Source organism: Acuticoccus sp. MNP-M23, from assembly GCF_031195445.1.
Lineage (GTDB): Bacteria > Pseudomonadota > Alphaproteobacteria > Rhizobiales > Amorphaceae > Acuticoccus.
In genome coordinates this window covers 2,731,769-2,958,367 of the sequence record NZ_CP133480.1, presented here as the reverse complement: position 1 = coordinate 2,958,367, position 226,599 = coordinate 2,731,769, and the positions used below count along the sequence as shown (strand labels likewise).

Below are 226,599 nucleotides of genomic sequence, written 5' to 3'. Positions count from 1 at the left end.
ACCATGCCCGTGGCGAAGTAGCCCCAGGCACCGCCGGACTTGCGGCACAGGTTGCAATTGCAGTCGTGGATGAATTCAGGCTTCGATTCGATCGTGACGCGAACCGCGCCGCACAGACATTGACCCGTCATGGCCCCTCCAGGAGACTTTGCAGCGTCTATGATAGGCCAGCGGGCGCCGCGGTGCGAGGCCGGGTCAGGCCGCGTCCTCGCGCGCTGCCTCCGTCGGCGCATTGTGCGCCACGATCCGTTTCATCATCGCGAGAAACAGCGCCCGCTCCTCCTCGCTGAGCCCGTCCAGCGTTGCGTGGTGCGCCCGCTCCGCGGCGGCATCCACCGCTTCCAGTGTGGCGCGGCCCTCGTCCGTCAGGGTTGCCATGCGCACCCGGCGGTCCCTGGTGGAGGTGCGGCGGCGCACCAGGCCGCGCTTCCTCAGGCGCTCCAGCACATCGGCCATATTGGTCTTGTCGATCTCCACGGCGGCCGCCAGCGTGGTCTGGTCGGACGGGCCGATCTGCGACAGGGCGGAAAGCACGGAGTACATGATCGGCGTCAGGTGATGGCCGCCGATCTCGCGGGCGAAAATGGCGGTATGGATCTGGTGCAGGCGGCGGATGAGAAAGCCCGGCCGTTCCTGCAGCGCGTTGCCGCGCCACGGGTCGGTCGGTTCTGTCCTTGGCACGACGGCGTCCATCGGCCCGCTCCTTGCATCACGTCAGCACTATTCCTCTATGCGCGACCCGGAGCAGGTTTCGCAAGCGCCGGGGCGGACTTGACAGTCCGCCGCCTCACACTTCAAACTATTATGTGTACATATCACTATTGGCATTACGACCATTTCGGATCAGCCGCAGGGCAACACGCGAAAGCAGCGGGTTGGCGGCGACGAACACACGAAGGAGCATGGCGTGCAGGTTGACACTCTGATCCGCGGCGGGACGCTGATCGACCCCGCAGCCGGCCGCAACGGCCGCTTCGACGTTGCCGTAAAAGACGGCAAGATCGCCGACATCGCGCCCAACCTCTCCACCGTCGAGGCCAGGGAAATCATCGACGCGACGGGCCACATCGTCACCCCCGGCATGATCGACACCCACGGCCACGTCTACCAGTACGTCACGGGCAAGTTCGGCCTCGACGCGGACATGGTGGGCGTGCGCTCCGCCGTCACCACCATCATCGACCAGGGCGGCCCCAGCTGCATGACCATCGGCGGCTTCCGCCACTATGTCAGCGAGCCGGCCAAGACCCGCGTCCTGTGCTTCATCTCCGCCTATCTGGTCGGCGGTCTCGAAGGCCACCTCTACCCGGACCTTTACGGCCCCATCGGCGTCAACGCCGAGCACACCATCCGCGTCGCCAAGGAAAACCGCGACATCGTGCGCGGCATCAAGGCGCATGCCGAGATCGGCGGCCAGTCCCGCTGGGGCATGGATGTCATCAAGATCGGCAAGAAGATCGCCAACGAAGTGGGCGTGCCGCTCTACATCCACCTCGGCCAGCTCTGGCCCACCGCCGACAGCGCCGAGATCCCTGACGCCGACGAGCTGATCCGCGAGCTGGTGCCGATCATGGATGCCGGCGACGTGATGGCCCACCCGTTCACCCGTCACCCCGGCGGATACGTGAACGATGCCGGCGAAATCCACCCCATCATTCTGGAAGCGGTCAAGCAGAAGGGCGTGCGCACCGACGTCGGCCATGGCTCGCACTTCTCGTTCGCAGTGGCGCGCAAGGTGATTGGCGCGGGGATTATCCCCTACACGCTCGGCGCCGACATGCACGGCTACAACGTGAAAGTGCCCGAGGCGAGCGAGGACGGCTCCCGCGCCGAAAGCCCGTTCTTCGGCGTTGCCCCGTTCAACCTCACCATCGCGATGACCGAGCTTCTTTATCTCGGTATCCCGCTGGAAACGGTGGTCGCGATGGTCACGAAAAACCCCGCCGAACTCATTGGCATGTCGGACGAGATCGGCTCGCTGGAAGTGGGCCGCGTTGCGGACATCAGCCTCCTCAAGATCGAGGAAGGCAAGTTCAAGCTGATGGACAACTCCGGCGAGGAGGTCGTCAGCGACCTGCTCGTCCGCCCGATCCTGTGCCTGAAGGACGGCGAGCGGTTCGACGTCGACAGCCCCCTCGTGCCGGACGCCATCGCAGCGTGACGACGAAGCCTCACGCCGGCCGCGGTGTCGGCGCCTCGCTCCTGCGCAAGGAAGACGACCGCTTTTTGCGCGGTCGTGGCAGGTATATCGGCGACATGCGGATGGCCGACATGCTGGAAATGGCGTTCGTGCGCAGCCCGCTGGCGCACGGCCGCATCCGCGGCGCGCAAAAGCCCGAGGGCCTCGCCTTCGTCGCGGCCGATCTTGAGGGCGTCACCGGGATCCGCGCCGATTCGGGCCTGCCGGGCTTCCGCTCCTCCGTCCAGCCGATCCTCGCCTTCGACAAGGTGCGCCACGTCGGCGAGACCGTGGCGGCCTGCCTCGCCCCCACCAGAGCGGAGGCCGAAGACCTTGCCGAACAGGTGGATATCGATTTCGAGGAACTCCCCGCCGTTCACGAAATGACGCGCGCCCGCGACAAGGACGCTCCCCTCCTCCACGAAGGCTGGGAGGAAAACGCGTTTCTGGAATCCGTGGTCGACACCGGCGAGCGGCCGGCGGCCCCGGAGGGCAGCGTCACCGTCACGCGCACCTACCGCACCGCGCGCCAGTGCATGGCCCCCATCGAGGGCCGCGGCTGTCTGGCGGTGTGGGATCGCAACCTTGAAATGCTGACGCTCTATTCAGCGACCCAGATGCCGCACATCGTGCGCAACGGGCTGGCCGAATGCCTCGGGATGCCGCAGGAGCGCATCCGCGTGATCGCGCCCGACGTTGGCGGCGGCTTCGGCTACAAGGGTATCCTGCTCCCCGAAGAAGTCTGCGCCGCCTACCTCGCCATCAAGCTGGACCGCCCGATCCGCTGGCTGGAAGACCGCCGCGAACACCTCATCGCGGGCGCCAACTGCCGCGAGCACCATTACGAGATCACCGCCACCGCAGCCGCCGACGGCGAACTTCTCAGCCTCGAATGCGAGGCCATCGTCGATTCGGGCGCATACTCCAGCTACCCGTTCTCGGCCTGCCTTGAGGCGGCGCAGGTGGGGAGCATCCTCCCAGGCCCCTACAAGCTCTCCCACTATCGCTGCCGCACGTTTTCGGTTGCCACCAACAAGCCGCCGATCCTGCCGTTCCGCGGCGTTGCCCGCACCGGCGTGTGCTTCGCCATGGAGCTGACGCTGGATGCGCTGGCGCGCGAGCTGGGCATGAGCCAGGAGGCGATCCGCGCCCGCAACCTGGTGCGCGCCGACGAGATGCCCTTCACCAACATCACCAACAAGTTCTTCGACAGCGGCGACTATCCCGAAGCCCTGAAGCGCGCGGTGGAGGCCATCGACCTCCCCGCCATCCGCGCCCGCCAGAAGGCAGAGACCGGCCGCACCCGAACCGGCGTCGGCCTTGCGGTGTTCTGCGAGCAGGGGGCGCACGGCACCTCCGTCTACCACGGCTGGGGCATCCCGATGGTGCCGGGCTTCGAGCAGGCCACCGCCCGCTTCACGCCCGATGGCGGGCTGGAGCTGCGCGTCGGCGTCCACAGCCACGGCCAGGGGCTGGAAACCACGCTGTCGCAGATCGCTTGGCAGGAGCTGGGCATCGAGCCGGACCGCGTCCGCCTCGTCCACGGCGACACCGCGATGACGCCCTACTCCACCGGCACATGGGGCTCGCGCTGCGCCGTTATGGCTGGCGGCGCCGTCGCCACCGTATGCGCTGCCTTGCGCGACCGGGTTGCCGCCATCGCCGCGCACCTCCTCCAGGCCGATGTGGCGGACGTGATCGTCTCGGACGGTGTAGCCCGTGCCGGCAATGCCGAAGTGACGCTGAAAGAGGTTGCGCACACCTTCTACCGCGCGCCGCAGCTGTTGCCGGACGGGGTCGACCCGCGCGGCCTCGAAGCCACCGAGGGCTACAAGACGGTGAAGGACACCGGCACGTTCTCCTACGCCTGCCACGCCGTCACCACCACGGTGGACCTCGACACCGGCGACATCCGGCTCGATGACTACGTGATCGTCGAGGACGCCGGCACCATGATCAACCCGATGATCGTCGACGGCCAGGTCTATGGCGGCGCGGTGCAGGGGATCGGCACGGCCCTCTTCGAGGAAATGAATTACGACGGTTCGGGCCAGCCCCTCGCCTCAACGCTTGCCGACTATCACCTGCCCGTCGCCGCCGACGTGCCGCCGATCCGCATCATCCACATGGAGACGCCATCTCCGCTCAGCCGCTACGGCCAGAAGGGGATCGGCGAGAGCGGCGCCATCGGCTCCCCTGCGGCCATCGCCAACGCCGTCAACGATGCCCTCTCCGGCATCGGTGCCGAGGTCGCATCCGTGCCGCTGACACCGGAGCGCGTGCTGGAGGCCATCGCCACCGCCCGCCCGAAGGTGGCCGCATGAAGCCCGCCCCGTTCGACTATGGCGGCGCCGAAGACCTCGCCGCCGCCAAGGCCGCCCTCGCCGGCGAGGGCGTAAAGCCCGCCGCGGGCACCCAGTCCCTCGGCCCGATGATGAACCTGCGCCTCGTGCGCCCCGGCGCGCTGGTCGATATCGCCGACCTTCCGGCGCTGCGCGAGGTGCGCGAGACCGCAACCTCCGTGCTGATTGGCGCCGCCATCACCCACGCCGAGATCGAGGACGGCGAAGCCATCGACCCGACGCCCGGCTGGATGCGCGCCGCCGCCGGCAACATCGCCCACCGCGCCGTGCGCAACCGCGGCACCATCGGCGGCAGCCTTGCCCACGCCGACCCCGCGGCGGACTGGGCGATCGTCACCACCGGCCTTGGCGCCACCATTCACATCGACGGCCCCGCAGGTGCCCGCACGCTGCCGGTGGAGGATTTTCTCACCGGCCCGTTCACCACGGCGCTGGCGCCGGGCGAACTGATCGTGGCGGTGGAAATCCCCCGCCCCGGCGAAAACGCCCGCTTCGGCTACAACAAGTACACGCGGCAGGTGGGCGAGTTTGCCAAGGCCAGCGCGGTCGTGCTGGACGATCCCGCCAACAACCGCCGCCGTGCCGCGCTGGGTGCGCTGGGCGGCGCGCCCCGGCTCATCGAAGACGTGGACGCTCTCATCGAAGGCACGCTGTCGCCGGAAGAGGCCGTCGCCGCCACAGTGCCGGACCTCAAGGTGCCGACCCTCCACGTCACCGCCCTCACCCGCGCGCTCGCTCTGATGGACCAACGATGAAACTCGCCCTCTCCCTCAACGGCGATGCCGTATCCGAGGCCGCCGAGCCGCGCACCAACCTTGCCGACTTCGTACGCGAGACGTGCCACAAGACCGGCACCCACGTTGGCTGCGAACAGGGGGTGTGCGGCGCCTGCACGGTGTTTGTGGATGGCCGCCCGGTGCGCTCCTGCATCACGCTGGCCGCCGCCTGCGAAGGCGCCGCCGTCCACACCATCGAGGGCTTCGAAGACGACGCGCTGATGGCGCAGCTGCGCCAATCCTTCTCCGCCCACCATGCGCTCCAGTGCGGCTACTGCACGCCCGGCATGCTGGTGACGGCCTACGACATCGTGCGCCGCCTGCCGGATGCCGACACCGCCACCATCCGCCGCGAACTCTCCGGCAACCTGTGCCGCTGCACCGGCTATGCCGGGATCGTCGCGGCCATCGAGGCGGTGCTGGCGGAGAGCCCGCCGCCTGCTGCGGTCCAGCCCCTCCCCCGCCAGCGCCGCGCCAAACCGAGCCTCGCGGCGACGGGCACGGCAAAGGCCGACACCGCAGTACCCGCCGCGCAGCTGGAAGAAATGGAGCCGCTCACCGGCGGAACGCGCCTCACACGCTCGCTTGCCGTGGAGGCACCGCTTGCAAAGGTCTGGGCGGTGCTGACCGACCTTGATGCCATCGCCGACTGCATTCCCGGCGCAAAACTCGGCACGCCGCCCGAAGGAAGCGCCGGCAAAGGCGAGCCGTTTGCCGGCGCCTACAAGGTGGCGCTCGGGCCGGTCACTGCAACCTTCCGCGGGGCGGGACTGTTTTGCGCAGACGCTGCGGACCATACCGGCAAGGTTGTCGGCCGCGGGCGGGACCCGCTCAGCGGCACGCGCCTGTCAGGCGAACTCGCCTTTGCCGCCGCCGCAGACGGCGACACGACCCGGCTCGACCTCGACATGACCTACCTCGTCAAAGGGCCGCTGGCGCAGTTCAGCCGTCCGGCGCTGGTGGAGGCGCTGGCCGACAGCATTCTGGCCGATACCGCCGATGCCCTCGCTGCCAGAGCCAGGGGCGAGAGCGCACCGGCCCCGCAACGCGCCGCCAGCGGCCTTTCATTCCTGCGCATCATTTTCGCGCGGCTGTTCGGGCGCAAGGCATGAGCAGCACCGCCACCCGCGCATCCCATGCGGCGCTGTGCGCGGCCCGCCCGCAGCTGGCCCGCATCGCACCAATCGGCGAACTCGTTGCCCACCTGCCGCCGCGCACGCTCTTTCATGCAGGCCCGCCGTTCGCGTCGCTTGGCGATGTGCCGCAGCCGGTGCGCAATGCCGCCGCTGCAGCACTCGCTCACGAGGGGTGGAGCGAGGCCGGATGGGCCGCCATCGCCGCGCAGGAGATCCACTTCGCCCCGGCGCAGGATTTCGGCATCGTGACGCCGCTGGCCTTTGTCGCCGGCCCCTCGATGTTCGCCGTGGAAGTGACGGACGCTGACGGCAAGGCACCGGCAAAGGTCTCGCCGCTCAACGATGGCCCGCCCGCCATCGCGCTGCGCTTCGGCAGAGACAGCGCGGACGGTCTGGCGCTGGTGAAAAGCGTCACCGACGGGATCGGCGCCGATCTTGCACACGGCCTCCAGGCGCCCGTTCCGCTTTTGCCGCTGATGGCCGATGCCCTCGTCAATGGCGACGACCTCCACGGCAACGTCGCCGCCATGCAGGCCGCGATCCGCCAGCACTTCACCGGCCTGTCGTCAGAAAGCGAAGCCTACCTCGATGCCGCCGGCCAGTTCGCACTCAACATCGTGATGGCCGCATCCGCGCTGATGCTGGCCGCAGGCGACGGTGTGGCGGACAGCGACATGGTGGTTGCGTGCGGCGGCAATGGCCGCGAGGTGGGTTGGAAGCTCGCAAGCGGCGACGGTTGGCAGACAGCGCCGGCACAGCGACCCGAAGGCCCCCATGCGGCGGGCACCGCGCCCCTTCCCGCAATCGGCGATAGTGCTGTCATCGACGCGCTCGGCTTTGGCGCTGCCGCTCTCCGCTTCGCACCGGCGCTGCGTGCCAACCTTCCCGACCTTCCCGCCGCCTTCCTCTCCCCCGCCGCGCACGAGGCCTATATCGGCCGCCACCCGTCGTTCCCGGACGACGTGGCCCTGGGTCTCGACCTGACGCGCCCGCGCAAAACGCTCGGCATCATGCTGGGGATGGTGGAGGAGACCGGCACGCACGGCCTCATCGGCCGCGGCGTCGCGCCATGGCCGTGAGCGGCGCTCAGAGCGGCGTGAGCGGGTCGGCGAGATAGACCGCCTCGCCCTCCACGCGGACGGCGTAGCGGCGCAGCGGCGGCAGGCGCCAGCCGCGCGGGCAAACGCCATCCGAAAGCCGGAAGCGGGCGAGATGGCGCGAGCAGGTCAGCCACTCGCCTTCATCATCAGTCTCGAAGCGGCCTTCGGACAGGCGCGCATATTCGTGCGGACAAAGACCCTGGTAGGCGGCAACGCCCGATTTGCGGCGCACCAGCACGACAAGCTCGCGTCCGACGACCACATCGGCCAGATTGCCGGTGCCGAACGCGTCCAGCGTTGCCACTTGTTGCCAAAGAGGAGCCGTCACGGCCGCCCATGACAGGTCATTTCACCCGCCCCACCACTGATTTCTGGCAACAGATCCTCCCTGCCGACGATCCCGCCGGAAACGCCGAGCCGCCGTTCCAGTACGGCTACCCCGCACGGCTGACCGACGGTCGCATCCTCGTTCTTCCCATCCGCATGGTGCCGGACGGGGAGCGCGCCGTCGCCTCGCTGATTGCCAACCACGCCTCGTTCGCCGTCAACGATGCGCTGTCGGACATCATGGCCGGCCATGCGGACGGCGCCGACGTGGTGGTCGGGATGCCGACCCTCGGGCTGGTGTTCGCGCCCGAGATGGCCCGCCGCCTCGGGCACACCAACTACGTGCCGCTCGGCTACTCGCGCAAGTTCTGGTACGACGAGGCGCTGTCCGAGCCCGTCCGCTCCATCACCACGCCCGGCGCCGGCAAGCGCGTCTACATCGATCCCAACGCGCTGCCGCGGCTGGAAGGCAAGCGCGTGGTGCTGGTGGACGACGCAATCTCCACCGGCGGCACGATGGTCTCCGTGCTGCACCTTCTGGGCAAGCTCGGCTGTGCGCCGGAGCGCATTGTGGTGGCGATGCGGCAGGGGACGGCGTGGCGCGATGCGCTGGCCACAGTCGACCCCGCCATGCCGGACCGGGTGAAGAGCGCCTTCGCCTCGCCCATCTTCACCCGCGTGGAGACCGGCTGGACGCCGATCCCCGGCAGCCTCGATCACAGCCCCATGTAGGCTTCGCGGATCTTCGGGTCGTCCCCCAGATCCGCCGTGGTGCCGGACATGGTGGTGCGGCCGGTCTCGATCACGAAGGCCTCGGTTGCGATCTCGAACGCGGTCATCACGTCCTGCTCCACGAGAAGGATGGTGAGCCCCGCCTTGTTGATCTCGATCAGCGCCTCGCCAAGGCGGTCCACCAGCCGCGGCGCGAGGCCGAGCGAAAGCTCGTCGATCATCAGGAGCGCGGGGCGGGAGAGGATGCCCCGGCCGATGGCGCACATCTGCTGCTCGCCGCCCGACAGGGTGCTGGCGTCCTGGTGCTGGCGCTCGCGCAGGATCGGGAAGACGTCCATGACGTGCTCCAGATCCTTGGCGATGCCGTCCTGATCGGAGCGCAGATAGGCGCCGAGCATCAGGTTGTCGCGCACGGACAGGCCCTTGAAGAGGCGCCGGCCCTCCGGAACGTGGGCGATGCCGCGGCCGAGCACATGGTCGGGCGTCTTGCCGCCGATGTCCTCACCATCGAAGCTGATGCTGCCGCCCTTGGGCTGAACGAGACCCGAGATGGTGCGCAGGAGCGTCGTCTTGCCGGCGCCGTTGGACCCGACGATGCAGGCGATCTCGCCACGCTTGACACTGATCGAGACGTCCCACAGCACCTGCACGTCGCCGTAACCGGCCTCGAGATTCTTGACTTCGAGAAGCGACACGTCAGGCCTCCATCTTGTAGCGGGCGGCGAACTTGGCGCCGAGATAGGCTTCGATCACGGCCGGGTCTTCCACCACGGCCTTTGGCGCGCCGGATGCGATCAGCTCGCCATGGTGGAGCACCAGAATGCGCTGGGAGATGGAGAGGACCACCTTCATCAGATGCTCGATGAGGAGGATCGTCACGCCCCGCCCCGCGATGGCGCGGATGAGGTCGAGCGCACCGTCGATCTCGGCGGCGTTGAGGCCGGCATTGACCTCGTCCAGCAGCAGCACCTTGGGCTTCATGGCAAGGCTCTTGGCGAGCTCCAGCCGCTTGCGGTTGGGGAGCGTCAGCGCCGAGGCGGGCTCGTCCGCCACCGCACCAAGGCCGACGAACTCCAGCTCCTTGCGCGCCAGATCCATCGCGGCGCGCTTGGATGCCGCACCGCCGCCGAACAGGGCACCGGCGGCGACGTTCTCCACCACCGTCATTTCAGGAAACGGCTGCACGATCTGGAACGTGCGGGCAAGGCCCCGGCGGGCGGCCTGGAAGGGGTGCTGGCGCGTCACGTCCTCGCCAGCGAAGCGGATCGAGCCGGCCGACGGGGTGTGAACGCCGGTGATGAGGTTAACGAGCGTCGTCTTGCCGGCCCCGTTCGGACCGATGAGGCCGACGATCTCGCCCTCCTCCAGCCCGAACGAGACGTCGTTGGTGGCCTGAATGCCGCCGAACGCCTTGGAGACGTGCTCGAGTTCCAGAATGCTCATGCCCGCGTCTCCTTTGGCGCGATGTTGCGGCTGCCGGAAAGGCGCTTCAGCGTCTTGCGATAGTCGAGCCGCAGGATGCCGCCGGGCAGGAAGAAGATCAGGAACACGATGATCCCGCCAAGGATCGCGCGGTTCCAGTCAAGGAAGTTCGCCCAGAAATATTCCTCCAAAATCACGAACACACCGGCGCCGAGCACGGGGCCGAGAACAGTGCCCGCCCCGCCCAACATCGCAATCACCGGCACTTTCACCGTCAGCAGGATGGAGAAGGAATCCGTCGGGTCGATGTAGCCGACCCAGGAGGCGTAAACCGCGCCGACAATGCCGCAGAAAAGCGCCGAGAGGCCGAAGGCTGCGATCTTGTAGCGGGTGACGTCGATGCCGACCATGTCGGCGGCGTCCTCGTTCTGGTTGATGCAGCGGAGGCCGAAGCCGAGCCGTCCGCGGTCGACCAGCACGGTGGCGGCGAAGGCGAGAAGCATCACGCCGACCATCACGTAAAGCACCAGCATGGACACGTACTGCGGCCCGCCCTGAAGGAGCGGCACGTTGAGCCCGTTGCCGCCGCCGGTGAGGCTGCCCCAGGACGAGACGACGAGCCGCGTCACCTCCACGATGGCGATGGAGCCGATGGCAAAGTAGTGCCCCTTGAGGCGCAGGATGATCGCGCCCAGCGCCAGCGCGAAGAGGGCAACGAACAGCCCCGCAAACACCCATGCGACGGCCGCCGGCATCCCCGCCCGCTGCACCAGAGCGCCCGCGTAACAGCCGAGGCCGTAGAAGGCGGCGGTGGCAAACGAGGGGTAGCCGGTGAAGCCGCCGATGAAATTCCACGACAGGGCGAGTGCGGAGAACATGGCGATGGAGATCGCGATACGCACGATGTAGTTGCCGCCGAGGAAGGGCGAGGCCAGTAGCAGCGCGACCCAGGCCGCAAAGATGACGTATTTGAGAGAACCCGGCATCATTCGTACCCCTTCACGCCGACAAGGCCGGTGGGACGGACGAGGAGGAGGACCAGCATCACGACAAAGCCGAGCGTGATGGCGTGCTGCGGCCCGAAGAAGTAGCCCGCAAAGCTCTCGATCAGGCCGAGCGCCATGCCGCCCACCAGAGCACCCGGCACACTGCCAAGCCCGCCGATCACGCAAACGACAAACGCCTTGCCGAGAAACGCGCCGGTCAGGTTGGTGGTGACGGGGAACACCATCGCGAACACCGCGCCCGCGGCACCTGCCATCAACGCGCCGATGCCGAAGGTGATGGCGTAGATGCGGTTGACGCGGATGCCCATCAGCGCCGCCGCCTGCCGGTCCATGCGCACGGCGACAATGGCGCGGCCGATCTTGGAGCCGCGCATCACCACGTAGAGGAGCCCGGTGAGGAGAAGCGCCAGCGCCATGCCGAGGATGCGATCGACCGGCATGAAGATGCCGAAGAGGTCCACCGTGCCAAGGTCCAGCGTCACGCGGCGCGGGGTGGCGGTGAAGGTCACCGTCATCAGGTTGTAGAGGATCATGTCGAGGCCGAAGGTGAGCGTCAGCGTGGTCAGGACCGGCGCCGTCACCACCTTGTTGATGAAGATGTACTGGATCGCGTAGCCGAGCCCGTAGAGCGCGATGGCGACGAACGGCAGGACGATGATCGGGTTCACGCCCATGTACTGGTAGGCGAACCAGGTGAGGTACCCGCCCAGAATGATGAAGCTGCCGTGCAGCATGTTGATGATGTTGAGAACGCCCCACACCAGCGAAAAGCCGATCGCGATGCAGGCGTAGAGGGCGCCGAGGACGACGCCGTTGACGACAATCTGGGCAATATCCATGGGGTGGATCAGTCCGTGGTTTCTGTGGCGTACTGGGCGACGTAGCCCTCCTCGAAGTGCCGCTTGGCGCGGGCCTTGAAGAGAGTGGGGTCGGACGGCAGGCCGTGGCCGTCGACGAGGCGGTTCATGAAGGCGTAGGCGCAGCAGACGAGGATCGCCTCCTGCAGCGCGTCTTCACTCCAGCCAGCATCGAACACGGCGTTCGCGAGCGTCTGCGTGATCTTGTAGGGCTCCAGCGTGAGCACCTTGAGGTAGCGGAAGACGGGCTTCAGCTTCTCGTCGATGGGGGCGGTGTCGACCCCTTCCATCAGCGCCTCGAACACCGGCGGGTCGATGCCGAAGAGGATCGCCGTTTCAGAGTGCGAGGAGTAGCAGTAGGTGCAGTCGTTGAGGCGGGAGCAGTAGGCGCCCATCATCTCGCGCTCGCCGGGCGAAAACGCGGAAGGGCCGCGCATGATCGCTTCCTCGACCTTGCACCAGTCGCGGAAAAGGGCCGGCTTGAAGGGGTAAATGTCCTTGACGAGCGCATCGTCGGGCATGGACGGGAAATGCGGCATGGCGACCTCCGTTTGGGGGCCGGGACGCACCTGAGGCGCGCCCCGGTGCGGAATTACTCGACCGCGGTGAGGTCGGCGTCGGCGATGTTGGCGGGGTAGAGAACCTTGATGCCCTCGCCCTGCACCTGGATGATCGGCATCTCGCGGCCCTGGTTCATGCCGTTGTCGCCAAAGTCGATCGGACCGTAGAAGGTCAGGATGTCGGTGGCGGCGAGTGCGTCACGGACGGCCTGCTTGTCGGTGGAGCCGGCTTCCTTGACGGCGTTGACGAGAACGTCGGCCGCTGCGGCGCACGAGGCATGCACATAGTCCGGGTCGGTATCGAACTTGGCGGTGAAGTCTTCATAGAAGCTTGCCGTGGTCGGCCACACGCCGGTGGCGTCCTCGTAGGCGGTCGCGTGGTGCCACCAGGTGGAGCTGGTCACGCCGTCGGCCAGCTCGCCGAGGCCTTCGGTGAACTCCTTGTAGGCGGGGCCCGTCACCATGGTGATGATCGGTGCGGTGACGCCAAGGTCCTGCATCTGCTTGCGGCCGAGGATCAGGTCCTGCGTGTAGCCGGTCATGTAGATCCAGTCCGGCTCTGCGCCCTTGATGGCGGAGATGGCGGTGGCATGGTCGAGCGTGCCGACGGCGTAGAGCTCGTTGTAGACGACGTCGAGGCCGGCCGATTCAGCGGATGCGGCAAGGGCGGTTGCCATGGATTTGGGGAACACGTCGTCACGGCCGAGGATCGCGACCTTGGAGATGTCCGGCATCTTCTCCTTGAAGTAGGCGACCATCGACTCGGTCATGCCGGTGTTGGGGGCGAGCGTTCCGAAAAGGTACTGGAAGCCCTGGTCGTAGACCGAGGTGGAGGACGCGACGCAGGCGATCAGCGGCACCTGGTAGCGCTCGGCGACGGCGGCGATGATCTTGGTGTGGCCCGAGCCGAAGGGGGCCATCAGGACGTCGACATTGTCCTCGGTGATGAGGCGCTCGGCGAGCTGGCCGGCGCGGTTGCCTTCGGTCTGGTAGTCGTACTCCACGAACTCGACAGGCAGCGTCTGGCCGCCGACCTCGACGCCGCCTGCGGCGTTGGCCTTCTCGGCCCACAGGTTCCAGACGTCTTCCTGCTTCTTGCCCTCGTCGGCGAGGCCGCCGGTGAGCGCGAGCGGAGCGCCGATCTTCAGGACGCCGTCTTCGTCCTGCGCAAGCGCGGGGGTGAGGCTGGTGGCAGCAAGGAGAGCGCCGAGAGCGGCGCGGCGGGCAACTTTGGCAATTGCAATCGAGGTCATGTGGCTCCCTTCCGTTGGCACGGGTCTTGAGTCCGTGAAAGAGACCGCTTCGCAGGTGATGTCAGTCACCCGCGCCACGGCCGGTTGCTGGATTTCGGCAGCAACGTTCGTGCCAATAGTCGTAATGCCAATTGTGGTGGTTACGTCTTTTTTCGCGTAGCCTTGTAAACGCTGATGTTTTTTACAATTCTTGCCGCAGAAAGCCTAGAGAATTGCCCAGCCGGCAGCACCGGCGCACAGCACCACAGCCCATGGCGCCACTGCCCAGAAGCGAAGTGCGCAGAACGCGGCAATGGCGACCACAAGGGACGTCTGATCCGGCACACCGCGCAAAAATACAGGATCGTAGAAGACTGCCGCGAGAAGGCCGACAACGGCAGCGTTGACCCCCGCCAGCGCGCGAAGGGCCAACGCACTGCGCCGCAGATCCTCCCAGAACGGCATGACGCCGACCACCAGCAGCGCGCCGGGCAGGAAGATGGCAACCAGCGCCACCGCCGCCCCGGCCGCACCGCCAAAAGGTGAGGCAACGGCGCCCAGATAAGCGGCAAACGTGAAAAGTGGCCCGGGCACAGCCTGCGCTGCCCCATATCCGGCGAGGAAGGCCCCCTCACCCACCATGGCGTGAAGCTCCCCTTCGAGGAGGGGGAGGACGACGTGGCCGCCGCCGAATACCAGCGCTCCGGCCCGCGCCACCCGCGCAAACAGGTCCGCCCCGCCGCCGAATGACTGGAGAACCGGCAATGCCGCAAGCAGCAGCACGAACAGAACCAGCGCACCGATGCCGATGGGTCGGCTCACGGTCCGCGGCGGCACAGCCTCGGCATCCGCCGGCGCCGCAACGCCGCCGAGAAGCAGCCCGGCCACACCCCCGGCGAGGATGACGGCGAGCTGCGTTGCGGCCGGCCAGGGCGTCAGCAGAACCGCAATGGCGGCCAAAGCGGCAATGGTCGCGCGCGCCCGCGTGGCCGCCAGCGTGCCCGCCATGCCGAGAAGCGCATTGGCCACCACTGCCACCGCCGCGGCCTTGAGGCCGGCAATCCACCCCGCACCCGCAAGATCAAGCCCGCTGCGGGACAAGAAGAGCCCGAAGGCCCCAAGCGCCAGGGCCGACGGCAGCGTGAAGGCAAGCCACGCACACAACAGGCCGGGCAGCCCGGCACGGCGCAGACCCAGCGCCATGCCCACCTGGCTGGAGGCAGGCCCCGGCAAAAACTGGCAAAGCGCGACAAGATCGGCGTAGGCGGCATCGCTCAGCCATCCAAGCCGCGCAACGAACGCCGTGCGAAAAAAGCCCAGATGCGCCACCGGCCCGCCAAACGCCGTGAAGCCCAGCGGCAAAAACGCGAAGAAGACCTCGCGCGCCGTGCCTTCCCTTGTCCGCATGCCGCTGGTCTGCCTGTCCATCATGTGCCCCCGCATCGCTCTTCCCCAAGCAACATGACGGCAAGATGACGAACGCGCTTCACATGTCATTCAGGCGCACCCGCGTCACCGAACAAAAAAAAACCGGACCGGCCCCGATGGGCCAGCCCGGCTTTTGTGTCTCAGGGTGGCAGCGCGGCGAGCGCGCGGCCGGTCAGCGCGGGGCGCGCTTGGCCAGAATGCGCTGGAGCGTCCGGCGGTGCATGTTGAGGCGCCGCGCGGTCTCCGACACGTTGCGGTCGCACATTTCGTAAACGCGCTGAATATGCTCCCAGCGGACCCGGTCGGCCGACATGGGGTTTTCCGGCGGTGCGGGGTGATCGTCAGCTTCGCGGGTGAGCGCGGCGAACACATCGTCCGCATCGGCGGGCTTGGCGAGATAGTCCACCGCGCCGATCTTCACCGCGGTGACGGCAGTCGCAATGTTGCCGTAGCCCGTGAGGATGATGGCGCGCGCTTCGGGTTTGCGCTTGCGCAGCCGCTCGACCACTTCAATGCCGTTCCCGTCGCCAAGGCGCATGTCGACCACGGCAAAGTCCGGCGGATTGCGGTCGACCTCGGCGGCTGCAGACGCAGCGCTGTCGGCCACCTCGGTCTCGAACCCGCGCTTTTCCATTGCCCTTGCGAGGCGCTGGCCGAAAGCAGCGTCGTCATCGACGATCAGCAGCCTGCCGGAACCCATCGGCATGGTCTCTGCGGGCTGAGCCTGTTCTGCAATACTCATCATAACGCCCCCTCAATCTGTTTAGAAATCATATAGGGGTGTTCGCGCCAGCGTCGCGCGTTATTGCCAACTTGTAATGTTAGGTCGCGCACAATCTACCGCTCGCGCGAGAGAGCATCCCGCGGCCACGTCACGCTGGTGATGGCGCCTTCGTCATTCTCGAACACCACTGATGCGCCTGTGCGCTCCAGGAGCGTCTTGGCAATGAAGATGCCAAGCCCGAGACCGCCGGCCTTGTCCTGGGTGCGCCGACGGCTGACGAACGGGTCGCCGATCCGGTCGAGGACATCATCGGGGAAACCCGGCCCATCGTCGGCAATAACGATCTGAACCGCGTCTTGGTTCCAGTCCGCCGTGACCGAAACGGCGCTGCGGGCAAATTCCACCGCGTTTTCAACGAGGTTGCCGAGCCCGTAGTGGATGGCCGGATTGCGCCAGATGATCGGCTTGTTCTCGTCTTCGTCGAGGCCCAGCACGTCGAGACGGACAGCAATGCCCTTGTCGCGGTGCGGGCCGACCACCTCTTCCAGCAGCGTGTGGACGCTGTGGCGCACCAGCGGGCTCTCACCATCCTCGCGCAGATTCTTGAGTTTGCCCAGAATGTTGCGGCACCGCTCCGATTGCGAGCGCAGAAGGCGGATGTCGTCGCCGATGGGGGAGTCCGGTTCCAGCTCGCGCTCCAGCTCCCGCGTCACCACCGATATTGTGGCAAGCGGGGTGCCCAGTTCGTGGGCAGCGGCCGCTGCCAGCCCGTCCAGCGCCTGCAGATTCTGCTCGCGGTTGAGGACCAGCTCCGTTGCGGTCAGCGCGTTCACGAGCTGGCGGCGCTCTTCTGCCACCCGGTACGCGTAAAAGCCCATGAACGAGAGGCTGCACACCAGCGCCAGCCACACCCCGCCCACAAAAAGGAACGGCGGGTTGAACGCTTCGCCGGCGTACCAGGGGAGCGGCATGTAGACCACCGCAAGCATGGTCGAGACGAGAAAGACGATCGCCCACAAGGTCAGCGTGCGGTTGGCCGACAGCGTGGTTGCCGACACCATCACCGGCGCAATGATGAGGAAGGCAAACGGGTTGGTGAGCCCGCCGGTGAGCATCAGCTGGGCGCCGAGCTGCAGAACGTCGAACGTCATGACGCCGTTGGTCCACTCTTCCGGCATGCGGCGATCGTCGGCGAACTTGACCCGCAGAAAGACGTTTGACCACGCCGACAGCGCGACCAGCCCGAGGCACGGCGCTGTCGGCAGCTCGAACCCCAGCACGAACGAGACGAAGAGGATGGCGCCCAGCTGGCCCAGAATGGCGATCCAGCGCAGGAAGAGCAGTGTGCGCACCCGCACAACGCGCGTTTCCAGCTGGATGAGGTGCGTCTGGCTCAATGGCATTGGCATGCTTCCTTGCGCATTGAACGATTACGAATGCCGGTATTCGACGGGCGCAACCTAGAATTGGAAACGCGCTGCACTTGCCTTTGTGCACCAACAGCGCGATATGTTGCGGTGCAGCACATCGATAAAATCCGTCCACGTGTCACGCCAGAGGTCTCATGTACTATCAGTTCTATGAATGGAACCACGCTTTCCTCAGCCCTGCGCGTGCTTTGAACGACGCTGTCCGGCTTTATTACAAGAACCCGCTCAATCCGATGACCCACACCGAGTGGGGCCGCCAGATGGTTGCTGCCGGCGATCTGTTCGAACGGATGACGCGCCGCTACGGCAAACCCGATTTCGGCATCGACAGCGTTGTGGTGGATGGCGTGGACGTGCCGGTAATCGAAGAGGTGGTCTGGTCCCGCCCCTTCTGCAACCTTCTTCACTTCAAGCGTATGCGTCCGGTGGGCGCACCCCGGCAGCCGGCCATCGTGATCGTGGCGCCCATGTCCGGCCACTATTCATCCCTGCTGCGCGGCACGGTTGCGGCCCTCCTGCAAACCAACGACGTCTACATCACCGATTGGGTGGACGCGCGGATGGTGCCGCTCGCCGCCGGCTCGTTCGACCTTGAGGACTATGTGGACTACATCATCGAGATCACCGCTTTCATGCGCGGTGACCTGCACATGGTGGCGGTCTGCCAGCCTGCGGTGCCGGTGTTTGCGGCAACCGCGCTCATGGAAGCGCGCGGCGACGAGACGCTGCCCAAGTCCATCACCCTCATGGGCGGCCCGATCGACACCCGCCAGAACCCCACCGAGGTGAACGAGTACGCCGCCAAGCATGACCTCGACTGGTTCGAGAGCAATGTGGTGATGACCGTGCCGTTCCCCCACCCCGGCGTGATGCGCAAGGTCTATCCGGGCTTTCTGCAGCTCACCGGGTTCATGACCATGAACCTCGACCGGCACATGAGCGCCCACTACGACTATTTCGACGATCTGGTGAAGGGCGATGGCGACAGTGCCGAAAAGCACCGCGAGTTCTACGACGAATATCTCTCCGTCATGGACCTTACTGCAGAATTCTACCTGCAGACCGTGGATACCGTGTTCCTGAAGCAATCACTGCCCAACGGCACGATGGTGCACCGCGGTACGCCGGTGGACCCGTCGCAGATCACGCGCACGCCCATCTTCACCGTAGAGGGTGAGAACGACGATATCTCCGGCATCGGCCAGACCAAGGCTGCACACACGCTGACGCCGAACCTTCCCGCAGAGCGCCACGCGCACTACGAGCAGGAAGGCGTCGGCCACTACGGCGTGTTCAACGGTTCACGGTTCCGCCGCGAGATCGCGCCCCGCATCAGCGAGTTTGCCGCGACGTGGGACGGCGCTGTGGATGGTGCTGCAAAGCCCGCCCCCGCCGCTGCGGCCGAAGACGAGACGCCGATCCCCGATGCCATCGAGACCGGCGCTGTAACGCCCGCCGCCGAAACCCTCACCCCCGCAGCGCTGACCGAAACAGCCGATACAACCCTGCCAGCCGGCCCCGTTGATGCCGCAGAGCCGGCGGTTGAGACCATGGCGGCGGCCGACGACGCAGTGGCCGAGGCCACTGCTGCTGCCGATCCGATCGAAGATGTTGCTGAGGCCGCAACCGAGACCGCGCTCGAAACCATTGCAACCACAACGGACAGCGCCCTCGCGCTGACCGAGGACGAAGCCGAAGCCGCCGTCACCATGGCCGAAGAGGCTGCGGAAGCAGCTGAGGCAGAGCTTGCCGAAGATGCAGCCGACGCCGTGTCGTTCGGCGAAGTCGCCATGTCGTCCAACCGCCGCGGCCGCGGCAACCGGAAGAAGGCCCGGCACCAGAGCCCCACGACCCATTGAGGCTCACCGTCCGCACACCGCGGCTCGACATTGCGGTCGAGTGCGCCGGTCCGGAGGATGGAACGCCGATATTCCTCCTCCACGGCTGGCCGGACGCGCCAGCCACCTGGAACAGGGTCCTGCCGCACCTCCATCAGGCCGGATACCGGACGCTGTGCCCCGCGCTGCGGGGTTTTGGTGACACGCGCTTCCTGTCGAACGACACGCCGCGCGCCGGAGACCTGGAGGCTCTGGGCCAGGATCTGATCGACCTCGTGGAGGCGCTCGGCCACGGCCCCGCAATTGCCGTGGGACACGACTGGGGAGCCCGCGCGGTCTACGTCGCTTCCCACGCGCGGCCGGACCTTTTCAGCCATGCCATCGCCCTGTCGGTGGGCTGGGGCACCAATGCGCCCGGGCAGGCCATGTCGCTGCCGCAGATGCAGAATTATTGGTACCACTGGCTGATGGCGACGCCCCGCGGCGATGCGCTGGTGCGCGAAGACCGCGAGACCTTCACGCGCTATCTCTGGCAAAGCTGGATGCCGGACGTGCCGCACGACGAAGCCGCCTTCGCGCAAGCCGCCAAGGCGTTCCACAACCCGGACTGGGCCGCCATCGTCCTGCACAGCTACCGCGTGCGCTGGGGCTTCACCACCGCGGACCCGCACTACGATGCGCTGCGCAGCGCACAGGCCGCCGATCCCACCATCCACGTCCCCACCCTCGTCATCCACGGCGGCGCGGACCCCTGCAACGGCCCCGCAACGTCGGAAGGGCGCGAGGCGATGTTTTCGGGCCTCTACGCACGCACCGTGCTGCCTTCGGTCGGCCATTTTCCGCAGCGCGAAGCGCCGGCCGAGACGGCCGCCGCGATCCTCGGCTTCCTGAGCTGAATCAGCCCTGGCGGAACATCCGGCGGATCACCTTGCCTGTGGATGTGAGCGGGATGTCGTCCACAAATTCGATCTGTCGCGGGTATTCGTGCGCGGAAAGCCGTTCGCGAACATAGGTCTGGATGTCGGCCTTCAGCGCGTCCACGGGCGCAGCGCCAGGGACAAGCCTGATGAAGGCGGCCACGATCTCGCCGCGGACGGCATCGGGCCGCCCCACCACCGCCGCCAGCGCAATGGCCGGATGGCCGGCAAGACAGCTCTCGATTTCGCCGGGGCCGATCCGGTAGCCGGCCGACGAGATCACATCGTCGTCACGGCCCACGAAGCGGATGCCATCCGGCCCCGCAACCCCCTGGTCGCCGGTGGTCATGTAATCGCCCGCAAACTTCTCGGCAGTGGCCGCCTCGTTGCCGTGGTAGCCGAGAAACATCACCGGATCCGGCGCGCGAATGCCGATGGTGCCCTGCGCACCGTCCGGCACCGGCGTGCCCGCCTCGTCGATCACGGCAACGTCGTGCCCCGGCACGGGGCGGCCGATGATGCCGGGCGTTGCAATGCCCCACGCCGCGCAGCTCGACAGGACCAGATTGGCCTCGGTCTGCCCGTAAAACTCGTTGATGGTCAGTCCCAGATGCTGCCGGCCCCAGTCGAACGTGGCAGCACCGAGCTGCTCGCCGCCCGAGCCGACGGAGCGCAAATCGAGCTTCGGCCGCGTATCGCGCATCATCCGCAGCGCCGTTGGCGGGATGAAAGCGTTCCGCACGCCCGCAACGCGCGCCCAGTCGAGCGCCTCTTCGGGATCGAACCGGCGCTGACGCTGCGCCACCACGGGCACCCCCATGGCAAGCCCCGGCAACAGCACATTGAGAAGGCCGCCGGCCCACGCCCAGTCCGCCGGGGTCCACAGTCGATCGCCTCTGTGGGGCATCAGGTCGTGGTGCATCTGCACCCCCGGAATGTGCCCCAAAAGCACACGGTGGCCGTGGAGCGCCCCCTTGGGCAGGCCCGTGGTGCCGGAGGTGAAGATCATCATCGCAGGATCGTCCGGCCCCGTGGGCGCGGTCTCCGCCGTGCTTGATGCTGCTGCCATCATATCGCGCAGGTTGCGGCCGGGGCCGGTCACCGGAAGGACCGTTGCGGCAAGGTCTGGCATCCGGTTGCCGGCATCTCCGGTGACCAGAAGCGCGGCGCCCGAGGCCTCCATGCGAAAACTGATCGCCTCCGGGCCGAACACCGCGGCGAGCGGCACTGCAACGGCGCCAAGCTTGTACACCGCAAGATGGACCGCAACGGTTTCGAGGGATTGGCCGAGATGGATGGCAACGGCGGTGCCGCGGCCGACGCCGAGCGATACCAACGCGTTGGCGCAGCGGTTCACGTCGGCCTCAAGGGCACCGTAGGTGAGTGAACGCGGGGCGCCCGTCTCGTCCGGCAGGATAAGGGCGGGCCGCTCCGGGTCGGTGCGCGCCCAATGGCCACAACAGATCTCGGCAATGTTGCAGCGGGCCGGCACGGACCAGCGGAAGTTGGCGCGTGCATCCTCGTAGGAGGCAAAGTCGGACAGGCGGATCATGCTGGCTCGTTCACTGCCGCGCATCCTGCGCGCACGCGGCAACAATTGCCGATTTGCGGCGCCGGGGGAAGAAGGCCGGCGCCGCAATCCGTCAGGCGTCAGCCTGCGGCGGCCTTGGGCGGTTCGCCATCGTCGGCGGCAGCGGCCGGCACGGTCGGCGTTGCCGGCTCGTCCTCGTTGGCGGGGTGCTCCACCGCCTTGGGCGGGCTGAGCACGCTCGACATCTCGCGGCTGGACACGACACCCATCAGCGCGCCGCTGTCGTCCACCACCGGGAGCGGGTAGTCCGTATCGAGTGCTGTGGGCAGCGCCGATTCCAGCGCGTCGTCCGCTGTCAGCGTCGGTCCGGCTTCAGCCAGGCTGTAAAGGTCACCCTCGCCCTTGGCGCTGATGGCTTCCTCCACACGGTCCTGCCGGGCGATGCCGCGGTAGCCGTCGCTGTCTTCCACATAGCCGAACGGCGAGTTGACGCGGCGCATCTCGGCCAGTGCCCGCTCCAGATTGCCTGAGGTGAGCCGCGCAATCGGCGGTTTCATCACCGTGTCCACGGTGAGAACACGGGCGCGGTTCACGTCGCGCACGAAGGAGGCCACATAGTCGTCCGCAGGGTGCAGCAGGATCTCGGCCGGCTTGCCCACCTGACTGAGCCTGCCGTCCTTCAGGATGGCGATCTGGTCACCGATGCGCAGCGCTTCATCAAGATCGTGGGTGATGAAGACGATGGTCTTGCCAAGCTCGGCCTGCAGTTCGATCAGCTGGTCCTGCATCTGGCTGCGGATCAACGGGTCGAGTGCGGAGAACGCCTCGTCCATCAACAGGATCTCGGCATCGGTCGCCAGCGCACGGGCAAGACCCACACGCTGCTGCATGCCGCCCGAAAGCTGCGTCGGGTACTGGTGTTCGTAGCCTGAAAGTCCCACCGTCTGGACCCAGCCCATGGCCTGCTCTTCGCGGTCCCGCTTGGGGACACCGCGCACGGCAAGGCCGTAGGCGACGTTCTGCAGGACCGTGCGGTGCGGCATCAGTCCGAAGCGCTGGAACACCATGCTCATGGTGGTGCGCCGGAACTCCTGGAGCTGCCCGGCGGACAGCTTCAGCACATCGTTGCCGTGGACGAGGATCTGCCCGTCCGTCGGCTCGATCAGCCGGTTGAAGTGGCGGATGAGGGTGGACTTGCCGGAACCCGACAGGCCCATGACCACGAAGATCTCGCCCTTGGCGATGGAGAGGCTGACGTCCGACAGGCCGAGCGTGTGGCCGGTTTCGGCCAGAAGCTCTTCCTTGGACAGGCCCTCGCGGTACCGCGCCAGCGCCTGCTTGGGGCGCGGGCCAAAGATCTTGGTGACGTTCTGAACTTCGATGAGTGACATGTGTCAGACGATCCTTAGTGCGCGACTTGGCGATGCTTCTGGGCACGTTGGCCCGCCGCCTGACTGATCCGGTCGAAGATGATGGCCAGCACCACAATGGCAATGCCGCCGATCAGGCCCTGCCCCGCGTCGTTGCGCTGAAGGCCGAGGAGCACGGTTTCGCCGACGCCGCGCGCGCCGATCATGGAGGCGATGACCACCATGGCGAGCGCCATCATCATCGTCTGGTTGATGCCCTGCATGATGGAGGGCAGCGCCAGCGGGATCTGGACGCCCGACAGCATCTGCCAGCGGTTGGCGCCGAAGGCACGGCTCGCCTCCACCACTTCGGCGTCCACGTAGCGGATGCCAAGGTCGGTCAGGCGGATGAGCGGCGGGGTGGCGTAGATGACCGTGGCGAGGATCGCCGGGATCTTGCCAAGGCCGAACAGCATCACCGCCGGAATGAGATAGACGAAGCTCGGGATGGTCTGCATCAGGTCGAGGATCGGGTTGATGATCGAGCGCGCCCGGTTGGACTTTGCGGTGAGCACGCCGGTCGGGATGCCGATGATGACGGACATCAGCACTGCGACGATCATGATGGCGATGGTCTGCATCGCCTTGTCCCAGAGGCCGAGGGTGCCCACGAACCAGAGCGCCACCATCATCCCGACCGAGAGGAGCACGCGGCGCGAGGCGGCATAGGCGAGCAGGCCGACAAAAGCGAGGATGACGAGCACAGGCGTCGCATCCAGCAGCCGCTCCAGCCAGACCAGCGCCTGCAGCAGAAAATTGGAGAATGCCTCGAAGCCGTCACCATAGTTGATGACGAGGAAGCGGACGAATTCGTTGGTCGATTTGCGGATCGCATCGCCGACCGCGCCGTCGAAGAACAACCATTCCTGGAAGTTGTCCGTGATACGTTCAAAAAAGCTGGGTTGTTCTTCCATGGGGTGTTTCCTTCATCCCACCATACAAATACGGCGGCGCCCCCTTGGTGACGCCGCCGCGATTGCTACCTTTGCGGAACTTCCGCTGTTCAGCTCGACTGGAGCGCAGCTTCGACGCGCTCTGCAACGTCGGCCGGCACCCAGGCCTTCCAGACGTCCATGTTGTTGGCGAGCCACCACTCACCAGCCTCGTCAGCCGATGCGGACTCGTCCTGCATGTACGCCAGCGCCTTGGAGACGGTCGCCGCGTCGAGCCCGTACTTGCCGAGGAACTCGACCAGCGTGCCGGCTTCCTTGGCGAACTCGGTGTTGGCCGCGATGCTGACCTTCACCAGCGGATAGGCGGTCGCGTCGAAGCTTGCGTCCACCTGATCCTCGGGGGTGCTCGCCAGCTTTTCCCAGATCGCTTCGTCGTGCTCCGGCTCTTCCAGCTGGACGATCTGATCGCCAACCTTACCGAGCACCCAGGTCGGACCCCAGTAGTAGAACACGATCGGCTTTTCGCGCAGGATCGACGACTCGATGGCGCCGGACAGTGCGCCGCCGGTGCCGGGGCGGAAGTTGGTGTAGTCGTTCAGAAGGTCGTAGGCCTTCAGCTTCTTGGTGTTGAACTGCTCGCAGCCCCAGCCGAGAATACAGTTGTAGAACCGGCCCTTGCCGGGCTCTTCGGGGTCTGCGAACAGATCCTTGTACTTCGGCAGGTCGGACACGGACTTGAGGCCCGGTGCCGGCGCATCGTCACCTTCGACGAGATATTTGGGCACGAACCAGGCCTGCGTGGCGTCCGGATAGGACACGCCGACTTCCGCCACATCGCCATCGGCGACGGCCTTTTCCCACGCGTCCTTCACGTTCGGGATCCACATTTCCATGGTGATGTCGATATCACCGCGGATCATGCCGTTCATCAGCGGAATGGTGGAGCCGGGAATGGATTCGACGTTACAGCCATAACCATTTTCGAGAATGAAACCGGCCACGCCGTTGTGGAACGAGTTGGAGTCCCAATCGAGCCCGGCGAGAACCACAGGACGGTCGAGGCCAGCGCAATCGGCCTGTGCCTGTGCCGCAGTGACGGCAAGAAGGGGGGACGCTGCGAGGGTGGCCGCGAACATGAGTCGTTTCAAGCGTAGTCTCCTTATTTCGTGAAATCGCCGATAGCTGTTTGCAGAGGCGGCCTAACGATCAAGAACCACCGAAGCGGTTCACCATCAGGCTGGCCTGAGCGGCAGGAATCTCGGGAGCGCATCTATGCAAGAGCACATGGGCTCAAGCGGTGCAGCACCGGAATTTCCGCCAGCGTTGGACAAGCGATTTCATCCAGTTATCGGATATATAACGGACTTGAGATTAAAGTAAAGCGCTCGCCCTCTTCGGCCGCACCCAGCGGCTCGTCAAAAAGGGCGAAACGCGCAATATCCGGGATTTTCATAAAGTAGATCACCTACCGAAACTGGCACGCTTCAGCAGTGAATACTTCTCACAACAACAAACTGCGCATAAAATGGTGTTTTATGCGCAGTTTCCAGTCAGCGTTACAAAAATTACCTAGAGCGACCCGGATATCTTCGCTGCAACATCGTCCGGCACCCAGGTTGACCAGACGTCCTCGCTGTTGCGCAGGAAATCCTCGGCCGCCTCCTCAGGGGATGCGTCGTTCTCCCGCATGTAGGCTAGCGCACTGCTGGTCTGGGCACTGGTGGTGGAGTACGCGGTCAGGAAATCCGTCAGCGCATCCGACTTGCTGGTGAAGTCGACATTGGCGCCGATCACGACGCGGGTTTGCGGATAAGCCGTTGCTTCCGTTGGCGTATCGGCAGCCATCATCTCATCCCAGACGGCCTTGTCGTAGTCCGGCTCGTCCAGCATGACGAAATCATATTTGCCGATCAGCCACGTCGGTGCCCAGTGGTAGAAGAGGACCGGCTTTTCGCGCAGGTACGCGGCTTCCACGGCGGCCTCGAGCGCCGCCCCGGCGCCGGGGCGGATGTTCGTGAAATCATCGTCCAGCCCGTAGGCGGTCAGCTTCTTGGAATTGACCACCTCGCACTGCCAGCCGATCACACAATTGTAGAAGCGGCCCTTGTCCGGCTCCTCTGGGTCCTCGAACAGCGCCTTGTATTCCGGCAGCTGGTCGACCGATGTGAGATCCGGCGCAGGCGCATTTTCACCCTCCACCATGTAGCGCGGCACAAACCATCCTTCGATGGCATCGGGGAATGTCGCACCAAGGCGCGTGACCTTGCCGTCGGCCTCTGCATCCAGAAAGGACTGCGCGGTGTTGGCGGTCCACACTTCCATCAGAAGGTCCACGTCGCCGCGTGCCAGGCCCTGGTTGAGAATGAGCGTGGTACCGGGGATCACGTCGGTTTTGCAGTCATACCCCTTTTCGAGCACCGTGCGCGCCAGCGCGGTGTGGAAGGCAGCGGACCCGTAATCGAGGCCGCCGAACATGATCGTATCGTCGATCGGGCACGCCGCGTGTGCTGCCTGGGGGACCCCCCCGGCAACCAGCGCCAGGGCAGCGCCCGCGACTATTTGGGTTGAGCAGAATTTCATGGGACTATCGCCCAGCTGGAACGTCGTTCGGCCAAGCCTAGCCAACTGACCGGCAAGATGCCAAATGGTACAGACCGATCCGCAAGCGCCTAGTGTCGCAGCGGGTTGGTGGCGACACAAAATTCGCAGTTGCCTTTCAGCGTGGTGGGCGACATTTAGCCATCATACAAAAAACGGCCGAGGCAGGCTCAAAACAGGGGAGAGCGGACAACGATGGCAATGCTGGCATACCTTTATGCGCAGGTTGACGCCGGTGCGCTCCTCACCGTGGCGGCCATTGTGGCCACTGTCGGAATGCTGCGCCGCCGCCGGCCCTTCACCAGAAGCCGGGCGCTCGACGTTGGGCTGTCATCGCTGCTGTTCGTGCTTTTGGGGGTGCGCTACGCCATTCTGGCCGTGCTTGCGGTGCTGACGCCGAAGGAAGCTCTGCCCGGCGCCGACATCACGACCGTGGTTCTGCTCGCCAGCCTGTTCGGCGCGGCATCCGTGGTCGGCTTCATCACCCACCGCGGCTCGGTGCCGTCAAGGGTGTTCGGGGCCAGCACGCTGCTGATGGTCTCGTTGGTGGAGGCGGCGGCCAGCGCCTTCCTCCTCGATGCGCCGCTGGCGATGGACGCCGACACGGCACTATCGGTGGTGATCGCGGCAGCAGGTCTCGTCGCCGCGGCTTTTTTCTGGACGCACCGGACGGCAACGCCCAATCCGCTTGGCAGCGGCAACAGCCGGTTCGACTACTGAAGTCGCACCGGCTGCCGGTATCTCAACCCGGCGCTTAGTGAACGCTGACGGTCACGAGGTTGTTTTCCATCGCATTCTCGAGGATCGCCTGAGCCGTATCCGCAAGCACGATGGGCGCGCCAGCGGCCGACAACAAGGCCCACACCGCCTGACCCGGCTCCATTTCCGGCGCTTCGGGGAAGACGTCGTGCACATCCTCCGAGCGGAGCTGTCGCACGTATGCAACGTGCCCTTCGCCCAGCGCAGCAAGCTGGTGCTCGCTAATGAGAGGGGCGGACGTGCGCCCCGACACCTTACCGCTCTCGATCATCCCACTCACTCCTTACTAAGTGCGCTGCCAAGGTGCCAACACCAGGCGCGCCCGATCTCACTGTATTGATACCAAGCTGCCCGGCGGCTTGACACGCTTCACCGAAGCTGTCGGCAAGCCTGTCCGGTGCAATGCCGCTGCCAATCCGATGATTTTTATCGTTCGGCTGCAATTTCGATGGTTCGGACCGTGCGCTCCGGCTCCGGCCGCACCAGGTCGATGGACAAGAGACCATCCGCCAGCCCGGCTGTCAGGATCTCAATCCCTTCGGCCAGGACGAACGCCCGCTGGAACTGCCGGGCGGCGATACCGCGGTGCAGAAAGTGGCGGCCTTCCTCGGCATCCATCGTCTGCTGCCCGCGGATCACGAGCTGGTTGTCCTCGACGGTGACGGAAAGCTGCTCACGGCTGAAGCCGGCAACCGCCAGCGTGATCCGCAACCGGTCTCCGTCAGCCGCGGCGATCCGCTCGATATTGTAGGGCGGGTAGCCATCGCTTCCGCTCTTGGTAACCCGGTCGAGCACTCGCTCGATTTCCTCGAAGCCCAGCAGAAGCGGGCTCGAAAGTTGTGTTATTCGGCTCATCTAAGGCGATCCTTGATCCAAGCGACCGTGGCGGGGGACCCGAACCGGCATCCTCCGCTCACCCCCATATTGTACTCTGACCAGCCTGGAACAAGGTCCGCGCCGGTCAGGAAACAGGATCGGGCGCCGCGATCCCCTCGCCGCGATGCCTCCAGCATCAATCCATTTCACTCTTGAAATAAAATGCCGCCACAGCAAACATCGCAGTCACAATCAGAAGCCCGTCGGGTGCGTGGATCGCCGGGGCGACACCACGTCAGTTCAAGCGCTTCAGTCTCCAGAGAGGACCAGATCAATGACAGGCCTGAAAAGCATTCTTGCTGGTGCGTGCGCCTTGCTTGCGCTGCCGGCGGCCGCCGACACACTTCCCGGCATGCGCGGGGTCAACCACATCGGGCTGACAGTGCCGGACCTTGCAGAGGCCACAACGTTCTTCACCGATGTGCTGGGGTGCGCAAAGGCAACCAGCTTCGGACCGTTCCGGGACGATGAGGGCACCTTCATGCAGGACCTTCTCAACGTCGACCCGCGTGCCGTGGTCAACGAAATCACCCTCATCCGCTGCGGCAACGGCTCCAACATCGAGTTGTTCGATTACGACGCGCCAGATCAGGACACCGTGTTCCCCCGCAACAGCGACGTCGGCGGCTATCACATCGCCATCTATGTGGACGATATCGACGCTGCGGCGGATTATCTGAAGTCGAAGGGGTTGCGGACGCTGCTGGGTCCCCTCCCCGTGAACGAAGGCCCCGCTGCCGGGCAGACGATCCTGTATTTCTACACGCCCTGGGGCCTTCAGATGGAGGCCATCTCGTTCCCGAACGGCATGGCCTACGAAGACGGCGCCGACACCGTCCTGTGGTCCAACACCGAACCCGCGAACTGATCCTCAGTCCGCCGCACGCCCGCGGCGGACTGGCGCCAGAAGGTCCGGTCGGCGGGCTGCGGTCAGCGCCTCGCGCTCGGCGGCGCGCCAGGCGGCGACGCGGCCATGGTCTCCGCTGGTCAGGACCGCGGGGATCTCCCGCCCTTCGAAAAGCGCAGGCCGCGTATACTGGGGATGCTCCAGAAGCCCGTCCGAAAAGCTCTCCTCAGCGGCCGACTGGTTGTTGCCCATCACGCCGGGCAGGAGCCGGACGATTGCGTCCAGGATGGCGAACGCCGCCACCTCGCCGCCCGCAAGCACATAGTCGCCGATGGAAACCTCGGTGAGGCCTCGCGCCTCGATCACCCGCTGGTCGACCCCCTCGAAGCGGCCGCACACCAGCGTCACGCCCGGCCCTTCTGCAAGGCGCGTTGCCATCGCCTGATCGAACGGGACACCGCGCGGGCTCATCAGGAGGCGCGGCCCGGCGCCGCCGGACCCGTCGATGGCAGCGGCCAGAACGTCGGGCCGCATCACCATGCCGGGGCCGCCGCCGGCCGGGGTGCCGTCCACCGTGCGGTGCCGGTCGGTGGCAAAGCTGCGAATGTCGACCGCATCCAGCGCCCAGCGCCCCTCCGAAAGCGCCCGTCCGGCCAGGGCATGGCCGAGGGGGCCGGGGAACATGTCGCGGTAAAGGGTCAGGACGGTGGCGTGAAAGCTCATGCGCCGCCGTCGTTCGTGTCGCTGATTTCGGCATCGGCCGGCGGTTCGCCCGGCTCATCGAGAAGGCCGGGGATCGGGTCGACCGTGAGTGTGCCGGCTTCCAGATCGACGGCCGGCACGCAAACCTGCGTAAACGGCACCATCACCGTGCGCGGCCCGACAATCTCCAGAATGTCGCCGGCCCCGAAATCGTTGACGGCGCGGACGACACCCAGGATCTCGCCGGAGACCAGACGCGCCTGAAGGCCGATGAGATCGATGTGGTAGAACTCTTCCTCGTCGGGACGCGGCAGGCGCCTGCGCGGAACGAGAAGGTCGGTCCCGCGCAACAATTCGGCCGCATTGCGGTCCGGAACGCCTTCCAGTTCCGCCACCAGCGCCTTGCCGATCGGCTTGACGCTTTTCACCTTGAAGGTGCGCCCGTCCGCGGTCTGAAACGGGTTGTACCGCTTCAGCGTCGCCGGGTCTTCGGCATGAACGGTCAGCTTGACCGCACCGCGCACGCCGTGGGCGGCGCCGATCGTGGCCATGACCACGGTCGGTTCGCCGGCGGTCCCGCGAGGGTCCCCTGCCATGGCTTACGCCTCGGCGTTTTCGCCTTCGGCCGCAGCAGCAGCGGCGGCATCGGCGTCACGCTTGGTGCGCTCCTGGGCCTTCTTGCCGGGGGTCGCCTTGTTGGGGTTGTTGCGGGCAGCGCGGTTGGCGATACCAGCCTGGTCGAGGAAGCGCAGCACGCGGTCGGTCGGCTGGGCGCCGAGACCGAGCCAATGCTTCACACGCTCTTCGATCAGCGTCACGCGCTCGGGGTGGTCCTTGGCGAGCATCGGGTTGTAGCTGCCGACCTTCTCGATGAAGCGGCCGTCGCGCGGGGCGCGCACATCGGCAACGACGATGCGGTAATACGGACGCTTCTTGGAGCCACCGCGGGCGAGACGAATTTTCGTGGACATTGCTTCTCCTTAGGGATTTCTGAGCTGAAACGGCTTCGGCAGCGCCGAAACCGGGCGTGGATCACGCCGGTTCTATTTCCTTGATGGCGGCCGGCAGCTCGCTGCCAGCGCCCGGAACGGGATAGGCCCACACCATGTCGGTCAGGCCGGTGAAATTGACGTCGCCCTCATGCACCGCACCGAGCTTTTCGGCGATGGCGATGGAGCCGGCGTTGGCGGGGTCGATGTAGCTGACCAGCCGGTCGAGCCCCTGCGCGGCGGCAACGTCGCGCACGGCCTTGGCGGCCTCGGCGGCATAACCCAGCCGGCGCGCGTCTGCGGTGATGGAGTAGACCAGCTCCCGCTCGCGCGAATTTTGCGGATGGTACAGGCCGACGGTGCCGACAAAGCGGCCGTCCGCCTCCACCGCATACATGCCATAGCCGCGCAGGAGCCACTGGCCCGCCAGCGCGAAGAACGCGCGGGTGGCATCGCCGTAGCTTTGCGGCCCGGCCAGAAAGCGGGTGGTCCGCTCGTCGGCCAGATGCGCGGCAAAACGGTCGAAGTGGTCGGGCTGCCAGGGGCACAGCATCAGCCGGCGGGTCCGGATCCGCAGAGGCATGACGCTGGCGTCCACGAACACGCCGTCATCGTTGGCAGGCGCAGGCCGCGCGGCAACGGGGTAACGCCACACTTCGGCAAGGCCGTTCACATGAGGCAGCGTGCCGTCGCGGGTGGCGCCGGCCGCTTCGGCCACGCGGCGCGATGCTTCATTGTCCGGCGCAACGTAGCTGACCAGAGCATTGACGCCGCACGCTTCTGCCGTGGCGCAGATTGCCGACACCGCCTCGATTGCAAGGCCCATCCCGCGCGCTTCGGGCATCAGGCCGTAGGCGATCTCGATTTCGGGGCGGTCGTGCGGGAACCAGAGGCCGGCATAGCCGACGAACACGCCCTCGGCATCGGTCAGCGCATAGATGCCGAAGCCGTAGATCCGCCATGCGCCGGACATGCGTGCCATCCGGTCGAACACGCCCGCGCGGTCCGTCTGGCCACCGAGGAAACGGCCGGTCTCGGGATCCGAGACGAGGCGGGAGAACGGCTCCAGATGATGGCGCGCAAACAGCGTCAGCGTCAGCCGCCGGGTGCGGATGAACTGCGGCATCATGAACGGGCCGCGTGCGACGGCCTCCGCTGCAGCACGGCGCGCTGCGTCGTCGTCGGTCGCGAAGATGGCGGGCGACAGGCTCACTTCCGCTTGGCTTTCTGGCGCTTGCCCTTGCCGTGGCCGCCGCCAAGCGCAGGCATGCCGCCGCCAAGACCCGGAAGGCCGCCCGGCATTCCGCCAGGGCCGCCAAGGCCCGGCATGCCGCCGCCCATCTGGCGCGCCATCTTTTCCATGTCGGCCGGGTCCATCTTCGGCATCTGGCCGCCGCCGGGCATGGCTCCTGCCGGCATCTGCGGCATGCCGCCGCCGCCGCCCATCCCCATCATGCCGCCGAGCGCGCCCATCAGGCCGCCCTTCTTCTTGCCCATCATCTTCATAACGTCGGCCATCTGGCGGTGCATCTTGAGGAGCTTGTTGACCTCCTCCACCTTGGTGCCGGAGCCCGCCGCAATGCGCTTCTTGCGGCTCGCCTTGAGAAGGTCGGGCTTCTTGCGCTCGGTCCGCGTCATGGAGTTGATGATCGCGACCTGGCGCTTGATGACGCGGTCGTCGATGCCGGCGGCGTCCATCTGCTTCTTGGCCTTGCCGATGCCGGGCATCATGCCCATCAGGCCGCCAAGGCCGCCCATCTTCTCCATCTGGCCGAGCTGGTCCTTCAGATCGTCAAGGTCGAAGCCGCCCTTGGCCATCTTCTGGGCCATCGCCGCGGCCTTTTCCGCGTCGACGTGCTCCGCCGCCTTTTCCACCAGCGAGACGATGTCGCCCATGCCGAGGATACGGTCGGCAATCCGCTGCGGGTGGAAGTCTTCCAGCGCATCGGCCTTTTCGCCGACGCCGATCAGCTTGATCGGCTTGCCGGTGACGGCGCGCATGGAGAGTGCCGCACCGCCGCGCCCGTCGCCATCAACACGGGTGAGGACGGTGCCAGTCACGCCGACGCGCTCGTCGAAGCTTTTTGCGACGTTGACGGCGTCCTGGCCGGTCAGCGAATCCACCACCAGCAGGATTTCGTGCGGGTTGGTGGCGCGCTTGATGTCCGCCATCTCGTGCATCAGTGGCTCGTCGATGTGGAGCCGGCCGGCCGTGTCGAGGATGACGACGTCGAAGCCGCCGAGGCGGGCCGCGGTCATCGCACGCTCGGCAATCTGCGTCGGGCTCTGGCCGGGCACGATCTTCAGCGTCTCGATGGAATTCTCTTCGCCGAGGACGCGGAGCTGCTCCTGCGCGGCAGGGCGGCGCGTGTCGAGCGAGGCCATCAGGACGCGCTTCTTGTCGCGGTTCTGGAGGCGGCGGCCGATCTTGGCGGAGGTGGTCGTCTTGCCCGAGCCCTGCAGGCCGACCATCATGATCGCGACGGGCGCTGCGGCGCTCAGGCTGATCGAGACCGCCGTCTCGCCCAGCATCGCGATCAGCTCGTCGTGCACGATCTTGACGACCATCTGGCCGGGGGTGACGGACTTCACCACCTCGACGCCGACCGACTTCTCGCGCACGCGCTCCACAAAGTCGCGCACGACGGGAAGCGCGACGTCGGCCTCCAGCAGCGCCCGGCGAACTTCGCGCAGCGCCAGATCCACGTCGGCCGCCGACAGAGCGCCACGCTTGGTGAGCTTGTCGAAAATGCCTGAGAGGCGATCTGAAAGGCTGTCGAACATGGGCCGGTCCTTGAATTAAGGGTGGGTCGTCCCGCCGCCGGGCAGAGCTTCAAGTCAACGCAAAATGCGCCCGTGGGCGCAACGCGCTGACGGGCGAATTCGAATGTCCCGGCAGATACGCCCTTCCCGCCCCCGCGTCAAGCAACCGCGCGCCACGGGAACGGCGCGCTGGAACGCAAGCCGGGAGGTCCGAATTAGCATCCCAACGAGAAGGAGACCACCATGGCCAACCCTGACAGCAAGAGCGACAGGGACGCGAGCCTCAGCCAGAGCGACCTCGCCAGCGACATCATGGGCAACAACCAGTTGCAGGGCGACGATCAGGCAAGCGTCCACAACCAGCGGCACGCTGTGCCCAACGTCAAGCAGGACGCCGATTCCGGCCCGGTGGAAAGCGCAAAGATGCTGGACAAGGATGTTCGCGCGAAGGCGGAGCTCGGCAAGGGCAACCGCGATGGCGGCACAGGAGACGACAAATGAGCAGCACCGACACAGACGGCGTGCGCGAGCTCAGCGTCGACCCCGAGCTTGTGCGCATGATTGTAGCCAAGGGTCGCGCCGCCATGTTCCCCATGCCGGACGCCGAAGACGACATGCCGGAGATGGAGATGGAAATCGACCCGGCCACAACGCTCCGCAGGGACAATGAAGAGAGCCTGTCGGACGAGAACGCCCCGCGCCTCTTCCGCACCGAAACCGCGGCGATGATCGACAGCCTCAACGTGGACGAGCAGGCCGAGTTGGTCGCGCTGGTGCTCATCGGCCGAGGCGACTACGAGGCGGCGGACCTCGACAGCGCGGTCAGCGCCGTGAAGGTCGACGCCAACGGGCCGGCAAGCCACCGGCTGTTCGATATCGAGCTCTTCCCCAGCCACCTCGGCAACGGACTGGATGCCTGGGAAATCTGGCGCAGCAAGCAGGCGGTCTGACCCCCTCGCCCATCAGTCGGTAAGAAGGCCCGCAGCAGCGGGCTTTTTTTTTGGGGGGCGGGTGCCGTCAGAGCGAGGACGTGATCCCGCCATCGACGAACAGCGTGTGCCCGTTGACGAAGCTCGCCGCATCCGACGACAGGAACACCGCAGCGCCCACCAGCTCGGGCAACTGCCCCCAGCGCCCTTGCGGCGTGCGCTTGGACAACCACTCGGTAAAGTCCGGATCGGCCACAAGCGCGGCGTTGAGCGGCGTGTCGAAGTAGCCGGGCGCAATGGCGTTGACGTTGAGGCCATGGCGCGCCCAGTCCGTCGCCATTCCCTTGGTAAGGTTCGAGACCGCGCCCTTGGACGCCGTGTAGGGCGCGATCCCCGGCCGGGCCAGCGCGCTCTGCACCGAAGCGATGTTGATGATCTTGCCGGACTTGCGGCCGATCATGTGGCGCGCGCACGCCTGCCCCACATTGAAGACGCTGGATACATTCGTGCGCATCAGGCGCTCGAACGCATCGGCGGGAAATTCTTCCAGCGGGCCGCGGTGCTGCATCCCGGCATTGTTGATGAGAATGTGGATCGGCCCGTGATCGTCTTCGTAACCGTCCACCGCTGCGCGCACCGCGGCATGGTCGGTGGCATCGAACGCAAGCGCATGGGCCGGTTCGCCGTGGGCGATGCGCGTCGCGGCGCTGGTCAGCTTCGCCTCGTCGCGCCCGTTGAGGATGATCCTGGCGCCTGCCTTGGCGAGCCCCTCGGCCAGCGCAAACCCGATCCCCTGCGAGGAGCCGGTGATGAGCGCGGTTCGCCCGTCGAGTGCAAATAGGTTGGTGTCCCCCACAGGTGCGTCCTTTTTGTTGTGTGCGCCGGACGATTGGGGGTGCCAGCGCCGGAGGTCAAGCGGGAGGCGGCGGCCGGCCCCTGCGCCACGCCACCGGCACCGCGACCGAGACGGCGAGCGCTGTCACCCGGAACAGCGTCCGCCGGTGCGTTGATTTGCCTAGCCGGCGGGTTTGGTGCCGCCGGTTTTCGCTGCGGGGCGGCGGCGCGACAGCGAGACTTCGCTGAGCCCCATCACCGTGAGGAGCGTCAGCCCCCACACTAGCTCTTTGGCGAAGTTGGAGAATTGCAGCATGTTGAAGCCGGACGACAGGCATTGCAGCGAAAATACCGCAAGCACGATCCCCAGCACCCTGCCGAACCCGCCATAGGGGTTGGTGCCGCCGAGAACCGCAATCAGCACAGCCAGCAGCAGATAAGACGTGCCGTAGTCGGCCTTGGCCGAGTTGGCGCGGCTCATCAGCACCAGCCCGGCGCATGACGACAACATCCCGCACGCGATGTAGGTGCGCATGGTGATCCAGGTGTTGTCGATGCCCGCAAAACGCGCCGCCAGCGGGTTGGTGCCCATGAGGTAGATGCGCAGGCCAAACTTGGTGCGCGACAGGACAAAGGCGAGTCCGATCGCCAGGACTGCGAAGATCACCACAGGCACCGGCACGGGCCCCACCCGGCCATTGCCGATGTAAGCGAACGCATCGGGAAAGTTCAGCACCGCCCGCCCTTCGGTGATGACGATGGCAATGCCGGTGAACACCAGCCCCGTGCCCAGCGTCGCCAGAATGGCCGGAATGCCGACCCCGGCTATGGCAATGCCGTTGATCGCGCCGCACAGCGCACCCACGGCAAGCGACAGCGCAATGGCAAGCGCAATGGCGCCAATCACCTCAGGCCCCGTGCCCGCCGCGTCCGGCACCAGAGCGCCCATGAGGAGCGCTGCCAGAATGCCTGACAGGTTGGCCGTGCCGATGATTGAAAGGTCGATGCCGCCGGTGAGCATGGCAAGCATCACCGCCAGCGCCAGAATGCCGTATTCGGGAAACTGGAAAGCCATCGACTGGAAGTTGGCCGAGGTGAAGAACAGCTCCGGCCGCACCAGGCTCATGACGGTGAAGATCGCCACCGCAATGATCCCGAGGCGAATGAGGTGCTTGCGTTCCGCCGCCCCGCTACCGCGCCCGACACCCGAACTCATGCCTGCCGCTCCTGCCGCTTGGCCTGCCAGGCCGGAATCCCCGTGCCGAACAGGATGAGGACACCGATCACCACATTTTGCCAGGTCGACGGAATGCCGAGCGTGATCAGCGAATTGTTGATGACGACAATCAGCGCAACGCCGAGCAGCGTGCCCGAGATGGTGCCGGTGCCGCCCGAAAGACGCGCGCCGCCGAGGACCACTGCGGCAATCACCGAAAGTTCGAGCCCCACGAGGTCGAACGGGTTGGCGACCCGCGCCATGGAGGCGTGGACGATGCCGGCAATGCCCGACAGCATCCCAACATAGGCGTAGATGAAATATTGCGTGCGCACGACCGGGATGCCGATCCGCGTTGCCGCTTCCTTGCTTCCGCCGATGGCAAAGATCGAGCGCCCCAGCGTGGTGCGGTAAAGGATGAACCACGTCACCACCACCGCCACCAGCAGGACCAGGAGGGCGGTGGGCAGGCGGTAGAACGAGCCGTCGAACGCATCACCCCGCGCCAGCATGGAGCGCGAAAAATCCTTCATGCCGGAGGGCACGTTGGAAATCAGCTGGCTGCCGATGAAGGTCAGCACGAAGCCGCGGAACACCGACAGCGTCCCCAGCGTCACGATCAATGTCGGCAGCTTGAGCGTGGCGACGAAGAAGCCGTTGACGCAGCCCAGCATGATGCCGATCCCGCCCGCCAGAACGAAGGCGAGCGCCATGGAGTCGGTAAAGCCCGCCGCCATCAGCGCCTTTGTGGTGGCGTACATCGCAAAGGCAGAGAGCGCGGTGAACGACACGTCAATCCCGCCCGAGATCAGCACCAGCAGCACGCCGATGGCAAAGATGCCGAGGACGAGCCCGTTGCGCAGAAGGTCGGCAAAGGTGCCGACAGAGAATGACGATGGCTCGACAATGGCCGTCAGCGCGATGAACGCGATCAGGATCAGAGCGACCAGCGTCTCGTTGCGGGTCCAGAACTTCAACGGATGGCCCTCATGCGGCGAGCTTGTGGGTGAGTTCGTCTTCGCCGATTTCGCCGCGGGCGACCTCGTCGACGATGCGGCCAGCCTTCATGACGAGGATGCGGTGGCAGGCGGTCAGGACCTCGGGGATGTCGTCGGAGATGACGATGACGCCGAGGCCGGAACGGGCAAGCTCGCCGATGGCGGCGTGGATGTCGGCCTTGGAGCCAACGTCGACGCCCACCGTCGGACCGTTGAGGATGAGGATCGATGGGTTGGTGGCGAGCCAGCGGGCGAGCACCACCCGCTGCTGGTTGCCGCCGGACAAGCTCTGCACCGGCAGCGCCGCGGAGGGGGTGGCGATGGCGAGCTTCTTGACCCACCGGTCGCCTTCGGCATTGACCGTCGCGGCGTCGATGAAGGGGCCGGACGCGATGCGGTCCACACTCCCCACCGCGATGTTGCGGCCGATGCTCTGGGAGAGGAACAGGCCCTCGGTCAACCGATCCTCCGGCACATAGCCGATGCCGTGACCGATGGCGTCCGCAATGGTGCGCAGAACCACCTCGCGGCCATCCAGCTCGATCCGGCCGCTGAGAGCCGGAGCAATCCCGAAGAGGGCTTTGGCAAGCTCCGTCCGCCCCGAGCCGAGGAGACCGACGACGCCGAGCACCTCGCCGGCGTGCAGGGTCAGCGAAATGTCCGTGAAGGCGCTGCCGCGCGAGAGGCGGTGGACGCGCAGGCGCTCCTGCGGGCGGATCGTATCGGCGGAGACCGTTGATTCGTCGGCAAGGCGGCGGCCGGTCATGTGGTAGGTGAGCGAGGCAAGGTCGAACTCGGCAACAGGGCCCTTGGCGACCATCTGGCCGTTGCGCAGCACCATCACACGCTCGCACACCGCAAACACTTCGGCCAGCTTGTGGCTGACGAAGAGAATGGCGATGCCCCGCGCCTTCAGCCCACGGATGATGGTGAGAAGCTGGCGCACTTCCTTTTCGGTGAGCGCGGTGGTGGGCTCGTCCATCACGATGAGTTTGGCGTCGTTGACGATGGCCCGCGCGATGGCAACCAGCTGCTTTTGTGCAACCGGCAGCGTTTCGGCCGCAACGCCGAGCGGAATGTCGACGCCCAGCTCCTTCAGCGCGTCGCGGGCGATCTGCCGCGCCTCGCCCCAGTTCATGAACCGCCGCCCGAGCGCCAGCCGGCGGTTGAACGCAATGTTCTCCGCCACCGACAGATTCCCGAACAGCGAGAAGTCCTGGTAGATGATCTGGATGCCGGCGCGCGACGCCTTCACCGGCGTCGGGCGCGGCTCCACGGTGCCGCCGTAGGCGATGGTCCCGGTGTCGATGTCCTGCGCCCCGGCGAGGGACTTGATGAGCGTGGACTTGCCCGAGCCGTTTTCGCCCGCAAGACACACGATCTCGCCCGCCGCAATCTCGAAGTCCACGCCTTCCAGCGCCTTGACGCCGACAAACGCCTTGGAGACGCCGCGCATTTCCACGACCATGGGGCCGCTATCGTTCTGATCGTTCATGGCAGCTCCGGTCACGGGGCGCGGGATGAACCGCGCCCCGTCCGCACAATATCAGAGCGGATAGTCCGCCATGTTGTCCTTGGTCACCTTCACCGAGGCTTCGCCGTAGAGGACCTTGCCGTCCTGCTGCAGCTTCTCGTAGCCCGGAATGCCAAGGTCCATGCCATCGCCGACCTCCTCGCCGTTGAGGAGCATGACGGCGAGCTTGTTCATCGCCTTGCCGGCCAGCTTCGGATCCCAGAAGTAGATCCCGTCGACCGCACCGGTTTCCATGTACTGGCCGGCGATGGAGGGCAGCGAGAGGCCGAAGACGCACACGTCGTCTTCAAGGCCGCGCTCCTCGATGGCAAGGCCGATGCCCGCCACGTCGGTCGAAGCGGACCCCTGCATCCCCTTGATGTCGGGGTAGGTGCGCAGGATTTCCTGGGCCTTCTGGTAGGCCTGCTGCTGGTCGTCGTAGGTCTCGTTCTTGTCGCCCACCAGCGTCATGTTGGGATAGTTTTCCTTCTGGTAGGCGATCGCGCCGTCCACCCACTCATTGTGGGTCTTGGAGGTCAGCGAGCCAACGAAGACGGTGTACTCGCCCTCTTCGCCCATGCACTCGGCAAGGCCCTGCATGATGGTACCGCCAAAGTCGAAGTTGCGGAACGCTTCGAGGTCCCACTGCGCATTCTCGATGTCGGACGCTTCGTGGGTGACGACGGTGATGCCGGCATCCATTGCGCGTTTCAGCACCGGTTCCACGGCTTCCGGCGAGAACGGGACCACGGTGATGGCGTCCGCGCCCTGGGCGATCATGTCTTCGATCAGCTGCACCTGGAGCTGCGCGTCGGCGCTGGCCGGGCCGACCTGATAGGCGTTGTTGCCGGTTTCCGCAGCGAACTCGTCAACGCCCTCTTCCATGCGGTTGAACCACTGGATGCCGGAGATCTTCACCACGGTCGGAATCTTGTAGGTCTTGTCCTGGGCGATGGCGCCACCGGACAAAGCTGCGGTGCCCAACGCGAGCACAGCAAGGCTGGCAATGGTCTTCATGAGGTCGCTCCCTGTCGCCCGCATCTGTTTTGAACAAGGGAAGGCCACGCGGGCGATCAGCCTTCCCATTTAAGGATATTTCTGGACACCCGAACCCGCACTTGTCCACCCCCGCACCATGATTTGTGCAAATTCGTTGACCATGCCCAACCTTAATGATTGCCACAGCACATTAAACGTGTACACAATCGGTCTAAATTCCCATGGAATTGGAAACGCTATCGTCTAGCAGGGAGAAAAAAATAAGAATTCCGGTGTCGCGGCATCTGCTGGATTGGCAGTCAGGCAACGCGCACGAATTCGAATATCGCGAATTTTGGCAACTACTTACTTGCTTCTACAAATTCAGCGACACCTTGAAGATAGGAGAACCCGAATGAAGAAAGCAACGGGCCGGCAGGCTCTGATTTGGCAAAGATGACAGCAAGACGCTTGCGAAACGGTACCATTGCACTGGACGTCACAGATGCAAGAATTCTACGCGAGCTTGCATCCGATGCGCGGATTGCAACCTCGGAGCTGGCCCGCCGCATCGGACTTTCGGCCCCCAGCGTCGGCGACCGGATCCGTCGGCTTGAAGAGATAAAAGTGATCAGCGCCTACCGCGCGGTCGTCATGCCTGCGGCAATCGGGCTGCCCATCTCGGCGTACGTGCGAATCACGCCATTGCCCGGCGCCTTTGACACGGTCGCCGATATCGTGCGCGAAAGCCCCGAAATCGTGGAATGCGACCGTGTTACCGGCGACGACAGCTATATCGCCAAGGCCCACCTGCGCTCCATGGCGCACCTTGAGGATCTGGTCGACAGGCTGGGCGGTCACGCGCAGACCCATACGTCGATCGTGCAATCGACCCCCGTAAGCAGGCGGCTGCCCCCCCTGCCCGGCCCCGAGGACTAGGCGCGCGTCGCTTAACACGATGGTTCCATTATAACGGCCATTCATTGCCGGGGCGGAACTTTAACGGCACCCTCATATTACGCGCTGCCCAATAAAGGCGGCGCATGGGGGAAAGCCGATGTCTCTTCATGCAGATACCGACCGTACGGCGGCACGTTCCATCCCGCACACGGATGCGGTGCGGCTGCTGCTGGACATCGTGACCGGCACCCGCCGCATCGCGCCTGTGCCGGCTGCGGGTGGTTCAGCCAGCCACACGCCGGCGATGGCCAGGCGGAGCGCAGTGCCCGCCCCGGAGCCTACGCCGCGCGAGATCCGGGCCCTCATCCGCGATGAGATCATCCCCGCCGCTGTGGTGCCGCACGCGCCGCGCTGCGTTGCGGCTGAAGCCTGCCCCGTCGCCCCTGTCAGCCGCAAAACCGGGTGCGATGCCCGCTGCGCCGCGGCCAGCGCCGCCGATGACCGCGTAGTCGATGCCGATTGGGAGCACGCCTGACCGGCTCACGCGGTCAAGGCAGGGGTCACTCGCCGTAGATCTGAACCGGAAGCCAGGTGGCAAGGCTCGGCAGGTACCACAGCGCAACCAGCATCCCGATCTGGATCAGCACGAACGGGATGATGCCGCGGTAGATGGCCATGGTCTTCACCTCGGGCGGCGCCACACCGCGCAGGTAGAACAGCGCAAAGCCGAACGGCGGTGTCAGGAACGAGGTCTGAAGGTTCACCGCCATCATGATGCCGAGCCAGACCGGGCTCATGGTGGAGCCGTCCGGCATCTCCAGCATCAGGAGGAACGGCGCCACCAGCGGCACCACGACGAACACGATCTCCAGAAAGTCGAGGAAGAAGCCGAGGACGAACATCATCAGCATGACCGCAATGATGGCGCCCAGCGCCCCGCCCGGCATTCCGGACAAAAGCTCCTCGACAAGCTCTTCCCCGCCCAGCCCGCGAAAGACGAGGCTGAACAGCGCTGCACCGATAAGGATGACGAACACCATGCAAGTGATCTTGGCGGTGGACTGCACGACGCTGGTCAGAACGCCGGCCTGCGCCACGCGCCAGAGCGAAACGGCGAGCCCCAGGATCACCACGCCCACCAGCACGGCGGCGGCATAGATGCCGATCTGGTCGTTCTGCGAGATATCGGTGCGCGAGATGCGCAGGTCCATCATCACCGTCAGCGTGATCACGGCGACCAGCGCCAGTGTGGCAAGGTAGACGAAAAGCGGCTTGGATTCGTTGAGGCGGTAGCCGGCGAGCAGGATTGCGCCGATCCCGCCCACGGCCGCGGCCTCGGTGGGCGTCGCTGCACCGGCCAGAATGGAACCGAGCACCGCAAGGATCAGGACGATCGGCGGCACCAGCGCGTGAAGGATACGGAACAGCGTGACGGGGTTTTCCGGGTCGCGCGGCACCGGCGGCGCAACGGACGGCCGGAAGAACGCAATGAACCCCATGTAAAGGATGTAGGCGCCGACCAGAAGAAGCCCCGGAATGAGCGCGCCGGCAAACAGGTCCCCCACCGACACCGGCGGGCCGGGCACGAACGAGAAATCACCCTCCGCCCACGCCTTTTCCTGCAGAACCCGCTGCGCCTCTTGGTAGGAGTTGGAAATCTGGTCGCCCAGGATCACCAGCACGATGGACGGCGGTATGATCTGCCCCAGCGTTCCGGACGCTGCGATGGTGCCGGCCGCCAGCGACGGCGCATAGCCATAGCGCAGCATGGTGGGCAGCGAGAGGAGGCCCATCGTGACCACGGTGGCGCCCACAATGCCGGTAGAGGCCGCCAGGAGCGCGCCGACAATGCAGACCGCAATGCCGAGGCCGCCGCGCATGGGGCCGAACAGCTGGCCCATGGTCTCCAGCAGCTCCTCGGCCACCCGGCTGCGCTCCAGCAAGACCCCCATGAACACGAACAGGGGCACCGCAATCAGCACCTCGTTGGTCATGGTGCCGTAGATCCGCTGCGGCAGCGCGTTGACGAACGCGAAATCGAACACGCCGAACGTGTGGCCGACGACGGCGAACAGAAGCCCCGTGCCGGCCAGCGTGAAGGCGACGGGAAAGCCCGTCAGCAGCAGCACGATGGCCACTGCGAACATCAGGATGTCGAGGAATTCCGCAAGGTGGCCCATGGGATCAGCGTCAATGCTCCGAGAGGCCGGGCGGTTCGCCGCGGCCGGACAGATAAAGAATGGAGCGCAGCACCATCACGAGACCCTGCGCGGCAATGAGGATGCCGAAGACCGGAATGGCCGTTTTCAGGAGGAAAACGCCGGGAATGCCCGAGGTTTCGATTGATCCTTCGAAGATGCGCCACGAGTTGGCCACATAGGTCCAGCTCGAATAGGTGATCATCAGCGCCACCGGGATGAGCAGGAAGATGCTGCCGATGAGGTTCACCAGCGCCCGCGCGCGCGGCGTGACCGAGCGGTAGAAAATGTCGACCCGCACGTGCCCGTCTTCGGACAGGGTGTAGGCGGCGGCCATCATGAACAGGGTCGCATGCATGTAGACGACCGATTCCTGCGCCCAGAGATCGCCGACGCCGAAGACGTATCGCGCGACCACCACGCCGAACTGCACGACGACCATGACCAGCGCCAGCCAGGCGACGACCTTGCCGATGAACCGGTTGGTGTTGTCGATCGTGTCGGCCAGAAAATTCATCGGCGCGCTCGGTTGGCTTGCGGAAATGCCGCGCAAAAAATCTGAAATGCAAAGACCGCGGCGAGCCTCGCCGCGGTCTCGGGTGTTGCCCCGGTCCGGCTTATTCGCCGAGCTTCAGCGTGCGCGAGCGCTCGTTGGCGTAGCCCTGGATCGAAATGTCGGTCCAGGCCGCATACTCCTTGCGGGCCTTCATGAAGCTCTCGTAGGTGCGCTTGGCGAGGTCGTCGTGCTTGGCAGCTTCGGCCACAACTTCCTCGGACGCATCGGCAAAGCCCTGGAACACTTCGTCCGGGAACTTCCGCAGCGTCACGCCATGCTGGTTGACCAGCGTCGTCAGCGCCTGACCGTTCTTGGCCACGAACTCGGCGTACATGGCGCCGTTTTCCGCGATGCAGGCATTCTCGACGATTGCCTTGTCGGTCTCGGACAGGGCGTTGTACTTATCGAGGTTCACACCGGCGGACAGCGTGGGACCCGGCTCATGGAAGCCCGGGTAGTAGTAGTTCTTTGCAATGCGGTAGAAGCCGAACGCGAGGTCGTTCCACGGGCCAACCCACTCGGTTGCGTCGATCGCACCCGACTGGAGGGCCGCGAAGATCTCGCCGCCCGGCAGCGCGATCACGTTGACGCCCAGCTTGCGCAGCGCTTCGCCGCCAAGGCCCGGCATGCGCATTTTCAGACCCTTGAGGTCTTCCAGCGATTCGATCGGCTCGCGGAACCAGCCGCCCATCTGGACGCCCGTGTTACCGCACGGGAAGGGCTTCACGCCGAAGCCGGCCGAAAGCTCGTCCCACAGCTGCTGGCCGCCGCCAAACATCAGCCACGCATTCTGTTCCGGCGCGGTGAGGCCCATGGGCACGGTCGCAAAGAAGTTGAACGCCGGGTGTTTGCCCTGCCAGTAATAATCCACGCCGTGATACATCTCGGCGGTGCCGTTGGAGACAGCATCGAAGCTCTCGAACGCCGGAACCAGTTCACCGGCACCATAGAGTTTGACGGTGATTCGACCATCGGTCATCTTGGTGATGCGGTCGGCACAACGCTGAGCGCCGGTCCCAAGCCCCGGGAAGTTCTTCGGCCACGTGGTGACCATCTTCCACTCTTGCCGCCCTTGCGCAATTGCAGGCGCCGCAAGAGCAGTGGCACCAACCGCAGCCGCCCCCAAAGCCGATGTCTTCAAGAATGAACGACGATCCATGATATCCTCCCTATGAGTCCACTTGTTCCGATCTACGTTCGGAATTGTTTCCCGGTTTAAACAGACGTTCACCTGCCAAACAAGAGTAGACTTCGAAACAAAATACGCTTTTAATTTGAAGTAGGTGCAAGAGCAGTGCGACCTCTTGCCCTGCCCTGCCAAGGCTGTAATCTCTGGCGGTATGTTTGCCGGGAGAGTGTGATGGCGCCGCCGATGGTTCTGGTTTCGTGCGACCGGTTTGAGCGTAACGATCTCGTCTGGTCCGGCGGGCCGGCATCCTATCTGGAGGCGGCAGCCGTCGTCGGTCTCCTGCCCGTACAGCTGCCGACAATTTCCGAGCCGATCGACCCCGCGCCCCTTCTGGATGTCTGCGCCGGCGTGCTGATCACCGGCGCCCGCGCCAACGTGCACCCCTCCCACTACGGCGCTGAGGAGAGCGAGGCCGCCGCACCGTTCGATCCCGCCCGCGACCGCACCACCTTGCCGCTGATCCGCGAAGCCGTCGCCCGCGGCATCCCGCTGTTCTGCATCTGCCGCGGCATTCAGGAAATGAATGTCGCGTTCGGCGGCTCGCTGCACCACTCCGTCCATGCCCTGCCCGGACGAGACGACCACCGCTCCCCGCAGCAGCCGGACGTCGACGCATGGTTCGGCCTCCGCCACGACATCGAGATCAGGGATGGCGGCCTCCTGCGCCCGATCCTCGGCGAACGCGTGCGCGTCAACTCCGTCCATCACCAGGGGATCGACCGTCTGGCCGAACGTGCCCACGTGGAAGCCGTGGCGCCCGATGGCACGATCGAGGCCATCTCCATCAGGGGTGCGGCGGCGTTTGCCCTCGGCGTCCAGTGGCACCCGGAGCATTTCGTGAAAAGCGATGGCCCCTCCCGCGCCGTGTTCGAAGCGTTTGCGCAAGCCGTCGTTGCCTACGCCAACCAGTCGAAGGCGCGGGCGGCATGAGCGGGCACGACCACTCTCACCTGTCGGACATGGAAGCACGGGTGCGCGCCCTCCAGTCGCTCCTCACCGGCAAGGGCTACGTCGACCCCGGCGCCATCGACGCGCTGGTGACCTACTACGAGCACGAGGTCGGCCCGCAAAACGGCGCAAAGGTCGTCGCCCGCGCATGGACCGACCCCGCCTACGCCGAGCACCTGTTCGAAGACGCCACCGCCGCCATTGCCGAACTCGGGTTCGGCGGCCGGGCCGGCGAACACATGGTCGCGCTGCGCAACACGCCCGAGGTGCACAACATGGTCGTGTGCACGCTGTGCTCCTGCTACCCGTGGTCGGTGCTTGGCCTGCCGCCGGTCTGGTACAAGTCCGCCCCCTACCGGGCCAAGGCAGTGGCGGACCCGCGCGGCGTGCTCGCCGACTTCGGCGTCCAGCTATCCGACACGACCGAGATTGCGGTGTGGGATTCCACTGCCGAGGTTCGCTATCTGGTGATCCCGATGCGGCCCGAAGGCACCGAAAGCTGGGACGAGGCGGCGCTTGCCCGCATCGTCAGCCGCGATGCCATGATCGGGACCGGCTTGCCCGCCCCCAAGGCGCCGGCACGATGAACGGTCCGCAGGACCTTGGCGGCGCCCACGGCTTCGGCCCGGTGGTGCCGGAAACGGACGAGCCGGTCTTCCACGCCGCATGGGAGCGTTCGGCGATGGCGCTGTCGGTGCTGATGGGGCCGGCAGGGCTGTGGTCGCTCGACCGCTCGCGCTTCGCCCGCGAAAGCCTGCCTGCCGCCGACTATTACACCTTCTCCTACTACGAAATCTGGACCGCAGGGCTCGAACAGCTGGTCGCCGAGGCCGGCATTGCCGAAGGCACCGCGACCCCGCCCCGCCGCGTCCTTCGCGCCGAAGACGTGCGCCCCGCAATGGACAAGGGCTTTTCGGCCGAGCGAACCGGCCCCGCCCCCCGCTTCGCCGTGGGCGACGCGGTGCGCGTCAAACCCATGAACCCGGCGCACCACACCCGTGCGCCGCGCTACTGCCGCGGCAAGGTCGGCCGCATCACCCGCGTGCACGGCGTCCACGTCTTTCCCGATACCAGCGCCCACAATGAGGGCGAAAACCCGCAGCCGCTTTACAATGTGGCTTTCGCCGCTGCCGACCTCTGGGGCCCCGACACCACCGCCGCCAACGTCCACCTCGACCTTTTCGAGCCCTATCTCGATGCCGTCTGAAGCGGACGAGCCCACCTTTGCGGCCCCTTGGGAGGCAACGGCCTTCGCGCTGAAGGCGCACCTGGTGGAGACAGGCAAGCTGGATGCCGGCGACTTCGCCGCCCACCTCGGCGCAGCGCTTCGCGAGAACCCGGCGCCGGCGGACGACGGCACCGCCTATTTCGTCGCGTTCGTCACGGCGCTGGAGCGGGCCATTGCCCCGCTGGCCCCGGCGGATGCGCTGGCCGCGGAGATCGACGCCTGGCACAGCGCCGCCGCCGCAACGCCGCACGGCGAACCCATCGAACTTCCGCAGAAAGCCACCGCCCGATGAGCGCCACCGGCCACTGCCTTTGCGGCAACGTCCGCTTCTCCGTCCCCACGCCGCTGGAGCCCGCGACCTACTGCCACTGCGAGGATTGCCGCCGCTGCACGGGCAGCGCATTCAACATTTCCGTCCGCGTCCCGCGTGACGACCTCACCCTCACCGGCACGCCGCCCAGGTCGTATGCCGTGACGTCGGACGGCGGCACCACGATCACCCGCTATTTCTGCGGCGATTGCGGCTCGCCGGTGTTCACCGGGTCAGATCTTCGCCCCGAGAGGTTCTATGTGAAGGCGGGGCTGTTCGACGACCCGGCCGGCATCGTCGCCACATCGCAAAGCTGGACGCGCTCGGCCGTCCCCTGGGCGCTGATTGCACCGGACCTTCCCGGCTCCGAAGGAGAGTAGCCGCCTCAGGCAGCGTCCAGCGCGAAGAAGCCGACTGCGCTGTCGCCCACCTCCCGCACGTCGAGACGGGTGAGGCCGGGCACTTCTTCTGGCAGCGCGCCGCGTTTTTCCTCCAGCACGGCAATCCCGTCCGCCGTGAGCCAGCCACCGGACGCGGCGCCCGTCAGCGCCACCGCGCCGAGCCCCTGCGCATAGGGCGGATCGCAGAAGACGAGGCTGAACGGCGGCAGGGTCGCGGTGCCAAGCCGTGTGGCATCGCGCTTCCACACCCTGGTGCGGCCGGCGGCGCCAAGCGCGTCAATATTGGTGCGCAGCGCACCGCGCGCGCCGGTGGCGTTCTCGACGAACAGGGCGAACGCGGCACCGCGGGACAGTGCCTCAAGCCCCATCGCGCCGCTCCCGGCAAAGAGATCCAGCACGCGGCCCTCCACCAGCCGATCGCCGTAGCGGTGGGCCACGATATTGAAGATGGTTTCGCGCATCCGGTCCGTCGTCGGGCGTGTTGCATCCCCCTTCGGCGCGACAATTGCCGTCCCGCGCCGGTCTCCGCCCACAATTCGCATCAGATCTCCCGCCGCGCCGCAAAGAAGTCCCGCAGAAGGCCGGCGCACTCCTGCTCACAAAAGCCGCCATAGATTTCAGGGCGGTGGTGGATGGTCGGCTGCCCGAACAGGCGCGGACCGGCTTCCACGGCGCCGCCCTTTTCATCGGACGCGCCGAAATATAACCGTCTTATCCTTGCCATCGCGATCGCGCCGGCGCACATAGCGCAGGGCTCCAACGTAACATGAAGATCGCATCCGACGAGTTGCGCCGTGCCAAGCACACGGCCAGCAGCGCGCAGGGCGAGGATTTCTGCATGTGCGGTGGGGTCGTTTAAAGACAGCGTCCGGTTGCCGGCCGCCGCCACAACCTCGCCGTCCGCGACCACCACCGCGCCCACCGGCACCTCGCCGTGCGCCGCCGCGAGCCTTGCTTCGGCAAGGGCGCGCTCCATGAATGTGTTGACCACCAGGCCCCCGATGACCGACCAAACCAATTCCGACGCGCCCGAGGGCGAAACGCCGACCGGCACAAAGCCAGAAGGCACGCCCGGCGCCAAGCCGCTTGATGAGGCAAATGCCGCATCTGCGCCGGAATCTGCGCCCGCCGAAACGCCGGAGGCACCCGCCGCCGCCGCTCCTGAGCCGCAAAGCGACCCCGCCGTGCTTGTGGAAACCGCTGCAGCCGAGCCGGCCGCAACCTGGACCCCGGCGCCCGCCACCGGCGAGGACGACGCGGACAGCGAACCGGCCGCGGCATCGGACAATGACGTCGCGCCCGCCCGCCCCGCACCGAAGCCCGATGCGCCGGCCAAAACCGCCGACCTGCGCGAAGAACGGCCCGAAGGCGAGCGCATTGCCAAGGTGATGGCACGCGCCGGCGTTGCGTCCCGCCGAGAGTCCGAGGCGCTGATTGAGGATGGCCGCGTCCGCCTCAATGGCCGCAAGCTCGATACGCCGGCCACCATCGTCAACGACACCGACAAGATCGAGGTCGACGGCAAGGAAATTCCGCGCCGCCTGCGCACCCGCGCGTGGCTGTTCAACAAGCCCAAGGGCCTCGTCACCACCAACCGCGACCCCGAAGGCCGTGCCACCATCTTCGATGCCCTGCCCGGCGGCCTGCCGCGCGTGGTCACCGTCGGCCGGCTCGACATCAACACCGAGGGTCTGCTGATCCTCACCAACGATGGCGGGCTTGCGCGCGTACTGGAGCTGCCGGCCACCGGCTGGACCCGCAAATACCGGGTCCGCGTTCACGGCGCGGTGGACCAGGACGCGCTGAATGCGTTGCGCGAAGGCACCGCCATCGACGGCGTGCTTTACGGCCCTGTCGAGGTCACCGTCGACCGTGCCGGCGACAATTCGTGGCTGACTGTTGCGCTGGCGGAAGGCAAGAACCGCGAGATCAAGATCGTTCTGGGCTCGCTGGGCCTCTCCGTCACCCGCCTGATCCGCATCTCGTTCGGCCCGTTCCAGCTCGGCGAGCTCGCCCGCGGCGAGGTCAAGGAGATCCCGACGCGGCTTCTGAAGGACCAGCTCGGCCCCCGCCTTTCGGCCGATGCCGGTGCCGATTTCGACAGCCCGCTGACATCCGTCACCCACGCACGCCCCGCCGCCCCCCGCAACGATGACAGGGGCGCCCGCCCGTCTCGCCCCGCCCAGGGCGACAAGCGCGGCAGTTTCGACCGGCCGTCAGGCGATCGCCCCGCGTTCAATCGCGGCCCGCGCGACAGCGACCGCGGCGACCGCAGCGCCCCCCGCAGCTACGGCGACAAGCCGGGCGGGTTCCAGAAGCGCGAAGGCGGTTTCGGCGAAAAGCGCGAGGGTGGCTTTACCGGCAACCGCGAAGGCGGCTTCAGCCGTCCCCCCCGCTCCGAAGGGGCGACACCGCGCAGCTACGGCGACAGACCGGGCGGGTTCCAGAAACGCGAAGGCGGCTACGCAGACAAGCGCGAAGGCAGCTTCAACCGCGGCCCCCGCCCTGAGGGCGACCGCCCCGCCCGCAGCTATGGCGACAAGCCCGGCGGCTTTCAGAAACGCGATGGCGGCTCCGGCGACAGGCGCGAAGGCGGGTTCAAGCGCGGCCCCCGGCCTGAAGGCGACCGCGGTGGCTTCAAGCCCCGCGACGACCGGGGCGACCGCGCCCGGCCGAGCGGCGACCGCGCCCCGCAGGGCAATGATGCTGGCCGCTCAGAGCCATGGAAGGCCCGCCCCCGCACCGACAGCGCGGACCGCAAGGGCGGCAACCGTTCGTTCGGCGGCGACAAGCCCGGCGGCTACGGCCAGAAACGCGATGGCGGCAGCTTCAGCCGTGGCCCGCGCCCTGAAGGCGACCGCGGCGGCTTCAAGCCCCGCGGCGACCGTGGCGAAAGCGCCCGGCCGAGCGGCGACCGCGCCCCGCAGGGCAATTACACCGGCCGCTCCGAGCCTTGGAAAGACCGCCCCCGCTCCGACAGTGCCGACCGCAAGGGCGGCACCGGTTCGTTCGGCGGCAACCGTTCCCGCACCGACAGTGCCGACCGCAAGGGCGGCACCGGCTCGTTCGGCGGCAACCGGCCTCGCACCGACAGCGCCGATCGCAAAGGCGGTACCGCCTCGTTCGGCGGCAACCGTCCCCGCACCGACAGCGCGGACCGCAAGGGCGGCACCGGCTCGTTCGGCGGCAATCGTCCCCGCACCGACAGTGCCGACCGCAAGGGCGGCACCGGTTCGTTCGGCGGCAATCGCCCCCGCGCCGACAGCGCGGACCGCAAGGGCGGCACGGGCTCGTTCGGCGGTAATCGCCCCCGCACCGACAGCGCGGACCGCAAGGGCGGCACCGGCTCGTTCGGCGGCAACCGTCCTCAGGGCGACCATCCGCGCGGCGGGCGTGACAGCGGGCCCCGCCCCCCTCGCGGCGCCAGCGATCGCGGTTCCGGCGGGCCGCGGCCGGACAGGAGCAAGCGCTCTGGCGACGATCGCCCGCGTGGTGATCGTCCGGCCGGAGGAGGCCGGCACGGCGGCAGTGACCGTCCGGCGCGGGCCGGCGATTCCGGGTCCCGCCCGTTCAAGCCGAGCGGTGGCGGTGGCCGGCCAGGCGGCGATCGGCGCCCGAACCGGCCCGGCGGCAACGACAAGCCCCGCACGCCCCGCCCCCCGCGTGGCTGAACCGGCCTGACCGGACGGTCGCGCACCGGATCGTGCCGCGGCCCTTCGCCCAGGCTGTCAGCCCGCTCTGGCTGACCGGCGGCAAGGCAGCATCCAGGCCGTTCCCCCAACCGGGCCTCGTTTTTCGCAATGCAATAGTGTCGCGGAGGGAACATGCCTCCCGCCACACCGTTTCACAGCCATGACGAGACCCGCGCCCCACACCACGGCCCCCGCCGAGTCCAACCCGCAGCCCATGGGGCTCCAGGACCTGATGGACGTGATTTCGGATTCTGGCAGCGGTGCGCAGGTGTCGGTCAACGACATTCTGGAGCGGATCGGCACCCGCTCGTTCGGCGCCCTGTTGCTGGCGCCGAGCCTGCTTGTGGTCACCCCCATCAGCGGCATTCCAGGGGTGCCGACCACCGCAGCCATCATCATCATCCTGATCTGCCTGCAATATCTCTCGGGCCGGCGTACCATCTGGCTTCCCCGGTGGATCTTGCGTGCACGGATCGGGCGCGCGCGGCTCGACCGTGCCATGGAGACGGTCAGACCCGTGGTCCGCAACATCGACAAGGTGGTCCGCCCCCGCTTCGGCTTCGTCATCAACCGCGTCACCTTCGCACTGGTGGCGCTGGTGTGCGCGGTGCTGGCCGCAACCATGCCGCCGCTGGAATTCCTGCCCTTCACCGCCACCACCACAGCGCTGATCATCACGCTGTTTGCGCTGTCGCTTCTCGCCCGCGACGGCCTTCTTGCGTTGATTGCGCTTGCCGCCACAACGGTTGCCGCAGTGGCCTTCGTGGTGTGGGTGGTGCCGGCGCTCGCAGGAGTTTTCTAGCCGGAACGCCAGCCGCAGGGGATGCGACGCGCACCCGGCGAACCGCAGCTGATTGTCCCACTGTGCCGCTCGATACGGTCAGGCGCGGCGGCAAAGCGGGCTGCTGCCTTCACGCCCCGTGAGCAATCGCCCCCGCACAAACGGCTTGACCCGTTTCACCGGCGGCGCTCCGATGGCAGCAACATGCGCAGTTGTCCTCTGGCACGTGGCTTGCTGTCAGGTTGTGGACACCTCGCGTGATTGCAACGCCTTCTGGATGCCCGATGCCCGCCACCGCCCTGCCGCTCGAACTTGTTGCGCTCACCAAAACCTATGGCGACACCGTCGCGGTGGATGCCATCAACCTCAAGGTTCCGGCGGGCACCTATGCGTGCCTGCTCGGCCCGTCCGGCTGCGGCAAGACGTCGACGTTGCGGATGATCGCCGGTCACGAGAGCGTGTCGGGCGGCGATATCGTGCTTGGCACCACCAACATCTCCAACGTCGCGCCGGCCAAGCGCAACACGTCGATGATGTTCCAGAATTATGCGCTGTTTCCGCACCTCTCCACCCGCGAAAACGTCGCCTTCTCGCTAAAGATGAAGGGCGTCGACAAGGCTGCGCGCGAGGCGAAGGCCGACGAGCTTCTGGACCTCGTCCAGATGGCTCCCTACGGCGCGCGCCGCCCGGCGCAGCTCTCCGGCGGCCAGCAGCAGCGGATCGCGCTCGCCCGTGCCCTCGTCACCGAACCCTCGATCCTCCTCCTCGACGAGCCGCTCTCCGCATTGGACCCGTTCCTGCGCGTGAAGATGCGGGGCGAGCTGAAGCGGCTGCAGCAGGATTTCGGCATCACCTTCATCCACGTCACCCACAGTCAGGAAGAGGCCATGGCGCTGGCCGATCTGGTGGTGGTGATGAACGACGGCCGGATCGAGCAGGCCGGCACCGCGCGCGAGGTGTTTTCGCGCCCGCGCACGCCGTTCGTCGCCCGTTTCATCGGCGGGCACAACGTGCTGGAAGGCCGCGTTGCCGGGGTCGATGACGGCGTGATCCGTGCCGATCTCGGCGCCGCGGGCCATGCCGCCACCGCCGCCGCGGCCAAGGCTCCCACCGCTGGCGATCCTGTCGCCATTGCGGTCAGGGCCGACCACATCACCCTCCACCCGGCAAGCACGCCGGCCGAGGACAACGCCCTGTCGGGCCACATCGCGTCCATCCAGTACCAGGGCAGCTTTGTGGAAGTCCGCGTCGACACCGGCGCCGAGGAGCAGGTGCTGGTGACCATGCCCGACACCATTTTCGACGCTGCGCCGCTGTCGGAGGGCGAGGCTGCGCACCTCACATGGCCGATCGCCGAAGGGCATCTGCTCTCCGCCACATCTGCCTGACAATTAATCAATACGCACAAAACAGGAGCAAACCGATGACGAACCCCATCAAGTCCGGCCTCGACCGCCGCGCGTTCCTCAAGACCACGGCCATTGCAGCCGGCACCGTCGCCACCACCGGCTCGGCGCTGTTCGCACCGGCGGTCCACGCGCAGGATGCCGTCACGCTCCGCCTCGCCGGCACCGGCGTGAACGCCTACAACGAGATTGCCGAGAAGGCGAAGGAAGACCTCGGCATCAACATCGAGTACACGACGCTGACGTCCGATGACGTCGTCCGCCGCGCCGTGACGCAGCCGACCTCATTCGATCTCCTCGACGCCGAATACTGGATGCTGAAGAAGATCATCCCCGCCGGCACCATCCTCGGCATGGATACCTCCAAGATCAAATATTACGACCAGATCGTCCCGATCTTCACCAAGGGCGAAATGCCCGACGGCTCGAAGATGACCGACCAGGGCACCGACCCCTACGAGGTGGGCTTCCTCGAAGAGCAAGGCGGCAAGTCATTCGCTGACGGCGAAACCGGCTTCATGACCGCGATCCCCACCGTCTACAACGCCGACACGCTGGGCATCCGGCCCGACCTCATCGGCCGTCCGATCACGAGCTGGGCCGAGCTTCTGAACCCCGAGTTCAAGGGCAAGGCCTCGATCCTCAACGTGCCATCCATCGGCATCATGGATGCAGCGATGGTCGCCGAGGCGATGGGCGAAGTCACCTACGGTGACAAGGGCAACATGACCAAGGAAGAGATCGACAAGACCATCGCTCTCATGACCGAAGCCAAGAAGGCCGGCCAGTTCCGCGCCTTCTGGAAGGACTTCAACGAGAGCGTCAACCTGATGGCGTCCGGCGAAGTGGTCATCCAGTCCATGTGGTCGCCGGCGGTGACGGCCGTGAAGTCGCAGGGCATCCCCTGCATCTACCAGCCGCTGAAAGAGGGTTATCGCGCCTGGGCCTCGGGCCTCACGGTGCCGGCGCACGTCGACGGCAAGACGCGCGATGCAGCGTACGACTTCATCAACTGGTATCTGTCCGGCTGGGTCGGCGCGTTCCTCAACCGTCAGGGCTACTACACCGCGGTGCTGGACACGGCGAAAGAGAACATGTCCGAGAACGAGTGGAACTACTGGATGGAAGGCAAGGCCGCCACGGCGCCGATCGTCTCTCCCACCGGCCAGGAGCTCGGCGAAGTCGGCGAAGTGCGCGACGGCGGCTCGTTCGTCAAGCGCATGGGCGCGGTTGCGTGCTGGAACGCGGTGATGGACGAAGACCGCTACATGGTCCGCCGCTGGAACGACTTCATCGCAGCCTAGCGCCGGCCCGCGCGCCGCGGGTTACCAGAACCAACACGGGCCGCGCATCCTGCGCGGCCCAGTCCATGAGCTGCCAGGATCCTATGGCCCGTTCCCTTCCCTCCCGCGCCGTCGCCTATTTTCAGGCGCTCCCGATAGCTGCGGTCTTCGCGGTTTTCTTCATCCTGCCGATCTGTCTCGTGGTGGTGGTCTCGTTCTTCGACTACCAGACCTACGACATCCTCATTCCGGACTTCGTGACGTTCAACTACGAGGACGTGTTCTCCTCGCCGACCACGTACCGGACCTATGCCGCCACCTTCAAATTCTGCCTCATCACCTGGGCGCTGACCCTGGTGATCGGCTTTACCATCGCGCATTTCCTGGCGTTTTACCTCAAGAGCGTGCCGACGCAGCTCGTCTGCTTCCTGATCTGCACGATCCCGTTCTGGACCTCGAACGTGATCCGCATGATCTCGTGGATCCCGTTCCTGGGGCGCAACGGCCTCATCAACCAGGCGCTGATGTCGCTCGGCATCGTCGACGAGCCGCAGGAGTGGCTGCTTTTCTCCGAGTTCGCGGTGATCCTCGGCTACGTCCACCTCTACACGCTGTTCATGATCGTGCCGATCTTCAACTCCATGGCCCGGATCGACAAATCCTTGATCGAGGCGGCCAAGGACCAGGGCGCGTCGAGCCTTCAGATCCTGTGGAACGTCGTCCTGCCGCTCACCAAGCCCGGCATCGCCATCGGCTCGATCTTCGTGGTCGCCATCGTGATGGGCGACTTCATCACCGTCTCGGTTCTGGGTGGCGGGCAGATCCCGTCCATCGGCAAGAGCATCCAGACCGAACTTTCCTATCTCCAGTTCCCGCCGGCGGCTGCCAACGCCGTCGTCCTCCTCGGCATCACGATCCTGATGATCATCGCGCTGATCCGCATCGTCGACATCCGCAAGGAGCTTTGACGTGCAGGTATCCCCCCGCCCTCACAACGCCCCCCCTTTATATTCCGGTGGAAGACCCGCCGGAGGCGTGTCTTCGCCTGGCGACATTCCGGCGGAGCCGACCCCTCCCGCAACCCGCGGAGTGGGGCGAGGGTCAAGGCCGGAGAGCGAAGCGTGCCTTGAGGCTCGCCCCGCTCCGCGGGAGACTTGTATGAAGAGGGCGCTTCAAGGCACGGCCCCCAGCAACCGCCAAGCCAAAGGGAGGCGCCCATGAGAAGCACCGAAGGCCCGCCCTACAAGGCGCTGATGTGGGCAATCTTCATCCTCTTCGTCCTGTTCCTCTACGCCCCCATCGCGACCATCGTGCTCCTGTCGTTCCAGGGGCCGGAGGGCGGGCTGACCTTCCCCATGCGCGGCGTCTCGCTGCACTGGTTCGCCGAACTGTTCGGCCCGCAGTCCATCGGCGACATCTGGGGCGCATTCCGGCGTTCGTTCGGCCTCGGCGTCATCGTGATGATCTCCACCGTCATCATCTCGTTCATCGCGGGGCTGGCCTATCGCCGCCGCTTCATCGGCAGCACGGTGCTTTTGTATGTGGCGATCGCCAGCCTCGTGATGCCGTCCGTGGTGGTGTCGCTCGGCATTGGCGCGGGGTTCGAGCTCGCCGGCATTCAGCGCCACTGGTACAGCTCCGGCGTCGGCGCACATCTCACGTGGACGCTGCCGTTCGGGCTCCTCATCATGTTCGCCGTGTTCAACCGGTTCGACCGCTCGTTCGAGGAAGCCGCGCGGGACCAGGGCGCGAGCCCCTGGCAGACGATCCGCTTTGTGGTGGTGCCGATCATCCTGCCGTCGCTGATCGGCATCGCTCTTTTCGGCTTCACCCTCTCCTACGATGAGCTGGCGCGCTCGTCACAGGCCATCGGCGCGGTCAACACGCTGCCGCTCGAGCTTCAGGCGATGCAGACCAATACCACCACCCCGGTCATCTATGCGCTGGGCACCCTCACCACGGGCCTGTCGTTTCTGGTGATCGGCATTACCATTGCGGCCTTCGTAATCATTCGCCGGCGGCAGCAGCGCCATGGCTCGGACGCAGGCAAGGCATGAAGATCCACATCATCAACCCCAACTCGACCGCCTCGATGACGGACAAGATCGCGGCCGCAGCCCGCGGCATCGCCAGCCCCGGCACTCAAATCATTGCGACCAACCCCTCGGGCACGCCGGCCTCCATCGAAGGTTTTGCCGACGAAGCGGTATCGGTCCCGCCGCTGCTGGACGAGATCCGTAATGGGACCGAGGCCGGCGCCGACGCGTTCGTCGTCGCCTGCTTCGACGACCCGGGCCTCAATGCCTGCCGCGAAGTCACCGACCGTCCGGTCATCGGCATCTGCGAAGCGGCAATGATGACCGCGTCCATTCTCGCCGCCCGCTTCTCGGTGGTGACAACCCTCCCCCGTGCGATCCCCATCATCGAGGATCTGGCGGACCACTACGGCATGGGTCGCCGCTGCCGCCGGGTGCGGTCGGCGGAAATTCCCGTCCTGGCGCTGGAAGACGAAGGCGATGCGGCCGCGCAGAAGGTCCGCGCCGAAGTGCTGAAGTCCGTGGCGGAGGATGGCGCAGAGGCCGTGATCCTCGGCTGCGCCGGCATGGCCGACCTTGCCGCAGCACTCACAGAAGAGGCCGGCGTTCCGGTCATCGACGGCGTGATTGCCGCCACCAAAATGGCCGAGGCCCTTGCCGGTCTCGGCCTCAAGACCAGCAAGGCCGGCGCCTACGCCTTCCCGCGCCAGAAGTAGAAATCAGGCCGCAGCGCGCGCTTGGCCAAGCGTGCGCATCGCATCGGCCGCGATGGAGAATGAACGCTGCCGTGCGGCGGGATCGTGGATCTGCCCGGTGATGATCACCTCGTCCGGCTCATAGCGGTTCACCAGTGCGCCCAGAGCCGTGCGCACACTCTCCGGCCCGCCAACCGCGGAGACCGAAAGCGCCTCGTTGACGGCCGCGCGCATCCGCCGGTCGATCACCGCATCAACGTCGTCCACCGGCTTTGGCAGCGGCCCCGGCTGCCCGGTGCGCAGGTTGGAGAATGCCTGCTGCATGGACGACATGAGGTAGCGCCCCTCGGCGTCGTCCGCCCCGCCGAACACGTTGACGGCGAGCATGAAATAAGGCGTGTCCCGCCACGGCGACGGTCGGAAATTCTGCCTGTAGGTGGCCAGAGCCTCCCCCAGCGAAGCCGGCGCGAAGTGCGAGGCGAACGCGTAAGGCAGCCCCAGAAGCGCCGCCAGCTGCGCGCCGAACGTGCTCGACCCGAGGATCCACACCGGCACCTTGGTGCCGACACCCGGAATGGCGAGCACGCGGGCGCGCGGGTCGGCCGGCTCCAGGTAGCCGAGAAGCTCAGTCACGTCCTGCGGAAAATTGTCGGAATTGTCCATGGCGCGGCGGAGCGCACGGGCGGTGTTCATGTCGGTGCCGGGGGCGCGGCCGAGGCCAAGGTCGATCCGGCCCGGAAACAGCGTTGCCAGCGTGCCGAACTGCTCGGCCACCATCAACGGCGCGTGGTTGGGCAGCATGATGCCGCCGGAGCCGACACGGATCGTGCTGGTGTGGGCGGCAATCTGGCCGATGACCACCGCGGTTGCGGCACTGGCAATGCCCGGCATGTTGTGGTGTTCGGCAAGCCAGTAGCGGTTGAACCCCTCGCCTTCCGCATGGCGGGCCAGCGCAACGGAGTTGGCCAGCGCATCGCCGGCCGTGCCGCCTTCGGGAATCGGCGAAAGGTCGAGCACCGAATAAGGGATCATGTTGCACTCCGCAGGTTGCGCGCAGAACCGAAGGCCCCGCACATCCCGCTAACATAAGTGCCACAGCACCTACCTTCAACCGCCGGCCGTACGGCCGTACCAGACGCAAACGGCCGGAACCCTGAAAGGTCCCGGCCACTGCGGATCGCGCTGCGGTGGACAAGCGCCGCCTACTTGGCCGGCCAGAGCGACGCGTTCCAGTCCATCAGCGGCAGTTCGTCCACCACCTCGAAGGTGAATGACGTGGCGAATGTGCGGCCATGGCGGTCGGTCGTGTGGGCCGTCAGCATGTGGACGCCGGTCGCAAGGTCCGCCGGCAGGTCGGCGCGCCACAGATGGCTCGACTGGCGGGCCAGCATATAAGCCTGGAAGGGACCGGGCTGGCCGGCCCAGCTTGTGCCCCGCCATGTCTGAAAGCCCGCGGTCTCTTCACGCCCCTCGACCGAGCGCCACGCCTGCCGGCCCTGCGTCGCCTGCTTGGTCACCGCCAGCGGGTCGGCATATTCAGCGCCCTTGAACTGCGCCTCGCCATCACCGGGCTGGGTGCGGACAGCCGTGACCGGCGCACCGCCGTCGATGGAAACCTGCACCTTCGCGTCCTTCGAGCCGTTCCAGACGTTCACGGCGACAAAGGTGCCGCCTTCGATGTCCGCGCGCGTCAGCATGTAGAGATCGCCAAGGTCGTTCACGGTTACCGGTGGCAATTTGTCGCCGGGAATGGGGCCCTTCTCGGCGAAAGCGGTCAGCGCTTCGGCCCATTTGCGGAACCGCGGCGAGTTGAACGAGGCGTGGAGCTGGGCATCGTCCGGCTTGCCGAAGGCGATGTAGGTGTCTGTGTAGTCCGGCCCGTTGAAGCCGAACTCGTAGTAGCCGCGCGGTGCGCCGAGCCGCTGCGTGCTGCGCGGCACGCCCTGGTCGTTGAAGTCGCCGGCCCACCACGAGGCGGATACGGCGCCCGTGATGATCTGACGAAAGGGCGCCGTTTCGAGCCCGGTCGCCTCTTTCCAGCCGGCGAAACCCTCGCCGGGCGTGATGTTCTCGGTCGTGTGGGTGTGGCCCGAGAGCCCGAGTGCCGGACGATCGCCGATGATAGCGGCGAGTTCGGCGAAATTGTCGGTCTGGTGCTTCTTCGCGCCGCTGTCGGTGAACGACTGGAACGGCACGTGGGCGTTGACGATGATCAGCTTGTCCTGCGGCACGTTGGCAAGGTCGGCCTTCAGCCAGGCCGTCTGCCGGTCGTGGATGACGCCATTATAGTTGGGGCTGGCGTCCACGGCGCAGAATTCATGCACGTCGACGCCGTTGCAGGGGTAACGCACGTTGTCGAGCACCACCAGGTGCACGTCGCCATAGTCGAACGCGTAATATTCCGGGCCGAACTCACGGCGGAAGGTGTCGAACGAGTCCTTGTCGGACGTGGCGTCGAGGTCGAGGTCATGATTGCCCGCCACATAATATTGCGGCGTGTTGCCAACGGCGATGACCTTCTTGAAGCGCGGGTAGAGCGACAGGTCGTCGCCCATGATGTCCCCCTCGAACAGCAGGAATTCCACGTCCGCAAGGTCTCGCTCCAGCAGCATCTTGCCGACGGTATCGCGCACATAGCCCACTTCGCGGTTGTTGTAGGGCTGCGGGTCGCCGAACACGAGCGCCTTGAAGTCAGTCTTCACCGACGCTTCGATCATCGGAAAGTTGATGGCCTGCGGCAGTGGCCCGGTCGGCTCGATCCCGCCGAAACGGAGCGGCGGGGAGCCGGCTTCCTTGTGGACGTAATTGAACTGCGGGATCATGTCTTCGTCCAGCGGCACAAGATAGCCTGCCGGCTTGGTGACGAAGACATTCATGTCGCCATACGCGGGGAGCGAATATTTGCCGTCCGCGTCGGTCGCGACCACTTCCCGGCCGTTGGAGACCGACACGCCTGCAATGCCGGCCTCGCCATTGTCGAGCGTGCCATTGCGGTTTGCATCGACGAAGACGGTGCCCGTGGCGTGGTCGCCGCCATCGTTGGCGCCGCGCACCACGTCGATCGCGGCGATGTAGGTTGGGTCCTTGGCAAGCGCGGGCGCGCTGAAGGCGGTGGCGGCCAGCAATGCGGCCAGTGTCAGTTTCATGGTGCAGCCCTTTTCAAGAAGGCGGATCGCCCTTGCGATCACAGCCCCACACTGCACCGCGCAAGTAACGGGAGATTGGCACCCCGATGACGGTTTGGACACACCTGCCGTTCAGTCGATCTCCTTCAGCGCCGCTGCGGCGGCGATCGGCGCAAGGACGAGAAAGATGAGCGTGATGGCCCCCAGCATCGCAAGCTGTGGCGACGGATCGCGCCCGGCGGCAAACGCCTCGCACGCCGCAACGCCGAAGATCACCGACGGGATGGAAAGCGGCAGCACCAGAATTGCGATGAGAACGCCCGCGCGGCGAAGCGAGACCGCGACGGCTGCCCCCACGGCGCCGATCAGCGCAAGGCCCGGCGTGCCGATGAGGAAGCTGGCGAGCGTCACCCCCAGCGCACCCGGCGACATGTTGAGCAGGATGGCCGCGAACGGCGTTGCGATGATGAGCGGCAGCGCCGCCGCGCTCCAGTGCGCGGCCGCCTTGGTCAGCACCACAAGCCCGAGCGGCACGTCGGACAGGCGCAGCTGGTCGAGCGTGCCGTCCTCCTCGTCCGCCTGAAACAGCCGCTCCAGCCCCAGAAGGAGGGCGAGAAGAACCGCAATCCACAACAGCGCCGGCCCCAGGCGTGCCAAGAGCGGCAGGTCCGGGCCGACGGCAAAGGGGGCTACCGCCGTCACCGCCAGAAAGAAGATGACGCCGACGGGTCCACCACCGCCTGCGGCCCAGGCAAGGTGAATGTCGCGCCGGAACAGGGCCCAGAGGTTCATCAGGACAGATCCAAAGTGCGCGCGCCTTCAAGGCCGAGGGGCTCATGGGTGGAGGCCATCACCAGTCCGCCTTCGGCCCGGTGATCGGCCATGGCCGCCGCAAATCGCGTCCGCGCCGCAGCGTCCAGCCCCGCCACAGGTTCATCCAGCAACCACAGCGGGCGCGGTGAGGCCAGTAGCCGCGCCAGTGCCAGCCGCCGCCGCTGCCCTTGTGACAGGAATTGCGCGGGCGTTTCGCCCAGCGGCAGCAAGCCCACAGCGTCCAGCGCGGCTTCGGCACGCGCTTCGGCATTGTCGGGGCCGCCCTGCCAATCCGCCCAGAAAATGAGGTTGGCAAGCACGGTCTGTTGCGGTTTCAGCGCATTCTGGTGGCCGATGAGGTGGGCATCGGCCGGCAGCGCTGCGCCTTCCAGCGTGATCGCGCCGCCGTCCAGCGCGCAAAGCCCCGCCACAGCCCTGAGCAAAGTGGACTTGCCCGCGCCATTCGGCCCGGCCACAATGAGCGCGTCACCCGCCGCGATGGTGAAGGAGACCGAGGTCAGGACAAGCCGCCCGCCTCGCGTCACCGACACGTCACGCCCTTCAAGGCGCGTTTTGCCGAACGAATTCACCGCGTTCACTCCGAACCGGGTTGATCGGCGCGCCAAGAAGGCGTTGATAGCGGCAAAATCTCGAACTCGTCCAATGAAGGAGATGGCGCCGTGCCCCGCTCGCTCGACACGTTCCGATCCCGCACCGAGCTCACCGTAGACGGCAAGAGTTACGCCATCTTCGACGTGAATGCCGCCGAACGCAACGGCCTCGAAGGTGTTTCCCGCCTTCCCAAGTCGCTGAAGGTCCTGCTCGAAAACCTTCTGCGCTTCGAAGACGGCAAGACCGTCACCGCAGACGACATCAAAGCCCTGTCCCAGTGGGTGAAGGACAAGCGGTCCGACCGCGAGATCGCCTACCGCCCCGCCCGCGTCCTGATGCAGGACTTCACCGGCGTCCCCGCCGTGGTCGACCTTGCCGCCATGCGTGACGCGACCGAGAGCCTCGGCGCCGATCCCAAGCGCATCAACCCGCTCGTCCCCGTCGACCTCGTCATCGACCACTCCGTCATGGTCGACCGCTTCGGCACGTCCGGCGCGTTCGAGGCGAACGTCGAGCTGGAATATGAGCGCAACGGCGAGCGCTACCAGTTCCTGCGCTGGGGCCAGGGTGCGTTCGACAATTTCCGCGTGGTGCCGCCCGGCACCGGCATCTGCCACCAGGTCAACCTCGAATATCTGTCCCAGTCCGTGTGGACCAAGGACGAAGACGGCGCGACCTTCGCCTTCCCCGACACGCTCGTCGGCACCGATTCGCACACCACCATGGTCAACGCGCTAGCCGTGCTCGGCTGGGGCGTCGGCGGCATCGAGGCCGAAGCGGCCATGCTCGGCCAGCCGGTCTCCATGCTCATTCCCGAGGTGATCGGCTTCAAGCTCGAAGGCACGCTGCCCGAAGGCACCACGGCGACCGACCTCGTGCTCACCGTCACCGAAATGCTGCGCAACAAGGGCGTGGTGGGCAAGTTCGTCGAATTCTACGGCGCCGGCCTCTCCGCCCTTTCGGTGGAAGACTGCGCGACCATTGCCAACATGGCCCCCGAATACGGCGCCACCTGCGGCTTCTTCCCCATCGACGCGGACACCATCCGTTATCTTGAGGCCACCGGCCGCGACAAGCACCAGGTCGCACTGGTGGAAGCCTACGCCAAGCAGTGCGGTTTCTGGCGTGCCGACGACAGCGAAGACCCCGTCTTCACCGATTCGCTGGGCCTCGACCTTGCCACCGTCGTCCCGTCGCTCGCCGGCCCCAAGCGCCCGCAGGACCGCGTTGCGCTCGACAACGCCGCGCCCGCCTTCGCCGAAGCGGTCAAGACCATCAAGGGCGGCCGCATGCCCAAGGAGCCGGTCGCCGATCCCGCCAACACCAGCCAGGGCGACGACCGCTTCATGGCCGAAGGCGCCTCGCGCGACCAGACCCCGGTTCCCGGCCATGAGGTCGAGGGCGAGGAGTACCGGCTCGACGATGGCGACGTGGTGATTGCCGCCATCACCAGCTGCACCAACACGTCCAACCCCTCGGTGATGATCGCGGCGGGCCTCCTCGCCCGCAACGCCCACGCCAAGGGCCTGACCTCCAAGCCCTGGGTGAAGACCTCGCTCGCCCCCGGCAGCCAGATCGTGACCGATTATCTCGCCAAGACCGGCCTCGACGACGACCTCGACGCCCTCGGCTTCCAGCTCGTCGGCTACGGCTGCACCACCTGCATCGGCAACTCCGGCCCGCTGCCCGAGAAGGTGTCCAAGGTCATCAACGAGAAGGACCTCGTTGCGGTCTCCGTCCTTTCCGGCAACCGCAACTTCGAAGGCCGCGTGAACCCGGACGTGCGGGCGAACTACCTCGCCTCCCCGCCCCTTGTCGTCGCCTACGCGCTGCTCGGCACCATGACCGAGGACATCACCACCGTGGCGCTCGGCAAGGACAAGGACGGCAACGACGTCTTCCTGAAGGACATCTGGCCCTCCACCAAGGAAGTCGCCGACACGCTGCGCACCGCCATCACCCGCGACATGTTCGACACCCGCTATGGCGACGTGTTCAAGGGCGACGAGAAGTGGCAGGGCGTGAAGACCTCCGGCGGCCTCACCTACGACTGGCCGCTGTCGTCGACCTACGTGCGCAACCCGCCCTACTTCGAGGGCATGACCATGACGCCCGACGCCATCGAGAACATCGAAGGCGCCCGCGTCCTCGCCCTCTTCCAGGACTCGATCACCACCGACCACATCTCCCCGGCCGGCTCCATCAAGCCGTCCTCGCCCGCTGGCGAATATCTCAGCGAGCACCAGGTCAGCGTGAGGGACTTCAACTCCTACGGTGCCCGCCGCGGCAACCACGAGATCATGATGCGCGGCACGTTCGCCAACATCCGCATCAAGAACCAGATGGTTGCCGGTGTCGAAGGTGGCGTGACCTATCACGAGCCGTCCGGCGACGAGATGCCGATCTACGATGCCGCCATGCGCTACGCCAAGGAAGGCGTGCCGCTGGTGATCTTCGCCGGCAAGGAATACGGCACCGGCTCCTCGCGTGACTGGGCCGCAAAGGGCACGCGCCTCCTCGGCGTCCGCGCCGTCATCACCGAGAGCTTCGAGCGGATCCACCGCTCCAACCTCGTCGGCATGGGCGTGCTGCCGCTGGTGTTCACGGGCGGTGACACCTGGGACAATCTGGGCATCACCGGCAAGGAAAAGGTCACCATCGAGGGCCTCGACGCGCTGACCCCGCGCCAGACCCTCAAGGCCGAGATCACGTACGAGGACGGCTCGACGAAGACCATCGAGCTGCTCTGCCGGATCGATACCGCCGACGAGCTGGCCTACTACAACAACGGCGGCATTCTGCACTACGTGCTGCGCGGCCTTGCCGGCGAAGGCGCCCCCCCGGTCGCCGGCGTCGACACGGGCGGCTACCCCGCCAGCTGACGCCGCGGCCAGGGCCCGCACGATCGCAATCAAACGGGGCGCCCATGGCGCCCCGTTTTCGTTTGTGGCAACGGGGGTTCACGGCGCAGGAACAGCACGCCGCGCGGCGGCGCTGCCGGAACAGACCACCCCATCACGCATTGCTAACGATCATTGTCCAAGCTGCCCGGCGGCCGAAACCTTGGCCGCCCAACCCGCCAGAAATCCGACACACCACAATGACCCTAGCGCTCGCCGAACTCCCCGCCGCCTCCCGCGCCACGCTGGCGGCTGCCGAGACCCGGCGAAGCTATGCCCCCGGCGGAACCATCGTTGCCGAAGACGGCACGCCCGACGAGCTGTTCCGCATCGAGTCGGGAACGGTTGCTGTGGTGCGGAACGGCGATGACGGCACCGAGCACACGCTGGCCGAGCTTGGCCCCGGCGAGATTGTCGGCGAAATGGCCTTCCTCGACGGCGAACCGAGGTCCGCCTCCGTGCGTGCCCTCAGTGAGGTCACGCTGTCGCGCCTCAGCGCGGCCGAGCTTGCCGCAACCGACGCCGGCTCGCGCGCCCTGTCCGACCTCAGGGCTGCCCTCGGCGCCGCCATCGTCACCCGAATGCGCGACCACAACGACCGATACCTGGAATCGCTGGAGCGTGAGGTCAGCAACCTCAAGGAGCGCGAGCAGTTCGGCGTCTTCTACATCTATTCGATCGTCACGATGGGCCTTGGCACCATCGCCAACGTGGTGATCGCACGCAACATCTTCGACGTTGATGTCTACTCGGTGCGCTTCGGCTGGCAATATCTGGCGATTTATCTCCTGCCGCTGTTCGTCGTGCTCATCCGCATGAAGCTGCCCGTCTCCGAGCTCGGGCTCACCACCCGCGGCCTCGGCCGGTCGCTCACAGAAGGCATCGCCATCTCTGCCGTACTGATCGGGGTGATGGCGGTGGCAAGCTTCGTTCTCGGCCGGTTCGACATCATGCTCGGCACACCGACGCCAATGCCCCTGACCGTCTTCCTCTCCTACGCACTGCACTCGTTCCTCCAGGAACTTCTCGCCCGCGGCTTCCTCCAAAGCGCCTATCAGCGCTTCCTCAACGATGCGCGCGGCATCAAGTCCGTCATCCTGTCATCGGTGCTGTTTGGCATGTTCCACCTGCATTTCGGCCTCCATGCCGTGCTGATCACGACCGTTGGCGGCTTCCTGTTCGGCTGCATCTTCCTGCGCCACAAGAATCTGGCCGGGGTGACGCTGGTCCACGTTGCGCTCGGCACCGGCGCGTTCGTGTTCGGCTTCCTCTGAGCGCGCCGCGTCTGGCCTGAAACCGGCGACGGCACTATCCGGCCAGCCGGCTCCGGTGCCGAACAGGCTGATCCTGCAATTCGCCGCGTCGGCCTGAAGCGCCGCCGATCCGGCCACGGGACCTGCCGCGATCTCCACCCCGGACATCCCGCCCCTGATGGCCAGATCGATCCACAGAAGGCGGCTGCCGGGGCAAGGCGGAGCGTAACGATCTCGCTTCGGCTATAGCTCCGCGCTACAAGCAGTCTATAGCCAAAATAGGGTCAAGCATGGACGGAAGCCTCAGGGTCGGCGATCTCGCCCGCGCCACAGGCACCAGGGTGGTCACGATCCGCGACCACGAGAACGCGGCTGTTCTTTTGCGCGCCTCGCTAAGCCGAACCCATTACCGAACCTGCGATTCGGCAGCTCTTGCCCGTCTTCGCTTCATCCGCCGCTGCCGCAGGCTCGGATTCTCGCTGGATCAGGTGCGCGACCTACTGACGCTGTCTTGCGATGCTGAGCACCCCTGCGCCGACGTCGATGCCCTCGCCGGGCCGCTCCGCGCGATCGCCGGCTCCACCGGCGGCGGCACGATCTCTGACTGCCGGATCATCGACGCCATCGCGCCGGACTGACGCGTGCCGGCCGCTGTCCTCTACGCCGCCGCGGCGCTTGCCGAAATTGCCGGGTGCTTCGCATTCTGGGCATGGCTTCGCCTTGGCCACAGCCCGCTATGGCTGCTTCCCGGCCTCGCATCGCTGGCCGCCTTCGCGTGGCTTCTGGCGCTGAGCCCTGCGGACCACGCCGGCCGCGCCTTTGCGGCTTATGGTGGCGTCTACATTGCCGCCTCGCTCCTCTGGCTGTGGGCGGCGGAGGGTCAGCGGCCAGACGGGTGGGATCTTTTGGGCGGCGCCGTGTGCCTCGCGGGTGCCGCGATCATCCTTCTAGCGCCCCGCGGCGCTTGAGCCTGCCGCGCAGCCGTCATATTCTGCCGGACTGAAATCTTGTCTCAATTGCGGACCTTACAAGTTTTTCATGCAGGCCGTCCGCGCGCCGGTTGCGCTTGCTAGTCGCTTTTTGAATCCCCATATTGCAAGTCAATGGACGAGGTGCGTCCGCCGCCGGCCTTCTGGGGAAGACCTCACCGGCTCACTCGAACCATAGGAATATCAATGGCAACCTCAGATCGTAATCCGTACGCTCGGCCGATGGGCGGTGCCGTGCGCGCCGACGCCGGCGTCGATCAGGGCCTGCGCAGCTACATGCTGCGTGTCTACAACTACATGGCCATCGGTCTCGCCATCACGGGCGTTGCCGCGCTCGCAATGGTCCAGTTCGCCGTGACCGACACCGCCGCCAACGCAGCGGCGCAGCTGCCCAACGGCATGTACCTCACCCAGTTCGGCGTCACGCTGTACACCAGCGCGCTGAAGTGGGTCGTCATGCTCGCGCCGCTCGGCATGGTGTTCTTCATCTCCGCCCGCATCGGCAAGATGTCGACGTCTTCCGCGCAGCTCGCCTTCTGGGTCTTTGCCGGCCTGATGGGCATCTCGCTGTCGTCGATCTTCCTCGTCTACACCTCCGAGTCGATCGTGCGCGTGTTCTTCATCACCGCCGCCGCCTTCGGTTCGCTGTCGCTCTACGGCTACACCACCAAGCGGGACCTGTCGGGCTGGGGCCAGTTCCTGTTCATGGGCCTCATCGGCGTGATCATCGCCTCTGTGGTCAACCTCTTCGTGGCATCGTCCGCACTGCAGTTCGCGATCTCGGTGATCGGCGTTCTGGTGTTCGCCGGCCTCACCGCCTACGACACGCAGCGCATCAAGGAGATGTACTACGTGGGCGACGACAGCAGCACGGCCGGCCGCAAGGCGATCATGGGCGCCCTGTCGCTGTACCTGAACTTCATCAACATGTTCGTCATGCTGCTGTCGCTGTTCGGCAACCGCAACTAACCAGCCCGCAAGGGCCGGGACGACCGAGGGCGCGGGGCATCCCCCGCGCCCTTTTTCGTGAGCGCCACCGAACCCGCTGCGTTGAAAACGGCGCGACGACCGTCCCGCCCCCGCGACAAGCATCGAGACAAGCATCGAAAAGAGGCACGACACCCGATGAGCGGTCCCAAGATGATCGAATTTTCCAGCCTCGAGCGCCCCGGCTCCCCCAACACGGCGCTTTATGCCGACCCCGGTGATACAAAAAGCCAGGCCGACGTCCCGGCGCTTCGCTTTCAAAGGACGCCGGCTGCGGTATTTGCCGCATGGCAGCAGGTGGTGGCGGACGCCCCGCGCACCGAGGTGATCCACGCCGACGCCACCGCCTTTACCCATCACGCGGTGCAGCGCTCGCGAATCTTCCGCTTCCCGGACGATATCTATGCCAAGGCCATCGCCGACGGTTCGGGCACGCGGCTCCTCGTTTATTCCGCGGCGCGCTACGGCAAGGGCGACTTTGGCAAGAACCGCGAGCGGCTCGAAGCGTGGCGCACGGCATTGATCGGTGCGTTGGGCGAAGACCCCCTTGCCAGCACTTCCGTGAGTGAGGACACTTCCCCCCAGGACCGTTGAAAAGGGAGGCTTCCATGCCGAGACTGTTCACCGCCCTCGCCCTCCCGGAGGCCGTCCGAACGCAGCTTACGTTCCTGCGCGGCGGCCTCAAGGGTGCCCGCTGGATCGACCCTGCCAACTACCACATCACCCTGCGCTTCATTGGCGATGTGGATGACCGGGTGGCCGACGAAATCGCCTACACCCTCTCCAGCATCCAGCGCGATCCCCTCAGCATCCGCCTTTGCGGTCTTGCCTCCTTCGGCAGCCGCAAGCCCCACTCGGTCTACGCACGTGTGGAGCCAACAGAGGCGCTGAGCGAACTTCAGGCGGAGCAGGAGCGGATGTTCCAGCGCCTCGGCCTGCCTGCCGAAGCGCGGCGCTTCACCCCTCACGTCACCATTGCACGGCTGCGCGGCACCTCACCGCGCGAGGTCGCCGACTGGCTGACCGTGCGCGGCGGGTTCGCCGTCCCGCCGTTCGAGGTGGAGGAGTTCGCGCTCCTCTCCTCGCGCGCCTCAACCGGCGGCGGCCCCTATCTCACCGAGGAGCTCTATCCCCTCGAAGCCGTGCCGGCCTGAACAAGGCGGTGGGCAAAGAGCGCCGTCAGTTGCCGCCTTTCAATGCCTTGTCGAAGGCGGCGATGACGATTCTGATCAGTTGCGCATGGATGTCGCGGCGGGAATCCCCGGTGCCATCCGTGCAGATGGGTTCGCCAATGTCTTCGCTCTCGGCAATTCCGGCCGCTCCCGGCTTGCATTCCCCGAACATGCTGTAGTGGGACGCATCCGCAACGGTTGCGTAGCGCCCGTTCGCAATTTGTCGGGCGATCCCTGACGACAGCGTGCTCACGGGGATCTCGCCCTCGCGGCCGAGGTTGACGATCTCCGTGGGGATCGTGATCTGCGAAAACGAGACCTGCTCCAGAACATCCACCGGGGCCGGGTCGATTGCCATCGCGAAGCCGATGCGGTCGTCGGTGTTGTCACGGCCCGCAAGGCTCATGTCGATGGCGTGGAGATCGACACCGCTGGCCTTGATCCACCCGCAAAGGGACGCATTGCGTTCGAACGTGTCGCAGTAGCCGGCAAGCAAGGCCGGGTCGATCCGCGCGCCAGCCAGCGAAAGCGCGGTCGAGCCGCCCATGGAAAGCCCCAGCACGCCGATGTTTCCCGGTTCCAGGCTGTCCTTGAAGACCGTGCTGGCTGCCATTGCATCCAGCGTTGCGGTGATGTCGGCCGGCCGCAGCCAGAGCTTCACCGTATCGAGCGCGGAACGAACCCGTCCCCCGTTCCCGGGATGCGTCGGGGCCGCCACAACATAGCCGGCCTTCGCGAGCGGCGTGGCAAGCCAGCTCATCGCTTGCGGCGTACCGCCGAGGCCTGCGCCGTGGGAGAGCAGGATCAGCGGAAATGGCCCTTTGGAAACCGGTGCATCCTTCATGGCGGACGTGCCCCGGAAAAAGATGCTTTCGCCCAGCGTGACCGGTGTGCCGCCGGCCTCCGCCGGGTACCAGACCGTCACGGCAAGGTCGTCGCCACGCTCTGCCGAGGGCACCGCCAGCTCCCGAACGCCGGCAAGGTCGCGTCCTGCGTCCGCGCTGTCTGCCGCGATGAGGGGGACGAGGGCGCATGAGATCGACGCGGCGAGTTTGATCCAGACGTTCAGGGGACTGTTCCTTTGCCTCTTTGCCGACATGCGGGCGATGGGCTTGCGGTACGCGATTTTGGCAGGTGGGGACAAGCGCAAGGGTCTGGCCGCGCCGGAGATATTATGGAGCCACCACGCAAAAAGGCCCGCCGGTTGTCCGGCGGGCCTTTTCTTGTCGTCGCGGCAGAAGGGAGCCTGCCTTACTGAGCGGTGGTGCCGACAGCCTCGTCGTCCGCATAACCGGCGATTTCATCGTCGGTTGACAGAAGCGGGGTGATCCGGCGCACCGTAACGCGGCGGTTGGCAGCGCTCGCCCCCTGGGTATCGACCTTCAGATAGGTCTCACCGAAGCCCTGGGTGACGAGGTTCTCCGGCGGGATCTCGAAATACTCGGTGAGCACTTCGGCGACCGACGAGGCACGCTCGTCGCTCAGTTCCAGGTTGTACAGGTCCGAACCCACAGCATCCGTGTGCCCCTCGATCAGATAGACCTCGTTGGGGTTGTCGGCGACAGCCTGCTCGATGGCCACGCCGATATTCTCCAGCTGGTCGATCTGGCTGTCCGCCACTTGAGCCGAACCGGTCGCGAACGTGATGGTGTCCACATCCACGCGGGGCATGTAGTCGCGCACGTTCTCGTTGGCCAGCACCTGGTTCAGCGTGAACGAACGATCCAGCTCCTGCACCGGCTCTGCGGTCACGGCCTCGTAGACCACTTCCGGCGCTGCGATCGACTGATCGACGATGTAGCGCTCACGCGGCGGCGCATAGTCGATGACCACATCGGAATCGTTGCCCCACCAGGTCGGCAGGTTGTTGAACAACGTCACCGGTGCGGCGCCCGGCACTTCGCGGTAGCGGCGGATCGGGATGCCGCGATCGTCAGCGATGGTCACGACCCGCACGCCGTTGGGGCGAATGACCACGGTCTCGTTCCAGCCATTGTTCAGCTCGAAGCGATCGATGGCATTCGCCCGCCAGCCGAACCGGTCCACCCACGGGTTCACCACAAAGTAGCGGTTGTCGTTGTAGTAGATCTGCCGGTTGCGGCGGTTGATCCGCTCGGCACGGTCGAAGAAGCGCAGGTCGTTGCGGTAATCGCGCCGCGCCTGTCGGCGAAGCTGCCGCTGGCGCCGCTCCCAGTCGTTGACCCGGATATTGCGGTTGCGGTTACGCGCCACGTTGTTGTTCACCCGGCGATCGCGGCGCACTTCGCGGCGCAGCTCCTGCCGCCGCTCACGCAGGCGCTCGGCCCGGCGTTCGGCACGACGGTCGTTCTGCACACGATTGGCACGGCGCTCCTGGCGAACCTGACGGCGACGCTCAAGATTGCGCTGTTCCTGACGGGCCTCGCGACGCTGCTCCTGCCGGCGCTCCTGACGCCGCTCCTGCGTGTTCTGCTGCTGACGTTCCAGACGCCGCTCGCGCAGGCTCTGCCGGCGTTCGCGCTCCTGCCTTTGCTGCCTCTCCTGACGGCGCTCCGCCTGGGTGTTCTGCCTGCGCTCGCGGACACGCTCCTGACGGCGCTCGTTGGCGCGCTGTTCCCGCAGGCGTTCGCGGCGTTTGCGTTCGGCATCGGTCAACTGCTCGTTGCCGCCATTTTGCCGGCGCTCACGCAGCCGCTCCTGACGCCGTTCGGCAGCGCGCTTCTCACGCAGCTCCCGGCGCTCCCGGTTGGCGCGGTTTTCCTGCCGCTCTTTGCGGCGCTCCTGCTGCGCGTTCTGGTTGCGCTCACGCAGGCGCTGCTGGCGCAAGCGCTCTTGTTCGGCGCGCCGCTCGGCACGAACCCGCTTCTGGTTGGGCGTCAGGTTCTGCTGCTGGCCCTGCCGCTGCTGCTGGCGCTGCTCCTGCTGCCTCTGCTGGCGTTGCTGCTGCTGGCGCTGTTGGCGCTGCTCCTGCTGCCTCTGCTGGCGTTGCTGCTGCTGGCGCTGTTGGCGCTGCTCCTGCTGCCTCTGCTGGCGTTGCTGCTGCTGACGCTGTTGGCGCTGCTCCTGCTGCCGCTGCTGGCGTTGCTGCTGCTGGCGCTGTTGGCGCTGCTCCTGCTGCCTCTGCTGGCGTTGCTGCTGCTGGCGCTGTTGGCGCTGCTCCTGCTGCCGCTGCTGGCGTTGCTGCTGCCGCTGCTGCTGTCGTTGCTGCTGCCGCTGCTGTTGGCGCTGCTGCTGCCGTTGGTTCTGGTTTTGATTCTGACCCTGCTTCTGCTGCTGACGCTGCAGGCGCAGCTCGCGGCGGCGCTTGCGCTCCTCATCGGAAAGCTGCCCAACCTGCAAACCCGGCTCACTCGGTGCCGCCGTTCGCACGAACGGTGTCGCCACGCCTGCCGAAGCGGGCACACTTTCTGCAACCTTGGCAAGACCCGGCGACATCAACCCGAAGGTTGTCAGGCCAACCACAAACAATTTAGCCATCTGGCGCATTGCGTATCCTCGTTCTTTTATCGGGTGGCTGGATAGCGGGCAGTGAATGTACTGTTTCTGAACAATGCAACGCCCGGCGTGGTTCAGCCGTCTCGCCAGAATAATGAGGGGACCCCCGAAAGCCCCCTCAAGAGATTGCCGCGTCGTCGTCTGATCTGCGCTCAGATGTGGATGGCGCGCCCGTAAGCATCCAGCACCGACTCGTGCATCATTTCCGACAGGGTCGGGTGCGGGAAGACCGCGTGCATCAGGTCTTCCTCGGTGGTTTCAAGGTTCATCGCCACCACGAAACCCTGGATCAGCTCGGTCACTTCGGCGCCCACCATGTGCGCGCCCAGAAGCTCGCCGGTGGTGGCGTCGAACACCGTCTTCACCATGCCGTCGGGTTCGCCGAGCGCAATTGCCTTGCCGTTGCCGATGAACGGGAAGCGGCCGACCTTCACCTTGCGGCCCGCTTCCTTGGCCTTGGCTTCGGTGAGGCCGACGGAGGCCACCTGCGGCTGGCAGTACGTGCAACCGGGGATCTTGCCCTTGTCCATCTCGTGCGGGTGCTTGCCGGCAATCCCCTCAACGCAGATGACGCCTTCGTGCTCGGCCTTGTGCGCCAGCATCGGCGGCCCCGCCACGTCGCCAATGGCGAAGATGCCCTTGACGCTGGTGCGGCCCATTCCGTCGGCGACAATGATGCCGCGATCGGTCTTCACGCCGACCTTCTCCAGCCCCAGCCCGTCGATGTTGCCGACAACGCCAACGGCCGAGATCACGCGGTCGAATTCGCGGACTTCCTTCTTGCCGCCGGCCTCGATGGTGGCCTTCAGCGTCTTGCCCTTCTCGATCCCGGCAACCTTGGCGCCGGTGATGATTTCGAGGCCCTTCTTCTCAAGTTGCTTGCGGGCGATCTTGGCAATCTCGACGTCTTCCACCGGCAGGATCTGGTCCATCACCTCCACCACGGTGACCTTGGAGCCCATGGAGTTGAAGAAGCTCGCAAACTCGATGCCGATGGCGCCTGAGCCAACCACCAGAAGCGACTTCGGCAGCTCCTTCGGCACCATCGCCTCGAAATAGGTCCAGATCCGCTCCTTGTCCGGCTCCAGGCCGGGAAGGACGCGCGGGCGGGCGCCGGTGGCGATGATGATGTTCTTGGCCGCGTAAGTGCCGCCGACCTTGGCGCCCTTGGGGGCGTCCTTGCCCTCCTCCACCTTCACCTTGCCCGGTGCCTCGATGGTGGCCGTGCCCCACAGCACATCCACCTTGTTCTTGCGCAGGAGCATCCCGACGCCGCCGTTCAGCTGTGCTGACACCCCGCGCGAGCGCTTCACCACGGCGGAAAGGTCGAACGACACGTCCTTGGCGGAGAGGCCGTAATCCTTGGCGTGGTTCATGTGGTCGAAGATTTCGGCAGAGCGGAGCAGCGCCTTGGTGGGGATGCAGCCCCAGTTGAGGCAGATGCCGCCCAGATGCTTGTTCTCCGCCACAGCGGCCTTCAGCCCGAGCTGGGCGGCGCGGATGGCGGCAACATACCCGCCCGGCCCGCCGCCGATGATGATGACGTCGTATGCCTGCTCGTTCTGAGCCATGGTCGCTCCTCGTCGAAGAATTTTGGCCGATGCTAACCGGAGATTTGCGAAAAGTCCGCCACTTGTCGCGTCACGTCGCGCAGGGCGGCCAGAAGCGCCAGACGGTTCGCCCGCAGTGCAGGGTCGTCCGCGTTGACGTGCACCGCCTCGAAGAAGGCGTCCACCGGCGCCCTGAGCCTTGCAAGCGCCGCCATTGCAGCCTCGTAATTCTCGCCGGATACCGCGGCGGAGACCGCACCCGCCGCCTCGGACACCGCAGCGGCCAGCGCCTTCTCCTCGGCCTCCACCAGCGCCGCCGCATCCACGGCACCCTTCACGGCTGCGCCGTCCTTCTTTTCCTCAGCGCGCAAGATGTTGGTGGCGCGACGATAGCCGGCCATCAGCGTCGTGCCATCGTCGGAGGCGAGGAAGGCGGTCAGCGCGGCAATGCGGTTGGTGATGTCCACAAGGTCGATGCTGGTAAGGGTCGGCAGGATGGCGCGGACTACCTCGGCCGGCACGCCGGCGTCGCGCTGCTGCACCACGAAGCGGTCCACCAGGAAGGCGCGCTGATCGCCCCCTTCGCCGAAATTCTGCGCACGGGCGAGCCGCTCTTCCGGGCTTGCATCCATCGGCTCCTGCGGCCGCAGGCTTTCCATCAGCTCGGAGCCGCCGTGGACGCCCCAGGCGTCGCGGATCAGCCCCTCGCCTGCGGCGTCGCGCAGCGGCAGGCGCAGCTTGTGCTCCAGAATGATGCGGATGATGCCGAGCGCCGCGCGCCGAAGCCCGAACGCATCGCCTGAGCCGGTCGGCTTTTCGCCCGCGGCCCAGAGGAACATCAGCTGGTCGAGCTTGTCGGCGAGTGCCACCGCAATGGCGACCTTCCCCTCCGGCACGGCGTCCGACGGTCCCACAGGGGCGTAGTGGCCCTCGATGGCGGCGGCAATCGCATCGTCCTCGCCCTGCACGGCGGCATAGCGGCGGCCCATGTAGCCCTGAAGCTCGGGGAACTCGCCCACCATGCCGGTGGCAAGGTCGGCTTTCGCAAGCCGTGCCGCCCGTCCGGCAAGCGAAACATCCGCGCCAACCCGGGGCGCGATCAGCTGCGCCAGTGCCTCGATCCGGTCGACCCGGTCCAGCTGGCTGCCGAGCCTGTCGTGGAAGGTCACGTTGCCGAGCGTCGCCAGATGCTCTTCCAGCGAATTTTTCAGGTCCTGCTCCCAGAAGAAGCGGGCGTCGGCCAGGCGCGCGCGAACCACGCGCTCGTTGCCGGCGATGATCGCCGCCCCACCGTCGCTGGCCTCGATATTGGCCGCCAGCACGAAGGCGTTGGAGAGCTGCCCGGTGGAAGCATCGCGGGTGACGAAATATTTCTGGTTCACGCGGATGGTGAGGCGGATCACCTCTTCGGGAAGGCTCAGCGTCGCCTCGTCGAAGTGGCCGACCAGCACCACCGGCCACTCCACGAGCCCGGCGACCTCTTCCAGAAGTCCGGGGTCGTCCACCAGCTCCAGCCCCAGCGCGAACACGGCATTCTTGGCAGCTTCCAGAATCTGGTCGCGCCGCCGGTCCATGTCCACGATAACCTTCGCCCGCGTGAGGGCAGGCGCATAGTCGTCGAGCCGGCGGACGCGGATGGGTTCGGGCGCATGAAAACGATGGCCGACGGTGGTGTCCCCCACCGGCACGTCGCCGATCGCGACCGGCACGATCTCCGGGTCTTCGTTCTCTGCGCCGAAGGTCGCCACAATCGACGTCATCGGGCGGACCCAGCGCATGGCACCGGCTTCGGCCGAGCCGGCACCCCAGCGCATCGTCACCGGCCAGGGAAAGCGGCGGACCGCCTCGACAATGGCTTCGCCGCACACGTTGATCGCTTCGCGGCCTGGCACCACGGTGCGGGCCACGTAAAAATCGCCCTTCTTCGGGTCGTTCACGATCTCGGCAGCGTCGATGGAGGCAAGCCCGCTGGCGCGCAAGAAGCCCTCGAGCGCCTTTTCGGGGGCGCCGACGCGCGGTCCCTTCCGCTCCTCGCGCTTTTCCGCCGAGCGGGCCGGCAGGCCCTGGACGGACAGGATCAGCCGCCGCGGCGTGGCGCTGGCATAGGCGCCCTCGTAGGTGAGGCCCGCCTCCACAAGGTGGTCGGTGACGAGTTTCTTGAAATCGCCTGCGGCGCGACGCTGCATCCGCGCAGGGATTTCCTCGCTCAGGATTTCGACGAAGAGTTCGGGCATGGGGTGAAACGCCGGTTCAGACAGGAAGACGGTCGGTAGCACCGGACGGCGCCGGACAAAACCCTCCATGGCGCGCTTGGGGGCTGCCTTTGCCCCCCATGCCCCATTTCGGCGTCGCGGTCAGGGCGCCTTGCACACGGTCGCCACCGTTGGCGGCACGGTCACCGCCATGGAGGAGCCGCGTCCCGTTCGCGACATCACGCCCACAACCGCCCCGTCCGCCGAAAGGAGCGGCGCGCCAGACGTGCCGCGGGGCGACGGGCAGCTCAGCAACAGCTCCATGCCGCCGACCTCGGCCAGCACATCGCATCCGGCGCGCTGTTGAAGGTGCACGCGCGGCTGCCCGTAACCCACAATGGTCATCGGATCGTCGGTTGCGGCGGGCGGGCCGAGCGGCAGGGTCGCCGGCGGCGGGCTGGCGAGACACAGGGCCACAAGGTCGCCGCCCAGCGGTTCCACTGCCTTCACGCCGCCTTCCGCCACCCATGTCATCCGCGAGTAGCCGTACAGCAGCGTCAGGCTCTCCGGCGCTACGCCCGCCACGCAATGGGCCGCGGTCAGCGCGGTGTCCTCGGATATTGCAGCAAACGTGCAATGCCGCCTCGCCGAAAAGCCTGCATGGTTGAGCCGGCCGATGGCAGGCTCGGTGCCGCTGGCACGGGCTTGCGGGGCGCCGGCACACAGGAGCACCGCTGCTGCAAGAAACGTTGCAGCGCGCATCAATCGCGCAGACCGAAACCGAACGTGTCGGCGAACGGATCCGCCTCGCAGGTCCCCACCACCGTGCAGCGCGCATTGTCGCGCGTCTGCACCCGGTAGGGGCGGACCACCTGATCGTAGAGCGTGCACCAGCTCACGTCGGTCACAAACATCTTGTAGGTGCGCGCGCCGGTGGTGATGACCACCTGCCCTTCCCGGTTGATCAGCGCCTGAACCTGCTGGCACGTCATCTTGCGCGTGTCCGGCCGCCCTTCTGCGTGTGCCGTGGCGCCGAAACCTGCCGCCAGAAGGGCAGCGATGATGATGGTTCGCATGGGGCAACTCCCTCTCGTCTTGTTGTTGTGCTTGACTTCGGGTGGCCGTCGGCGGCACTTCACCGCGCCATGGCGCGCCCGATCCTCTACCTCGACATCAGCCGGCTTCTCCGGCGCTACGAACACTTCGGTGGGCCCACCGGGGTGGACCGCGTCGACATTCAGTACGCCGAGTGGCTGACACGGCAAACCCTCTTCGAGGGCATTGCGGTGACGCGCAGCAGGCGCGGCCTGCTGGCTCTTTCCGCACAGACGTTTGCCACCGTGCTTGCCACCCTCAATCGCCGCTGGGGCCGCGATGTCCCGCCCGGCTTTGGCCGCGAGGGCCGCAACCTCCTTCATTATGGCACAGAGCGCACGGTGCAGAGGCTCGCCCGCTGGCGGCTCTTGTCCGGGGCAACCGCGCCGAACCCGGCCGGACGGCCAAGCCTTTACCTCAATGTCAGCCACGAAGGGCTGGACGTGCCGCAGAACTACGCCGGCCTGCCCGGTGCCAAGGTGGCGCTCGTGCATGACGTGCTCCCCCTGACGCACCCCGAATATGACACGCGGCGCACCACCTTGCTGCACGGGCGGCGTGTTGCCGCCATCGCCGCCCATATGGACCACGTGATCGCCAACTCCGCGGCCACGGTCGACGAGCTTCGCGCGATCACGCCCGCCGCCAAATTCGGCACCACGGTTGCGCACCTTGGCCCCTCCCTTGCCGCGCCGGCCGCACCGGCCCCGGCGCAGCGGCCGACCTTTGTCCACCTTTCCAGCATCAACCGCCGCAAGAATCTGGGGCTTCTGCTCCACATCTGGCGCGAGATGGCAGCCGATGGCGTGGCCCCGCATCTCGCCATCATCGGCCGGCGGGGCAACGACAACACCGCGCTGGAGCTGATCGACCGCTGCGACGCACTGGCCGACCACGTGACAGTGCATGGCGCGGTAAACGACAGCGAGGCGGCGGCCATTGTTGCCAGCGCCCGCGGCCTGCTGACGCCATCTTTCGCCGAAGGGTTCGGCCTTCCCATTGTGGAGGCGCATCACATGGGTGTGCCGGTGATCGCATCGGACCTTGCGGTCCACCGCGAAGTCGGCGGCGCCGCTGCCATCTATTGCGCCCCCACGGACGGCCCGGCGTGGCGCCGCGCCATTTTGTCCATGGCAACCGACGATGCCGCCCACGCCGCGCGCGTCGCCGCCATCGTTCCGCCCCCGACGTGGCAGTCCCATCTCGAGACGGTCGAGGCCGCACTGCTGCCGCTCGCCCGCTGAGGCGCCCGCTCAGCCGATGCTGACAACCGCCTCGCCATCGACGGTGCGGCTCCAGTCCAGCGCGTCCTGATGGCTGGCGACCACCTCCAGCACCGGCGCACCTGCAACAATTTGAGCCCCAGGCGGCGCGATCACGCGCACCCCGGCACCCTTGTCCTCCGGCGCACCGGCGGCCCGTGCCAGAGCGCCCAGCGCCGGACCGTCGATCCCCGCCACCGTGCCGCTGCGGCTCGCGCAGATGGTGCGGACAAAGGGCCCCGGCGTTGCCGTCTGCCGCCGCCCCTGCGCATCCACAATCGCCTCGAAGGCAGAAAGTGCCGCGCCGCTTTCCAAAAGGGATTCCGCGCGTGCCCGCCCGGTTCCAACCGGCACGGACGGATCGAACGCCAGCATTTCAGCGGCAAAATCCAGCGCTTTCTCCCGCAGCGCAGCGCTGGCGCCCGCGGCGCCCTCCAGCACCGCCCGCACGTCGATCAGCTCCAGCGCCGGCCCCACCGCCGTGCCGATCACGCGGCTCCCGTCGGTCACGAACGCGCGCACGGTAAGGCCGACGCCGGACCCGACCGTCTCGAACAGGGTCGCCAGCTTTGCCGCCTCCGCCCGCGTCTCGGTCTTGGCGCCTCGCCCGGCCGGAATGTCGATCACCACATGGGTGGCGCCCGCCAGAAGCTTTTTGGAGAGGATCGACGACACGTCGAGAAGGGCAGAGCGGATGCCGAGGGGGCGGTTGATGGCGTTCATCACATCGTCCAGCGGGCTGTGGCTGATCCGCCCGTTCCAGGCGATGGTCGCACCCGCGGCTGCAATGGCTGCACCCATGTCCGCCCGTGTCAGATCCACGCGGGCGGCGCACTCCATCACATCCGCTGTGCCGGCTGCCGAGGTGATCGCGCGCGACGATATTTTCGGCACCAAAAGCCCGTGGGCAGCGGCAATGGGCACGGCAATCATCGAAATCCGGCTTCCGGGAACGCCGCCCAGCGAGTGCTTGTCCACAACCAGCGGCCGGTCCCACACAAGAGCGTTGCCGAGCGCCGCCCGCACCCGCGTCAGCGCAATCACCTCGCTGGTGGTGAGGCTCTGCGCGGCGGCGACCAGAAATCCGGCGGTCTCGCCCTCGCTGTAGTTGCCGGCCACCAGATCCAGCGCAATCTGCTCGATCTCGGCCGTCTCCAGCGTGCAGCCAGCCACCTTGGCCCGCAGGAGATCCCGGCTGCCGGCGGCACGGGCGCGCTGCACCGTGACCTCAGACCCGGACGCGAGCCCGAGCCGCTCCAGCGCAGGAGCGGACAGTGCCGCCTCCCCCGGCCCCACCAGCGTGCCGGCGTCGCAAAGGGCAAGCCGGGCGCGAACCCTGCGGCTGCCCGCGACCACATCCACCCGCTCGGCCGCACCCAGCTGACCGGCGCGCACGCACAGGCTTTCGCGCGCCACAAAACACACCGCCTCGCGGCCCATGCTGACCGGCGCTGCGGCAAGGGTGAGCGGCAGATGCGCTGCCCCCAGAAGGGCTGCCAGAAAACGCGCGACCCCCACATCGGCCGTGGCGTTGTTGGCAATCTCGATCACCGGGCCGTGCGCACGGATGGGCACGGCACGCGACAGGCGCGCGGCCACCGCGGACGCATCCTCCCGGCCGCGCGCCCTGAGCCGCGCTGCCACAATGTCCGGCGGCGCGGTGATCGAGAGCACCACAACCCTCGCGGCCGCCGCCTCGAATGCCGCGATTTCCCGCCGCGAGCCGTTGACCACCACGTTGCGGCCTTCACCCAGCGCCTCGCGCACGGCCTGGCGGACCCCGTAGAACAACCCGTGAGCGCCCCAGCTTGCGAGAAAAGCTCCGGCGCGTTCGGCGGCGGCAAAGCTGGCCTCGTCCATCGCCTCGTGCGCCTCGCCGCCGGCCTCGGCAGGCCGCGTCACCACCCGCCGCGCGAAGGCGAACGCGGGGTCACCGGCAAGAGCGGCCCGGGCGCCGTCGATCAATGTGTCCTTGCCGGCGCCACTCGGCCCCACCACCAGAAAAAGCGTTCCCTCAGCCGGTGGCGTGCCGCTCTGCGTATCGGATGTGTTGGCGGGGGTCGGCTCGTGTGAGTGGGGGTGCCCTGCCGGGCGCGTGCCTGCGCGCAGCGCCTTCCGGGTCACCAGGGCGGCTGCCAAATCGGACCGGGCGGCGGCGATACCGCGCGGTGCACCGCTGCCGGAAGCGCCCGGCGCAGCGTCATCCGGGGGACGGGTCGGTAAATCCGCGGGGCCGGTTCGCATCGGAACGCCCTTCGTGTTGAACGATGACCCTTCCATACAAGGCCCGTGCCTCACACAGAAGGCGCTGCGCCGGTTTCACGCAGGAAGTTCGCGCACTCGTAATCGCCCCGCGCAAAACCCTCGCGCCTCCACCATGGCAATTGCGGCAAAGAAAAAGCCCGGCCGCGGGGGCCGGGCTTTGCGTCAGAGCATCAGTGCTCGATGTTGCGCCAGAGCTTGCGCTTGGTCAGGTAGAGCAGCAGCGCCAGCACCGCGAGGAAGATCATGACCTTGAAGCCCATCTCCTTGCGCTGCTCAAGCTTCGGCTCCGCAGCCCACATCATGAACGCCGCGACATCTTCGGAATATTGTTCCAGCGTTTCGGGCGTCCCGTCAGTGTAGGTCACCTGACCGTCGCGCAGCGGCGGCGGCATGGAGATCCAGTCCCCCGCCAGGAAGGTGGGGTTGTAGTACTTGCCCGGCACCGGCTCCACGCCGTGCGGCACTTCCTCGTAGCCCTGCAGCAGCGAGTAGATGTAGTCCGGCCCGTTCTCCTGGTAGTTGGCGAACGCGTCGACAATGAAGCCCGGGAAACCGCGGTGGTCCGCCCGCGCCTTCGCCAGCAGCGAGAAGTCGGGCGGGTAGGCGCCGCCGTTGGCTGCAGCCGCCGCAATCCGGTTGGGGAACGGCGGCGGGAAGTTGTCGGTCAGGAGCGCCGGCCGCTCGAAAGGCTGGCCGGTCTCGTTGTTGATGTCGCTGATCCGGTACTCGGAGGCGATCTGCTTGGCGGCCTCCTCGGACATGTGCGGCCCGGTCTCGTCCGTCAGCGAGCGGAACGCCACCAGCTGCATGGAGTGGCAGATGCCGCAGGCCTCGCGGTAAACCTTGAGCCCGCGCTGGAGCTGCGCGGTCTCGTACTGGCCGAACACACCGCCAAACGACCATTCGTGCTTGTGGATGTGGACCTGCTCGCCCTCGGCGGCAGCCGCCGGCAGTGCTAGCGAAGCCGCAATGCCGGTTGCCAGAGCGGCGCGGCGCAGGAAGGCGCCGCAATTCATCATCGTCATTGCGATCAATCCTTCTGCGCTGCGTTAGCGCTGCCTGGCTGGGTGGGCGCCCCGGCCGCGGGTTCACCGGCAACGCGCGGCAGATTGCGGCCACGCTGCCGCTTGCCGCCCCAGATCCAGTTCTGGTCCTGGGCGTTGGGGAGGCCGTCGTCCTTGTGCAGCACCGCCTCCGAGATGGAATTGGGCATCGGCTTGGGTTTCTCGATCAGCCCCAGCACCGGCATCAGCACCAGGAAGAAGCCGAAATAGTAGGCCGTGAAGATCCGCGCCAGAACGATGTAGACGCCTTCAGCCGGCTGTGCACCGAGCCAGCCCAGCGCCACCGCGGTGACGACGAACAGCCAGAACGCGATCTTGAACATCGGCCGGTACTTGGCCGAGCGCACCTTGGACGTGTCGAGCCACGGCACCACGAACAGCACCAGGAGTGCCGAGAACATCGCGATCACGCCGCCGAGCTTGGACGGGATGGCGCGCAGGATCGCGTAGAACGGCAGGAGATACCATTCCGGCACGATGTGCGCCGGCGTCGCCAGCGGGTTGAACTCGATGTAGTTGTCCGGGTGGCCGAGATAGTTCGGCGCATAGAACACGAAGTAGCCGTAAAGGAGCATGAAGCAGACGAGCGCGAACACGTCCTTCATCGTCACGTAGGGGTGGAACGACACGGTATCCTTGGCGGACTTCACCGAGACGCCGGTCGGGTTGTTGTTGCCCGAGATGTGCAGCGCCCAAACGTGCAGGAACACGATGCCGGCAATCATGAACGGCAGCAGGTAGTGGAGCGCGAAGAAGCGGTTCAGCGTCGGGTTATCGACCGCGAAGCCACCCCACAGCCATTCCACGATCGCAGGCCCGACCAGCGGGATCGCCGAGAACAGGTTGGTGATCACCGTGGCGCCCCAGCCCGACATCTGCCCCCAGGGCAGCACGTAGCCCATGAACGCGGTGGCCATCATCAGGATGAGGATGATCACGCCGAGCATCCACAGGATCTCCCGTGGCGCCTTGTAGGAGCCGTAGTAGAGCCCGCGGGCGATGTGCATGTACACCGCAAAGAAGAACATCGACGCGCCGACCGCGTGAATGTAGCGCAGCAGCCAGCCGTAGTTCACATCGCGCATGATGTGCTCGACCTGATTGAACGCCAGCTCCGTGTTTGCTGCATAATGCATCGCGAGCGTGATGCCCGTGAGGATCATGGTGATCAGCATGAACATCAGGATCGCGCCGAACGTCCACATGTAGTTGAGGTTCTTCGGCGTCGGGAAGGCGATGGCCTGCTCGTGAGCAAGCGAAAACAGGGGCAGACGCGAATCGATCCAGCGGACCGTCTTGTTCTGCGGCTGGAAGGACGAAGTCCCGTGTCCGGCCATGATTGTCCTCTCTGAAGATTCGGTTAGCCGACGACGATCGAAGTGTCGGAGGCGAAAACATAAGGCGGAATGGCAAGGTTCTCCGGAGCGGGACCCTTACGGATACGGCCGGCCGTGTCGTAGTGCGAGCCGTGGCAGGGGCAGAACCAGCCGCCAAAGTCGCCGGAGGTGCCCAGCGGAATGCAGCCAAGGTGCGTGCAAACGCCAATCATCACCAGCCAGGCCTCGTTCTCGGGCGCCGCGCGGTTCTCGTCGGTCGCCAGCTCGTCTGCCGCGCCGCCGAGGTTGGGGTTGCGCGCCTCGGTGTCCGCCAGCGCGGACATCGGGGTTTCCCTGGCAGCCTCGATTTCCTGCTCGGTGCGGCGGCGGATGAACACCGGCTTGCCGCGCCACATCACCGTCATCGATTCGCCGACCCCAAGGTTGGCAACATCAACCTCGATGGATGCCAGCGCCTCGGATGAGGCGTCCGGGTTCATCTGGTCGATAAACGGCCACGCAATCCCTGCGACACCCACCGCGGCGACGGCCCCGGTCGCGATGTAGAGGAAGTCGCGCCTCGAATGTTCGTCTCCAGGTCCGGTCTCGTCAGCTGTGCTCAACGCACCTCTCCCACGCTCGAATGGTTCCAAGCACCAATTGCAACGCCCTGACCGCTCTGTCCAGATCGCAATCGGTCAGACTCGTTGTCGCAAATCATAGTATCGCGGAGCTAGCGGGTCGAAAACTGGCCGGCCGACGCTGCCCCGCCAACCCCGACAGAACGCCCCAACGCCCCATGGACATCGCCCTTTACGAACCCGATATCCCACAAAACACCGCAGCAATCCTGCGCACTGCGGTGTGCTTTGATGCTGCGGTGCACATTGTCGGACCTGCCGCATTCGACCTTTCGGACCGTGCCACACGCCGCGCCGGGCTCGACTATGCTGCGACAGCGCGGCTCAAGCGCCACACCAGTTTCGATAATTTCAAAAGTGCCGCATGCGGCAGAATTGTCCTTTTCACCACCCGCGGCACCGCGTCGCTGGAGGCGTTTTCGTTTGCGCCGGACGACACACTCCTGTTCGGGCGCGAATCGGCCGGTGTGCCCGATGCCGTCCATGACGCCGCAGACGCGCAGGTACGCATCCCCCTTGCCCCTGGCGCCCGTTCCCTCAACCTTGCCGTCGCCGTGTCCATCGGCCTGTGGCAGGCGCTCTCCACAACCCACCAACTGAACCCGAAAGGCCCTTCATGACGAACGCTGCCCAGAAAGGCGGCCCGCTGCCCGATGCGGACACGCTTCAAGCCCGCCAGAGCGAGGCGCGCCACTGGTTCGAAGACCTGCAACGCCAGATCCACACGCTGTTCGAGGAACTGGAAGCCGAAGCCCCGCCCGTCTCCGAGGCGGATACACCCGGCGCGTTCGAGCGCTCGCCGTGGCAACGCACCAACCACGATGGCGCGGACGGTGGCGGCGGCACCATGGGAATGCTGAACGGGCGCCTGTTCGAAAAGGCCGGCGTTCACACCTCCACCGTCCATGGCACGTTTTCCGAGCAGTTCCGCGGCCAGATCCCCGGCGCTGCGGAAGACCCCAAATTCTGGGCCTCCGGCATCTCGCTGATCGCCCACCCGTGGAACCCCCACGTCCCCACCGTGCACATGAACACCCGCTACGTGGTGACCACGCGCAACTGGCTGGGCGGCGGCGCCGACCTGACGCCAATGCTCGACCGCCGGCGCGGCCAGGACCACCCCGACACCGTCCTCTTCCACGACGCCTTCCGTGACTGCTACGGTCGGCACGAGGGCGTGCGCGACTACGCCACCGACAAGGCATGGTGCGACGAATATTTCTCGCTCCCCCACCGCGGCAGCGAGATGCGCGGCATCGGCGGCGTCTTTTACGACTACCAGTTCTCCGGCGACTGGGACGCCGACCTTGCCCTCACCAAGGACATCGGCCGCACCTTCATGGCCGCCTACAGCGCCATCGCACGGCGCACCATGCACGAACCGTGGACCGAGGCCGACCGCACCGAGCAGCAGATCCGCCGCGGCCGCTACGTGGAGTTCAACCTCCTGCATGACCGCGGCACCATCTTCGGCCTGAAGACCGGCGGCAACGTGGAGTCGATCCTCTCCTCCATGCCCCCCACGGTGCGCTTTCCCTGAAGGTCAGTTCGGCACGGCAATGCGCGGGCTGGGGTCTTCCATCTCGTGCAGCCGGCGCGATGCGGTCTGCGCAATGCGCAGCGTCAGGGTGCGCCGTGCAGGGGCGGCAAGCCGGGATACGGTTGCGGGGCGGATGATTTCTGCCTCGAAGCCATCGGTCATGATGAGGCCCTCCCCTTGCGGGAAGATGTCACCCACCTCGGGTGTCGATGCGAAGAACAGCCGGTCGCAATATGCCTTGTATTGCGGCCACTTGCTGTCGGCGCGAAAATCAGCAAGGCAGGATTTTATCTCCACGATCCAGATCTCGCCATCTGCGCCAAGGGTGATGAGATCGGCACGGCGGCCGGAGGGCAAAATCAGCTCCGGCACCACACCGTGGCCCATTTCGCGCAACAACCGCCCCACCCCGCGCCGCACCTTCAGCGCGGCAGGGGACTGGCGGCCGTCCAGCATCGGCTCCACATCGAGGGCGCAAAACATCGGCATGACCTGCCAGAACTCCCTGCAAAGGGCTATGCGCGCGAGCACGAACCCAGAACAGCGATAGATCCAGACCAGCCCGCCGCGGTCAAGCATCCGGACTGCGGCGCAGGCTTGCGCAACCGCATTTCATGCAATAATCAAAGTTACATGAAATGCGACAGCCGTCTCTCTTCCGTACTCCACGCCGTCCTCCACATGGCCGACCACGACGGGCCGATGCGCTCCGAGGAAATCGCAAGGTGCATGAACACCAACCCGGTTGTGGTGCGGCGGACGATGGGTTTCCTGCGCGAGGCGGGGTTCGTCAGATCGCAAAAAGGCCACGCCGGCGGGTGGACCATCTCGGCCAACCTTGCGGACATCACCCTGCGTCAGTTGCACGTAGCGCTCGGCGAGCCGGCGGTCTTCGCCATCGGCAACCGCACTGAAAATCCTGCGTGTCTGGTCGAACAGTCGGTCAACACCCTCATCGACGAGACGCTTGGCGAAGTGGAGGCACTGCTTCTGGCCCGCTTCGCCTCCGTGACCCTTGACGACCTCGCAGCCGAATTCCGCCAGCGACAGGCCCACTGGCGCCGGACCAATGAGGACAGCCGATGATCCACGATGTCATCATCATAGGTGGCAGCTATTCCGGCATGGCGGCTGCGCTGCAGCTCGTTCGCGCGCGCCGCCCCGTCCTGGTGGTCGACGCCGGATTGCCGCGCAACCGCGCCGCCTCACACGCGCACGGCTTCATTAGCCAGGACGGCACACCGCCGGCCGACATCGCACGGGGCCGCCAAGGCCCAGCTGATGGCCTACCCCGCGCTCAGCTGGATTGACGGCATGGCGACAACGGCGAGCGCGGAAGCGGACGGCATCACCGTTCGGCTGGCCGACGGCAGTGCGCATTCCGGCAAGCGGCTGATCCTCGCAATCGGGGTTTCGGACACGCTTCCCCCGGTCAAGGGGCTGGCGGAGCGGTGGGGCAATTCCATCCTCCACTGCCCCTACTGTCATGGCTACGAGCTGGACGGACAGCCCATCGCGGTGCTGGCAAGCGGGGAAATTGCCATTCACCAGGCGTTGGTCTGCGCAGACTGGGGACCGGTCACCCTTCTCCTCAACGACGCCTTCGTCCCCGCCGATGCCGACCTTCAGGCGCTGGCGGCGCGCAAGATCGCGACCGAGCGAAGCGCCGTCACCCGCATCGAAGGCACGGCCGACGTACGCCTTGCGGACGGGCGCGTCCTCCCCTTCGCCGGCATTTTTGTGGCACCGAGAAACGCCCCGTCCACCGGCCTTGCCGCAACGCTCGGCTGCGCGGTGGAAGAGAGCCCGTTCGGGACGCAGATCCGCGTCGACGGGACCGGCGAGACATCCGTGCCGGGTGTCTTTGCCTGCGGCGATGCTGCTGCGGCGCCGCATTCGATTTCGCTTGCGGTGGCGAGCGGCGCAATGACCGGCGCCCGCGCCCACCAGTCCCTCATCTTCTGAGGTGATGTCGGGCAGCGATCAGCCGAAGGGGCGGCGCTGGTTGATGGCGGCGGCCAGCGTGCCCTCGTCCAGATAGTCGAGTTCGCCGCCGATCGGCACGCCGGACGCGAGGCGCGACACGGTGAGGTTCAGCGCCTCCAGCCGTTCGATGATGTAGTGGGCCGTGGTCTGGCCCTCCACCGTGGCGTTCATGGCCAGCACCACCTCGCGCACGGACGGGTCGGCGGCTCGCTCCACCAGCTTGCCGATGCCGATGTCCTCCGGGCCGAACCCGTCGATGGCGGAAATTGTGCCGCCCAGCACATGGTAGCGCGCGCGCATGACGGCGGCCCGCTCCAGCGCCCAGAGGTCCGCAACGTCCTCCACCACAATGATGACGGCGGGATCGCGCGACGCATCGAGGCAGACCGTGCAGGGGTTGGAGGTGTCGACGTTGCCGCACACGGTGCACACGCTGACGCGCTCGCCCACCTCGGTGATGGCGGCGGCCAGCGGTCCCAGCAGGGACTCGCGCTTTTTCACCATATGCAACGCCGCACGCCGGGCCGAGCGTGGCCCGAGACCCGGAAGCTTTGCCAGAAGCGTGATCAGGCGTTCGATTTCTGCGCCGGCGACGGCCACGGGCAGGCCCGGCTCAGCCGAACGGCAGCTTGAAGCCTGCGGGCAGCCCCATGTCGCCCATCATGCCCTGGGTGCGCTCCTGCACCAGAGCGCCGACCTTTTCGCGCGCGTCGTTGCAGGCCGCAATCACCAAGTCTTCCACAATCTCGGCCTCTTCCGGCTTCAGCATCGCCGGGTCTATCTTGAGGGACACCAGCGCCATCTGGCCGTTGACGCGGGCAACGACGGCGCCGGCACCGGATTCTCCGGTGGCTTCGAGGGTTTTCATCTCCTCCTGAAGCTCGCCCATGCGGGACTGAATTTCCCGCGCTTTGCCCATCATCTTCAGAATGTCCATTCTAACCCTCGCTGCGCGCAGCCTTGCCGGCCGGCGCGTCCTCGTTCTTTCTGACTTCGGTAATCTCGGCGTCGGCGAAGCGTTCCAGCAGCGCGCGCACCAGCGGGTCGCTCTTGGCGTCTTCCTTGAGGGCGACCTGCTCGGAAACAAAGGCCTCGTGCAAGGTCGGCGCAGTGCTGCCTTCGCTGACGGTGACAATCCAGCGGCGGCGCGTCAGCTCGGTCAGCTTCTGGCCGAGCGCGCCGGCCACCGTCGGCTCGGCGTCCTCAAGCAGCGACACCTCGATCCGCCCCGGCTCGAAGCTGACGAGACGCATGTCCCGCTCCACCTGCCGCCGCAGCATGACGTTGCCTTCGAGAAGCCGCGCCACGGCGGCAAAGCTCTGCGGCTGCGGCGGCGCCTTGCGGGCCTGCGCCTCGGGCCCCGCAGGCGCGGAGGCCACCGGCGCCGCCCGCGCTGGTGCAGCAGGCGCATGGGTCCCGCCGCCCCCGGCCCCTCCCCCGCGTCCGGCCGGGGCGTCGCCAAAGGGCAAGCCGTCCGGCTCGGGAAGGCTCGCCATGTAGCAAAGGCGGATCAGCACCATTTCGGCCGCCATCACGGGCTTGGGCGCCGTCTGTACTTCTGCGATCCCGGCCAGCAGCGCCTGCCACATGCGCGACAAAGCCGCCATGCCGAGCGTGCCTGCAAAGACGGCAGAGCGTTCGCGCACGGTCTCTGGTTCGCCGGGCTCCGGCGGCGCGTTGGTCACCTTCTGCCGCGTCACCTGGTGAACGAACGCCGCGAGGTCGCTGAGCACCACCACGGGGTCGGCACCCACCTCGTACTGGGCGCCAAGTTCGGCAAGCGCACCGGCCGCCTCCCCCTTCATCACCAGCTCGAAGAGATCGACGACACGCGCACGGTCGGCAAGGCCCAGCATGTCGCGCAGGTCGTCGGCCGACACGTTGCCGCCACCATGGGCGATGGCCTGATCCAGCAGCGACAGCGAATCGCGCACGGAGCCTTCCGCAGCCCGCGCGATCATCGCCAGTGCGGGCTCGTCGACGGTGACGCCTTCAGCCGTTGCGACCCTGGCAAGGTGGCTGGAGAGTTCGCCAACCTCGATGCGGCGGAGATCGAACCGCTGGCAGCGCGACAGAACCGTCACCGGCACCTTGCGGATTTCGGTGGTCGCGAAGATGAACTTGACGTGCGCAGGCGGCTCTTCGAGCGTCTTCAACAGGCCGTTGAAGGCCGCCGTTGAAAGCATGTGCACTTCGTCGATGATGTAGACCTTGTAGAGCGCCGATACGGGCTTGTAGCGCGCTGCATCGGTGATCTCGCGAATGTCGTTGATGCCGGTGTGGCTGGCGGCGTCCATCTCGATGACGTCGACGTGCCGGCCTTCCATGATCGCCTGACAGTGACGGCCGGGTTCGGTGAAATCGACCGTCGGCTCGCGGGGCTCGCCATCGCGCTCATAATTGAGCGCGCGGGCGAGAATGCGGGCGGTGGTGGTCTTGCCCACGCCGCGCACGCCGGTCAGCATCCACGCCTGCGGAATGCGCTGGTGCGCGAACGCGTTGCGCAGGGTGCGCACCATCGGCTCTTGGCCGATCAGCTCGCCGAAGTGGCTGGGGCGGTATTTGCGGGCGAGCACCCTGTAGGCGCCGGCCTCGGCCGCTGGGGCGGGGTCTGGAAGGGTGGCGTCGGCCATTTCAACTCCGTGCCGCTCTCAAGGGTCGGGCGGCGCGGTCGCATCGCCTGGGCTCAAAGCGAAGGGGCTGGCGGATAGGAGGCCGGACAATGACCCGGACCGAATTCGTTAGGGCTGCTTCGTTCCCGACCTGACCCGGTTGGCGAAGGACCCGTCCACCGCCGACCTCCCGCCCCCTATATCAAGGGTCATTCGGGCAATGGCAAGTCCGCAGACAGATCGATCACCGGCCCATTTGCAGCGCGGGCATCGTCGGGGTCGTGGCTGACCATCACCACGGGGAGCCCGTCCTGGCGCGCAAGGTCGAAGACGATGGCCCGCGTTGCGGCCCGCAGCGCCTGGTCCAGCGCCGAAAACGGCTCGTCCAGCAGCAGCGCGCGGGGGGCACCCGCCAGCGTCCGCGCCAGCGCCACGCGGCTGTTCTGCCCGCCGGACAGGGTTGCCGGGTCGCGCCTTGCAAGATCGGCCATGGCAACCCGCTGCAGCGCCGCCATGGCCGCGTTCCGGCGGGCTGCCCTCCCTCCGGCAGTGCGCGGGACGGCAAACATCACATTGCCCAGCACCGACATGTGGGGAAAAAGCAACGGGTCCTGAAACATCATGCCAACGCCGCGCCGCTCGGGCGGCAGCGCCAGAAGGTCGGCAGCGCCAAGCCGCACAGCACCCTCCACCGCAAAACCCGGCGGCAAAAGCCCCGCAATCCCCAGAAGGAGAGAGGACTTGCCAATACCCGAAGGCCCCATCACCGAAAGCACTTCGCCCGGCGCCACGGTGACCGAAAGGCGCGCCAGCGTCCGCCCGCCTAGCGCAACGCGGTAGTCGTCCAAGACAAGGCTCACGCGGCGAACCCGGCACGGCGCACGCCGCGCACCAGCCGCGGCGCGCCGCGGGCCAGCGCAAATGCGGCAAAGGGCAGGACAAGCTGCAAGCTGGCGAAAATGCCGATCAGCCGCCGGTCGCCGCCGCTTGCTGCCGTTACGGCCTCCGTCGTTACCGTCACCACGCGCCCGCCCCCAATCAACTGCGTCGGCAGGTAAAGCCCGACGCTGACGGCAACGCAAAGAGCCGCCGCCACGCACAGCGGTGGAAACAACATGGGAAGCCGCACGGTAAAGAGCCGGCGCACCGGCCCCGCGCCCACGCTTGCGGCCACCGCCTCGTAGCGCGGGTCCAGCGCCTGCCATGGGCCTGATAGCGCAATGAGGGCGTAAGGCAGCGCAAACAGCGCGTGGCACAACGTCACCGCCACCGCGCCGGGCTGCAAGCCGGCAGCAATGGCAAGCACGTTGAGGCCGAACAGGAAGGCCACCTGCGGCGCAATCAGCGGCGCATAGATGAGCCACCACACCCGCGCCCCGCGCCGCTGCGCTTCAAGGAGGAGCACGGCCAGCGGCAGCGCCACAACGGTCGCGCCGAGCGCCAGCAGCAGCGTCGCCTGCAAGGTGCCAGCGGCCATGGGCAAACGCTGCGTCCAGGCCGACAGATTCATCGTGCCGGGCCAGGTTTGCGGAAATGGCCAATATCCCGCGAAGGACTGGACGATGAGCCCGCCGAAACCGCAGAAGACCACCGCAACGCCAAGCCCGGCGGCGCTCAGCACCAGCGTCCGCACGGCCCCGTCGCGGGTAAGGCGCGCGCCGGACAGCGCCGCCGACCGCATGACAGCACCCACCGCAACCTCGGCTGCAAGCCACAGGCAAATCGTCGCGCCGGCCAGCACCGCCATGGCAAAGGCGCCTGCACTGCCGATCATCCAGTCCGCAAGGTCGGTGGACTGGAGCCAGCCGACGATCCGCACCGACAACGGCGCAGGGCGTGTCGGCCCCAGAATAAGCGCCATGTCCACCACCGATACGGCGAACGCGAGGGTCGCCAGCACAGGCAGGCGGATCTGACGGTAGACGAGCGGCCACACCGCATGCAGGAACGCGGTCATTGGCCCGTAGCCCAGCGTTCGCGCCACGGCCGCCCGTTCGCCCGCCCGCACCTGGCGCAATGCCGCCAGCGCCATCAGAAAGAGGAACGGCGTCTCCTTCACCACCAGAGCGGCTGCCAGCGACCAGCCCCAGGGGTCGCGCAGGATCGCAATGTCGGGCGGCACGTCGAGGCCGGTTGCCCAGGGCGACACCAGCCGCAACAGGAAGCCCGAGGGCGCGAACAGGAACACGAACCCCAGCGCCGCAGCCGCATGGGGCACCGAAAGGATGGGCGCCAGCAACCGTTCGGCAACGCCAAGTGTCCGCGTTGCGAAGGCCGCCGCCAGAATCAGCGCCGTCAGCACCAGCGAGACCGCCGTGGCCACAAGCCCCGACAGCGCGCTGACGGCAATGGAGCGCGCAATTCCGGGCTCCGCGGCAAAAGCCGCAAGCACCTGAAAGCCCGGCTCCCGCGCGCCCAGCGCCGGAAAATACCCCATTGCCGGGACAATGACGCCCACAAGCCCGGCCACCACCGGCACCACAAGCACCGCACTCACCACCATGGAGACGAGCCGCCAGCTCAAAGGTGCGGTGGTTCCTCCATTGGACGCGATGTGGCTTGCGCGTGGCTTGCGCGGGAGGCCTTCAGCTTTCAATTGCGACATCAGAACCTTCGCATCCTTCGCCGCGCGACGTATAATGCATTCCATGGATCAAACATCGCCCGGCGCCTTTCACGCTGTGCTCTATCCGCATCGTTCGCTAAGCCGCCGCGGCTTTTTTGTCATGATGGCAGGCATCACAGCCATCATGGGCTTTGGCGCGCTGCGCGCACTGGCGCTGGGCGCGTGGCCCGTCGCCATCTTTTCCGTGCTCGACGTTCTGCTCATCTACGTCTGCTTCAAACTCAGCTATCGCGCAGGCCGCCAGTTCGAGGAAATTGCCGTCAGCGAAAGCGAGGTGCTGGTGCGCAAGGTCACCGCCGCCGGCGCGGTGACGGAGCACCGTTTCAATCCCTTCTGGGCGCGCCTCACGATCATCCGGCAGGAAGAAGAAGGCGTCACGCGGATCGACCTTGGCTCCCACGGCAAGGTGGTCGTGATCGGCGCCTTCCTCAATCCGGACGACCGGGCGTCGTTTGCCACGGCCTTCGCCGATGCGCTGGACCGCGCGCGCCGCTCCGCTGCCCCCGCCTGAACGCTGGCGCCCTCCGCATCACAGCCCGGTGCAAGCCAGCTTGCCTAAAGTTTGCAGCCTGATCCCGGCATTTCTGTTTGGCGGGACGTTGGTGCAACCGAGCGGCAGGCGTGCCGCGCATTGAAAGGCCGTCTGATGAGAGAGGGCAGTATCGTTGCCGACATGGTGGCCTTCCGGTCCGACCACCCGGCCCTCGCCGCCCTTGCCGACCTCGACATTCATTGCGAAGCGCGGGACCTTCGCCGCCCGCCCCCCATGCTCGCCGCCCTTTACGAACTTTTTGTCGGCAAACCGTTCGAGACCTACGCTGGCGCCAAGCTCACTTTTCTGCCCGAAGGCCCGGCCCGCCACGCCGGCAACACCCGCCTGCCCGTCGTCTGGATGCGGATCGACACCCGCTACGGCGACCTTGCATCCGGGTCCGGTCGCCGGGTCGAGCTGCCCGAACGGCTGGATGCGCTGTCAGAACCGCTCAAGCAGCAGCTCCGCGGCGGCCGCGCCCTTCTGGTGCTCGACTGGTCGCACGAAGGCCGCCCCACCTTCTGGACCCGCAACATCCGCCGCATCACCGACTTTTTCGGCATGCCCGCCCAGAACATCATCGTCCTGACGCAGAATATCGCCGCACCCGAACGCTCGGCCGATGGTGTGCGCGATCTTTCCATCGTCAACGCCCACGCCTTCATTCCGGTGTTCTGGCGCATGCTGTTCGGCAACCGCGTCCACCGCGAGGAAACCGCCTACCGCTTCGGCTTTGCCGCCGCGGCCGACAAGCCGCGCGCAAAACGCTACATCTGCACCAACTTCGAAGCGACGGCGACGCGCGCACTCCTCGCGGCCCGCCTCCTCAGAATGTCCGATCCCGGCTACCTCTCCTTTCGCAAGGACCAGTTCCGCCGCTCGCTACCCGGCAGCCCCGCCTTCCTTGCAGAGCTTTCGCTGGTCAGCCTCCACCACCATTTCCGCGACAACCAGAGCCAGGTTTCATCCTTCTGCGCGATCAACCGTAACCACCAGATCGACCTTGATTCCCATGCCTCGCCACGCAACGTCACCAACTTCATGCCGATCGAGGCCCTGCGCGATTCCGAACTCCAGCTCGTCACCGAAAAGGAAGTCGCTCTGCCGGACCAGCGCCGCTTCACCGAAAAAACTCTGAAGGCGGTGATCGCCGGCACCCCGTTCATCGTGTTCGGCAACCAGGGCACCATCGCCCTTCTGGAAGAAACCGGCTTCGACGTCCTGCACGATCTGGTGGACCACAGCTACGACATGCGCGAAGACCCGGCGATGCGCTTCGACAAGGCGTGGCGGTCGTTCCTCACCTTCATGGAGCGCGAGCCGGGCTTCACCGCCGCAGAGCAGGAGCGCCTTGCCGAGGCTGCGGCGCACAACGAAACCGTTTTCCAGGGCGCCCTGTTCGACCGCTGGGTGCTGGACCCGGTGTCGGAGATCCACGCCCGACATCCGCTGCGACGGCGCCTGCCCTGCGCCATCACCCCGCCCTTTCCCATCCACGCCGCCAACAGCAACACCACGGAAGCACCGCCTCGCGGTCCGGCCGGGCTCCTCCCCCCGCCCAGCCAGGACCCGCCGATGATGCACTGATCGATCGTGCGGCCTCCGGGCTGAGCGCATTGCCCCGGCGCGGCTGCCAACCCGCTGCGCCGCAGAAGCAATTTCGCTCCGCCCCAAAGCGCTGCATTCAATGCAGCACCTTACTGCGAAATGAGCAGTGGAAGTCAGCGGCAGAACACGACAAGCCTACACTCCTTAATGGCAAGAACACGCCAGTCCGAGGAGCACCGTTCATGATTTCCAGACGTTCCGTCCTGAAGGCAGGCGCCGCAGCCGGCCTCGCCAGCGCGCTACCCTTCGCCAGCATCCTGCCCGCCAGCGCCGCCGGCGACGTCCTCGTCGGCGTCCACGGCGAGACCATCAACAGCCTCGACATTCACCGCACGGGCACCAACCGCCCGTCCTACCAGGTGGCGGTCAACTGCTACGACCGGCTGGTGAAATTCGGCATCAAGGAGATGGACGACGGCAGCCTCTCTTACGACTATTCCGTCATCGAGCCCGACCTTGCGGAAAGCTGGGACGTCTCCGAGGACGGCAAGACCATCACCTTCACCATGAAGGATGGCGTGAAGTTCCAGGACGGCTCGCCCGTCACCGCGCAGGACGTGAAGTGGTCGTTCGACCGCGCGGTCACCGTCGGCGGCTTCCCCTCCTCGCAGATGAAGGCCGGCGGCTTCGAGCGGCCCGAGCAATTCTCCGCACCCGACGACAAGACCTTCGTCATCACGCTGGACCGCGCGTCAAAACTCGCGATCCCGGATCTTGCCGTCCCGGTGCCGTTCATCCTCAACTCCAAGGTCGCCAAGGCAAACGCCACGGCGGACGACCCCTGGGCGCTGGAATATGTCCACAAGAACACCATCGGCTCGGGCGCCTTCAGCGTCAGCCGCTGGGACCCCGGCCAGCAGATCGTCTATGACCGCAACGACGAGTGGCACGGCGACCTCCCCGGCGTGCAGCGCGTCATCCTGCGCGAAGTGCCGAGCCCCGCGACCCGGCGCGCCCTGATCGAGCGCGGCGACGTCCAGCTCTCCTTCAACATCCCCAACAAGGATGCCAAGGAGCTGGCGGAGGCCGGCCTCGAAGTCTACTCGACCCCGGTCGAGAACTCGATCAACGTCGTCGGCCTCAACTACAATTTCGATCCGTTCAAGGATCCGGACGTGCGCAAGGCCGTCGCCTACGCGATCCCCTACGAGGAAATCTTCCAGACGGCAGCCTACGGCCGCGGCGTCCCGATGTGGGGCTCGGACAAGGTCGAAGGCACGGCATGGCCGCAGCCCTCGCCCTATTACACCGACCTCGACAAGGCCAAGGAACACCTCGCCAAATCCGGCTATGCTGACGGCTTCGACGTGCCCTTCTCGATCGACCTCAACCAGCTCGACTGGATGGAGCCGACCGCGCTCCTCATCATCGAGAATCTGAAGAAGATCGGCATCAACGCCACGCTGGAGAAGATCCCCGGTGCCAACTGGCGCACCGCCTCTCTGGTGGAAAAGCGCCTGCCGCTCCACCTTGAAGGCTTCGGCGGCTGGCTGAACTACCCGGACTACTACTTCTTCTGGGCCTACCAGGACGGCAAGCTGTTCAACTCGTCCAACTACAGCAACCCGGAAATCGAAACGCTGGTCTCCGAGACGCTGCACCTGCCGGTGGACGACCCCGAATGGGCGCCGAAGATCGAGCGGATGATCGAGGTCGCGTTCGAGGACATCCCGCGCATTCCGCTGTGGCAGACAGCCCTCAACGTCGCCTCCAACGGCGCGGACGGTTACGCCTACTGGTTCCACCGCCAGCTCGACGCGCGCACCCTCTCCGTCGAGAAGGACTGAACGTGGCGCGGCTGAAGCCCATCCTCATGCGGATCCTGCAGGCGGTGCCTGTGGTGATCGGCGTCGTGATCATCAGCTTCGTGCTGACCCGCGCGCTCCCCGGCGATCCGGCGGTCTACTTCGCCGGCGCCGTGGCGGACGAGGAGTCGATTGAACAGGTCCGCAAGGACATGGGCCTCGACCAGCCGCTCCCCATGCAGTTCCTCTACTATGTCGGCGATCTGGCCGTGGGCGACCTTGGCCGCTCGCACTCCACCGGCCAGTCCGTCGCGGAGGATCTGGCCCAGCGTCTCCCCGCCTCGCTGGAGCTGACGCTGGTCGCCCTCCTCCTCTCCTGCCTCGTCGCGGTGCCCCTCGGGGTGCTCGCGGCGACGCGCCCCGGCTCGTGGGTCGACCACGCCTGCCGCGTTCTCGTCACCACCGGCGTCTCGATGCCGACATTCTTCACCGGCATCCTCCTCATCTACATCTTTTACTATCTCCTCGGCTGGGCCCCCTCGCCCCTTGGCCGGCTCGACTTCATGTATTTCGAGCCTCCAAAAGTCACCGGCTTCTACCTGATCGACAGCCTCATCGCCGGCGACCCCGAAACCTTCTTCGCCGCCCTCAAGCAGCTTGCCCTGCCCGCCATCACGCTCGCCCTCTTCACCATGGCGCCGATTGCGCGGATGACGCGCGCTGCCATGCTCTCGGCGCTGTCGTCGGACTTCATCCGCACCGCGCGCGCCGCCGGCCTCAACCGCTCAACGGTTCTTTACCGCTACGCCCTGCGCAACGCGCTGCTGCCGGTGATCACCACGCTCGGCATGGTGTTCTCGTTCACCTTGGGCGCCAACGTGCTGGTGGAGAAGGTGTTCGCCTGGCCCGGCATCGGCTCCTACGCCGTCGAGGCGCTCGTCGCGTCCGACTATGCCGCCGTGCAGGGTTTCGTCCTCGCCATGGCGCTCCTCTTCGTGGCCCTCAATCTGGTGATCGACATCCTCTACACCGCGATCGACCCCCGCATCGGGTTCGGCGACCAATGAGCACCGCCGAAGCCGTCCCGCACCGCCAGACCACGCTCGGCCACATCGCCTATGTGCTGAAGGGCAACCCGGTCACGCTGATCGCCTTCATCATGTTCGCGGTCATCATTCTCGTCGGCATCTTCGGCCCGCTGATCGCGCCGTACGATCCGCTCGCCTCCAACGCGTCCCGCGCGCTCGAAGCCCCCACCTGGGACCATTGGTTCGGCACCGACGCTCTCGGCCGGGACGTGATGTCCCGCGTCATCATCGCAACAAGGCTCGACCTCACCATCTCGGTCGCCGCTGTCGCGCTCTCCTTCGTCATCGGCTCCGTCATCGGCGCTGCGGCGGGCTACTGGGGCGGCTGGCTGGACGCGGGCCTGTCGCGCATTCTCGACACCATCATGGCGTTTCCGCTCTTCGTCCTTGCCATGGGCATCGTCGCCGCGCTCGGCAACACCATCGAGAATATCGTCTACGCCACCGCGTTGATTAATATTCCATTTTACGCCCGGCTGGTGCGTGCCGAGGTCAACATCCGCCGCGAGTCCGGCTTTGCGCTGGCCGCCAAGCTCTCGGGCAACTCCGACATCCGCGTGCTGGCTCTGCACATCTTCCCCAACGCGCTGCCGCCGATGATGGTGCAGGTCTCGCTCAACCTCGGCTGGGCGATCCTCAACGCCGCCGGCCTCTCCTTCATCGGCCTTGGCGTGCGCCCGCCAACGCCGGAATGGGGCATCATGGTCGCCGAGGGCGCCAACTTCATCGTCTCCGGCGAATGGTGGCTCGCCTTCTTCCCCGGCATGGCGCTCGTCCTCGCCGTCTTCACCTTCAACCTCCTGGGCGATGGCCTGCGCGACATCGTCGACCCGAGGCGCCGCACATGACTGGCCTCCTCTCCATCCGCGACCTTGCCGTCTCCTTCCGCACCCGCCGCGGCGACGTGGACGCCGTGCGCGGCATCGACCTCACCCTCGCCAAGGGCGAAACCCTCGGCATCGTGGGCGAATCCGGCTCCGGCAAGTCCGTCACCGCCTATGCGCTGATGCGGATTCTCGACGCTGGCGGCTCGATCCGCGCCGGCGACGTCAAGTATGACGGCATGGACCTGACGAAGGCCGCCGAGCGCCAGATGGCCGACATCCGCGGCCGCGAAATCTCGATGATCTTCCAGAACCCGCGGTCGGCGCTCAACCCGATCCGCAAGGTCGGCCACCAGATCGAGGATGTGCTGGTCCGCCACGGCCGCGCCGGCCGCAACGACGCAAAGACCAAGGCCATCGCGGCCATGGAAGCGGTCAAGATCCGCGATGCCGCCAGCCGCTACAACGCCTACCCCTTCGAGCTGTCGGGCGGCATGTGCCAGCGCGTCGTCATCGCCATTGCGCTCGCCTGCGACCCGCGCCTCCTCATTGCCGACGAGCCCACCACCGGCCTCGACATCACCACCCAGAAGGCGGTGATGGACCTCGTGGCCGGCCTCATCCGCGACCGCGGGATGAGCGCCATCGTCATCACCCACGACCTCGGCCTTGCCGCGCAATATTGCGACCGGATCGCGGTGATGAAGGACGGCGAGGTGGTCGAGACCGGCCCGTCGCAAAAGATCTTCGGCGCGCCGGAACACGCCTACACCCGCCGCCTGGTGGACGCGACGCCGCGGCGCGACGCCACCATCCGCAGCCTTCTGCCAGCCGAGGCGCGCACCCCCGCCCCGCCGCACATGCCCGGCACCAAGCCGCTGTTGCAGGTGCAGAATCTGGTCAAAACCTTCGACGGCAAGTCCGGCCCGGTCCACGCCGTGCGCGGCATCTCGTTCACGGTGCATGAGGGCGAAACGGTCGGTCTTGTTGGCGAGTCGGGCTGCGGCAAGTCCACCACGTCGTCGATGGTGGTGCGCCTGATGGACCCGACCTCCGGCCGCATCATGTTCGACGGCGAGAACCTTGCCGACACCTCCGCCAAAGCCTTCGCGCGCGACCCACGCCGCGCCAAAATCCAGATGGTGTTTCAGGACGCGACGGACAGCCTAAACCCGCGCCACCCCGCAGGCCGCGCCATCGAGGAGCCGCTCCGCCGTCTCGGTACCGGCAACGCCAAGGTGCGCGCGGACCGCGTGAAGGAGCTTGCCGACCTCGTCGGCCTCCCCCAGCACCTGCTGGACCGGTTCCCGCATCAGCTTTCCGGCGGCCAGAAGGCGCGCGTGGGGATTGCCCGCGCCATCGCCGTCGAGCCGCAATTCCTGATCCTCGATGAGCCCACCGCCGCGCTCGACGTGTCGATCCAGGCCGTCGTCCTCAACCTTCTCGCCGACCTTCGAGCCCGTTTGTCCATGAGCTATCTGTTCGTCAGTCACGACCTCACGGTCGTGCGCCTCCTGTGCGATCGCGTGGTCGTCATGCAAAACGGCGCGGTGGTCGAGGAAGGCCCCGTCGCAAATGTGATGGACAACCCGGCCGAGGCCTATACCCGCCAGCTTCTGGAGGCGGCCCCCAAGCCGCCCGCCGGCAACCTCGCCGCCTGATCCGCCATGACGCTCGCAAACACCCCCTTCACGCTGGCAGGCCTCACGGCCGCCATCGCCGCCGGCACCCGCCCCGCCGAGATCGTCGCCGAAGTCTTCCGCCGCATCGACGCCGTGGGCGACCCCGGCATCTTCATCCATCTGGCCGACAAGGCCGCGCTGATGGCCGAGGCCGAAGCCCTCGGCGCGCCCGACCCGTCGCGCCCCCTCTGGGGCATCCCCTTCGCGGTGAAGGACAACATCGACGTTGCGGGAATGCCCACCACCGCCGCCTGCCCCGCCTTCGCCTACACGCCCACCGAAGACGCCTTCGTCATTGCCCGGCTAAAAGCCGCAGGCGCGCTGGTGATCGGCAAGACCAACCTCGACCAGTTCGCCACCGGCCTCGTCGGCGTGCGCACGCCCTACCCCGTGCCGAAAAACGCCATCGACCCCGCCATCGTCCCCGGCGGCTCGTCCTCCGGCTCCGCGGTCGCCGTTGCGCACGGCATCGTCCCGTTCGCGCTCGGCACCGACACGGCAGGCTCTGGCCGCGTTCCCGCCGCGCTCAACAACATTGCAGGCCTCAAGCCGTCGCTGGGCGCCCTCTCGGCAACCGGCGTCGTTCCCGCCTGCCGCACGGTCGACACCATCTCCATCTTCGCGCTGACAGTGGCAGACGCCCACGCCGTCTACCGCGTCGCCGCCGCCTATGACGCTGCCGACCCGTGGTCCCGCCACGCCCCGGCCCCGCCGCTCGCGGCCCTTCCGGCGATGACCATCGGCATCCCCAGCCGCGCCAGCATCGACTTCGACGGCGACGGCGCGCAGGAAGCCAACTTCCGCGCCGTGATTGCCGCGCTGGAAGCCGGCGGTGCCACCATCCGCGAGATCGACTTCACCCCCTTTTTCGAGGTGGCAAAGCTCCTTTACGAAGGCGCCTGGGTCGCCGAGCGCCACGCGGCCATCGAGCCGATGCTCAGCGCAAAGCCGGAGGCGGTGCACCCCGTCACCCGCACCGTCATCGAAAAGGCGCTCGGCCTTTCCGCCACCGACGCCTTCCGCGATCAGTACCGCTTCGCCGAACTCCGCCGAAAGCTGGAGCCGGTGCTCGCCTCCGTCGACCTCGTGTGCGTCCCCACCATCCCCACCTTCTACACGGTGGCCGACCTTGAGGCGGACCCCATCGGCCCCAACAGCCGCTTCGGCACCTACACCAATTTCGTCAATCTTCTCGACATGTGCGGCCTCGCAGTCCCGACCGTGCCGCGGCCTGACGGCCGCCCCGGCTCCGTCACCCTTCTTGCGCCCCACGGCCGTGACGGCACCCTTGCCAGCCTCGGCGTCACCATCGAGGCGCTGGACCCCGCCCGTCCCCTTGGCGCCACCGGCAGCCCGCTCCCCAAGGCTTCTCCCCTCACCGGCGGTGCATCCGAAAACGAGATCGAGATCGCCGTGTGCGGCGCGCACATGTCCGGCATGGCGCTCAACCACCAGCTCACCTCGCGCGGCGGCCGCTTTTTGCGCGCCGTCGACACGACGCCGGACTACCGGCTCTTCGCCCTCCCCGGCGGCCCGCCCGAGCGCCCCGGCCTCATCCGTGTCGCAAACGGCGGCAGTGCCATTGCCGTGGAGGTGTGGACACTCCCGTTGGGAGAGGTCGGCAGCTTCCTCGCCGGCATCCCGGCGCCTCTTGGCCTCGGCACCACAACGCTTGCCGACGGCACCAGCCCCAGGGGCTTCATCTGCGAAGGGATTGCGGCGGACACCGCCGACGATGTCAGCGCCTACGGGAGCTGGCGCAACTATACCGCCCGCCCCGTTGCAATGACCGGATAGGCGGTCGCCGCCCCGCCTTCGCGGTGGTAGACTTGTCCTATGGCAGACTTTGACAAATTCGCCGCAATGGAACGCGCCGGCTGGGCCGACCCCGCCCGCGCCGCCGCCTACGCCGAAGGCTTTGCCGCAGCGAGCCTCCAGCATGTGCCGCACCTCGTCGCTGCCGTCCACGCCGCCCCCGGCACACGCGTGCTCGACCTTTGCTGCGGCCACGGCATCGTCGCCGCTGCCCTTTGCAAAGCGGGCGCATCCGTCACCGCGGCGGATTTTTCGCCCGCCATGCTCGCCCTTTCCGCCGTCACCGCCCCCGCGGCCCATCTTGTCGCGGCGGACGCTGCCGCACTTCCCTTTCCGGACAGCCACTTCACGGCCGTCACCATCGGGCTCGGGATCCCCCATGTGCCGGATCCCGCCGCCGTTCTCGCCGAGGTGCACCGGGTTCTGGCGCCGGGCGGCCGCATCGCCTTCACCTGCTGGCTGGGGCCGGACCGCTCCTTCGCCATCCGCACCATGCAGGAGGCCATCGCCGCGGAGGGCGACCCCACCGTCATCATGCCGCCCGCCCCGCCCAACTTCGCCTTCGCCGACCCCGCCATCGTCCACCCCGCACTCAAGGCCGCAGGCTTCCGGGACGGCACGATGACCACCGTCGAAAGCTTCTACGACGCGGACGATCCCGCCCTCCTGTTCGACTATTTCCGCAACGGCACCGTGCGCCTCGGCGAGCATCTCCAGCGCCAGCCGGCGGACCGCCTCCCGCGCATCCGCGAGGCCGTTGCCGCCGCCGTCCGCGCCCATGCCGGTCCCGCCGCGCCCTACCGCGTGCCGATCCCCGCCGCCCTCACCACCGCCATCGCCTGATGCACGGCCCCGCGCCCATAGAGCGCGCCGAATAAGAGCTGTTGCAGCGCACGCCCCCGCTTCCCGCGAACCGCCCCCGCTGCTACAACGCGACCCATGGATGACATCGCCCCCATTTCGCCCGAGGCCCCGGTCTCGAAGGCGCCCGCGAGTGCCGCCGCCACTGGCGATGCGCACCCGATCACCAACGTCCGCAACTTCTCCATCGTCGCGCACATCGACCATGGCAAGTCGACCCTCGCCGACCGGCTGATCCAGTCGACCGGCGGGGCCACGGCGCGCGAGATGAAGGAGCAGATGCTCGATTCGATGGACATCGAGCGCGAGCGCGGCATCACGATCAAGGCGCAAACGGTGCGCCTCCTCTACACCGCAGAGGACGGCATCACCTACACGCTCAACCTGATCGACACGCCCGGCCACGTGGACTTCGCCTACGAGGTCAACCGCTCGCTGGCCGCCTGCGAAGGCTCGCTCCTGGTGGTCGACGCCTCGCAGGGCGTCGAGGCGCAGACGCTCGCCAACGTCTACCAGGCGATCGAGAACGACCACGAGATCATCCCCGTCCTCAACAAGGTGGACCTCCCCGCTGCGGAGCCGGAGCGCATCCGCACCCAGATCGAGGAAGTCATCGGCATCGACGCCTCCGAGGCGCTCGAAATTTCCGCCAAGACCGGCGTCGGCATCCCGGCCGTGCTGGAAGCCATCGTCAAGCGCCTGCCGCCCCCCATCGGCAACCCCGACGCGCCGCTGAAGGCGATGCTGATCGATTCATGGTACGACGCCTATCTCGGCGTGGTCGTCCTCGTCCGGATGATCGACGGGCACCTGAAAAAGGGCCAGAAGATCAAGATGATGCAGACCGGCGCCGCTCACCCGGTCGACAAGGTCGGCGTCTTCACGCCAAAAATGCTGGAGGTGGAGAGCCTCGGCCCCGGCGAGATCGGCTTCCTCATCGCCGGCATCAAGGAGGTGGCGGACACCGCCGTCGGCGACACCATCACCGACGAGAGGAAGCCCACCGCAAACGCCATGGAAGGCTTCCGCCCCGCGGTGCCCGTGGTGTTCTGCGGCCTCTTCCCGGTCGATGCCAACGAGTTCGAGGACCTGCGCGCCGCCATGGGCCGGCTGCGGCTCAACGACGCCAGCTTCTCATTCGAGATGGAAACCAGCGCTGCATTGGGCTTCGGCTTCCGCTGCGGCTTCCTCGGCCTCCTCCACCTTGAAATCATCCAGGAGCGGCTGGAGCGCGAGTTCAACCTCGACCTGATCGCGACCGCCCCGTCGGTGGTCTACAAGCTCTCCCTGCAGGACGGCAGCGAGGTGGAGCTGCACAACCCGGTCGACATGCCGGACCCCACCTATATCGACGCCATTGCCGAGCCGTGGATCAAGGCCACCATCATGACGCCGGACGAGTATCTCGGCGCCATCCTGCAGCTGTGCCAGGAGCGCCGCGGCATCCAGACCGAGCTGTCCTACGTGGGCAACCGCCCCATGGTCACCTACGAGCTGCCTTTGAACGAGGTGGTGTTCGACTTCTACGACCGCCTGAAGTCGATCTCGAAGGGCTACGCCTCGTTCGACTACGCAATTTCCGACTACCGCGAGGGCGACCTCGTGCGGATGAACATTCTGGTCAACGCCGAGCCTGTGGACGCCCTGTCGATGCTGGTCCACCGCAGCCAGGCCGAGCGCCGCGGCCGCGCCATGTGCGAAAAGCTGAAAGAGCTGATCCCCCAGCACATGTTCGTCATCCCCATCCAGGCGGCGATTGGCGGGCGGATCATTGCGCGCGAAACCATCCGCGCGCTGCGCAAGGACGTGACGGCGAAGTGTTATGGCGGCGATGCTTCGCGCAAGCGCAAGCTGCTGGACAAGCAGAAGGCGGGCAAGAAGAAGATGCGGCAGTTTGGCAAGGTGGAGATCCCGCAGGAGGCGTTTATTGCGGCGCTGAAGGTGGATGGGTAGTGTTGAATTTATCTGCGGTTCCGTTGGAAATATGTACATCACGTGCCCGAACAATCTGAAGTCACCCTGTATATTGGTTTAGAACGTGGCTATTACGCTGACCTCGAGGTCGTAGGCGAAGCTGCTGCTGCATGGGCGCGCTCAGTTAAAGCGGCAGCCCGGGCTATAAATGCAGAATTTACAGTTCAGATTAAACTGGAGTCCATGGAAGAGGGCAGCTTAAAGCTGAATGCCCTCTTAGATTGGGGAGAAGAACAACTTGATCAACTAAAAAGAGGCAGCGGCAGGTATCCACTGCTCAGCAAGACAGCAATGGCCATGGCTGTTTTTCTAATTTTTACCGCCGGGCCAACTTATTTAGCGTATGAATCTTATTTTTCCTCTGAAGGAACCGAACTTTCAGATGAAGATCGAGAGCGGATGGATGAACTAATTGAGTTACTGCGGCGAGACGACGATGTTGAGGAGCAGTCTCAGCAGTTTTTTCGCACACTTGAGAGAGACACGCACATCCAAGCTGTTGGTTTAGCGCCAGAACGATCGACCGTTCCCATTGCCCTCGTGAATCGAAACCAGTTCGCTGAGCTTGGAGGGCTTTTTGCGCGCGAAGCCGAAACGGATTTGGGCCTAACTGAGACGAGCGACGAAAGGATTCGCCGATCCGAAAAAGACGTTATCCTGATTAGCCCCGTTCTGGAAAATAAACCACGGTCTTGGAAATTTCGCGAAGAAGGGTTTGATCCTTTTACTGCCGTAATGCGCGATAAGAATTTCTTAGCCGCACTTGAGAATGCCAATATCCGAGAAGATCTTCGAGCGAATATTCGGATGACTATCATACTTGAACTAAAAGAGCGTAAGGTTGGGGGCGTTTGGGAACTTCGTCACAAAGGCCGTTCGGTTTTACGCGTGCTCGACCCGAAAGTTCCTGTTCCCGACTTATTCAGAACCAGCGGACCAGAGAAATAATATAACCATGATCAACGCGAATGAGGCAGCAAAAAACGTCAGAATTGGCGCACTCGCCCACGCCAAACCCAGAATCATTAAAACAATCAACGGAATCACGAACGAGTAGACAATTTTCCGAAAGCTATTCGCCAATTCCTGCACTCCGATAGTCCCCGCTTACTTGCCGACACCCAACACCACCGACACAGCTTCGCAAACAACGTAAAAGTGGTGTCAGTCAACATTTGCAGCGCTTGGGGTGAATTTAATCTCCCTGCTGGTGAGGCTACCAAGGTACTAGCCAACAAAGCGAAACATACACTTTTGAAGCCATCATCAAAGGGCGGACTTGGGCGGCAGACGACGCGTTTTGGTCATCGCATTATCCAATTCAATGCCACCGATGGCTGTAGTGATTCTATGCGATGGACAAACGCTGAACAGCGCGCCTCCCGACAATCAGTTCAGGCTGGGCGAACCTCCTATGATGCGCGGACGTTCCCCTCGGCACCCACCGAGGACATCCCCATGCCAGACTTCAAACCAAAGCCCCGTAACGCCGCGTGGCTCACCCCCTACCTCACCCTCTCCAACCACGAAAAAACGCTGAAAGCCTACCGTGAGGCGTTCGGCTTCGAGGTCGACGTCAGGTCCGAAAAGGACGGCCTGCCCGAGCACCTTGAAATCAGCCACGGCGGCAAGCCCATCGCCATGGGCGGGGCGGAAGAGTACGAAACCGGCTACGGCGTCGGCAAGTCGCCGGCCACCATGGGCATCGACGCGCCGCAGGCCTTCTACATCTATGTCGACGATGTGGACGCGCACTATGCGGGCCTGTCGCGCAAGCGCACCATCACCGTCAAGGAAAAGCCGGCGGACCGCTACTGGGGCGACCGCGCCTACACCGTCACCTGCCCGTCCGGCTATACGTGGATGTTCGCCTCAAGGCTGGCCAACCCGCCCGCCGATCCGGGCGCCTGACCACAAGGCTGCCCCGGCGGCGCTTACGATTTCGCCCGCCGGGCCACCTCCGTCAGATCGCCGCCCGATACCATGACCAGCTCCTTCACAAGCCGCAGCGTCGGCTTCAGCGCAAACAGCACGGAGCCGATCAGAAACATCCACGTCCCCGCCGTCTCCAGGTCCGGGTAGAAGAACAGCACCGAGCCGGCAATGAACGCGGTCGCGGCCGAAAACTCCGCCAGCGTGTACGCAATCTCGAAGGCAGCGTACAGGCGGCGCTGCCGCGGGGGCATCGTCGTGCCATGCGGCTCGAACAGGCGGCCATCGCTTTTTCCGCTGCGGGTGTCGTCCACTCCAGCCATCTCGGTTCTCTCCGTTTAACCGCCGTGCGAAGCACAGCCTCTCCGGCACTAACACGCCAGCGGGCAAAAAGTTGTCCCCGCCCCTCAGCCCCATGCCACACTCCCCCCGTCGCCTGGCTCCCGAGGGGAGGCGCCGCGGACCGACCGCCGCGAGAGTCAGGGATTTCGGTTGCCACGGGCAAAGGCGGGTAACGCACGCCAGACCCCGTGGTGGACCGGGTGGTGCTGCTCGCAAGCGCCGGACGGGGCAACCCGCACGGTGCACCCGAGAGGCCATGGGCGCGTGCAATTCAAGCCGTCGGAGCGGACGGTGGCACGAAAGCAAGGACGGCACCGAGACGCCGAGCCGAGGCCCAGGGAGCAGCAGCCGGGAGACCGGCCGGCAACACGCCACCCCCGGAAAAAGCCGAACGGACGGGACGCGGATGCGGCCCTTCCTATCTTCAAACATCGGGCCGCCCCGCGTCCCCCCGTCCCCACCGTCGCCCGCAAAACGCGGCGCGCGGCCACAGGCGCACGCCCGGCCATAGCCGCGCGCACCACCGGCGGCCAAAGCCGGCACGGCCTAGCTGCGCGCGGCGTCGCGGGTCGTCATTTCCTGGGCGGCTGCGGCGTATCCGCCGCCTGCCCCGTCGATGAAGTGGAAATGGCCGTGGTCCTGGTAGGACGGGACGATGCAGGTCATCAGCGCCGCATCCTGGCTGACAATCCCGAAGCGCAGAATTCCCGCCGCGGCCTCCGCCTCCAGAAAGGCGGAAACGCGGCCGAGCAGCGCAGCATCGCAATCGGCCGTCACCATCAGCCCGTCGCCGAACTTCTTCGCGTCGGCGTTGTTGGAGGTCACCGCGCGGTAAAGGGCAGGGTCGAAATCGCCGGCCCGCATGTTGGTGCGGAAGAGGCCCCACCCCATCAGATTGTGCGCCAGGATCGCCCCGATCCGCCGCCACAGCGGACGCTCCCCGCGGGAGGCCAGCGCCTCCAGCCGCGCTCCGGGCGACACCAGCGCAGGCTCGGGGCCGCGTTCGGGCACCGGATGCGCCGCCTCCCCCAGCATCGCCAGCACGCGGCTCACCGCCTTGCGGAACGGGCCGTCCGCCTCGCCCGCCGGCCGCACGATGATGGAGACCATCGCGCCCCGCTCCGCCTTGATCGGCTGCCACCGGCACGACAGGCCCGTCAGGTCCGGCCGCACGCCCGGCTTTGCTGGCGGCAGGTCGGTGCGCCCGGCCTTCATTTCCGCCTCCGCCCAGGCAACGCCGCCGCCGTCGATCATCGCGTAGGACACGTGCGGCGACGGGGCATAAAGCGCAATGCGAACGTCCCGCCCCGTGGCGCGGATCGCCGCAACGTCAACCAGCGCCACCCGCAGCGAAAGGCCGAGATCGTCGCGCACCCACGCCGCCGTTTCCGACAGAACCGTTGCGGCAACGTCCCGGTCTTCACCGGGCAGCGCAAAGGCGCACCCGTCGCCGCCGAACACGAAGGGAAAGCGCCGTGTCTTCAGCGCATTCATCAGGCCCGAAATTGCGGCGGCGCCTGCCATGTTCACCGCCTTGTAGCGACCGGTGGCAATGGCCTCGGTGGAGCTGACGACGTCGGTCGTGCCCACCACCCAGCCGTCCGGCAGCGGCCTGAAGCAGGACGCGTCCACCACATCGTCAAAGCTCTTGAGGTCCGGAAACCCCGTCAGGCGGTCCATCGCGATCCTTTCACCCGCCCGGCAGCGGGCACCCTGCCGCCGTTCATTCGGGCCGGATGGCCGTGACGAGCGCAATCACCGCAAAGGCGACCAGCGCCAGCTTCCAGACATCGCCCCGCCGCCGCATCCCCGGCAGGCCGAACGGGCGGATCATGTGGGCGATCATGGCACAGATCACGATGGCGGAAATAATCTTCGTCATCGCAGGACCTTACAGGGTGCCGGGCGCGTCCGCTCCCAAATTTCGCACCGCCGCCACGGCAAACGCCCGCACGCCGGAACCGTCAGCGCACCACCGAGAGCGACGGGGTCGGCCGCACCAGCTCGCCGCGGCAGATATAGCGCAGCATGGCCACCACCTGCTCCACCGTTTCGCAGACTGCGAAGGCGGCCGCGTCCACCTCCTTCAGCGCATGGGCGTGCTCGGCGCCGTGCATCACAATGTAGGGCGTGCCCTGGGCGGCGGCGTAGCCGGCATCGAACGCAGCGTTCCACTGCTTGTACTTGTCGCCGAAGCGGATCACCACCAGATCCGCCTCGCCAATCAGCGTGCGCGTGCGGATCGCGTTCAGCTTGGCGCCCTTGTGATCCTTCCAGAATGCATTCTGCTCTGCGCCGAGAATGGTCACGCCGCAATCGTCGGACGCGGCATGGTCGGTCACCGGGCCCGTGAGGTCCACCGGCAGGTCGAGCTCGTCGACGGCGGCTTCGATCTCGTCGCGCCAGGCGGTGTGGATCTCGCCGGAGAGGTAGCAGGTGAGTTCGACGTCCATGATCGCTGTCCTGTGGTCAATCGCGGTATTTTCGCAAGGGCTCACAGCCTAGCTGGAGGCAAGTTCCAGCGCTGCAAGGGGCAATGAGGTGGCATCTCGTCCGATAACCCTATCGGAACCATATTGTGCACACGATGAGTTAGTTCGCGTTGGCACACGGTGCGCCACCCGCATTCGACAGGAGACCTGCCATGAACACGCTACGGATAGCGCTTGCCCTTACCGCCGTCGCCGCGCTCGCCAACCCGGCCGCTGCACAATTTCGTCCGTTGACCCCATCGAGCACCGGCGGTGGCGGCGACTTCGGAGACACCAAGCTCTCGTACCAGAACGGCGTGGTCTATGACGACGATCTGGTGCCCGGCCGCAGCGGCAGCCAGTCCTTCCTCGCAAGTGAAACCAACAGCGCAGGCGTGACAGCACAGATCAACCGGGACAACACGCGGGCCCGGCCGAACTCGCCCAACCTCATTGGCCGGGACGGACGCATTTCCACCCGCCGCTGAGGCCGCCGGGGCTACGGATGCGGGCGCCCTGGACGCTGGTGCGTCAGACGCTGCGCAGATGCGTTGCGGCCTTGACCTGGTCCAGCGCCTGGGTGAGATCGGCAATCAGGTCGTCCGCCTCCTCCAGCCCGACCGACAGGCGCAGCAGGCCATCGTCGATGCCGAGCTGATCCTTCGCCTCCTGCGCCAGATTCTTGTGCGTGGTGGTTGCCGGGTGTGTCAGCAGGCTCTTGGCATCGCCAAGATTGTTGGAAAGCTTGACCAGCCGCAGCGCGTTGGCCGCCGCAAACGCGCCCGCCTTGCCCCCCGCCACGGTGAAGGCGACCAGCGTGCCGCCCTTCTTCATCTGCCGGCGTGCGATCTCGGCCTGCGGGTGGTCGTCTCTGCCGGGGTAGATGACGCGGGTCACGTTGGGGTGCGTTGCAAGCGCATCGGCCACCGCAGCCGCGGTCTCGGTCTGTGCCCGCACCCGCAGCGGCAACGTCTCCAGCGCCTTGAGCAGCGTCCAGGCGTTGAACGGCGACAGCGCCGGCCCGGTCTGCTTCAGGATCATGTCGAGATTGTCCTTGATCCACGCTTCGGCGGACAGGATCACACCGCCGAGGCACCGCCCCTGCCCGTCGATGTGCTTGGTGGCCGAATAGATCACGATGTCGGCGCCAAGCTCCAGCGGCTTTTGCCACAGCGGCGTCGCGAACACGTTGTCGACCACCACCAGCGCGCCGGGCGCTTTGGCGTCGCGGATCTTCGCGACGCCCTCAAGGTCAACCAGCGTCAGCGTCGGATTGGTGGGGCTTTCCATGAAGAAGACACGGGTGTTCGGCCTGACCGCGGCTTCGAAGGCGGCAAGGTCGGTGCCGTCCACCAGCGTCGTCTCCACGCCGAAGCGCGGCAGGAAGGTCTCGACCACGTAGCGGCAACCGCCGAACAGGGCCGCCGACGCGACGACATGGTCGCCCGCCTTCAGCGCCGCCAGCATGGCAGCGGTCACGGCAGCCATGCCGGATGCCGTCGCGCGGGCGGCTTCCGCGCCCTCCAGCGTCGCCATCCGCTGCTCGAACATGGCGACCGTGGGGTTGCCGTAGCGCGAATAGACGTAGCCTTCCGACACGCCGGCAAAGCGGGCCTCGGCCTCTTCGGCGCTCGCGTAGACGAAGCCCTGCGTCAGGTACAGCGCCTCGCACGTTTCGCCGAACTGCGAACGCGTGACACCGTCGTGAATGAGCCGCGTCTGTAGCGCCTGGTCGCGCCGTTCTCCGCCATCTCCCATCAGTCTCTCCAAAACACCGGCGTGAACAGGATCAGCACCGTCATGATCTCTAGGCGTCCCAATAGCATCACGAACGAGAGGAGCCAGAGTTCGAACTCGCCCAGCGGTGCAAAATTGCCAGCGGGACCGATTGTCTCGCCGAGGCCCGGGCCGACGTTTGTGAGCGCAGTCTGCGCCCCGGTCAACGCCGTGACGAAATCCTGCCCGGCCAGCGACAACGCCAGGATGGTGAAGGCATAGACCAGGAAGAAGGCGACGAAGTAGATCACCACGCTGTCGAACACATCCTGTTCGATCCGCTTGTCGCCGAAGCGCAGCGGCTGGACTGCATTGGGATAGACCAGCCGGGTGAATGCCCGCCGCAGTGCCTGAAACGTGATGATGAAGCGGTACACCTTGATGCCGCCGGTGGTGGAGCCGGAACAACCGCCGATGAAGGTGAGAATGAAGAAGGCGCCGAACGCGAACGGTCCCCACACCGCATAGTCGTCGGAGGCAAACCCTGTGGTCGTCACCACCGAAACCACGTTGAAGGCGGCCTGGGTCAGCGCGTCCTCGTAGTCGATGTTGCGGGTCTTCTCCAGCCAGACCGACAGCGCGAGCACGATGATGATGATGCCCACGAAGAAGGTGCGGACCTGCCAGTCACTGAACAGCTTGAAGCGGCCGCGCACCACCATTTCCACGTAAAGAAGGAACGGCAGCGCACCGACGCACATGAAGAAGACAGCCGCCCAGAGGAGCCGCGAATCCTCGAAGAAGCCGAACGAGCGGTCGTGCGTGGAGAAGCCCCCGGTCGCGACCGTGGTCATCGCATGGTTGATGGCATCGAACAGGCTCATTCCGAGCGCGGCGTACGTGATGGCGCAGGCCAGCGAAGCAAACACGTAGATGGCGCACAGCGCGCGGGTGACGGAGACGACGCGCGGCATCGTCTTGTCCGACCGGTCGGACGACTCGGTGCGGAACACCTGCATTCCGCCAATGCGCAGGAACGGGAACAGGAAGAGCCCCACTGCGATGATCCCGATGCCGCCGAGCCATTGCAGCAGCGAGCGCCACATGAGGAAGGAGCGCGGCGTGAGGTCGAGCTCCGACAGCACCGTGGCACCGGTGGTCGTCAGCCCGCTCATCGCCTCGAAGTATGCCGCCGCCGGTGTCATCCCCAGCGGCGAAAGCCAGAACGGAACGGCCGCAAAGATGGAGCACAACCCCCACAGGACCGTGGTCAGCAAAAAGCCGAAGCGGGGCGAAAATTCGGGCATCGGCTGCTTGAGCGCAACGACGCCGAGCACCGATACGCAAAACACCCCACCGGAGGCGAGCACGAAGACGGACCACGTGTCTCGCCCGTCGGCGACGTCGATCAGCGCCGGAATCAGCATCAGCAGCGCAAAGGCGACACCAAAATAGCTGGAGATGTAGAGTGTTGGCCGCAGTTGCTGGATGGCCCGCGGCACATGCCGGGAGTGCTCCCTTGGCCGAGTGAGCTGATTCACAAACGCCTCCGCGTCGCCTCGGGTGCGATCCGGCTTAGACCATCCTGCCGGCGGCTGGAACGTGCCTTGCCGCCGCCTGTTCCTTTTCCGAAGCTGACGTGATGAATGTGACACAGCCCGCCGCCACGCCGGCGTGGCCACCGGGGAGAGACGACATTGGCCGACATCAAGCTCTGGGGCTTCGACAATTCCACCTACGTTCGCACCGTGAAGATGGTGCTCGCCGAAAAGGAGGTCGGCGACTACGAACAGGTCCAGCTCAACGTGCTGGAAGGCGATCCCCGCAGCCAGGAGCACCGTGAACGCAACCCCTTCGGCAAGGTCCCGGTCCTCGACCATGACGGTCTGCGTCTTTATGAGACCGCCGCCATCTGTCAGTATCTCGAAACCGTGCTGCCGGGCCGCTCGGTCATCCCCACCGCGCCGAAGGACCGGGCGCGGATGGACATGGCCACCGGGATCATCGACTCCTACGGCTACAGCGCCCTCCTCGGCGTCATTGCCTACCACCTGTTTCCGGACTTCATCGGCGGGCAGGACGATGAGGCACACCGTCGCAACCTCACCACAAGCCGCACCGTCATCGGCGAGCTGATGCGCCTGCGCGGGCCGGACACCTTCATCGCCGGTGCCGAGCATTCCGTTGCCGATTACATGCTGGCGCCCCTCGTCGCCTACATCGCGCTCACCCCGCACAATGACGAGATCATGGCGCTCCACGGGCTGGGCGACTGGTGGAGCCGCGTGACGGCGCTGGAAAGCTTCCGCTCCACCCGGCCCGACATGGGCTAGACGCGCTTCCCCCCGCCGCTTCATGGCAGATTAACGTATCGTCCCCAAAAGGTCGCGTTGCGATACCGCTGGGGGGCGCAGTCATGCTAAGGAATTTCGATGGAGCATGAAGTCGCACATGGAATTCCGTACATCAAGGAAGCGCTGATCTTCCTCGTTTCGGCAGGGATTTTCGTGCCTGTCCTGCAGCGGATCGGCCTCAATCCCATTCTCGGCTACCTGGTGGCCGGCGTTATCGTCGGCCCGTTCGGTATCGTCTCGCTTGCAGACAGCGTCTTCGGCATTCCGCTCGACATGCTTGCAATCCCCGAGCAGGAGGGCGTCGGCCAGATTGCCGAGCTTGGCGTCGTCTTCCTCCTGTTCCTGATCGGGCTCGAACTGTCCGGCCCGCGCCTCTGGGCCATGCGCAAACTGGTGTTCGGCCTCGGCGGCGCGCAGGTCCTTTTGACGGCAGTTGCGCTCACGGCGGTCGGCCGCATGGCGGGCCTCGGGCCCGAAGCGTCCGTCGCGGTCGGCGCATCTCTCGCCCTGTCATCCACCGCAATCGTCGTGCAGCTCCTCGTCAACTCAGGGCGCTTCGCCGCGCCTTCGGGGCGCGTGATGTTCGCCATATTGCTGATGCAGGACATTGCCGTCGTTCCCGTCCTTCTGGTGATCGGCGCACTGGGGGCCAACGAGGCAACCGAGCTGTGGCGCAGCCTCTTCTTCTCCATCCTGACCGCTGCCATCCTGATCCCGCTCATTCTCCTTGCCGGCCGCAGCGTGATCGGCCCGGTGTTCCGCTTCGTCGGCGCACGGCGCGACCGGGACATGTTCACTGCCGCCGCCCTCCTCGTCATCATCGGCACCGCCGCGGCAACGCAGATCGCCGGCCTTTCCATGGCCCTTGGCGCGTTCCTCGCCGGTCTGGTGTTTGCGGACACCGAATTCCGCCACCAGCTCGAAGCGGAAATCGAGCCGTTCAAAGGCCTGCTCCTGGGGCTCTTTTTCCTGTCGGTCGGCATGACCATCGACCCGCGCGTCATCATCGACGCGCCACTCACCCTGCTCGCCGTGGTCGTGACAATCATTGCGGTCAAGGCCGGGGTCATCTTCGTGCTGGCGCTTCTGGCGCGCCAGCCGCTGGCGGTGGCGGTGGAAAGCGCTCTGATGCTGGGGCAGATCGGCGAGTTCTCGCTCGTGGGGCTTTCCCTTGCCATGAGCCTCGGCGTGATCGAGCCGGACGTGGCACGGATCTTCGTGGTGGCGGCAGGCGTCACCATGGCGCTGACCACGGCGGTTGCCGCGCCCATCCGCCACCTCGCCATCTGGCTGGAGGCGCGCGGTGCCCCGCGCACACCGCCCACCAGCCTCGCCGCTGCCAAGGAAGAGGGGCACGTCATCATCGCCGGCTTCGGCCGCATCGGCCAGTCCATCGGCCACCTCATGGACGAACGGCGCATCCCCTATACCGCGCTGGACCGGGACCCCCACGAAGTGGCGCGGGCCCGCCGCACCGGCAAGTCCATCTATTTTGGCGACGTGCGCCGGACGGACGTTCTGAAAAATGCTGGCGCCGGCAAGGCCCGCGCCGTGATCCTGACCATGGACAACCCTGCGGCCAACGCCGCCGTGCTGGAAGCCATGCGCCGCGCCGGGATCGACACGCCCGTGGTCGTGCGTGCGCGCGATGTGGCCGACGCCCGCGCCCTCTACAGCCTCGGCGCCGATCAGGTGGTGATGGAGGCGTTCGAGGCTTCGCTGCAGATGGGCGAGGAGACCCTCGTCACCCTCGGCTTCCCACGCGAAGCCGCTCATGCCGTGATCGCAGAGCAACGCGAAGCCGGCAAACGTGACGTCGCCGACGGCGCGGGCCGCTGAGCCCCTTGCTCCCGCGCTGGTCGCCATTGCAGACGTTTTGAGGCAATTTTGATTTTTCTTTAAGGAACTTGTTTCGATGAAGGCTCTGGTAATCGGCCGAAACGGTCAGGTGGCGCAGGCGCTGGTCGAGCGCGCGGCGGGCACCGGCATTGCGGTCGATGCGCGGGGCCGCCCGGATGTGGACCTTGCAGATCCCGCAACACTGGCCCCGGCGCTTGACGACGCAAGACCGGACATCGTGATCAACGCCGCCGCCTACACCGCGGTGGACGCGGCCGAAAGCGACGAAGCCGCCGCCCACGCCCTGAACGCCGCCGGTCCCGGCGCGCTGGCTGCGCTGTGTGCCGAACGCGGCCTCCCCCTCATCCACCTGTCCACCGACTATGTGTTCGACGGCAAGAGCGACCGCCCCTACCGCGAGGATGATCCTGTCGGCCCGCAAGGCGCCTACGGCCGCACCAAGCTTGCCGGCGAGGAACTCGTCGCAGCATCCGGCGCCAGGGCGCTGATCCTGCGCACGGCCTGGGTCTATTCGCCGTTCGGCGGCAACTTCGTCAAAACCATGCTGCGGGTGGGCAAGGAGCGCGATGCATTGCGCGTGGTCGCCGACCAGTTCGGCAACCCTACCTCTGCGCTCGATATTGCGGATGGCGTTCTTGCGCTTGCCAAGCGGGCCGACCAATGGGGCGACGGCGCGCAGATCTACCACATGGTCGGCGCCGGCGAGACCTCGTGGCACGGCTTTGCGGAAGGCATCTTTGCCCTCGCACCGTTCAGCCCCAGCGTCGAAGGGATCACGACGGCCGAATATCCGACACCGGCCAAGCGCCCCGCCAACTCCCGCCTGGAGACTGCGCGCCTTGCCGCCGACCACAACGTCGCGCTGCCGCATTGGCGCGAGAGCCTGCCCGGCGTGGTCGCCCGCATTCTCGCGGCCTGACGGGGCCGGACCGGCTCCGGCGGACAAAAAAAAAGACCGCCACTGGGGCGGTCTGAAATTCCGTATCTTGGGTAATTCCGGCGGCGGGACGGGGGGCGACACGCCGCTTGTGATGTGAACGTGCGCATTGCCGCGATGGTTCCACCCGCCGAACTTTTTTTTCTTCAAAAGCTGAAACCCGCCGCAATCCGGCGGGTTCCGCGCTCAAATATTCCCTCGGCAGCCGCCTGAACACGCGGTTTTTGCCGCGGTGCGAGGCGCTTTGGCATACCGATAAGAGCCATTTCAAATTTCTTGTTGCAAATGGCTCTCATCTGCACTTGAATGAGACTTGCCTCGATGCCACTTCGGTCCGCATTGGGTTTTCGGGTTAACAAGGGACTGTATGCTGAACCGCCACATTTTCCGTCTGCGTCACGCGCTCGGCGTCACGCTTCTCTGCAGCCTCCTTTCGGTGGCGCTCGGCCCTCGTGCCGCCCTGGCAAACGAGCCGATCAACGTGGTCGCCACCACCGGCATGATTGCCGACGCGGCGCGCCAGGTGGGCGGCGACCTGGTGGACGTGACCGGGCTGATGGGCGCTGGCGTCGATCCCCACGCCTACCGGCAGACACGGTCCGACATTGTGGCCCTTGCCCGCGCCGACCTGGTCCTGTGGCATGGCCTCTACCTCGAAGCGCAGATGGAAGAGTTCATGCGCGACCTGGAGCGGGACGGAAACGTGGTCGCGGTTGCCGAGGCGATGCCGAAGGACCTCCTCATCGCCCACGACACCTACACCGAGAAATACGACCCTCACGTGTGGATGGCCCCTGCCCTGTGGACTCACGTCGTTGCCGCTGTGCGCGACGCGCTGATTGCCACCCGCCCCGAGGATGAAGCCACCTTCCGTGCCAATGCCGATGCTCACCTGGCCGAGATCGACGCGCTCGTCGCCTACACCACCGAAATTCTGGCAACTGTGCCGGAGGACCGGCGCGTGCTGGTGACCGCGCACGATGCGTTCAACTATTTCGGCCGCGCCTACGATTTCGACGTGGTGGGCATTCAGGGCATCTCCACCGAAAGCGAGGCCGGTCTGCGCCGCGTCCGCGACCTCGTGGACCTTCTGGTGGGCAAGAAGGTTGCCGCCGTGTTCGTCGAAAGCTCGGTGTCGGATCGCAACGTGCGCGCGCTCATCGAGGGCGCGGCCTCACGCGGCCACGACGTTGCCATAGGCGGCACGTTGTTTTCCGATGCCATGGGCGAACCCGGCACCTATGAGGGCACCTATGTCGGCATGATCGACCACAACGCCACCGTCATCGCCCGTGCGCTGGGCGGAGACGCCCCGGCCACCGGCATGAACGGCCTGCTCGCGACGGCCGGTCAATGACGCGCCCCGCAATGAATGTGGCCAGCAATGGCGGCGAGACCGTCGCCGGCACCGCCATTGCCGAAAGCCCGCTCGCCATCCGCGGACTTACCGTCTCCTATGGCGAGAAGCCGGCGATCTTCTCGGTCGACGCGACGTTTGCGCCCCATGCGATGACCGCCATCGTCGGCCCCAACGGCGCCGGCAAGTCCACGCTCCTCAAGGCTGCACTCGGCGTGGTGCCGCGCCTTTCGGGCGAAGTCACCGTGTTCGGCGCCCCGCTGAAGGCATCGCGCGGGCGGATCGCCTATGTCCCCCAGCGTGCCAGCGTGGACTGGGATTTTCCCACCACCGTCATCGACGTGGTGATGATGGGCCTCTTCCGTCAGCTCGGGCTCCTGCGCCGCATCGGCCGCCGCCACCGCAACACCGCGATGGATGCGCTCTCCCGCGTCGGCATGGCGGACTTTGCGCAGCGGCAGATCGGCCAGCTTTCCGGCGGCCAGCAGCAGCGCGTGTTTCTGGCGCGCGCCCTTGCCCAGGGTGCCGACCTTTATCTGCTGGACGAGCCGTTTGCCGGCGTCGACGCTGCCACCGAACGCGCCATCATCGACGTTCTGAAAACGCTGAAGGACGACCGCAAGTCCGTCGTCTGCGTCCACCACGACCTTGCCACCGTGCGCGCCTATTTCGACCACGTCTTCCTCATCAACGTGAACAAGATTGCCGAAGGCCCCGTCGAGACCGCCTTCACCAGCGACAACCTGCAGGCCACCTATGGCGGCCGCCTCGCCAGCGCGCACATCGAACAGCTCGACGTGGCATGAGCGAATTCCTTTCAGCGCTCACGCTGCAGGCCGGCTACAACGCGGCGCTGGTTGCAATCGGCGCCGGGATGCTGGGTCTGGCGGCAGGCGCTTCCGGCACGTTTCTGTTCCTGCGCAAGCGGGCGCTCGTCACCGACGCGCTGGCCCACGCCACGCTGCCGGGCGTCGGTCTCGCCTTCATCGCCATGGTGGCGCTGGGCGGCGACGGGCGCAATCTCATCGGCCTTCTGGCAGGCTCCACGCTCACCGCTCTGGCCGGCCTCCTTCTGGTGGAGTGGATCTCCGCCCGCACGCGGCTTACCGAAGACGCGGCCATCGGCGCGGTGCTCTCGGTCTTCTTCGGCCTCGGCATCGTGCTCCTCACGGTAATCCAGACGATGTCAGCCGGGCGGCAGGCGGGGCTGGAGAGCTTTCTCCTCGGCTCTACCGCCGGAATGCTGATGGAAGACGCGCTGGTGATTGCCGCCGGCGGCACCCTTGCCGTCCTTGCCACGTTTCTCCTCCGCCGCCCGATGACGCTGGTGGCCTTCGATGCCGAATATGCCGCTGCCGCCGGGATCAGCGTGCGGCTGGTGGACCTTGCGATCATGGGGCTGGTGATGGCGGTCACGGTGATCGGCCTCAAGCTCGTCGGCCTCATCCTGATTGTGGCGATGCTGATCATTCCGCCGGTGACGGCAAGGTTCTGGACGGAGCGGAGCGGCCGCGTGATCTGGATTGCCGGGCTCCTCGGCGGGGCGTCGGGCTATGTGGGCGCGGCGATCTCCGCCTCGGCGCCGGCTCTGCCCACGGGGCCGATCATCGTCCTTTCGGCGTCGACGCTGTTTGCACTGTCGCTCCTGTTTGCGCCCGTGCGCGGCGTGGTGGCGGCCACAATCCGGCAATACCGCTTTCAGCGCCGGGTCCATCGCCGGCAGGGCCTCCTTGCGCTGGCCCGCGCAGAGCCGATCCACGACCCGCTCACCCTCCGCGTCCTGCGCAAGGGCGGCCTCATCCGGGCTGACGGCGTTGCCACGGGGCGCGGCAGGGCCGAAGCCGCCAAGGCCGCCCACGACGAGCACCGCTGGCAGGTGGCGCGGGAGATCCACAAGGACACCGCCCTCACCGGCCGCTACGACGGCCTCACCCCCATCGAAGCTGTCTTCACACCGGACGAAATTGCCACGTTCGACGCAGAGCTCGGCCCGCCGCGCCTCGTCATGGGAGCTGCATGATGGGCGCCGAATTCGTGCAGTTCTCGCTGACGCCGATCCTCATCGGGATCTTTTCGGCCGTCGCCTGCGCACTGCCGGGCAACTTTCTCATCCTGCGGCGGCAGGCACTGATTGGCGATGCCATCAGCCACGTTGTGCTGCCGGGCATTGTGGTCGCCTTCCTCATCACAGCCACCCTTTCGGCAATCCCCATGCTCCTGGGCGCCGCCGCCGCTGCCGTGGTCGCAGTGGTGCTGATCGAGACCGTGAAGCGCCTTGGGCGGATCGAGCCCGGCGCTGCCATGGGCGTGGTCTTCACCTCCATGTTTGCCGGCGGCGTCCTGCTCCTGGAACAGACCGACACCTCCAGCGTCCACCTCGACGTGGAGCATGCGCTGATGGGCAACCTTGAAAGCCTGATCTGGTTTCGCGCCGACGGCTGGGGCTCCCTGCTGGATCCCGCAGCGCTCGCCACCATGCCCGAAGAACTCTGGCGCATCGCGATCGCCTGCATCCTCGTCATCGTTCTCGTGCTGGTGTTCTGGCGCCCTCTGAAAATCTCAACGTTCGATGAAGGCTATGCCCAGTCGCTCGGGCTTCCCACTGCGGCCATTGCCATCGGCCTGGTGGTGGTATCGGCGGTGGCAGCGGTTGCCGCGTTCGATGCGGTGGGGTCGATCATCGTCATTGCGATGTTCATCTGCCCGCCCGCCACCGCACGGTTGATGACCAACCGGCTGGAGCATCAGGTGCTGTGGTCGGTGTTCTTTGCGGTGGTGGCGGCCATTGCCGGCTACGTGTTTGCCGGCTACGGGCCGCTGTGGTTCGGCGGCACCGATGCGGTCAGCGCGGCGGGGATGATCGCTACGGTCTCCGGCATCATCCTCGGCGTTGCGTGCCTTTGCGCGCCGCACCGGGCGCGTGTCGGCGCCGGCAAGGTCGCCGCCGCCGACTGAAACTTCAGCGGCGCGCCGCCTCGCCGATCCAGTCCGGCACATGATCGAGCGCAATCTGGTCTTCGGGCGGCATGGGCCGGCGCACCACGTCGAAGCGGTCGCCCGAGACCATCACTTCGGCCGCCAGCGTCCGCGTGTTGTAGGTGCTCGACTGCACGGCGCCGTAGGCCCCCGCGCTCATGATCGCGAGAAGGTCGCCGCGCTCGGTCCGCGGCATCGTGCGCCCCTGCGCCAGATAATCCCCCGTCTCGCAAACCGGGCCGACCACGTCGACCAGCTCCGTCCCGCCGCGGGGCACCACGGCGCGGATCTCGTGATGCGCATCGTAAAGCGTCGGCCGGATGAGGTCGTTCATCGCGGCATCCACCACAATGAACGTCTTTTCTTCCGCTTCCTTGCGGTGGACCACCCGCGTGAGAAGGACGCCGGCGTTGGCGGCAATCACCCGGCCCGGCTCCACCACCACCGTGCAGCCGAAGCGGTTGGAGTGGCGCGCCACCAGCGCCGCATAATCCTCCGGCCGGGGCGGATCGGCCCTGGCATCCTCGTAGGGCACGCCGAGGCCGCCGCCGAGATCAACGTGGGTGATCGCGTGACCGTCCGCCCGCAGCGCATCGAGCAGATCGCCCATCACGGTGAACGCATGGTCGAACGGGGAGAGCGACGTGATCTGCGAACCGATGTGCATGTCGACGCCGGACACCATGATGCCTGGCAGTGCCGCCGCCTGCGCGTAGATTTCACGGGCGCGGCTGACCGGAATGCCGAACTTGGTTTCCTTCTGGCCGGTGGAGATCTTGGCGTGGGTGTTGGGTGTCACGTCCGGATTCACGCGCAGGGAGACGGGGGCCGTCAGCCCTTTTTCCGCGGCGATGGCGGACAGCGCCGCAAGCTCGCTCTCCGACTCCACGTTGAAGCAATAGATGCCAGCGTCCAGCGCGTCGGCGAGCTCCCGGTCGGTCTTGCCGACGCCGGAGAAGACGACGCGGTTTGCCGGAATGCCGGCCGCCAGCGCGCGTTTCAGCTCACCGCCCGAGACCACGTCCACCCCTGCGCCCAGCGCCCCCACCAGCGAGAGCACCGCCTGGTTGGAGTTCGCCTTCATGGCGTAGCAGACAAGGTGCGGCACGCCGGCGCTCTCCAGCGCCTCGGTGAACACGCGCACATGCCGCGCGAACGTGGCCGCGCTGTAGACGTAGCACGGCGTCCCCACCGCCTCCGCAATGGCGGACAGCGGCACATCCTCGGCGTAGAGCACGCCGTCTCTCTCGTTGAAATGATGCATTATTGAAGGATCGGATCGAGCACGAACTTGCCGTCCGGCGCCTGACGGCCCTGGGGGAAGGCCGGGTCGACAGGCGCCGTGGGCCCCGTGATTTCCGGCGATTCAGGCGCGCCGCGACGGCCGCAACCTGCCACCGACAAAGCCAGAGCCAGCGCCAGTGCGCCAAGGAGTGCGCTGCGGATCATGCCGTTGCCTCCAGAAGCGCCTTCCAGCGGCCCGCCTCTTCGCGCACACGGTCCGGCGCGGTGCCGCCGAGGCTCATGCGCGACGCGACACTGCGGTCGACCGTGAGAACATCAAGCGCGGAGGCTTCGATGCGCGGGTCCACCGCCTTCAGCTCGGCGAGATTCATGTCGGCGATCTCCTTGCCGAGACCTTCGGCAGCCTTCACCGCGGCGCCGGTGATGTGGTGCGCATCGCGAAATGGCAGGCCTGCCTCCCGCACCAGCCAGTCGGCAAGGTCGGTGGCGGTGGTGTGGCCCTTGGAGGCGAGCGCCCGCATCGCGTCCTTTTTCACCGTCAGGTCACGCACCATGCCGGCGGAAGCCCGTACGCAAAGGGACAGCGCGGCCATGGCGTCGAACACCGGCGGCTTGTCCTCCTGCATGTCCTTGGAATAGGCGAGCGGCACGCCCTTCATCACGATCAGCAGCGTGTTGAGATCGCCGACAATGCGGCCGACCTTGGCGCGCACCAGCTCGGCGGCATCCGGGTTCTTCTTCTGCGGCATGATCGACGAGCCGGTGGTGTATTCGTCCGACAGCGAGACGAAGCCGAACGGGGCCGAACACCAGATCACCAGCTCCTCGGCAAAGCGCGACAGGTGGGTGGCGCAGATTGCCGCCGCCGCCAGCGCCTCCAGCGCAAAGTCACGCGCGGACACCGCGTCCAGCGAGTTGTGCATCGGCCCGTCGAACCCCAGGGCCGCCGCGGTCATCTCTCGGTCGATCGGGAACGCGGTGCCAGCGAGCGCTGCGGCGCCGAGCGGCGATTCGTTCATCCGGCGGCGCGCGTCGCGCAGGCGGCCACGGTCCCGCGCCAGCATCTCGACGTAGGCAAGACAGTGGTGGCCGAAGGTGACGGGCTGGGCGGACTGGAGGTGCGTGAAGCCGGGCATCACCGTATCGGCATGCTCGGCCGCACGGTCGACGAAGGCGGCCTGCAGGTCCGCGAGTTCGGCGTCCAGCGCGTCCAGCGCGTCGCGGACCCAGAGCTTGAAGTCGGTCGCCACCTGATCGTTGCGCGAGCGGGCGGTGTGGAGGCGGCCGGCGGGTTCGCCGATCAGGTCCTTCAGCCGGGACTCGATGTTCATGTGGATGTCTTCGAGCGCGCGGGAGAACGGAAAGTCCCCTGCGTCGATCTCGGCCTTGACCTTGTGGAGGCCGCCTGTAATGGCCTCAGCATCGGCCTCGGAGACGATGCCGGTCGCGGCAAGCATCGCCACATGGGCGAGCGAGCCGGCAATGTCCTGGTCGGCGAGGCGCTTGTCCACGTCGATCGAGGCGTTGATTTCTTCCATGATCGCGCCGGGGCCGCTGGCGAAGCGGCCACCCCAGAGCGCGTTTCCGGCCTGGGCGTCTTTGCCGCTCATGGTCGGGTATCCTTGTATGCGAGAGGTGCAGCCATGGCGGCGCGAACGTGGATCATTGGTGGCGCAGCCGCTGTTGGCGTGATGGTTTTTACCGCCGCAGTGCTCATCACGGCGGGCGGAAACATCTTTAGTCTCGCCAAGGGCACGTCGCAATGCCGGGCTGCCGCGGAAATGGCCGGGGCCGTGAAGCCCCTCGTCAAGGGCGAAATGGCCGCCTTTCTGCCGCTGGCGCCGGCGGACCTGTCCGCCCTCCCCTTCGATGGCACCGGCGCGGACGCCACCACCATCGAAACGCTGAAGGGGAAGACGACGCTTCTCAACCTGTGGGCCACCTGGTGCGCGCCCTGCCGGATCGAGATGCCGCATCTGGCCGCGCTGGAGACAGCGCGCGGCGGTGATGATTTTGCCGTGGTCGCCACCTCCATCGACCACAACGACAACGGTCGCCCGACCGAATTTCTGGCCGAGACCGGCGCCGAGAACCTCGCCTACCACCGCGAACCGGACCTCACCCTCTTCAACTCGCTCAAGAAGGCGGGCCTTGCCATGGGGATGCCCACGACGCTCCTGATTGCGCCGGACGGGTGCGCAGCCGGCGTTCTGCATGGCGCTGCGGTGTGGAACAGCCCCGATTCGCTGGCGCTCATCGACGCAGCGGTCGCCAGCACCCGCTGATCGCCGTGTCAGCACGCGAATCCGCAATCTTCACGTTCGCGTGAGCGGACTGGCAGCAAGCCATCCCGTTGTGGGCGCAAACTGGCGACACCGGGCTTGCGAAGGCTGCAACGGAGACTCATTTAAGCAACACTGCATGCGTATAGTTTTTCAGATTAACCTTTATTCCTTTGCCTTCTGCGAGCCTTTACCGCGAAACTCGGTCGCGAAGCTGGCTTGCCGACATTGATACGGAGGACTTGATGCGTTTCATGAAATCACTTGTTGCGATGGCTGTCGCGACTGTTGCCGGGCTCGCGATCAGCGCGGGCGACGCCAATGCGGCGCGGGTCAGCGCCACCGTGGATCTTTCCACCCAGCAGATGTACGTCTCCATCGGCGGGAAACCTGCCTATACGTGGGCCGTCTCAACCGGCCGCAAGGGTTACCGGACGCCAACAGGCAGTTACCGGCCCACGCGAATGTACCGGAAGTATTTTTCGCGCAAATACAACAACTCGCCGATGCCGCACTCCATTTTCTTTCGCGGCGGCTATGCGATCCACGGCACCGGCTATGTGAAGAATCTCGGCCGGCCCGCCTCCCATGGCTGCGTCCGTCTGGCGCCCGGCAATGCCCGCACACTCTACAACCTCGTGCGAAAGTACGGCCGCGGCAACACGAGCATCCGGATCCGCCGCTGACGTCCCGTCCCGGCACCAGACGGAAAAAAGCCCCGGTGCAGATGCACCGGGGCTTTTTCATGTCGCGGCCGGGGTTGCCCGGTCAGATCACGTAGGACGCGAGCGGCGGGAAGCCGTTGAACGCCACCGCGGAATAGGTGGTGGTGTAGGCGCCCGTGCCGGCGATGAGCAGTTCGTCGCCAATCTCGAGGTTGATCGGCAGCGGATACGGGGTCTTCTCGTACATCACGTCGACCGAGTCGCAGGTCGGGCCGGCGAGCACGCACGGGACGGCCTCGCCATTGCGGTCAGACTCGATGGCGTAGCGGATCGCCTCGTCCATGGTCTCGGCAAGGCCGTTGAACTTGCCGATGTCGAGGTAGACCCAGCGGATGTCGTCCTTCGCCTTCTGCGAAATCAGGATGACTTCCGACTTGATCACGCCAGCGTTGCCGACCATGCCGCGGCCAGGCTCGATGATGGTCTCCGGAATGCGGTTGCCGAAGTGGGCCCGGATCGAATCGTCGATGGCCTTGCCGTACTCGCCCTCGCCCGGAATCTCTTCCAGATACTTGGTGGCAAAGCCGCCGCCGAGGTTGACCATCTTCAGCTCGATGCCGCGGTCGAACAGCGTGCGGAAGATTTCCGCAGCGGACGCCAGCGCCGAGTCCCATGCGCGCGGGTTCTTCTGCTGCGAACCGACATGGAAGGACACGCCATAGGCAGTGAGGCCCGCGCGGTGGGCGTGGTCCAGCACGTCGACAGCCATTCCCGGCTCGCAGCCGAACTTCTTCGACAGCGCCCACTCTGCGCCCTCGCCATCGCAAAGGATGCGGCAGAACACCTTGGCGCCGGGCGCCTGACGGGCAACCTTGTCGACCTCGGCTTCGCAGTCCACCGCGAAGAGGTTGATGCCGCGCTTGTAGGCAGCGGCAACGTCACGCTCTTTCTTGATGGTGTTGCCGAACGAGATGCGGTCGGCGGAAGCGCCGGCGGCCAGCGCCATGTCGATCTCCTGCACGGATGCGCAGTCGAAGTTGGAGCCCATTTCGGCGAGCAGCGACAGGATTTCGGGCGCAGGGTTTGCCTTCACCGCATAAAAGATACGGCTTTCCGGCATGGCGCGCTGAAACTTCTCGAAGTTGTCGCGGACAACTTCGAGGTCGACCACCAGGCACGGGCCTTCCGGACGGACGTCACGGAGGAAATTCTTGATACGATCGGTCATCGCGGTAACCCCAGGGCTCAGATTACGGCGTCGGATCGGCGTTCACCGCCGTGCTGTGGAGGCACGGTTGGGTGTCGTCCGTCCGAAGGTCCCCTGCAGCACAGGTGGACACAGCGCGTCACAACGTCCGCACAGGCAATACGCCTGACGGTGCGATTGACCGCTCGCGGGGGGCAAGCCTCGCAAGACGGTCGGTGATGCGTAGCGCTTTGAGATCCGGGAGGTCCCGTCACTCGCACGCCTGGCAAGGATGTAGTCGCCTCTTCAGTGACGCCGGCATGTGGACAGCCGGCAGAGACCAAAAAAGCCCTCTACGTCGTTGCTTCAAGTCGCGCTGCGCTGGCTGTGCAGGGGGCTCCTCGCCACCGATACATCCACCGCAGGGTCCGGTTTAATCCGGAAGACCGGTCATGCCCCGCATTGGTTCCGAGTTTCCCCGTCCCCTCTGCGTGACCGGCACGCGACCACAGGCACGTGCGAAATTGGGCAAGGCGGATATGATGGGAATCGCTCCGCGATGCAAGAGGCGGCGGCCAAAAAATCGCTGTTTCGGGCCACCGGAAAAGAGCGTGGCGCAACTGCCACGCCCGAGGCCCGTCAGGCCTTCTGCGTCAGCGTCCCGGACAGGCTTTCCGCGAGCGCCTCGCCATAGGCTTCCCAGCCGCCATCGGCGTGCCGGTCCGGCCGCAGCGGCGTGATGGTGATGTGGTCCTCGAGGAGGAGCGCATAGTCGGTCTGCTGTTCAAGCCTGGCATCCGGCGAACGGCGGAACCGGAGCCAGTAATAGGACAGCCCGCGCACGTCGCAGCGTTCTTCCACGTTGAGACCGCCGATCAGCCCATGGCCGGGCGGGCAGACAGTGATTGCGGCCACCTTGTCCGGCGCGCAGTGCGGAAAATTGATGTTGGGGACGATCGGCCGCGGCCAGTCGTTGGCAAGCAGCTTTTCGATGAGCGGCTTGGCGTAGGCGCGCGCGGTTTCCCAGTGGATGTCGACGCCCTGGAAAAACTGGCTGAGCGCAATGGCCGGTACGCCTGCCAGAAGCGCCGTCATCGCGGCGCCGACGGTGCCGGAATAGGCAATGGAATCGGCCATGTTCCCGCCGCGGTTAACGCCGGAAAGAACGAGATCGGGCTTCCTGTCCATCAGATGCTCGATGCCGAGGACCACGCAATCCGCCGGCGTTCCCTTCACGAAAAAGCGCTTCTCGTCCTCGCGGTGGACGCGCAGCGGCTCGTGCAGGCTGATGGCGTGGCTGACGCCGGACTGGTCGAACTCGGGCGCAATGACCCACACGTCGTCGGTGATCGTGCGGGCAATCTCTTCGAGCAGCTTGATGCCATCCGCTCTGGCGCCGTCGTCATTGGTGATCAGGATGCGCAACCGTTCTCTCCCCGTTGTTGCGCCGGCCCTATCCTCTCCGGCCGCCGCCATCAAGCGGGCGGCCCGCCTCCCGTGCCGGAGGGCTGCATGGCAAGCGCCTCGGCCTGCCGGCGTTCATCGCGCACGCTGTCCACCGGCTGGGGCGCCCGCCGCCAGGGCTGGGACTTGAACCATCCGGTGCCGTAGGCGACGCCCGTCAGCACCAGAAATCCGCAAAGGTTGACGAGCGGGATCGTGAGGACATTGCGTCCGGTCACATCCAGCAGCGCCCCGAAAAGCTGCGCCAGCACCATTGAGGCGAGGAACACAGCCAGCGATTGCTGCCCCACCTTGCGCACCACCTTCACGAAGCCGGCCCACACCCCGGTGCCCGCAAGCCGCCGGCCCCCCTCGCCCGCCGCCACGTAGGCCAGGTAGGCCAGCGCCAGAAAGTGGGTGAAGCGGTAGAGGCCCTGGTCGGTCTTGTTCAGGAGCTGCCAGGTGGCATCGCGGAAGTCGTAGATCAGCGGCGACATCTGCCAGCCCCAGCGCGAGGCGACGAAGAAATTGAAGACCAGCACCGCAATGGACAACGCCACCAGCCACCAGCGAAAGGGCGGCGCCTTGATCCACCCCATCATGAACGAAAAGCCGGTGAAGAAGACCAGCTGCCAGCCGAACGGGTTGAAGAACCACTCCCGGTCGTTGCCGGGCCGGACCTCTGCGCCGAAATGCAGGAACCCGAACTGCGCGCCAAGCCAAACCACCGCCATCAGCGCAAACACGAGCCAGCGATTGTAAAGTCCGACGCCTGCCACCACCGGCATCATTGCCAGAAGGACGAGATACATCGGCAGAATGTCGAAGTAGTTGGGCACATATTGCAGCGTCATGAGGGCCACCAGATGGCTGGCGGTATCCTCGAAAAACGGGCGGACGTAGAGGCGATTGGTGTAAAAGTTCTCGGAGCCTTCCAGCCTGTCCATCACGACCAGCAGCGTGACAGTGACGAGAAACAGCGCGATGTGCGCCCAGTAGACCTGCCAGACGCGGAATGCCGCGCGGGCCGTGCCCAGCCACCACGAGCGGTCGCGAAACACCGAACCGAAGGCGATGGCCGACGCCATGCCGGAGCAGAACACGAAGATTTCGGTAGCGTCGGACGCGCCGAACCGTGCCGGGATCCAAAGGGTCCACGGGTTTCCCGGCATGTGCGCCACAAAGATGATGTACATGCCGAGCCCGCGGAAGAAGTCGAGCCGGAGATCCCGCGGCTTCTTGGTCGGCGCCTTCGCGGGCGCCGGAGAGACGGTGGTCATCAGGCCGACTGGTGCTCCATGTGCGGGAGGGCGGCGCCGGGGCCGGCACGCGCTCCGCAGCGTCTTATAGAGGAAGGCCGCGTCAAGGCGAGCCTCAGAATGCGGCCGACGTGGATGCCGGCGCTTCGACGGCAGGCGGTCCACAGCGCAGAAGGCGCTCGTAGCCGAAGCGGTCGAACGCGCCGCGCTTTTGCGCCCGGTCCTTGATGATGGCGCGGGCTTCGTCGGCACAACCGGCCTTCAAGGCAGCGTCGATGGTGAGACGCTCGAACACGTCGCGCTGGGCATGGCTGCCGCCGATGGTCTGCATCTGTGCGCGTGCGCCGCGCAGGGCAATCAGCGCATCCTCGTGGTGACCGCGGCGCATGGCGGCAAGGCCGCCGCCTGCGGCAGCCCCGGCGCCGGCCGCAACCGCGCCGAACTCGCTCCCATCGCCAGCGCCGGCCATCCGCTCGATCAGGCGGTCCGCCGCATCCTGCCGGCCCGATGCCAGCAGCGCCATGAGATAGTGCAGGTCGGCAAAGACGATGCAGGCGTCGTCCACGCGCCGCTCGGCAATGGCGGCCAGCTCGTCCCACCTCGTGCCGACCTCGATGCCCTCCGCCTCGACGCGGGCCAGGAGCGAAACGGCGTTGGCGATGTCGCGATAATCGTCGGTGTGTTCGCGGCGGATTTCGGTGTCGTAGAGGTCGAGCACCATGTCGACGTTGCCAAGATCCAGCTCGAACAGCGCCGAATGCCACCACACATGGTGCGCAAAGTTGCTGCACCCGGCAAAGGCGGACTGGCGGGGCGCAAGCCAGTCCCGCCCCTTCTCCGGCTGGCCGCGCATTTCGTGGACATGGGCGACGGCGTGGAGCGCCCAGGCATCGTCCGGCGCAAGCTCCAGCGCGCGGATGCCGGCCCGCTCGGCCAGCGCAAGATCGCCCACCTCCTCGCAGGCGAAGGCAAAGCAGCCTCGCGCATAGCCGGCGTGAGGGTGCTCGTCGGCAAAGCCGCCGATGGCAGCGTCCGCCGAACGGCGCATCCCCGCAGTATCGCCGTACAAAAAGCGGATGGCCTGCGCCATCTTGAGTGCAAAGCCGTCGCCGGGCGCAAGCACCTGCATCTCGTCGAAGATCTGCGCCGAGCGGGACGGGCGGCCGGCGATGAATGCGGCCAGCGCTTCCACCATCTGCCGGTCGGCAAGGCCGCCATGCGCGGCAAGCCCTGCTCTGGCGGCAGTAAGAAGGTTGCCTGCCTCGGTGGCCAGCTCGCGCCGGCCCAGAAGCATGAAGAGCAACCCCTTTGCGGCCAGAAATGCAGGCGAGGACGGCGCGGCTTCGCCGAGCGCTGCAAGGCGATCGGGCACCCTGGCCGAATGCGCCATGAAGGACGTGACAAGGCCCTGCCAGTCGCCGGCCACATGGGCAAGCGAGGCGGGCACGGGTGCATCAGCGCGCGCGGTCATGGGCACCAACTCCGGTAGAACTTGCGGGACAGGTCGATCACCCGCTTGTAAGGCACATCTAGTGCGCAATGATGGCCGCTGGCTGAACGATCGCGTGAATGATTGTCACATGCCGTTGATCGTGTCGCGGGGCTCACGCCTGATTGCCGCGCCCGTGGTAGCAATGCGCCGAAAAAGAAGGGACGATACAAATGACGCTGAAGCAGCCGAAGGCCGTCATTGCCGCGCTTGCCGTGATTGCGGTGATTGTCGCCGCAACGTTCGCAGAGGCTGGCGGACGGCTTGCCCTTGGCGCGCTGGTGGGCGTGCTTGCAGGCTTTTCGCTCTACCACGCGTCGTTCGGCTTCACGGCGGGGTGGCGCCGCTTCATCCGCGAACGCCGGGGCGGCGGGCTGCGCGCGCAGCTGTGGCTGGTGGGCGCCACCGCCGTTTTTGCGATTCCGCTCATCCACTATGGCGGCCTGATCGGTGTCCAGACGGGCGGGTTCGTCTTTCCGTTCGGCATTGCGGTCATCATCGGCTCGTTTGCGTTCGGCCTTGGAATGCAGCTTGGCGGCGGATGCGGCTCTGGCACCCTGTTCACCGTGGGGGGCGGGTCGACGCGGATGGTCATCACCCTCGCCTTCTTCATTCTGGGCGGCCTCCTTGCCACCCACAACTGGGACTTCTGGCAGTCGCTGCCGGCGCTGGGCGCAGTCACGTTCGCGGCGCCGCTCGGCCCCATCGGTGCGGTGCTCGCCACCGTTGTCGCGCTCGGGCTCATCGGTCTTCTCACGGTACGGGCCGAGAAGGCGCGGCACGGCAACCTACTCGGCGGCACCGCCATGGGTTCGCTGGTGACCGGCCCCTGGTCGCTTGCCGCCGGCACCGTCGGCCTCACGCTGGTTGGCGTCCTCACGCTTCTCGTACTGGGGCGGCCCTGGGGCATCACCTCCGGCCTCACCTTGTGGGGGGCGCAGATTGCCAACGTGGTGGGGGTGCCCGTCGGCGAGTGGGACTACTGGCGCTATGCGATGAACCGCGTCGAGGGCTCGATCTTCTCGGACGGCGTGTCGGTGATGAACCTCGGCCTCATTGCCGGCGCGGCGCTGGCCGCATGTCTTGCCGGCAAGTACGCACCCAAGTTCAACCTTTCGGTCCGCGACGTGGCAACGGCAATGATCGGCGGGCTTTTGATGGGTTATGGCGCCCGCATCGCGTTCGGCTGCAACATCGGCGCGCTCCTGTCGGGCATTGCATCGGGCAGCCTCCACGGCTGGGGCTGGTTCGCGTTCGCGTTCATGGGGAGCATCGTCGGCGTCAGGATCCGCGAGCGGATCGGCATGGACCCTGCGCTGTCCACCCCGGCCTCTGCCCGGCCGCTGCGCACGCAATCGTGACAGCGGGCCCGGCAACCCGCGCGCCAAGGTGACCGTTGCCCCCTGAAGATCAGGAGAGACGCCCATGCGAACTTTCGCTGCCGCAGCCCTTGCGCTGCTGATTGCCGCCCCGGCGCACGCTGCCTCGGTGCTTGGCGCGCCGGACGGCTGGAGCGTGACCGAGACCGACAAGGACTATGCAACGCTGCTGGCCGACCTGAAGGCAGCGGTGACCGCCAACAAGATGGGCATCGTCACCGAAGCCGGTCCGACCGAGATGGCGGAAAGCCGGGGCGAGACCATCCCCGGCAACCGCGTTGTCGGTGTCTTCCGCAACGACCTTGCGGTGGCCATTATCCGCGCCGCCCCGGCAGCGATGATCGAGGCTCCGGTGCGCTTCATGGTGATGGAAGAGCCGGACGGCACGGCGACCCTTGCCTACAAATACCCCAGCACCGTGTTTGCCCCCTATGCCGAAGCAGGCGGCGATGCGCTGGATGAGGCGACCGGCACGCTGGACGAAATCTTCGACCGGATTTCCGACCAGGCCACCGGCAACTGACGCAGATCAGCGTCACGCCGGACTAAGGCGCGAAAGCCCCGTAGGGAATGTAGCGGACCGGGGTCCCGGGGCGGATGTCCGCTGCAGCGTCCGGCAGCTCCACCAGCCCGTCGGCCCACGCAAGGCCCGAAATCCGCCCCGACCCTTCGGACCGAAACACCTCGGCGTGGCCGTCCGCATTGAGGCGGGCGCGCAGAAATTCGCGCCGGCCGGGCTTTTTGGCCTTGGCGAAGGCCGCGGGCACCATCTGTCCCCGCGGCAGTTGAAAGGCGCCGCCCGCAAGACGCCTGAGTGCAGGCGCGGCAAACACCAGCGCACACACGAACGCGGCCACCGGGTTGCCGGGCAGGCCGAACACCGGCATCCCACGCCACAGGCCAAGCGCCAGCGGACGGCCTGGCTTGATGGCAATGCGCCACAGCGCCATGGCCCCCGCAGTGCGCAGGGTGGCCGAAACATGGTCCTCATCTCCCGCCGAGGCACCGCCGGACGTGATGAGCACGTCGGCATCCGCCGCCGCCGCATCGAGCGCGACCCGGACGGCGTCCGCGTCATCAGCGCAGCACCCAAGGTCCACCGGGACAAAGCCCCAGCGGGCCAGAAGCGCCAGCAGCATGGGGCGGTTGGCATCGTATATCTGGTGGGCGGCGGCCTCGGCGCCGGGTGCGCACAATTCGTCGCCGGTGGACAGGACCGCCACGCGGAGCGGCCGGTGGACCCTCACCGTGCCCAGACCGGCCGCCGCAAGCAGCGCCAGATCCTGCGGCCCAAGGCGGTGGCCCTTGTCGAATAGCACTGTGCCTGCGTCAAAATCCTCGCCTGCCCTGCGGGTATTGGCGAAGGGTTTCAGCGTGCCGCGAAATGCAATCCGGCCCGGCGCCACCGTGCAGTCTTCTTCCAGAACGACGGTATCGACGCCGTCCGGCAGTGCGGCGCCGGTGAGAATGCGCACCGCAAAACCAGCGGGCACCCTCGTGCCAAGCGGCACCCCTGCTGCCGCGCGCCCCTCCACCAGCGGGAGCGCCACGTCTCCGTCCGGCACTCTGGCGGCGGCAAAGCCGTAGCCGTCCACCGCGCTGTTGGCTGTGGGCGGGTTGGCCCGCTGCGCGGTGGGAGCCTCCGCCAGGTAGAGCCCGTCCGCCGCCCCGACCGGCACCATCATCGTTTCGGCGACGGGGACGAGGTTGTCCCGCAGGTGCGCAAACGCGGTGCTCACCGGCGTCCATTCGACGCCTGCCGGCAGGGCGAAGCAATCATCGCGCAAGGGGGGCGGTTTCATGACCGTTCTGCCATCGCTGCGGTGGGCGGTTCCGGCATCGCCAGTCCGCAATCGGCGCAGATGAACGCGGCAATGGCGGCGGTGTCGTCGAGGTGAAACACCGGACGGTCCATGCCCGTGATCGGTGCATCTGCGGCCAGCGCCCGCACTGACGGGTCCCCCGGTGCCATCAGCGCATGACCCTCGGACGCGCGAAACGCCTCGATCTTGGGGTGACGCGCGGTCTTGAAGCCCTCCACCAGCACCAGATCGCAAGGGGAGAGATGCGCAAGCAGCGCGTCGAGCGAAGGCTCCGGCGCACCGCGAAGCTCGTGCATGAGAGCGAAGCGCCGCGCCGAGGCGATCAGCACTTCGCCGGCGCCGGCAGCGCGGTGGCGGGCTGAATCGGTGCCGTCCGCATCAACATCGAATTCGTGGTGGGCGTGCTTGATGGTGGACACCCGCAAGCCCCTTGCGGAAAGGTAGGCCACCAGCCGCTCCACCAGCCCCGTCTTGCCGGCATTCTTCCATCCGGTCACGCCGTACACCCTCATGAGCCAGCGTCCGTCAGCATCTGCGCGCGGGCAAGATCATCCGGCGTGTTGAGATTGAAGAACGGATCGCCGGGCGCATCGAAAAGGGCGGTGGCAGCGCCGTGCCGGTCGGTCCATGCCACGATCTTGCGGGTGCCGCCGGCCAGCGCTTCGGCCAGGTCGTCCGCCAGCGCGGTGGACCAGAGGCCGAAGGTGGGGTGCCGGGCCACGCCGCGTGCCGGGTCCGGCGTTGCGGCCAGCGCGATGGGGGCGCAAGCGTCTGCCGCCGCGGCACGAAGGCGGACCACCAGATCGGCGGGAAAAAAGGGCGTATCGGCGGCGACGCTCACCACATCCGGTGCGCCGGCTGCGGCGGCCCAGCGCAACCCGGCCAGAATGCCCGCCAATGGACCCGGATAATCCGCCACCGGGTCAGCCAGCACGGGAAGGCCGAAGGCGGCGAACCTTGCCGGATCGCCGTTGGCATTGATGGCAATTGCGCCCGCCTGCGGGGCAAGCTGCGCAATGACGTGGGCAAGAAGCGGGCGCCCGTTCAGCGGCAGGAGTGCCTTGTCGCCGCCGCCCATGCGCCGGGCAAGGCCCCCTGCCAGAATGATGGCGGGTCCCTCAATCATCCCCGGCGCCCTTGCGTTTGTGCCTTGCGTGATCGCCCGGCGCAGCGCTCGGCGGCGCGTCCCAGACCAGGCGCTCGGCCCCGGCAACGCACATGAACCGCTCGCCGCGCAACCGGCCGATGAGCGTAAGGCCGACACTTTTCGCCAGCTCCACCCCCCACGCGGTGAAACCGGACCGGGACACCAGCGCCGGAATGCCCATCAACGCAGTCTTGATCACCATTTCGGAGGTCAGGCGGCCTGTGGTGTAGAGGAGCTTGTCGCCCGCCGGCACGCCCTTGGCGAACATGTAGCCGGCAATCTTGTCGACCGCGTTGTGGCGGCCCACGTCCTCCATGTAGACCAGCGGCCGGTCGCCTTCGCACAGCACCGAGCCGTGGATTGCACCCGCCTCCAGATAAAGGCTCGGGCGCGTGTTGATCTTGCGCGACAGCGCGTAAAGCCACGACGTGTGCACCGGGGCCTTCGGCAGGACCACTCTGTCCAGCCCCTCCATCATGTCGCCGAACACCGTGCCCACGGCGCAGCCGGACGTGCGCGTCTTGCGCGACAGCTTCTCCTCGAAGTCGGTTTCCACCGCTGTACGCACCACCACGGTGTCGATCTCATCGTCGTAATCGATGCCGGTGACGGTCTCGCCATCGCCGAGCATTCCCTGGTTCCGCAGGAAGCCCAGCGCCAGATATTCCGGATAGTCGCCAATGGTCATTGCGGTGACGATTTCGCGGCTGTTGAGAAAGATGGTCAGCGGCCGTTCGGTGACGATCTTGATCGTCTGGCTTGCGCCGGTGTGGTCGATGGCGGCCACCGCCTTCGACAGGCGCGGGGCCGCCGGGTCCGGCGCGAGCAGAAACTCAGTCATGCGCGGGCTTGGCGTTGGGCACGAAAAGCTGTTCGCCGGCAATGGTGTAGGCACCAATCATGGCCTGCGCCTTGTCCGAGACCAGCCAGTCCTCCAGCCGAGCCGCCAGCGCAGCCTTCGCGTGCGGGTGGCGCGCCTTGGCAATGGGCAGAAACGCGTACTGGTTGAACAGCGCCGGGTCCCCTTCGTAAAGAAGCGCGAGGTCGCCCTTGTTCTGGAAGTTGAGCCAGGTGGCCCGGTCGGTGAGGGCGTAGGCGTTCATGCCGGCCGCAGCGTTAAGGGTGGCGCCCATGCCCGCACCCACGGCTCTGTACCAGGGTGCGTCTTCGGGGGCCTTGCCCGCGCTTTCCCACAAGGCCTGCTCGCGGCGGTGGGTGCCGCTGTCGTCCCCGCGGCTGACGAACGGCGTTCTTGCCACTGCGATGGCGGTGAGCGCGTCGACGGCACCGGGGGCGCCGTGGATGCCGGCGGGGTCGGCCTGCGGGCCGACGATGACGAAATCGTTGTACATGATCTCCCGGCGGTGCGGCGCGAAGCCTTCGGCCACAAACGCGTCTTCCGCGGCGCGGGAGTGCACGAGGATCGCGTCGACATCCCCGGCACGGCCAAGGCGGAGCGCCTGCCCGGTGCCGACCACCAGCAGCGCCACATCAATTCCGGTGTCGGCCGCAATTTCGGGGAGCAGGATCTCGGCAAGGCCGGAATTGTGGAACGACGTCGTCACCGCCATTCGCATTTCGTCGGCTGCCGATGCCGGGCTGGCGGCGAACGACACGACCATAAGGCAGGCAGCAACAAGAGCTCTGATCACTCGACGATATCTCCCCTGAGGAACGCGGCTGCGGCCGGCGTCTGCGGCGCTCTGAAAAAAGGCTCGGCCGGTCCGGTTTCATGCACCTCGCCATGGAAGAGGAAGATCACCTCGTTCGCAAGGCGCGCGGCCTGTCCCATGTCGTGGGTGGCAATGATGACGCGCGTGCCCTCTGTGATGGCCGCGCCCACGATGGCCTCGATCTCGCGCTTGGCGCGGCCGTCGAGGCTTGCGGTGGGTTCGTCCAGAAGAAGAAGGTCGGGCGCGGTGATGAGCGCGCGGGCGAGCGCCAGTTTCTGGGCCTCACCGCCAGAAAGCGCGGTGGCCGGGCGGGCCAGATGATCGCCAAGGCCGATGCGCTTTGCCCATGACGCTGCCTGAAGGGCCGCGTCTCCTGCCGCGACCCCCTTGAGGCGGAGCGGATAGGCGATGTTGGCGCAGACCGTGCGGCGCAGAAGAATGGGGGCCTGAAACACCAGCGCCTGCCGCTTCTCGGCATCCGCGGCCGCCCAGCGCACGGTGCCGCCATGGGGACGGGCCAGACCGTGGATCAGGCGCAGCAAGGTGGTCTTGCCGGCACCGTTGGGGCCGATGAGGGCGGTGGCCCCCTCCCCGCCCAGCGTCAGGTCCACCGGGCCGAGAATGTTTCGGCCGCCGCGGCGAACGGTGGCGCCTTCGATGTGGAGGGGAAACAAAGTCACCAGCGCCCCCCGCGCTCGGTGCGCGACAAAAGGTGGGCCGCAAAATTGACCGACACCGCAAGCGCGATCAGCACATAGCCAAGCCCCAGCGCCAGCGCGAAGTTGCCCTTGGAGGTTTCGAGCGCAATGGCCGTGGTGAGGACGCGGGTGTGGTGGTCGATGTTGCCGCCGACGATCATCACCGCGCCCACCTCGCCGATGGCACGGCCAAAGCCTGCCAGCGCTGCCGTCAGAAGCGCGCGCCGGCCGTCCCACAGCAGTGTGGCGATCCGCTGGCCGAGCGAGGCGTTCAACGAGATGAGAAGGTCGTGATAGTCGGCCCACAGCTCGCGGATGGCCTGGTGGGCGATGGAGGCAATCAGCGGCGCGACAATGATGGTCTGCGCCACAATCATCGCGGTGGGGGTGAACAGGAGGTTGAACACGCCGAACGGGCCAGCGCGCGACAGGAGGAGGTAGACAACGAGCCCGACCACCACCGGCGGCAGCCCCATCAGCGCGTTGAGAAGGGCGATTGCGGCACGGCGGTGGCGAAAGCGACGCACCGCAAGCAAGCCGCCCAGCGGCATTGCAACCAGCGACGCGATGGTCACCGCTGTGAGGGTCACACCCAGCGAGCGCAGGGTAATTTCCAGAAGGTCGGCATCCAGCGTGACGACGAGCCGGAGGGCATCAACGGCGCCGCGCCAGGTCTCCTCCATCAAGCCTCCGTCGGCGCCAGATCGTTCAGTGCGGCGGGCCGGGTTCCGCGTTGTCGGCAGGGGCCTTGCCCAGCTTCGACTCGGCCCACAGATTGCTGCGCTCCCGCGCGAAATTCTCGTCCACCGTGCCGGTATGCATGGCCTCGGCCGCGCCTTCCATCCCGAGTGAGCGCATGTAGCTGTGCGCCAGTGCCACCGCAATCAGCATGAACGACAGGATGGTGTGCCAGATCTGGGCCAGCTGCACCTCGGTGTAGCCGGCATACGCGGTGTCGAGCGGGCCGCCCAGGAGCTGCGGCAGCCCCGTTGCATTGGCAAACCGGGCCAGAGTACCGAACAGCTCCACCTTGAAGGGGAACAGGAGAGAGACGCCGGTGGCACAGATGAGGCCGCCGAGCATCACCGTTGCCCAGAACACGGCCTTCTGCCCGCCGTCGAACTTGCTGGCATCGAGCCGCACGCCCTTGCGGTGGAGCGCGCCGCCGCGCCGCCACCATCTGATGTCGCGCAGCATGGGCACGCTGTGGCGCAGGAAAAAGATGAAAATCATCAGCAAGGAGAATCCGAACAGCCACCACACGGCGCGGTGAAGCCATCGCGCCAGCTGGACGGCATTGGCGTAAAGGGTCGCATCCATCAGCGGGACCAGAAATTCGCGACCCAGCGTCAGGAACAGCCCCGTGATGGCAAGGACCGCGAACGAGCCCGCCAGAAGCCAGTGCACGGTGCGCTGGACGATGTTGTAGCGCACGATCGTGCGGCCGCTTCGCCCTGCCTCGATCCGCACCCGGCCACGGACAATCCGAAACACAATCAGCGCCACCACAAGTGCTGAGAGGGCGATGGCGCCGAGCAACGGAACATGGCCTTCGCGGACCCGCAGCCAGCGCATCTGCCCGGTGGTCTCTGCGGCTCCGGTCTGCGTTGGCGCTGCGGCGTCGTCGCCTGCGGCTTGCGGGCCGTACCGGGTGCCGGGCGCACCATCCATCTGCTGTGCCAGGGTGACCGGGCGCAGGCGCTTCGCCACCGGTCGCACCGGGGCCAGCCGCGCATCACCGGCATGAACGCTCAGAATTCGGCCTGCCGGATCGACCGCGGCGTCCGAAGCCCCTGAAAGGACGGCGGCAAAGGCGCAGAAACAGATGACCAGCATTAGGCGCAGCATGTTCGTCTCCCGTGCGCCGCTGTCCGCTGCGGCCTTGATCCGTCAGCCCGCCTTAACAACAACGCCTTGCCGAGACCACAGGGCGCCGGGCCATGCCGCGTGTTCAGGCTGAGGCGCTCGCTTTCGGCCGCGCCGTCAGCGCGATGGCGCAGAGGATCAACGCGCCAGCGGTTAAATGGGTCCAGCCCAGAGGCTCGCCGAATGCGACAGCACCCACAATGAACATGGTCGGAAGCTCGGCGCTGCCCGCCATCGCCGTGCGCACGGCGCCGATCCGCGGCGAGAACACCACATATATCAGTTGCGGGATGAGCGCGGTCATTGCCGAGAACACCGCAAGCCAGGCATAGGCCGCAGGCGCGGCGGGCAGCACCTCGCCCAGCGGCAGCGTGGCCACAATGGGCGCCAGCACCAGGACGGAGCCCATGGCAATGGACCCGGTGGCCGCAATGGCCGGCAGCGTATGAACCCGCCGCGCGATGATGTTGAGGAGGAGCCCGTAGGCGGCCGGTGCAACCAGTGCCGCCGCCACTGCAACGAGGCCGCCGGACGGGTCCAGCGCATCGCCCGGCGCCACGATCAACGCAGCAAGCACGATCAGCGCCGCGCCAATCCAGCCCCGTCCGCCGGGCCGCTCGCCGAACAGCAGCCCGAACAGGATGGCAAAGAGCGGGAAGGTCATGAACAGGATGCCGGTTTCGGCCACCGACAGCGTTTTGAGCGCAACCACGAAGCCGATCCAGCCGAGGCCCATGACCGCGCCGCCGGCAAGGCCCCAGAACGTGGCCCCCCGCAGCGGACCGCGCAGAACCAGAAACGGCGAGAGCACCAGCGCCGAAAGGGCAAAGCGGTAAAAAGCAATCGCAGGGGCGGCAATGGCAAAGTCAGTCAACGTCCGCGCGAACAGCGGGAGCGTGCCGAAACAGGCCGCGCCCAGCATGATCGCAAGGACGGGAATCAGGGAATTCGGCCCTAGGGGGGGTTTTGTTTTCATCAGCGTTCCCTACCTGAAAGGGGACGGGCCGCAAGCGCCCATGGCGGACTGCCTGCCGTTTCGGCCCACCGGCCCTGCACCGGTGCCAGTGCCCGCCGCGCAACGGAGCGTCGCTCCTGCGCAACAAGCCGCATTTCATGCGCGCTGAAAATTTCACCGGCTGATGGCTACCAGGCGTTGACATGAACCCCTTGCCCGACTATGTCCGGGGCAACGGTTAGCACTCACCCAAGGCGAGTGCCAACAGTCGGCCACATGGCCAAAAAGATCTGACATTTCAGACGATTGAGGACAGACATGAACTTCCGTCCCCTGCACGACCGCGTTGTTGTGCGCCGCATCGAATCCGATACCAAGACCAAAGGCGGGATCATCATTCCCGACACCGCCAAGGAAAAGCCGCAGGAAGGCGAAGTCATCGCCGTCGGCCCCGGCGCGCGTGACGACAAAGGCCAGGTTCAGGCGCTCGACGTCAAAGCCGGCGACCGCGTGCTCTTCGGCAAGTGGTCCGGCACCGAGGTGAAGCTCGATGGCGAAGATCTCCTCATCATGAAGGAGAGCGACATCATGGGCATCGTCGAAGGTTCTTCGATGGCAGCTGCCGCGTAACCCGACCCGCTTCGTTTCGCCGAACCTGCACACGTTTTTAGGAGCCACATCACATGGCAGCCAAAGAAGTTAAATTCTCGACCGACGCGCGCGACAAGATGCTGCGCGGCGTCGACATTCTCGCCAACGCCGTCAAGGTGACGCTCGGCCCCAAGGGTCGTAACGTCGTCATCGAAAAATCCTTCGGTGCCCCGCGCATCACGAAGGATGGCGTGACGGTCGCCAAGGAAATCGAGCTGGAAGACCGGTTCGAGAACATGGGCGCCCAGATGGTCCGTGAGGTCGCCTCCAAGACCAACGACCTCGCCGGCGACGGCACCACCACCGCGACCGTTCTGGCCCAGGCCATCGTCCGCGAAGGCGCCAAGTCGGTTGCAGCCGGCATGAACCCGATGGACCTGAAGCGCGGCATCGACCTCGCCGTTGCAGCCGCCATCAAGGACCTCACCGGCCGTTCGCGCAGCATCTCCACCTCTGACGAAGTTGGCCAGGTCGGTACGATCTCCGCCAACGGCGACAAGGAAGTCGGCGCGATGATCGCCGAGGCGATGCAGAAGGTCGGCAACGAGGGTGTCATCACCGTCGAAGAGGCCAAGTCGCTCGAGACCGAACTCGAAGTCGTCGAAGGCATGCAGTTCGACCGCGGCTACATCTCGCCGTACTTCGTGACCAACGCCGAGAAGATGCTCGTCGAGCTCGAAGACCCCTACATTCTCATCTTCGAGAAGAAGCTCTCCAACCTTCAGGCGATGCTTCCGATCCTCGAAGCCGTGGTGCAGTCGGGCCGTCCGCTCCTCATCATCGCCGAGGACGTCGAAGGCGAGGCTCTGGCCACGCTGGTCGTCAACAAGCTGCGCGGTGGCCTCAAGGTCGCAGCCGTCAAGGCACCGGGCTTCGGCGATCGCCGCAAGGCCATGCTGCAGGACATCGCGATCCTGACCGCTGGCCAGGTCGTGTCCGAAGACATCGGCATCAAGCTTGAGTCCGTGTCGATCGAGATGCTTGGCCGCGCCAAGAAGGTCACGATCAACAAGGACGAGACCACCATCGTCGACGGCGCCGGTGAAGCCGAGGACATCAAGGGTCGCGTTGCGCAGATCAAGCAGCAGATCGAAGAGACCACGTCCGACTACGACAAGGAAAAGCTCCAGGAGCGTCTTGCGAAGCTCGCTGGCGGCGTCGCGGTGATCCGCGTCGGCGGTGCGACCGAAGTCGAAGTGAAGGAAAAGAAGGACCGCGTCGACGACGCCCTCAACGCGACCCGCGCGGCCGTGGAAGAAGGCATTGTCCCCGGTGGCGGCGTGGCGCTCCTGCGCGCCAAGGAAGCCGTCTCCCAGGTCGCTTCCGACAACCCCGACGTTGCCGCTGGCATCAAGATCGTCCTGCGCGCACTTGAAGCCCCGATCCGCCAGATCTCCAACAACGCTGGCGTCGAAGGCTCCATCGTGGTCGGCAAGATCCTGGAAAACTCCTCCTCCGACTTCGGCTTCAACGCCCAGACGGAAGAGTATGGCGACATGATCAAGGCCGGCATCATCGATCCGACCAAGGTTGTCCGTCACGCCCTGCAGGACGCAGCGTCGATCGCTTCGCTCCTCGTCACGACCGAAGCCATGGTCGCCGAGAAGCCGAAGAAGGACGAGCCGGCAATGCCCGCCGGCGGTGGCGACATGGGTGGTATGGGCGGCATGGGCGGCATGGGCTTCTAAGTCCGGCCCAGACGCTCTTCCCGGCCGGTTCGCTGGCCGGGTCAGCGCCCGTCGAAAGACACTTAAAGGTCGTGCCCTCGGGCACGGCCTTTTTGTTTGTCGGGGCCTCGCAATACCGGCGCCGCTTCAGGCTCCGACACCACCTGCGCGCGGCCGTTGCGCCATGAACGCGCGTCACACCGCGCCGCGACGGTCGGCGCCGCCTATTTGGCCGGCAAGGGTTTACGGCGGCGGCGTCATTGCGGCAGCGTGGCTGGCGCGGCGCAGATCGCCGCGAACCAACTTCGCAGGACCGACCCAATGATGAGCCTTCCCTTCTTCGGCGTCGCGCTGGCGCTTTTGCTGGCAGCCTTCCGCCAGCCGCAGGCGGCCGTGGTCGTCACCCTTGCCGCCGTGGTGGGAACGCTGGTGCTGTTCAGCTTCCACGCCACCGACGTGCTCCCGCTGGACTTCTGAGGCCACGATGACCCCCACCCTTGCCCGCCAGCTCAACGCTCTCGGCCTCATCGCAATCTCGCTGGTGCTGGTCGCTGCATTTGCCGACCAGTTCTTGGGCGGCGACCTTCCCTGCCCGCTCTGCATCCTCCAGCGCGCCGGCTTTGCGCTTGCCGGTGCCGGTCTTGCCCTCAACCTCATCTGCGGCGTCCGGCCCGGCCACTACGGGCTGGTGATCGTCGGCGCCGTGACAGGCGCTGCCATTGCCGGGCGCCAGATCCTTCTCCACATCGTCCCTGGCTCCGGCGGCTACGGCCCGCCCATCCTCGGCCTTCACCTTTACACCTGGGCCTTCATCATCTTCGCCATTGTGGTGGTGGTGACGGCGCTGCTCCTCCTCTCCGCCAAACAGTTCGACGCGCTGTCCCGGCCGCGCGGCGGTCTTCTCCCCCGGCTGGCGCTCGCCCTCTTTGTGCTGGTGGTGGTGGGCAACGGCGTCTCGACCCTTGCCGAATGCGCCGGCGGCCTCTGCCCGGACGATCCGGTCGCCTACGAGGGGCTCGAGATGCTGCGCGGCGTCACCGCCCCGGAAGGTTGACCGCAGCGCGTGACTGAACGACCTTCCCGTTCGACGCCCCCTGCGGCGGACGGGAGACCCTCACCATGGCTGATATCCTGATCGTCGGTGCCGGCCCGACCGGCCTCACCGCCGCCCTCAGCCTTGCCGCACTGGGCATCACACCGCGGATCATTGAGGCGCGCACCAACGCCTCGAACCTGTCGCGAGCCGTCGGCCTGCTGCCGGGCTCGATGACCATCTTCGATCATCTCGGGATTGCCGAAAGGGTGCGCGGCGAAGCCGTCACCATCGAGGAGGCGCGGATCCTGCGCGACGGCCACCTCGCCGTCGACCTCCGCCTCGATGCCGATCCCGACCCAAACGTGCGCCTTCTCAGCCTCCCGCAGGACCGGACCGAGGCAATCCTTGCCGAAGCGCTCGCCGAACGCGGCGTCACGGTCGAGTACGGCAAAGCCTGCAAGGGGCTCATTCAGGATGAAAGCGGTGTCACCGTCGCCATCGAAGGCGGCGAGGAGATCCGTGCCCACGAGGTTCTGGGGGCCGACGGCGCGAAGAGTGCAGTGCGCCAGGCGCTGGGTCTGAAGGCGGAGGGCATCGAACTGCCGGAAGACTGGTCCATCGCCGATGTGGAGCTCGCCGAGCCGGTCCCGCCGGCAACGACGATCCACCTCAACGGTGCCCACGATGCGGTGTTCATGATCCCGATGGAGCGAAGCCGGGTGCGTCTTGTCTCCAACACGTCCGACGCGCTGGCAACCTTCGGCCCCGGCCTCGCCATCGCGCGGGTCCGGCGGGAGGCGAAATTCCGCATATCCGTCAAGCAGGTACCGACCTATAGGGTCGGACATGTCGCGCTGGCCGGCGATGCAGCGCACACCCACTCCCCCGTCGGCGGCCGCGGCATGAACCTTGGCATCGACGACGCCGCCCACTTTGCCGAAGCGCTCTCCGACGGCTCTCTCGCGGGCTACAGCGCGGCGCGGCACGCGGTCGGTGCCCACACGATCGGCCTCAGCGAGCGCGCGCGAAAAACGCTGCTGGGCGGCAGCGGCACGCGCCGCACAGTCGGCGTCACCCTCATGCGCCTTGCAAGCCGCAACCCTGCGCTCGCGCGCAAGCTGGCACGAACGATCATCCTCGGCTAACGCTTCTTGCGAAAGCGCGGCCGGGTTGGCGGCGCTGCGGCACGGAGCGTTCATGGTTTTTCGCGCATTCACAACTCTTGGCACCGGCGATGCGGTCGAGGCGCAGGCCCGGGGGGCGATCTCCGTGCTGGAGGAGATGACCGACGAGGGCGAACCCGTCATTTCCGCCTACCGCGCCGTGCAGGATGGCCCGTGGCTCCTCGATATCCTGTTCACCGACACCACGGCGGACGCCGCTGACCTGTGGCTGGAGACGGCGCGCGAGATGGTGCCGAACCTGCCGGACTTCCAGATCGACCCGCTGGCCGAGCGCGACTGGGTCGCCGAAAGCCAGCGCCAGCTCCATCCGGTGTTTGCCGGGCGGTTCACCGTTCATGGCAGCCACGATTCGGCAAAGCTGCCCCCCTCGCGCTGGAATATCGAGATTGATGCAGGCCGCGCATTCGGCACGGCGCACCACGCCTCCACCAAGGGGTGCCTGATTGCGCTGGAACGGCTGGCAAGACGGCCGGGCGGCCTTGGCAGCGTGCATGATGTGGGGACGGGAACGGGTGTTCTGGCCATTGCGGCGGAGCGGTTTGGCGCGGGGCCTATTTCGGCTGGCGACATTGATCCGGTGGCCGTTCGGGTCGCGGATCGCAACGTGCGCGCCACGCGGACGCTGACGCCGATCACCCTGCGCACGGCGGCAGGGCCGTTCCGGCGGGCCGACACGGTCTTTGCCAACATATTGGCACGGCCGCTCATTGCCATGGCGCCACGGCTGGCCCATGCGGCGAAGCGGACTTTGGTTCTATCGGGCCTCAGACGGTCCGACCGGCGGCGTGTGGAGGCCGCTTATCGTTCGCGCGGGCTGGTGGTTGCCGAGCGCGTTCTGATCGAGGACTGGGTCACGATCACATTCCGCCGGCCTGGCGGGGCAATTGCCCCGCACGCCGACGCACTGCCGGGGACCCGGCTTGTCGTGCGCGTTTAGAGGAAGGGGTAGCCCTTCGGGTCGCGTGCCTGCAGCTCGGCGCGGTCGTAGCCCAGCGTGTCGAGCGTGTCGTCGTCGAGGCTGAGAAGGTAGGCGGCAACAGCGCGGTCGGCCTGGGCCTTGCGGGCGTTGATGATGCGGGTGCCGATGCGCGAAAGCAGGCTCTGCTCGTGGGACGTACCGGTCAGTGCGGACGAATAGGTGGATACGGTCATGGGTTGCTCCGTGTGTGCGTCAGTGGGGTGCAGCGCAGCATCCGCCCCGGTTGGGCCTCAGCAACGCCGTCCATGCACAACAAGGTGGCAGATCCTGCGGCTGCAACAACTGACGCCAGTGCATGGCTGGCGGCCACATGGTGCAACGCAACAAAGCAGCCGCAACATACGCACACAAAATGGTTGATCTGCCAGCCACACCGGGGTTTTCTGCCGCCATGGCATTTCAAACATTCGACTCACCCCGCGCTGACCCCGCCGAAATCCGCAAACGCATCGCAGCATTGCGCGCAACGTTCGGGGCGCATGGCGTGGACGGTGTCATCGTCCCGCACGAAGATGCCTACAACAGCGAATACCTGCCCCCGTCCGAGGAGCGGCTCGCCTGGATCACCGGCTTCACAGGCTCCGCCGGCCGCGCCATCGTCCTGAAAGATAAAGCTCTTTTGGCGACCGACGGGCGCTACACCCTGCAAGCCGAGACGCAGGTGCCGGACGATGTGTTCACCATCGTCAGCACCGAAGAGGCGGCCAGGGCGTGGCTGACCGAGAATCTGGCCGGCGTGACATTGGGGTTCGATCCCTCCCTTCATGCCCGCGATGGGTTGAAGCGGCTCGATGACACCGTGCCCACCCTCACCCGCACGCCGTTGTCGCCCCACCCGGTCGACACCGTGTGGACCAACCGGCCGGCCATGGTGCCGGGCGCCGTACGGGCCCATCCGGCCGCCCTTGCTGGCCGCACGCCGGCCGAAAAGCTCGCAAGCCTGCGCGAAAAGATGGAGACCGACGCGCTGTTGATTGCCGAAAGCGATGCGGTGAGCTGGCTCCTCAACTGGCGCGGCGCCGATGTCGCGCACACGCCGCTGGTGCTTTCGCGCGCGTTCGTGCCGAAGGACGGACCGGTGACGGTGTTCGTCGACCCGGCCAAGGTGCCGGACGAACTTGCGGCGGCGCTGGACGGTGTTGCCGTTATCGAGCCGGAGGCGAACTATCCGGATGCGCTGACGCGGCTTTCCGAGGGACTCACCGTTGGCGCAGACCTCAATGCAGCGTCCGAAGCTGCGCTGCTCGCCATCGAGAAAAGCGGCACGTTGAAGGGTGGCGCCGATCCCTCGGTTGCACTGAAGGCGGAGAAGAACGAGGCAGAAATTGCGGGAATGCGCGCCGCCCACCAGCGCGACGGGGTCGCCATGGTGCGCTTCCTCGCCTGGTTCGACGCCCACGCCGCCGGCGCCACCGAGATCGACCTTGTGGAGGCGCTGGAGGGATTCCGGCGCGAGGCCGGGGCGCGCGACATATCGTTCGACACCATCTCGGGCGCCGGCCCCAACGGCGCCATCGTCCATTACCGGGTCGACCGGGAGAGCAACCGGACGATCGTGGCCGGAGACCCGGTGCTGGTGGATTCGGGCGGCCAGTATGACGACGGCACCACCGACATCACGCGCACCATGGTGGCCGGCGCACCGACCGACGAATTTCGCACCGCGTTCACGCTGGTTCTGAAGGGACACATTGCGCTGGCCCGCCAGCGCTTTCCCGAGGGGGCAAGCGGCGCCGAACTCGACACCCTTGCGCGATTCGCCCTCTGGAACGCAGGGCTCGACTATGCCCACGGCACCGGCCACGGGGTGGGCGCGGCCCTTGCGGTGCACGAAGGGCCGGCCGGCATTTCCAAACGCAGCCGCGTACCGCTGAAGCCGGGCATGGTGATCTCCAACGAGCCGGGCGTCTATCCCGGCCCGTTCGGCATCCGGATCGAGAACCTTGTGCTGGTGAAGGGGGCGACCGTGCCGCCCGGCGGGACCAAGCCGATGCTGGCGTTCGAGACCATCACGCTGGTGCCGATCGACACGCGGCTGGTTGCACCGCATCTCCTCAGCGCCGCGGAAATCGGCTGGCTCGACACTTATCACGCGAGGGTCCACGGTGCGCTGGTGGGCGACCTCGACGCTGCCGGACGCGCGTGGCTCGAAGAACGCTGTCGTCCGCTGGTGGGCTGACCGGCGTTGCCGCGCAGCCTCGCTCAGGCCGACCAGGGGAGGCCGCCATGCTGTTCGACGAAGAGTTGAATGTCGCGGGGCAACGCTGCCCGCTGCCGGTGCTCAAGGCGCGCAAGCGGTTGAAGGCGCTGGCGCCGGGCGCCATCCTGCGCGTGTTCGCCGACGACCCGCTGGCCGCAATCGACATCCCGGCCCTCTGCACCGAGGACGGGCACGAACTCGTCGGCCAAAGGGCGCAGGACAAGGGCTGGCAGTTTTTCATCCGCAAGGGATGATGCGCCGGGACCAAGGCCCCGGCGCAAGGCGCCCCTACTCCAGGCCGGAGGTGTGAGGCCGATCTTGTTCATGAACGAGATGTGCGAGGCGACCAGCTCCTTCGCAGCATCGGTGGTGGCGAACTCCTTCCACGCCTTGCGGGCGCCTTCGCGGAAGGCTGCGCGGTCTTCAGGCGCCCAGTCGTGGAACGTGACCTCGCCCTGCAGTTCGTTGACGGCTTCCTGGATGTTGACCGCATAGTCCAGCGTGGTGCGGAACGAGTTCTTCTGCGTCGCCACCGACATGATCCGCTGGATGTCCTCGGGCAGGCTGTTCCATACTTCGAGGTTGATGGCGAAATGGTCTGCCGGCATCGAGTGGAAGCCCGGATACGTGGTGTGCTTCACCAGATCGTAGATGCCGAGCGAACGGTTGGTGGACACGTTGGATGCGTCGGCCCCGTCGATGATCCCGGTTTCAAGCGAGGTGAACACCTCGGTAAAGTCGATCACCACGGGCGAGGCGCCCAGATTCTCGAAGATCATCGTTTCCATGCCGGGCGGGGAGCGGAACTTCCAGTCCTTCAAGTCGTCGGCATTGTTGAGAGGCTTGGCGGCATTCAGTGATTCCATTCCCGGAATCTGCCAGCCGAGCAGGTGCATCCCGTAGGAATTGTACAGCTTCTCGGTCAGCTCCTCGCCGCCGCCATTGTACAGCCAGGCGTAGAACTGCCACGGCGTTTCGTAGCCGCCCATCACGTCGGCGACGAACTGGAAGGCCGTGTCCTTGCCGGTCTGGTAAGACCCGTTGGTAAAGTCTGCATCGACGATCCCGTTGACCGCCGCGTCGAATGTCTCGACCGATTTCACGATGGCCGACGAGTAGAACATCTCGATGTCGACACGGCCGCCGGACATCGTCTCCACGTCGTCGACCCATGCGGCGATATTCTTCCCCGACAGAGATTCCTGACTCTGATGGTTTTGAATCCGAAGCGTAAATTCCTGCGCAGATGCAGTGGTGATGCCGGCAAACAACGCAGCACCGGCGAGCAGGATGGCTTTATTATATTTCATGGTTTTCCTCCCCTGAAGGGAATGCTTTCCATTCCCAAGACAAAGGTTAATCTTTGCCCGGCGAGGATACAACTGTGGATACAGGCCGCCGCCGCGGACCGAACGGCAGCGCGAGCCAAGCGCTGCGGCGCGCCGATCAACCGGCGCGGCAGGCGTCAATCAGGCGTGGATCTTTGCATCCCGCTCCGCGCGGGAGAGCTGCCCGTTGCGCAGAAGCAGCGTGTCGCCCTGGCGGGCGAAGGACGCCTTCTCACCAGCGTCGACCAGCTCTGCGGCCATGGTGTCGATCTGATCGTCGGTGCGGGTCGGGTCGTGGTGGAACAGCACCGTGTGGCCGACATTGGCGCGTTTTGCCAACGCCAGCGCCTGCCCGGGCGTCGAGTGCCCCCAGCCCTTGAAACGCGGATATTCCTCGTCCCGGTACATGGCATCGTAGACCATCACCGTCGCGTCCTTCACGAAATCGGCGATGGGGTCGTCGATCTCCGGCTTGCCGTGCTCGTGGTCGGTGATGATGGCGAGAGAGGATCCGCACCAGTCGAACCTGTAGCCGGTGGCGTTGCCGGGGTGGTTGAGGCGAACGGTGCGGACGGTCAGCCCGTCGCCAAGGTCGATGATGCTGCCGACGGTGAAGGAGCGGAAGTGCGTGTTGTTCAGCGCGGAGGTGGCCACCGGGAAGATCGGCGGCGACATCAGGCGCTGGACGATTTCTTCCAGCGTGCCGTCCGGTGGAATGTGTCCGGCCCACAGATTGACGGCAATGTTCGGGTCGTAGGCGACGCAGAAGAAGGGCAGACCGCAGATGTGGTCGAGGTGGGTGTGGGTGAACAGAACGTCCATCCGGCCGGGAACGGAACGGCTGAGTTCGCGGCCGGCAAGGCGAACACCCGAGCCGCAGTCGATCATCACGACGCGGTCCCCGCAGCGGATCTCGATGGCCGTCGTCTCACCGCCATAACGCAGCGTGTCGGGTCCCGGCGCCGGGATCGAGCCGCGCACGCCCCAGAAACGGACCGACAGGGTTTGCCGATCCCCGCGTGGATCGTCGGCAGGGAGGGCGCCAGCAGGTTCGGTCACGTTTCTCTCGTCGGCCATGATGCCCTTATCCGCCCGGTAGCGCGGTGCGCAGGCGGCCCACTTCGCGGGTGGTGCGTTCCAGCCGGTGGGCCAGCGCACGCATGACCTCAACCGCCATATCCGGGAAATTGGTGAGAAGCTTGAAGAACTGGTCTTTCTGGATTGCCAGTGCCATCAGCGTGGTTTTGGCGCGGACGGTGGCCGTGCGGGGCACATCAATCAGGATTGCGATCTCTCCCACAAAATCGTTCTTGCCGACCGTGGCCACAAGCTGTTCGCCAGACGGGGAATTGATCACCACGTCCGCCTCGCCGGAAAGGATGATGTAGGCGACATCGCCATACTCACCTTCCGCCATCAGGCTTTCCCCAGCCTCGAACCGCGCACGTTCCGACATGAACGCGAGCAGACGCAGTTTCTGATCGTCCACCCCGCGAAACAGCGGGATCTTGCGCAGCGCGGCAGTATCATTATCGAGCGTCATTGTTCTTCGTTCTCTTCTGCCTCGTCCGGTGAACCGTTGCTGGCCATCTGCTGCACGCTATCCCATCCCCCTTTTGCGACCAACTGACCTTCGCGCATCACCGCCACCGTGTCCAAGAGCTTGGCGATCTGCGGATCGGTGGTGCCAACGACCAGAGTGTCCTTGCCCTTCTCCCGCGTACGCAAGATTCGCTCCATCAACTCCGGATCGCCGTCTGCAACCGTATCAAAAATCAGAATTTTCGGACGTTTCACCAGAGCGCGAACCAGACAGAGCCGCCGCCGCTGGCTTGCGGACAACCGGCCGCCCGCAACCCCCACATTGAAGCCGAGGCCAGCGCGCGAGATCGGCGCGCGCAAGCCCAGATCCAGAACCACCTGCCGCAGATACGCGTCAATCTTGTCGCGCGAACCGCGCCGGTCCACCCGCGCCTTGCCGAACAGAAGGTTCTCTTCCACCGACAGCGCCGACGCATAGGTCTCCGCGTCGAACAGGCTGTATCTGGGGCTGTCTGCCAGATGCTCGTGGACGACGCCTCTGGCGCTGACGATCTTCTGTGCCATCTCGTCGTCGATGGTGACGATGCGGTGGCGGGCCGGCACGATGCGCAGCGCAAGCCCCACGAAGGCGGCGATGTCCTGTGTTCCGAGGCCTTTGGCCCCCTTGGTCTTCAAGGTGCGCAGGCGCTGTTCGAACAGCGGCACATCGTCCGGCGCCAGAAACGAATAGTCACCCATCAGGCCGGCATCGGCGCCGGTGTCGGCGAACAGCTCGATCATCGTGGAGGCAACCTCGGCCCCCATCGTCATCAGGTCGCTCAGGATGCCCGCTTCTTCCAGCGCCTTGCGGACCTTATCGTCGCTGATGCATTCCCAGACGGGGCGGCTGGCATCCACCGGCACGCCAAACAGCACGTTCTCGCCAATTGTCGCCGAATGGTTGAACGCCTTCGGGTCCCAGAGCTCGATGAGGTCGGCCCACTCGGCATCCTCCTGCGCCCGCTTCATGAAGACGCCGCGGGCCTTGAGGATCGCGTCGGCGAACTTGGCCTGATCGCCTGGCTCAACGTGCGAGCCGAGGCCGAGGCGGAAAAGATCGCCGTCGAGGCCGACCAGCTGGAACAGCTCCACCAAGCGCGCATCGAGCGCATCCGGGCCGTCGACACCGGCCCGCACCAGGTCTTCCCACGGTGCCGTCACGTCCAGCAGGGAGTTGCCGGTGAGTTCGCTTTCTGCCCGGCGGAAGTCGGTAAAATCGTCGGTTCCGTCACCCTGCGGGTGGGTCTTCAGGCCGTAGACCACGTTGCTGCGCAGCGTGTCGTTGAACACGAAGGGATCGGACGAGACGAACGAGATGTAGTGGGACAGGGTGGAGTAAGGCATATCCTCCATCCGCCCGTCGCCCAGGGTGGCGCGGCCGGAGATCGGATCGATCAGTCCGGCCAGCGCCATCAGCAATTCGCCGCGGCCGCTGCCGTCGCGTCCGTAGACGCCGAGCACGCTGCCGGTGGGAAGCTCCAGCGAAACGTCGACCACCTCCGGCTGGTTGCCGCCCGAGGTCGCGGTCACGCTGCGCAGCTTCAGCGTCTGGTCTTCGAGTTCCGGCGGCGGCTCGTCCGCCCTGCTGATCTTGCTCGGCGACATGGCGTCTTCGACGTCGAAATTCTCGACCACCGTCTCGTACTTCACCGTCACGTTGGCGAGCGTCTGATACCAGTTCAGAAGCTCCTTCCACGGCGAGGCGAGGTCCTTGTATGCGGCCAGCACCGCCACCAGCGCGCCGAACGAAAGGCTGCCATTGATGACAAGCACGCCGCCCACCGAATAGAAAAAGAAAGGCGGCAGCTGGTTCATGAAGTTATTGATGAACTTGATCATGAACTTGCGTTTGAAGATTTCCAGCCGGATCCGGTAGTTGATGAACAGCCGGTCCGACAGGTCGGAGAGGTGGAAGCGTGCCGTGTCGTTGGCATGGATATCGGCAGCGGCGCCGACGCTTTCGTTCACCCGGTCGGAAATCATCCGCACGTTCTTGATGCGCTCGCGAGTCAGAATGATGACACGGCGCTGCAGCTTGGGGATAATATAGCCCTGGATGGGGTACAGCGAGATGGCCGCTGCCCCGAGAAAGGGATCCTGCGCGAAAATGAAAAAGATGTAGACGAGCAGCGTGCCGCCCTGGAACGCCGGTGTCGCAATCGCCTCGCCGATGAAAACGCCGATATCTTCCACTTCGGCGGTAATCATCGGGATCAGCTCGCCGCCGGACACCCGGCGGAACCGCGACAGGCGAAAGCGGAGCAGTGAATGATACAGCATGTAGCGCAACCGGCGCAGCATGCGCTCGCCCGCAACACCCTTCGTGATGTTCAGGATGTATTTTATGACGTTATTAAGAACGACCAGGCCAAGAAAAATCAGACACAGTGTGATGAGGTACGGGATCTGATCCAGATTCATCCAAAGGATCTGCTTGGGAAAGTCCTGCCCGGAAATCGCGTCATTGACGATCCACTTGGGCAGTTCCAAAGTCATGTACAGAATCGGGAACGACACAACCGTCATCATCATGATGAAGATTTGTTGGCGCCGCGAATAACGCCAGATAAATTTGAAAAGTGAGCGATCCATTGGGTGGGGACGTTATCAAAGCGGAAGATTGTCGCAACTGTCCATTTGGGCTAATCCCTGTTCCCCAACGGACTTTTTCCGGACCCGGCCGCGCCGAAGCGCGCTTTCAAAATGTCGTCTGCCGATGAAGGCGTGAATTGATGCCCAACGGACAACCAAGAATTCTCATCTATTCGCACGATTCCTTCGGCCTGGGGCATCTGCGCCGCTGCCGCGCGATCGCCCATGCGATGGTCGGCGACATGAGCAAGCTGTCGGTCATCATCTTGTCCGGCTCGCCCATCATCGGCAGTTTCGAATTCCGCTCGCGGGTGGATTTCGTCCGCGTGCCGGGCGTCATCAAGCAGCGCAACGGCGGCTACTCGGCGCTCTCCCTCCAGCTCGACATCGAGCACACGCTCAAGCTGCGCGGCTCCATCATCGAGCACACGGCAGAAGTGTTCGACCCGGATATCTTCATCGTCGACAAGGAGCCGCTGGGCCTGCGCGGGGAGGTGGAACCCACCCTCAACCGCTTGCGCGACCAGGGCACCCGCCTGGTGCTCGGCCTGCGCGACGTGATGGACGACCCGATCAGCCTTGCCGATGAGTGGGCGCGCAAGAACGCCGTCCACGCGCTGGAAGAGATCTACGACGAGATCTGGGTTTACGGCAAGGAAGAGGTCCACGACCCGCTGCAGGGCATCGACGTCTCCAAAAAGGTGCGGGACAAGATGGTCTACACCGGGTACCTGCGGCGCGACATTCCGGTGGTGGATTCCGGCACCGACGAGATCCCGTTCGACGGCGAACCCTACATTCTGGTGACGCCCGGTGGTGGCGGCGACGGGATGGAGCTGGTGGACTGGGTGCTGCGCGCCTACGAGGCCCACGAGAAGCCGCTGTTCCCCGCGCTCATCGTGCTGGGTCCTTTCATGCCCGCCGAGGCGCAGGCGCAGTTCAAGGCACGCGCCGAAGCGCTACGCCTCGTCCACATCATCCGCTTCACGCCCACCATCGAGCGGCTGATGGCAGATGCCACCGCCATTGTCGGCATGGGCGGCTACAACATTTTCTGCGAGATCCTGTCCTTCGACAAGCCGACGCTGCTGGTGCCGCGCGTAGTGCCGCGGCGCGAACAGGCGATCCGCGCTGCCAATGCGGAGAAGGTCGGCCTCGTCACCTCGCTTCCCATCGACGCCTACCCGGACGTCGACATCATGCTACAGGCGCTGGTGGAGCTGCCGGAGCGGGCGCCCCCCTCAGCCGCTGGTGTTGGCGATCTTCTCTCCGGGCTGGACATCATCAACCAGCGCACGCGCGACATTCTCAAAAAAGGACGGCAGCCCGGGCAGCCTCCGCTGACGCTCGTACGCTGATGACCGCCACATCGCGGGCGCAGAAGGCCGGCCGGATTGCGGTTGTGGTCAAAGGGTATCCGCGCCTGTCGGAGACCTTCATCGCGCAGGAAATTCTCGGCTTGCAGCGGATGGGGTTCGACCTCCTCATCGTCTCGCTGCGCCACCCGACCGATGGCGCGCTGCACGACCTTCACCACGAGATCACCGCCCCCGTCCTCTACCTGCCGGAGTATCTGAAGGACGACCCGCCACGGGTGCGCGCCGGGATGAAGGCGGCCAGCGCCCTCCCCGGCTTTGCCGACGCGGAAGGCGCCTATGCCGCCGATCTGGCGCGCGACCCTTCCGCGAGCCGCCGGCGCCGCTGGGGCCAGGCCGCGGTGCTTGCCGCCGAGCTCCCGGCCGATGTGGCGCAGATCTACGTCCACTACCTCCACACCCCGGCTTCCGTGGCGCGGTACGCAGCAAAGATGCGCGGGCTGCCCTTTGCCTTCTCCGCCCACGCCAAGGATATCTACACCACACCGCAGTGGGATTTGCGCACCAAGATTGCCGATGCCGCATGGGGTGCGACCTGCACCGCCTACAACGCCCGCGTCCTGCGCGCTCTGTCAGACGACCCCGCCAAGATCGACCTCGTCTACCACGGGCTCGATGTCGCGCGTTTTCCAGAACCGCCCGCCCGTGTGGCGCACACCGGTGAGGCGGGCGATCCCATCGAGATCGTCAGCGTCTGCCGGGCGGTCGAGAAGAAGGGCCTCGACGATCTGCTCCGCGCCCTTGCGAGATTGCCGGAAGGCCTGCACTGGCGCTTCAGCCATATCGGCGGCGGTGCGCTGGTGCCGGACCTTCAGGCACTGGCGGACCGGCTGGGGCTTGGCGCGCGCGTTGCCTTTCTCGGCTCCATGGCACGGGACCGGGTGATCGAGACCTACGCCGCGGCCGACCTCTTCGTTCTTGCCAGCCGGATCGCGAAGAACGGCGACCGGGACGGGCTGCCCAACGTGATCATGGAAGCCATGGCCATGGGACTTCCCGTCATTTCCACGGCGGTTTCCGCAGTGCCCGAAATCGTGACGCCGGAAACCGGCATTCTGGTGCCCGAACGCGCACCCGAAGCACTGGCGAAGGCCGTTGAAGTGCTGGCGGCAGACCCTGCAAAGCGGCTTGCGTTGGGCGCAGCGGGCGCAGTCCGGGTGCGCGCCGACTTTTTGCCTGTCGCCGGGTTCGAAACGCTGCGCAGCCGCCTTCTGCGGGTCGGGGCAGCTGGCGCCACCGGATGAAGGTCGCACTGCTGACGCCGATGAAGCCGCCGGATGCGTCAACGCCGTCAGGCGACCGGACCTTCGCACGGCTGATCCTGAAAGCCCTTGCCACGGGCGGTCACACCGCAGCCCTCGCCTCCCCGTTCGTCACCCGGTGCAATGCGCCGGAGGACCTTGCGGCCATCGAGGCCGAGGCCCCGCGCGCGCTGGCGAAAACCATCGAAACGCTTTCGTTCAAGCCGGATATCGTTTTGACCTACCACAACTACCACAAGGCGCCGGACCTGCTGGGCCCCCGCCTCGCCGCCCACTACGGCGCGGCCTATGCGATTGTCGAGGCAAGCCGGTCGCCGCGGCAAGCAACCGGCCCCTGGGCCGAAGGCTTCGCACGCGCCGACGCTGCGCTGGCGGCCGCCAACGCTGTGGGGGCGGTCACCGCACGGGACCGGCCGGCGCTGGCCGATTTCGTCCCGCACGCGCTCGTGCCCTTTCAGCCTTTCATCGACACGGCCCCCTTTGCCGCACCGCACACCGGTTCACCGGGTGGCCGGCAGATCGTATCCGCCGCCATGATGCGGCCGGGGCGCAAGGCCGACAGCGTCGCGCTGCTCGCCAGCGCTTTTTGCAAGGTTGCGGGCGAAATGCCGGAGGCATCGCTGACCATTGCCGGCGACGGACCGGAGCGGGCACGGCTGGAGCCGCTGTTTGCGCCAGGTACATTTGTGGGCCGGCTTGCCGAGGCAGACCTTGCCGCGCTGTTTGCAGGCGCTGATCTTTTTGTCTGGCCGGCCATCGAAGAGCCTTTCGGCTTCGTCTTTCTGGAGGCGCAGGCCGCCGGGCTTCCGGTGATCGGCGGCGCAGCGCGCGGCGTGGTGGATATCGTCAGGGATGGCGGTGTGCTGGTCCCGCCCGGCAAGACCGATGCGCTGGCCGCGGCCATCCTCGCGCTCCTGTCGAACCCCGCGCGCCTGAGCGCCACCGGGAAGGCTGCCCGGTCGTTTGCCGCCGCAAACGACCTTGGCGCAGGCGCCGCACGGCTTGATGCGCTGTTTGCCCATGCCAGGCGCCGCCACACCGCGGCCCTCCGGCAATGAAGCGCGTTCTCATCTGGGTGCAGCACCTGCTGGGCACGGGCCATACGGTGCGCGCCACCGCCATCGCCCGCGCGCTGAAGGCGGCCGGCGCCGAGGTGACGCTGGTGCTGGGCGCCGCGTCGCCCGCAACGCTCGACCTCTCCGGCCTCGAAATCATCCAGCTCCCGCCGGTTCTGGCCACCGATGCCTCGTTCCACTTCATCGAAGCTGCGGACGGCACCCCCTACGAGGCGCTGGCTGCCGACCGGACCGCAGCGCTCCTTGCAGCGGTCGAGCGGTTGCGGCCCGATGTGTTCCTCACCGAGAGCTTCCCCTTCGGCCGCCGCCGCTTCGCCGGCGAGCTGGAGCCTGCACTCACCGCCGTGCGGGCAAACGGTGGACGCACCGCAAGCTCCATCCGCGATGTTCTGGTGCGCAAATCGGCCGCGAAGCAGCAGGCGATGGCACAATGCGCCCGCCAGATGTTCGACCGTGTACTCGTCCATGCCGACCCGCGGTTCGTGACGCTGGGCGACAGCTTTTCGACCGCCGATGGGATTGCGGATCTCATCCGCTACACCGGCTTCGTGGATGGCAAGGCCCGCCCGGCCTTTGCAAGCGCGCGCAGCGGCATTGTGGTGTCGGCCGGCGGCAGTCAGGTGGGCGCGGGCCTCCTGTCGGCTTCGGTGGATGCCGCCATCCGCAATCGCGGGCGCAACTGGCGCATTCTGGTGCCGCCCTCGCTGGCCGACAATGCCGCCCATTGGCGCGAGGTGGCGCCGCCCAACGCCATCATCGAAGACAACCGCGCCGACTTCCGGGAGCTTTTGGCCGGCGCTGCAATCTCGGTCAGCCAGGCGGGCTACAATACCGTGCTCGACGTTCTGAGCGCCGGTCCGCGCGCTGTCTTCGTGCCATTTGCCGAACACGAAGAGACCGAGCAGACCGACCGGGCCGCCGCGCTCGCCGCACGCGGCCTTGCCGGCGTGCTTCCGGAGAAGAAGTTGACGCCGCGCACCCTGTTGATGGCAATTGCGCGGGTGGTGGAGGCGCCGCCGCCCCCCCGCCTGACGCTGGATCTGGATGGCGCCCGCCGCAGCGCGGCCATTTTGCTGGAGGGCCTGTGACCCCGCTTGCGCAACTGGAATCTCACCTCGACCGGAGCGTTGCAGCGCCCCGTGTGTTCTGGTGGCGGGACGACGACGCCGTGCTGCCCGGCCCGAAGCTCGACCGATTGGCCGATTGTGCAGACCGCGCAGGCGCCCCGCTCGCCCTTGCAGCGATCCCCGCCCGCGCCAAACCGGCCCTGCTGGCCTTTGCCGCCAGCGCCGACATTTCCATTCTCCAGCACGGCGTTGCCCACGAGAACCACCAGAGCACCGGCAAGGCGGCGGAGCTGGGCGACGGGCGGCCCGTTGCCGCGATCATCGAAGGGCTCACCGCGGCCCGCAGGCGTCTTGCCGGCGAAGCGTTCGTCCCCGTCCTCGTGCCGCCCTGGAACCGGATGCGGCCCGAACTTGGCCCCGCCCTTGCCGATGCCGGCTATATCGGCCTCTCACTTTACGGCGAAGGCACCACCCAATTGCCGCTCCGGCGCGTCGACACCCACATCGACCCGATTGCCTGGCGCAGCGACCGCAGCCTTGCACCGGACGCTGCCCTTGCCGCGATGATCGACAAGGCCATCGCGCAAGACGGCCCCATCGGCATCCTCACCCACCATATCGACCATGACGACGCCATCGAGGGTTTCGTCACCGAGCTTGCCGCGCTGGTGGCACGGCACCCCGGCGCACGGTGGGCCGGGGCGCGCGAGCTTTTCGGCACCGCGCCATGAGCGATCCCTTCATCCCCATCGAAGGGCTGGCGAACCACCAGGGCCCGCTGTTCGGCCTCGACCTTGGCAGCAAGACCATCGGCATTGCGGTGGCGGACGATGGCTGGCACATCGCCTCGCCGCTGCAAACCATCCGCCGGACCCGGTTCGCAGCCGATGCAGCGGACCTTATTGCCCTTGCCGACCGCTACAAGGTGACGGCCTTTGTGGTCGGCCTGCCGTTCAACATGGACGGGACGGCTGGCCCGCGCGTCCAGTCCACCCGTGCCTTTGCCCGCAATCTGGCAAAGCTCGACCCGCGGCCGGTGGTCGGCTGGGACGAGCGCTGGTCCACCGTCGAGGCCACGCGCACGATGATTGCCGCCGATGTCTCGCGCGCGAAACGGCAGGAATCAGTGGACAAGATTGCGGCCGCCCTCATCCTGCAAGGCGCACTCGACCGGTTGCGCGCCATCGGCCTCCCCACCCGCGATCGCTGACGCGGGCGGCGCAAACCCTTGCCCGCCGGGCGCGCGGATGCTTTTTTCAGGCAACGCTGGCATCAGCCGGCCCGGCCAACACCGCGCCCGGACAAGCCGGGCCATGAGGGAACCACAATGCTCAAGGGTCTCGACCCGCGCCTTGGCGCAGACGTCCTTTACGCGCTCCGCTCCATGGGCCACGGCGACACCGTAGTCATCTGCGACGGGAATTTTCCCGCCGATCACATCGCAAGGCAGACCGGCCTTGGCGACCTCATCGCCATTGCCAACGTCTCCGTTCCGGATGCCATCGAGGCGATCCTCTCGGTGCTTCCGGTGGAAGATGCTGCCCGCATGGAAGTGATGGGCGCACCGGACGAGATCCCCGCAATCCAGGCCGAGGTGCAGGCGCTGCTCGACCGGCACGAGCCCTCCGCGGGCCAGTTGCGCGGTATCGAGCGGTTCGCATTCTACGAGGAAGCCAAGAACGCCTATTGCGTGATTTCCACTGGTGAGCGGCGCTTTTACGGCTGCATCATCCTCACCAAGGGCGTGATTGCACCCGATGCTTGAGCGGGGGCGCTGACATGGGCCGCGTCGCGGTTCTCGGCATCTTCAATGCCGACCTCACCTTCGAGGCGGGGCGCCTGCCCGCCATGGGCGAGACCATTCTGGGCGAAAATTTCCGCCTTGGCCCAGGCGGCAAGGGTTCCAACCAGGCCGTTGCCGCCGCGCGCGCCGGGGCCACCGTGTCCATGGTCACGCGGATTGGTAAGGACGCCTTCGGCGAAACCGCGCTCGCCACCTGGCACGCCGACGGCATTGCAACCGACGCGGTGATCCGCGACGACGCGCGGCCCACCGGCACGGCGTTCATCTTCGTCTCCACCCAGACGCGGGACAACGCAATCATCGTGGCAAGCGGCGCCGCCGGTGCGCTGTCCCCGGCAGACATTGACGGCGCACGGGAAGCCATTGCGGGTGCCGACGTGTTCGTCACTCAGCTGGAGCAACCGATCCCGGCTGCTGAACGCGGGCTTGCCCTTGCCAGGGATGCCGGCGTCACCACCATCTTCAACCCGGCCCCGGCGGCCGAGGTGTCCGATGCGCTCCTGGCACTATGCGATTACGTCACCCCCAACCAGGGTGAGGTGGCGGCGCTGACGGGCCTCCCCGCCGGCACGCTGGAGGAGGCGCGGATTGCCGCCGAGCATCTGCGCAGGCGCGGCGCCCGTGCCGTGATCGTGACGCTGGGCGAACTTGGCGCGCTGTACCACGACGGCACGGTGAGCGAGCTGGTCGAAGCGGTTTCGGCCGGCCCCATTGAAGAGACCACAGGTGCGGGAGATTGTTTCAACGGTGCGCTGGCGGCGGCCCTCTCGGAGGGTGCCATGCCGCTGGAGGCGGTCCGCTTTGCGTGCGCTGCGGCGGGAATAGCGGTCACGCGGGCCGGTGCATCGGCCGCCATGCCGAACCGGGCAGAGATCGACGGGCAGCTCTAGCGCCTGATCAGGCCCCGAGAATCAGAAAGCCGGCCTTTGCGGGGCCGGCTTTCTTTGAAAAATCCTCGGAGGATTTGTCATGATGGTCAGGCGATGTTGCGGCCGCGAACAACTTCCGGGATCTGTTCCCGGGTCAGGCCGATGTCGCGCAGCTGACCGTCGGACAGGCGGGACAATTCTTCGGTGGTTTCAACGGTGACGCGCCAGTTATGGAAGGCGCGGGAGATACGATCGAACATTTCAATTCCTCATTGTGCGGTGCGATATGCGATGCACCCCATATGAGGTAGGGCTGGCGCGATGTGACCCCCGATAAGATCATGGCTGCCCTGAGATAGGCGCAGGCGCTCCGTTAACGCCTGCGCAAGGTTCGCGCGCGGCGCGCCCTACTCGGCCGCCACCTTGCGCGGCCCGCGCCGCCCCAGAAGCTCGGCAAGATACTGACCCGTATAGCTTTTCGCGACCTTCATGACCTTCTCGGGCGTGCCGGCTGCGACAATCTCGCCGCCCCCGTCCCCGCCCTCGGGACCGATGTCGATCACCCAGTCCGCGGTCTTGATGACCTCGAGGTTGTGCTCGATCACCACCACAGTATTGCCTGTGGAAACAAGCTGCTGGAGCACTTCGAGCAATTTTGCCACATCGTGGAAATGGAGCCCCGTGGTCGGCTCGTCGAGAATATAAAGGGTGCGGCCGGTGGCGCGCTTGGAAAGCTCCTTGGCGAGCTTGATGCGCTGGGCCTCGCCGCCGGACAGCGTGTTCGCCTGCTGGCCAATACGGATATAACCGAGACCGACCTGGTTCAGCGTCACCAGCTTGTCGCGCACCGCGGGCACGGCCTGGAAGAACTCGCCCCCCTCCTCCACCGTCATGTCCAGAATGCCGGAGATGGACTTGCCCTTGAACTCGATCTCCAGCGTCTCGCGGTTGTAGCGCTTGCCCTTGCACACATCGCACTCGACGTAGACGTCCGGCAAAAAGTGCATCTCGATCTTGATGACGCCGTCGCCTTGGCACGCCTCGCAGCGCCCACCCTTGACGTTGAACGAGAAGCGCCCCGGCCCGTAGCCGCGCGCCTTGGATTCCGGCAGCCCGGCGAACCAGTCGCGGATCGGCGTGAAGGCGCCGGTGTAGGTGGCGGGGTTGGAGCGCGGCGTGCGGCCGATGGGCGACTGGTCGATGTCGATGATCTTGTCGAGGTGTTCGAGCCCCGTGATCTCGTCGTGCGCCGCCGGCTGCTCGCGGTTCTTGTTGAGCTTGCGGCTGACGGCGCGGAACAGCGTCTCGATCACCAGCGTCGACTTGCCGGAGCCCGACACGCCGGTGACGGCGGTGAACAGCCCCAGCGGGATCTCGGCCGTGACGCCATTGAGGTTGTTGCCGGTGGCGTTGACCACCCGGATCTCGCGGCCCTTCTTGCGCGGCCGCCGCTTTGCGGGCGCCGGGATTTCGCGCACGCCGGACAGGTACTGCCCGGTGAGCGAGTTGGGGTTGGCGAGGATCTCGTCCGGCGTGCCCTCGGCGACAATCTCGCCGCCGTGGACACCGGCGCCGGGGCCAACGTCGAGCACATAGTCGGCGGCGAGCACCGCGTCCTCGTCATGCTCGACCACGATGACGGTGTTGCCGAGATCGCGAAGCCGCTTCAGCGTCTCGATCAGGCGCGCGTTGTCGCGCTGGTGGAGGCCGATGGACGGCTCGTCCAGCACATAGAGCACGCCGGTCAGGCCGGAGCCGATCTGTGAGGCGAGCCGGATGCGCTGGCTTTCCCCGCCCGAAAGGGTGCGGCTGCCGCGCGAGAGCTGGAGATAGTCGAGCCCCACATCGTTGAGGAACCGCAGCCGCTCGCGGATTTCCTTGAGGATCGCGCGGCCGATCTCGTTCTGCTTTTCGGTCAGGTGCTCGGGCAGTTCCTCGAACCACGGTGCGGCGTCGCGGATGGAGAGCGCGGTGATCTCGCCGATGTGCGCGGTGTTGATCTTCACCGCCAGCGCCTCGGGGCGGAGGCGGTAGCCGTTGCACGCCTCGCACGGCGCGTCGGACTGGAAGCGGGACAGCTCCTCGCGCACCCACGTGGATTCGGTCTCGTTCCAGCGGCGCTCGATGTTGGTGATCACGCCCTCGAAGGTCTTGGACGTCTTGTAGGCGCGCATCCCGTCATCATAGACGAACTGGATCTTTTCGCGCTTGGAGCCGTAGAGGATCACCTTCTTGATATCGTCCGCGAGGTCCTTCCACGGCGTCGTCATCTCGGCGCCATAGTGGGCGGTCAGCGATTCCAGCGTCTGGGCATAATAGGGGCTGGTGTTGCCGGTTTTCGCCCAGGGGAGGATTGCGCCATCGGCCAGCGTCAACGTGTCGTCGGGCACCACAAGGTCCGGCTCGAAGCGCAAGGTGGTGCCAAGGCCGTCGCAGGTGGGACAGGCGCCGGTGGGGGCGTTGAACGAGAACAGCCGCGGCTCGATCTCGGCGATGGTGAAGCCGGAGACAGGGCACGCGAACTTTTCCGAAAACACCATCCGGCGCGGCTCTTTGCCATCCTTCTCGTCCGCAAACTCGGCAATGGCGATGCCGTCGGCAAGGCGCAGTGCCGTCTCTATTGAGTCGGCAAGGCGAGTCGCAAGGTCCGGCCGGGTCGACACGCGGTCCACCACAATGTCGATGTCGTGCTTGAACTTCTTGTCGAGCGCCGGCGCTTCCTCGATCTCGTGGAAGGTGCCGTCGATCTTGACGCGCTGAAACCCCTTCTTCTGCAGCTCGGCAAGCTCCTTGCGGTACTCGCCCTTGCGGCCGCGCACGATGGGGGCAAGCAGGTAAAGCCGCGTCTTCTCCGGCAGCGCCAGCACCTTGTCGACCATCTGCGAGACCGTCTGGCTCTCGATCGGCAGCCCCGTCGCCGGCGAGTGCGGCACACCGATCCGCGCCCACAGAAGGCGCATGTAGTCGTAAATCTCGGTGACGGTGCCGACGGTGGAGCGCGGGTTCTTGCTCGTCGTCTTCTGCTCGATGGAGATGGCAGGCGACAGGCCGTCGATCTGGTCGACGTCCGGCTTCTGCATCATTTCCAGGAACTGGCGTGCATAGGCCGAGAGGGACTCGACGTACCGCCGCTGCCCCTCGGCATAAATGGTATCAAAGGCCAGAGAGGACTTGCCCGAGCCGGACAAACCGGTGAACACGATCAGGCTGTCGCGGGGAAGCGACACGCTGACGTTTTTAAGGTTGTGCTCTCTGGCCCCTTTGACGACGAGTTGCCGTTCGGGGACGACACGCTTGCGCTGTTGCATGGGCCATCAATAAAGATCTGATCAGCCTTGAACCTGTGCCCCTGTCCGGCTCGGGTCAATGGCTGACGACGGGTAAGAGTGGCGAGGCACCATGGATCAATTGACGCTGCACATCGGTCATCAGAAGACCGGCACGACCAGCCTGCAATTCACATTCCGCGACAATGCCGCTCTACTGGCCGAGCATGGCCTGCATTTCTGGGACGGTCACCCGGCGCATCACCCCATGGCGCGCAAATTCCATGCGCCGCTCACCACACAAGGCGACCACCGTGTGGTCCGCAATTTCGTTGAAGCGCTGAAGGCGACATCATTGCCGCAGGCGATGATATCCACAGAGACGTTCGTCCGCCTCACCGATGACGAGGTGAAGGCGCTGGTGGCCCTGCTGCGCCCGCTGGCCAAAACGCTGAAGGTGCTGGTGTACGTGCGCCACCCGGTCGGCTTTGCGTCTTCGGCCGCGCACCAGCGCGTGCGCATGGGCGGCCGGCTGGCCCAGGCTGAAGAAAATCCCGGTATCGTGCCGCTGCGGATGATCCTCAAGCGCTGGACCGACGCGGTCGGGCCCGAAAACATGATCGTGCGCCCGTTCGACCGCGGCCTCCTGAAAAATGGCGACGTGATCGACGATGCGCTGGACGTTCTCGGCGTCGGCGCGGTGGCGCCGAAGCTGGTGCGGGTCAAGACCAACGAGGCGCTGTCCGTGATGGGCATCTATCTGATGGACCGGGCGCTGGCGATTGGCGGCGAAAAGCTGCCAACCGCGGTCGGCCGCGCGTTCGATGCCATCGGCGGGCCGAAATATGTGCTGCCGGAGGCTTCGCTGGAGATTGCACGCAAGGCCGGCGCTCCGGAGCTTGCGTTTCTGGAACGCGAATTCGGCGTGGTGCTGCCGGAGCCGACCGTAACACCGACCGATCCGCCGCACCTTTCCGAAGATGAGCTGGAATCCCTTGCCGGCGTCATCCTCCAGTCGGCGCAATATGCGTTCGACCTCACCAAATCCCCGGCGGGTCGCCTTCTGGAAATGAAGTCGCCGTTTGCACTCTATGACGTGAAGCCGCATCCGCTGACGCCGTGGATCACCCGCCTGGGGCTGATGCCGTATTTTCGCGGCGAGACCGGTGCGCGCAAGAAGGCGAGGACCGGAGCTGCCCCCGGCAAGAAGAAGCCGGGCGCGGGGCCAAAACCCGCCGGCAAGGGCAAGCCGGGGGGCAAGGCAAAGCAAGGCGCGAAATAGCAGCGCGCCGCAGCTCTTTGGCTGCTGCATCTCTGCAATGCAGCAGCAGGGGTTTGCGGCGTCTACGTGCTACAGCACCTTTCCTTTCAACATGGATTGCGGCGTCTCACCCGCGCGTCCACCGCGTTTGTTGAAAGGGAATACCATGCCATCTGTCGCGATCGTCTACCATTCGGGCTACGGCCACACCAAGGTGCTTGCCGAGCGCGTACACAAGGGCGCTTCGTCCGTTGAAGGCGTCGACGCGCACCTCATCAACACGCAGGAAATGGGCGATTCCGAGTGGCAGACGCTGGATGATGCCACTGCCATCATTTTCGGCTCTCCCACCTATATGGGCACGGCTTCCGCGGGCTTTTCGGAATTCAAGGATGCCACGTCCAAGCGCTGGATGGAGGGCAAGTGGAAGAACAAGCTGGCCGCCGGGTTCACCAACTCCGGTTCGCTGACTGGCGAAAAGCAGTCCACTCTCATTCAGATGCAGGGCCTTGCGGCACAGCACATGATGGTGTGGATCAGCCTCGGCCTGATGCCCGGCAACAACTCGTCCACGGGCTCGTCCGATGACCTCAACCGCCTCGGCAGTGCCATCGGCGCCATGGCCCAGTCCAATGTCGACGAGGGTCCGGACGCGTGTCCGCCGGAAAGCGACCGCCTCACCGGCGAGCATCTGGGCAAGCGCGTGGCCGCCTTCTCAAAAACCTGGTCGCCGCCCGCCGACATCTGACCGGGGGCGAACGCGCCAGATTCTCTGGGGGCGGGCTGTGCGCAACTGCGTCTTGGGGCGTGTGGCTGCGCGGCCCGCCTGTTAAGGTGGCGCGCACACGAGAGGAGAGGCCATGGCCGGCAGCGTCAACAAAGTCATCTTGATCGGCAATCTGGGAGCCGATCCGGAAATCCGCCGCACGCAGGACGGCCGCCCCATCGCCAACCTGCGCATCGCGACCACAGAGAGCTGGCGCGACCGCACGTCCGGCGACAAGCGCGAGAAAACCGAGTGGCACCGCGTGGTCGTCTTCTCGGAAGGCCTCTGCCGCGTGATCGAGCAATACGTCAAAAAGGGCTCGAAGGTTTACATCGAAGGCGCGCTGCAAACCCGCGAGTGGGAAGACCAGCAGGGCCAGAAGCGCTTCACCACCGAGGTGGTGCTGCAGAATTTCGGCGGCGTCCTGCAAATGCTGGACAGCAGGCCCGGCGGTGGCGGCGGCGGTGATTATGACCGTGGCACCAGCGGCGGCGCCGGCGGCTCAAGCAATTATGGCGGCGGCGGTGGCGGCTATGGCGGCGGCGACCGCGGCGGTTCCGGCGGCGGCGGTGGGCGCCCTGCCCCGGCCGATGAACCCTACGACGACGATATCCCGTTCTGACACCAGCGTGCTTCACACCATCGAACAGCTTTCCGCTCCGGGCAAACCGGGGCGGCCGAACGAGGACGGCTGCGGCGCCGCCGGCGCCTATGCCTGGATCATCGACGGCGCCACCGGCCTAGCGGACGCGCCGCTGCTGGACGCGCCGAGCGATGCGGCCTGGCTGACCGCTGCCATCCACCTAGCCTTCACCGAGCATGCCGATGCGCCAACGCCGGATGCGCTGCTGGCGCGCGCCAACCGGGCCGTTGCGGCGCGCTTTGCGGCCGAGCGCATCCGCGCACCGGAGCATCGCTACGAAATTCCGGCCGCAGCCTTCCTTCTTGTGCGCGACAACGGCGACCACATCGAAATTGCGGAGCTCGGCGATTGCGCGACGATTGTGGCGGATGCGACCGGTTGCGCCCGTTATGGCGGCACCGAAGAAGGCCGGGCGCGAGAGCAGACCAACGCCGCCAGCATCATGCACGGCAGCTTCGAGCGCACGCCCGCGGTGCTGGCCAACCTGCGCGCCTCCCGCAACCAGGCCAATGCGCCGGGTGGCTTCCCGATCTTCGCCCCCGGCACCTGGGACGGGAAAGGCGCCCGGATTCACCGCCACCCCCTGGCCCCGACCGCCGACGCCCTGTTGATGACCGACGGCTATTTTGCTGCCGTGGTCGACTATGCCCTGTTCGATCCGCCCGGTCTGATGGCGGCGGCACAAGATGGGCTGGCCGGACCACTGGCGCAGATCCGCGCCACGGAAACCGCCGACGCCGACAACACGCGCTTCCCCCGGTTCAAGCAATCGGACGATGCGACGGCCTTGCTCGTGCGTTTTGATGGCGTTCAGGCATAATCTTCCAGGACGTGCGGCTGCTGCACACGGAAGAGGTCTGAAGTCATGATGTTCACCAAAGCGTCGCCTGTTGCCGCTTTTCTCGCGTTTCTCTTTTTGGCGCCACTGGGCGCGGAGGCTGCTTCATTGGCGCAAGGTGTTTACCAGATCGTGCCGGATCGCTCGATGGCACAGATCACCGTGTCCGGCGCACCGGGCCGGATTCGTGCGGAGGTGCCGTTCTCCGGGTCGCTGGTGGTCAGCGGCGGCGTCGTGACCGAAGTGACCACGCGGATGGACACGCGGGCGCTCAACACCCGCAGCCAGATGGCCGCCCGCCAGATGCGCGGGCCCAAGGGTTTCGATGTGGACAACCACCCTGCCGGCAGCTTCAGCGCCAGCCGGATCCGCCAGAACGGCGACGAGATCACCGTGGATGGCAACCTCACCATCAAGGGCGTGACGCTGCCGGCAACGTTTTCGGGGCGAATCGTGCGCTTCAACCAGCGGCGCATCCAGGCTGTCCTGGAGGGCACCATCGACCGCACGGCCTTCGGCGTAACGGCCGGCCGGCCGCTTTACGGGCGTTCCGCCGAGGTGCGGATGCACTTTGTGGCCCGTCGCCCCACCCGTTAAGCCGGTTTCTCTGGATGGCGGGGCCGCGGCGGTAGCATCTGACCGCACAATCGCATAAACAAGAATGTCTCCCGATCCATCGCAGGACTAAAGCTTCGTGAGCGACGAAAACGACAGCGGCGCGCCAGCCGGCGACGGCATTTCCGGCATTTCCATTACGGCGGAAATGGAGAAATCCTTCCTCGGCTACGCGATGAGCGTCATCGTCAGCCGCGCGCTGCCGGATGCGCGCGACGGCCTCAAGCCCGTACACCGGCGCATCCTCTATACGATGCACGAAAACGGGTACGAGTGGAATCGCACCTACAAGAAGTCGTCCCGCGTGGTCGGTGACGTCATGGGTAAATATCACCCCCATGGCGACTCGGCGATCTACGACGCGCTGGTGCGCATGGCGCAGCCCTTCTCGCTCCGCCTGCCGCTGGTGGATGGCCAGGGCAATTTCGGCTCGGTGGACGGCGATTCCCCCGCCGCCATGCGCTATACCGAGGTGCGGCTCGAAAAGGTCGCCAACTCGCTGCTGGAAGACATCGACAAGGACACGGTCGATTTTCAGGACAACTATGACGGGTCCGAGCGCGAGCCCGTGGTTCTGCCGGCGCGCTTTCCCAACCTTCTGGTCAATGGTGCAGGCGGCATCGCCGTTGGCATGGCGACCAACATCCCGCCCCACAATCTGGGCGAGATCATCGACGCCACCACCGCGCTGATCGACGATCCCGCCCTCACCATCGCCGACCTGATGGAGCACGTGCCGGGGCCGGACTTTCCCACCGGAGGCATCATTCTCGGCCGCTCCGGCATCCGCTCGGCCTACGAGATGGGCCGCGGCTCTGTGCTGATGCGCGGCAAGGTGCGCGTCGAAACGATGGCGAAGGAGCGTGAAGCCCTCGTCATCGACGAGATCCCCTACCAGGTGAACAAGGCCACCATGGTGGAGAAGATCGCCGATCTGGTGCGCGAAAAGCGCGTGGAAGGCATCTCGGACCTGCGCGACGAGTCCGACCGCGACGGCATGCGCGTCGTCATCGAGCTGAAGCGCGATGCCAACGCCGACGTGGTGCTCAACCAGCTCTACCGCTTCTCGCCGCTGCAAACCTCGTTCGGCTGCAACATGGTGGCGCTGAATGGCGGCCGCCCTGAGCAGCTGACCCTGAAGGACTTCCTCTCCGCCTTCATCGCCTTCCGCGAAGAAGTCATTGCCCGCCGCACCAAGTTCCTTCTCGGCAAGGCGCGGGACCGGGCGCACGTGTTGGTCGGCCTTGCGGTTGCCGTGGCAAACATCGACGAGGTGATCCGCCTCATCCGCACGTCGCCCGACCCCGCCACCGCCCGCGGCCTCCTCATGGATCGCGACTGGCCGGCGCACGACATGGGCCCGCTGATTGCGCTGATCGACGATCCGCGCCACCGCCTGTCCGAAGAAGGCACCATCCGCCTGTCCGAAGATCAGGCCCGCGCCATTCTCGACCTGCGCCTGCAGCGCCTCACCGCTCTCGGCCGGGACGAAATCGGCGACGAGCTGAAGAAGCTCGCCGAGCAGATCGCCGACTATCTCGACATCCTGCGCAGCCGCTCCCGCGTTCAGACCATCATCAAGGCCGAACTTGCCGCGGTGAAGGAAGAATTCGCGACGCCGCGCCGCACGGTGATTGCCGAAGGCGGCCCGGACCTTGAGGATGAAGACTTCATCAACCGCGAGGACATGGTGGTTACCGTGTCTCACGCCGGTTACATCAAGCGGGTTCCGCTCGACACCTACCGGGCGCAGCGCCGCGGCGGCAAGGGCCGCGCCGGTATGTCCACCCGCGACCAGGACTTTGTGACGCGGCTCTTCGTGGCCAACACCCACACCCCGGTGTTGTTCTTCTCGTCGCGCGGCATCGTCTACAAGGAAAAGGTGTGGCGCCTTCCGCAGGCCGCCCCGCAATCACGCGGCAAGTTCCTGTCCAACATCCTGCCCTTGCAGGAGGGCGAGCGGATCACCTCGATCCTGCCGCTGGTGGAGGACGAGGCGAGCTGGGGCAACTTCGACATCCTGTTCGCCACCGAAAAAGGCAATGTCCGCCGCAACAAGCTCTCCGACTTCACCAATGTGAACCGCGCCGGCAAGATTGCCATGAAGCTCGACGAGGGTGACGGCATTCTCGGTGTGCAGATTGCGACGCCGGAGCAGGATGTGCTCCTTACAACCGCCAGCGGTCAGGCGATCCGCTTCCCCATCACCGCACTGCGCGTGTTTGCGGGCCGCACCTCCACGGGTGTGCGCGGCATTTCTCTTGGCGACGGCGATCTGGTGATCTCCATGAGCATCCTCAACCACTTCGCCACCAACTCCGAAGAGCGCGCGGCGTACCTGAAGATGCGCCGTGCAGTTGCCGGCGAGACCGATGCGCCGCCTGAAGAAGGCGCGGAGGAAGAGAACGGCATCGTCGAGCTGGAGCGCTATGCGGCGATGAGCGCGTCGGAAGAGCATATTCTCACCGTTTCGCAGAACGGCTACGGCAAGCGGACATCCTCGTTCGAGTACCGGGTCACCTCGCGCGGCGGCAAGGGCATCCAGGCGATGGTGGTCAACGACCGGAACGGCCCGCTTGTGGCAAGCTTCCCGGTGGACGATACCGACCAGATCATGCTCGTCACCAATGGCGGGCAGCTGATCCGCGTTCCGGTGGACGGTGTGCGCACCGCCGGCCGCGCCACCCAGGGCGTGACGATCTTCAAGACCGGCGATGGCGAGAACGTCGTTTCGGTTGAACGGGTAACCGAAGAGGCCGAAGCCGACGACGCGCCGGAGATTGACGCGGACGGCAATATCGACGCCACGGAAGACGGTGCCGATGACACCGGCGCTGGCGACGACAACGGCTCATGACAAAAAGGCCGTGCGGGCTGCCTGCCCGCACGGCCTTTTTGAATTGCCCTGCCCTCAACATGAAAACAGCCCGCGAGTGCGGGCTGTTTTCATGTTGAGGCTTGTACTGCTGACCTAGTCGTAGCGGACGCGGGTCAAAACGGAGACGCCGTTCTCGCTGTCGTGCGCAGCCACGGTGTCGAATGCGGCGGCAATCCGGTCAGTGTGCGCAATGCAGCCGGCATCGCATGAGATGCGCGTGGTCATCCCGAGACGATCACCCTTCACACCAGCGACGGATGGGGCCTGGGTCATGGTGTTCGCTGCAAAGGCGCCGAAGACCAGGGCGGCACCGGCCACGGTAGCAACAACAGAGCTTTTGATGCGGAACGTTTTCATGACGCTTCCTTAATTTCCATCTTCTACACATGGTGCGCTTCGATCTTTGCGCAACACTCTGTGGATAACGGCGGAACAAATTTATCGTTCCGCGATTTTTTTTGTTGACTAAATCAGTTGGTAACGATGTCGCGGACGCGGACCAGATTGGTCTGGCCGGCGGCGCCATCGGTGTCCGTGAGGGTCACGAAGCGCACCGGGCCGGACTCGACACCCTCGGACCAGTTCAGGCATGCCGGCGTCAGGTTCGGCCAGGACTGCCCTTCGCAAAGCTCTTCACCGACCATGGCGAACCGGTCGGCCTTCGTGGCCGAAGCCTGATTGCCAGCCATGGTTCCTCCGAGGGTCGCGATGCCAACGATCGCGCCGGCAACGATGGTTGCAGAGATGGGCGTCAGGAGGCGGCGGTCGGAAGTCATGGGAAGCTCCGGTGTTGATACTGCGTTACACATCAAGTTAACGGCAGCTTCGAAAAACCTTAGTGATTCGCATCACAAAACTTCCGAAGCCTGGCAGGGAGACCAAGTTTGCTGCCACTTTCCGGGAAGATCGAAGAGGATCACCCTGGAGAGGGGCAGCGCGCTCCTGCACCGCCGATATTAATGAAATCGAATTCGACGTAAAAAAGTTCCCCAATTCACAGCTTAGTTTTTTTGGGAGCGCGTTAACGTTTTCAGGGGTTCGGCGTTAACTATTTGGAATTCGCAGGTGGAAGACCAGAATTCCAGCTGATTCGAACGAAGCTAGACTGTGCCCCGCCAGGCGGCCTTCTTTACCGAGGAATTGAAACCCGATGCGGATTGCTTTTTATCCGGGCTCATTCGACCCGATGACCAACGGCCATCTTGATGTTCTGAGCCGCGCTTTCACGCTGGCCGACCGTGTGGTGGTCGGGATCGGCGTCCATCCGGGCAAGACCCCGATGTTCTCGTTCGAGGAGCGCGAGGCGATGATCAGACAATCGCTCGAAGCGCACGCCGCATACGACAAGAACAGCCTTTCGGTGGTTTCGTTCCAGAACCTCGTCACCCAGGCCGCGGCCGATGCCGGCGCCAGCCTCCTGATCCGCGGGCTGCGCGACGGGACCGACCTCGACTACGAGATGCAGATGGCGGGTATGAACGGGGCTCTGGCGCCCAAGATATCCACCGTCTTCGTGCCGGCGTCCCCCGGTGTGCGCCATATTACGGCAACCCTCGTGCGACAGATCGCGAAGCTGGGTGGTCAAGTCGACGCTTTCGTGCCACCGCACGTGGCAACGATGCTGATTGAACGGACAGCAGCCTGAACCGCATCCGGGTTCGAGCCGTTGTCCATTCGATACCTCGACCCGAAAGGACGAAAAAAACATGATCAACCGTTTGCTCGCCGCTGCCGCCATGGCGATCTTCGCCAGCGCCCATGCCGCCGCACAGGACCCCGAAAACACGCTCATCCTCGAGCTGGAAGATGGCCCGGTCACCATCGAGCTTCTCCCCGAGGTCGCACCGAACCACGTCGACCGCATCAAGTCGCTCACGCGCGACGGCTTTTATGACGGTGTGGTCTTCCACCGTGTCATTCCGGGCTTCATGGCGCAGACCGGTGATCCCACGGGCACCGGCGCCGGCGGTTCCGACCTGCCGGACCTGAAGCAGGAGTTCAACGCCACCAAGCACGAGCGCGGCGTCGTCTCCATGGCCCGCACGTCGGACCCCAACAGCGCCAACTCGCAGTTCTTCATCATGTTCGACAAGACGCCGAGCCTCGACAATCAGTACACCGTGTTCGGCCGCGTGATTGACGGCATGGAAACGATCGACGGCCTGAACGCCGGCACGATGCAGAACAACGGTGCGGTCGCCAACCCGGACAAGATCGTCAAGGCGCGGATCGCATCCGACAGCTGACGTGACCGAAACCACCATCGAGACGGGCCCTCCCGGGGCCCGTCTCAGCGATTATGATTTCGAGCTGCCCGAGAGCCAGATTGCGCTGCGCCCCGCCGTGCCGCGCGACAGCGCCCGGCTGCTCGTCCATACGCCCGGCACACCGCTCGCCGATGCCCGCGTCCACGACCTTCCCAATTTTCTGCGCCCCGGTGACCGGCTCGTCGTCAACGACAGCCGCGTAATCCCTGCGCAGCTCACCGGCAGCCGCATCCGCGACGAGGGCACCGCCGGGATAGCCCTCACCCTCATCGAAAATCGCGGCGACGGCCGGTGGCACGCCTTCGCCAAGCCCGCCAAACGCGTGCGCACCGGCGACCGGCTCTCCTTTGCCGCGCCCGGCGGCGCCGTCGAGGGCGTTGTGGAAACCCGCGAAGGCCCCAGCGTGACGGTCGCCTTCACCGGCGACCCACTCACCGCAGGCGGGATGCCCCTGCCGCCCTACATCGCCGCCCGCCGTGCAGCCGACGCCCGCGACACCGACGATTATCAGACCGTGTACGCAGCACCGCCGGGCTCCGTTGCGGCTCCCACCGCCGGCCTCCACTTCACGCCGGGCCTGCTGGAAACCCTCGCCAACGCCGGCATCGCGATGACCCGCCTTACCCTCCACGTCGGCCCCGGCACCTTCCTGCCGGTGAGCGCCGACACCATGGACGGCCACAAGATGCACGCCGAATGGGGCGAGATCAGCGCCGCAAGCGTTGCCGAGATTGCGGCCACCAAGGCTGCTGGCGGGCGGATCGTTGCCGTGGGCACCACCGCGCTGCGGCTTCTGGAGTCCGCCGCAGCGGGCGGGACGCTGAAATCGTTTTCGGACGAAACCGCTCTCTTCATCCGCCCCCCGCACACCTTTCGTGTGGCAGACGGGCTGATGACCAATTTTCACCTGCCGCGCTCCACGCTTTTGATGCTGGTGGCGGCGTTCATCGGTTATCCGGCCATGCGGCGCGTCTACGATCATGCTCTCGGCGAGGGCTACCGCTTCTACTCCTACGGCGACTCGTCGCTCCTGTGGCGCACATGAGCTTTGCGCTTCTGGGCACCGACGGTGGCGCGCGTCGCGGCCGCGTCACCACCCCCCATGGCACGGTGGAAACACCCACATTCATGCCCGTGGGCACGCAAGGCACCGTCAAGGCGATGCAGCTGCGCGATGTCGCCACCACGGGCGCCGAGGTGGTGCTGGGCAACACCTATCATCTGATGCTGCGGCCCGGCGCAGACCGGGTCGCCGCTTTCGGCGGCCTTCACGGTTTCATGGGCTGGAATGGTACGATCCTCACGGATTCGGGCGGCTTTCAGGTCATGTCCCTCTCCGCATTGCGCAAGATCGACGACGACGGCGTCACCTTCAAAAGCCATGTGGACGGCTCCATGCACCGGCTGACGCCGGAAGAGGCGGTGTCGATCCAGCTCAGGCTCGGCGCCGACATCCAGATGCAGCTGGACGAGTGCGTTCGTTTGCCGGCAACGCCGGAGGCGATCGCGCGCTCCGTCACGCTCAGCCTGGAGTGGGCCGCCCGTGCCCGCCGCGCCTTTCTCGAGACCGTGCCCGACAAGCGGCTGCAATTTGCCATCGTGCAGGGCGGCACCGACCCCGCCGAGCGCGCGCGTTCCGCTGAGGGGCTGCTTGAGGTCGGCTTCGACGGCTACGCGGTGGGCGGCCTTGCCGTCGGCGAGCCGCAGGCCGAGATGTTCGGAACGCTGGACCACACCGTGCCGCACCTTCCGGCGGATCGACCACGCTACCTCATGGGCGTCGGCACCCCCGGCGACCTCCTCGGCTCCGTCGCCCGCGGCATCGACATGTTCGACTGCGTGATGCCGACCAGGGCCGGCCGCCACGGCGTCGCCTATACGCCAGAAGGCAAGCTCAACCTCAAGAACGCCCGCTTTGCCGACGACCACACCCCGCTCGACCCCAACAGCACCTGCCCTGCCGCGCGCGACTACACCCGCGGCTATCTCCACCATCTGGTGCGGGTCGGCGAACCGCTGGCCGCAACCCTTCTGTCCTGGAACAACATTGCATTTTATCAGGATCTGATGGCCGAGATGCGGGCGGCAATCGAAACCGGCACCTTTGCCGCGCTTTACGAGCGGCTGCGCCCGGTCTGGGGCTGAGGCGCCGGACGGTCAGATCAGAATGTCCGGCAGGAGCTGGCCGAGATTTGCGCCCTCCACGGCCAGCACATCGCCCGCGCCGAAATTGAACAACGCCGTGCTGCCATTCTGGCTGTGCGCGTTGATGAGCTGGGCCCGGTTGATGTTCAGCCCGCGCAGGTCAATGGTATCGTTCCAGCTGTTGTAGTCCTTGATCCGGTCGATGTCGTCGCCTCGGCCGAAGACGAAAAGGTCGTTGCCGAAGCCGCCGAACAAGACATCGTTGCCGCCACCGCCATTCAGGTAGTCGGCGCCATTGTCGCCGAACAGGCGGTCGCTGCCGAACCCGCCATACAGTCTGTCATTCAGGTCGCCGCCCCGCAGAAGGTCGTTGTTGCCGCCGCCGTAGAGCTGGTCGAAGCCGTTCTCGCCGTAGAGGACGTCGTTACCGGGCTGGCCGAATATTGCATCATTGCCGCTGCCGCCCAGTAACAGGTCGTTGCCAAGTTCGCCGAGGATCCGGTCGGCGTGCCTCCCGCCCGAGAGATGATCGCTGCCGCTCCCACCCCACAGGGTGTTGAGGCCCTCGTCGTCCATGATGGTGTCGTTCCCGGATCCGCCGAAGAGAAGGTCGTTGCCGGGTCCGCCTTCGATCTGGTCGTTGCCGCTGCTGGCCACCACGGTGTCGTTGCCATAACCACCTTCGACGCTGTCATCGCCGTCACCGGGGGACAGCAGGTCGTTGAAATTGTCGCCAAAAAGCTCGTCGACGCCCGGACCACCCACCAGCGTGTCATTTCCGGCGGAGCCGTAGAGGGTGTCGCGGTCGAGGCCGCCAATCAGGAGATCGTCGCCGACACCGCCATTCAGCGTATCGTTGCCCTGCCCCCCCTCCATGGTGTCCCTGTCCCGGTTGCCAAACATCGCGTCTGCGCCGTTGCCGCCAACCATTCTGTCGTTGCCGGTATCGCCGAGCATGAAATCATTGCCGGAGCCGCCGAAGAGCAGGTCGTTGCCCGCCTGCCCGTTGAGGAGGTCGTCGCCATTGTGTCCGTCAAGACGGTCCGCCCCCTGCGCGCCGTAGAGGCGGTCCGCGCCGTCCCAGCCCTCCAGCCGGTCGTTCCCGTCATTGCCGACGAGAAAGTCGTTGCCGCCATTGCCCTGCAACAGATCTTCGCCTGAACCGCCGTGGATCACATCGTTGCCGTACCCGCCGATCAGCACGTCGAACCCGTCCTGACCGCTGATGGTGTCGTTGCCGCTATCGCCATAAAGGCTGTCGCGGCTCGCACCGCCGGACAGCCGGTCGTTCCCGGCACCGCCGAAGGCGCGGTCGGGCTGGTTGGCCCCGATGAAGTGGTCATCGCCCGCCCCAAGGTCCGCCAGTGCGGCGACAAACCCCGCGGCGTAGTTCTGCAGCGTGTCGTTGCCGGCGCCCAGAACGACGCGCCCCGCAATCCGCCCCGAATTGCCGACCACCTCATTGCCGACGCCCCCCTCAAGGGCGACGGCGCCATTGCCGGACGCATGAATGACACCGTGGTTGACGAAGCGGGCGGACTGGCCCTCCTGGGTGCCAAGGCTCACGGTGGGATCGTCCGCCGCCGACATGGTCCCGCGGTTGACGAAGTTCAGTCCGCGCAGGCCGTTGGTCTCCAGCGCGCCATAGGTCCCGTGGACCGCCCCGTAATTGATGACCGTGGTGTCCCGTCCCACCAGCCGGATGCCCACGTCCGTGGACGTGATCGTGCCGCGGTTCACGAGATCGTTTTCGTGGCCGTTGATGTAGACCGTGGACAGGCCTCCCTCCAGCCGGCCGTCGTTCACCGCATTGTTGCGGTTTCCCCCGATGAACAGCGCGTTGGTGCGGCCGATCACGGTGCCGCTGTTGGTAATGTCGTTGATCTGGCCGGTGAATGTCAGCGCGTTGGCGAAGGTGGAGCTGATCGTGCCTTCGTTGGAGAAAACGTTGGCGGACCCGGCCATGTAGACAGAGATCGAGGCCGACGAGATCTGCGCGCCCTTCATGACGCCGACCGTGTTCCGGCCGATCCCGCTGACATCGAACGCGCTATATCCGGTCGAAGTCAGCGAACCATGCACCTCGTAGGTGTTCCGGTTGTGCGAATCGGCGCGCACCGCGGACGAAGCCGCCGTGATGGTGGTCGTATCGTCGAAGATGTAATGGGTGGAGCTGGCGGTGACCTCGTAGCCGGGCACGTCTGACGCGAAGACGGTGCGCGTGCCACTGATCCGAACGGTATCCATGAAAAAAGGCCCGCGATGTGAATTGAAACACAGCGCAGGCCTGATGTCGGAAGGACCACGCTACACAGCACCGTGTGTAGCGTGCGCAACCCGTTGGTGCGTTTAGCCCCGCTTGCGGGGCAAGCCCGGCGCCATGTAGCGCGCGCTGGGGCCAAGCGCTTCTTCGATGCGCAGGAGCTGGTTGTATTTCGCCGTCCGGTCGGAGCGGGCGAGCGAGCCGGTCTTGATCTGGCCGCAGCCGGTGGCAACGGCAAGGTCGGCGATGGTCACGTCTTCGGTTTCGCCCGAGCGGTGGCTCATCACGGCGCGGTAGCCTGCCCGGTGGGCCATGTCGACGGCATCCAGCGTTTCGGTCAGCGTGCCGATCTGGTTGACCTTGACGAGGATCGCGTTGCCAACGCCCATGTCGATCCCCTGACCGAGACGCTTTGAGTTGGTGACGAAGAGATCGTCGCCGACCAGCTGGCAGCGGTCGCCCACGCGGTCGGTCAGCATCTTCCAGCCGTCCCAGTCGTCCTCGCCCATGCCGTCCTCGATGGAGAGGATCGGGTAGGCGTCGACCAGCTCGGCAAGGTAGTCGACCATCTTGGCGGGCTGGAGCGTGCGCTGCTCGCCTTCGAGGCGGTACTGGCCGTCGGCCACGTACTCCGTGGCGGCGCAGTCGAGCGCGATCATCACGTCGGTGCCCATGTTGACGCCGGCGGAGGCACCCGCCTCCATCACGAAGTCGAGCGCAGCGCGGGCGGACGGCAGGTTTGGCGCAAAACCGCCCTCATCGCCGACATTGGTGTTGTGCCCGGCGGCCTTGAGCTTGGACTTCAGCGCGTGGAAGATTTCCGCGCCGGCGCGCAGCGCCTCGGCAAAGCTGTCATAACCGACAGGCATCACCATGAATTCCTGGAAGTCGATCGGGTTGTCCGCGTGGGCGCCGCCGTTGAGGATGTTCATCATCGGCACAGGCAGGATGGTGGCGTTGACGCCGCCGACATAGCGGTAGAGCGGCAGGTCGGCGGCAATGGCCGACGCCTTGGCAACAGCCAGCGAGACGCCGAGGATGGCGTTGGCGCCGAGGCGGCCCTTGTTTTCGGTGCCGTCCAGCGAAATCATCAGCTCGTCGATGTGGCGCTGGCGCTCGGCTTCGAGGCCGGAAAGGGCGTCGAACAGCTCGCCGTTGACGGCGTCGACGGCGTCGCGAACGCCCTTGCCGCTGTAGCGGTCGCCGCCGTCGCGCTTCTCGACGGCTTCGTAGGCGCCGGTGGACGCGCCGGAGGGAACGGCGGCCCGGCCGAGCGATCCGTCCTCGAGCAGAACGTCGACTTCGACAGTGGGGTTGCCGCGGCTGTCCAGAATTTCCCGGGCAACAATGTCGATAATGGCAGTCAAGGGGAGGCTCCCGTCAGTGGGGTCGTGTCAGAGCGATAGGGGCTGTGCGTTGCCCCACCATGGCCGCGGTGTCGAGAACCCGGCGACGCGCACGCTGTGCAAACGTGCTCGGCGTGTCGGCGGCCATCTCGTCAAGGAAGTGGCGCACCTTGTCGAAGTGGGCGTCCCAGGTGGGCGCGGCGTAGGCTTGGGCGCGGGCAAGGGCTGCAGCCCGGCGTGCTGACTTCGCGCCTGCATATTCGCAGATGGCCGCGCGCCAGCCCGGCCCGTCCAGCGGGTCGATGAGTTCGGCGGCCTCGCCGGCAATCTCGCGGAACACCGGAATGTCGGACGCGATCACCGGGGTGTCCACGGCAAGTGCCTCGGTGACCGGCAGACCGAAGCCTTCCACGAAAGAGGGCATCAACAGCGCGGTCGCGTCGCGGCGGAGGAGATGGAGCGTCTGGTCGGAGACGGCGCCCGCCTCGTATACGAACGGCCGCAGCTCGCGCGCACGGTCCAGCACGGCCAGCGGCGTCTGCGCTTCCCAGCCGCGCTTGCCCGCGATGATGAGCCTTGGCGTCCTGGACCCCATCTCGTCCACCATCCGGCGCCACACGTTGAGGAGCAGCATGTGGTTCTTGCGCGCCTCGATGGTGGAGATCACCAGGAAATACGGCATCCCCGCGAAGCTGGGGCACCCGGCCGGCAGGTTCGGCTCGTCGGTCCCCAGATGGGCGACGGTCACCTTCGGATTGAACGGCTGGAGATAGGGTGCGAGACGCCCGGCGCTGTAGTGGGAAATCGAGATGATCCCGTCGGCCAGTCTCGCCATGTTGCTGACGCGGGCGGCACAAGTTTGCGCGGCCTTCGGGCGGACGAACTCCGGAAAGTCGAGCGGGATCGTGTCGTAGGTCATCACGACGATCTTCACGCCCGCAGCCTTCAGCTTCTCGAACGGAGCCGGGTTTTCCAGGCGGTCGCCCGATGCACGCAGGTAGATGACGGACTGGCGCCCGCTGGCGGCGCGGCGCAGGACCGGCTGCAGCGGATCGTGCGCAAAGGAGGCCGCCATCTGCTGCGCCCAGGAGGCGATGGGGTTGGCGCCTTCCGCCTTTGCCCGGTGCGCGCTGCGGCGAAGGCGCCGTTCTTCGGGCGAAAGGTGCCCGAGTTTCGGCGCCGGCGGCGCACCGCGCCCGGACAGGAAGCGGCTGATGTTGTCGACCGAAACGCCGGACGAGAACCCTTCGGCGCCTTCGGACCACGTCCGCGACTGACGCTCGAGAAATGCATTGACCGACGCATCGGGCACGAGGCGGATGGACGACGACAGGGTCGCCACGAACTTAACTTCAATATCAGATAACGAAGTCAACCATTTAGCATAATGGAACTCTACGCGCTCGATGCCCGTTGGAGCAGCACGGCCTGTCGCGCTCAAAAGGCGCGTCAAATCAAAGAGGACTAACGGACGGTTCACACGCAACGACCCTGCTTTACCGAATAGGCAGAAGCGTCATACACGCGTCTGTGAAAAAAACCCAACCTGCAGGGGAACCCAGTTGACCATCACACCACTCGAAATTCCTGAAGTGTTGCTAATTCAACCACGCCGCTTCGGGGACGACCGCGGCTGGTTCGAAGAAACATGGAACAGGAAGACCCTCGCAGCGGAAGGGGTGGATATGGAATTTGTCCAGGATAATCAAAGCCTTTCGCGCTCTGTCGGGACCATTCGCGGGCTGCATTTTCAAGCCCCGCCCTTCGCCCAGGCCAAGCTGGTGCGGGTCGCGCAAGGCCGGATCCACGACTTCGCGGTCGATATTCGTCGCAGCTCGCCCACATACGGCAAATGGGTCGGTGCCGAACTCTCTGCAGAAAACGGGACGCAGCTTCTCGTGCCGCAGGGGTTTGCGCACGCATTCGTGACGCGCGAGCCGGACACCGTGGTGTGCTACAAGGTCGATGGATTCTACGATAAGGCCAGCGAGGGCGGTATTCGTTTCGACGATCCCGATCTCGCGATCGACTGGGGCGTCCCGCAATCCGATGTCATCCTCTCCGACAAGGACCTCACCCTCGGCCGCCTTGCCGACCTTCCCGCCATCTTTGACTGAGAAGACGGCCCCTCCCGCGCACGCCCTCGACGCTTTCCCCGAACCGCCCCTCCTTGACCCGCTGATCGAGATTGCAGGCGCCACGCTGGTGTTCCCGACGGACGCAGCGTGGCTGACGGTCTGTCTCGACTTGCCCCGCGGCACATATCGCCTGTCGCTGGCACTCGAGGCGGTGGCCATCCATACGCTGGACGCAAAGGAAGCGGCCGTCCGGGTCGAGGTGGAGACTGCGGCCGGCTGGGTTCCGCTCCCGATGCGCGGCGTCGGCTGGGCGCTGGAGGCGGTGTTCACGCTGGATGCGCCGCTTCGCGCCATGCGTCTGATGCCCCAGGGCAGCACCCGGCTTCAGGTGAGCCGGTTTGAGGTAGCGCCGGCCCCGCCCTGGGAGCCGCTCCTGCCCGATTGGCAGGTCGGCCCGCTTCGCCTCCCCCACACCCAGCGGTCCGCCCTTGCCCCGCATGGCGGCAGTTCGACGCAGGCGGCACTGCCGGGCTGGCCTCCTTCGGTGCGCATCGGCCGATATGAGGGCATAGGGTTCGACGGTCATTTCCTGGAGATGGCGCCAGGTGGTGCGCTCAGCCTGTCTTTCGATACGCCGATCGGGCCCGGCCGCGTCCGCTTCGAGGCCGATTTTACGGGCGGTGACACAATTGCCTGGGTCGCGCCTTTTCTGTTTGCGGCGAATGCTGAGCCCAATGACCATCCGCTCGGCCGCTTCCGCCGCCGCACCGGGGCTCGCTACCGGGCCGAGATCACGCTGACGCAGCCGGTGCAGGAACTGGTGCTCCAGCCGCGGCAGGAGCGCGGCGGTGTTGCAATCCATGCGCTTACCATCCGGCCCGTCCCCCCGGCAGTCCGCGTGCTTTCGCTCGGCAGGGACGGGCTTTCTGCCGCGCGGCGCCAAGCCGGCCGGCTGGTGGACCACTGGCTGGACACTGGCCCCGGCCGCGACGGGGCATTGCGCAAGGCTCTGCGCGGGGCGGGTGAGACTGCCTGGCGGGAAAGGCGCCACATTCAACAATCTGGCGCAGCGGATAAGGCCCCTGCCGAAACGCCAGCCTCGCCGCCACCCCCGACAGCCACCGCAATAGCCGAAACGCCGACAGTCTCGGTCGTAACCGCAACGCGCGACGCACCGCACCACATCCAGCGCTACCTCGAAACCATTGCGCAGACTGACTGGCCGGCACTCGACGTGGTGCTGGTGGACAACGGAACCACCGACCCGGCAGCCCTCGACGCGCTGGCAAAGGCCGAAGCGCGCGGCATGACAGTTTTGCGCGACAGGCGCCCTTTCAATTTCGCCGCCCTCAGCAACCTTGGCGCCGCTGCAAGCCGGGGAGATCTCCTGATCTTCGCCAACAACGATCTGGAATTCACCGACCCCGGCTGGCTGCGCGCCATGGTGAGCGCCCTGCGCAACCCCGCCGTGGGCGTGGCGGGTGCGCTGCTCCACTACCCTGACGGGCGGGTCCAGCACGCCGGCATCACGCTGGCTGGCGAGGCCCGCGTGCGGCACACGGAACGCTTTGCCCCCGGTCGCAGCGCGGGCTACGCCGGTCGCCGCAACCGTGTCACCGAAACCGTTGCGGTCACCGGCGCGCTGCTCGGGGTTTCCCGTTCCCTGTTCGAAACACTTGGCGGATTTCGCGCAGAGCGCTATCCCGTCCTTTACAACGACGTCGACCTTTGCCTCCGGGCCCGGCGCCTTGGCTTAAGCAGCGTTCTGGTGGGAACGGCCCGCGCCGTTCATCACGAGTCCATCTCCATCGGCCCACGGCAGACAGACAACCCGTTTGCCCGCGGCGGACCCGTCTGGCGGATGGAGCGCGCCGTGGAGGCCGACCGGTTCCGCGAGGACTGGGCCGCATGGCTTGACAACGACCCGTGTTACCCCGCGGCGTGTGATCCACTCGAGGCGGACTTTCTGAAAACTGTCTGACCGCTCGATTGTTTGAAAGACCTGTATGGCAACGACGACACTTTCGGGGACATTCGTCGCACAATCGCGGATCATCTGGACCGTGGCGACGCGTCTCCTGCAGCTGAAGACCCGGGAATCCCCGCTCGGCGTGTTTTCCAGCCTGATCGAACCGTTGGCGATGATCCTGATGATGACCCTCGTCTTCAGCACCATCCGCATGCGCGTGCCGCAGGCCGGTGACTATCTGATGCTGTTTTTCATGACCGGCATCATCGCCATCAACGTGTTCAAGCAGGGCCAGATGGCCGGGGAGCAAGGCTACATGAGGCTGCGCCGCGTGCTCGGCCTGCCGCATGTTCGCCCCATCGATTTGATGGTCAGCGGGATCTTCACCAACACCCTGGTGATGATCTCCCTGTTCCTGGGCATGACCGTGTTTTTCTGTGTCGTTTACGATGCGCCGTGGCCGCAGAACCTCATGCTGTCGCTGGCAGCGCCTGTCTGCAACTCGTTCATCGCGCTTGGATTTGCATCGCTCAACGCCGTGATCAAAACCTGGTTCAAGTTCTGGGGGGTGATCTGGTCGACGGTTACAATGCCGCTCGCCATCTGCTCAGGCATGTTCTACACGGCAGAATCGATGCCGCTCAGCGTTCAGAAGATTTTGTTCTACAATCCGATCCTGCATTCTACTGAATTTGTCCGAAGCGTATACTTCGAAGACTACAACAGCGGCTTCTTCAGCCCGGCATACTATTTCAGCTGGGTGATCGGCGCCCTTGTTTTAGGGTTGCTTCTGGAACGAACGTTCCGCTACAGGCTTCTAAACGTGAAGCAATAGCGCCCCGCATAAATGCCGGGATGCCAATAAAATATTGGAGACGCGTCACATGAAGCCTGTGCGCAAGGCGGTCCTCCCGGTTGCGGGGCTTGGGACACGGTTCCTCCCCGCCACCAAGGCAATGCCGAAGGAAATGCTGACGGTGGTCGACCGTCCCGTTCTGCAGTACGTGGTCGACGAAGCCCGCGAGGCCGGGATCGAGCAGTTCATTTTCGTCACCGGCCGCAACAAGGGTGTGATCGAAGACCACTTCGATCACGCCTTCGAGCTGGAAGACACGCTGGAAAAGCGCGGCAAGACCGGCCCGCTGGAACACCTGCGGCGCGAGTTGCCGGAGGCCGGCAATGTGTCGTTCACACGCCAGCAGGCGCCTCTCGGCCTTGGCCACGCGGTGTGGTGCGCCCGCCATCTGGTGGGCGACGAGCCCTTCGCCCTCCTCCTGCCTGACGTCATCATCAAGGCCGAGCGCGGCTGCATGGCCCAGATGATGGACGTCTACAACGAGCATGGCGGCAACGTGATTGCCGTCGAAGAGGTGCCGGAAGAAAGCACCGATCAGTACGGTGTCGTCGAGATCGACGGTTCCGGCGACGTCTTCGACGTGACCGGCATGGTGGAAAAGCCCAAGGCCGGCACCGCGCCGTCCAACCTCATCATCACCGGCCGCTACATCCTGCAGCCCAAGATCTTCGGCATGCTTGAGAATCAGGAAAAGGGCGCCGGCGGCGAAATCCAGATTACCGATTCCATGCTCCGCCTCATGCAGAACGAAGGCTTCAAGGGGCTGCGCTTCAACGGCACGACCTATGATTGCGGATCGAAGATCGGCTTCCTTGGCGCCAACGTCGCCTTTGGCCTCGACCGGGACGACCTCGGCCCGCAGCTGCGCGAGCTTGCCGCCAACCTGATGAAATGACTGCCGCGGCCGCAGCAGTCGCCCCTGCGGCGCTGCGGCCCTTCCATCTGCCTCCGCTTGCGCTACGCTTTGTTTCTGCGCCGGGTGGCCTCTGTCTGGCTTCGCCCGGACCGTCCGAGATGGAGCATGTCATGAAACGACCGTTCGTTGCGCTGGCGCTCACGGCGTCATTCGCCCTCTCCGCATTGTTCACGGCTCTGCCGGCCAGCGCCGATCCGCAGGCGGTGAAGGAGACGATTTCGCGGCAGCTGGCCGCCTTCCGTGCCGGCGACGCGGAGGCGGCCTATGCGCTGGCTGCCCCCCAGATCAAACGGATGTTCCCGAGCGCGGAGCGGTTCATCACCATGGTGCGCCGCGGTTATCCTGCGGTCTATGGTGCCGGCGCGCCCGTGTTCCTGCGCACGCAGGAGATCGACACCACCCACTTCGCGCAGGAAGTCGCTCTGACCGACAGCGAAGGCGCGGCCTGGACCGCGCTCTACACCCTTGCCCTGCAAGAAGACGGTTCGTGGCAGATCAGCGGTTGCTATCTGAAAAAAGCGACAGGCCAGAGCATATGAATTGCACAGAAGCGGCGCACGACGGTTGACGCGCCGCCCGATCCGGCTTACTTCCCCGGCTCTCAAGGGCGTGTAGCTCAGTTGGTAGAGCAGCTGACTCTTAATCAGCGGGTCCACGGTTCGAGCCCGTGCACGCCCACCACACCCTTTCAATGACTTAGTCTTAAAACTGGCGTCATACTTTCCTAGAGCGTTTCGCGATCGGTCCGGGTCATAGCCGGCGGCGCGAAAGCGAGCTGGGGCCTCATTGGGTGTGACGGGGTCGAGAACCTCACCAATGCGGTCCCGAAGGTCGGTGACGGTGCGCTCCACCGCCTTTCGCAAGATCAGATCTTGAGAATGATTGTCCGTCGTCAGAACATTTGGCGCAGGTCGGGGCGTAGATAAGCGGAGTGTCGGCCTCGTCTGATGATTGATGTTGGGCGGCGAGCTTGCGGTGCTGCAAACGCCGATGTTCGATGGTCTGTCGCTTGATCTTCTCACGCTGCTTGATGATGGTAGCGGCCGTGCCGAAGTCGGCATCGGCGGGTGTCACGTTGTCCAGGCTCTCGTGGGACCGCCGGTCATTGTAGTGCGCGACGAAGGCTGCGAACCGGCATTCGAGGTCGCCGGGCAGGAAGTCGTTTTCCAGCAGGATGCGGTTCTTCATGGTCTGGTGCCAGCGCTCGATCTTGCCCTGGGTCTGGGGGTGGAAGGGCGCACCGCGCACATGCTTCATCTTGTGGGCCTCGATGTAATTGTCGAGATCGCTGGCGATGGTGCAAGGCCATTATCTGGCAGCAGGCGTGGCCTGTGGTTCACGTGTCCCCGATCGCAGCCCGATGCCGCGAGCGCCGTGTCCAGTATATTGGTCACGTCCTCGGCCCGCATCGTGCGGCACAGCTTCCATGCAATGATGCAGCGGGAGAAGTCATCGAGCACGGTCGAGAGGTACATCCAGCCCCAGCGGATGATCTTGAAGCAGGTGAAATCGGTCTGCCACATCTCGTTCGGTCGGGTGGTCCGGGGGTGGAAGCGATCCGCGGCCTTGATCACCACACAGGCAGGGCGGGTGATCAGATCACGGGCCTTCAACAGGCCGTAAACCGTTGCTTCCGACACGAAGTAGCGCTGCTCGTCGGTGAACCGCACCGCCAGCTCCCGGGGCGACAGGTCGGACTGCTCCAGCGCTGCGCTTGATGATCTGGTCATGGATTTCAGCCGGGATACGGTTCCATACCCGGCCGGGTGCCGATGGCCGATCTTCCAGCGCTTCGGGACCGCTCTCGACGTAGCGGTCATACCAGTCGCAGAAAGTTTGGCGCGGGATACCCAATTGCGCCAGCGTCTTGCGCGCCGGCAGGTGGGACTGCTCGACGATCCTGATAATCTCGAGTTTCTGGGTTCCGGGATACCTCATGCGTCGTCGCCCCCATCCGCGCTCCTGCTTTTGCGGAGCAGGCGGTTCTCGAGCGTCAGGTCGGCGGCGCATTCCTTCAGCCCGCTGGGCTCGCGGCGCAGATCCTTCACCTCGTCGGTCGTAGCGGCACGGGCGGTGTCACCGGCAAGCCGGCGTTTGCCCGCCTCCATGAATTCCGTCGACCAGGTGTGATACAGGCTCTGGGCAATGCCTTCCTTGCGGCAGAGCTCGGCGAAGGTGTCCTTCGCCGCATAGGCCGTCGAGCACGATCCGGATCTTGTCTTCCGCCGAGAAGTGCGCTGGGTCGCCCGACGAATGCCTTTTACCACCTGCTCCGCAGGCTTTTTGGTGTTCGAGGGTTTGGGCCGCGCTGACATCCTCAAGGATGATGCGCAGATTATCCACGGAGACGACCGTGTCGCCCCGCGGGAGTTCGCGGATCCATAGATCGTCAAAATCGATGTCGAAGTCTTGCAGGCTGATGTTGTCGATGATCGGATCAAGATCGCGGATCTTGTCCTGCCCATCGTTCCGGTCGAACCTCAAAACGTCGGCACCTTCACCGCCGTCGAGGACGTCATCGCCTTTCCCGCCGAAGATCAAGTCGTAGCCGGTTCCGCCCCTGAGGGTATCAGATCCGCTGCCGCCGAGCAGTTTGTCGCTGCCCTGCTGGCCGAGCAAGACGTCGTCGCCTTGCTCGCCTCGCAGGACATCGTTGTCCCACCCACCGATCAGAAGGTCGTTCTGGCCGCCGCCGAAGAGTGAATCTGGGCCTCGGTCGCCGTAAATGGGGTCATTGCCGTGGTCGCCGTAGAGCCTGTCAGCGCGATCTTCGCCATAAAGGCGATCCGCGTCCCGGCCTCCGCTTATCGTATCATCTCCGTTGCCGCCCTTGATCGTATCCGCGCCTTTGTTGCCAAAAAGCTCGTCACTATGGTCGTCGCCATAAATTGGATACTCTCCTGCGCCACCTTATATGACGTCGTCCCTCCTGCCGCCAACATCGTATCATCCCCGGCTCGGCCGACGAGCGTGTCGCTTTTACGCCCCCCCCCCCTCCCACGCGATAGTCATCGGCCGCCGTGCCCAATAGTTGCAGCTCTTCGCGCGGTGCAGGCCTGTCGGTCATCGGGGAATAGTAATAATACGGGTTCTTGACGTCGATCCCAACACTGCTCTCGATCGTCTCCCCGCTGGCGATCGCCTTGCTGACGGTCAAAGCGGAAGCATTCGGGGTTTCGCGAAAGTCGTTCGCCGCGCCAGCGGCGCCAGCCGGCGTGAGCGAGATTCGGCCCGCCTCGTCGATTGCGAAGAACCCGTCCTCGTTGCCTGCCACGATCCGAAACCCCGCCCCCCCCGAACCCGGACAGCACCATGCCTATGGTGTAGCCGGCCTCCTGGTGCGCGGGGTAAAGGAAGCTCGCGTCCTGCGGGTGAAAGCCGAAGACGACGAATCTCCGACCTCCGCTCGACCACGGCTCACCGATGATGAGGTCGCCAATGCCGTCGTTGTTGAGGTCCCCCGCACTCTATGCGGAGAATCCGCTGCGGCCGAATTCGCCGACCGGATCGGGACGGAAGCCGTTGGTGCCATCCAAGTCACTGAGCGAAAAGAAAGACGGGAAGCCGCCTGCATGACCGAAGACGACATAACTCGCGCCAGCCTCGTCATATTCCAGGCCGCGCGCGTTGTAGGCTCCGATGATGACATCGTCGAAACTGTCGTTATTGATGTCGCCCGCGCCGGCGACTGCGTATCCGCTGTAGTCGGACGGATCGACGCCATCGACACGGAAGCCGTTAAAGTTGTCGAGATCAGAAAGTTTCATACTCGAAACCTTTTGCGTGCGCGGGGCGCACGAACGAAACAATAATAGCAGACGCATTAAATGACAGGGTAATTTTCTTCATTATATTGCTTTTCAGCGACTATCTAGGTGTTCAGTCCCGGGATTTGATGGATTGGATCAAGTTTGGATTTGTCGGGGTCGATTGCCCATCTTTGGCAGACGAACTCGTAGGTGTGAGGCCCTTGAGGGTCTTGAGACGACGGCCGTAGTTGTAGGCGGCGATGAAGTCGTCGAGGTGCCGCCTAAGCTGCTCCTGATCGTCGTGGTGGAAGCGCTTGGCGGTGGCGTCTTTGATGGTCCGGTTCATCCGCAGGGCCTGGCCGTTGGTCCACGGATGATTAATCTTGGTGAACCGGTGCTCGATGCCGTGGTCGCGGCACCCCATCGCGAACATGTGCGTCATCTGTTGGCGCTGGAGGCAGCGGTGGAGAGATGAACGGGTGAGGTGCGGGATCGTCGGCTGGAGCGCATAGAGGCAGTCGTCCAGCGGCAGCAGAGTGCGCCGACGATCGCCGCGTCCTCGGCCGACAGAACCGTGGACTTTGCCTCTCGTGGCCCCGCCGGCCAGTCCTTGCCTGAGCCACGTTTCTTCCATTTGGCGACGGTCTTCTGGTTGATCCCGTAGCGTTTTGGCGAGAACCCTTCAGGCTCTCTTGACTATCTTGTATTGGTCGACAGATCGCCTCTGTCGTCGTGGCGCTCCCGTGTAGAACACGTCCCACAGCGCATCCTTCCGTTCCTGCGAAAAGACTGCACCATCAAAGTCCGGGACGAAACACCTAGGCGCGGGACGGAGACGTGATCATCGTCACCAAGTACGACCGCTTCGCACGCTCGCCTCCGGGCCCCTGCCCGGTCGACCGACACGCAGCCGTTGCGTGACGAGGAGGAGCGACGCCTTACCGAAATTGCGCACTGCTGGGAGGTAAGGCTGAAGATCATTCGACGGGTGCAGCCAGCTCGGCTCACGGCGCGGGCAATGGCTGTAGACTGCTTTCCGCAACGCAATCCCGTCAAGAATACTTTATACGATGCGTTTATGTTTTCACTTCTTTGATAGATCCATCGCACACGAACATATTCTCTATATCTCTTTTATGCCTAAGAGAAATTCAGGAGTAGTCATATTGTATACTGGAGAGATCTTTCTTAAATATCCATAAATAAAACACCAACTGAATAATGAAAAACTATTATCTGCGCATTTTATGGATCAGATCGCAATCCAATATAATTCATCCACTGAAGGTGCGCAGTGGGGGTTGTAATGGCAGTCATAGAAAAACCGGGGCCGTTGGACGAGGCGAAGCTTTATGAGGCCGTAGATCTAGTCGACGGGATTGGATCAATTGGCGTGGCCGACATGACCGCCGGAATGGTGGCCGCGATCGAAGTCGATCAAGATCCGGCGTCAGAGAGCGGTATTAGGAGCCGGTCAGACGAACCGAGGTCGCCGACAACGTCGGGCACGACCTCGGACGTGCTTGAGCCAAGCCTTCTCCATGCTTCGAATATCGACCTCGTTGGCGATAGCGCTGATGCGGATGAGGGCGATTTGGCCGGGGCTATTGAGAGCCAGGGTTCAACGCAAGATGCTGTAGCCGGTGACGTTTCGGCTCCTGATGTTGCGCCTCCAATCGGCGCGCCGGGCAACCCCGCGGCCGGACCGATCAAGGACGTCGCGTCCTCGATCGACGAGACGCCGGACGAGCCCGCTTCTGGTGCGGACCCGGTCAGCGAGGCGGGCGATCCCGCGGCAGGGCCGGTCGATGACGTCGTGTCCGCAATCGACGAGACCCTGGACGAGCCCGCTTCTGGCGCGGACCCGGTCGGCGCGCCGGACGATCCCGCGGCCGGGCCGGTTGATGACGTAGTGTCCGCAATCGACGAGACGCTGGACGAGCCCGCTTCTGGTGCGGAGCCGGTCAGCGAGGCGGGCGATCCCGCGGCAGGGCCGGTCGATGACGTCGTGTCCGCGATCGACGAGGCGCTGGACGAGCCCGCGTCTGATGCAGATCCGGTCAGCGAGGCGGTCGATCCCGCGGCTGGGCCGGTCGATGACGTCGTGCCCGCGATCGATGAGACGCTGGACGAGCCCACTTCTGGCGCGGACCCGGTCAGCGAGCCGGGCAACCCCGCGGCTGGGCCGGTCGATGACGTCGTGTCCGCGATCGACGAGGCGCTGGACGAGCCCGCTTCTGCTGCGGACCCGGTCAGCGAGGCGGGTGATCCCGCGGCCGGGCCGGTCGATGACGTCGTGCCCACAATCGACGAGACCATGGACGAGCCCGCTTCTGGTGCGGACCCTGTCAGCGAGGCGGGTGATCCCGCGGCCGGGCCGGTCGATGACATCGTGCCCGCAATCGACGAGACCTTGGACGAGCCCGCGTCTGGTGCGGACCCGGTCAGCGAGCCGGGCGACCCCGCGGCCGGGCCGGTCGATGACGTCGTGTCCGCAATCGACGAGGCGCTGGACGAGCCCACGTCGGGTGTGGACCCGGTCAGCGCGCCGGGCGACCCCGTGGCCGGGCCGGTCGATGACGTCGTGTCCACGATCGACGAGACGCTGGACGAGCCCACTTCTGGTGCCGATCCGGTCGGCGAGGCAGGCGAGCCTGCGGCTGGGCCGGTCGATGATGTCGTGTCCGTGAACCACGAGATCCTGGACGAGCCCGCGACGGGTGTGGACCCGGTCGGCGAGGCGGGCGAACCCGCGGCCGCGCCGGTCGATGACGCCGTGCCGGTGATCGACGAGTCCCTGGACCAGCCCACGTCGGACGCGGACCCGGTCAGCGAGGCGGGCAACCCCGCGGCCGCGCCTGTCGATGACGTCGTGTCCGCAATCGACGAGACGCTGGGCGAGCCCGCGTCTGATGCCGATCCGGTCAGCGAGGCGGTCGATCCCGCGGCTGGGCCGGTCGATGACGTCGTGTCCGCGATCGACGAGACGCTGGACGAGCCCGTTTCTGGTGCCGATCCGGTCGGCGAGGCAGGCGAGCCCGCGGCTGGGCCGGTCGATGATGTCGTGTCCGCAATCGACGAGACGCTGGACGAGTCCGCGACGGGTGTGGACCCGATCGGCGAGGCGGGTGATCCCGCGGCTGGGCCGGTCGATGACGTCGTGTCCACGATCGACGAGACGCTGGACGAGCCCGCGACGGGTGTGGACCCGGTCAGCGAGGCGGGCGAATCCGTGGCCGGGCCAGTCGATGACGTTGTGTCCGCGATCGACGAGACGTTGGACGAGCCCGCTTCTGGCGCGGACCCGGTCAGCGAAGCGGGCGAACCCGCGGCCGCGCCGGTCGATGACGTCGTGTCCGTGATCGACGAGACGCTGGACGAGCCCGCGACGGGTGTTGACCCGGTCAGCGAGGCGGGCGATCCCGCGGCCGCGCCGGTCGATGACGTCGTGTCCGCGATCGACGAAACCCTGGACGAGCCCGCTTCTGGCGCGGACCCGGTCAGCGCGCCGGACGATCCCGCGGCTGGGCCGGTCGACGACGTCGTGTCCGCAATCGACGAGGCGCTGGATGAGCCCGCTTCTGGCGCGGACCCTGTCGGCGAGGCAGGCGATCCCGCGGCTGGGCCGGTCGATGACGTCGTGTCCGCAATCGACGAGGCGCTGGATGAGCCCGCGACGGGTGTGGACCCGGTCAGCGAGGCAGGCGATCCCGCGGCTGGGCCGGTTGATGACGTCGTGTCCGCAATCGACGAGACACTGGACGAGCCCGCGACGGGTGTGGACCCTGTCAGCGAAGCGGGCGATCCCGCGGCCGCGCCGGTCGACGACGTCGTGTCCGCAATCGACGAGACGCTGGACGAGCCCGCGACGGGTGTGGACCCGATCGGCGAGGCGGGCGACCCCGCGGCCGGGCCAGTCGATGACGTCGTGTCCGTGATCGACGAGACGTTGGATGAGCCCGCTTCTGGCGCGGACCCGGTCAGCGACGTGGACGATCCCGCGGCCGGCCCGGTCGATGACGTCGTGTCCGCGATCGATGAGACGCTGGACGAGCCCGCTTCTGGTGCGGGCCCGGTCAGCGAGGCGGGTGATCCCGGGGCTGGGCCGGTCGATGATGTCGTGTCCGCGATCGACGAAACCCTCGACGAGCCCGCGGGCAGCAGCGGCGGATTGCTTTCAACCGGCCTCGGCTTGGATCTGAGCCTTGGAGGGGGGGACGATGGTGGACTATTTTCCTTTGGTATCAGCGTGGACCTGAGCCTTGGCGCGGAGCACGACGGCGGACTGCTCTCAACCGGTCTCGACGTGGACCTGAGCGTTGGCGGAGAGCACGATGGCGGACTGCTTTCCGCCGACCTCGACGCGGACCTGAGCCTTGGCGGGGAACACGACGGCGGACCGCTCTCAACCGGTCTCGACGCTGACCTGGACCTTGGCGGGGAACACGACGGCGGACTGCTTTCCACCGGTCTCGACGCAGACCTGAGCGTTGGCGCGGAGCACGACGGCGGACTGCTCTCAACCGGTCTCGACGTGGACCTGAGCGTTGGCGGGGAGCACGATGGCGGACTGCTTTCCGCCGACCTCGACGCGGACCTGAGCCTTGGCGGCGAGCACGATGGCGGGCTGCTTTCGACCGGCATCGACGCCGATCTCAGCCTGGGCGTGGCCGACGAACTAGACGCCGAACTCGAGGCCGATATTTCCGTTGGGCTGGAAGACCATTCCTCGCCCTGGGATTGGCTCTTCGGAGGGTTCAAGATGGACGCGCAGTCCAACGCGGAATTGTCGACCTTCGACCTCCTGAAAATGTCGGAGCCTGCCGATTCAGAGGCGACAGCTCTCGGAACCGTCCAGAGCATCGAAGGCGGCTCAGCCATGTTCGACAGTGCCACCGACCAACACGACGACAGCCTGCAGCTTGAGGCAATGGTCGGCGTCTAAGACAGGCCCCATGACGGGACCGGCGCACATCAACATCGTGCAAATCGTAGACGGGAAGAATCCCATTTTCGGGATGCTTCTCGTCACGATGGTGCTCAACGTCTTCGTGCTGGCAGTTCCGCTCGCCACCGCGCAGGTCTTTGACCGGATCTTATCCAATCCGCACAGCCCGACGCTCTTCTTCATCCTCGTCAGCCTGGTGGCGATCGCGGTGGCGGAAGCGGTGCTGCGGCTGGGGCGCGCTGCGATGCTGGCCCGCTCCCACACCGTGTTCGCCGCGGGGTTGGCCCACAGTGTTCTCACCCACGTGGTGCAAAGCGACATCCGCTCCATCAAGACGTCGTCGTCCCGCAGTCTGGAGCAGCTGAACGCGATCCAGCAAGTCGCGGAGCGTTATTCCGGGCAGGTTCTCGTCAGCGGTGCCGAGCTGTTGTTCTTGCCGATCGTCGTCGCCGGAATCTTTGCGATATCGGTCAAGGCAGGCATGCTGGTCGCCGGAGGCCTGTTGCTCTTCGGTGCGATCACGTTGGTTCTGGCCATGCGCATGAACCGGCTCGCGGGGCAAAGCCAGATCGACGAGCGTGAGCGTTACGAATTCCTCTTCTCGGCCCTCTCCGCTCTCGACGCTGTAAAATCGCTCGGGGTCGAGGACAATGTTGCGCGCCGTCACGAGAGCATCCAGCGCAAGATCGCCGCGGCCAACCACGCCCTGGCCATTGCCACGACACGGCTCCTCTCCGCAGCGCCCCTGGCCAATCAGGCGATGATGATGGCGACGCTCGTCTTCGGCGCCGTCGCGGTGGGACAGGGCGAGCTCACCATGGGGGCGGTGACGGCGCTGGTTCTCCTGTCGGGGCGGGTGACGGTGCCGCTTCAACGGGCGGTTTTCCTCCTCGTGCAGATGAAAGACATTGTTGCAGCGCGTGAGAAGGTCGGATCCGTGCTCTCCTGCCCCGCGATCGCCACACCGCAGGCGGACATTTCGCCGGACAACATCGGTCGCCTCTCCCTCCAGGGCGTCACCTACGACGCCGAGCCCGACTGCCGCATCGCCGATGTGACACTCAACTTGAAGCCTGGCGAAGTCCTGTGTCTGTCGAGCGATAGCGAGCGGCAGGCCTCTGCTCTGCTGCGCCTCATGGCCGGCATCATCGCGCCGACTTCCGGCGTGGTGGAGCTGAATGGCGTTGCGCCGACGGCCTATAATCAGCCGTTGTTGAACGCATGCGTCGGCTATCTGCCCGCGGGTGGTGTCATGTTTCGCGGCAGCATTCGCGAGAATATCACAAGGTTCGGTGAGGTTCCGATTGAGCAAGCGATGAATGTCGCCGCGCTATTGGGGGTCGACACCCTCATCAAGGAACTTCCCGATGGCGTCGAGACGCCGCTGACCGGCCGCAACGGAGAGGCTATTCCTCCGGGCCTCATCCAGCAGCTGAGCTTCGTGCGGGCGCTGGCGCAGCGCCCGCGCCTCATCCTCCTCGACCGTGCCGACCGCGGCCTCGATCGCAACGCCTACTCGCGGCTCCACAAGTTCGTTGGCGCGCTCCGCGGACAGGCCACCCTTGTCATCGTTTCGGACGATGCCAACCTCGTCGACTTCGCCACGAGGCGCAGCGTGATCGACGCGAACGGTCTGCGTGCCGGCTCTCCGAACGACCTGCGCGTGGTCACGCCCTACCGGAGCCTTGAGCTATGAATGCGCCAATCAATGCGCAGAGCATCGCGCTCGTGCGGCCCGTGACGTCACGGGTTCCGGTTCCGCCGCCCACCGCGTCGCCAGACAAGCTGAGCGACGCCATCGAGGCGCTTTACGACCTGTTGAAGCGGAGCCGGCCCACACAGGCATGGTCGAATGGCGTGGAGCGGCTTTTCTGCGCCCTCGTCCTTATGGCTGGCGTTGATTGGCCGATCCGCAAGCTTGCGGCGGCACTTCCCGCCGACGAGATGGGGCTGGACGTCTCCGACATCGTTTGCGCGATGGGAACTCTCGGCTTTCGGGGAAGGCCGGAGCGGCAAGCGCACGAGCCCGGCTTCAGCGAAATCGCGGCGCAACTCGTGGTTCCGAAACAGGGCGAGGCGTTCGTCCTCTACCGGGACCGGGTCACACAGGAGCGCATGGCGCTGTCGCGCTGCGGCCGGACCGAGCCGCTGGGTCTTGCGCGGCACGACCTGACCGGTGCGATTTTCTGGACGTTCGACAAAGCCGGCCCATCGCATCCGTTGAGCGAGGAGCAGCGCAAACACACCGGGCACGGTTGGTTCCGCAGCATTCTGGGACGGTTGGGCGGGCCGGTCACGGCGCTCGCGATCTGCACCTTATCCCTGGCGCTCCTGAGCATGACCGTCCCGATCTTCACGATCCAGACATATGCCAACGTCATCGGCCTCGGCTCGCTCGACGCGTTGCCGGGCCTCGTTGCGGGGATGCTCATTCTCCTCGCGTTCGAGGCGGTGCTGATGATGCAGCGCGGCAGGATCGTCGCGTTCCTCGCCAACCGCCTCGAATATCTGATCGTCACGCTCTCGTTCGAACGCCTCGTCAAGCTGCGGCCGGCGTTGTCGCAACGGATGACGGTGACCGACCAGGCCTCACGCCTGCGCTCCTTCGACAGCGTTCGCGCCTTCATGACTAGCCCCACCTTCTCTGCGCTGCTGGAGGCGCCGGCGAGCCTCGTGTCGATCATCCTCGTCGCGATCCTCGGCGGGTGGATTGCCATCGTTCCGGCCGCGGGGATCGCACTTCATCTTTGCGTATTTGCAAGTGTCAGGCGGTGGGCGAAGGTGAAGACCAACCGCGCCGCGGACGATGCGACAAACATGCAGCGCATCGCCATCGAAACGTTCGAGAAGCGCGAAAGCATTCGCGATGCCGGGATCAGCCATGTGTGGTCCAGGCGTGTCGCCGACGCGGCGATACGCCAGCAGCGCACGCAGTACGGGCTGCGCCTCGTCGGCGCAACGGGCGAAGCCCTGTCCGCCTTCGTTCTGACCGCCACGGCCGCGATGCTGCTCGTCGTGGGTGCCCAGGGGGTGTGGTCCGGAACATTGGGCCCGGGCGCGCTGCTTGCCGTCATCATGCTCGGCGTGCGCTCGCTCGCCCCCTTCCACATGCTGTGTCTGTCGTTGCAGCGCTGCGAGCAGGTCCGCAACAGCGTGCGCCAGCTCGACGAGTTCATGGAGATCGCACCCGAACGCGCGGCCAACCGCGAGGACAGCATCACCAGGGACGTGGGAGGCGGCGTCACCTTCCTCAACGCCGGCCACAGGTACACCGACACGCGCCCGCTTTTCCTTGGCCTCAACCTCGACGTCGCGGCTGGCGGCGTCATCGCCATCACGGGCGCGAGCGGTTCCGGCAAGACGACCATCTTGAAAATGACACAGGGCATGGTGGACCAGACGATCGGCACCGTGCGGATCGACGGGGTCGATATCCGCCAGTTCGAGCTTTCCGATCTGCGGCGCAGAATTGCCTACGTGCGGCAGGACCCGACGATCTTTCCCGGCACGCTGCGCGAGAACCTTCTTCTCGCCAACCCATTGGCACGGCCGCAGGACCTTGCCCGGGCAGTCGGCTGGGCGCGACTGGACGACGACATCGCGGCTCTCGCCGATGGGCTCGACACTCCGCTCGGCGCTGAAGAGATCGAAACCATAACGCAGTCATTTCGCACGCGCTTTGCCATCGCACAGGCCATCCTTGTCGATTCCCGCCTCATGCTGATCGACGAGATCCCGAACGCGGTCCTCGAAGGCGGGGTCGGCGACCTCATTCGGCAGTTGCTTACGACTGCGCGCAACGGGCGCACCGTCTTCTTCGTCACGCAACGTCCGGATTTCCTAGCGCTGGCCGACAAGGTGGTTGTGCTGCGCTACGCCAACCAGGCCCAGGTGACGACACCTGCCGACCTTCTGGGGCAATTTTCATGAACACATTGCCCACAGTCCAGCCGCCCACCTCGCGTCCGGCAAAGGCATTGCCGTTGCCGGGGCTCCATACGCCGGTTCTCATCGAGGATCGCACCGAGCAGAGATTCCTGCGGCGGCTGTCGATCACGCTCGCCTTCGGGATCATCGCGTTCCTCGTCTGGGCCGGATTTGCCACTGTGAAGGAGGTTTCGGTGGCGCATGGCCAGATCGTGCCTGCCGGCTTCGAGCGCGTCGTCCAGCATCTGGAAGGCGGGGTGATCGAGGACATCAAGGTCACTGAGGGAGAGGAGGTGGACGCGGGCGCCGTCCTTTTCGTTCTCGGCGACGCCGGGTCGGTGGAGGATCTGGCGACCGGCAAGCGCCGGCAGGCAGACCTCGACGCACGGATCGAGGCGGTTCTTGCGCTGACCGAGGATCGCGCACCCGATCTCGGCGCCTTCGGACGCGAAGTGGCGACGCTCGCCGGGACGGTCTACGAGGCGCGCCGCGAGCAGCTGAACACCCAGCGTGAACTGCTGGAAAGTCAGATCGAGCAGGCAAGACGGCAGATCGCGAGCTATGACGCGCAAAGTGCCCGCCTCCAGGGCGATCTGCAATTTGCGACCGAAAATTTCGAGCGGATCAAACCGCTTGTCGCGAGCGGCTACGCCACGGCAGCGCTGTTGGCCGAGCGCCGCAAAGCGGTCAGCGACGCGAACCACGCGATCGCCATTGCCAGGGAGCAAGAAGAAGAAGCAAAGGCAAGGCTCGACGAAACCAGGAAACGGCTCGAATCCCTTCATGCCGATACCAAGTCGACCTGGGCGGAGGAACTGCGGGATCTGCGCGAGCAGCGCGCCGCGCTTGAGGGCGACGTCAGCAAGGCCGCACGCCGCAGCGGCCGACTGACGGTGCGTTCGCCCGTGCGCGGCATCATCCAGTCGCTGGAGGTCACGACGATCGGCGGGGTGATCGGACCGGGTCAGGCACTCGCAACGGTCGTCCCGGTCGACGAGGCACTGTCGGCGCACACCCGCGTCCCGGTGAACCAGATCGGCTACGTCAAGATCGGGATGCCGGCGCACGTGAAGGTCTCCGCCTTCGAGTTTACCCGCTTCGGCTGGATTGACGGGACGGTCACCCACATCTCGCCCTCCGCCTTCGCGCACGACGGTGAGGCGCCATACTTCCGGGTGACGATCACGCTCGCGGACAGTCATTTGCCCGAAGCCCCTTCGGCATACCTCGTGCCGGGCATGGGCGTCGATGCCGACATCATCACCGGCGAGAAGTCGATTCTCGCATACTTCCTCAGCCCGGTTCACAAGGCGCTGCGGACCTCGTTCAGGGAACGATAGAATGCTTCAGCAAGCGCGAAGCCCGCAAACGGCCGCTCCCCAAGCCGAGCCGCCGACGATCCTCCTCGTCGACGACGACCGAAGTGGCCTCCTGATGCTTGAGGCCATCGTCGGCGCATTGGGTTACCGCGTCAGAACCGCCGAGAACGGTGCTGAAGCCTACACGGAGGTGCGCGAGAACCCACAGGCGATCGACGTCGTCGTCACCGATCGGATGATGCCCGTGCTCGACGGGCTCGCCCTGACCCGCCGTCTGAAACGAGAGGATGCGACGAAGCATATTCCGGTGGTTCTTCTGACCGGCGCTGTCGATCCGGCCGACATTGCCGACGGGTTGGCGGCCGGCGCATTCTATTACCTCACCAAGCCTCCAGTGGAGGCCCTTGTCGCCTCCGTGCTCGCGTCCGCGCTGGAGGAAGTGAACCGCAGAGCCAAGCTGAGGCAGGGTCTCCAGCGCCACCAAGCCGGGTTCCGGAACGCAACGGCGATGAAGTTCCGCCTTCGTCTGCCGGAAGAGGTGGACCCCGTCGTCAGCCTTCTCGCCAGCATGCAGGAGAATCCCGACAGCGCCATCCAGAGCATCCACGAATTGGTTCAGAACGCCGTCGAGCACGGCGTCCTGCGCTTCGGATTCGAGACCAAGGCCAAGCTCTTGCGTGACGGCAACTGGCAGAACGCCATTGCCGAGCGCGCGGGCGATGCGCGCTATTCAAACGGATGGGTGGAGGCGGCCAGCGTTCGCCGTGATGACGGGATCTACGTCAGCGTGAAGGACAACGGCCCCGGTTTCAACTGGAAGTCATTCATTCAGGCTGACCCGAGCCGCGCGAGCGCACCCTCCGGACGCGGGATCGCGCGGGCGGCAAATGGCGTCTTCGACAAGCTGACCTACGACGAGACAGGCAATCAGGTCGTCGGTGTCATCAAGACGACGCCGGCACTGGAATGGTAGGACCTCGGACAATGCAGCAGCCAGGCTTCGGCAGACGCTCGCTCTTTCACCCGCTGGCAATTCTGGCGATCATAGCCCTCATGGTCGGCATGCTGGTCTGGTACGTCACCATTTTCCTGAAAGAACACGAACAATTATTTCGGTATGAGGCGACCAATCTGGAAGCCGCCTTGCAGGTTCAGCGCACCACGCTCGGGCTGCGGATCAAGGACACTGCGGGCCTTCTCGCTGCCGGTATGGGCGCCGAGGTGGCGGTCAAGCTGCGCGAGACGAGCCTGCATTCGCCTTACCTTGTTGGTTTGGGTCGGTTTCCCATCGATCAGCCAACGGAAGTGACATCTTATATCGGCGATCCGATCGTCTTCTCCCGGACGCTCACAGGCGACTATCAAAGATTATCGCAAGCCTACATGAAAAAGCCTGGCGTAATTTTCGCCTGGTCCAAACATCCACATTCGAGCTTGTTCCCGGATTTGCCGAAGAATAATCTCATTATGGCGCAATCATTGCCAGTAAACTCGGGCAATGAAGGGCGAATGATCGTCTACGCCGTGATTGATCTGCAAAAGCTTCTAGACGAAGCAGAGGTCCGGCTCGAGAACAGCGCCATTGTCTCGCTCCGCTTCATTTCGACGGACGGTTACGCCTTCCGGCTGAAATATGCCAACGAGAGGCACTGGACCGCTCGGTTCTACAAGCCTGCAACAACGACGCTCCGCGTCGGTTTCGGCCGTGGCGCGAAGATCGAAATTGTCTTGAGAGAGCGCATCGACAGGCTGGCGCCGCTCGTCATCATGGTTCTGGGCCTCCTGGTCCTCGGTGTTCTGTGCATCCTGTTCGTTGTCACCTATCAGCGGACGCAGCGTGGCGCCGCTCACGCACTGGAAGAGGCGCTCGACGACGCTCACCATGCGAACGAGTCAAAATCTCTCTTTCTGGCCAACATGAGCCACGAGATCCGAACGCCGATGAATGGCGTGCTCGGAATGGCGGAGCTGCTCGGGCGGACCGATCTCACCGACGATCAGCAGCGTTATGTCGGGCAGATCAAAGCGTCGGGCGACAGCTTGCTTGCGATCCTCAACGATGTTCTCGATTTGTCGAAGCTGGAGACCGGCCAGCTCGCGATCGACCCCATCCGCGTGTCGTTGACTACACTCGTCAGCGACGTCGCCACATTCTTCGCGCCCAATGCGCATCAGAAGAATCTCGAGCTGCATCTCGATCTCGACCTGACGCTTCCGAATGTCGTGTTGGCCGACCCCGTTCGAATTCGGCAGATCCTCAGCAATTTCATCTCGAATGCGATCAAGTTCACCGAGACGGGCGATGTGACGGTCGGCGCCAAGGTGCAAACCTACGACGCCGAGAAAATGCGATGCATTATAGAGTTTTCAGTGGTCGACACCGGAATCGGCATCGCTGACGAGAGCATCGCAAGGTTGTTTTCTCGCTTCACGCAGGCCGAAACCAGTACGACGAGGCTCTATGGCGGGACGGGGCTGGGTCTCGCGATCGCCAAGGAGATTTGCGAGCTGATGGGCGGCACGATCGGTGTGGACAGCGAAATCGGCAAGGGTTCCACCTTCAGGTTCTCGCTTCCCTTCCCCGTCATCGAGCCTGCGAGCGAGATACCGCGAGTGCCGTTGCACGTGGCGATCGTCGCCAACTCCCCGCAACTTCAAGAACTGCTCGGGCGCACCTTCGAGCACTACGAAATCAGCCGGCAGTCTTTCACGCCCGACGGCGAAGGAATCGACGCGGTCCTCGCCTCCCACGCGGTCAGGCCGTTCGACGCGGTCATCGTCCACGAAGGTCGGCACATCGGGGAGGCTCGCGCGGTGCTTTCGCGGCTGCGCGGCGACGCGGCGACGGCGGACGTCCCTTGCGTAATCCTGGGCCGCCAGCAGGCGAACAAATTGTATGCCGAGTTCGATGAGACGCTCGTCAAGCCCGTGAGCGGCGGCGCAATCGTGGAGCGTCTCTCCAAGTTCTGCGGGCTGGAGCTTGTCGCGAGCCAAACATCGAACGAAGAAAAGGAGTGCTCCATGTCCCAACGTCGCTTCGACGGCCTCAAGGCCCTTCTGGTCGATGACAACAACGTCAACATCATGTTTGGCGAAGAGGTGCTGGAACAGATCGGCTTTGCCGTGGCGACCGCATCCAACGGGCAAAAAGCGGTAACGGCAACACAGAACACCAAGTTCGATATCGTGTTCATGGATTGCCAGATGCCGGTGATGGACGGGTACGAGGCCACACGGCGCATCAAGGCGCTTATTGGCGAGGGGAGCGTCGCCGCCGTGCCGATTGTGGCCGTGACGGCGAACGCCCTGAAGGGTGACAAAGAGCGCTGCCTCGAAGCCGGCATGGATGCCTTCATCACAAAGCCGATGCGGATCGCCGACCTGGAGGCCGTCCTGGGCGACCTTTTCGCAGACACGGTGAGGACAAAGTCCCGCACGCCCGGGACCGCCCAGGCGACCCGAACAGCTGCCCCGGCGGGGTCTGGCAGCCCGGCGGGCCAACCGAAAGACGCAAAACCAAAAATCCCGCTCGTCAACACCGTCACTTATGAAAAGACGCGTGCTTCGGTGAAGCAATTCGAAAAATTGCTCAGTTTCTACGAGTCCGACACTGAAACCTATCTGGATCTCATTGAACGTTCGCTCGCGGTAGAGAACTACGCTGACGCCGTGATGCCGGCGCACACAATCAAGAGTTCAAGCCAGATCGTCGGCGCCGAAGGGCTCGCTTCTCTGGCCCGGGCATTTGAGGAGATCGCCAAAACGGATGGAGCCGCGCACCGACGAGTGGAACTGGAGGCCCTCCTGAAGCACATGCAACGAATTTACACAAAGACGATCGTGCGACTTAACCAGCTTTCGCAGAAAGAAAAAGTAGATTAAAATTCGTATGATTGACTATTCGTTATACGATCCAGCCGCGCGTTGATTTTGCCCCCGAAGTATTCCAGATCCGAATTGTAATTTGTCAGAAAAGATGGAGTCCGGTCCAGACGGAGGACACTACAAGGGGTGACGTCAGCGGCTGCATATCCCGCTCCGTCACAAGAATATCGAGAACCACAAGACGCTGTTCGGCCTCCGGCGCGAGGAGAGGCTGAGGGGGCGACGGCCGGGCGGCGCAACAGCACAAGCTCGACCGATCTGCTCAAACGATCCAGCGGACGCACCGCGCGTTCGCGCCGAAGGCCAGGCGCAGATGCACCGCCGCCTCCCCGTGCGTCTCACCACTTTATTTCCAGACGGGCCTATGGAGCGGTGTCGCTCAGCTAGGCGTCCGTTTCGATGCCGAAATATGAAAGGATCGCGCGGGCCTGCCCCTCGACCATGGACGCCGCGCCGCCCGTTGCGCAGCCGCATCTGGCGGCAAGCGCAAGAAGCGGTGTCACCCCGCTTGCCGGAACGATGTCCACCACCGCCAGATCGGGCGGGAACGCTGTGAACGGCGCCGGTAACCCGTCGCCGGTCTTCATGCCGACCGGGGTGGCGTTGATGAGAACGTCCATGCCGTCGACGGTCGCCGCACCCGCTCTGGCGCGGCAACCGGGTGCGGCGGCTTCAACCCGTGCAGCAAGCCGCTCGGCGCGGCCGCCGTCCACGTCGGTGACGGTGATGTCAGCAGCGCCCTCAAGGGCAAGCGAGATGGCAATGGCGCTCCCCGCACCACCGGCGCCCAGGACCATGAAGCGCAGGCCCTTCGGCGCGATGCCCATGGTACCTAGCGCGCCGACGAGGCCGAACCCGTCGAACATTTCCCCTGTCCAGCTGCCATCGGGTTCGCGGCGAAGCGCGTTGAGCGCGCCGACCATCGTCCCCACCTCCAGCACCCGGTCGGCAAGCGACAGCGCCTTCTCCTTGAACGGGAGCGTGAGAACGAGACCCGAAAGGTTCGCAATCTGCATGATGCCGCCGATGGCACCGTCGAAATCGTCCCGTCGCACATGCAGCGGGACGAGCACGGCGTTGGCCCCCGCCGCCGCAATCAGTGGATTGAACACCAGCGGCGAGCGCGCCTGCGCGATGGGATCGCCGACGATGCCGAGAAGCTTCGTGTCTCCGGCGACACGCGAACCGGTCTGCGATTGCGGTGTTGTCACAACGTCTCCTTTGATCCCTGACGCGGCACGGTTGGCCTAGCGAACGGTCTGCTGCTGGACGCCCATGCCTTCAATGCCGAGCTTCATGACATCGCCGCGCTTGAGGTACTTCGGCGGCTTGAACCCGAGCCCCACGCCCGGCGGGGTGCCGGTGGTGACGAGATCGCCCGGTTCCAGGACCATGAAGCGGCTGAGATAGCTCACGATTTCCGCGATGGGGAAGATCATGGTCGTGGTCGAGCCGTTCTGTACGCGATCGCCATTCAGCTCCAGCCAGAGGGAGAGCTTCTGCGGGTCGGGTACCTCGTCCGGCGTCACGAGCCAGGGGCCGAGTGGGCCGAAGGTGGGGCAGCACTTGCCCTTCATCCACTGGCCGCCACGCTCCAGCTGGTAGGACCGCTCGGAGATGTCGTTGCAGATCGTGTAGGCCGCAACGTGGTCGAGGGCATCCGCTTCAGAAACAAACCTTGCTTCCTTGCCGATGACGAAGGCGAGTTCGACCTCCCAGTCGCTTTTCTCGGAGTCCGGCGGCAGGACGACATCGTCGTAGGGGCCGCTGATGCAGGACGGCGCCTTGTTGAAGAGGATCGGCTCGGCGGGAATTTCGGCGTTGGTTTCCTCCGCATGGTCGGCATAGTTGAGGCCGATGGCGAGGAAATTGCCGATGCGGCGGATCGGCGGGCCGATGCGCGCGCCATCGGCCACCACGGGCAGCGTGGCGAGATCCACGCCGGCGAGGCGGGCGAAACTGCCGTCCGCAATGGTGTCGGCAGTGATGTCGGAGATTACCGAGGAGAGGTCGCGGATGTTGCCGTCCGCGTCCACCGCGCCCGGTTTCTCGGCACCCGGCTCACCATATCGCAATAGCTTCACTGTCTTCGTTCCCTTCAGGTTGCTGGTGCGGCGTCGGCATGGTCGAGGCCGAATTGCAGGCGGTAGATCCCGCGCGCCGGAGTGCCGTGCGCGCCTATGGCGGCGAGCGCGTCGTTGCTGAATGTCGTCTCGCGCAGCCGGGCGAGGTGCCCCCCGTCGGTGGTCTCTATGAGGATGACCCATTCGGCGACCTCGTCGGGTTCCGCGCGCAGCGCCTTTTCGGCAGAGCCGCCGGCGGAAGCCTCCGCAAGGCCGCGAAGGGCGTGGACCGCGACGACGCCCGGCGTTTCCAGAGCGTCTCGCGCCCGAGCGGCGAGCGCGGCCACAAAGTCCTCCGGCACGCCGGCAATCGACAGGCGGACCGCCTCGACGAAGCCGCCCCCGCCGGCGCCTTCGCTGAACGCCACGTCACACACGGTGCGGATGGTGTCGTTGAAGTCGGCGACGACGGCGCGCGTCCAGTCGCTGGGGTCGTCCAGGCGCGCGCGATACACTTCGGAGGAAAACACCGCAGCGTCCTCCGCCTCATAGAAGTTGAAATATTTGGGCGTGCCATCGACCGCCACATAGCGGCGACCGCGGGCAAAGCCCGGCAGGCCGACCCGCTCCGGCATGTGCTCGCGCACATGCCAGGCGAGGAATTCTTCCTCCGCCTCAGTGGTAATCCCGTTCCAGATCGCCAGCACACCGCTCCCGCGCAGTCCCATCGTGTCGTTCCTCGGTTTCAGCGTGTGCCGGTCAGCTGGCCATGCGCAGCGGCGGCCGCCCGGCTGTGGCGGTTTCGCGTTTGCGCTGCATGTCGGTCAGAAGCTGCATCGGCGCGGGGTCGAAGAGGCGCGCATCCATCAGCTTGAGGTCGGTGGCGACGCGCGGGCGAAAGCCCATCTGGGCGAGAACATCGCGCTCCAGATCAACGCCGGGGGCGATCTCGATCACCTCCAGCTCGCCATCTCGGGGGCGCAGCACCGCGCGTTCGGTGACGAAGACCGCCTCGCGGCCCTCCTCGCCTGCGAACACCGCGTTATAGCAAATCTGCTCGATGGCCTGGACGAACTTCTTCATCCGCCCCTCGGCGGTGATGGAAAGCGCACCGTCCGCACAGGCGACCTCAAGGCCGCCGGCGGTGAAGGTGCCGCTGAATACCACCTTGCGCGCATTCTGGCTGATGTTGATGAACCCGCCGACGCCGACAATCTTCGAGCCGAAGCGGCTGATGTTGACGTGCCCCCTGGGGTCTACTTCGGCAAAGGACAGAAACGCCACGTCGAGGCCGCCGCCGTCGTAAAAGTCGAACTGGTAGGGCTGGTCGACGGCGGCCATGTAGTTTTCCGCCGCGCCCGAATCGACGCCCGTCAAAGGTGCGCCGCCGATAAAGCCCTGCTCGTTGGTGAGCACCATCTCGTCGAGGATGCCCTCCTCCGCGGCGACGGCTGAGATGCCCGTGGAGATGCCGGCGCCAAGGTTGCAGATGGCGTTCGGCACCAGTTCCATCGCGGCACGCCGCGCGATGATCTTGCGTGCGTTGAAGGGCAGCCGCTTCAAGCCGTCCATCGGCACGCGCAGCTCGCCGGCGTAGCTGGGGCTGTAGTCGGTCGCGTAGGTCTGGCGCTGCTCGGGGTCGACGACGATGTAATCGACAAGGATACCCGGGATCTTCACCGACTTGGGCGGCAAGGTGCCCCGCTTTGCCATGCGCTTGACCTGCACCACCACAATGCCGCCATTGCGGCGCGCGGCCTGCGCGTTGGAGATCATCTCGCCGAAGATCGCCTCCTGCTCCATGGTGACGTTGCCGTCCTCGTCTGCCGTGGTGCCGCGCAGGAACACGATGTCGAGCGGGAAGGGCTTGAAGCGCAGGTACTCCTTGCCGTCGATTTCCATCAGCTCGACGAGGTCTTCCTTGGCGCTGGGGCTCTGGCGGCCGCCAAGCTGGCGCGGATCGATGAACGTGTGGAGCCCTGTGCGGGTGATGAGGCCCGGCCGGCCCGCCGCCATGTCGCGCATGATCTGCGAAAGGACGCCCTGCGGCAGGGTGTAGGACTCGATCTCGTCGTTCTGCGCCATCGGGATCATCGACGGCGCGTCGATCAGGGCGCTGGTGATCGACCGCTTCAGCATGCCCTTGTGCGCAAAGCGGGCAGCGCCCTTCGTCTTGCGGTCGCCAAGCCCGACCACGTGGACGAGGGTAAGGTCGCGCGGCGCGCCATCGTCGAAGAAGCGCTTCTCGATGGCTTCGAGGCAGGCCTCCGGAATGGCGTGACCGCCGCCGGAACCGCTCACAAGCACGCTGTCGCCGGATTTCACGAGGGTCGCGGCCTCTGCCGCAGAGACGACTTTCATCGGACGTGTTCCTTCACAAGACTCATGGGCTTAGCGGGCAAGCTGGCGGGGCTCGCGGGCGTCGCCGGAAACAATCGCTTCAGCGGGAAAGCGCTCGCGCAGCGGCCAGACGGCAGCCAGCGCTTCGGCGGTTTCGCTGAGGGCGGGGACCAGCTCCACGAGCCGCTCCGCCGTCATCCTGATGCTGGGCCCTGCAACGCTGACGGTACCGATCACGGGTTCGTCCGGCGCGAGGCGAACCGGCACGGCCACGGCCGAAACGCCGGGTTCGCCTTCGTTGACCGCCCGGCCGAAGCCGGCGTCCCGCGTCACGTCGATCTCCTTCAGGAGGTGTTCCAGCGTGCGCACGACGTTGGGGCCGTGGTTGTCGACCTCACCGAACCGCTCGTTGCGCAGCGCAAGCCGCGTTGCCGTTTCCACCGGCAGGGAGGCGAGCCACAACTTGCCGGACGCGGTGGCGTGGACCGGCACGACATCGGTCGCGATCGACGGCTGGTAGACGAGGCCGACGCTCGCCCCTTGCGCATGGGCGACCCAGACAAGGTCGTTGCCGTCCACCACGGACAGACGGACGAACTCGCGCGAGGTGCGGGCGAGTGCATCGAGCAGCGGCTGGCACACATCGGGGATGCCGGTGGCGATGTAGAAGCGCTGGCCGACTATGGCGAGGCGCATGGTCAGCCGGTAGAGGCTGGTCACGGGATCCTTCTCCACCCAGCCGAAATCCACCAGAGTCGTCAAAAGGCGGTGAACGCCGCTCTTGGGCACGTCGAGGCGCTCTGCAATCGCGCCGACCGACATCCGCCCCGCCTCCTCGGCAAGGATCTGGACAATCGACAGGCAGCGTTCGGCGGGAACGTGTGACATCGCGCAACGACCTCTCAGGACCGGCAGTGTGTTGCTGGCGCAAACGGGAAGGAAGCGAGCATACTCATCGCCCTGAAAATTCCGGCGTGCGCTTGGCGAAGAACGCCGCGACGCCCTCATCCAGATCAGCCGAATCGAAAATCACCTGCTGCGCGATGTTGGCCGCCGACAGCGCGGCATCGGTGGGCATGGCAAGGGCCGCTGCCACAAGGCGCTTGCCCTCGCGGTTGGACACCGGGCCGCGCGCTGCAATTTTGGAGGCCAGTTTGCGCGCAAGTTCGAGCGCGGAGGTGTCCGCCAGATGGTTGACCACGCCCCATGCGGCCGCGGTTTCAGCGATGATCGGCTCGCCGGTGAACAGCATTTCCTTGGCCCGTGCCGGTCCCACAAGGTGCGTGAGGCGTACCGCGCCTGATGCACCGAGGCCGCCAAGCTGAGATTCGGTGAGGCCGACGGCGACACCGGCGCGCAGCACCCGAAGGTCGCAGGCGAGCGCCAGTTCGAGGCCGCCGCCCAGCGCCGGGCCGTCGATGGCGGCAATGGTCGGCATCGGCAGAGCGGCCAGCGCGCGCAGCACCATGTCCTCGAACAATATCTTTTGCTCGCTGGCGTCTGCCTTGATGCCGGCAAACTCGTTGATGTCACTGCCGGCGCAGAACGCACGGGCGGTGCCGCCGTGCAGGATCACGCAGCGGACCCCGTCGCTTTGGCCGAGCGAGCGGATCGCCGTGTTGAGCGCGCGCAGAACTTCACGAGTGACGAGGTTGAGGGGACCGGCATTCAGTGCAATTTCGGCAATTGCACCCCGGATCTCGACCTCGACCAGCCGCGGGGTCTGGCGCTCTTCCATCACTCCCCCTGCCCCGGAATCGTGATGCCGTGCAGGACGCCCATGCGCTCGAACTGCTCGTAGATCCGTTTGACGTAGGAGCCGAATTCCGGCGCGTCGCCAAGCGAGATGGGCCTCGGCCGCGGCAGCTTCACGTGGATCTCGTCGACGATCTCGCCCGGGCTGGGGCTCATCACGAAGATGCGGTCCGAAAGGCCGACGGCCTCTTCCACGCTGTGGGTGATGAAGAGCACCGTCGGCCGCCGTGCCAGCCACAGCGCCTCGAGGTCGTAGCGGACCTGAAGGCGGGTCAGGGCATCGAGCGCGCCGAACGGCTCGTCCATCAAGATGACGGAGGGATCGTGCACCAACGTACGGATCAAGGAGACGCGCTGGCGCATCCCGCCGGAAAGCTGGCGCGGATATTTGGACATGGCGTGTTCGAGCCGCAGCTTCTGGAACAGCTCCTCGGCCCGCGCCTTGATGTCGGCTTTCGGCAAGCCGCGAATGTCGGCGTGCAGCATCACGTTGTCGAGCGCGGTGCGGAATTCCAGCAAAAGGTGGTCCTGGAACGCGATGCCGACATCGGTGATCGGCGCCTTGACGCTGTCTCCGCCGACGACAATGTCGCCCGACGAGCGGGACAGCAGCCCCGCCACCATCAGCATCAACGTGCTCTTGCCGCAGCCGGACGGGCCGACGACCGACACGAATTCGCCAGCCTCGATGGTCGCGTTGATGGTGTTCAGCGCCTGGAAGGGCTTGTCGGTATCCGCGCCGAACACCTTGGTCACGTCGCGAATGTCGATGGCGTGGCCGGATTTTTCGGTGGCCTCGTGGCCAACCGGCGCCGGGCCGGCCTTGAGATCAGTTGGAGTTGGCGACTGCATCGAGCGGTACCTTTGAAACGAGGAGAGCCTTGCGACCGCGCTGGAGCGCTCGTTTGTCCTGGTCGACGAGTTCGACGTCGAAGGTCGCGACCGCCTGCGTCGGGCGGGACTTGCTGTCCCTGAGTTCGGCAAGGACGTAGTCGACGAAGATCGTGTCGCCGACATAGATCGGGGCGAGGAACCGCCAGTCGCTGATTCCGAGGAAGGCGATGGCGGTTTCTCTCAGTTCGCCCGTGCGCGCCCACATCAGGCCGTGGGCATAGGCAAGACCGAGCATGCCGTGGGCGACGCGGCGGCCGAACTGGCTGCCGTTGGCGTAAACGTCGCTGGTGTGAAGCTCGGAGAAGTCGCCGGTCAATCCGGCGAATCCCACAAGGTCGGCATCCGTGATCGTGCGGCCGGGACTGCGAAATCGCATCCCCTCATGGAGGTCTTCGTAGCGGTAGCCCAGTCTCGGCCGGTCGGTCATGGTTCAGGTCTTCACTTGGTTACGCGAGCGGGTTGCTGGCCTGCCTCAGTTGCAGGCGCGCATCTCGGCATCGGCCGGCAGATAGTCGTTGGAGTAGTAAGAGGTCGGGTCGACGCCTTCGGGCAGCAGGCCGACCTTGGACAGAAGATCCTGCGTGCGCACCCAGTGGGCCGGCTCCGCCTTGCCGAGATACTGCGCGTCGCCGCTGCAGAAGAGCGGCGTGATCGCGCCAAGCTCGGCTGCGACAAGTTCCGGGTCCGTGTCGGGGAACACTTCGCTGACGTCCTCGACGGCCTTTTCCGGGTTGTCGATCGCGAAGGACCAGCCCTTGAGGCTCGCGCCGATGAATTTCTTCACCAGCTCGGGGTTCTTCTCAAGAAAGTCTTCGCTGGCGAAGATCGAGGTGGAGACGGTCGGCACGCCGTTGCTGGCAAATTCCCAGCCAGTCAGCTCCGCGCCCTGGGATTCCAGCTGCACGCGGTAGGAGTCCATCGAGCCGAGGATGGCGTCGACCTGGCCCGTCAAGAGTGCCGGCACCATGGACGACGGCGGCATGTTGATCAGCTCGAAGTCGGCTTCGGTCATCTTGTTGGCGTCGAGGAACAGCGGCAGCATCGTGGTCTGCGACGAGCCTGCCGGAACGCCGATGGTCTTGCCCTTGAGGCCTTCCAGCGAGTCGATGCCGCTCTTGGTCAGCGCCAGCACCTCGTTGGGGTTGGACTGGTAGACGGTGGAGACCACCTTCATCGGCGCGCCCTTGGCGATCAGCTGGCTGACGGCGACGGCATCGGCGTAGGCAATGCCGGCCTGGCCGCTGGCGACGAGCTGGGCCGTGGTGGCCGAGCCGTTGCCCTGCACGACGTCCACGTCGAGGCCGACGTCGTCATAGAAGCCTTCGGCCTTGGCGACGGCGAAACCGGCGTTGGCGCCGCCCGCAATCCAGTTGAGCTGGAACTCCACCTTCTCCTGCGCAAAGGCGGCGGTGGACATCAGCAGCGCAGCACCGGCGGCAAGGCCGAACGCGCGCGAATGGAAACGAATACCCATGGAATCTCCCTGTCGGTTGTTATGTTTGTGCGGAGTGAGGGTTTGCCCTCAGCTCCGGCTGGCCCGCTGCCACGGCGTCAACAGCCACTCGGAGAACTCGACCAGATAGTTGATCACGAGCCCGATCACCGTCAGCACGACGAGGACAGCAAAGGTGAGGTCGAGGTCGAGCGTGCTCGTTCCCTTGAGGAGAACGTAGCCCAGCCCTTTGTTTGCGCCGACGAATTCGGCCACGATGGCCGCCGTCGCCGCAATGGTCGCCGAGGCCTTGATGCCGGAAAAGATGACCGGCAGGGCGGCGGGAAAGCGCAGAAAGCGGAACGTCTGCAGCGTCGACGCCCCCATCGATTTGGTGAGGTAGAGGTAGCGCGTATCCAGGATCTGGAAGGCGCTGATGGAGGCGATCAGAAGCGGGAAGAAGGTCATCAGGATGGTGAGGACGATCTTCGATTCCATGCCGAAGCCGAGCCACACCAGGAACAGCGGCGCCACGGCAATCTTCGGCACCAGCTGGAGCAGCATCACCGGCGGATAGACGATCTGTCTGGCCAGCGGCGAGAGCGCGATGAACAGCCCCAGCGGGATTGCGCCGACAATGGTGAGCGCGAAGCCGAAGATGATTTCCGTCAGCGTGACCTGCGTGTTGCGCCACAGAAGCGGTGCATCCGAAATCAGCCGGTCGAACACCGCGCCGGGTGTGGGCAGGAGGTAGGGCGGGATCTCGAATAATTCGATCGAGAGCCACCAGAAGCCGATCAGTGCCGCGAAGGTCAGTGGCGGCAAAGCATTCCAGGTGACGCTGCGCACGAACCGGACAGGTGCAGACCGCCGAAACTCGGTCACCTGAACCGCCGGCTGATCCTTCGTGCGCGATTGCGCATGCTTCACCGCTGACGCGTCGGCTGACATCTGTTCACTCCCCTCGGCGCCGTGTCATGCAACGAACCCGTCACAGCCAGCGCCTCTTGTTCTAAGATGGAACGCTATTCCATCTTGGCAGGATGTCAAGAAGTGTTCATCGGCATTTTCGTGTCCCGGTTCGGCAGGCCGCCGCGAGCCGGCGTGAACGCCAAGCGACCCCGGCCGTCGGCGACCACGCGCGCGGGCTCCCGCTTTGGCGTTTGCGATGGTGATGTGGATTGAAATCAGGCCCTGCGCTTCAATCGCCCGTGACGGCGACGAGGATCGGCGGGGTCTCAGCCCCCGATGAAGAAGGCCGGATGCTCCAGTCGAAGGGCTGGCAGGCGCTCCACCGTGCCGGACAAGTGGCGGCGCATGGCGTGTCTGGCGCCCTCGCCATCGCCGGCCTCAAGCGCTGCGAGAATCTCCAGATGCGCGTTGAGGACAGCGCGCATCTTCCCGTCGCTCGGCAGGTCGAGAGTGCGCACACGGGCAAGCTGCCCGGCGCGGGAGCGGATGTGGCGGTAAAGACCAAGCTGGTCCAGCGCGCCGAAAAGGCTTTCGTGAAACGCATCGTCGAGCTGGCGGAACAGGTCGATCTGCCCGACATCGCCCACCAGCGCCTCCTGCGTGCGCACAAGGCCGCTCGGCGTGACGAGGCTTGCCGCACCGCCGCGCGCCGCCAGCCGCAGCACTACCTCACATTCCAGGGCAACGCGGTGGAAATGCTCCTCCTCAATCCGCGATACGTCGATCCGCGTGACCACGGTGCGGGACTGGGGGAAGGCCTGGACGAGACCGTCCTGCTCCAGCCGTCGCATCGCCTCGCGCACCGGCGACTGGCTCACCTTGTAGCGCTCGGCAAGCTCGCTGCGGTCCAGCGTGGTGCCTGGCGGAAGCTCCATCATGATGATCCGCCGCCGCACGTCGTCGTAGACGCCGGCGGACGCGCGCGCGCCGTCCGAGCGCAGCGCGGCGCTCATTGCCGGATCACGCAGATGATACGGGGTCCTGCCATCGCTACATCAGCGTACGCGGCAGGGCGAGCGACAGCCAGGGCACCGCCGCAAGGATGATCAGGAAGATGAGCATCGCCAGAAAGAATGGCGCCGAAGCGGTGGTGAATTCACCCGTCTTGCACTTCAGGATGCCGCACACGGTGAACATGATGACCCCCACCGGCGGCGTCAGCCCGCCGAAATTGATGAGGAGCACGATCAGGATCCCCATGTGCACCGGGTCGTAACCGGCATTGATCAGCACCGGCAAGATGATTGGCGTGACAAGGAGGATGTTCGCCGCCCCCTCCAGGAACATTCCCGACACCACCAGCAGGATGACGACGAGAACGAGGATCATCCGCGGATCGTCGGTGAGCCCCGTCACCCACTCGGTGATCTCCTGCGGCGCCCGCTCGATGGTGACGGCATAGCCCAGCACCGCCGCCATCATGATGAGGAGCATGATCATGCCAAGGTCGGAGACCGACTCGCGGATCGCCTGGTAGAGCTTGGCCAGCGTAAGCTCGCGGTAGACAACGGTGCCGATGAAGAGCGCGTAGAAGACCAGGAACACCCCCGCCTCGGTGGCGGTGAAAAAGCCGAAGCGAAAGCCGACGATGAGGATCACCGGAAAGGCGAGCGCCCAGATGGACGAGACGAAGCTCTTGCCAAGCTCGCGCGCTGTAGGCACGTGCGGAATGTCCGGCTGATAGCCGCGCACTTTGGAGACGAAGAACACCGTCGCCATCAGCACCAGCGTCAGGACCAGGCCCGGCAGCAGGCCGGCCAGGAACAGGCGGCCGATGGACACCTCGTTGATGAAGCCGAACAGGATCAACCCGATGGACGGCGGAATCGTCGCGGTGATGATGGAGCCGAACGCGATGATCGCGGCGGTCGAGCCTTTCGAATAGCCCTGCGCCAGCATCGAAGGGCCGAGCACGCGCGCCTCCATGGAGGCATCGGCGACGGCGGAGCCGGAAATGCCGCCCATCATGAAGGAGAGGACGACGGAGACCTGAGCGAGGCCGCCCGCCATCCACCCGGTCAGAAGGCGCGCGAAGGTGACGAGACGGTCGGTGATGCCGGTCGCATTCATCAGGTTGCCGGCGAGGATGAAGAAGGGCACGGCCAGCAGCGGAAAGCTCTGCGTTGCCGTCACCATCTTTTGCAACGCCACGGTGGGCGGCATGGTGCCGGTGGCGATGAAGACGGGGATTGCGGCCAGCATCAGCGCGAAGGCGACCGGCAGCCCGATGACGAGGAACAGCGCAAAGAGCGCGGCAATGGTGAGGAGCATCAGGCCGCGTCCTTCTGGCGGATGCGTGCGATGAGCTGCATCAGGAGCGTGCGCTCGAACAGGATGAAGCCGACCAGCAGCGAGCCGTGAATATAGGAGGAGTGGATGCGCAGCGCCCCGTCGAGCCGCGGATGCATGAGCACGACGTTCTTCCACGCATAGGGCAGCAGGAACGCCAGAAGCGCCATCATGATGAGGATGTTGACGATGTCGGCAATCCGCCGCGCCGGGGCGGAGAGGTTGTCGAGGATCAGCGAGAGGCCGAAATGGCGGCCCTCCTGCAAGGCGATGTCGGCGGCGAGGAAGACCAGCCACACGAACATGAGCTGGGCCATCTCGACGGACCAGATGATCGGCGACCCGGCCGAACGCGCCACGGAGGCGACGCCCACCAGAACGACAATCGCAACGAGAAGCACGGCGGCACATGCCGTTTCGATGTGGCGATACATGAAGGATCTCGGAATGCGCCGCCGCGCGGCGGCCGGGCACGGGGTCCGCCGGGACGGACGGCGGAACGGGCGGGCAGACGCGCCCTGTCTGTGGGCGCGTCTAGATCTTGGCGGCAGGCCTTCCGTGCGCGGCAGCGCGCCGGAGGCGGATGCCCCGCCTATCGGCGCCTTACTGGCCGAGGATCTTCTCGACGATCGCCTTTTCCTTGGTGAGGCCGAGTTCTTCGTAGACCGGGGCGACCGCTTCCTTGAACGGGGCAAGGTCAACCTCGGAGATCGTCACGCCGGAAGCGGCAACGTCCGTCAGCGCCTTCTCGCCAAGTTCGATGGTGAGGCCTGAGGCGAAACGCCCGTCCTCGACGGCAAGATCACGGACGATCTTCTGGTTCTCGGGCGAAATCTCGTTCCAGGTGTCGGCGCCGATGACCAGCGCCGTGACGAGCTGGATGTGCCCGGTCTTGGTGACGTTCTCGATCACCTCGTAGAGCTTGGCGCCCCAGATTGCCGTGGGCTGGGCTTCGGCGGCGTCGAGCGTGCCGAGCTGCAGCGCGGAATAGACCTCGCCCCAGGGCATCGGGGTCGGCTCGGCACCCATGGCGCGGATGGTTTCGATCCACACCGGCGCACCGATTGTGCGCATGCGCACGCCGTCAAGATCGGCCGGCGCGGTGATCGACTTCTGCGTCAGCGCGTGGCGGGCGCCCTGGTACCAGTTGGAGGCCAGCATCACGATGCCGGCCTTTTCGGCGAGCTCGTCGCCCCACGCGAGATATTCGTCGGAGCCGGCGAACTTGTCGGCGTCCTCGTAGGTGTCGAACAGGAACGGGGCGGACATGATGGCAAGCTGCGGCACGAAGTCGGACAGGCGGGCAACGTCGGTCACGGTGCCGACATTGGCGCCGGCGCGGGCCTGATCGAGCATCTCGGTCGTGTCGCCGAGCTGCGAGTTGTGGAAGATCTCGACTTTCACGTCGCCGCCGGTCGCCTCTTCCACGTCCTTGGCGAACTTTTCGAGGCCCTGCCCCATCGGATCGTTCGGCGCCAGCACGGTGCCGAGGCGCAGCGTGGTATCGGCCGAAACCGGACCGGCAAGGCCGCTCACAGCCGCCACGGCCAGAGCCGCGCCGAGAATCTTGGCATGAATACGCATGATTTTTCTCCCCAACAGTCGGGTATGCGACCCAACTGAAATTCTAGTTGTTCTGCAATCTTAATCACGCCCGGCGACGCACGGGAAGACCCGGCACTGCAGAAGGGAAGATTTTTGTCCGGAATGAATTGCGGCAGGCAGTTCAGGGTGAAGGCTTCGCGGGGTGCGCGGCGTAACCTGACCACGCGGCACGGCGCGCCAGCACGCCGGCGCTGTTTCGCGCCCTGCCCCGGTCTTCTTGAGTGTGTTTATCGGGCGCCTGCGGCCCGGTCTCAGCCGCGGTTCAGCGTTTCGCCCAGGCGCCGCTGGCGATCCGGCGATTCTGGTCGAGCATCTTCGTCATGGCGGCCTCTGCGCCCGCCGGATCGCGCGCTTCGATGGCGTTTGCCACTGCAATGTGCCCCTCGCGGCTGACGCCCTTGTCGTCGATCTGCAGCACCCCGAACTCGTAGGAGATGCGCAGCATTGTCACGATGATCTGTGCCAGCTGGCGCATCACGTCGTTGTGGGTCGCGTCGAGCAGCGTGACGTGAAAGCGGCAATCGGCCGAAAACAGCGTCTGAACGTCGCCCTGGCCGGGGTCCATGGCCTGCGCGGCCTCGGAAATGACCTCGATCTGCGCCGCTGTTGCGCGGATTGCGGCAAGGGCCGCGGCGGCGGGCTCGATGATGGTGCGAAGCTCGGTCGTCTCGCCGAACATCCGCTTGATGCGCGGATGGTCCGGCGCGTGCCAGGAGACGACATCACTGTCCAGAAGGCTCCACTCCTCCACCGCACGCACCCGCGTGCCGTAGCGCCGTGCCGTGCGCACCAGCCCCTTGCCGGACAGCACCTTGACCGCATCGCGCACCGTGGCGCGGCTCACCCCGAGCGACTGCGCCAGCTCCGCCTCGGTCGGCATGATGGTGTCCGGCGGATAGGCGTCGTTGACGATCCGGCGCCCCAGAATGTCCACAGCCTTTTTGGCGGCGCCGGTTGGAAGCGGCGACGCGAACTCAAGCGGAATCGTGAGGCGGGTGTGCGCCGGCACGTCGGATTGTGGCTTAGCGTCCAAGAATCAGCGCCTCCGGCCTTTACAGCGAGCCAACTGTCGCACACTCTAGATCATACCTAGAGGCGATCACGCACAACAGATTGTCCGGGGCCGGAACGACCAGTGCCAGGCCCAACGGACGACGAGGAGGAAACATGAATCTCACCAAATGTCTGACCGGCGTTGCGCTCGCAGGCGCCCTCGGCCTTGCCGCCGGCACCGCGCAAGCCACGGATATCAAGTTCGGCATCGGCATCCCCGAAGGCGACTTCCCCGAATACAACGCACTCGTCCGCTTCAAGGAATACGTCGAGTTCAAGAGCAACGGCGACATGACCGTGCGCCTGTTCCCCAACAACCAGCTCGGCGGCGAGCGCGAGATGATCGAGCAGGTCCAGCAGGGCAGCCTCGAACTCTCCTTCCCCGCCGACGGCGCGATGGCGGGCTATTATCCCAAGATGCAGGTGTGGTCGATCCCGTACCTGTTCGAGTCCGCCCCCGTCGCCTGGAAGGTCATCAACGGCGAGTTTGCCCGCGAGATGCAGGCCGACATTCTGGAACAGACCGGCATCCGCGCGCTGGCCTTCTCGCAGAACGGCTTCCGCTCGTTCACCAACAACGTGCGGCCGATCGTCAATCCGGGTGACATTTCCGGCCTCAAGATCCGCACCATGGAGAGCCCCGTCTTCATGGAGCTGGTCAACTCGCTGGGCGCCACGGCAACGCCGATCTCGGGCGCCGAGGTGTTGCTCTCGCTGCGCCAGGGCGTGGTCGACGGCCAAGAGAACCCGCCCGCGGTGGTCTATGGCGGCGGCCTTGGCGAAGTGCAGAAGTACTACACCCTCAACGAGCACGTCTTCGGCCTGCACGTCATCATCGCCAACAACGAGTGGTTCGAGGCGCTGGAACCCGGCGAGCAGCAGATCATCGTCGATGCCGCGCAGCTGATGGCATGGACCGAGAACCTGCAGAAGACCGAGGGCGACTGGCGCTTCTCCGAGAAGCTTGCCGATGAACTCGGCATGGAGATCCACGTCTCCACCCCCGACGAGAAGGCCGCCTTCAAGGAGCTGACGCAGGCCCCGGTGACCAAGTTCATCGAGGAAAATGTCGGCGAAGAGGTGGTCGGCGAGCTGTTGTCCGCCGTCGACGCGGCCAAGGCCGAACTCTACGGCACCGCCAGCAAATAAGCCCGTTCAGCCGGCGCCTCGACAAGAGGCGTCGGCCTCCCCCTCCCCGATGCCGCACCGCCGGAGCCGCCCCGTAAAGGCGGCCGGAGCCGATGAGTGGCGAGGACCCCCATGCGTGAACGCGCTCTTTTCCTGTCCAGACTGCTTGCCCGCACGACGGAGACCATCGCTGCGATCCTGATGATCGTCGTCACGGTCCTGAACCTCACGCAGGTGGGCGGCCGCTATTTCTTCAACACCGGCTTCAGCTGGACCGAAGAGACCATGCGCTACGGCATGATCTGGCTGATGATGATGGGCTCGGTCGCCTGCATCTTCCGCGTCGAGCACATGGGCGTTGAGGCGCTGGAAAGCCTCGTGAAGCCGGAGCATGCGCGCTTCGTCCGCTCGGGCCTCTACTCGGTCGCTGCAATCTTCTGCGGTGTCATCGTCTGGTACGGCTGGCCGCTTGCGCTGCGCAACGCGGCGCAGGTGGCGCCCGCATCGCGCATCCCGATGATCGTGCCGTACATGGCGCTGCCGGTCGGCGCGGCGCTGATGATCGTGCAGATCGCGCTCACCTGGTTCGCCGGCTTCGAGCCCGACACCGACGACAGCCCCGATGCCGAGACCGACCTCGTGAATGCCCCGCGGAGCGTGAAATGATCCAGGTCGCCATTGCGGGGCTCAGCCTCCTCCTCATCGGTGTGCCGGTGGCATTCGCGCTCGGCCTTGCGGGAATGCTGGGCGTCTGGCTCTTCGGCATCCCCATGGGCGTCGTCGTCACGCGGCTGTTCACCGGGGTCGATTCGTTCATCTTCCTTGCGGTCCCGTTTTATATTCTGGCCGCCGAAATCATGAGCCAGGGCGGGATCACCGCGCGGCTGATCTCCATCGCGTCCACCGCGACGAGCTGGCTGCGCGGCGGCACCGCGTTTGCCAACATCGGCGCGTCGGTCATGTTCGCCGGCATTTCTGGGTCGGCCGTGGCCGACTCCGCCGCGCTCGGCCGCGTGTTCATCGAGGAGATGCCGAAGGAGGGCTACCGCAAGGACTATGCGGCGGCGCTCACCGTCGCCTCCTCCATCATCGGCCCGATCATCCCGCCCTCCGGCCTTGCCATCTTGATGGCGGCGGTCAGCGGACTGTCGGTGATCGACCTGTTCCTCGCCGGGGTGTTTCCCGGCCTGCTCCTGGGCGGGGCGTGCGCGGCGGTGGTCGCCATCGGCGCAATCCGCGGCAAGCTCCCCAAGCCGCGCAGGATCGACATGTCGGACGGCGTGTGGCGCATGGTGTTCGAAGGCGCGGCGGTGATGACGCTGCCGATCGTCATCGTCGGCGGAATGGTGGTGGGCGCCTACACCGCCACCGAAGGCGGGGGCATCGCGGTTGCCTACGCCACGTTCCTCGCTGTCGTCGTCTTCCGCGCGCTGGACATGAAGGGGCTGTGGCGCGCCTTCCTCAAGGCGGCACGGGTGTCGGCCACCATCTACCTGCTGGTGGCGGCGGCCACCATTCTGTCCTACGCGCTCAACCTCCTCGGCATCTCGTCTTGGGTGAGCGCGGCGGCCTCCATGTTCGAAGCGCAGCCGACGCTGTTCCTCTTCGCCATCGCGCTTTTGATGCTGATCCTCGGCACCTTCCTCGATATTGGCGCGGCGATCCTCATCTTTGTGCCGCTCCTGATGCCGGCCGTCTACGAACTCGGCATCGACCCCTTGCAGGCGGCGATGGTGGTGATGCTGACCCTTGCCATCGGCCTCATCACGCCGCCGGTCGGCGTCGTCCTTTACGTCGTCATGCGCGTTGGCAACGTGCGGATGCTGCCGCTCCTGCGCGCGCTGATGCCGTTCCTGATTGCCGAGCTTTGCGCGGTCGCGCTTCTCTGCCTCGTCCCGGAATTTTCCAGCTGGCTGCCCTCGCTGCTCAACCCCCGCTAGCGCCGCGCGGCCCACAACCCGTTACGAAAGTCTCTGCGTGAAGATCACCGCCGTCGAAACCACCGTCGTCAACGCCGTCATCCGCAACTGGATCTGCGTCAAGGTCGTGACCGACCAGCCCGGCCTCTACGGCTGGGGCGAGGCAACGCTGGAATGGAAAACCCGCGCAGTCACCGGCGCCATCGAGGACCTTGCCCCGTTCATCATCGGCCAGGATCCGCGCAACATCGAGCAGATCGTGCGGCGGATGACGCGCTTCAGCTTCTGGCCGCTGGGCGCCATCGGCCTCACCGCCGTCTCGGGCATCGAACAGGCGCTGTGGGACATCAAGGCGAAGGACCTTGGCGTGCCGGTGTGGCAGCTTCTGGGCGGCAAGGTGCGCGACCGGGTGCGCGTCTACACCCACATGCGCCGCGGCAAGGTGGACGGCCACGTTGCTGCCGGCGACATCGGCGCATTCTGCGATGCGGTCGAGGAAACGGTCGCGATGGGCTATGACGCGATCAAGCTCGGGTTCGTGCCCTATGTCGCCTACGATGCATCGCCGTCGTCTGTCCGCCACGTCGCGGAGCTGGCCGCTGCGGTGCGCGAGCGCGTCGGCGAAAACGTCGACATCATGACCGATTTTCATGGCCGGCCGGACAGCATCGATGCGGCAAAGGCCTATATCGACGCCATCGCCCCCATCAAGCCGATGTTCGTGGAAGAGCCGATCCAGCCCGGCGACACGCCCGCGATGGCCGACCTTGCGCGCCGGGTCGACTGCCCGCTTGCCACCGGGGAGCGCCTGTTCACCCCCGGCGAGTTCGCCGAAGTGGCACAGCTGCGCGCCGTCGCCTACGTTCAGCCCGACCTTTGCCATTGCGGCGGGCTGACCGGCGGGCGGAAGATCGCCGCCATCGCCGAAGCCGGCCACATGGGGATCATGCCGCACAACCCGATGGGCCCGGTCGCCAGCACCGTCGCGCTCCATTTCGACGTCGCAACCCCCAACTTCGTCATCCAGGAGGAGGCGACGGGCATCGTGCCCTGGTTCAACGAGGTGTTCGAGAACCCGCTCCGCCTTCAGGATGGCGCCTGGATGGTGCCGGAAGGCCCCGGTCTCGGCCTCGAACTCAACGAGAAGGCTGCCGCTGCACACCCCTTCGCGCAGGAGGTGATCCCCGCGACGGAAGCCGTCCTCGCCGACGGCACCATCGCCAACTGGTAGGCGGGCGCCTCAGCTTCTCAAAGGTCGGAACGCGCACCCGGCTTGCGGCGGCTACTCTGCGGCGGCCGCAAGTTCCCCCACCGAGACGAGGCCGTGATAGACGCCGCGGCGGGCCAGAAGCGTGGCATGGTCGCCGTCCTCCACAATGCGGCCCCGCTCCACCACCAGAATGCGGTGGGCGGTGCGCACCGTGGACAGGCGATGCGCGATGATGAGCGTGGTGCGCCCCCGGGCAAGCTCGAACAGCGCGCCCTGCACCTGCGCCTCGGTCCGGGTGTCGAGCGCCGAGGTGGCTTCGTCGAGGATGAGGACGGCCGGGTCCTTCAGGAACATGCGCGCGATGGAGAGGCGCTGCTTCTGCCCGCCGGACAGTTTCACGCCCCGCTCGCCGATCACCGTGTCCAGCCCCATCGGCAACGCGGCGACGGTTTCCGTCAGGCTCGCCTTGTCCACGGCCGCAACGATGGCCGCCTCCGAGGCACCGAGGTTGCCGTAGCCGATGTTCTCGCGCAGCGTGCCGCCGAACAGGAACACGTCCTGCTGCACCACGCCCACCTGCCGGCGCAGCGATTCCAGCGTCATGTCGCGCACGTCCACCCCGTCGATGCGGATTGCTCCGGCGGTCACGTCGTAAAAGCGCGGCACCAGCGAGCAGATGGTCGTCTTGCCCGCGCCCGACTGGCCAACAAAGGCGACGGTCTCGCCCTCCTCCACCTCGAAGCTGATGCCGTCGAGAACCGGCTTCCCCTTCTGGTAGGCGAACGCGACGTTGTCGAACGTCAGCGCGCCGCCGATTGTGGCGGGTTGCGCCGCCGGGCGGTCGGCCACGTCCGGCTCGGTGGCGAGGAATTCGCAATAGCGGCGGAAGCCCGCAATGCCCTTGGGGTAGGTCTCCAGCACCGCCGCGATCTTCTCCATCGGCCGGAAGAAGACGTTGACGAGGAGGAGGAAGCCGACGAAGCCGCCGATGGAGAGATCGCCCTCCACCACGTACCAGGTGCCGGCCACCATCACGATCACCTGGGTGCCGCGCATGGTCATGTAATTGAGCGCCTGGCTTGCCGACATGATCCAGTAGGCCGACAGCTTGCGCCGCCTGTACTCGGCGTTGTTGACGGCAAACAGCGACCGCTCGTGCGCCTCGTTGGTAAAGGCCTGCACCACGCGAATGCCGCCCACATTTTCCTCGATCCGCGCGTTGAAATCGCCCACGGATGCGTAGATGCGGCGCCAGGTATCCGTCATCCGCGCGCCGTAGCGGGCGGTGATGAACGCGCCCAGCGGCACTACAATGCCGGTGATGACGGCAAGCTCCCAGTGCACCGACAGCATCAGCGCAAAGGCGCCGATGAAGGTCATGACGGCCAGGAAGGCATCCTCCGGCCCGTGATGCGCAATCTCGCCGATTTCCTCCAGATCCTTCGTCAACCGGCCGACGAGGTGGCCCGTCTTGACGTTGTCGAAGTAGCCGAACGACAGCTTCTGCAGGTGCTCGAAGGCCCGGCGCCGCATCTCCGTCTCGATGTTGATGCCCAGCATGTGGCCCCAGTAGGTGACCACCACCATCAGCGCGGTGTTGAGTGCGTAGATGGCGAAGAGCGCGGCGGTGGCGAGCGCGATCAGCTCCCAGTTGCCGGAGGGCATCAGCCGGTCGACGAAAACCTTGACGGCAATGGGGAAGCCGAGTTCGAGGAGCCCGGCGATGATGGCGGAGCCGAAGTCCAGCACGAACAGGCGCCGCCATGGCGCATAGTAGGAAAAGAACTGGCGCAGCATGCAAAGCCTCTGGAGAAGGGCGGCGAGCGGGTTTGCCGATGCCAGACCCGTGCCGTCAGCTTCTTCTGCCACGGTTTTGCCCGGCCGGGACAGAGGGGCCGATTGCGGCGGAAGGCGACAATCAGCGCCTCCGCCACGGGGCCTGCCAAAACGACCAGCGTGTCTTCGGTTGCCAGCGCGGCGATGCAGGCGTCTGCGGCCGGCCCCGCTGTGGCGTCATCGCCAGGTCAACGCGCGCCCAGCCCCATCACTGCCGTCCCTCGGGGGCTGGGGCGCCCGGCAGTTTTCAGTCTCTTGAGGCAACGTCCTTCAAGAAGGCTTCGATCTGGTTTTCCGCCTCGTCACGCAGGCCCTCGTCGAAGATGAGGGTCGAGACCGGCGATCTCTCGCGCTGGTCGAACCCGTGGTCCGCACCTTCCAGCACCCGTGTGGTGATCGGCGCGCCGCGTTCGCGAAGCTCTTCTGCCGCCCCCAGACATGACGGCGTACTGACGATGCTGTCTTCTTCGCCGAGGATCATGAGGGCTGGCAGGTCCGGCGGCCACCTTCCCGACGTCGCGCCGTTGAGGATGCCGCAATAGGGGTAAAGGAGAACCACCGCGGAAACCTGCCCCAGAAGATCCTCCGGAGGGGCCGGCCAGCGCGTGAGACCGGGCGGCACCTCGCCGGAAGCGGCGTGTGCGACGAATTCCATCGCCGTCCAACCGCCATGGGAACCGCCGAGGATGACCACGTCGTCCGAAATCTCCGCCATGTCGGCAAGTGTAGCCAGCGCCACGGCGACGTCACCCGAGCGCTCGGCCCCCGGTAACGCCTGCCCCGCGCAGACCAGCCGCCAGCTTTCAAGCTGATCCAGACCGCGCGGCGTGTGACTGTCGACAATCAGCGTTGCCCGGCCGGATCGGGCAAGGACATCTGCCCAGTAGGCCATGTTGTCCCGCACGCCGTCACATCCCGAAAGAAGGATGGCCGCCGGGTGCGGCCCCGGCCCGTCCGGCATCTGAAGGCGCCACTCGGCCGAAAGGCGCCGGGCGCGCTTGTCGGGCGTATCGTCGAAGGTCGACCAGCCTGCGGCATGGCGAAGGGTGTTCAGCCCCAGAACCAGAAGGATGCCGCCGCATGCGGCGACAACCCAGAGGACTATTCCTTTCGGCACCCAAGACCCCATTCCACGCCGCACCACTCCTTCAGCCGCGCTGTGTCGGCCTCGGTCCAGCCGGCCGGGTCGGTCACGGCAACCCAGGCGCCGATATAGTCCTCGGCGGCATAGTTGTGCCCGTAGCCAGGGGGCACGCCCAGCGCGAGCGCCATGTCGAGAGCGAGCTGGAACTGCGTGACCACGGGGATGAAGCGCATGAGCGGGGATACATCGGGCGCCCTTGGCTCACGCATCCACTCCGGGGCGCGCCAGAACGATTGCGGCTCGTAAAAGACGATCGCATCCGAAGCGTGCTGCAGGAACACGATCCGCAGCCGCCCCCACGGATCCGGTGTCCGCTCCAGACCACCAAATTGTGACGTGAACCGCACAAGCTCCCCGGTGCCGACGATCGGCAGAACGTAGGGCGAGCCGGGGTTGCGCTCGGAATTGGCAAGGTTCCAGAGCCGCGACGGGAATGGCGGTCCGGTCCACAGCGCGCCCTGGACCGGATCGTTGATGACCCGGAACATGTCGAACGAATACATCGACGACCAGGCGCCGAGGCTGAGGCCGTGCAGGTAGAATTCAGGCCGCGCGTCGGGCGGCAGGGTCCGCCAGTATTCGTAGATCGTCTGCATGGTTGCGGACGCCTGTTCCAGCCCCGATTGCGTTTCGAAAACAAGGGCGAACGGCGATTGCAGGTATGAGTATTGAACCGCCACGGTGGCGATGTCGCCATCATGCATGAACTCCAGCGGTTCATGACCGCCGGGATCGAGCCACCCCGTGCCGGTGGGGCTTGCCACAACGAGAACCTTGCGGTCGAAGGCGCCGACCCGCTTCAATTCTTCCAGAGCAAGCTCTGCCCGCGATTTCGGGCCATCAGCGTCCGCCAGCCCGACATAGACCCGGATCGGCTCCTTCGCCGGCCGCCCGGAGAACGCCGAAATCACCGCAGCATCCGGTCCATCGAGAACGAAATTGCGACCCGGCTGTCCCATCGCGCCCCAATCGATCACCGAGGCGGCGCTGCCGGCAAGGCTCGGATCATCCGGTGCGGGCGGTGCATCGGCGAACAGTTCCTGCGCAGCGGCGTAGGAGGCTTCCATGCTGTTCATGGCCGCGCGCACGACACCGTCGCGGGTGACGAGCACGATGAAAAGAACCGCAAGCAGGAGGCCCAGAACGTTTGCCGTGCGCGCCGGCATGACCCGGTACAGCCGGAAGCGCAGGGTGTCGAACATCTTCTGCGCGGCCCAACCGAGGACGAAGAGAACCGCGAACGTGAGGATTGCAGCGCCGATGATGTAGAAGATGTAGAGGTCTTCGACCGGCGGGAGGGCGAGCCGCTCGCGGATGGAATCCTGCCAGTCCGCCGCCCGCCAGAAGCTCCAGCCCAGCTGCAGGACCACGGGCACCGCAACCAGGGCATGGGCGATGACCGCGCGCCGGCCGGTGAAGCGAGGAAGGTCGATTGCGCGCCATGCCGTGAGCAGAATCTGCCCGATGACGTAGCCGATCCCGGTGACGAGCCCCGCCAGTATCCCTTGCAGCAACCAGCCGCGCGGGATGAGGGACGGGGTCAGCGAGGCCGCAAAGAAGGAGAGGCCAAGGAGGAGAGGCAGGACGGCAAGCCCAAACGCGCGCATGCCTGCGCGTCCATTATTGCGGCCATTCATAGGTGTTTCAGCTCAAATCTGGAACGTTCTGGCCTGACTGTAACCGGCCCGCAGACCCTGTCCTAGGGCGTGGTCCGATAAATGGCATCGAGCGATGAGCCTGACGCGATCGTTACTCCACCGCGTCGAGGTCCACTTCCAGAGCGGCCATGTCCTCACCGCCGGCCATCAGGTTGAGAAGCTCGTCCCGGCTGACTTCGCCGCGGCGAAACGAGGCCGCCACCGCGCCGTGGATGAGGACGGAAAAATCATCCCCCACCGCCATGGCGTGCCGCGCATTGTGAGTGATGAAGATGACCGCGATCCCGTCTGCGGCAACCTGCTTCATCATCTTCAGAACGATCGCCGATTCCTTGACGCCAAGCGCGGACGTCGGTTCGTCGAGAATGAGGACCTTGGCGCCGAAATACATGGCGCGGCCAATGGCGAGCACCTGCCGCTCGCCGCCTGACATGGTGCCGACAAGCTGTTCGGCATCACGAATGCGGGTGATGCCGAACCGCTGCATCTCGGAGAGCGCGATGGCGTTGGCTTTCGCCCGGTCGAGCCAGCGCACCGGCCAGCGGCCTTT

At 65.9% G+C, this 226,599-nt stretch carries 211 protein-coding genes, 1 tRNA gene, 1 other RNA gene and 5 pseudogenes (2 of these 218 only partly in view); 105 read left to right on the top strand and 113 right to left on the bottom strand.

Going from position 1 to position 226,599, the window contains the following annotated elements; translation table 11 throughout:
* Both RDV64_RS13740 and RDV64_RS13735 read right to left on the bottom strand, forming a co-directional pair.
* Positions 1-131 carry the start of an aldehyde-activating protein gene (locus tag RDV64_RS13740; protein ID WP_309195487.1) on the bottom strand. The gene continues 289 nt to the left of window position 1, outside the view, so only the first 131 of its 420 coding nucleotides appear in the window; the start codon lies at positions 129-131; the stop codon falls past the left edge of the window.
* Between the two features lie 64 nt (positions 132-195).
* Complete coding sequence (locus RDV64_RS13735; RefSeq protein ID WP_309195486.1) at positions 196-693, bottom strand: MarR family winged helix-turn-helix transcriptional regulator; 498 nt, start codon at positions 691-693, stop codon at positions 196-198.
* Between the two features lie 214 nt (positions 694-907).
* Between RDV64_RS13735 and RDV64_RS13730 the strand changes: the two genes are divergently transcribed.
* From RDV64_RS13730 to RDV64_RS13710, 5 genes are read left to right on the top strand one after another with little or no spacing between them, the layout of a single operon-like run.
* Positions 908-2,161, top strand: a complete 1,254-nt coding sequence (locus RDV64_RS13730; protein WP_309195485.1) for an amidohydrolase/deacetylase family metallohydrolase — start codon at positions 908-910, stop codon at positions 2,159-2,161.
* The gene (locus RDV64_RS13725; RefSeq protein ID WP_309195484.1) at positions 2,158-4,503 is read left to right on the top strand and encodes a xanthine dehydrogenase family protein molybdopterin-binding subunit; all 2,346 of its coding nucleotides are present in this window, start codon (positions 2,158-2,160) and stop codon (positions 4,501-4,503) included. The genes RDV64_RS13730 and RDV64_RS13725 overlap by 4 nt, the downstream gene beginning before the upstream one ends.
* Entirely contained in the window at positions 4,500-5,297 is a 798-nt protein-coding gene (locus RDV64_RS13720) for an FAD binding domain-containing protein (protein ID WP_309195483.1), read from the top strand. Before RDV64_RS13725 ends, RDV64_RS13720 begins: the two co-directional genes overlap by 4 nt.
* Complete coding sequence (locus RDV64_RS13715) at positions 5,294-6,430, top strand: 2Fe-2S iron-sulfur cluster-binding protein (RefSeq protein WP_309195482.1); 1,137 nt, start codon at positions 5,294-5,296, stop codon at positions 6,428-6,430. The genes RDV64_RS13720 and RDV64_RS13715 overlap by 4 nt, the downstream gene beginning before the upstream one ends.
* Complete coding sequence (locus RDV64_RS13710; RefSeq protein ID WP_309195481.1) at positions 6,427-7,533, top strand: DUF1116 domain-containing protein; 1,107 nt, start codon at positions 6,427-6,429, stop codon at positions 7,531-7,533. Before RDV64_RS13715 ends, RDV64_RS13710 begins: the two co-directional genes overlap by 4 nt.
* Before the next feature lie 7 nt (positions 7,534-7,540).
* On the opposite strand, the gene RDV64_RS13705 is transcribed toward RDV64_RS13710, so the two are convergent.
* Complete coding sequence (locus tag RDV64_RS13705; protein ID WP_309195480.1) at positions 7,541-7,882, bottom strand: Rieske (2Fe-2S) protein; 342 nt, start codon at positions 7,880-7,882, stop codon at positions 7,541-7,543.
* Between the two features lie 8 nt (positions 7,883-7,890).
* Here RDV64_RS13705 and RDV64_RS13700 point away from each other — a divergent pair, with 8 nt between their 5' ends.
* Positions 7,891-8,613, top strand: coding sequence for a phosphoribosyltransferase (locus tag RDV64_RS13700; protein WP_309195479.1), 723 nt, complete (start codon positions 7,891-7,893; stop codon positions 8,611-8,613).
* Here RDV64_RS13700 and RDV64_RS13695 read toward each other — a convergent pair.
* The 9 genes from RDV64_RS13695 to RDV64_RS13655 all read right to left on the bottom strand — a co-directional run bounded on the left by RDV64_RS13695 (position 8,598) and on the right by RDV64_RS13655 (position 17,246).
* The gene (locus RDV64_RS13695) at positions 8,598-9,308 is read right to left on the bottom strand and encodes an ABC transporter ATP-binding protein (protein ID WP_309195478.1); all 711 of its coding nucleotides are present in this window, start codon (positions 9,306-9,308) and stop codon (positions 8,598-8,600) included. The two genes, RDV64_RS13700 and RDV64_RS13695, sit on opposite strands and share 16 nt — an antisense overlap.
* 1 nt (position 9,309) lies before the next feature.
* Entirely contained in the window at positions 9,310-10,056 is a 747-nt protein-coding gene (locus tag RDV64_RS13690; RefSeq protein ID WP_309195477.1) for an ABC transporter ATP-binding protein, read from the bottom strand.
* On the bottom strand, positions 10,053-11,024 hold the full coding sequence (locus RDV64_RS13685; RefSeq protein WP_309195476.1) for a branched-chain amino acid ABC transporter permease: 972 nt from the start codon (positions 11,022-11,024) through the stop codon (positions 10,053-10,055). The genes RDV64_RS13690 and RDV64_RS13685 overlap by 4 nt, the downstream gene beginning before the upstream one ends.
* The gene (locus RDV64_RS13680) at positions 11,021-11,881 is read right to left on the bottom strand and encodes a branched-chain amino acid ABC transporter permease (RefSeq protein WP_309195475.1); all 861 of its coding nucleotides are present in this window, start codon (positions 11,879-11,881) and stop codon (positions 11,021-11,023) included. Before RDV64_RS13680 ends, RDV64_RS13685 begins: the two co-directional genes overlap by 4 nt.
* 8 nt (positions 11,882-11,889) lie before the next feature.
* The gene (locus RDV64_RS13675) at positions 11,890-12,438 is read right to left on the bottom strand and encodes a carboxymuconolactone decarboxylase family protein (protein WP_309195474.1); all 549 of its coding nucleotides are present in this window, start codon (positions 12,436-12,438) and stop codon (positions 11,890-11,892) included.
* A gap of 53 nt (positions 12,439-12,491) precedes the next feature.
* A complete protein-coding gene (locus RDV64_RS13670; RefSeq protein ID WP_309195473.1) occupies positions 12,492-13,712 on the bottom strand; it encodes an amino acid ABC transporter substrate-binding protein in 1,221 nt (406 codons plus the stop codon).
* Positions 13,713-13,916: 204 nt separating this feature from the next.
* Positions 13,917-15,134, bottom strand: coding sequence for a chromate efflux transporter (gene chrA, locus RDV64_RS13665; RefSeq protein ID WP_309195472.1), 1,218 nt, complete (start codon positions 15,132-15,134; stop codon positions 13,917-13,919).
* 157 nt (positions 15,135-15,291) lie between these two features.
* Entirely contained in the window at positions 15,292-15,864 is a 573-nt protein-coding gene (locus tag RDV64_RS13660) for an ActR/PrrA/RegA family redox response regulator transcription factor (RefSeq protein WP_375143748.1), read from the bottom strand.
* A 92-nt stretch (positions 15,865-15,956) separates the two neighbouring features.
* Complete coding sequence (locus RDV64_RS13655) at positions 15,957-17,246, bottom strand: ActS/PrrB/RegB family redox-sensitive histidine kinase (protein ID WP_309195471.1); 1,290 nt, start codon at positions 17,244-17,246, stop codon at positions 15,957-15,959.
* A 161-nt stretch (positions 17,247-17,407) separates the two neighbouring features.
* Here RDV64_RS13655 and RDV64_RS13650 point away from each other — a divergent pair, with 161 nt between their 5' ends.
* Both RDV64_RS13650 and RDV64_RS13645 read left to right on the top strand, forming a co-directional pair.
* Positions 17,408-19,132: a polyhydroxyalkanoate depolymerase gene (locus RDV64_RS13650; RefSeq protein ID WP_309195470.1), complete on the top strand. Its 1,725-nt coding sequence runs from the start codon at positions 17,408-17,410 to the stop codon at positions 19,130-19,132.
* Entirely contained in the window at positions 19,129-20,007 is an 879-nt protein-coding gene (locus RDV64_RS13645) for an alpha/beta hydrolase (protein WP_309195469.1), read from the top strand. The genes RDV64_RS13650 and RDV64_RS13645 overlap by 4 nt, the downstream gene beginning before the upstream one ends.
* 1 nt (position 20,008) lies before the next feature.
* On the opposite strand, the gene RDV64_RS13640 is transcribed toward RDV64_RS13645, so the two are convergent.
* The 5 genes from RDV64_RS13640 to RDV64_RS13620 form a co-directional block, all read right to left on the bottom strand.
* Positions 20,009-21,580, bottom strand: a complete 1,572-nt coding sequence (locus RDV64_RS13640) for an AMP-binding protein (protein WP_309195468.1) — start codon at positions 21,578-21,580, stop codon at positions 20,009-20,011.
* A gap of 98 nt (positions 21,581-21,678) precedes the next feature.
* A complete protein-coding gene (locus RDV64_RS13635; protein ID WP_309195467.1) occupies positions 21,679-22,950 on the bottom strand; it encodes a glycine betaine/L-proline ABC transporter ATP-binding protein in 1,272 nt (423 codons plus the stop codon).
* Positions 22,951-22,964: 14 nt separating this feature from the next.
* Positions 22,965-23,882 carry a proline/glycine betaine ABC transporter permease gene (locus RDV64_RS13630; RefSeq protein ID WP_309195466.1) on the bottom strand — a complete coding sequence of 306 codons (918 nt, stop codon included), beginning with the start codon at positions 23,880-23,882 and terminating at the stop codon, positions 22,965-22,967.
* A gap of 89 nt (positions 23,883-23,971) precedes the next feature.
* Positions 23,972-25,009, bottom strand: a complete 1,038-nt coding sequence (locus tag RDV64_RS13625; protein ID WP_309195465.1) for an ABC transporter substrate-binding protein — start codon at positions 25,007-25,009, stop codon at positions 23,972-23,974.
* A gap of 421 nt (positions 25,010-25,430) precedes the next feature.
* Positions 25,431-26,441, bottom strand: coding sequence for an ABC transporter substrate-binding protein (locus RDV64_RS13620; RefSeq protein ID WP_309195464.1), 1,011 nt, complete (start codon positions 26,439-26,441; stop codon positions 25,431-25,433).
* A gap of 213 nt (positions 26,442-26,654) precedes the next feature.
* Between RDV64_RS13620 and RDV64_RS13615 the strand changes: the two genes are divergently transcribed.
* Entirely contained in the window at positions 26,655-27,179 is a 525-nt protein-coding gene (locus tag RDV64_RS13615) for a hypothetical protein (protein WP_309195463.1), read from the top strand.
* Between the two features lie 34 nt (positions 27,180-27,213).
* Here the strand turns inward: RDV64_RS13615 and RDV64_RS13610 are convergent, their stop codons facing one another.
* Positions 27,214-27,489: a DUF1150 domain-containing protein gene (locus RDV64_RS13610; protein WP_309195462.1), complete on the bottom strand. Its 276-nt coding sequence runs from the start codon at positions 27,487-27,489 to the stop codon at positions 27,214-27,216.
* Between the two features lie 155 nt (positions 27,490-27,644).
* Positions 27,645-28,073 carry an Hsp20 family protein gene (locus RDV64_RS13605; protein WP_309195461.1) on the bottom strand — a complete coding sequence of 143 codons (429 nt, stop codon included), beginning with the start codon at positions 28,071-28,073 and terminating at the stop codon, positions 27,645-27,647.
* Between the two features lie 295 nt (positions 28,074-28,368).
* Here RDV64_RS13605 and RDV64_RS13600 point away from each other — a divergent pair, with 295 nt between their 5' ends.
* Positions 28,369-28,962, top strand: coding sequence for a VOC family protein (locus RDV64_RS13600; protein WP_309195460.1), 594 nt, complete (start codon positions 28,369-28,371; stop codon positions 28,960-28,962).
* 3 nt (positions 28,963-28,965) lie between these two features.
* On the opposite strand, the gene trmD is transcribed toward RDV64_RS13600, so the two are convergent.
* The 5 genes from trmD to ffh form a co-directional block, all read right to left on the bottom strand.
* Positions 28,966-29,664, bottom strand: coding sequence for a tRNA (guanosine(37)-N1)-methyltransferase TrmD (trmD, locus tag RDV64_RS13595; RefSeq protein ID WP_309195459.1), 699 nt, complete (start codon positions 29,662-29,664; stop codon positions 28,966-28,968).
* A complete protein-coding gene (gene rimM / locus RDV64_RS13590) occupies positions 29,661-30,239 on the bottom strand; it encodes a ribosome maturation factor RimM (protein WP_309195458.1) in 579 nt (192 codons plus the stop codon). The genes trmD and rimM overlap by 4 nt, the downstream gene beginning before the upstream one ends.
* Positions 30,240-30,242: 3 nt before the next feature.
* Positions 30,243-30,614, bottom strand: coding sequence for a 30S ribosomal protein S16 (gene rpsP, locus RDV64_RS13585; protein ID WP_309195457.1), 372 nt, complete (start codon positions 30,612-30,614; stop codon positions 30,243-30,245).
* Between the two features lie 61 nt (positions 30,615-30,675).
* Positions 30,676-31,845 carry a GNAT family N-acetyltransferase gene (locus RDV64_RS13580; RefSeq protein WP_309195456.1) on the bottom strand — a complete coding sequence of 390 codons (1,170 nt, stop codon included), beginning with the start codon at positions 31,843-31,845 and terminating at the stop codon, positions 30,676-30,678.
* Positions 31,842-33,416, bottom strand: coding sequence for a signal recognition particle protein (gene ffh, locus RDV64_RS13575; RefSeq protein WP_309195455.1), 1,575 nt, complete (start codon positions 33,414-33,416; stop codon positions 31,842-31,844). The genes RDV64_RS13580 and ffh overlap by 4 nt, the downstream gene beginning before the upstream one ends.
* Before the next feature lie 222 nt (positions 33,417-33,638).
* Here ffh and RDV64_RS13570 point away from each other — a divergent pair, with 222 nt between their 5' ends.
* Positions 33,639-33,896 (top strand): hypothetical protein, encoded by a 258-nt coding sequence (locus RDV64_RS13570; RefSeq protein WP_309195454.1) that lies wholly within the window; start codon positions 33,639-33,641, stop codon positions 33,894-33,896.
* Positions 33,893-34,345 carry a DUF3775 domain-containing protein gene (locus tag RDV64_RS13565; RefSeq protein WP_309195453.1) on the top strand — a complete coding sequence of 151 codons (453 nt, stop codon included), beginning with the start codon at positions 33,893-33,895 and terminating at the stop codon, positions 34,343-34,345. The genes RDV64_RS13570 and RDV64_RS13565 overlap by 4 nt, the downstream gene beginning before the upstream one ends.
* 67 nt (positions 34,346-34,412) lie before the next feature.
* Here RDV64_RS13565 and RDV64_RS13560 read toward each other — a convergent pair whose 3' ends face one another.
* The 5 genes from RDV64_RS13560 to RDV64_RS13540 form a co-directional block, all read right to left on the bottom strand.
* A complete protein-coding gene (locus RDV64_RS13560; RefSeq protein WP_309195452.1) occupies positions 34,413-35,180 on the bottom strand; it encodes an SDR family oxidoreductase in 768 nt (255 codons plus the stop codon).
* 159 nt (positions 35,181-35,339) lie between these two features.
* On the bottom strand, positions 35,340-36,374 hold the full coding sequence (locus tag RDV64_RS13555) for an ABC transporter permease (RefSeq protein ID WP_309195451.1): 1,035 nt from the start codon (positions 36,372-36,374) through the stop codon (positions 35,340-35,342).
* Positions 36,371-37,351 (bottom strand): ABC transporter permease, encoded by a 981-nt coding sequence (locus RDV64_RS13550; protein WP_309195450.1) that lies wholly within the window; start codon positions 37,349-37,351, stop codon positions 36,371-36,373. Before RDV64_RS13550 ends, RDV64_RS13555 begins: the two co-directional genes overlap by 4 nt.
* A gap of 10 nt (positions 37,352-37,361) precedes the next feature.
* A complete protein-coding gene (locus RDV64_RS13545) occupies positions 37,362-38,867 on the bottom strand; it encodes a sugar ABC transporter ATP-binding protein (protein ID WP_309195449.1) in 1,506 nt (501 codons plus the stop codon).
* Positions 38,868-38,918: 51 nt separating this feature from the next.
* On the bottom strand, positions 38,919-39,902 hold the full coding sequence (locus RDV64_RS13540) for an autoinducer 2 ABC transporter substrate-binding protein (protein WP_309195448.1): 984 nt from the start codon (positions 39,900-39,902) through the stop codon (positions 38,919-38,921).
* Positions 39,903-40,334: 432 nt separating this feature from the next.
* Here RDV64_RS13540 and RDV64_RS13535 point away from each other — a divergent pair, with 432 nt between their 5' ends.
* Both RDV64_RS13535 and RDV64_RS13530 read left to right on the top strand, forming a co-directional pair.
* Positions 40,335-40,802: an Lrp/AsnC family transcriptional regulator gene (locus RDV64_RS13535; RefSeq protein WP_309195447.1), complete on the top strand. Its 468-nt coding sequence runs from the start codon at positions 40,335-40,337 to the stop codon at positions 40,800-40,802.
* 118 nt (positions 40,803-40,920) lie between these two features.
* Positions 40,921-41,298, top strand: coding sequence for a hypothetical protein (locus RDV64_RS13530; RefSeq protein ID WP_309195446.1), 378 nt, complete (start codon positions 40,921-40,923; stop codon positions 41,296-41,298).
* A 25-nt stretch (positions 41,299-41,323) separates the two neighbouring features.
* On the opposite strand, the gene RDV64_RS13525 is transcribed toward RDV64_RS13530, so the two are convergent.
* The 3 genes from RDV64_RS13525 to RDV64_RS13515 all read right to left on the bottom strand — a co-directional run bounded on the left by RDV64_RS13525 (position 41,324) and on the right by RDV64_RS13515 (position 44,676).
* Positions 41,324-42,943, bottom strand: coding sequence for a TRAP transporter large permease subunit (locus RDV64_RS13525; RefSeq protein ID WP_309195445.1), 1,620 nt, complete (start codon positions 42,941-42,943; stop codon positions 41,324-41,326).
* Between the two features lie 10 nt (positions 42,944-42,953).
* Positions 42,954-43,478, bottom strand: a complete 525-nt coding sequence (locus tag RDV64_RS13520) for a TRAP transporter small permease subunit (RefSeq protein ID WP_309195444.1) — start codon at positions 43,476-43,478, stop codon at positions 42,954-42,956.
* A 100-nt stretch (positions 43,479-43,578) separates the two neighbouring features.
* A complete protein-coding gene (locus tag RDV64_RS13515; RefSeq protein WP_309195443.1) occupies positions 43,579-44,676 on the bottom strand; it encodes a TRAP transporter substrate-binding protein in 1,098 nt (365 codons plus the stop codon).
* A gap of 201 nt (positions 44,677-44,877) precedes the next feature.
* Here RDV64_RS13515 and RDV64_RS13510 point away from each other — a divergent pair, with 201 nt between their 5' ends.
* Genes RDV64_RS13510 through RDV64_RS13490 form a run of 5 tightly spaced genes read left to right on the top strand, consistent with a single transcriptional unit; the run spans position 44,878 to position 47,572 of the window.
* Positions 44,878-45,636, top strand: coding sequence for a gamma-glutamyl-gamma-aminobutyrate hydrolase family protein (locus RDV64_RS13510; RefSeq protein WP_309195442.1), 759 nt, complete (start codon positions 44,878-44,880; stop codon positions 45,634-45,636).
* Entirely contained in the window at positions 45,633-46,241 is a 609-nt protein-coding gene (gene nthA, locus RDV64_RS13505) for a nitrile hydratase subunit alpha (RefSeq protein ID WP_309195441.1), read from the top strand. Before RDV64_RS13510 ends, nthA begins: the two co-directional genes overlap by 4 nt.
* Positions 46,238-46,861, top strand: a complete 624-nt coding sequence (nthB, locus tag RDV64_RS13500; protein WP_309195440.1) for a nitrile hydratase subunit beta — start codon at positions 46,238-46,240, stop codon at positions 46,859-46,861. Before nthA ends, nthB begins: the two co-directional genes overlap by 4 nt.
* Positions 46,851-47,174, top strand: coding sequence for a nitrile hydratase accessory protein (locus RDV64_RS13495; protein WP_309195439.1), 324 nt, complete (start codon positions 46,851-46,853; stop codon positions 47,172-47,174). The genes nthB and RDV64_RS13495 overlap by 11 nt, the downstream gene beginning before the upstream one ends.
* Entirely contained in the window at positions 47,171-47,572 is a 402-nt protein-coding gene (locus tag RDV64_RS13490; protein ID WP_309195438.1) for a GFA family protein, read from the top strand. The genes RDV64_RS13495 and RDV64_RS13490 overlap by 4 nt, the downstream gene beginning before the upstream one ends.
* Before the next feature lie 5 nt (positions 47,573-47,577).
* On the opposite strand, the gene rsmD is transcribed toward RDV64_RS13490, so the two are convergent.
* Both rsmD and RDV64_RS13480 read right to left on the bottom strand, forming a co-directional pair.
* Positions 47,578-48,135, bottom strand: a complete 558-nt coding sequence (gene rsmD, locus RDV64_RS13485) for a 16S rRNA (guanine(966)-N(2))-methyltransferase RsmD (protein ID WP_309195437.1) — start codon at positions 48,133-48,135, stop codon at positions 47,578-47,580.
* Entirely contained in the window at positions 48,135-48,569 is a 435-nt protein-coding gene (locus RDV64_RS13480) for a nucleoside deaminase (protein WP_309199506.1), read from the bottom strand. The genes rsmD and RDV64_RS13480 overlap by 1 nt, the downstream gene beginning before the upstream one ends.
* 25 nt (positions 48,570-48,594) lie before the next feature.
* Between RDV64_RS13480 and RDV64_RS13475 the strand changes: the two genes are divergently transcribed.
* From RDV64_RS13475 to RDV64_RS13445, 7 genes are all read left to right on the top strand, one after another.
* Positions 48,595-51,264 (top strand): pseudouridine synthase, encoded by a 2,670-nt coding sequence (locus RDV64_RS13475; RefSeq protein WP_309195436.1) that lies wholly within the window; start codon positions 48,595-48,597, stop codon positions 51,262-51,264.
* Between the two features lie 181 nt (positions 51,265-51,445).
* On the top strand, positions 51,446-52,087 hold the full coding sequence (locus tag RDV64_RS13470) for an exopolysaccharide biosynthesis protein (protein WP_309195435.1): 642 nt from the start codon (positions 51,446-51,448) through the stop codon (positions 52,085-52,087).
* Between the two features lie 263 nt (positions 52,088-52,350).
* Positions 52,351-53,454, top strand: a complete 1,104-nt coding sequence (locus RDV64_RS13465; RefSeq protein ID WP_309195434.1) for an ABC transporter ATP-binding protein — start codon at positions 52,351-52,353, stop codon at positions 53,452-53,454.
* A 35-nt stretch (positions 53,455-53,489) separates the two neighbouring features.
* On the top strand, positions 53,490-54,776 hold the full coding sequence (locus RDV64_RS13460; RefSeq protein WP_309195433.1) for a PotD/PotF family extracellular solute-binding protein: 1,287 nt from the start codon (positions 53,490-53,492) through the stop codon (positions 54,774-54,776).
* Positions 54,777-54,859: 83 nt separating this feature from the next.
* Positions 54,860-55,723, top strand: coding sequence for an ABC transporter permease (locus tag RDV64_RS13455; RefSeq protein ID WP_309195432.1), 864 nt, complete (start codon positions 54,860-54,862; stop codon positions 55,721-55,723).
* A 249-nt stretch (positions 55,724-55,972) separates the two neighbouring features.
* On the top strand, positions 55,973-56,812 hold the full coding sequence (locus RDV64_RS13450) for an ABC transporter permease (RefSeq protein ID WP_309195431.1): 840 nt from the start codon (positions 55,973-55,975) through the stop codon (positions 56,810-56,812).
* Positions 56,809-57,507 carry an aspartate/glutamate racemase family protein gene (locus RDV64_RS13445; RefSeq protein ID WP_309195430.1) on the top strand — a complete coding sequence of 233 codons (699 nt, stop codon included), beginning with the start codon at positions 56,809-56,811 and terminating at the stop codon, positions 57,505-57,507. Before RDV64_RS13450 ends, RDV64_RS13445 begins: the two co-directional genes overlap by 4 nt.
* 3 nt (positions 57,508-57,510) lie before the next feature.
* Here RDV64_RS13445 and RDV64_RS13440 read toward each other — a convergent pair whose 3' ends face one another.
* From RDV64_RS13440 to ccmA, 4 genes are all read right to left on the bottom strand, one after another.
* Positions 57,511-58,518 (bottom strand): LLM class flavin-dependent oxidoreductase, encoded by a 1,008-nt coding sequence (locus tag RDV64_RS13440; RefSeq protein WP_309195429.1) that lies wholly within the window; start codon positions 58,516-58,518, stop codon positions 57,511-57,513.
* Between the two features lie 170 nt (positions 58,519-58,688).
* Entirely contained in the window at positions 58,689-60,632 is a 1,944-nt protein-coding gene (locus tag RDV64_RS13435) for a calcineurin-like phosphoesterase family protein (RefSeq protein ID WP_309195428.1), read from the bottom strand.
* 111 nt (positions 60,633-60,743) lie between these two features.
* On the bottom strand, positions 60,744-61,403 hold the full coding sequence (gene ccmB / locus RDV64_RS13430) for a heme exporter protein CcmB (protein ID WP_309195427.1): 660 nt from the start codon (positions 61,401-61,403) through the stop codon (positions 60,744-60,746).
* The gene (gene ccmA, locus RDV64_RS13425; RefSeq protein ID WP_309195426.1) at positions 61,403-62,014 is read right to left on the bottom strand and encodes a heme ABC exporter ATP-binding protein CcmA; all 612 of its coding nucleotides are present in this window, start codon (positions 62,012-62,014) and stop codon (positions 61,403-61,405) included. Before ccmA ends, ccmB begins: the two co-directional genes overlap by 1 nt.
* A gap of 90 nt (positions 62,015-62,104) precedes the next feature.
* Between ccmA and acnA the strand changes: the two genes are divergently transcribed.
* From acnA to thpR, 7 genes are all read left to right on the top strand, one after another.
* Positions 62,105-64,918, top strand: a complete 2,814-nt coding sequence (gene acnA / locus RDV64_RS13420) for an aconitate hydratase AcnA (RefSeq protein ID WP_309195425.1) — start codon at positions 62,105-62,107, stop codon at positions 64,916-64,918.
* Between the two features lie 218 nt (positions 64,919-65,136).
* Positions 65,137-66,210, top strand: a complete 1,074-nt coding sequence (locus RDV64_RS13415) for a cyclic nucleotide-binding domain-containing protein (RefSeq protein WP_309195424.1) — start codon at positions 65,137-65,139, stop codon at positions 66,208-66,210.
* Between the two features lie 269 nt (positions 66,211-66,479).
* The gene (locus RDV64_RS13410) at positions 66,480-66,827 is read left to right on the top strand and encodes a MerR family DNA-binding protein (protein ID WP_309195423.1); all 348 of its coding nucleotides are present in this window, start codon (positions 66,480-66,482) and stop codon (positions 66,825-66,827) included.
* A gap of 3 nt (positions 66,828-66,830) precedes the next feature.
* Positions 66,831-67,157 carry a YnfA family protein gene (locus RDV64_RS13405; RefSeq protein ID WP_309195422.1) on the top strand — a complete coding sequence of 109 codons (327 nt, stop codon included), beginning with the start codon at positions 66,831-66,833 and terminating at the stop codon, positions 67,155-67,157.
* A gap of 207 nt (positions 67,158-67,364) precedes the next feature.
* Positions 67,365-68,147 carry a Bax inhibitor-1/YccA family protein gene (locus RDV64_RS13400; protein WP_309195421.1) on the top strand — a complete coding sequence of 261 codons (783 nt, stop codon included), beginning with the start codon at positions 67,365-67,367 and terminating at the stop codon, positions 68,145-68,147.
* Between the two features lie 57 nt (positions 68,148-68,204).
* On the top strand, positions 68,205-68,759 hold the full coding sequence (locus RDV64_RS13395; protein WP_309195420.1) for a DUF1499 domain-containing protein: 555 nt from the start codon (positions 68,205-68,207) through the stop codon (positions 68,757-68,759).
* Between the two features lie 14 nt (positions 68,760-68,773).
* Entirely contained in the window at positions 68,774-69,319 is a 546-nt protein-coding gene (gene thpR / locus RDV64_RS13390; protein WP_309195419.1) for an RNA 2',3'-cyclic phosphodiesterase, read from the top strand.
* A 25-nt stretch (positions 69,320-69,344) separates the two neighbouring features.
* Here the strand turns inward: thpR and RDV64_RS13385 are convergent, their stop codons facing one another.
* Both RDV64_RS13385 and RDV64_RS13380 read right to left on the bottom strand, forming a co-directional pair.
* Complete coding sequence (locus tag RDV64_RS13385) at positions 69,345-70,436, bottom strand: alpha/beta hydrolase family protein (RefSeq protein WP_375143828.1); 1,092 nt, start codon at positions 70,434-70,436, stop codon at positions 69,345-69,347.
* Between the two features lie 152 nt (positions 70,437-70,588).
* On the bottom strand, positions 70,589-71,671 hold the full coding sequence (locus tag RDV64_RS13380) for an OmpA family protein (RefSeq protein WP_309195417.1): 1,083 nt from the start codon (positions 71,669-71,671) through the stop codon (positions 70,589-70,591).
* A gap of 174 nt (positions 71,672-71,845) precedes the next feature.
* Here RDV64_RS13380 and RDV64_RS13375 point away from each other — a divergent pair, with 174 nt between their 5' ends.
* Complete coding sequence (locus RDV64_RS13375; RefSeq protein ID WP_309195416.1) at positions 71,846-72,838, top strand: hypothetical protein; 993 nt, start codon at positions 71,846-71,848, stop codon at positions 72,836-72,838.
* Positions 72,839-72,963: 125 nt separating this feature from the next.
* On the opposite strand, the gene lpdA is transcribed toward RDV64_RS13375, so the two are convergent.
* From lpdA to RDV64_RS13355, 4 genes are all read right to left on the bottom strand, one after another.
* A complete protein-coding gene (gene lpdA, locus RDV64_RS13370; RefSeq protein ID WP_309195415.1) occupies positions 72,964-74,382 on the bottom strand; it encodes a dihydrolipoyl dehydrogenase in 1,419 nt (472 codons plus the stop codon).
* Between the two features lie 32 nt (positions 74,383-74,414).
* Positions 74,415-76,595 (bottom strand): glycine--tRNA ligase subunit beta, encoded by a 2,181-nt coding sequence (gene glyS / locus RDV64_RS13365; RefSeq protein ID WP_309199505.1) that lies wholly within the window; start codon positions 76,593-76,595, stop codon positions 74,415-74,417.
* A gap of 120 nt (positions 76,596-76,715) precedes the next feature.
* Entirely contained in the window at positions 76,716-77,315 is a 600-nt protein-coding gene (locus RDV64_RS13360) for a serine protease (protein WP_309195414.1), read from the bottom strand.
* Positions 77,315-77,629, bottom strand: coding sequence for a hypothetical protein (locus RDV64_RS13355; RefSeq protein ID WP_309195413.1), 315 nt, complete (start codon positions 77,627-77,629; stop codon positions 77,315-77,317). The genes RDV64_RS13360 and RDV64_RS13355 overlap by 1 nt, the downstream gene beginning before the upstream one ends.
* 69 nt (positions 77,630-77,698) lie before the next feature.
* Here RDV64_RS13355 and RDV64_RS13350 point away from each other — a divergent pair, with 69 nt between their 5' ends.
* Positions 77,699-78,892: a glycosyltransferase family 1 protein gene (locus RDV64_RS13350; protein WP_309195412.1), complete on the top strand. Its 1,194-nt coding sequence runs from the start codon at positions 77,699-77,701 to the stop codon at positions 78,890-78,892.
* Between the two features lie 9 nt (positions 78,893-78,901).
* Here RDV64_RS13350 and phnN read toward each other — a convergent pair whose 3' ends face one another.
* The 4 genes from phnN to petA all read right to left on the bottom strand — a co-directional run bounded on the left by phnN (position 78,902) and on the right by petA (position 84,178).
* Positions 78,902-81,034, bottom strand: coding sequence for a phosphonate metabolism protein/1,5-bisphosphokinase (PRPP-forming) PhnN (gene phnN / locus RDV64_RS13345; RefSeq protein ID WP_309195411.1), 2,133 nt, complete (start codon positions 81,032-81,034; stop codon positions 78,902-78,904).
* Between the two features lie 311 nt (positions 81,035-81,345).
* A complete protein-coding gene (locus tag RDV64_RS13340; protein WP_309195410.1) occupies positions 81,346-82,200 on the bottom strand; it encodes a cytochrome c1 in 855 nt (284 codons plus the stop codon).
* Between the two features lie 5 nt (positions 82,201-82,205).
* Positions 82,206-83,576, bottom strand: a complete 1,371-nt coding sequence (locus RDV64_RS13335; protein WP_309195409.1) for a cytochrome b N-terminal domain-containing protein — start codon at positions 83,574-83,576, stop codon at positions 82,206-82,208.
* A gap of 23 nt (positions 83,577-83,599) precedes the next feature.
* Positions 83,600-84,178, bottom strand: a complete 579-nt coding sequence (petA, locus tag RDV64_RS13330; RefSeq protein WP_309195408.1) for a ubiquinol-cytochrome c reductase iron-sulfur subunit — start codon at positions 84,176-84,178, stop codon at positions 83,600-83,602.
* A 176-nt stretch (positions 84,179-84,354) separates the two neighbouring features.
* Between petA and RDV64_RS13325 the strand changes: the two genes are divergently transcribed.
* On the top strand, positions 84,355-84,816 hold the full coding sequence (locus RDV64_RS13325; protein ID WP_309195407.1) for a tRNA (cytidine(34)-2'-O)-methyltransferase: 462 nt from the start codon (positions 84,355-84,357) through the stop codon (positions 84,814-84,816).
* On the top strand, positions 84,813-85,736 hold the full coding sequence (gene hemF, locus RDV64_RS13320) for an oxygen-dependent coproporphyrinogen oxidase (RefSeq protein ID WP_309195406.1): 924 nt from the start codon (positions 84,813-84,815) through the stop codon (positions 85,734-85,736). The genes RDV64_RS13325 and hemF overlap by 4 nt, the downstream gene beginning before the upstream one ends.
* Before the next feature lie 3 nt (positions 85,737-85,739).
* On the opposite strand, the gene RDV64_RS13315 is transcribed toward hemF, so the two are convergent.
* Positions 85,740-86,225 (bottom strand): MmcB family DNA repair protein, encoded by a 486-nt coding sequence (locus RDV64_RS13315; RefSeq protein ID WP_309195405.1) that lies wholly within the window; start codon positions 86,223-86,225, stop codon positions 85,740-85,742.
* 144 nt (positions 86,226-86,369) lie between these two features.
* Between RDV64_RS13315 and RDV64_RS13310 the strand changes: the two genes are divergently transcribed.
* Genes RDV64_RS13310 through RDV64_RS13300 form a run of 3 tightly spaced genes read left to right on the top strand, consistent with a single transcriptional unit; the run spans position 86,370 to position 87,701 of the window.
* On the top strand, positions 86,370-86,822 hold the full coding sequence (locus tag RDV64_RS13310) for an Rrf2 family transcriptional regulator (RefSeq protein ID WP_309195404.1): 453 nt from the start codon (positions 86,370-86,372) through the stop codon (positions 86,820-86,822).
* Positions 86,819-87,046: an FAD-dependent oxidoreductase gene (locus RDV64_RS13305; protein ID WP_309195403.1), complete on the top strand. Its 228-nt coding sequence runs from the start codon at positions 86,819-86,821 to the stop codon at positions 87,044-87,046. Before RDV64_RS13310 ends, RDV64_RS13305 begins: the two co-directional genes overlap by 4 nt.
* A complete protein-coding gene (locus tag RDV64_RS13300) occupies positions 87,018-87,701 on the top strand; it encodes an NAD(P)/FAD-dependent oxidoreductase (RefSeq protein WP_309195402.1) in 684 nt (227 codons plus the stop codon). The genes RDV64_RS13305 and RDV64_RS13300 overlap by 29 nt, the downstream gene beginning before the upstream one ends.
* An 18-nt stretch (positions 87,702-87,719) precedes the next feature.
* Here the strand turns inward: RDV64_RS13300 and recR are convergent, their stop codons facing one another.
* The 6 genes from recR to RDV64_RS13270 all read right to left on the bottom strand — a co-directional run bounded on the left by recR (position 87,720) and on the right by RDV64_RS13270 (position 92,858).
* Positions 87,720-88,328, bottom strand: coding sequence for a recombination mediator RecR (recR, locus tag RDV64_RS13295; protein WP_309199504.1), 609 nt, complete (start codon positions 88,326-88,328; stop codon positions 87,720-87,722).
* 7 nt (positions 88,329-88,335) lie between these two features.
* Positions 88,336-88,659, bottom strand: coding sequence for a YbaB/EbfC family nucleoid-associated protein (locus RDV64_RS13290; protein WP_309195401.1), 324 nt, complete (start codon positions 88,657-88,659; stop codon positions 88,336-88,338).
* A 1-nt stretch (position 88,660) separates the two neighbouring features.
* Positions 88,661-90,355, bottom strand: coding sequence for a DNA polymerase III subunit gamma/tau (locus RDV64_RS13285; protein ID WP_309195400.1), 1,695 nt, complete (start codon positions 90,353-90,355; stop codon positions 88,661-88,663).
* A 73-nt stretch (positions 90,356-90,428) separates the two neighbouring features.
* Positions 90,429-90,526: signal recognition particle sRNA small type (gene ffs, locus RDV64_RS13280), an RNA gene on the bottom strand.
* A 17-nt stretch (positions 90,527-90,543) separates the two neighbouring features.
* Entirely contained in the window at positions 90,544-91,194 is a 651-nt protein-coding gene (locus RDV64_RS13275) for an ATP-binding cassette domain-containing protein (protein WP_309195399.1), read from the bottom strand.
* Positions 91,191-92,858, bottom strand: a complete 1,668-nt coding sequence (locus tag RDV64_RS13270; protein ID WP_309195398.1) for an ABC transporter permease subunit — start codon at positions 92,856-92,858, stop codon at positions 91,191-91,193. The genes RDV64_RS13275 and RDV64_RS13270 overlap by 4 nt, the downstream gene beginning before the upstream one ends.
* 115 nt (positions 92,859-92,973) lie before the next feature.
* On the opposite strand from RDV64_RS13270, the gene RDV64_RS13265 reads away from it, so the two are divergent.
* The 11 genes from RDV64_RS13265 to RDV64_RS13215 all read left to right on the top strand — a co-directional run bounded on the left by RDV64_RS13265 (position 92,974) and on the right by RDV64_RS13215 (position 107,000).
* Positions 92,974-93,471 (top strand): DUF2244 domain-containing protein, encoded by a 498-nt coding sequence (locus tag RDV64_RS13265; protein ID WP_309199503.1) that lies wholly within the window; start codon positions 92,974-92,976, stop codon positions 93,469-93,471.
* A gap of 135 nt (positions 93,472-93,606) precedes the next feature.
* Positions 93,607-95,079, top strand: a complete 1,473-nt coding sequence (locus RDV64_RS13260) for a hypothetical protein (protein ID WP_309195397.1) — start codon at positions 93,607-93,609, stop codon at positions 95,077-95,079.
* A 203-nt stretch (positions 95,080-95,282) separates the two neighbouring features.
* Positions 95,283-96,887: an ABC transporter substrate-binding protein gene (locus RDV64_RS13255; protein WP_309195396.1), complete on the top strand. Its 1,605-nt coding sequence runs from the start codon at positions 95,283-95,285 to the stop codon at positions 96,885-96,887.
* A 26-nt stretch (positions 96,888-96,913) separates the two neighbouring features.
* Positions 96,914-97,912: an ABC transporter permease gene (locus RDV64_RS13250; RefSeq protein ID WP_309199502.1), complete on the top strand. Its 999-nt coding sequence runs from the start codon at positions 96,914-96,916 to the stop codon at positions 97,910-97,912.
* Complete coding sequence (locus tag RDV64_RS13245; RefSeq protein ID WP_309195395.1) at positions 97,909-98,781, top strand: ABC transporter permease; 873 nt, start codon at positions 97,909-97,911, stop codon at positions 98,779-98,781. Before RDV64_RS13250 ends, RDV64_RS13245 begins: the two co-directional genes overlap by 4 nt.
* Positions 98,778-100,418: an ABC transporter ATP-binding protein gene (locus tag RDV64_RS13240; RefSeq protein WP_309195394.1), complete on the top strand. Its 1,641-nt coding sequence runs from the start codon at positions 98,778-98,780 to the stop codon at positions 100,416-100,418. Before RDV64_RS13245 ends, RDV64_RS13240 begins: the two co-directional genes overlap by 4 nt.
* 6 nt (positions 100,419-100,424) lie before the next feature.
* Positions 100,425-102,236 carry an allophanate hydrolase gene (gene atzF / locus RDV64_RS13235; RefSeq protein ID WP_309195393.1) on the top strand — a complete coding sequence of 604 codons (1,812 nt, stop codon included), beginning with the start codon at positions 100,425-100,427 and terminating at the stop codon, positions 102,234-102,236.
* Between the two features lie 39 nt (positions 102,237-102,275).
* Positions 102,276-103,097 (top strand): methyltransferase domain-containing protein, encoded by an 822-nt coding sequence (locus RDV64_RS13230; protein WP_309195392.1) that lies wholly within the window; start codon positions 102,276-102,278, stop codon positions 103,095-103,097.
* A 96-nt stretch (positions 103,098-103,193) separates the two neighbouring features.
* On the top strand, positions 103,194-105,068 hold the full coding sequence (lepA, locus tag RDV64_RS13225; RefSeq protein WP_309195391.1) for a translation elongation factor 4: 1,875 nt from the start codon (positions 103,194-103,196) through the stop codon (positions 105,066-105,068).
* 42 nt (positions 105,069-105,110) lie between these two features.
* Positions 105,111-106,037, top strand: a complete 927-nt coding sequence (locus RDV64_RS13220; protein WP_309195390.1) for a hypothetical protein — start codon at positions 105,111-105,113, stop codon at positions 106,035-106,037.
* A gap of 510 nt (positions 106,038-106,547) precedes the next feature.
* Entirely contained in the window at positions 106,548-107,000 is a 453-nt protein-coding gene (locus RDV64_RS13215) for a VOC family protein (protein ID WP_309195389.1), read from the top strand.
* Positions 107,001-107,023: 23 nt separating this feature from the next.
* Here the strand turns inward: RDV64_RS13215 and RDV64_RS13210 are convergent, their stop codons facing one another.
* The 4 genes from RDV64_RS13210 to RDV64_RS13195 form a co-directional block, all read right to left on the bottom strand.
* Positions 107,024-107,344 carry a YrhK family protein gene (locus RDV64_RS13210; protein WP_309195388.1) on the bottom strand — a complete coding sequence of 107 codons (321 nt, stop codon included), beginning with the start codon at positions 107,342-107,344 and terminating at the stop codon, positions 107,024-107,026.
* Positions 107,345-107,909: 565 nt separating this feature from the next.
* Entirely contained in the window at positions 107,910-109,043 is a 1,134-nt protein-coding gene (locus RDV64_RS13205; RefSeq protein WP_309195387.1) for a DUF3095 domain-containing protein, read from the bottom strand.
* Between the two features lie 43 nt (positions 109,044-109,086).
* Positions 109,087-109,245, bottom strand: coding sequence for a hypothetical protein (locus RDV64_RS13200; RefSeq protein WP_309195386.1), 159 nt, complete (start codon positions 109,243-109,245; stop codon positions 109,087-109,089).
* Between the two features lie 82 nt (positions 109,246-109,327).
* Positions 109,328-109,816, bottom strand: coding sequence for a YtoQ family protein (locus RDV64_RS13195; RefSeq protein WP_309195385.1), 489 nt, complete (start codon positions 109,814-109,816; stop codon positions 109,328-109,330).
* Positions 109,817-110,007: 191 nt separating this feature from the next.
* Here RDV64_RS13195 and RDV64_RS13190 point away from each other — a divergent pair, with 191 nt between their 5' ends.
* Positions 110,008-110,322: a hypothetical protein gene (locus tag RDV64_RS13190; protein ID WP_309195384.1), complete on the top strand. Its 315-nt coding sequence runs from the start codon at positions 110,008-110,010 to the stop codon at positions 110,320-110,322.
* Positions 110,323-110,365: 43 nt separating this feature from the next.
* Here the strand turns inward: RDV64_RS13190 and metZ are convergent, their stop codons facing one another.
* Entirely contained in the window at positions 110,366-111,592 is a 1,227-nt protein-coding gene (metZ, locus tag RDV64_RS13185) for an O-succinylhomoserine sulfhydrylase (RefSeq protein WP_309195383.1), read from the bottom strand.
* Entirely contained in the window at positions 111,592-113,091 is a 1,500-nt protein-coding gene (locus tag RDV64_RS13180) for a TrkH family potassium uptake protein (protein WP_309195382.1), read from the bottom strand. The genes metZ and RDV64_RS13180 overlap by 1 nt, the downstream gene beginning before the upstream one ends.
* A gap of 156 nt (positions 113,092-113,247) precedes the next feature.
* On the opposite strand from RDV64_RS13180, the gene RDV64_RS13175 reads away from it, so the two are divergent.
* The 7 genes from RDV64_RS13175 (at position 113,248) to RDV64_RS13145 (ending at position 121,013) form a co-directional block, all read left to right on the top strand.
* Positions 113,248-113,883: a glutathione S-transferase family protein gene (locus tag RDV64_RS13175; protein WP_309195381.1), complete on the top strand. Its 636-nt coding sequence runs from the start codon at positions 113,248-113,250 to the stop codon at positions 113,881-113,883.
* Between the two features lie 99 nt (positions 113,884-113,982).
* Positions 113,983-115,743, top strand: coding sequence for a cation:proton antiporter (locus RDV64_RS13170; protein WP_309195380.1), 1,761 nt, complete (start codon positions 113,983-113,985; stop codon positions 115,741-115,743).
* A gap of 76 nt (positions 115,744-115,819) precedes the next feature.
* Positions 115,820-116,683, top strand: coding sequence for a dTDP-4-dehydrorhamnose reductase (rfbD, locus tag RDV64_RS13165; protein WP_309195379.1), 864 nt, complete (start codon positions 115,820-115,822; stop codon positions 116,681-116,683).
* Between the two features lie 385 nt (positions 116,684-117,068).
* Entirely contained in the window at positions 117,069-118,058 is a 990-nt protein-coding gene (locus RDV64_RS13160; protein ID WP_309195378.1) for a metal ABC transporter solute-binding protein, Zn/Mn family, read from the top strand.
* The gene (locus RDV64_RS13155; RefSeq protein ID WP_309195377.1) at positions 118,055-118,864 is read left to right on the top strand and encodes a metal ABC transporter ATP-binding protein; all 810 of its coding nucleotides are present in this window, start codon (positions 118,055-118,057) and stop codon (positions 118,862-118,864) included. The genes RDV64_RS13160 and RDV64_RS13155 overlap by 4 nt, the downstream gene beginning before the upstream one ends.
* A complete protein-coding gene (locus RDV64_RS13150; RefSeq protein ID WP_309195376.1) occupies positions 118,861-120,078 on the top strand; it encodes an iron chelate uptake ABC transporter family permease subunit in 1,218 nt (405 codons plus the stop codon). The genes RDV64_RS13155 and RDV64_RS13150 overlap by 4 nt, the downstream gene beginning before the upstream one ends.
* Complete coding sequence (locus RDV64_RS13145) at positions 120,075-121,013, top strand: metal ABC transporter permease (RefSeq protein WP_309195375.1); 939 nt, start codon at positions 120,075-120,077, stop codon at positions 121,011-121,013. The genes RDV64_RS13150 and RDV64_RS13145 overlap by 4 nt, the downstream gene beginning before the upstream one ends.
* 4 nt (positions 121,014-121,017) lie before the next feature.
* On the opposite strand, the gene lysA is transcribed toward RDV64_RS13145, so the two are convergent.
* From lysA to argH, 3 genes are read right to left on the bottom strand one after another with little or no spacing between them, the layout of a single operon-like run.
* A complete protein-coding gene (gene lysA, locus RDV64_RS13140) occupies positions 121,018-122,298 on the bottom strand; it encodes a diaminopimelate decarboxylase (RefSeq protein ID WP_309195374.1) in 1,281 nt (426 codons plus the stop codon).
* Positions 122,298-122,483, bottom strand: coding sequence for a lipoprotein (locus RDV64_RS13135; RefSeq protein WP_309195373.1), 186 nt, complete (start codon positions 122,481-122,483; stop codon positions 122,298-122,300). The genes lysA and RDV64_RS13135 overlap by 1 nt, the downstream gene beginning before the upstream one ends.
* Positions 122,480-123,889, bottom strand: a complete 1,410-nt coding sequence (argH, locus tag RDV64_RS13130; protein ID WP_309195372.1) for an argininosuccinate lyase — start codon at positions 123,887-123,889, stop codon at positions 122,480-122,482. Before argH ends, RDV64_RS13135 begins: the two co-directional genes overlap by 4 nt.
* 33 nt (positions 123,890-123,922) lie before the next feature.
* Here argH and RDV64_RS13125 point away from each other — a divergent pair, with 33 nt between their 5' ends.
* Positions 123,923-124,564 carry a TlpA disulfide reductase family protein gene (locus RDV64_RS13125; protein ID WP_309195371.1) on the top strand — a complete coding sequence of 214 codons (642 nt, stop codon included), beginning with the start codon at positions 123,923-123,925 and terminating at the stop codon, positions 124,562-124,564.
* Positions 124,565-124,815: 251 nt separating this feature from the next.
* Entirely contained in the window at positions 124,816-125,247 is a 432-nt protein-coding gene (locus RDV64_RS13120; RefSeq protein WP_309195370.1) for a L,D-transpeptidase, read from the top strand.
* An 82-nt stretch (positions 125,248-125,329) separates the two neighbouring features.
* Here RDV64_RS13120 and RDV64_RS13115 read toward each other — a convergent pair whose 3' ends face one another.
* The 4 genes from RDV64_RS13115 to RDV64_RS13100 all read right to left on the bottom strand — a co-directional run bounded on the left by RDV64_RS13115 (position 125,330) and on the right by RDV64_RS13100 (position 130,585).
* Positions 125,330-126,454, bottom strand: coding sequence for a type III PLP-dependent enzyme (locus RDV64_RS13115; RefSeq protein WP_309195369.1), 1,125 nt, complete (start codon positions 126,452-126,454; stop codon positions 125,330-125,332).
* 597 nt (positions 126,455-127,051) lie between these two features.
* A complete protein-coding gene (gene surE, locus RDV64_RS13110) occupies positions 127,052-127,837 on the bottom strand; it encodes a 5'/3'-nucleotidase SurE (RefSeq protein ID WP_309195368.1) in 786 nt (261 codons plus the stop codon).
* Between the two features lie 50 nt (positions 127,838-127,887).
* Complete coding sequence (locus RDV64_RS13105) at positions 127,888-129,135, bottom strand: OpgC domain-containing protein (RefSeq protein WP_309195367.1); 1,248 nt, start codon at positions 129,133-129,135, stop codon at positions 127,888-127,890.
* A gap of 94 nt (positions 129,136-129,229) precedes the next feature.
* On the bottom strand, positions 129,230-130,585 hold the full coding sequence (locus RDV64_RS13100; RefSeq protein WP_309195366.1) for a tetratricopeptide repeat protein: 1,356 nt from the start codon (positions 130,583-130,585) through the stop codon (positions 129,230-129,232).
* Positions 130,586-130,776: 191 nt separating this feature from the next.
* Between RDV64_RS13100 and RDV64_RS13095 the strand changes: the two genes are divergently transcribed.
* Entirely contained in the window at positions 130,777-131,964 is a 1,188-nt protein-coding gene (locus tag RDV64_RS13095) for a YeeE/YedE family protein (RefSeq protein WP_309195365.1), read from the top strand.
* Between the two features lie 64 nt (positions 131,965-132,028).
* Positions 132,029-132,505 (top strand): DUF302 domain-containing protein, encoded by a 477-nt coding sequence (locus tag RDV64_RS13090; protein ID WP_309195364.1) that lies wholly within the window; start codon positions 132,029-132,031, stop codon positions 132,503-132,505.
* A gap of 22 nt (positions 132,506-132,527) precedes the next feature.
* Here the strand turns inward: RDV64_RS13090 and glp are convergent, their stop codons facing one another.
* From glp to RDV64_RS13045, 9 genes are all read right to left on the bottom strand, one after another.
* A complete protein-coding gene (glp, locus tag RDV64_RS13085; RefSeq protein WP_309195363.1) occupies positions 132,528-133,784 on the bottom strand; it encodes a gephyrin-like molybdotransferase Glp in 1,257 nt (418 codons plus the stop codon).
* Positions 133,781-134,317, bottom strand: coding sequence for a molybdopterin-guanine dinucleotide biosynthesis protein B (gene mobB, locus RDV64_RS13080; protein ID WP_309195362.1), 537 nt, complete (start codon positions 134,315-134,317; stop codon positions 133,781-133,783). The genes glp and mobB overlap by 4 nt, the downstream gene beginning before the upstream one ends.
* Entirely contained in the window at positions 134,314-134,931 is a 618-nt protein-coding gene (mobA, locus tag RDV64_RS13075; protein WP_309195361.1) for a molybdenum cofactor guanylyltransferase MobA, read from the bottom strand. The genes mobB and mobA overlap by 4 nt, the downstream gene beginning before the upstream one ends.
* Entirely contained in the window at positions 134,924-135,793 is an 870-nt protein-coding gene (locus tag RDV64_RS13070; RefSeq protein ID WP_309195360.1) for a formate dehydrogenase accessory sulfurtransferase FdhD, read from the bottom strand. Before RDV64_RS13070 ends, mobA begins: the two co-directional genes overlap by 8 nt.
* Positions 135,786-136,604: a substrate-binding domain-containing protein gene (locus RDV64_RS13065; protein WP_309195359.1), complete on the bottom strand. Its 819-nt coding sequence runs from the start codon at positions 136,602-136,604 to the stop codon at positions 135,786-135,788. The genes RDV64_RS13070 and RDV64_RS13065 overlap by 8 nt, the downstream gene beginning before the upstream one ends.
* On the bottom strand, positions 136,601-137,305 hold the full coding sequence (locus RDV64_RS13060) for an ATP-binding cassette domain-containing protein (protein ID WP_309195358.1): 705 nt from the start codon (positions 137,303-137,305) through the stop codon (positions 136,601-136,603). Before RDV64_RS13060 ends, RDV64_RS13065 begins: the two co-directional genes overlap by 4 nt.
* Positions 137,302-138,006, bottom strand: a complete 705-nt coding sequence (locus RDV64_RS13055; protein WP_309195357.1) for an ABC transporter permease — start codon at positions 138,004-138,006, stop codon at positions 137,302-137,304. The genes RDV64_RS13060 and RDV64_RS13055 overlap by 4 nt, the downstream gene beginning before the upstream one ends.
* Positions 138,007-138,031: 25 nt before the next feature.
* The gene (locus RDV64_RS13050) at positions 138,032-139,171 is read right to left on the bottom strand and encodes a cytochrome b/b6 domain-containing protein (RefSeq protein ID WP_309195356.1); all 1,140 of its coding nucleotides are present in this window, start codon (positions 139,169-139,171) and stop codon (positions 138,032-138,034) included.
* Positions 139,172-139,274: 103 nt separating this feature from the next.
* Complete coding sequence (locus RDV64_RS13045) at positions 139,275-140,165, bottom strand: DMT family transporter (protein WP_309195355.1); 891 nt, start codon at positions 140,163-140,165, stop codon at positions 139,275-139,277.
* 297 nt (positions 140,166-140,462) lie between these two features.
* On the opposite strand from RDV64_RS13045, the gene groES reads away from it, so the two are divergent.
* From groES to RDV64_RS13015, 6 genes are all read left to right on the top strand, one after another.
* Positions 140,463-140,774, top strand: coding sequence for a co-chaperone GroES (groES, locus tag RDV64_RS13040; protein WP_309195354.1), 312 nt, complete (start codon positions 140,463-140,465; stop codon positions 140,772-140,774).
* 53 nt (positions 140,775-140,827) lie between these two features.
* On the top strand, positions 140,828-142,483 hold the full coding sequence (groL, locus tag RDV64_RS13035) for a chaperonin GroEL (protein WP_309195353.1): 1,656 nt from the start codon (positions 140,828-140,830) through the stop codon (positions 142,481-142,483).
* A gap of 300 nt (positions 142,484-142,783) precedes the next feature.
* Entirely contained in the window at positions 142,784-142,939 is a 156-nt protein-coding gene (locus RDV64_RS13030) for a DUF5993 family protein (RefSeq protein ID WP_309195352.1), read from the top strand.
* A gap of 7 nt (positions 142,940-142,946) precedes the next feature.
* A complete protein-coding gene (locus tag RDV64_RS13025; protein WP_309195351.1) occupies positions 142,947-143,516 on the top strand; it encodes a disulfide bond formation protein B in 570 nt (189 codons plus the stop codon).
* Between the two features lie 65 nt (positions 143,517-143,581).
* Positions 143,582-144,643 carry an FAD-dependent monooxygenase gene (locus tag RDV64_RS13020; RefSeq protein WP_309195350.1) on the top strand — a complete coding sequence of 354 codons (1,062 nt, stop codon included), beginning with the start codon at positions 143,582-143,584 and terminating at the stop codon, positions 144,641-144,643.
* Between the two features lie 52 nt (positions 144,644-144,695).
* The gene (locus RDV64_RS13015; protein ID WP_309195349.1) at positions 144,696-145,619 is read left to right on the top strand and encodes a 50S ribosomal protein L11 methyltransferase; all 924 of its coding nucleotides are present in this window, start codon (positions 144,696-144,698) and stop codon (positions 145,617-145,619) included.
* Here RDV64_RS13015 and RDV64_RS13010 read toward each other — a convergent pair.
* On the bottom strand, positions 145,616-145,834 hold the full coding sequence (locus tag RDV64_RS13010; RefSeq protein WP_309195348.1) for a hypothetical protein: 219 nt from the start codon (positions 145,832-145,834) through the stop codon (positions 145,616-145,618). The genes RDV64_RS13015 and RDV64_RS13010 overlap by 4 nt on opposite strands.
* A 218-nt stretch (positions 145,835-146,052) precedes the next feature.
* On the opposite strand from RDV64_RS13010, the gene RDV64_RS13005 reads away from it, so the two are divergent.
* Entirely contained in the window at positions 146,053-147,840 is a 1,788-nt protein-coding gene (locus RDV64_RS13005) for an aminopeptidase P family protein (RefSeq protein WP_309195347.1), read from the top strand.
* A gap of 47 nt (positions 147,841-147,887) precedes the next feature.
* Complete coding sequence (locus tag RDV64_RS13000; protein ID WP_309199501.1) at positions 147,888-148,115, top strand: sulfurtransferase TusA family protein; 228 nt, start codon at positions 147,888-147,890, stop codon at positions 148,113-148,115.
* Between the two features lie 129 nt (positions 148,116-148,244).
* On the opposite strand, the pseudogene dctP reads toward RDV64_RS13000, so the two are convergent.
* From dctP to RDV64_RS12980, 4 genes and pseudogenes are all read right to left on the bottom strand, one after another.
* Positions 148,245-149,171: pseudogene (gene dctP, locus RDV64_RS12995) on the bottom strand (TRAP transporter substrate-binding protein DctP); the annotation flags it as partial.
* Between the two features lie 159 nt (positions 149,172-149,330).
* Positions 149,331-150,266 (bottom strand): MBL fold metallo-hydrolase, encoded by a 936-nt coding sequence (locus tag RDV64_RS12990; protein ID WP_309195346.1) that lies wholly within the window; start codon positions 150,264-150,266, stop codon positions 149,331-149,333.
* A 7-nt stretch (positions 150,267-150,273) separates the two neighbouring features.
* Entirely contained in the window at positions 150,274-150,732 is a 459-nt protein-coding gene (locus RDV64_RS12985) for a Crp/Fnr family transcriptional regulator (RefSeq protein ID WP_309195345.1), read from the bottom strand.
* Complete coding sequence (locus RDV64_RS12980) at positions 150,729-153,302, bottom strand: ABC transporter transmembrane domain-containing protein (RefSeq protein ID WP_375143747.1); 2,574 nt, start codon at positions 153,300-153,302, stop codon at positions 150,729-150,731. The genes RDV64_RS12985 and RDV64_RS12980 overlap by 4 nt, the downstream gene beginning before the upstream one ends.
* A gap of 200 nt (positions 153,303-153,502) precedes the next feature.
* On the opposite strand from RDV64_RS12980, the gene RDV64_RS12970 reads away from it, so the two are divergent.
* From RDV64_RS12970 to rbsK, 8 genes are all read left to right on the top strand, one after another.
* On the top strand, positions 153,503-154,720 hold the full coding sequence (locus tag RDV64_RS12970; protein ID WP_309195344.1) for a glycosyltransferase: 1,218 nt from the start codon (positions 153,503-153,505) through the stop codon (positions 154,718-154,720).
* Positions 154,720-155,982 (top strand): glycosyltransferase, encoded by a 1,263-nt coding sequence (locus tag RDV64_RS12965; protein WP_309195343.1) that lies wholly within the window; start codon positions 154,720-154,722, stop codon positions 155,980-155,982. Before RDV64_RS12970 ends, RDV64_RS12965 begins: the two co-directional genes overlap by 1 nt.
* Positions 155,979-157,058 (top strand): glycosyltransferase family 4 protein, encoded by a 1,080-nt coding sequence (locus RDV64_RS12960; RefSeq protein ID WP_309195342.1) that lies wholly within the window; start codon positions 155,979-155,981, stop codon positions 157,056-157,058. Before RDV64_RS12965 ends, RDV64_RS12960 begins: the two co-directional genes overlap by 4 nt.
* Entirely contained in the window at positions 157,055-158,164 is a 1,110-nt protein-coding gene (locus RDV64_RS12955; RefSeq protein WP_309195341.1) for a glycosyltransferase, read from the top strand. Before RDV64_RS12960 ends, RDV64_RS12955 begins: the two co-directional genes overlap by 4 nt.
* Positions 158,161-158,874 (top strand): polysaccharide deacetylase, encoded by a 714-nt coding sequence (locus RDV64_RS12950; protein ID WP_309195340.1) that lies wholly within the window; start codon positions 158,161-158,163, stop codon positions 158,872-158,874. The genes RDV64_RS12955 and RDV64_RS12950 overlap by 4 nt, the downstream gene beginning before the upstream one ends.
* Positions 158,871-159,353 carry a Holliday junction resolvase RuvX gene (ruvX, locus tag RDV64_RS12945; protein WP_309195339.1) on the top strand — a complete coding sequence of 161 codons (483 nt, stop codon included), beginning with the start codon at positions 158,871-158,873 and terminating at the stop codon, positions 159,351-159,353. Before RDV64_RS12950 ends, ruvX begins: the two co-directional genes overlap by 4 nt.
* Positions 159,354-159,470: 117 nt before the next feature.
* Positions 159,471-159,908 (top strand): RbsD/FucU domain-containing protein, encoded by a 438-nt coding sequence (locus RDV64_RS12940; RefSeq protein WP_309195338.1) that lies wholly within the window; start codon positions 159,471-159,473, stop codon positions 159,906-159,908.
* Positions 159,909-159,922: 14 nt separating this feature from the next.
* Entirely contained in the window at positions 159,923-160,837 is a 915-nt protein-coding gene (gene rbsK / locus RDV64_RS12935) for a ribokinase (protein WP_309195337.1), read from the top strand.
* An 86-nt stretch (positions 160,838-160,923) separates the two neighbouring features.
* On the opposite strand, the gene RDV64_RS12930 is transcribed toward rbsK, so the two are convergent.
* Positions 160,924-161,076, bottom strand: coding sequence for a DUF1127 domain-containing protein (locus RDV64_RS12930; RefSeq protein ID WP_309195336.1), 153 nt, complete (start codon positions 161,074-161,076; stop codon positions 160,924-160,926).
* Between the two features lie 147 nt (positions 161,077-161,223).
* Positions 161,224-164,124, bottom strand: a complete 2,901-nt coding sequence (uvrA, locus tag RDV64_RS12925; protein WP_309195335.1) for an excinuclease ABC subunit UvrA — start codon at positions 164,122-164,124, stop codon at positions 161,224-161,226.
* Between the two features lie 91 nt (positions 164,125-164,215).
* On the opposite strand from uvrA, the gene RDV64_RS12920 reads away from it, so the two are divergent.
* The 6 genes from RDV64_RS12920 to gyrA all read left to right on the top strand — a co-directional run bounded on the left by RDV64_RS12920 (position 164,216) and on the right by gyrA (position 171,062).
* Positions 164,216-165,364 carry a hypothetical protein gene (locus RDV64_RS12920; RefSeq protein WP_309195334.1) on the top strand — a complete coding sequence of 383 codons (1,149 nt, stop codon included), beginning with the start codon at positions 164,216-164,218 and terminating at the stop codon, positions 165,362-165,364.
* Between the two features lie 145 nt (positions 165,365-165,509).
* Entirely contained in the window at positions 165,510-166,091 is a 582-nt protein-coding gene (locus RDV64_RS12915) for a flavodoxin family protein (protein ID WP_309195333.1), read from the top strand.
* A gap of 112 nt (positions 166,092-166,203) precedes the next feature.
* Positions 166,204-166,731 (top strand): single-stranded DNA-binding protein, encoded by a 528-nt coding sequence (locus RDV64_RS12910; RefSeq protein WP_309195332.1) that lies wholly within the window; start codon positions 166,204-166,206, stop codon positions 166,729-166,731.
* Positions 166,622-167,572: a protein phosphatase 2C domain-containing protein gene (locus RDV64_RS12905; RefSeq protein WP_309195331.1), complete on the top strand. Its 951-nt coding sequence runs from the start codon at positions 166,622-166,624 to the stop codon at positions 167,570-167,572. The genes RDV64_RS12910 and RDV64_RS12905 overlap by 110 nt, the downstream gene beginning before the upstream one ends.
* A gap of 126 nt (positions 167,573-167,698) precedes the next feature.
* A complete protein-coding gene (locus RDV64_RS12900; protein ID WP_309195330.1) occupies positions 167,699-168,187 on the top strand; it encodes a YceI family protein in 489 nt (162 codons plus the stop codon).
* A gap of 97 nt (positions 168,188-168,284) precedes the next feature.
* Positions 168,285-171,062 carry a DNA gyrase subunit A gene (gene gyrA, locus RDV64_RS12895; protein ID WP_309195329.1) on the top strand — a complete coding sequence of 926 codons (2,778 nt, stop codon included), beginning with the start codon at positions 168,285-168,287 and terminating at the stop codon, positions 171,060-171,062.
* A 114-nt stretch (positions 171,063-171,176) separates the two neighbouring features.
* Here gyrA and RDV64_RS12890 read toward each other — a convergent pair whose 3' ends face one another.
* On the bottom strand, positions 171,177-171,440 hold the full coding sequence (locus tag RDV64_RS12890) for a hypothetical protein (RefSeq protein ID WP_309195328.1): 264 nt from the start codon (positions 171,438-171,440) through the stop codon (positions 171,177-171,179).
* Positions 171,441-171,553: 113 nt separating this feature from the next.
* Positions 171,554-171,859: a hypothetical protein gene (locus tag RDV64_RS12885; protein ID WP_309195327.1), complete on the bottom strand. Its 306-nt coding sequence runs from the start codon at positions 171,857-171,859 to the stop codon at positions 171,554-171,556.
* A 374-nt stretch (positions 171,860-172,233) separates the two neighbouring features.
* On the opposite strand from RDV64_RS12885, the gene coaD reads away from it, so the two are divergent.
* The 4 genes from coaD to tgt all read left to right on the top strand — a co-directional run bounded on the left by coaD (position 172,234) and on the right by tgt (position 175,495).
* Positions 172,234-172,728: a pantetheine-phosphate adenylyltransferase gene (gene coaD, locus RDV64_RS12880; RefSeq protein WP_309195326.1), complete on the top strand. Its 495-nt coding sequence runs from the start codon at positions 172,234-172,236 to the stop codon at positions 172,726-172,728.
* 61 nt (positions 172,729-172,789) lie between these two features.
* Complete coding sequence (locus RDV64_RS12875; RefSeq protein ID WP_309195325.1) at positions 172,790-173,329, top strand: peptidylprolyl isomerase; 540 nt, start codon at positions 172,790-172,792, stop codon at positions 173,327-173,329.
* A gap of 1 nt (position 173,330) precedes the next feature.
* A complete protein-coding gene (gene queA, locus RDV64_RS12870) occupies positions 173,331-174,395 on the top strand; it encodes a tRNA preQ1(34) S-adenosylmethionine ribosyltransferase-isomerase QueA (protein WP_309195324.1) in 1,065 nt (354 codons plus the stop codon).
* Positions 174,392-175,495: a tRNA guanosine(34) transglycosylase Tgt gene (gene tgt / locus RDV64_RS12865; RefSeq protein WP_309195323.1), complete on the top strand. Its 1,104-nt coding sequence runs from the start codon at positions 174,392-174,394 to the stop codon at positions 175,493-175,495. The genes queA and tgt overlap by 4 nt, the downstream gene beginning before the upstream one ends.
* Positions 175,496-175,507: 12 nt before the next feature.
* Here tgt and RDV64_RS12860 read toward each other — a convergent pair whose 3' ends face one another.
* The 3 genes from RDV64_RS12860 to RDV64_RS12850 all read right to left on the bottom strand — a co-directional run bounded on the left by RDV64_RS12860 (position 175,508) and on the right by RDV64_RS12850 (position 180,446).
* A complete protein-coding gene (locus RDV64_RS12860; RefSeq protein WP_309195322.1) occupies positions 175,508-177,742 on the bottom strand; it encodes a calcium-binding protein in 2,235 nt (744 codons plus the stop codon).
* Positions 177,743-177,844: 102 nt separating this feature from the next.
* Positions 177,845-179,125 (bottom strand): phosphopyruvate hydratase, encoded by a 1,281-nt coding sequence (eno, locus tag RDV64_RS12855; RefSeq protein ID WP_309195321.1) that lies wholly within the window; start codon positions 179,123-179,125, stop codon positions 177,845-177,847.
* Between the two features lie 13 nt (positions 179,126-179,138).
* Positions 179,139-180,446 (bottom strand): glycosyltransferase family 1 protein, encoded by a 1,308-nt coding sequence (locus tag RDV64_RS12850; RefSeq protein WP_309195320.1) that lies wholly within the window; start codon positions 180,444-180,446, stop codon positions 179,139-179,141.
* Positions 180,447-180,666: 220 nt separating this feature from the next.
* On the opposite strand from RDV64_RS12850, the gene rfbC reads away from it, so the two are divergent.
* The 6 genes from rfbC to RDV64_RS12820 all read left to right on the top strand — a co-directional run bounded on the left by rfbC (position 180,667) and on the right by RDV64_RS12820 (position 185,604).
* Complete coding sequence (gene rfbC, locus RDV64_RS12845; protein WP_309195319.1) at positions 180,667-181,221, top strand: dTDP-4-dehydrorhamnose 3,5-epimerase; 555 nt, start codon at positions 180,667-180,669, stop codon at positions 181,219-181,221.
* Positions 181,214-183,163, top strand: a complete 1,950-nt coding sequence (locus RDV64_RS12840) for a glycosyltransferase (protein WP_309195318.1) — start codon at positions 181,214-181,216, stop codon at positions 183,161-183,163. Before rfbC ends, RDV64_RS12840 begins: the two co-directional genes overlap by 8 nt.
* Positions 183,164-183,188: 25 nt before the next feature.
* A complete protein-coding gene (locus RDV64_RS12835; RefSeq protein ID WP_309195317.1) occupies positions 183,189-183,986 on the top strand; it encodes an ABC transporter permease in 798 nt (265 codons plus the stop codon).
* A 49-nt stretch (positions 183,987-184,035) separates the two neighbouring features.
* Entirely contained in the window at positions 184,036-184,902 is an 867-nt protein-coding gene (gene galU, locus RDV64_RS12830) for a UTP--glucose-1-phosphate uridylyltransferase GalU (RefSeq protein ID WP_309195316.1), read from the top strand.
* A 131-nt stretch (positions 184,903-185,033) separates the two neighbouring features.
* The gene (locus tag RDV64_RS12825; RefSeq protein ID WP_309195315.1) at positions 185,034-185,462 is read left to right on the top strand and encodes a DUF4864 domain-containing protein; all 429 of its coding nucleotides are present in this window, start codon (positions 185,034-185,036) and stop codon (positions 185,460-185,462) included.
* 66 nt (positions 185,463-185,528) lie between these two features.
* A tRNA-Lys gene (locus RDV64_RS12820) sits at positions 185,529-185,604 on the top strand.
* A 279-nt stretch (positions 185,605-185,883) separates the two neighbouring features.
* On the opposite strand, the pseudogene RDV64_RS12815 reads toward RDV64_RS12820, so the two are convergent.
* The 5 genes and pseudogenes from RDV64_RS12815 to RDV64_RS12800 form a co-directional block, all read right to left on the bottom strand.
* Positions 185,884-187,238: pseudogene (locus RDV64_RS12815) on the bottom strand (IS3 family transposase); the annotation flags it as partial.
* A 214-nt stretch (positions 187,239-187,452) separates the two neighbouring features.
* A pseudogene (locus RDV64_RS23865) lies at positions 187,453-187,812 on the bottom strand (calcium-binding protein); the annotation flags it as partial.
* 119 nt (positions 187,813-187,931) lie between these two features.
* Positions 187,932-188,384, bottom strand: a pseudogene (locus tag RDV64_RS23860) (hypothetical protein); the annotation flags it as partial.
* 6 nt (positions 188,385-188,390) lie between these two features.
* Positions 188,391-188,690 (bottom strand): integrin alpha, encoded by a 300-nt coding sequence (locus tag RDV64_RS12805; RefSeq protein ID WP_309195313.1) that lies wholly within the window; start codon positions 188,688-188,690, stop codon positions 188,391-188,393.
* Positions 188,691-188,794: 104 nt separating this feature from the next.
* Positions 188,795-189,433: pseudogene (locus RDV64_RS12800) on the bottom strand (integrase core domain-containing protein).
* Between the two features lie 572 nt (positions 189,434-190,005).
* On the opposite strand from RDV64_RS12800, the gene RDV64_RS12795 reads away from it, so the two are divergent.
* From RDV64_RS12795 to RDV64_RS12770, 6 genes are all read left to right on the top strand, one after another.
* Complete coding sequence (locus tag RDV64_RS12795) at positions 190,006-193,617, top strand: hypothetical protein (RefSeq protein ID WP_309195312.1); 3,612 nt, start codon at positions 190,006-190,008, stop codon at positions 193,615-193,617.
* Between the two features lie 73 nt (positions 193,618-193,690).
* Positions 193,691-195,316: an ABC transporter transmembrane domain-containing protein gene (locus RDV64_RS12790; protein ID WP_309195311.1), complete on the top strand. Its 1,626-nt coding sequence runs from the start codon at positions 193,691-193,693 to the stop codon at positions 195,314-195,316.
* A complete protein-coding gene (locus RDV64_RS12785) occupies positions 195,313-197,550 on the top strand; it encodes an ATP-binding cassette domain-containing protein (protein ID WP_309195310.1) in 2,238 nt (745 codons plus the stop codon). Before RDV64_RS12790 ends, RDV64_RS12785 begins: the two co-directional genes overlap by 4 nt.
* Positions 197,547-198,887: an HlyD family type I secretion periplasmic adaptor subunit gene (locus tag RDV64_RS12780; protein WP_309195309.1), complete on the top strand. Its 1,341-nt coding sequence runs from the start codon at positions 197,547-197,549 to the stop codon at positions 198,885-198,887. Before RDV64_RS12785 ends, RDV64_RS12780 begins: the two co-directional genes overlap by 4 nt.
* A gap of 1 nt (position 198,888) precedes the next feature.
* Positions 198,889-199,839, top strand: a complete 951-nt coding sequence (locus RDV64_RS12775) for a response regulator (protein ID WP_309195308.1) — start codon at positions 198,889-198,891, stop codon at positions 199,837-199,839.
* An 11-nt stretch (positions 199,840-199,850) separates the two neighbouring features.
* Positions 199,851-202,748, top strand: coding sequence for an ATP-binding protein (locus tag RDV64_RS12770; RefSeq protein WP_309195307.1), 2,898 nt, complete (start codon positions 199,851-199,853; stop codon positions 202,746-202,748).
* A gap of 386 nt (positions 202,749-203,134) precedes the next feature.
* Here RDV64_RS12770 and RDV64_RS12765 read toward each other — a convergent pair whose 3' ends face one another.
* From RDV64_RS12765 to RDV64_RS12695, 15 genes are all read right to left on the bottom strand, one after another.
* Positions 203,135-203,962 (bottom strand): hypothetical protein, encoded by an 828-nt coding sequence (locus RDV64_RS12765; protein ID WP_309195306.1) that lies wholly within the window; start codon positions 203,960-203,962, stop codon positions 203,135-203,137.
* A gap of 36 nt (positions 203,963-203,998) precedes the next feature.
* A complete protein-coding gene (locus RDV64_RS12760; protein ID WP_309195305.1) occupies positions 203,999-204,835 on the bottom strand; it encodes a fumarylacetoacetate hydrolase family protein in 837 nt (278 codons plus the stop codon).
* A gap of 14 nt (positions 204,836-204,849) precedes the next feature.
* Positions 204,850-205,542 (bottom strand): DUF4286 family protein, encoded by a 693-nt coding sequence (locus RDV64_RS12755; protein ID WP_309195304.1) that lies wholly within the window; start codon positions 205,540-205,542, stop codon positions 204,850-204,852.
* Between the two features lie 31 nt (positions 205,543-205,573).
* Positions 205,574-207,175: a CoA-transferase gene (locus RDV64_RS12750; protein WP_309195303.1), complete on the bottom strand. Its 1,602-nt coding sequence runs from the start codon at positions 207,173-207,175 to the stop codon at positions 205,574-205,576.
* A 30-nt stretch (positions 207,176-207,205) separates the two neighbouring features.
* Positions 207,206-208,042, bottom strand: a complete 837-nt coding sequence (locus RDV64_RS12745; RefSeq protein WP_309195302.1) for an IclR family transcriptional regulator — start codon at positions 208,040-208,042, stop codon at positions 207,206-207,208.
* A gap of 64 nt (positions 208,043-208,106) precedes the next feature.
* Positions 208,107-208,892 (bottom strand): enoyl-CoA hydratase-related protein, encoded by a 786-nt coding sequence (locus RDV64_RS12740; RefSeq protein ID WP_309195301.1) that lies wholly within the window; start codon positions 208,890-208,892, stop codon positions 208,107-208,109.
* Positions 208,892-209,761: an ABC transporter ATP-binding protein gene (locus RDV64_RS12735; RefSeq protein WP_309195299.1), complete on the bottom strand. Its 870-nt coding sequence runs from the start codon at positions 209,759-209,761 to the stop codon at positions 208,892-208,894. The genes RDV64_RS12740 and RDV64_RS12735 overlap by 1 nt, the downstream gene beginning before the upstream one ends.
* Complete coding sequence (locus tag RDV64_RS12730) at positions 209,739-210,230, bottom strand: MaoC/PaaZ C-terminal domain-containing protein (protein ID WP_309195298.1); 492 nt, start codon at positions 210,228-210,230, stop codon at positions 209,739-209,741. The genes RDV64_RS12735 and RDV64_RS12730 overlap by 23 nt, the downstream gene beginning before the upstream one ends.
* 45 nt (positions 210,231-210,275) lie before the next feature.
* Positions 210,276-211,277, bottom strand: a complete 1,002-nt coding sequence (locus RDV64_RS12725) for an ABC transporter substrate-binding protein (RefSeq protein WP_309195297.1) — start codon at positions 211,275-211,277, stop codon at positions 210,276-210,278.
* A gap of 48 nt (positions 211,278-211,325) precedes the next feature.
* A complete protein-coding gene (locus tag RDV64_RS12720) occupies positions 211,326-212,186 on the bottom strand; it encodes an ABC transporter permease (RefSeq protein ID WP_309195296.1) in 861 nt (286 codons plus the stop codon).
* Between the two features lie 287 nt (positions 212,187-212,473).
* On the bottom strand, positions 212,474-213,160 hold the full coding sequence (locus RDV64_RS12715; RefSeq protein WP_309195295.1) for a GntR family transcriptional regulator: 687 nt from the start codon (positions 213,158-213,160) through the stop codon (positions 212,474-212,476).
* Positions 213,161-213,197: 37 nt separating this feature from the next.
* Positions 213,198-214,478 (bottom strand): TRAP transporter large permease, encoded by a 1,281-nt coding sequence (locus tag RDV64_RS12710; RefSeq protein ID WP_309195294.1) that lies wholly within the window; start codon positions 214,476-214,478, stop codon positions 213,198-213,200.
* Complete coding sequence (locus RDV64_RS12705; protein WP_309195293.1) at positions 214,478-214,930, bottom strand: TRAP transporter small permease subunit; 453 nt, start codon at positions 214,928-214,930, stop codon at positions 214,478-214,480. The genes RDV64_RS12710 and RDV64_RS12705 overlap by 1 nt, the downstream gene beginning before the upstream one ends.
* Before the next feature lie 169 nt (positions 214,931-215,099).
* Positions 215,100-216,080, bottom strand: coding sequence for a C4-dicarboxylate TRAP transporter substrate-binding protein (locus RDV64_RS12700; protein ID WP_309195292.1), 981 nt, complete (start codon positions 216,078-216,080; stop codon positions 215,100-215,102).
* 283 nt (positions 216,081-216,363) lie between these two features.
* Positions 216,364-217,134 carry a FadR/GntR family transcriptional regulator gene (locus tag RDV64_RS12695; RefSeq protein WP_309195291.1) on the bottom strand — a complete coding sequence of 257 codons (771 nt, stop codon included), beginning with the start codon at positions 217,132-217,134 and terminating at the stop codon, positions 216,364-216,366.
* 134 nt (positions 217,135-217,268) lie between these two features.
* Between RDV64_RS12695 and RDV64_RS12690 the strand changes: the two genes are divergently transcribed.
* The 4 genes from RDV64_RS12690 to dgoD all read left to right on the top strand — a co-directional run bounded on the left by RDV64_RS12690 (position 217,269) and on the right by dgoD (position 221,432).
* On the top strand, positions 217,269-218,303 hold the full coding sequence (locus RDV64_RS12690) for a DctP family TRAP transporter solute-binding subunit (RefSeq protein ID WP_309195290.1): 1,035 nt from the start codon (positions 217,269-217,271) through the stop codon (positions 218,301-218,303).
* Between the two features lie 111 nt (positions 218,304-218,414).
* Entirely contained in the window at positions 218,415-218,948 is a 534-nt protein-coding gene (locus tag RDV64_RS12685) for a TRAP transporter small permease (protein WP_309195289.1), read from the top strand.
* Entirely contained in the window at positions 218,945-220,222 is a 1,278-nt protein-coding gene (locus RDV64_RS12680; protein WP_309195288.1) for a TRAP transporter large permease, read from the top strand. Before RDV64_RS12685 ends, RDV64_RS12680 begins: the two co-directional genes overlap by 4 nt.
* 37 nt (positions 220,223-220,259) lie before the next feature.
* Positions 220,260-221,432 (top strand): galactonate dehydratase, encoded by a 1,173-nt coding sequence (gene dgoD, locus RDV64_RS12675; RefSeq protein ID WP_309195287.1) that lies wholly within the window; start codon positions 220,260-220,262, stop codon positions 221,430-221,432.
* Between the two features lie 51 nt (positions 221,433-221,483).
* Here the strand turns inward: dgoD and RDV64_RS12670 are convergent, their stop codons facing one another.
* From RDV64_RS12670 to RDV64_RS12650, 4 genes are all read right to left on the bottom strand, one after another.
* Positions 221,484-223,208 (bottom strand): ABC transporter ATP-binding protein, encoded by a 1,725-nt coding sequence (locus RDV64_RS12670; protein ID WP_309199499.1) that lies wholly within the window; start codon positions 223,206-223,208, stop codon positions 221,484-221,486.
* A gap of 286 nt (positions 223,209-223,494) precedes the next feature.
* Positions 223,495-224,364 (bottom strand): hypothetical protein, encoded by an 870-nt coding sequence (locus RDV64_RS12660; protein WP_309195286.1) that lies wholly within the window; start codon positions 224,362-224,364, stop codon positions 223,495-223,497.
* Positions 224,349-225,998 (bottom strand): alpha/beta-hydrolase family protein, encoded by a 1,650-nt coding sequence (locus RDV64_RS12655; protein WP_309195285.1) that lies wholly within the window; start codon positions 225,996-225,998, stop codon positions 224,349-224,351. The genes RDV64_RS12660 and RDV64_RS12655 overlap by 16 nt, the downstream gene beginning before the upstream one ends.
* 142 nt (positions 225,999-226,140) lie before the next feature.
* Positions 226,141-226,599: the 3' portion of an ATP-binding cassette domain-containing protein gene (locus RDV64_RS12650; RefSeq protein ID WP_309195284.1), read on the bottom strand. The gene runs 324 nt beyond the window's last position; 459 of the gene's 783 nt are visible here — the last part of the coding sequence; its start codon lies beyond the right edge, outside the window; its stop codon occupies positions 226,141-226,143.

Bases quoted from the DNA above. Each gene is read 5' to 3' on its own strand.
- RDV64_RS13735 (WP_309195486.1), bottom strand. From the start codon at position 693: ATGGACGCCGTCGTGCCAAGGACAGAACCGACCGACCCGTGGCGCGGC.
- RDV64_RS13720 (WP_309195483.1), top strand. From the start codon at position 4,500: ATGAAGCCCGCCCCGTTCGACTATGGCGGCGCCGAAGACCTCGCCGCC.
- RDV64_RS13715 (WP_309195482.1), top strand. From the start codon at position 5,294: ATGAAACTCGCCCTCTCCCTCAACGGCGATGCCGTATCCGAGGCCGCC.
- RDV64_RS13710 (WP_309195481.1), top strand. From the start codon at position 6,427: ATGAGCAGCACCGCCACCCGCGCATCCCATGCGGCGCTGTGCGCGGCC.
- RDV64_RS13700 (WP_309195479.1), top strand. From the start codon at position 7,891: ATGACAGGTCATTTCACCCGCCCCACCACTGATTTCTGGCAACAGATC.
- RDV64_RS13690 (WP_309195477.1), bottom strand. From the start codon at position 10,056: ATGAGCATTCTGGAACTCGAGCACGTCTCCAAGGCGTTCGGCGGCATT.
- RDV64_RS13685 (WP_309195476.1), bottom strand. From the start codon at position 11,024: ATGATGCCGGGTTCTCTCAAATACGTCATCTTTGCGGCCTGGGTCGCG.
- RDV64_RS13680 (WP_309195475.1), bottom strand. From the start codon at position 11,881: ATGGATATTGCCCAGATTGTCGTCAACGGCGTCGTCCTCGGCGCCCTC.
- RDV64_RS13675 (WP_309195474.1), bottom strand. From the start codon at position 12,438: ATGCCGCATTTCCCGTCCATGCCCGACGATGCGCTCGTCAAGGACATT.
- RDV64_RS13670 (WP_309195473.1), bottom strand. From the start codon at position 13,712: ATGACCTCGATTGCAATTGCCAAAGTTGCCCGCCGCGCCGCTCTCGGC.
- chrA (WP_309195472.1), bottom strand. From the start codon at position 15,134: ATGCGGGGGCACATGATGGACAGGCAGACCAGCGGCATGCGGACAAGG.
- RDV64_RS13660 (WP_375143748.1), bottom strand. From the start codon at position 15,864: ATGATGAGTATTGCAGAACAGGCTCAGCCCGCAGAGACCATGCCGATG.
- RDV64_RS13655 (WP_309195471.1), bottom strand. From the start codon at position 17,246: ATGCCATTGAGCCAGACGCACCTCATCCAGCTGGAAACGCGCGTTGTG.
- RDV64_RS13650 (WP_309195470.1), top strand. From the start codon at position 17,408: ATGTACTATCAGTTCTATGAATGGAACCACGCTTTCCTCAGCCCTGCG.
- RDV64_RS13640 (WP_309195468.1), bottom strand. From the start codon at position 21,580: ATGATCCGCCTGTCCGACTTTGCCTCCTACGAGGATGCACGCGCCAAC.
- RDV64_RS13635 (WP_309195467.1), bottom strand. From the start codon at position 22,950: ATGTCACTCATCGAAGTTCAGAACGTCACCAAGATCTTTGGCCCGCGC.
- RDV64_RS13630 (WP_309195466.1), bottom strand. From the start codon at position 23,882: ATGGAAGAACAACCCAGCTTTTTTGAACGTATCACGGACAACTTCCAG.
- RDV64_RS13620 (WP_309195464.1), bottom strand. From the start codon at position 26,441: ATGAAATTCTGCTCAACCCAAATAGTCGCGGGCGCTGCCCTGGCGCTG.
- RDV64_RS13615 (WP_309195463.1), top strand. From the start codon at position 26,655: ATGGCAATGCTGGCATACCTTTATGCGCAGGTTGACGCCGGTGCGCTC.
- RDV64_RS13610 (WP_309195462.1), bottom strand. From the start codon at position 27,489: ATGATCGAGAGCGGTAAGGTGTCGGGGCGCACGTCCGCCCCTCTCATT.
- RDV64_RS13605 (WP_309195461.1), bottom strand. From the start codon at position 28,073: ATGAGCCGAATAACACAACTTTCGAGCCCGCTTCTGCTGGGCTTCGAG.
- RDV64_RS13600 (WP_309195460.1), top strand. From the start codon at position 28,369: ATGACAGGCCTGAAAAGCATTCTTGCTGGTGCGTGCGCCTTGCTTGCG.
- trmD (WP_309195459.1), bottom strand. From the start codon at position 29,664: ATGAGCTTTCACGCCACCGTCCTGACCCTTTACCGCGACATGTTCCCC.
- rimM (WP_309195458.1), bottom strand. From the start codon at position 30,239: ATGGCAGGGGACCCTCGCGGGACCGCCGGCGAACCGACCGTGGTCATG.
- rpsP (WP_309195457.1), bottom strand. From the start codon at position 30,614: ATGTCCACGAAAATTCGTCTCGCCCGCGGTGGCTCCAAGAAGCGTCCG.
- ffh (WP_309195455.1), bottom strand. From the start codon at position 33,416: ATGTTCGACAGCCTTTCAGATCGCCTCTCAGGCATTTTCGACAAGCTC.
- RDV64_RS13570 (WP_309195454.1), top strand. From the start codon at position 33,639: ATGGCCAACCCTGACAGCAAGAGCGACAGGGACGCGAGCCTCAGCCAG.
- RDV64_RS13565 (WP_309195453.1), top strand. From the start codon at position 33,893: ATGAGCAGCACCGACACAGACGGCGTGCGCGAGCTCAGCGTCGACCCC.
- RDV64_RS13555 (WP_309195451.1), bottom strand. From the start codon at position 36,374: ATGAGTTCGGGTGTCGGGCGCGGTAGCGGGGCGGCGGAACGCAAGCAC.
- RDV64_RS13545 (WP_309195449.1), bottom strand. From the start codon at position 38,867: ATGAACGATCAGAACGATAGCGGCCCCATGGTCGTGGAAATGCGCGGC.
- RDV64_RS13540 (WP_309195448.1), bottom strand. From the start codon at position 39,902: ATGAAGACCATTGCCAGCCTTGCTGTGCTCGCGTTGGGCACCGCAGCT.
- RDV64_RS13530 (WP_309195446.1), top strand. From the start codon at position 40,921: ATGTCTCTTCATGCAGATACCGACCGTACGGCGGCACGTTCCATCCCG.
- RDV64_RS13525 (WP_309195445.1), bottom strand. From the start codon at position 42,943: ATGGGCCACCTTGCGGAATTCCTCGACATCCTGATGTTCGCAGTGGCC.
- RDV64_RS13520 (WP_309195444.1), bottom strand. From the start codon at position 43,478: ATGAATTTTCTGGCCGACACGATCGACAACACCAACCGGTTCATCGGC.
- RDV64_RS13515 (WP_309195443.1), bottom strand. From the start codon at position 44,676: ATGGATCGTCGTTCATTCTTGAAGACATCGGCTTTGGGGGCGGCTGCG.
- RDV64_RS13510 (WP_309195442.1), top strand. From the start codon at position 44,878: ATGGCGCCGCCGATGGTTCTGGTTTCGTGCGACCGGTTTGAGCGTAAC.
- nthA (WP_309195441.1), top strand. From the start codon at position 45,633: ATGAGCGGGCACGACCACTCTCACCTGTCGGACATGGAAGCACGGGTG.
- nthB (WP_309195440.1), top strand. From the start codon at position 46,238: ATGAACGGTCCGCAGGACCTTGGCGGCGCCCACGGCTTCGGCCCGGTG.
- RDV64_RS13495 (WP_309195439.1), top strand. From the start codon at position 46,851: ATGCCGTCTGAAGCGGACGAGCCCACCTTTGCGGCCCCTTGGGAGGCA.
- RDV64_RS13490 (WP_309195438.1), top strand. From the start codon at position 47,171: ATGAGCGCCACCGGCCACTGCCTTTGCGGCAACGTCCGCTTCTCCGTC.
- rsmD (WP_309195437.1), bottom strand. From the start codon at position 48,135: ATGCGAATTGTGGGCGGAGACCGGCGCGGGACGGCAATTGTCGCGCCG.
- RDV64_RS13480 (WP_309199506.1), bottom strand. From the start codon at position 48,569: ATGGAGCGCGCCCTTGCCGAAGCAAGGCTCGCGGCGGCGCACGGCGAG.
- RDV64_RS13475 (WP_309195436.1), top strand. From the start codon at position 48,595: ATGACCGACCAAACCAATTCCGACGCGCCCGAGGGCGAAACGCCGACC.
- RDV64_RS13470 (WP_309195435.1), top strand. From the start codon at position 51,446: ATGACGAGACCCGCGCCCCACACCACGGCCCCCGCCGAGTCCAACCCG.
- RDV64_RS13465 (WP_309195434.1), top strand. From the start codon at position 52,351: ATGCCCGCCACCGCCCTGCCGCTCGAACTTGTTGCGCTCACCAAAACC.
- RDV64_RS13460 (WP_309195433.1), top strand. From the start codon at position 53,490: ATGACGAACCCCATCAAGTCCGGCCTCGACCGCCGCGCGTTCCTCAAG.
- RDV64_RS13455 (WP_309195432.1), top strand. From the start codon at position 54,860: ATGGCCCGTTCCCTTCCCTCCCGCGCCGTCGCCTATTTTCAGGCGCTC.
- RDV64_RS13450 (WP_309195431.1), top strand. From the start codon at position 55,973: ATGAGAAGCACCGAAGGCCCGCCCTACAAGGCGCTGATGTGGGCAATC.
- RDV64_RS13445 (WP_309195430.1), top strand. From the start codon at position 56,809: ATGAAGATCCACATCATCAACCCCAACTCGACCGCCTCGATGACGGAC.
- RDV64_RS13440 (WP_309195429.1), bottom strand. From the start codon at position 58,518: ATGATCCCTTATTCGGTGCTCGACCTTTCGCCGATTCCCGAAGGCGGC.
- RDV64_RS13435 (WP_309195428.1), bottom strand. From the start codon at position 60,632: ATGAAACTGACACTGGCCGCATTGCTGGCCGCCACCGCCTTCAGCGCG.
- ccmB (WP_309195427.1), bottom strand. From the start codon at position 61,403: ATGAACCTCTGGGCCCTGTTCCGGCGCGACATTCACCTTGCCTGGGCC.
- RDV64_RS13415 (WP_309195424.1), top strand. From the start codon at position 65,137: ATGACCCTAGCGCTCGCCGAACTCCCCGCCGCCTCCCGCGCCACGCTG.
- RDV64_RS13410 (WP_309195423.1), top strand. From the start codon at position 66,480: ATGGACGGAAGCCTCAGGGTCGGCGATCTCGCCCGCGCCACAGGCACC.
- RDV64_RS13400 (WP_309195421.1), top strand. From the start codon at position 67,365: ATGGCAACCTCAGATCGTAATCCGTACGCTCGGCCGATGGGCGGTGCC.
- thpR (WP_309195419.1), top strand. From the start codon at position 68,774: ATGCCGAGACTGTTCACCGCCCTCGCCCTCCCGGAGGCCGTCCGAACG.
- RDV64_RS13385 (WP_375143828.1), bottom strand. From the start codon at position 70,436: ATGTCGGCAAAGAGGCAAAGGAACAGTCCCCTGAACGTCTGGATCAAA.
- lpdA (WP_309195415.1), bottom strand. From the start codon at position 74,382: ATGGCTCAGAACGAGCAGGCATACGACGTCATCATCATCGGCGGCGGG.
- glyS (WP_309199505.1), bottom strand. From the start codon at position 76,595: ATGCCCGAACTCTTCGTCGAAATCCTGAGCGAGGAAATCCCTGCGCGG.
- RDV64_RS13360 (WP_309195414.1), bottom strand. From the start codon at position 77,315: ATGCGCGCTGCAACGTTTCTTGCAGCAGCGGTGCTCCTGTGTGCCGGC.
- RDV64_RS13355 (WP_309195413.1), bottom strand. From the start codon at position 77,629: ATGCGAACCATCATCATCGCTGCCCTTCTGGCGGCAGGTTTCGGCGCC.
- RDV64_RS13350 (WP_309195412.1), top strand. From the start codon at position 77,699: ATGGCGCGCCCGATCCTCTACCTCGACATCAGCCGGCTTCTCCGGCGC.
- RDV64_RS13340 (WP_309195410.1), bottom strand. From the start codon at position 82,200: ATGACGATGATGAATTGCGGCGCCTTCCTGCGCCGCGCCGCTCTGGCA.
- RDV64_RS13335 (WP_309195409.1), bottom strand. From the start codon at position 83,576: ATGGCCGGACACGGGACTTCGTCCTTCCAGCCGCAGAACAAGACGGTC.
- RDV64_RS13325 (WP_309195407.1), top strand. From the start codon at position 84,355: ATGGACATCGCCCTTTACGAACCCGATATCCCACAAAACACCGCAGCA.
- hemF (WP_309195406.1), top strand. From the start codon at position 84,813: ATGACGAACGCTGCCCAGAAAGGCGGCCCGCTGCCCGATGCGGACACG.
- RDV64_RS13315 (WP_309195405.1), bottom strand. From the start codon at position 86,225: ATGCCGATGTTTTGCGCCCTCGATGTGGAGCCGATGCTGGACGGCCGC.
- RDV64_RS13310 (WP_309195404.1), top strand. From the start codon at position 86,370: ATGAAATGCGACAGCCGTCTCTCTTCCGTACTCCACGCCGTCCTCCAC.
- RDV64_RS13305 (WP_309195403.1), top strand. From the start codon at position 86,819: ATGATCCACGATGTCATCATCATAGGTGGCAGCTATTCCGGCATGGCG.
- RDV64_RS13300 (WP_309195402.1), top strand. From the start codon at position 87,018: ATGGCCTACCCCGCGCTCAGCTGGATTGACGGCATGGCGACAACGGCG.
- RDV64_RS13290 (WP_309195401.1), bottom strand. From the start codon at position 88,659: ATGGACATTCTGAAGATGATGGGCAAAGCGCGGGAAATTCAGTCCCGC.
- RDV64_RS13285 (WP_309195400.1), bottom strand. From the start codon at position 90,355: ATGGCCGACGCCACCCTTCCAGACCCCGCCCCAGCGGCCGAGGCCGGC.
- RDV64_RS13265 (WP_309199503.1), top strand. From the start codon at position 92,974: ATGCATTCCATGGATCAAACATCGCCCGGCGCCTTTCACGCTGTGCTC.
- RDV64_RS13260 (WP_309195397.1), top strand. From the start codon at position 93,607: ATGAGAGAGGGCAGTATCGTTGCCGACATGGTGGCCTTCCGGTCCGAC.
- RDV64_RS13255 (WP_309195396.1), top strand. From the start codon at position 95,283: ATGATTTCCAGACGTTCCGTCCTGAAGGCAGGCGCCGCAGCCGGCCTC.
- RDV64_RS13250 (WP_309199502.1), top strand. From the start codon at position 96,914: ATGCGGATCCTGCAGGCGGTGCCTGTGGTGATCGGCGTCGTGATCATC.
- RDV64_RS13245 (WP_309195395.1), top strand. From the start codon at position 97,909: ATGAGCACCGCCGAAGCCGTCCCGCACCGCCAGACCACGCTCGGCCAC.
- RDV64_RS13240 (WP_309195394.1), top strand. From the start codon at position 98,778: ATGACTGGCCTCCTCTCCATCCGCGACCTTGCCGTCTCCTTCCGCACC.
- atzF (WP_309195393.1), top strand. From the start codon at position 100,425: ATGACGCTCGCAAACACCCCCTTCACGCTGGCAGGCCTCACGGCCGCC.
- RDV64_RS13230 (WP_309195392.1), top strand. From the start codon at position 102,276: ATGGCAGACTTTGACAAATTCGCCGCAATGGAACGCGCCGGCTGGGCC.
- lepA (WP_309195391.1), top strand. From the start codon at position 103,194: ATGGATGACATCGCCCCCATTTCGCCCGAGGCCCCGGTCTCGAAGGCG.
- RDV64_RS13215 (WP_309195389.1), top strand. From the start codon at position 106,548: ATGCCAGACTTCAAACCAAAGCCCCGTAACGCCGCGTGGCTCACCCCC.
- RDV64_RS13210 (WP_309195388.1), bottom strand. From the start codon at position 107,344: ATGGCTGGAGTGGACGACACCCGCAGCGGAAAAAGCGATGGCCGCCTG.
- RDV64_RS13205 (WP_309195387.1), bottom strand. From the start codon at position 109,043: ATGGACCGCCTGACGGGGTTTCCGGACCTCAAGAGCTTTGACGATGTG.
- RDV64_RS13200 (WP_309195386.1), bottom strand. From the start codon at position 109,245: ATGACGAAGATTATTTCCGCCATCGTGATCTGTGCCATGATCGCCCAC.
- RDV64_RS13195 (WP_309195385.1), bottom strand. From the start codon at position 109,816: ATGGACGTCGAACTCACCTGCTACCTCTCCGGCGAGATCCACACCGCC.
- RDV64_RS13190 (WP_309195384.1), top strand. From the start codon at position 110,008: ATGAACACGCTACGGATAGCGCTTGCCCTTACCGCCGTCGCCGCGCTC.
- metZ (WP_309195383.1), bottom strand. From the start codon at position 111,592: ATGGGAGATGGCGGAGAACGGCGCGACCAGGCGCTACAGACGCGGCTC.
- RDV64_RS13170 (WP_309195380.1), top strand. From the start codon at position 113,983: ATGGAGCATGAAGTCGCACATGGAATTCCGTACATCAAGGAAGCGCTG.
- rfbD (WP_309195379.1), top strand. From the start codon at position 115,820: ATGAAGGCTCTGGTAATCGGCCGAAACGGTCAGGTGGCGCAGGCGCTG.
- RDV64_RS13160 (WP_309195378.1), top strand. From the start codon at position 117,069: ATGCTGAACCGCCACATTTTCCGTCTGCGTCACGCGCTCGGCGTCACG.
- RDV64_RS13155 (WP_309195377.1), top strand. From the start codon at position 118,055: ATGACGCGCCCCGCAATGAATGTGGCCAGCAATGGCGGCGAGACCGTC.
- RDV64_RS13150 (WP_309195376.1), top strand. From the start codon at position 118,861: ATGAGCGAATTCCTTTCAGCGCTCACGCTGCAGGCCGGCTACAACGCG.
- RDV64_RS13145 (WP_309195375.1), top strand. From the start codon at position 120,075: ATGATGGGCGCCGAATTCGTGCAGTTCTCGCTGACGCCGATCCTCATC.
- lysA (WP_309195374.1), bottom strand. From the start codon at position 122,298: ATGCATCATTTCAACGAGAGAGACGGCGTGCTCTACGCCGAGGATGTG.
- RDV64_RS13135 (WP_309195373.1), bottom strand. From the start codon at position 122,483: ATGATCCGCAGCGCACTCCTTGGCGCACTGGCGCTGGCTCTGGCTTTG.
- argH (WP_309195372.1), bottom strand. From the start codon at position 123,889: ATGAGCGGCAAAGACGCCCAGGCCGGAAACGCGCTCTGGGGTGGCCGC.
- RDV64_RS13125 (WP_309195371.1), top strand. From the start codon at position 123,923: ATGGCGGCGCGAACGTGGATCATTGGTGGCGCAGCCGCTGTTGGCGTG.
- RDV64_RS13120 (WP_309195370.1), top strand. From the start codon at position 124,816: ATGAAATCACTTGTTGCGATGGCTGTCGCGACTGTTGCCGGGCTCGCG.
- RDV64_RS13115 (WP_309195369.1), bottom strand. From the start codon at position 126,454: ATGACCGATCGTATCAAGAATTTCCTCCGTGACGTCCGTCCGGAAGGC.
- RDV64_RS13105 (WP_309195367.1), bottom strand. From the start codon at position 129,135: ATGACCACCGTCTCTCCGGCGCCCGCGAAGGCGCCGACCAAGAAGCCG.
- RDV64_RS13100 (WP_309195366.1), bottom strand. From the start codon at position 130,585: ATGACCGCGCGCGCTGATGCACCCGTGCCCGCCTCGCTTGCCCATGTG.
- RDV64_RS13095 (WP_309195365.1), top strand. From the start codon at position 130,777: ATGACGCTGAAGCAGCCGAAGGCCGTCATTGCCGCGCTTGCCGTGATT.
- RDV64_RS13090 (WP_309195364.1), top strand. From the start codon at position 132,029: ATGCGAACTTTCGCTGCCGCAGCCCTTGCGCTGCTGATTGCCGCCCCG.
- glp (WP_309195363.1), bottom strand. From the start codon at position 133,784: ATGAAACCGCCCCCCTTGCGCGATGATTGCTTCGCCCTGCCGGCAGGC.
- mobB (WP_309195362.1), bottom strand. From the start codon at position 134,317: ATGAGGGTGTACGGCGTGACCGGATGGAAGAATGCCGGCAAGACGGGG.
- mobA (WP_309195361.1), bottom strand. From the start codon at position 134,931: ATGATTGAGGGACCCGCCATCATTCTGGCAGGGGGCCTTGCCCGGCGC.
- RDV64_RS13070 (WP_309195360.1), bottom strand. From the start codon at position 135,793: ATGACTGAGTTTCTGCTCGCGCCGGACCCGGCGGCCCCGCGCCTGTCG.
- RDV64_RS13055 (WP_309195357.1), bottom strand. From the start codon at position 138,006: ATGGAGGAGACCTGGCGCGGCGCCGTTGATGCCCTCCGGCTCGTCGTC.
- RDV64_RS13050 (WP_309195356.1), bottom strand. From the start codon at position 139,171: ATGCTGCGCCTAATGCTGGTCATCTGTTTCTGCGCCTTTGCCGCCGTC.
- RDV64_RS13045 (WP_309195355.1), bottom strand. From the start codon at position 140,165: ATGAAAACAAAACCCCCCCTAGGGCCGAATTCCCTGATTCCCGTCCTT.
- groES (WP_309195354.1), top strand. From the start codon at position 140,463: ATGAACTTCCGTCCCCTGCACGACCGCGTTGTTGTGCGCCGCATCGAA.
- groL (WP_309195353.1), top strand. From the start codon at position 140,828: ATGGCAGCCAAAGAAGTTAAATTCTCGACCGACGCGCGCGACAAGATG.
- RDV64_RS13030 (WP_309195352.1), top strand. From the start codon at position 142,784: ATGATGAGCCTTCCCTTCTTCGGCGTCGCGCTGGCGCTTTTGCTGGCA.
- RDV64_RS13025 (WP_309195351.1), top strand. From the start codon at position 142,947: ATGACCCCCACCCTTGCCCGCCAGCTCAACGCTCTCGGCCTCATCGCA.
- RDV64_RS13020 (WP_309195350.1), top strand. From the start codon at position 143,582: ATGGCTGATATCCTGATCGTCGGTGCCGGCCCGACCGGCCTCACCGCC.
- RDV64_RS13015 (WP_309195349.1), top strand. From the start codon at position 144,696: ATGGTTTTTCGCGCATTCACAACTCTTGGCACCGGCGATGCGGTCGAG.
- RDV64_RS13010 (WP_309195348.1), bottom strand. From the start codon at position 145,834: ATGACCGTATCCACCTATTCGTCCGCACTGACCGGTACGTCCCACGAG.
- RDV64_RS13005 (WP_309195347.1), top strand. From the start codon at position 146,053: ATGGCATTTCAAACATTCGACTCACCCCGCGCTGACCCCGCCGAAATC.
- RDV64_RS13000 (WP_309199501.1), top strand. From the start codon at position 147,888: ATGCTGTTCGACGAAGAGTTGAATGTCGCGGGGCAACGCTGCCCGCTG.
- RDV64_RS12990 (WP_309195346.1), bottom strand. From the start codon at position 150,266: ATGGCCGACGAGAGAAACGTGACCGAACCTGCTGGCGCCCTCCCTGCC.
- RDV64_RS12985 (WP_309195345.1), bottom strand. From the start codon at position 150,732: ATGACGCTCGATAATGATACTGCCGCGCTGCGCAAGATCCCGCTGTTT.
- RDV64_RS12980 (WP_375143747.1), bottom strand. From the start codon at position 153,302: ATGATGATGACGGTTGTGTCGTTCCCGATTCTGTACATGACTTTGGAA.
- RDV64_RS12970 (WP_309195344.1), top strand. From the start codon at position 153,503: ATGCCCAACGGACAACCAAGAATTCTCATCTATTCGCACGATTCCTTC.
- RDV64_RS12965 (WP_309195343.1), top strand. From the start codon at position 154,720: ATGACCGCCACATCGCGGGCGCAGAAGGCCGGCCGGATTGCGGTTGTG.
- RDV64_RS12960 (WP_309195342.1), top strand. From the start codon at position 155,979: ATGAAGGTCGCACTGCTGACGCCGATGAAGCCGCCGGATGCGTCAACG.
- RDV64_RS12955 (WP_309195341.1), top strand. From the start codon at position 157,055: ATGAAGCGCGTTCTCATCTGGGTGCAGCACCTGCTGGGCACGGGCCAT.
- ruvX (WP_309195339.1), top strand. From the start codon at position 158,871: ATGAGCGATCCCTTCATCCCCATCGAAGGGCTGGCGAACCACCAGGGC.
- RDV64_RS12940 (WP_309195338.1), top strand. From the start codon at position 159,471: ATGCTCAAGGGTCTCGACCCGCGCCTTGGCGCAGACGTCCTTTACGCG.
- rbsK (WP_309195337.1), top strand. From the start codon at position 159,923: ATGGGCCGCGTCGCGGTTCTCGGCATCTTCAATGCCGACCTCACCTTC.
- RDV64_RS12930 (WP_309195336.1), bottom strand. From the start codon at position 161,076: ATGTTCGATCGTATCTCCCGCGCCTTCCATAACTGGCGCGTCACCGTT.
- uvrA (WP_309195335.1), bottom strand. From the start codon at position 164,124: ATGCAACAGCGCAAGCGTGTCGTCCCCGAACGGCAACTCGTCGTCAAA.
- RDV64_RS12920 (WP_309195334.1), top strand. From the start codon at position 164,216: ATGGATCAATTGACGCTGCACATCGGTCATCAGAAGACCGGCACGACC.
- RDV64_RS12915 (WP_309195333.1), top strand. From the start codon at position 165,510: ATGCCATCTGTCGCGATCGTCTACCATTCGGGCTACGGCCACACCAAG.
- RDV64_RS12910 (WP_309195332.1), top strand. From the start codon at position 166,204: ATGGCCGGCAGCGTCAACAAAGTCATCTTGATCGGCAATCTGGGAGCC.
- RDV64_RS12905 (WP_309195331.1), top strand. From the start codon at position 166,622: ATGGCGGCGGCGGTGGCGGCTATGGCGGCGGCGACCGCGGCGGTTCCG.
- RDV64_RS12890 (WP_309195328.1), bottom strand. From the start codon at position 171,440: ATGAAAACGTTCCGCATCAAAAGCTCTGTTGTTGCTACCGTGGCCGGT.
- RDV64_RS12885 (WP_309195327.1), bottom strand. From the start codon at position 171,859: ATGACTTCCGACCGCCGCCTCCTGACGCCCATCTCTGCAACCATCGTT.
- coaD (WP_309195326.1), top strand. From the start codon at position 172,234: ATGCGGATTGCTTTTTATCCGGGCTCATTCGACCCGATGACCAACGGC.
- RDV64_RS12875 (WP_309195325.1), top strand. From the start codon at position 172,790: ATGATCAACCGTTTGCTCGCCGCTGCCGCCATGGCGATCTTCGCCAGC.
- tgt (WP_309195323.1), top strand. From the start codon at position 174,392: ATGAGCTTTGCGCTTCTGGGCACCGACGGTGGCGCGCGTCGCGGCCGC.
- RDV64_RS12860 (WP_309195322.1), bottom strand. From the start codon at position 177,742: ATGGATACCGTTCGGATCAGTGGCACGCGCACCGTCTTCGCGTCAGAC.
- RDV64_RS12835 (WP_309195317.1), top strand. From the start codon at position 183,189: ATGGCAACGACGACACTTTCGGGGACATTCGTCGCACAATCGCGGATC.
- galU (WP_309195316.1), top strand. From the start codon at position 184,036: ATGAAGCCTGTGCGCAAGGCGGTCCTCCCGGTTGCGGGGCTTGGGACA.
- RDV64_RS12825 (WP_309195315.1), top strand. From the start codon at position 185,034: ATGAAACGACCGTTCGTTGCGCTGGCGCTCACGGCGTCATTCGCCCTC.
- RDV64_RS12805 (WP_309195313.1), bottom strand. From the start codon at position 188,690: ATGAAACTTTCTGATCTCGACAACTTTAACGGCTTCCGTGTCGATGGC.
- RDV64_RS12790 (WP_309195311.1), top strand. From the start codon at position 193,691: ATGCTTCTCGTCACGATGGTGCTCAACGTCTTCGTGCTGGCAGTTCCG.
- RDV64_RS12785 (WP_309195310.1), top strand. From the start codon at position 195,313: ATGAATGCGCCAATCAATGCGCAGAGCATCGCGCTCGTGCGGCCCGTG.
- RDV64_RS12780 (WP_309195309.1), top strand. From the start codon at position 197,547: ATGAACACATTGCCCACAGTCCAGCCGCCCACCTCGCGTCCGGCAAAG.
- RDV64_RS12775 (WP_309195308.1), top strand. From the start codon at position 198,889: ATGCTTCAGCAAGCGCGAAGCCCGCAAACGGCCGCTCCCCAAGCCGAG.
- RDV64_RS12770 (WP_309195307.1), top strand. From the start codon at position 199,851: ATGCAGCAGCCAGGCTTCGGCAGACGCTCGCTCTTTCACCCGCTGGCA.
- RDV64_RS12755 (WP_309195304.1), bottom strand. From the start codon at position 205,542: ATGGGACTGCGCGGGAGCGGTGTGCTGGCGATCTGGAACGGGATTACC.
- RDV64_RS12750 (WP_309195303.1), bottom strand. From the start codon at position 207,175: ATGAAAGTCGTCTCTGCGGCAGAGGCCGCGACCCTCGTGAAATCCGGC.
- RDV64_RS12745 (WP_309195302.1), bottom strand. From the start codon at position 208,042: ATGTCACACGTTCCCGCCGAACGCTGCCTGTCGATTGTCCAGATCCTT.
- RDV64_RS12740 (WP_309195301.1), bottom strand. From the start codon at position 208,892: ATGGAAGAGCGCCAGACCCCGCGGCTGGTCGAGGTCGAGATCCGGGGT.
- RDV64_RS12735 (WP_309195299.1), bottom strand. From the start codon at position 209,761: ATGCAGTCGCCAACTCCAACTGATCTCAAGGCCGGCCCGGCGCCGGTT.
- RDV64_RS12730 (WP_309195298.1), bottom strand. From the start codon at position 210,230: ATGACCGACCGGCCGAGACTGGGCTACCGCTACGAAGACCTCCATGAG.
- RDV64_RS12725 (WP_309195297.1), bottom strand. From the start codon at position 211,277: ATGGGTATTCGTTTCCATTCGCGCGCGTTCGGCCTTGCCGCCGGTGCT.
- RDV64_RS12720 (WP_309195296.1), bottom strand. From the start codon at position 212,186: ATGTCAGCCGACGCGTCAGCGGTGAAGCATGCGCAATCGCGCACGAAG.
- RDV64_RS12715 (WP_309195295.1), bottom strand. From the start codon at position 213,160: ATGAGCGCCGCGCTGCGCTCGGACGGCGCGCGCGCGTCCGCCGGCGTC.
- RDV64_RS12710 (WP_309195294.1), bottom strand. From the start codon at position 214,478: ATGCTCCTCACCATTGCCGCGCTCTTTGCGCTGTTCCTCGTCATCGGG.
- RDV64_RS12705 (WP_309195293.1), bottom strand. From the start codon at position 214,930: ATGTATCGCCACATCGAAACGGCATGTGCCGCCGTGCTTCTCGTTGCG.
- RDV64_RS12700 (WP_309195292.1), bottom strand. From the start codon at position 216,080: ATGCGTATTCATGCCAAGATTCTCGGCGCGGCTCTGGCCGTGGCGGCT.
- RDV64_RS12690 (WP_309195290.1), top strand. From the start codon at position 217,269: ATGAATCTCACCAAATGTCTGACCGGCGTTGCGCTCGCAGGCGCCCTC.
- RDV64_RS12685 (WP_309195289.1), top strand. From the start codon at position 218,415: ATGCGTGAACGCGCTCTTTTCCTGTCCAGACTGCTTGCCCGCACGACG.
- RDV64_RS12680 (WP_309195288.1), top strand. From the start codon at position 218,945: ATGATCCAGGTCGCCATTGCGGGGCTCAGCCTCCTCCTCATCGGTGTG.
- RDV64_RS12670 (WP_309199499.1), bottom strand. From the start codon at position 223,208: ATGCTGCGCCAGTTCTTTTCCTACTATGCGCCATGGCGGCGCCTGTTC.
- RDV64_RS12655 (WP_309195285.1), bottom strand. From the start codon at position 225,998: ATGCGCGCGTTTGGGCTTGCCGTCCTGCCTCTCCTCCTTGGCCTCTCC.